The organism is Paenibacillus sp. FSL R7-0204 (assembly GCF_038002225.1).
In the GTDB taxonomy this organism is placed as follows: Bacteria; Bacillota; Bacilli; order Paenibacillales; family Paenibacillaceae; genus Paenibacillus_AQ.
In genome coordinates, this window is record NZ_JBBOCA010000001.1 from 3,341,375 (window position 1) to 3,572,060 (window position 230,686).

General features: G+C 52.5%; 179 protein-coding genes and 1 pseudogene (2 of these 180 cut by a window edge). 146 read left to right on the forward strand and 34 right to left on the reverse strand.

Going from position 1 to position 230,686, the window contains the following annotated elements; genetic code table 11:
* From flhA to MKX42_RS15190, 48 genes are all read left to right on the forward strand, one after another.
* Positions 1-1,193, forward strand: partial view of a flagellar biosynthesis protein FlhA gene (gene flhA, locus MKX42_RS14955; RefSeq protein WP_340753180.1) — the 3' portion only. It extends 841 nt beyond the left edge of the window; only the last 1,193 of its 2,034 coding nucleotides appear in the window; the start codon falls outside the window, past its left edge; its stop codon occupies positions 1,191-1,193.
* On the forward strand, positions 1,190-2,608 hold the full coding sequence (gene flhF / locus MKX42_RS14960) for a flagellar biosynthesis protein FlhF (RefSeq protein WP_340753181.1): 1,419 nt from the start codon (positions 1,190-1,192) through the stop codon (positions 2,606-2,608). The genes flhA and flhF overlap by 4 nt, the downstream gene beginning before the upstream one ends.
* A complete protein-coding gene (locus tag MKX42_RS14965) occupies positions 2,605-3,486 on the forward strand; it encodes a MinD/ParA family protein (RefSeq protein WP_340753182.1) in 882 nt (293 codons plus the stop codon). Before flhF ends, MKX42_RS14965 begins: the two co-directional genes overlap by 4 nt.
* Before the next feature lie 35 nt (positions 3,487-3,521).
* Entirely contained in the window at positions 3,522-4,916 is a 1,395-nt protein-coding gene (cheB, locus tag MKX42_RS14970; protein WP_340753183.1) for a protein-glutamate methylesterase/protein-glutamine glutaminase, read from the forward strand.
* A gap of 34 nt (positions 4,917-4,950) precedes the next feature.
* On the forward strand, positions 4,951-7,041 hold the full coding sequence (locus MKX42_RS14975) for a chemotaxis protein CheA (protein ID WP_340753184.1): 2,091 nt from the start codon (positions 4,951-4,953) through the stop codon (positions 7,039-7,041).
* A gap of 27 nt (positions 7,042-7,068) precedes the next feature.
* Positions 7,069-7,530 carry a chemotaxis protein CheW gene (locus tag MKX42_RS14980; RefSeq protein ID WP_036692546.1) on the forward strand — a complete coding sequence of 154 codons (462 nt, stop codon included), beginning with the start codon at positions 7,069-7,071 and terminating at the stop codon, positions 7,528-7,530.
* Positions 7,531-7,533: 3 nt separating this feature from the next.
* Positions 7,534-8,160, forward strand: coding sequence for a chemotaxis protein CheC (locus MKX42_RS14985; protein ID WP_036724698.1), 627 nt, complete (start codon positions 7,534-7,536; stop codon positions 8,158-8,160).
* A complete protein-coding gene (locus MKX42_RS14990) occupies positions 8,153-8,650 on the forward strand; it encodes a chemotaxis protein CheD (RefSeq protein WP_036692550.1) in 498 nt (165 codons plus the stop codon). The genes MKX42_RS14985 and MKX42_RS14990 overlap by 8 nt, the downstream gene beginning before the upstream one ends.
* A 2-nt stretch (positions 8,651-8,652) precedes the next feature.
* Positions 8,653-9,063 (forward strand): hypothetical protein, encoded by a 411-nt coding sequence (locus MKX42_RS14995; RefSeq protein WP_340753185.1) that lies wholly within the window; start codon positions 8,653-8,655, stop codon positions 9,061-9,063.
* Between the two features lie 78 nt (positions 9,064-9,141).
* Positions 9,142-9,930 carry a FliA/WhiG family RNA polymerase sigma factor gene (locus tag MKX42_RS15000; protein ID WP_340753186.1) on the forward strand — a complete coding sequence of 263 codons (789 nt, stop codon included), beginning with the start codon at positions 9,142-9,144 and terminating at the stop codon, positions 9,928-9,930.
* Between the two features lie 30 nt (positions 9,931-9,960).
* Entirely contained in the window at positions 9,961-11,364 is a 1,404-nt protein-coding gene (locus MKX42_RS15005) for a DUF342 domain-containing protein (RefSeq protein ID WP_340753187.1), read from the forward strand.
* A gap of 69 nt (positions 11,365-11,433) precedes the next feature.
* A complete protein-coding gene (locus MKX42_RS15010) occupies positions 11,434-11,742 on the forward strand; it encodes a hypothetical protein (RefSeq protein WP_340753188.1) in 309 nt (102 codons plus the stop codon).
* Positions 11,743-11,810: 68 nt separating this feature from the next.
* Positions 11,811-12,383, forward strand: a complete 573-nt coding sequence (locus MKX42_RS15015) for a hypothetical protein (RefSeq protein WP_340753189.1) — start codon at positions 11,811-11,813, stop codon at positions 12,381-12,383.
* On the forward strand, positions 12,380-12,991 hold the full coding sequence (locus MKX42_RS15020; RefSeq protein ID WP_340753190.1) for a hypothetical protein: 612 nt from the start codon (positions 12,380-12,382) through the stop codon (positions 12,989-12,991). Before MKX42_RS15015 ends, MKX42_RS15020 begins: the two co-directional genes overlap by 4 nt.
* A 161-nt stretch (positions 12,992-13,152) precedes the next feature.
* Positions 13,153-13,854 (forward strand): 30S ribosomal protein S2, encoded by a 702-nt coding sequence (rpsB, locus tag MKX42_RS15025; RefSeq protein ID WP_340753191.1) that lies wholly within the window; start codon positions 13,153-13,155, stop codon positions 13,852-13,854.
* A 146-nt stretch (positions 13,855-14,000) separates the two neighbouring features.
* Positions 14,001-14,651: a translation elongation factor Ts gene (tsf, locus tag MKX42_RS15030; protein WP_036692572.1), complete on the forward strand. Its 651-nt coding sequence runs from the start codon at positions 14,001-14,003 to the stop codon at positions 14,649-14,651.
* A gap of 102 nt (positions 14,652-14,753) precedes the next feature.
* Positions 14,754-15,482 (forward strand): UMP kinase, encoded by a 729-nt coding sequence (gene pyrH, locus MKX42_RS15035; RefSeq protein ID WP_036692582.1) that lies wholly within the window; start codon positions 14,754-14,756, stop codon positions 15,480-15,482.
* Positions 15,483-16,037 carry a ribosome recycling factor gene (gene frr, locus MKX42_RS15040; RefSeq protein WP_036692586.1) on the forward strand — a complete coding sequence of 185 codons (555 nt, stop codon included), beginning with the start codon at positions 15,483-15,485 and terminating at the stop codon, positions 16,035-16,037. It begins immediately after the preceding gene.
* Positions 16,038-16,115: 78 nt separating this feature from the next.
* Positions 16,116-16,883 carry an isoprenyl transferase gene (locus MKX42_RS15045; RefSeq protein WP_340753192.1) on the forward strand — a complete coding sequence of 256 codons (768 nt, stop codon included), beginning with the start codon at positions 16,116-16,118 and terminating at the stop codon, positions 16,881-16,883.
* A gap of 20 nt (positions 16,884-16,903) precedes the next feature.
* Entirely contained in the window at positions 16,904-17,707 is an 804-nt protein-coding gene (locus MKX42_RS15050; protein ID WP_340753193.1) for a phosphatidate cytidylyltransferase, read from the forward strand.
* A 23-nt stretch (positions 17,708-17,730) separates the two neighbouring features.
* Positions 17,731-18,870 (forward strand): 1-deoxy-D-xylulose-5-phosphate reductoisomerase, encoded by a 1,140-nt coding sequence (locus tag MKX42_RS15055; RefSeq protein WP_340753194.1) that lies wholly within the window; start codon positions 17,731-17,733, stop codon positions 18,868-18,870.
* 147 nt (positions 18,871-19,017) lie between these two features.
* Positions 19,018-20,292 carry an RIP metalloprotease RseP gene (gene rseP / locus MKX42_RS15060; RefSeq protein WP_340753195.1) on the forward strand — a complete coding sequence of 425 codons (1,275 nt, stop codon included), beginning with the start codon at positions 19,018-19,020 and terminating at the stop codon, positions 20,290-20,292.
* Positions 20,293-20,387: 95 nt separating this feature from the next.
* Complete coding sequence (proS, locus tag MKX42_RS15065; protein ID WP_340753196.1) at positions 20,388-21,836, forward strand: proline--tRNA ligase; 1,449 nt, start codon at positions 20,388-20,390, stop codon at positions 21,834-21,836.
* A 194-nt stretch (positions 21,837-22,030) separates the two neighbouring features.
* Positions 22,031-26,362, forward strand: coding sequence for a PolC-type DNA polymerase III (locus tag MKX42_RS15070; protein WP_340753197.1), 4,332 nt, complete (start codon positions 22,031-22,033; stop codon positions 26,360-26,362).
* A gap of 202 nt (positions 26,363-26,564) precedes the next feature.
* Entirely contained in the window at positions 26,565-27,032 is a 468-nt protein-coding gene (gene rimP / locus MKX42_RS15075) for a ribosome maturation factor RimP (RefSeq protein WP_340753198.1), read from the forward strand.
* 26 nt (positions 27,033-27,058) lie between these two features.
* A complete protein-coding gene (nusA, locus tag MKX42_RS15080) occupies positions 27,059-28,156 on the forward strand; it encodes a transcription termination factor NusA (RefSeq protein WP_036692613.1) in 1,098 nt (365 codons plus the stop codon).
* A 30-nt stretch (positions 28,157-28,186) separates the two neighbouring features.
* Positions 28,187-28,495, forward strand: a complete 309-nt coding sequence (gene rnpM / locus MKX42_RS15085; RefSeq protein ID WP_036692616.1) for an RNase P modulator RnpM — start codon at positions 28,187-28,189, stop codon at positions 28,493-28,495.
* Positions 28,488-28,811, forward strand: coding sequence for a YlxQ family RNA-binding protein (locus MKX42_RS15090; RefSeq protein WP_036724725.1), 324 nt, complete (start codon positions 28,488-28,490; stop codon positions 28,809-28,811). The genes rnpM and MKX42_RS15090 overlap by 8 nt, the downstream gene beginning before the upstream one ends.
* Complete coding sequence (infB, locus tag MKX42_RS15095; RefSeq protein ID WP_340757694.1) at positions 28,804-31,458, forward strand: translation initiation factor IF-2; 2,655 nt, start codon at positions 28,804-28,806, stop codon at positions 31,456-31,458. Before MKX42_RS15090 ends, infB begins: the two co-directional genes overlap by 8 nt.
* An 18-nt stretch (positions 31,459-31,476) precedes the next feature.
* Positions 31,477-31,824, forward strand: a complete 348-nt coding sequence (rbfA, locus tag MKX42_RS15100; RefSeq protein ID WP_036692621.1) for a 30S ribosome-binding factor RbfA — start codon at positions 31,477-31,479, stop codon at positions 31,822-31,824.
* Positions 31,825-31,850: 26 nt separating this feature from the next.
* Positions 31,851-32,828: a DHH family phosphoesterase gene (locus MKX42_RS15105; protein ID WP_340753199.1), complete on the forward strand. Its 978-nt coding sequence runs from the start codon at positions 31,851-31,853 to the stop codon at positions 32,826-32,828.
* Positions 32,825-33,739, forward strand: a complete 915-nt coding sequence (gene truB, locus MKX42_RS15110) for a tRNA pseudouridine(55) synthase TruB (protein WP_340753200.1) — start codon at positions 32,825-32,827, stop codon at positions 33,737-33,739. The genes MKX42_RS15105 and truB overlap by 4 nt, the downstream gene beginning before the upstream one ends.
* 36 nt (positions 33,740-33,775) lie before the next feature.
* Entirely contained in the window at positions 33,776-34,723 is a 948-nt protein-coding gene (locus tag MKX42_RS15115; protein WP_340753201.1) for a bifunctional riboflavin kinase/FAD synthetase, read from the forward strand.
* Between the two features lie 149 nt (positions 34,724-34,872).
* The gene (rpsO, locus tag MKX42_RS15120; RefSeq protein ID WP_019910460.1) at positions 34,873-35,142 is read left to right on the forward strand and encodes a 30S ribosomal protein S15; all 270 of its coding nucleotides are present in this window, start codon (positions 34,873-34,875) and stop codon (positions 35,140-35,142) included.
* 224 nt (positions 35,143-35,366) lie between these two features.
* Positions 35,367-37,469 (forward strand): polyribonucleotide nucleotidyltransferase, encoded by a 2,103-nt coding sequence (pnp, locus tag MKX42_RS15125; protein ID WP_340753202.1) that lies wholly within the window; start codon positions 35,367-35,369, stop codon positions 37,467-37,469.
* A 267-nt stretch (positions 37,470-37,736) separates the two neighbouring features.
* Positions 37,737-38,723: a polysaccharide deacetylase family protein gene (locus tag MKX42_RS15130; RefSeq protein WP_340753203.1), complete on the forward strand. Its 987-nt coding sequence runs from the start codon at positions 37,737-37,739 to the stop codon at positions 38,721-38,723.
* A 79-nt stretch (positions 38,724-38,802) separates the two neighbouring features.
* The gene (locus MKX42_RS15135; protein WP_340753204.1) at positions 38,803-40,068 is read left to right on the forward strand and encodes a M16 family metallopeptidase; all 1,266 of its coding nucleotides are present in this window, start codon (positions 38,803-38,805) and stop codon (positions 40,066-40,068) included.
* Entirely contained in the window at positions 40,040-40,492 is a 453-nt protein-coding gene (dut, locus tag MKX42_RS15140) for a dUTP diphosphatase (protein ID WP_445669321.1), read from the forward strand. The genes MKX42_RS15135 and dut overlap by 29 nt, the downstream gene beginning before the upstream one ends.
* Positions 40,493-40,689: 197 nt before the next feature.
* Positions 40,690-41,586, forward strand: coding sequence for a dipicolinate synthase subunit DpsA (gene dpsA, locus MKX42_RS15145; protein ID WP_340753206.1), 897 nt, complete (start codon positions 40,690-40,692; stop codon positions 41,584-41,586).
* Positions 41,587-42,183, forward strand: coding sequence for a dipicolinate synthase subunit B (locus MKX42_RS15150; RefSeq protein WP_036692637.1), 597 nt, complete (start codon positions 41,587-41,589; stop codon positions 42,181-42,183). It begins immediately after the preceding gene.
* A 215-nt stretch (positions 42,184-42,398) separates the two neighbouring features.
* A complete protein-coding gene (dapG, locus tag MKX42_RS15155; protein ID WP_340753207.1) occupies positions 42,399-43,619 on the forward strand; it encodes an aspartate kinase in 1,221 nt (406 codons plus the stop codon).
* 16 nt (positions 43,620-43,635) lie between these two features.
* Positions 43,636-44,535 (forward strand): 4-hydroxy-tetrahydrodipicolinate synthase, encoded by a 900-nt coding sequence (gene dapA, locus MKX42_RS15160; RefSeq protein WP_340753208.1) that lies wholly within the window; start codon positions 43,636-43,638, stop codon positions 44,533-44,535.
* 602 nt (positions 44,536-45,137) lie between these two features.
* Positions 45,138-46,823: a ribonuclease J gene (locus MKX42_RS15165; RefSeq protein ID WP_036692641.1), complete on the forward strand. Its 1,686-nt coding sequence runs from the start codon at positions 45,138-45,140 to the stop codon at positions 46,821-46,823.
* Between the two features lie 153 nt (positions 46,824-46,976).
* Entirely contained in the window at positions 46,977-47,477 is a 501-nt protein-coding gene (locus tag MKX42_RS15170; RefSeq protein ID WP_340753209.1) for an RNA polymerase sigma factor, read from the forward strand.
* Complete coding sequence (locus tag MKX42_RS15175; protein ID WP_340753210.1) at positions 47,474-48,493, forward strand: anti sigma factor C-terminal domain-containing protein; 1,020 nt, start codon at positions 47,474-47,476, stop codon at positions 48,491-48,493. Before MKX42_RS15170 ends, MKX42_RS15175 begins: the two co-directional genes overlap by 4 nt.
* A 156-nt stretch (positions 48,494-48,649) precedes the next feature.
* Positions 48,650-49,444, forward strand: coding sequence for a ClpP family protease (locus tag MKX42_RS15180; RefSeq protein WP_340753211.1), 795 nt, complete (start codon positions 48,650-48,652; stop codon positions 49,442-49,444).
* On the forward strand, positions 49,441-49,656 hold the full coding sequence (locus tag MKX42_RS15185) for a YlzJ-like family protein (protein WP_340753212.1): 216 nt from the start codon (positions 49,441-49,443) through the stop codon (positions 49,654-49,656). Before MKX42_RS15180 ends, MKX42_RS15185 begins: the two co-directional genes overlap by 4 nt.
* A gap of 97 nt (positions 49,657-49,753) precedes the next feature.
* Positions 49,754-52,426: an FtsK/SpoIIIE family DNA translocase gene (locus MKX42_RS15190; protein ID WP_340753213.1), complete on the forward strand. Its 2,673-nt coding sequence runs from the start codon at positions 49,754-49,756 to the stop codon at positions 52,424-52,426.
* Between the two features lie 73 nt (positions 52,427-52,499).
* Here MKX42_RS15190 and MKX42_RS15195 read toward each other — a convergent pair whose 3' ends face one another.
* The gene (locus MKX42_RS15195; protein ID WP_340753214.1) at positions 52,500-54,479 is read right to left on the reverse strand and encodes an AraC family transcriptional regulator; all 1,980 of its coding nucleotides are present in this window, start codon (positions 54,477-54,479) and stop codon (positions 52,500-52,502) included.
* Positions 54,480-54,651: 172 nt separating this feature from the next.
* Here MKX42_RS15195 and sleB point away from each other — a divergent pair, with 172 nt between their 5' ends.
* From sleB to MKX42_RS15290, 19 genes are all read left to right on the forward strand, one after another.
* The gene (gene sleB, locus MKX42_RS15200; RefSeq protein WP_340753215.1) at positions 54,652-55,503 is read left to right on the forward strand and encodes a spore cortex-lytic enzyme; all 852 of its coding nucleotides are present in this window, start codon (positions 54,652-54,654) and stop codon (positions 55,501-55,503) included.
* A 145-nt stretch (positions 55,504-55,648) separates the two neighbouring features.
* Positions 55,649-56,929 (forward strand): EF-P 5-aminopentanol modification-associated protein YfmF, encoded by a 1,281-nt coding sequence (gene yfmF / locus MKX42_RS15205; RefSeq protein WP_445669322.1) that lies wholly within the window; start codon positions 55,649-55,651, stop codon positions 56,927-56,929.
* A 2-nt stretch (positions 56,930-56,931) separates the two neighbouring features.
* Complete coding sequence (gene yfmH / locus MKX42_RS15210) at positions 56,932-58,212, forward strand: EF-P 5-aminopentanol modification-associated protein YfmH (RefSeq protein WP_340753216.1); 1,281 nt, start codon at positions 56,932-56,934, stop codon at positions 58,210-58,212.
* A complete protein-coding gene (ymfI, locus tag MKX42_RS15215; RefSeq protein WP_036724753.1) occupies positions 58,212-58,979 on the forward strand; it encodes an elongation factor P 5-aminopentanone reductase in 768 nt (255 codons plus the stop codon). Before yfmH ends, ymfI begins: the two co-directional genes overlap by 1 nt.
* Before the next feature lie 132 nt (positions 58,980-59,111).
* Complete coding sequence (locus tag MKX42_RS15220) at positions 59,112-59,372, forward strand: DUF3243 domain-containing protein (RefSeq protein ID WP_036692667.1); 261 nt, start codon at positions 59,112-59,114, stop codon at positions 59,370-59,372.
* A 147-nt stretch (positions 59,373-59,519) separates the two neighbouring features.
* Entirely contained in the window at positions 59,520-60,287 is a 768-nt protein-coding gene (locus tag MKX42_RS15225) for a DUF3388 domain-containing protein (RefSeq protein WP_340753217.1), read from the forward strand.
* Positions 60,288-60,335: 48 nt separating this feature from the next.
* Positions 60,336-61,283 (forward strand): RodZ domain-containing protein, encoded by a 948-nt coding sequence (locus tag MKX42_RS15230; protein ID WP_340753218.1) that lies wholly within the window; start codon positions 60,336-60,338, stop codon positions 61,281-61,283.
* Positions 61,284-61,366: 83 nt separating this feature from the next.
* Positions 61,367-61,528: a hypothetical protein gene (locus MKX42_RS15235; RefSeq protein WP_179090467.1), complete on the forward strand. Its 162-nt coding sequence runs from the start codon at positions 61,367-61,369 to the stop codon at positions 61,526-61,528.
* A 231-nt stretch (positions 61,529-61,759) separates the two neighbouring features.
* Positions 61,760-62,251, forward strand: coding sequence for a YajQ family cyclic di-GMP-binding protein (locus tag MKX42_RS15240; RefSeq protein ID WP_036692670.1), 492 nt, complete (start codon positions 61,760-61,762; stop codon positions 62,249-62,251).
* A 149-nt stretch (positions 62,252-62,400) separates the two neighbouring features.
* The gene (gene pgsA / locus MKX42_RS15245) at positions 62,401-62,988 is read left to right on the forward strand and encodes a CDP-diacylglycerol--glycerol-3-phosphate 3-phosphatidyltransferase (protein ID WP_340753219.1); all 588 of its coding nucleotides are present in this window, start codon (positions 62,401-62,403) and stop codon (positions 62,986-62,988) included.
* A 58-nt stretch (positions 62,989-63,046) separates the two neighbouring features.
* Positions 63,047-64,336: a competence/damage-inducible protein A gene (locus tag MKX42_RS15250; RefSeq protein WP_340753220.1), complete on the forward strand. Its 1,290-nt coding sequence runs from the start codon at positions 63,047-63,049 to the stop codon at positions 64,334-64,336.
* Between the two features lie 298 nt (positions 64,337-64,634).
* Positions 64,635-65,699 carry a recombinase RecA gene (gene recA, locus MKX42_RS15255; RefSeq protein WP_340753221.1) on the forward strand — a complete coding sequence of 355 codons (1,065 nt, stop codon included), beginning with the start codon at positions 64,635-64,637 and terminating at the stop codon, positions 65,697-65,699.
* A 116-nt stretch (positions 65,700-65,815) separates the two neighbouring features.
* Entirely contained in the window at positions 65,816-66,550 is a 735-nt protein-coding gene (locus MKX42_RS15260) for a regulatory protein RecX (RefSeq protein ID WP_340753222.1), read from the forward strand.
* A 309-nt stretch (positions 66,551-66,859) separates the two neighbouring features.
* Positions 66,860-68,401: a ribonuclease Y gene (gene rny, locus MKX42_RS15265; protein WP_036692679.1), complete on the forward strand. Its 1,542-nt coding sequence runs from the start codon at positions 66,860-66,862 to the stop codon at positions 68,399-68,401.
* Positions 68,402-68,547: 146 nt separating this feature from the next.
* Complete coding sequence (locus MKX42_RS15270; protein WP_340757696.1) at positions 68,548-69,342, forward strand: TIGR00282 family metallophosphoesterase; 795 nt, start codon at positions 68,548-68,550, stop codon at positions 69,340-69,342.
* Positions 69,343-69,556: 214 nt separating this feature from the next.
* A complete protein-coding gene (locus MKX42_RS15275) occupies positions 69,557-69,817 on the forward strand; it encodes a stage V sporulation protein S (protein ID WP_019910496.1) in 261 nt (86 codons plus the stop codon).
* A gap of 159 nt (positions 69,818-69,976) precedes the next feature.
* Positions 69,977-70,963, forward strand: coding sequence for a dipeptidase (locus tag MKX42_RS15280; protein WP_340753223.1), 987 nt, complete (start codon positions 69,977-69,979; stop codon positions 70,961-70,963).
* Positions 70,964-71,125: 162 nt separating this feature from the next.
* Positions 71,126-71,698 carry a phosphate propanoyltransferase gene (gene pduL / locus MKX42_RS15285; RefSeq protein WP_036692683.1) on the forward strand — a complete coding sequence of 191 codons (573 nt, stop codon included), beginning with the start codon at positions 71,126-71,128 and terminating at the stop codon, positions 71,696-71,698.
* Positions 71,699-71,918: 220 nt separating this feature from the next.
* Positions 71,919-73,490, forward strand: a complete 1,572-nt coding sequence (locus MKX42_RS15290; protein ID WP_340753224.1) for a DEAD/DEAH box helicase — start codon at positions 71,919-71,921, stop codon at positions 73,488-73,490.
* 85 nt (positions 73,491-73,575) lie between these two features.
* Here the strand turns inward: MKX42_RS15290 and dapA (MKX42_RS15295) are convergent, their stop codons facing one another.
* Positions 73,576-74,481, reverse strand: coding sequence for a 4-hydroxy-tetrahydrodipicolinate synthase (gene dapA, locus MKX42_RS15295; RefSeq protein ID WP_340753225.1), 906 nt, complete (start codon positions 74,479-74,481; stop codon positions 73,576-73,578).
* A gap of 119 nt (positions 74,482-74,600) precedes the next feature.
* On the opposite strand from dapA (MKX42_RS15295), the gene MKX42_RS15300 reads away from it, so the two are divergent.
* Entirely contained in the window at positions 74,601-75,497 is an 897-nt protein-coding gene (locus MKX42_RS15300) for a LysR family transcriptional regulator (RefSeq protein WP_340753226.1), read from the forward strand.
* Positions 75,498-75,595: 98 nt separating this feature from the next.
* Here the strand turns inward: MKX42_RS15300 and MKX42_RS15305 are convergent, their stop codons facing one another.
* Together MKX42_RS15305 and MKX42_RS15310 are read right to left on the reverse strand one after the other, a co-directional pair.
* Positions 75,596-76,465 carry a CYTH domain-containing protein gene (locus tag MKX42_RS15305; protein ID WP_340753227.1) on the reverse strand — a complete coding sequence of 290 codons (870 nt, stop codon included), beginning with the start codon at positions 76,463-76,465 and terminating at the stop codon, positions 75,596-75,598.
* 119 nt (positions 76,466-76,584) lie between these two features.
* On the reverse strand, positions 76,585-77,475 hold the full coding sequence (locus MKX42_RS15310; protein WP_340753228.1) for a LysR family transcriptional regulator: 891 nt from the start codon (positions 77,473-77,475) through the stop codon (positions 76,585-76,587).
* A 169-nt stretch (positions 77,476-77,644) separates the two neighbouring features.
* Here MKX42_RS15310 and MKX42_RS15315 point away from each other — a divergent pair, with 169 nt between their 5' ends.
* Genes MKX42_RS15315 through MKX42_RS15330 form a run of 4 tightly spaced genes read left to right on the forward strand, consistent with a single transcriptional unit; the run spans position 77,645 to position 82,821 of the window.
* Positions 77,645-78,649 carry an ABC transporter ATP-binding protein gene (locus tag MKX42_RS15315; protein WP_340753229.1) on the forward strand — a complete coding sequence of 335 codons (1,005 nt, stop codon included), beginning with the start codon at positions 77,645-77,647 and terminating at the stop codon, positions 78,647-78,649.
* 2 nt (positions 78,650-78,651) lie between these two features.
* On the forward strand, positions 78,652-79,737 hold the full coding sequence (locus MKX42_RS15320) for an ABC transporter substrate-binding protein (protein WP_340753230.1): 1,086 nt from the start codon (positions 78,652-78,654) through the stop codon (positions 79,735-79,737).
* Between the two features lie 25 nt (positions 79,738-79,762).
* A complete protein-coding gene (locus tag MKX42_RS15325) occupies positions 79,763-81,448 on the forward strand; it encodes an ABC transporter permease (protein ID WP_340753231.1) in 1,686 nt (561 codons plus the stop codon).
* A complete protein-coding gene (locus MKX42_RS15330; RefSeq protein ID WP_340753233.1) occupies positions 81,445-82,821 on the forward strand; it encodes an MBL fold metallo-hydrolase in 1,377 nt (458 codons plus the stop codon). The genes MKX42_RS15325 and MKX42_RS15330 overlap by 4 nt, the downstream gene beginning before the upstream one ends.
* A 940-nt stretch (positions 82,822-83,761) precedes the next feature.
* On the opposite strand, the gene MKX42_RS15335 is transcribed toward MKX42_RS15330, so the two are convergent.
* Positions 83,762-84,220 carry an AraC family transcriptional regulator gene (locus tag MKX42_RS15335; RefSeq protein ID WP_340753234.1) on the reverse strand — a complete coding sequence of 153 codons (459 nt, stop codon included), beginning with the start codon at positions 84,218-84,220 and terminating at the stop codon, positions 83,762-83,764.
* A 229-nt stretch (positions 84,221-84,449) separates the two neighbouring features.
* Here MKX42_RS15335 and htpG point away from each other — a divergent pair, with 229 nt between their 5' ends.
* A complete protein-coding gene (gene htpG / locus MKX42_RS15340) occupies positions 84,450-86,333 on the forward strand; it encodes a molecular chaperone HtpG (RefSeq protein WP_340753235.1) in 1,884 nt (627 codons plus the stop codon).
* Between the two features lie 177 nt (positions 86,334-86,510).
* Here htpG and MKX42_RS15345 read toward each other — a convergent pair whose 3' ends face one another.
* A complete protein-coding gene (locus MKX42_RS15345; protein ID WP_340753236.1) occupies positions 86,511-87,380 on the reverse strand; it encodes a LysR family transcriptional regulator in 870 nt (289 codons plus the stop codon).
* A gap of 154 nt (positions 87,381-87,534) precedes the next feature.
* On the opposite strand from MKX42_RS15345, the gene MKX42_RS15350 reads away from it, so the two are divergent.
* The 7 genes and pseudogenes from MKX42_RS15350 to MKX42_RS15375 all read left to right on the forward strand — a co-directional run bounded on the left by MKX42_RS15350 (position 87,535) and on the right by MKX42_RS15375 (position 128,214).
* Positions 87,535-89,280, forward strand: coding sequence for an ABC transporter ATP-binding protein (locus MKX42_RS15350; protein ID WP_445669323.1), 1,746 nt, complete (start codon positions 87,535-87,537; stop codon positions 89,278-89,280).
* Positions 89,277-91,016, forward strand: a complete 1,740-nt coding sequence (locus MKX42_RS15355; RefSeq protein WP_340753238.1) for an ABC transporter ATP-binding protein — start codon at positions 89,277-89,279, stop codon at positions 91,014-91,016. The genes MKX42_RS15350 and MKX42_RS15355 overlap by 4 nt, the downstream gene beginning before the upstream one ends.
* Before the next feature lie 32 nt (positions 91,017-91,048).
* Positions 91,049-91,166, forward strand: a pseudogene (locus tag MKX42_RS33430) (RNA polymerase subunit sigma-70); the annotation flags it as partial.
* 521 nt (positions 91,167-91,687) lie between these two features.
* On the forward strand, positions 91,688-98,419 hold the full coding sequence (locus tag MKX42_RS15360; RefSeq protein ID WP_340753239.1) for an amino acid adenylation domain-containing protein: 6,732 nt from the start codon (positions 91,688-91,690) through the stop codon (positions 98,417-98,419).
* Between the two features lie 23 nt (positions 98,420-98,442).
* Positions 98,443-117,318, forward strand: a complete 18,876-nt coding sequence (locus MKX42_RS15365) for a non-ribosomal peptide synthetase (RefSeq protein WP_340753240.1) — start codon at positions 98,443-98,445, stop codon at positions 117,316-117,318.
* 4 nt (positions 117,319-117,322) lie between these two features.
* Positions 117,323-127,105, forward strand: a complete 9,783-nt coding sequence (locus MKX42_RS15370; protein ID WP_340753241.1) for a non-ribosomal peptide synthetase — start codon at positions 117,323-117,325, stop codon at positions 127,103-127,105.
* A 5-nt stretch (positions 127,106-127,110) separates the two neighbouring features.
* On the forward strand, positions 127,111-128,214 hold the full coding sequence (locus MKX42_RS15375; protein WP_340753242.1) for a glycosyltransferase family 2 protein: 1,104 nt from the start codon (positions 127,111-127,113) through the stop codon (positions 128,212-128,214).
* 244 nt (positions 128,215-128,458) lie between these two features.
* On the opposite strand, the gene MKX42_RS15380 is transcribed toward MKX42_RS15375, so the two are convergent.
* Entirely contained in the window at positions 128,459-129,328 is an 870-nt protein-coding gene (locus tag MKX42_RS15380) for an AraC family transcriptional regulator (protein WP_340753243.1), read from the reverse strand.
* A 190-nt stretch (positions 129,329-129,518) separates the two neighbouring features.
* On the opposite strand from MKX42_RS15380, the gene MKX42_RS15385 reads away from it, so the two are divergent.
* The 3 genes from MKX42_RS15385 (at position 129,519) to MKX42_RS15395 (ending at position 132,454) form a co-directional block, all read left to right on the forward strand.
* Positions 129,519-131,597, forward strand: a complete 2,079-nt coding sequence (locus MKX42_RS15385) for a beta-galactosidase (RefSeq protein WP_340753244.1) — start codon at positions 129,519-129,521, stop codon at positions 131,595-131,597.
* 189 nt (positions 131,598-131,786) lie between these two features.
* Positions 131,787-132,035 (forward strand): hypothetical protein, encoded by a 249-nt coding sequence (locus MKX42_RS15390; protein WP_340753245.1) that lies wholly within the window; start codon positions 131,787-131,789, stop codon positions 132,033-132,035.
* A gap of 77 nt (positions 132,036-132,112) precedes the next feature.
* On the forward strand, positions 132,113-132,454 hold the full coding sequence (locus MKX42_RS15395; protein ID WP_340753246.1) for a hypothetical protein: 342 nt from the start codon (positions 132,113-132,115) through the stop codon (positions 132,452-132,454).
* A gap of 142 nt (positions 132,455-132,596) precedes the next feature.
* Here MKX42_RS15395 and MKX42_RS15400 read toward each other — a convergent pair whose 3' ends face one another.
* From MKX42_RS15400 to MKX42_RS15410, 3 genes are read right to left on the reverse strand one after another with little or no spacing between them, the layout of a single operon-like run.
* Complete coding sequence (locus MKX42_RS15400) at positions 132,597-133,220, reverse strand: NUDIX hydrolase (RefSeq protein ID WP_340753247.1); 624 nt, start codon at positions 133,218-133,220, stop codon at positions 132,597-132,599.
* 27 nt (positions 133,221-133,247) lie between these two features.
* Positions 133,248-133,700, reverse strand: a complete 453-nt coding sequence (locus MKX42_RS15405; RefSeq protein WP_340753248.1) for a hypothetical protein — start codon at positions 133,698-133,700, stop codon at positions 133,248-133,250.
* The gene (locus tag MKX42_RS15410; RefSeq protein WP_340753249.1) at positions 133,687-133,908 is read right to left on the reverse strand and encodes a helix-turn-helix transcriptional regulator; all 222 of its coding nucleotides are present in this window, start codon (positions 133,906-133,908) and stop codon (positions 133,687-133,689) included. Before MKX42_RS15410 ends, MKX42_RS15405 begins: the two co-directional genes overlap by 14 nt.
* Positions 133,909-134,076: 168 nt before the next feature.
* Between MKX42_RS15410 and MKX42_RS15415 the strand changes: the two genes are divergently transcribed.
* Both MKX42_RS15415 and MKX42_RS15420 read left to right on the forward strand, forming a co-directional pair.
* A complete protein-coding gene (locus MKX42_RS15415) occupies positions 134,077-134,826 on the forward strand; it encodes an ABC transporter ATP-binding protein (RefSeq protein ID WP_340753250.1) in 750 nt (249 codons plus the stop codon).
* Positions 134,823-136,247: a hypothetical protein gene (locus tag MKX42_RS15420; protein ID WP_340753251.1), complete on the forward strand. Its 1,425-nt coding sequence runs from the start codon at positions 134,823-134,825 to the stop codon at positions 136,245-136,247. The genes MKX42_RS15415 and MKX42_RS15420 overlap by 4 nt, the downstream gene beginning before the upstream one ends.
* Positions 136,248-136,311: 64 nt before the next feature.
* Here MKX42_RS15420 and kduD read toward each other — a convergent pair whose 3' ends face one another.
* From kduD to kduI, 3 genes are read right to left on the reverse strand one after another with little or no spacing between them, the layout of a single operon-like run.
* The gene (gene kduD, locus MKX42_RS15425) at positions 136,312-137,067 is read right to left on the reverse strand and encodes a 2-dehydro-3-deoxy-D-gluconate 5-dehydrogenase KduD (RefSeq protein WP_339310100.1); all 756 of its coding nucleotides are present in this window, start codon (positions 137,065-137,067) and stop codon (positions 136,312-136,314) included.
* A 38-nt stretch (positions 137,068-137,105) separates the two neighbouring features.
* Positions 137,106-137,861 (reverse strand): DeoR/GlpR family DNA-binding transcription regulator, encoded by a 756-nt coding sequence (locus MKX42_RS15430; RefSeq protein ID WP_340753252.1) that lies wholly within the window; start codon positions 137,859-137,861, stop codon positions 137,106-137,108.
* A gap of 34 nt (positions 137,862-137,895) precedes the next feature.
* On the reverse strand, positions 137,896-138,729 hold the full coding sequence (kduI, locus tag MKX42_RS15435; protein WP_340753253.1) for a 5-dehydro-4-deoxy-D-glucuronate isomerase: 834 nt from the start codon (positions 138,727-138,729) through the stop codon (positions 137,896-137,898).
* Positions 138,730-138,954: 225 nt separating this feature from the next.
* Here kduI and MKX42_RS15440 point away from each other — a divergent pair, with 225 nt between their 5' ends.
* From MKX42_RS15440 to ybaK, 4 genes are all read left to right on the forward strand, one after another.
* On the forward strand, positions 138,955-140,628 hold the full coding sequence (locus tag MKX42_RS15440) for a hypothetical protein (RefSeq protein ID WP_340753254.1): 1,674 nt from the start codon (positions 138,955-138,957) through the stop codon (positions 140,626-140,628).
* Positions 140,629-140,867: 239 nt separating this feature from the next.
* Positions 140,868-142,292: an aspartate ammonia-lyase gene (gene aspA / locus MKX42_RS15445; RefSeq protein WP_340753255.1), complete on the forward strand. Its 1,425-nt coding sequence runs from the start codon at positions 140,868-140,870 to the stop codon at positions 142,290-142,292.
* A gap of 85 nt (positions 142,293-142,377) precedes the next feature.
* Positions 142,378-142,650 carry a YolD-like family protein gene (locus MKX42_RS15450; RefSeq protein WP_268748447.1) on the forward strand — a complete coding sequence of 91 codons (273 nt, stop codon included), beginning with the start codon at positions 142,378-142,380 and terminating at the stop codon, positions 142,648-142,650.
* A gap of 12 nt (positions 142,651-142,662) precedes the next feature.
* Entirely contained in the window at positions 142,663-143,133 is a 471-nt protein-coding gene (gene ybaK / locus MKX42_RS15455; protein WP_340753256.1) for a Cys-tRNA(Pro) deacylase, read from the forward strand.
* 53 nt (positions 143,134-143,186) lie between these two features.
* Here the strand turns inward: ybaK and MKX42_RS15460 are convergent, their stop codons facing one another.
* From MKX42_RS15460 to MKX42_RS15475, 4 genes are all read right to left on the reverse strand, one after another.
* Positions 143,187-144,002, reverse strand: coding sequence for a phosphotransferase enzyme family protein (locus MKX42_RS15460; RefSeq protein WP_340753257.1), 816 nt, complete (start codon positions 144,000-144,002; stop codon positions 143,187-143,189).
* A gap of 61 nt (positions 144,003-144,063) precedes the next feature.
* The gene (locus MKX42_RS15465; protein WP_340753258.1) at positions 144,064-144,816 is read right to left on the reverse strand and encodes a YdcF family protein; all 753 of its coding nucleotides are present in this window, start codon (positions 144,814-144,816) and stop codon (positions 144,064-144,066) included.
* A gap of 403 nt (positions 144,817-145,219) precedes the next feature.
* Complete coding sequence (locus MKX42_RS15470) at positions 145,220-145,570, reverse strand: cupin (protein WP_340753259.1); 351 nt, start codon at positions 145,568-145,570, stop codon at positions 145,220-145,222.
* Positions 145,570-146,538 carry an AraC family transcriptional regulator gene (locus MKX42_RS15475; RefSeq protein ID WP_340753260.1) on the reverse strand — a complete coding sequence of 323 codons (969 nt, stop codon included), beginning with the start codon at positions 146,536-146,538 and terminating at the stop codon, positions 145,570-145,572. Before MKX42_RS15475 ends, MKX42_RS15470 begins: the two co-directional genes overlap by 1 nt.
* 173 nt (positions 146,539-146,711) lie before the next feature.
* On the opposite strand from MKX42_RS15475, the gene MKX42_RS15480 reads away from it, so the two are divergent.
* On the forward strand, positions 146,712-148,829 hold the full coding sequence (locus MKX42_RS15480; protein WP_340753261.1) for a glycoside hydrolase family 52 protein: 2,118 nt from the start codon (positions 146,712-146,714) through the stop codon (positions 148,827-148,829).
* Between the two features lie 259 nt (positions 148,830-149,088).
* Here MKX42_RS15480 and MKX42_RS15485 read toward each other — a convergent pair whose 3' ends face one another.
* The 3 genes from MKX42_RS15485 to MKX42_RS15495 form a co-directional block, all read right to left on the reverse strand.
* Positions 149,089-150,195: a glycoside hydrolase family 88 protein gene (locus MKX42_RS15485; protein ID WP_340753262.1), complete on the reverse strand. Its 1,107-nt coding sequence runs from the start codon at positions 150,193-150,195 to the stop codon at positions 149,089-149,091.
* 119 nt (positions 150,196-150,314) lie between these two features.
* Positions 150,315-151,172 carry an AraC family transcriptional regulator gene (locus MKX42_RS15490; RefSeq protein WP_340753263.1) on the reverse strand — a complete coding sequence of 286 codons (858 nt, stop codon included), beginning with the start codon at positions 151,170-151,172 and terminating at the stop codon, positions 150,315-150,317.
* Positions 151,173-151,284: 112 nt separating this feature from the next.
* Positions 151,285-152,385 (reverse strand): GerAB/ArcD/ProY family transporter, encoded by a 1,101-nt coding sequence (locus MKX42_RS15495; protein ID WP_340753264.1) that lies wholly within the window; start codon positions 152,383-152,385, stop codon positions 151,285-151,287.
* A 177-nt stretch (positions 152,386-152,562) separates the two neighbouring features.
* Here MKX42_RS15495 and MKX42_RS15500 point away from each other — a divergent pair, with 177 nt between their 5' ends.
* From MKX42_RS15500 to MKX42_RS15530, 7 genes are all read left to right on the forward strand, one after another.
* Positions 152,563-154,071: a spore germination protein gene (locus MKX42_RS15500; RefSeq protein WP_340753265.1), complete on the forward strand. Its 1,509-nt coding sequence runs from the start codon at positions 152,563-152,565 to the stop codon at positions 154,069-154,071.
* Position 154,072: 1 nt separating this feature from the next.
* Positions 154,073-155,296, forward strand: coding sequence for a Ger(x)C family spore germination protein (locus MKX42_RS15505; RefSeq protein ID WP_340753266.1), 1,224 nt, complete (start codon positions 154,073-154,075; stop codon positions 155,294-155,296).
* Positions 155,297-155,302: 6 nt separating this feature from the next.
* Positions 155,303-155,533, forward strand: coding sequence for a hypothetical protein (locus tag MKX42_RS15510; RefSeq protein ID WP_235191856.1), 231 nt, complete (start codon positions 155,303-155,305; stop codon positions 155,531-155,533).
* A gap of 186 nt (positions 155,534-155,719) precedes the next feature.
* Positions 155,720-157,258: a glucose-6-phosphate dehydrogenase gene (gene zwf, locus MKX42_RS15515; protein WP_340753267.1), complete on the forward strand. Its 1,539-nt coding sequence runs from the start codon at positions 155,720-155,722 to the stop codon at positions 157,256-157,258.
* Positions 157,259-157,312: 54 nt separating this feature from the next.
* A complete protein-coding gene (gene gnd / locus MKX42_RS15520) occupies positions 157,313-158,206 on the forward strand; it encodes a phosphogluconate dehydrogenase (NAD(+)-dependent, decarboxylating) (RefSeq protein WP_340753268.1) in 894 nt (297 codons plus the stop codon).
* A 199-nt stretch (positions 158,207-158,405) separates the two neighbouring features.
* On the forward strand, positions 158,406-158,600 hold the full coding sequence (locus tag MKX42_RS15525) for a hypothetical protein (RefSeq protein ID WP_340753269.1): 195 nt from the start codon (positions 158,406-158,408) through the stop codon (positions 158,598-158,600).
* A gap of 100 nt (positions 158,601-158,700) precedes the next feature.
* Positions 158,701-159,993 carry an L-cysteine desulfidase family protein gene (locus tag MKX42_RS15530; RefSeq protein WP_340753270.1) on the forward strand — a complete coding sequence of 431 codons (1,293 nt, stop codon included), beginning with the start codon at positions 158,701-158,703 and terminating at the stop codon, positions 159,991-159,993.
* Positions 159,994-160,023: 30 nt separating this feature from the next.
* Here MKX42_RS15530 and MKX42_RS15535 read toward each other — a convergent pair whose 3' ends face one another.
* Together MKX42_RS15535 and MKX42_RS15540 are read right to left on the reverse strand one after the other, a co-directional pair.
* Complete coding sequence (locus MKX42_RS15535; protein WP_340753271.1) at positions 160,024-161,079, reverse strand: ankyrin repeat domain-containing protein; 1,056 nt, start codon at positions 161,077-161,079, stop codon at positions 160,024-160,026.
* 37 nt (positions 161,080-161,116) lie between these two features.
* Positions 161,117-161,872 carry a DeoR/GlpR family DNA-binding transcription regulator gene (locus MKX42_RS15540; RefSeq protein WP_036724867.1) on the reverse strand — a complete coding sequence of 252 codons (756 nt, stop codon included), beginning with the start codon at positions 161,870-161,872 and terminating at the stop codon, positions 161,117-161,119.
* A gap of 264 nt (positions 161,873-162,136) precedes the next feature.
* On the opposite strand from MKX42_RS15540, the gene MKX42_RS15545 reads away from it, so the two are divergent.
* The 6 genes from MKX42_RS15545 (at position 162,137) to MKX42_RS15570 (ending at position 169,672) form a co-directional block, all read left to right on the forward strand.
* Entirely contained in the window at positions 162,137-163,288 is a 1,152-nt protein-coding gene (locus tag MKX42_RS15545) for an iron-containing alcohol dehydrogenase (RefSeq protein WP_340753272.1), read from the forward strand.
* Between the two features lie 29 nt (positions 163,289-163,317).
* Positions 163,318-164,793 carry a rhamnulokinase gene (gene rhaB, locus MKX42_RS15550; RefSeq protein WP_340753273.1) on the forward strand — a complete coding sequence of 492 codons (1,476 nt, stop codon included), beginning with the start codon at positions 163,318-163,320 and terminating at the stop codon, positions 164,791-164,793.
* Positions 164,794-164,804: 11 nt separating this feature from the next.
* Positions 164,805-166,061 (forward strand): L-rhamnose isomerase, encoded by a 1,257-nt coding sequence (gene rhaA, locus MKX42_RS15555; RefSeq protein ID WP_340753274.1) that lies wholly within the window; start codon positions 164,805-164,807, stop codon positions 166,059-166,061.
* Positions 166,062-166,136: 75 nt separating this feature from the next.
* Positions 166,137-166,982: a rhamnulose-1-phosphate aldolase gene (gene rhaD / locus MKX42_RS15560; RefSeq protein WP_340753275.1), complete on the forward strand. Its 846-nt coding sequence runs from the start codon at positions 166,137-166,139 to the stop codon at positions 166,980-166,982.
* 354 nt (positions 166,983-167,336) lie between these two features.
* Positions 167,337-168,431, forward strand: coding sequence for an NADH:flavin oxidoreductase (locus tag MKX42_RS15565; protein WP_340753276.1), 1,095 nt, complete (start codon positions 167,337-167,339; stop codon positions 168,429-168,431).
* A 224-nt stretch (positions 168,432-168,655) separates the two neighbouring features.
* On the forward strand, positions 168,656-169,672 hold the full coding sequence (locus MKX42_RS15570) for a BclA C-terminal domain-containing protein (RefSeq protein ID WP_340753277.1): 1,017 nt from the start codon (positions 168,656-168,658) through the stop codon (positions 169,670-169,672).
* Between the two features lie 295 nt (positions 169,673-169,967).
* Here the strand turns inward: MKX42_RS15570 and MKX42_RS15575 are convergent, their stop codons facing one another.
* The gene (locus MKX42_RS15575; RefSeq protein WP_340753278.1) at positions 169,968-170,444 is read right to left on the reverse strand and encodes a hypothetical protein; all 477 of its coding nucleotides are present in this window, start codon (positions 170,442-170,444) and stop codon (positions 169,968-169,970) included.
* Positions 170,437-171,222 carry a MerR family transcriptional regulator gene (locus MKX42_RS15580; RefSeq protein ID WP_340753279.1) on the reverse strand — a complete coding sequence of 262 codons (786 nt, stop codon included), beginning with the start codon at positions 171,220-171,222 and terminating at the stop codon, positions 170,437-170,439. Before MKX42_RS15580 ends, MKX42_RS15575 begins: the two co-directional genes overlap by 8 nt.
* Before the next feature lie 169 nt (positions 171,223-171,391).
* Between MKX42_RS15580 and miaB the strand changes: the two genes are divergently transcribed.
* The 11 genes from miaB to MKX42_RS15635 all read left to right on the forward strand — a co-directional run bounded on the left by miaB (position 171,392) and on the right by MKX42_RS15635 (position 184,448).
* On the forward strand, positions 171,392-172,942 hold the full coding sequence (gene miaB / locus MKX42_RS15585) for a tRNA (N6-isopentenyl adenosine(37)-C2)-methylthiotransferase MiaB (RefSeq protein ID WP_340753280.1): 1,551 nt from the start codon (positions 171,392-171,394) through the stop codon (positions 172,940-172,942).
* A 24-nt stretch (positions 172,943-172,966) separates the two neighbouring features.
* Entirely contained in the window at positions 172,967-173,419 is a 453-nt protein-coding gene (locus tag MKX42_RS15590; protein ID WP_036699099.1) for a RicAFT regulatory complex protein RicA family protein, read from the forward strand.
* 142 nt (positions 173,420-173,561) lie between these two features.
* A complete protein-coding gene (locus tag MKX42_RS15595) occupies positions 173,562-174,332 on the forward strand; it encodes an NUDIX domain-containing protein (RefSeq protein ID WP_036699096.1) in 771 nt (256 codons plus the stop codon).
* Positions 174,333-174,380: 48 nt separating this feature from the next.
* The gene (locus tag MKX42_RS15600) at positions 174,381-174,932 is read left to right on the forward strand and encodes a cysteine hydrolase family protein (RefSeq protein ID WP_340753281.1); all 552 of its coding nucleotides are present in this window, start codon (positions 174,381-174,383) and stop codon (positions 174,930-174,932) included.
* A gap of 56 nt (positions 174,933-174,988) precedes the next feature.
* Complete coding sequence (locus MKX42_RS15605; RefSeq protein WP_340753282.1) at positions 174,989-176,440, forward strand: nicotinate phosphoribosyltransferase; 1,452 nt, start codon at positions 174,989-174,991, stop codon at positions 176,438-176,440.
* A 383-nt stretch (positions 176,441-176,823) separates the two neighbouring features.
* Positions 176,824-178,056 carry a glycosyl hydrolase family 8 gene (locus tag MKX42_RS15610; RefSeq protein WP_340753283.1) on the forward strand — a complete coding sequence of 411 codons (1,233 nt, stop codon included), beginning with the start codon at positions 176,824-176,826 and terminating at the stop codon, positions 178,054-178,056.
* A gap of 131 nt (positions 178,057-178,187) precedes the next feature.
* Positions 178,188-178,406 carry a hypothetical protein gene (locus tag MKX42_RS15615; protein WP_340753284.1) on the forward strand — a complete coding sequence of 73 codons (219 nt, stop codon included), beginning with the start codon at positions 178,188-178,190 and terminating at the stop codon, positions 178,404-178,406.
* A 640-nt stretch (positions 178,407-179,046) separates the two neighbouring features.
* Positions 179,047-180,057 carry a 2-oxoacid:acceptor oxidoreductase family protein gene (locus MKX42_RS15620; protein ID WP_036724606.1) on the forward strand — a complete coding sequence of 337 codons (1,011 nt, stop codon included), beginning with the start codon at positions 179,047-179,049 and terminating at the stop codon, positions 180,055-180,057.
* A gap of 26 nt (positions 180,058-180,083) precedes the next feature.
* The gene (locus MKX42_RS15625; RefSeq protein ID WP_340753285.1) at positions 180,084-182,390 is read left to right on the forward strand and encodes a thiamine pyrophosphate-dependent enzyme; all 2,307 of its coding nucleotides are present in this window, start codon (positions 180,084-180,086) and stop codon (positions 182,388-182,390) included.
* A 250-nt stretch (positions 182,391-182,640) separates the two neighbouring features.
* Positions 182,641-183,849 (forward strand): MFS transporter, encoded by a 1,209-nt coding sequence (locus MKX42_RS15630; protein WP_340753286.1) that lies wholly within the window; start codon positions 182,641-182,643, stop codon positions 183,847-183,849.
* Complete coding sequence (locus MKX42_RS15635) at positions 183,849-184,448, forward strand: DUF1349 domain-containing protein (protein WP_340753287.1); 600 nt, start codon at positions 183,849-183,851, stop codon at positions 184,446-184,448. The genes MKX42_RS15630 and MKX42_RS15635 overlap by 1 nt, the downstream gene beginning before the upstream one ends.
* A 99-nt stretch (positions 184,449-184,547) precedes the next feature.
* Here the strand turns inward: MKX42_RS15635 and MKX42_RS15640 are convergent, their stop codons facing one another.
* Positions 184,548-184,763, reverse strand: coding sequence for a hypothetical protein (locus tag MKX42_RS15640; protein WP_340753288.1), 216 nt, complete (start codon positions 184,761-184,763; stop codon positions 184,548-184,550).
* Between the two features lie 109 nt (positions 184,764-184,872).
* Positions 184,873-185,388 (reverse strand): MogA/MoaB family molybdenum cofactor biosynthesis protein, encoded by a 516-nt coding sequence (locus MKX42_RS15645; protein WP_340757697.1) that lies wholly within the window; start codon positions 185,386-185,388, stop codon positions 184,873-184,875.
* A 183-nt stretch (positions 185,389-185,571) separates the two neighbouring features.
* Here MKX42_RS15645 and MKX42_RS15650 point away from each other — a divergent pair, with 183 nt between their 5' ends.
* The 5 genes from MKX42_RS15650 to MKX42_RS15670 all read left to right on the forward strand — a co-directional run bounded on the left by MKX42_RS15650 (position 185,572) and on the right by MKX42_RS15670 (position 189,470).
* A complete protein-coding gene (locus MKX42_RS15650; protein WP_340753289.1) occupies positions 185,572-186,573 on the forward strand; it encodes a CobW family GTP-binding protein in 1,002 nt (333 codons plus the stop codon).
* A gap of 95 nt (positions 186,574-186,668) precedes the next feature.
* Positions 186,669-187,016, forward strand: a complete 348-nt coding sequence (locus MKX42_RS15655; protein ID WP_340753290.1) for a four-helix bundle copper-binding protein — start codon at positions 186,669-186,671, stop codon at positions 187,014-187,016.
* Between the two features lie 205 nt (positions 187,017-187,221).
* Positions 187,222-188,166, forward strand: a complete 945-nt coding sequence (locus MKX42_RS15660; protein ID WP_340753291.1) for an ABC transporter ATP-binding protein — start codon at positions 187,222-187,224, stop codon at positions 188,164-188,166.
* Positions 188,163-188,873, forward strand: coding sequence for a hypothetical protein (locus MKX42_RS15665; RefSeq protein ID WP_340753292.1), 711 nt, complete (start codon positions 188,163-188,165; stop codon positions 188,871-188,873). Before MKX42_RS15660 ends, MKX42_RS15665 begins: the two co-directional genes overlap by 4 nt.
* A 132-nt stretch (positions 188,874-189,005) precedes the next feature.
* A complete protein-coding gene (locus MKX42_RS15670) occupies positions 189,006-189,470 on the forward strand; it encodes a hypothetical protein (protein WP_339310040.1) in 465 nt (154 codons plus the stop codon).
* A 477-nt stretch (positions 189,471-189,947) separates the two neighbouring features.
* On the opposite strand, the gene MKX42_RS15675 is transcribed toward MKX42_RS15670, so the two are convergent.
* The 3 genes from MKX42_RS15675 to MKX42_RS15685 form a co-directional block, all read right to left on the reverse strand.
* Entirely contained in the window at positions 189,948-191,282 is a 1,335-nt protein-coding gene (locus MKX42_RS15675) for a winged helix DNA-binding domain-containing protein (protein ID WP_340753293.1), read from the reverse strand.
* Between the two features lie 268 nt (positions 191,283-191,550).
* Complete coding sequence (locus MKX42_RS15680; RefSeq protein WP_340753294.1) at positions 191,551-193,644, reverse strand: ABC transporter ATP-binding protein; 2,094 nt, start codon at positions 193,642-193,644, stop codon at positions 191,551-191,553.
* A gap of 22 nt (positions 193,645-193,666) precedes the next feature.
* Complete coding sequence (locus MKX42_RS15685; protein ID WP_340753295.1) at positions 193,667-195,415, reverse strand: ABC transporter ATP-binding protein; 1,749 nt, start codon at positions 195,413-195,415, stop codon at positions 193,667-193,669.
* Between the two features lie 519 nt (positions 195,416-195,934).
* Between MKX42_RS15685 and MKX42_RS15690 the strand changes: the two genes are divergently transcribed.
* Positions 195,935-196,237, forward strand: a complete 303-nt coding sequence (locus tag MKX42_RS15690) for a HesB/YadR/YfhF family protein (protein ID WP_340753296.1) — start codon at positions 195,935-195,937, stop codon at positions 196,235-196,237.
* 226 nt (positions 196,238-196,463) lie between these two features.
* On the opposite strand, the gene MKX42_RS15695 is transcribed toward MKX42_RS15690, so the two are convergent.
* Complete coding sequence (locus tag MKX42_RS15695) at positions 196,464-196,979, reverse strand: ADP-heptose synthase (RefSeq protein WP_076085194.1); 516 nt, start codon at positions 196,977-196,979, stop codon at positions 196,464-196,466.
* 119 nt (positions 196,980-197,098) lie between these two features.
* Here MKX42_RS15695 and MKX42_RS15700 point away from each other — a divergent pair, with 119 nt between their 5' ends.
* The gene (locus tag MKX42_RS15700; RefSeq protein WP_340753297.1) at positions 197,099-198,847 is read left to right on the forward strand and encodes an ABC transporter ATP-binding protein; all 1,749 of its coding nucleotides are present in this window, start codon (positions 197,099-197,101) and stop codon (positions 198,845-198,847) included.
* A 106-nt stretch (positions 198,848-198,953) separates the two neighbouring features.
* Here MKX42_RS15700 and MKX42_RS15705 read toward each other — a convergent pair whose 3' ends face one another.
* Positions 198,954-199,397: a DUF441 domain-containing protein gene (locus MKX42_RS15705; RefSeq protein WP_340753298.1), complete on the reverse strand. Its 444-nt coding sequence runs from the start codon at positions 199,395-199,397 to the stop codon at positions 198,954-198,956.
* Positions 199,398-199,418: 21 nt separating this feature from the next.
* A complete protein-coding gene (locus MKX42_RS15710; protein ID WP_340753299.1) occupies positions 199,419-200,405 on the reverse strand; it encodes a YpdA family putative bacillithiol disulfide reductase in 987 nt (328 codons plus the stop codon).
* 199 nt (positions 200,406-200,604) lie between these two features.
* On the opposite strand from MKX42_RS15710, the gene MKX42_RS15715 reads away from it, so the two are divergent.
* From MKX42_RS15715 to rsgA, 4 genes are all read left to right on the forward strand, one after another.
* A complete protein-coding gene (locus MKX42_RS15715) occupies positions 200,605-201,201 on the forward strand; it encodes a DUF2087 domain-containing protein (RefSeq protein ID WP_340753300.1) in 597 nt (198 codons plus the stop codon).
* A gap of 120 nt (positions 201,202-201,321) precedes the next feature.
* The gene (locus MKX42_RS15720) at positions 201,322-201,780 is read left to right on the forward strand and encodes a DUF3939 domain-containing protein (RefSeq protein ID WP_340753301.1); all 459 of its coding nucleotides are present in this window, start codon (positions 201,322-201,324) and stop codon (positions 201,778-201,780) included.
* Between the two features lie 154 nt (positions 201,781-201,934).
* On the forward strand, positions 201,935-202,606 hold the full coding sequence (locus MKX42_RS15725; RefSeq protein ID WP_340753302.1) for an HAD family hydrolase: 672 nt from the start codon (positions 201,935-201,937) through the stop codon (positions 202,604-202,606).
* A gap of 529 nt (positions 202,607-203,135) precedes the next feature.
* Positions 203,136-204,227: a ribosome small subunit-dependent GTPase A gene (gene rsgA / locus MKX42_RS15730; RefSeq protein ID WP_445669377.1), complete on the forward strand. Its 1,092-nt coding sequence runs from the start codon at positions 203,136-203,138 to the stop codon at positions 204,225-204,227.
* Between the two features lie 477 nt (positions 204,228-204,704).
* Here rsgA and MKX42_RS15735 read toward each other — a convergent pair whose 3' ends face one another.
* Positions 204,705-205,331 carry an FMN-dependent NADH-azoreductase gene (locus MKX42_RS15735; RefSeq protein WP_036699056.1) on the reverse strand — a complete coding sequence of 209 codons (627 nt, stop codon included), beginning with the start codon at positions 205,329-205,331 and terminating at the stop codon, positions 204,705-204,707.
* Positions 205,332-205,659: 328 nt separating this feature from the next.
* On the opposite strand from MKX42_RS15735, the gene MKX42_RS15740 reads away from it, so the two are divergent.
* Positions 205,660-205,797 (forward strand): hypothetical protein, encoded by a 138-nt coding sequence (locus MKX42_RS15740; protein WP_179090468.1) that lies wholly within the window; start codon positions 205,660-205,662, stop codon positions 205,795-205,797.
* A gap of 184 nt (positions 205,798-205,981) precedes the next feature.
* Here the strand turns inward: MKX42_RS15740 and MKX42_RS15745 are convergent, their stop codons facing one another.
* Entirely contained in the window at positions 205,982-206,221 is a 240-nt protein-coding gene (locus tag MKX42_RS15745; RefSeq protein WP_036699054.1) for a hypothetical protein, read from the reverse strand.
* Positions 206,222-206,404: 183 nt separating this feature from the next.
* On the opposite strand from MKX42_RS15745, the gene MKX42_RS15750 reads away from it, so the two are divergent.
* From MKX42_RS15750 to MKX42_RS15845, 20 genes are all read left to right on the forward strand, one after another.
* Positions 206,405-207,049: a hypothetical protein gene (locus MKX42_RS15750; protein ID WP_340753304.1), complete on the forward strand. Its 645-nt coding sequence runs from the start codon at positions 206,405-206,407 to the stop codon at positions 207,047-207,049.
* A gap of 228 nt (positions 207,050-207,277) precedes the next feature.
* Entirely contained in the window at positions 207,278-208,288 is a 1,011-nt protein-coding gene (locus tag MKX42_RS15755) for an ABC transporter substrate-binding protein (RefSeq protein WP_340753305.1), read from the forward strand.
* 14 nt (positions 208,289-208,302) lie between these two features.
* The gene (locus tag MKX42_RS15760) at positions 208,303-209,082 is read left to right on the forward strand and encodes an ABC transporter ATP-binding protein (protein WP_340753306.1); all 780 of its coding nucleotides are present in this window, start codon (positions 208,303-208,305) and stop codon (positions 209,080-209,082) included.
* Between the two features lie 80 nt (positions 209,083-209,162).
* The gene (locus tag MKX42_RS15765; protein ID WP_445322071.1) at positions 209,163-209,915 is read left to right on the forward strand and encodes an ABC transporter permease; all 753 of its coding nucleotides are present in this window, start codon (positions 209,163-209,165) and stop codon (positions 209,913-209,915) included.
* Positions 209,916-210,010: 95 nt separating this feature from the next.
* Entirely contained in the window at positions 210,011-211,000 is a 990-nt protein-coding gene (locus MKX42_RS15770; RefSeq protein WP_340753308.1) for an aromatic acid exporter family protein, read from the forward strand.
* A gap of 136 nt (positions 211,001-211,136) precedes the next feature.
* Positions 211,137-212,156 (forward strand): HD-GYP domain-containing protein, encoded by a 1,020-nt coding sequence (locus MKX42_RS15775; protein WP_340753309.1) that lies wholly within the window; start codon positions 211,137-211,139, stop codon positions 212,154-212,156.
* A 358-nt stretch (positions 212,157-212,514) separates the two neighbouring features.
* A complete protein-coding gene (locus MKX42_RS15780) occupies positions 212,515-213,072 on the forward strand; it encodes an outer spore coat protein CotE (protein WP_340753310.1) in 558 nt (185 codons plus the stop codon).
* A gap of 413 nt (positions 213,073-213,485) precedes the next feature.
* The gene (locus MKX42_RS15785; protein ID WP_340753311.1) at positions 213,486-215,003 is read left to right on the forward strand and encodes a putative amidoligase domain-containing protein; all 1,518 of its coding nucleotides are present in this window, start codon (positions 213,486-213,488) and stop codon (positions 215,001-215,003) included.
* 52 nt (positions 215,004-215,055) lie between these two features.
* Entirely contained in the window at positions 215,056-215,475 is a 420-nt protein-coding gene (locus tag MKX42_RS15790; RefSeq protein WP_340753312.1) for a SpoIIAA family protein, read from the forward strand.
* Positions 215,476-215,825: 350 nt separating this feature from the next.
* Positions 215,826-218,684: a DNA mismatch repair protein MutS gene (mutS, locus tag MKX42_RS15795; protein ID WP_340753313.1), complete on the forward strand. Its 2,859-nt coding sequence runs from the start codon at positions 215,826-215,828 to the stop codon at positions 218,682-218,684.
* Between the two features lie 273 nt (positions 218,685-218,957).
* Positions 218,958-221,057: a DNA mismatch repair endonuclease MutL gene (gene mutL / locus MKX42_RS15800; protein ID WP_340753314.1), complete on the forward strand. Its 2,100-nt coding sequence runs from the start codon at positions 218,958-218,960 to the stop codon at positions 221,055-221,057.
* A 41-nt stretch (positions 221,058-221,098) separates the two neighbouring features.
* Entirely contained in the window at positions 221,099-221,878 is a 780-nt protein-coding gene (locus MKX42_RS15805) for a class I SAM-dependent methyltransferase (RefSeq protein WP_036724621.1), read from the forward strand.
* A complete protein-coding gene (miaA, locus tag MKX42_RS15810; RefSeq protein WP_340753315.1) occupies positions 221,868-222,848 on the forward strand; it encodes a tRNA (adenosine(37)-N6)-dimethylallyltransferase MiaA in 981 nt (326 codons plus the stop codon). Before MKX42_RS15805 ends, miaA begins: the two co-directional genes overlap by 11 nt.
* A 19-nt stretch (positions 222,849-222,867) precedes the next feature.
* Positions 222,868-223,107 carry an RNA chaperone Hfq gene (gene hfq / locus MKX42_RS15815; protein WP_036695479.1) on the forward strand — a complete coding sequence of 80 codons (240 nt, stop codon included), beginning with the start codon at positions 222,868-222,870 and terminating at the stop codon, positions 223,105-223,107.
* A 139-nt stretch (positions 223,108-223,246) separates the two neighbouring features.
* Positions 223,247-225,898, forward strand: coding sequence for a transglycosylase domain-containing protein (locus MKX42_RS15820; protein ID WP_340753316.1), 2,652 nt, complete (start codon positions 223,247-223,249; stop codon positions 225,896-225,898).
* 158 nt (positions 225,899-226,056) lie between these two features.
* On the forward strand, positions 226,057-226,611 hold the full coding sequence (locus MKX42_RS15825; protein WP_076079356.1) for a DUF402 domain-containing protein: 555 nt from the start codon (positions 226,057-226,059) through the stop codon (positions 226,609-226,611).
* A 3-nt stretch (positions 226,612-226,614) separates the two neighbouring features.
* Positions 226,615-227,271, forward strand: coding sequence for a YdcF family protein (locus MKX42_RS15830; RefSeq protein ID WP_340753317.1), 657 nt, complete (start codon positions 226,615-226,617; stop codon positions 227,269-227,271).
* A 90-nt stretch (positions 227,272-227,361) separates the two neighbouring features.
* Positions 227,362-228,336, forward strand: a complete 975-nt coding sequence (locus MKX42_RS15835) for an AAA family ATPase (protein WP_340753318.1) — start codon at positions 227,362-227,364, stop codon at positions 228,334-228,336.
* A gap of 32 nt (positions 228,337-228,368) precedes the next feature.
* Positions 228,369-229,658, forward strand: coding sequence for a GTPase HflX (gene hflX, locus MKX42_RS15840; protein WP_340753319.1), 1,290 nt, complete (start codon positions 228,369-228,371; stop codon positions 229,656-229,658).
* Between the two features lie 174 nt (positions 229,659-229,832).
* On the forward strand, positions 229,833-230,686 hold the 5' portion of the coding sequence (locus tag MKX42_RS15845) for a methionine gamma-lyase family protein (protein ID WP_340753320.1). It continues 400 nt past the right edge of the window; only the first 854 of its 1,254 coding nucleotides appear in the window; the start codon lies at positions 229,833-229,835; its stop codon lies beyond the right edge, outside the window.

The following is a 230,686-nucleotide window of genomic DNA, read 5'->3' on the forward strand; positions in this document are numbered from 1 at the left end:
TGGGGTTCTTTACCCCGATTACGATTATGTCCACGCTTCCTTTGGCGGGGCTGATGGCTTACGCGGCTTACAGTATGGGACAGAAGGCCAGCAGGCAGCAGATTGCCGATGAACAACTGGTCGAGGAGAAGCAGATCGAAGAGGTACGAAGTCCCGAAAGTGTTATCAATCTGCTTACGGTGGACCCGATCGAATTCGAATTTGGTTATGGCCTGATTCCTTTGGCGGATACGGGGCAGGGCGGCGATCTGCTCGACCGTATCATCATGATTCGACGGCAATGTGCGCTGGAGATGGGTCTTGTCGTGCCGGTTATTCGCATACGCGACAATATTCAACTAAAACCGAATGAATATGTCATCAAAATTAAAGGAAATAACGTTGGCGGCGGTGAATTATTACTTAATCACTATCTCGCCATGAGCCCCGGTTATGATGACGAGTCGATTAGCGGGATTGAGACTATTGAACCATCCTTCGGGCTGCCTGCCCTATGGATCGATGAGTCGGTGAAGGAGCGGGCTGAGTTATCCGGTTATACCGTGGTTGACCCGCCTTCCGTTGTAGCCACGCATCTGACCGAGCTGATCAAACGGTATGGACACGAATTGCTGGGCCGTCAGGAGACGAAGCAGCTGGTCGACAATCTCAGGGAGAATTACCCTGTGCTGGTGGATGAGCTGATTCCTTCCATTCTTGCTGTCGGGGATGTTCAGAAGGTGCTGGGCAAGCTGCTGCGGGAGAAAATATCGATCCGCGATCTCGTCACCATCTTCGAGACGCTTGCCGATTACGGCACGTATACCAAGGACCCAGATATTCTGACTGAATATGTGCGGCAATCCCTCTCCAGACAGATTACCCAGCAGTTCTCTCAGACGGGGGAGACCCTTCGTGTCATTACAGTAGGTCCCGGGCTTGAGAAAAAGATTTCCGAGAGCGTGCAGCAGACCGAGCAGGGCAGCTACTTGGCGCTCGATCCGGTATCTACCCAAACCGTCTATCAGCGGCTCACGGAGCAGATCAACCGTCTCCTGCAATCCGGCCAGCAGCCCATTGTACTGACCTCTCCAACGATTCGCATGTATCTGCGCCAGGTTATTGAGCGGACCATGCAGGATATCCCGGTGCTGTCCTACAGCGAGCTGGAGCCAAACATTGAAATTCAAAGCGTCGGGGTGGTGAACTTATGAGAGTGAAGCGTTATGTGGTCGATACGATGCCTGACGCCATGCATTCGATCCGCAGCGAGCTTGGAAGCGATGCCGTTATTTTAAGCACCAAAGAAATAAAGGTTGGCGGATTCATGGGCATGTTCACAAAAAAGAAGATCGAGGTTGTAGCTGCTGTGGAGAACGGTGCAAAGGCGGCTGCGCAGGAGCAGGTTCCTGCACCGCCGATGAACGTACCGCGAAATGCAGTGCCAGTGGCCTATCAGAAGGCTGCCTCAGCCGCTGCTGCTCCTCTCCCGCCGCCTGTGACGGTAAGGGAGGCGGCAGCAGCCAAGTCGTTTGCCGAGATTGCCGCAGCACTGGCTGATCCGCTGGAGCAGGGCGGAGGTGTCGCAGTGATGCCGCCTTTAGCCAAGACTGAGCTGCCGGATATCCGCACTGAGGATATTGCAGCAGGCCAGCCGTCTGTACCGCAGCCGGAGGAGAGCCGGAAGAAGCTTGCAGCCATCTATGAATCGCTTCAGGCAGAACAGCCTGAACCTGAGAGTGCCGCTGCCACTGAGAGTGATGTCCTGCGGGAGATCCGGGATATGAAGCAATGGATGGAACGTATCGCCCGTTATTCCTCAGGGGCTGCCGAGCTGCCTGATGCGCTGGAATCCCTACGTAGCCGCCTGATTGACCAGGAGACTGACGCTGTTCTTGTAGAGGAATGGATCGGTTATGTTCTGGAGCGTTACCGTGAGGAAGGAAGCAACTGGGAGCCGGAGCAATTCGAGGCTGTGCTCAGAGAGCAGATTGACGGTTTTCTGGCGGGACGCATTGCCGGCGGTATTGCCCCGGATACGCAGATTGTATATATTGCCGGGCCAACAGGGGTCGGCAAGACGACAACGATCGCCAAGCTGGCAGCGGAGCAGCTGTTCAAGCAAGGCCGCAAGGTTGGGCTGATTACCTCGGATACTTACCGGATATCGGCCGTTGAACAGCTTAGAACCTACGCCTCCATTCTTAACATGCCGCTGGAGGTTGTGCAATCACCGGGTGATCTGCAGCGGGCGATGTTCCGGCTGGAGAGCTGTGATCTGGTGTTAATGGATACTGCCGGCAGGAATTACCGCAATGAAATCCTGGTGGCTGAACTGCAGAGCCTGCTGGCCAAGGAGCTTAAGAGCGAGACCCTGCTGGTGCTGAGCCTGACCTCGAAGAGCCGTGATATGAAAAAGATTGCGGAGCACTTCGGCAGATACCAGCTGGATAAGGTTGTATTCACGAAGCTTGATGAAACCGGGAGCTACGGCCCGCTGTTCAATGTCCTGAATGATTATCCACTGAAGCTCTCTTATATTACCAACGGACAAAATGTCCCGGATGATCTTCTTATGGCCACAGGAGAGCAGATTGGCGGCATGCTGCTGGGAACAGGGGGCGGGTGATGGACCAGGCGCAGGCATTAAGACGGCTGGTCTCCAGCCAGGATACGAGGCAGGCTTCCGGAAGCGGTGCCTCTGCCCGGATCATCACGGTATGCAGCGGGAAGGGGGGAGTGGGGAAGTCGAATTTCACTCTTAACTTCGCGCTTGCACTTAAGGCCATGGGACGGAGGGTTCTTCTGTTCGATGCTGATATCGGCATGGCCAATATTGATGTCCTTATGGGTGTCTCATCCAGATACAACCTGTACCACCTGCTCAAGCGGGAAGCAGATATCGGACAGATCATTCAGCTTGGACCGCATGAGTTGCCCTTCATTGCAGGGGGCTCCGGGATGGACGAGCTGTTCACTCTCTCCGAGGCAGATCTGAACTACTTTACCACACAGATTGCAAGCATTGCTGATACCATGGATTTTATCCTGTTCGACACAGGGGCGGGGCTGTCCAAGGAAACGATGAAATTCATCACTTCTGCCGACGACTGCCTGGTGGTGACCACGCCTGAGCCTACCGCAATTACAGATGCGTATGCGCTGATGAAGGTTGTTCATAATACGCATCCGGAGGTCTCGTTCAGGCTGATTGTCAATCAGGCAGGGGATGAACGGGAGGCACGGGCCACCAGTGACAAAATCCGGATGGCGGCCAGCCGGTTCCTGCAGCTTGAGCTTCCCTTCCTCGGCTACATCAGCAGCGATCCGCATGTAGTACAGGCTGTTAAGAAACAAATTCCATTCTCAGTGGCTTTTCCGAACAGTATTGCAGCCAGGGATGTGCAGAGGCTTGCGCAGAGCTATCTGGCTGTGGATTCAGTAGAAACCGCTAAAGTACAAGGCATCAAGGGATTCATCAGCAAGTGGTTGAAACGAAACAGATAATTGTTCTGAATTTGAGGGACAGAGGTGGAAAAGCTATGAGGCCATATAAAGTTCTGGTTGTTGATGATTCTGCATTCATGCGCAAGATCATTTCCGATTTAATAGAGAATGATGCCGATTTTCAAGTCACAGCGACAGCTGCCAACGGACGCGAGGCGATTGAGAAGGTTAACGAGCTTCGTCCGGATCTCGTGACCATGGATGTGGAGATGCCTGAGATGAATGGCCTGGAGGCGCTCAAAAGTATCATGTCCCAGCATCCGCTCCCGGTAATTATGCTGTCCGGCATCAATGAAGAGGGTATGAAGGAGACGATTCTGGCCTTGGAGTGGGGGGCTTTCGATTTCATCCGAAAGCCGTCCATTTCAAACTCCCAGGATATCATCGCTGTCGGAGAATCCCTCCGGGAGCAGATGAAGGAGGCGATGATGGCGCGCGAGCGGCGTGAAGCCCGCGCTTCCGCTGTCAAATCGCCTGAGCCCTCTCCTCCCGCTGCTGAACCGCCTGCTCCGCGGGCTGTTGTGGAACCGGTAAGACGGAAGCTGGAGCCGTCCAAGAAGGAAGCGGATAAGGCGCCGCTTCAGGGCACGGAGAAGCCGAGGGTCAAGGCGCCGTTTGAACCGCCCGCTGACAAACGGAAGCCGGAAGTCCGCACTGAGCCGCCCACTGCGAAGCGGGGAATCAAGCCTGCACCTGAAGTACCCAAACCACCGGCTCCTGAAAGGTTCAAAGGCCGCTCCCAGGAGGCGCAGGGTGCTGGATGGGCCGGACAACGGGCGGCTTCTGAAATTGCCGCAGGCTCATTCGTGGAACCTCCTGCAGCAACCGGAGGCCAGGCAAGCGGAAGCCGGGGCGTGCGCAAGCTGGTTGCTGTAGGCTGCTCAACCGGAGGTCCGAGAGCGCTGAAGGCATTCCTGGAGAACATCCCCGGTGACTTCCCGGCGCCGATTGTCATTGTCCAGCATATGCCGCCTAACTTCACCAAATCGCTGGCCCAGCGCCTGAATACCTTCAGCGCGCTGGAGGTCGCGGAAGCGGAGCACGGCATGGTTCTCAGGCAGGGTGCGGCGTATATAGCCCCCGGGGGCTATCACCTGACAGTAGTTCCTGCGCCTGGCGGCCAATACATGATAGAGCTTACTAAGGAAGAGGTCCGCAATGGACATCGTCCTTCTGTAGATACACTGTTTGAATCGGTGTTGCAGCTTACCTCGCTGGAACGTCATGCCGTCATTATGACGGGGATGGGCAGCGACGGAGCCCGGATGATGAAAGCACTCTATGATTCGGGGGTGACATCAACCTTTGCAGAGAGTGAAGAAACCTGTGTGGTTTACGGAATGCCGAGGTCTGCAGTAGAGTTGAAGTGTGTAAGACATATCCTGCCTTTGCAAGAAATTGCTCCAAGGCTGGTACAAGCCGTTAAATAATGGAATAGCGAATTCGAAGGGGAGGTACCCGCTCATGGACATGAACCAATACTTATCCATGTTTATTGATGAGTCAAATGATCATCTGCAGTCTTTGAACGAGAGCATGATGGGGCTGGAAGCGAATCCGGAGGATCTGAGTATTGTTCAGGTGATTTTCCGCTCCGCCCATACCTTGAAAGGTATGGCGGCTACAATGGGTTTTGAAGATTTGGCTTCGCTTACGCACCAAATGGAGAATGTGCTCGATCTGGTGCGCAATAACAAACTGCGGATGCAAGACTTCATTTTTGATACCCTGTTCAAAAGTATTGACGCTCTGGAATCCATGGTGGAGGATATTACCGGCGGGGGAGCGGGCAAGGCCGATGTAACAGCCATTGTCTCGTCCCTGCAGGCCATCGTACGCGGAGAGGTTCCCTCTGCCGGCAATGCTTCTGCTGAAGTCACTGCTGCTGCGTCCGGCAATGCCAGTGCGGCCCAGGTGTTCCTGGATGAATTCCAGTACTCTGTGCTGGAGCAATCCCTTCAGGAAGGTCATCAGGTGCTGTATGTGGATGTGGCGATCCGCAAGGACTGTCAGCTCAAAGCCGTACGTGCCTACATGGTCTTCGACCTTCTGGAGCGTTCAGGAGAAGTCGTGAAATCCTTCCCTTCGGTTCAGGACATAGAGCAGGAGAAATTCGATTACGGATTCTCCCTCTACTACATAACCCAAAAGGATGCAAGTGAAATTCAGAAGATGATTCTGAATCTGTCGGAGATTGAAGCAGTTACCGCTGTGGCGCTTGATCAGGAGTCACTTCGCCAAATGGGACAAGATACTGCAGCAGCTACCGCCGAAGCGCCCGCTCCGGCTCCGGTGCAGGAGACTTCTCCCGCAGGTGCCGGTAATGCTTCCCCTGCGGCTTCTCTGCATTCCAAGGAAGAGAACGGCAAAGCTGCCCCGGCCCGGGCAGGAGTAGCGCCGTCGCCTTCCCGGACCATCCGTGTTGATATTGAGCGGCTGGATGTGCTGATGAATCTGTTCAGTGAGCTGCTGATTGACCGTGTCCGGCTGGAGCAGTTGGCCTCAGAGGTGCAGAACGGTGATCTTACCGAAACGGTCGAGCATATGGGCCGGGTGAGCGGAGATTTGCAAAATATAGTCATGAAGCTCCGTATGGTTCCGGTAGATACCGTATTTAACCGGTTCCCGCGGATGATCCGTGATCTGGCGAAATCGCTGGACAAGAAGGTGGATTTAATCATCACAGGAGCCGATACGGAGCTCGACCGTACGGTGATTGATGAGATTGGCGATCCGCTGGTGCATCTGCTGCGCAATGCGGTTGACCACGGGATAGAATCTATTGCAGACCGGATTGCGGCTGGGAAGCCGGAGACCGGGACCGTCCAGCTCCGGGCCTTCCATAGCGGCAATCATGTGTTCATCGAGATTGAAGAGGATGGCAAGGGCATCTATCCGAAGAATGTCTTAGCCTCTGCTGTCAAAAAGGGTGTGATTACCCAAGAGCAGGCGGGCACGATGACAAATGACGAAGCGTACCAGTTGCTCTTTGCGCCTGGATTCAGTACAGCTGAGGTCATCTCTGACGTATCGGGTCGGGGCGTGGGTCTCGATGTGGTCAAATCCAAAATCTCTTCCCTGGGCGGCAATGTCACCATCTATTCAACACCGGGCAAAGGTACGAATTTCTCCGTTCAGCTTCCGCTGACCCTGTCGATCATTGCAGCGATGCTGGTGCGGCTTGGCTCAGAGAAATATGCCATTCCGCTCTCTTCCATCGTAGAGACAGGAATTGTGAAGCAATCCCAGATCCGCACCATTCACGGCAACCGGATGCTGGAGTTCCGGGGAAGCCATATTCCGCTGGTCTCCTTGAGCAAGATCTTCTCCATTCCCGACTACGATGAAAGCACGGAAGAGGAGACGGAGATTGTTGTTGTCCGCAAAGGAGAACGGCTGGTTGCCTTGGCTGTGCAGGACTTCATTGGCCAGAACGAAATCGTAATCAAGAACCTCGGCAAGTATCTCCCAGAGGTGCAGGGAATTTCAGGAGCCACAATTCTTGGAGACGGACAGGTAGCGCTTATTATCGATCCGAATGCTTTTATCAAATAATCAGGTTAGAACAGGGAGGGTCATTCCATGGCTGAAGATATCAAAGTAATTGTATTCAAGCTCGGCACTGAAGAATACGGCATTGAAGTAGAGAAGGTCCAGACGATTGAACGTATGATGCCGATTACCCGCGTACCGAAGACCTATTCATTTATCAAAGGTGTGATCAATCTGCGCGGTGTCGTGATTCCGGTTATCGATCTGCGTGGACGCTTCGGCATCGAGGAAGCAGAACACACGGACCAGACCCGGATTATTATCGTCAATGTGAACGAGATGGAAGTGGGCTTCATTGTCGATTCAGCCAACGATGTCATCGACTTGAACCGTGACATTATCGATGTACCGCCGGATGTTGTGGGCGGCATCAAGGCGAAGTATCTGGACGGGGTGGCCAAAATTGGGGATGACCGTCTGCTGATTATGCTCAACCTGTCTGAAGTACTGAACAAGAGTGAAATCGTGCAGCTGGAAAGCCTGGAGGGCTAGCCTATGGAGCTATTCAAGAATTTCAAAGACTTCAAAATGGATGTGCTTAAGGAAGTAGGGAATATCGGGGCCGGCAATGCAGCCACCGCCTTGTCCCAACTGCTTAATAAGCCGATTGACATGGCCGTGCCTAAGGTACAACTGCTCAGCTTCGAGGAAATCACCGATAAGGTGGGCGGTGCGGAGGAACTGGTATACGCGGTGTTCCTGCGTGTGGAAGGTGAAGCTCCAGGTAACCTGTTCTTCATTCTTACCCCGGAAGCGGCAAGCAACCTGCTCAGCCGGATTGCCGGCATTGAAGTCTCCGGCGGCGATGAACTGAGTGAGATGGAGTTATCGGCACTAAGCGAGATCGGCAATATTCTGGCCGGCTCTTATCTCTCTTCCCTGGCGGACTTCACATCCCTGACCATGTATCCGACAGTGCCGGCGCTTGCGATGGATATGGCCGGAGCCATTCTTGGCTACGGGCTGCTGCAGTTCGGTCAGATGGGCGATGATGCGCTGCTGATCGATACGACATTTTTAGAAGGCCAAAATGAAATTGAAGGACAATTCTTCCTTATTCCCGATCCGGAATCGTTCCCCAAAATATTCAAGGCTTTAGGAGTACCGTTCGACAATGATTGAAGAGCAGAGCATCATTAAAGTAGGTATGGCAGATCTGAACGTAGGCAGCCAGGACAGCCTTATACGTACGACGGGTCTTGGCTCCTGCGTAGGTCTGACTCTGTTTGATCCCGGTAAAAAGCTGGCGGGGATGGCTCATGTTATGCTGCCCTCGTCAGAGATTGCCCGGGAGGGGCAGCTGAATATCGCCAAGTTCGCAGATACTGCTGTGCCTGAGCTTTTGGCCCGCCTGCTGGGGCTGGGGGCGGTTAGAAGCCGGATTGTGGCCAAGATGGCCGGAGGCTCGCAGATGTTTGCTTTTGCCGGAGGGAGTGACACCATGAGGATCGGGCCTCGGAATGTGGAATCCTGCAAGCTTGCTCTGGACAACCTTCGTATTCCGCTTATCGCGGAGGACACGGGTGGCAATTATGGGCGCACGATAGAAATCTCCTGTACCACCGGAGTGATTTTTATCCGCAGCGTTCAAAAAGGCCCGAAGGAAATTTAGCCATGAGCAGGAAACTATTACTGAATATTGTGGCCGGACTTATCGGATTTGTACTAACCTTCCTTGCGAACAACGGACAGAACCTGCTGGGTACCAGCCTTATCCGGGGTATGTACGGATTTATTATCTGGTTTGTGCTTGCTTTCTTCCTGAGATGGGTATTGGGTTTTATTATCGGAAAAGAATCCTCAAACCCGGAAGCCGGTTTGTTCGATAACGAAGAGTCTCTTGGCGTGAAGCTTGATATTAGTACACCTGAAGAGGATCAGGAGCTCAAGGACCTGCTAACCCCAAAACGGGAGGCAGTCAGTGAAGAGCCCGGCGGGTTCACGCCTTTGCAGCCTCCGAAGCTAGTCTCTATGAAAGATCCTGAAGAATTGGCCAAGGCCGTTCGTCACCTGAAAGAAGAATAAGCGAGTGCTGCGGCGAAAGTCCGTCATCTTGCGCCGCATGTTTGCCCGCTGACTAAACTTTGGGAAGGGTGAAAGCCGTTGAACGAGCGTAAAGCAGCTCAGTCGGAAACAGACCTGCTTTGGGAGCAGTGGAAAGAGTATGGCGATCCTGAAGCTAAAAAAAAGCTGATTGAGAGTTATCTCCATATTGTTGATTACGTGTCCAGCCGTCTGGCAGTAGGACTGCCCAAAAACGTCTCCAAGGACGATTTGGCCAGCAACGGTGTCATGGGACTCATTGATGCCATCGAAAAATTCGACTACAAGCGGGGGCTTCAATTCCAGACCTATGCATCGTGGCGGGTACGGGGAGCAATCCTTGATTCTCTGCGGCAAAGTGACTGGGTTCCCAGATCCGTACGCGAAAAAGCGAAAAAAATCGAGGATGCCTACCAGCAGCTGGAACAGAAGTATTTGAGATCGGTAAGTGACGATGAAATGAGCCAGTATCTGAATATTTCGGAAACGGAGTTTCAGACGATGCTGCAGGATGTCGCAGTAATGTCGCTCTGTTCATTGGAAGATCCTATACGTGAAGAAGAATCAGAGACAAGAATGTCCATTTTGGTAGATGACAAGGCCAAGAATCCGGACCGTAAAGTGAATGAGTTCTATCTGCGGGATACGCTAACCAAAGGCATCGAGAAACTAACAGTGAAAGAACGGACCGTCGTGTCCCTTTTATATTATGAGGATTTATCTTTAAGCGAGATTGCGGAAGTGATGTCACTGTCTCCTTCGCGAATCTCCCAGCTTCATTCCAAAGCTATTTTGCGGCTAAGAGGAACACTTGAGAAAAACCGGGACCTTCTAATGCAAAATGATTAACCGGGTGACGGTGACAAGGGGGAGCAGAAATTGATCGGTCAATATATATTGAGCCAATACCTGAGCATTACTTTTTCGGAGGATAAGGGAATTGCATACCTTCAGTTCACCAAGAAGGATGAGAATTTCACCTGTTCGGTCGAGGACCTTGAGAGCTTCCTGTTCAGTCACAATATTCGTTTCGGTATCCAGCACGATATTGTTCAGCGGATTAGCAGCAACCCGGAAGAATATTTCTGGAACCGGGTGCCTATCGCGATTGGACAGCCTGCTGTCAATGGTAAGGACGGCCGGATCGTGCTGACCGTTGATATGGAGGAAGACCGCAAGCCTCTGGAGAAAGAGGATGGCAAGGTGGATTACAAAGAACTGGTCCGGCTGCATAACGTAAGGAAGGGCCAGCTTATTGCCAAGGTTATTCCGGCAGAGAACGGCGTGAGCGGCAAAATGGTAACCGGGGAGGAGCTTCCGTTCCGGGCAGGGAAGGAGGCTCATTTCAAGGTAGGCAAGAATGTGCTGGTAGATCAGGAAGAGACCTCCATGTATTCGGCGATTGACGGATTGGTTACGCTGACAGACAAGGGCAAAATCAATGTATTTCCGGTGTATGAAATCAATGGGGATGTAGATTACAGCACAGGGAATATTGATTTCGTAGGCACAGTGGTCATCCGCGGCAATGTGCTAACCGGCTTCACCGTCAAATCCGCAGGAGATATCCGGGTGGTCGGCGGGGTAGAGGGGGCCGAACTGATATCGGGCGGTTCTATCGAGATTACGGGCGGCATCATCGGATATAATAAAGGCCTCGTAAGCGCCGGTAAAAATGTTAAGGTCTCGTTCATTCAAGATGGCAATGTTGTTGCCGGGGAGGATATTATTGTCTCCCAAAGCATTATGCATTCCAGCATCCGTGCAGGCCATGATGTGCTGTGTAACGGGGCCAAAGGCTTAATCGTCGGCGGCATCGTACAGGCAGGCGAGCGTGTGATCGCCCGTACCATTGGCAATACCATGTCTACAGCTACAGCGATTGAAGTGGGCGTTGTTCCCGAGCTGAGAAATGAGATCAACGAACTGCGCCAGGAGCTCCGGCAGCTTCTCGAGAATGAGGACAAGACCAATAAGGCGCTGTATCTGCTTAATCAGCTGGCGAACAATGGGCAGCTATCGCCGGATAAGGTGGCGCTTCGCGTCAAGCTTAATGCAACCAAGCAATCCCATATGCGTGATGAAAAGAGAATTAAAGAGCGTGTGCTGGAGATCGAGCGCATGCTGGAGGACACCGGCAGAGCTAAGGTTGATGTCGTCAAGACGATCTATGGAGGCTCTAAAATCGTAATCGGCAGATACACCAGGTTCGTCAAAGACCCGACGGAGCGGGTATCCTTCATTTACAGTGAAGGGGATATAACCATAATACCGTATGTATAATCAAGCGGGCAGCCGGGGCGGCCTGCTATTCCTTGATTCTGAAACCAATGAGTGGAGAAGAGGGATCTTATGAGTCTGAAACCGGTGGAACTGCAAATTGCATTGCCTCGCACTCATGATGCGGGCAAAGTTCAGAACAACCTCCAGCAGCGTCCTGCACTCGACCAGCAGCAATTAGCAGGCCAGAATGTCAAGCATAGCCAGGAAATCTCGCTGCGCAGCACTGAGGTTGACGAGTCTGCCGAATCGGCCCTGCGGGACGGCGGCAAGGGGAACGGCGCTGGCAGTCAGCCTCATCCGCGCAAGCCGGACAAGCAGGAGAACACCCATGATGCCGAACATCCCTATAAAGGGCACCGTATAGATTTCAGTCTCTGATTGGGACAGAATAACCGCAAATGCAGTTAAGGCATCCTATGAATTAAACGCAGAAGGAGATTACACACTTGGAACCATGGGTATACATCGTGCTGGTAGGCGCAGTTGCTATTGTTTATGCCCTGCGGCTGCCGGCCAGGACGGGCAAGGAAGACTCGGACAAGAAGAGCCTGAAGGAGACAGAGGCGGCTCTGGAGCTCTACATGGCCGATATCGAGCATGAGAACTCTGAGCTGCTGAAGCTTGTGGGAAGTATTAAGACACAGTCACAGAGCAATAAGGCGGCCCTTCAGGAAGAAATCGGTGTACTGCGGGAGCAGGTGGGCGAGCTGCAGAAGAGCCTGCTGCTGATGGATGCGCGGCTGACTGCGGAAGAGAAGGGACTGCTTCAGCTGGCAGCAACCTTCTCGCGGGAAGCTTCGTCCGGACATGCGGAGAAACCCCAGGGCACAGAGCAGGCAACTGAGGCAGTACCTCCTGTTAAGCCAAGACCCGTCAGCTCCATTAAGCTGCGGTATCCCCGGCTGTTCGAGCTGCATGAGCAGGGCAAATCGATCGACTCTATCGCTAAGACCGCCGGTCTTCAGCGGGGCGAGGTGCAGCTGATCCTGCAGCTTGCCCAGCAGGAGGAATCCGTATGATGAAGAACCGGTTCTTTATGCTGGGATTAGGGATCGGGCTGATAGCCGGCGCGCTGCTGCTGCAGCTGATGATAGCCGGGCGGGGTGCGCCGCTAACTAAAGAAGAGCTGATCCGGCAAGCGGCTAGCCTGAACCTGACGGTTGTAGATCCGGCAGAAACTGCTGCAACAGCAACGCCATCGCCGGAGGAAGGTGCCCAGGCCAAGGCTTCCGGGGCGCCGGCAACAACACCTGCAACACCGGCCTCTACGCCTGTTGTCCCGCCCAAGCCGGCCGTAGTGCCAAGCGCCGCAGCGACTCCGGGCAAGCCTTCTGCTCCTGCGCAGCCGCAGAGTACCGCATCGCCTGTCACCAAGGCTCCGGCTACACCTGAAGCGCCTGTGGCGGCGGTGGAGGGGGTAATCTCTTTGAAGATTCCGACTGGAATTACCCTAGCCCAGACGGCAGATCTGCTTGCGGAAGCCGGGGTTATAAAGGATAAGAACAAGTTCCTCCAGACGGCGGATAGCCGTAAGGTGAACACTATCATTCAATACGGCAGCTACAGCTTCACCAAGGGAGAGAGCATAAACTCCATTATTGACAAGCTGATTACCGTAAAAAAGTAATCGTTGCATAGGTTGTTTTAATATGATATATTAATTGACGGTGTTAAAACACACGCCGGTTGATTTCGACAAGGGGTGCTTTCTTCTGAAGAAAGTCTTGCTGAAAGATGACGCGCGGCGGAGGAGACACACAATAAACCAAAACTAGGAGGTGTGTGAAGATGGCAGTAATCTCCATGAAGCAGCTTCTCGAAGCTGGGGTACACTTCGGTCATCAGACTCGTCGTTGGAATCCAAAGATGGATCGTTATATCTTCACTGAAAGAAACGGAATTTACATTATTGACTTGCAAAAAACAGTCAAGAAGGTAGAGGAAGCTTACAACTTTGTAAAGAGCGTCGCTGGCGACAACGGCACAATCCTATTCGTAGGAACAAAGAAGCAGGCACAGGATTCCGTGAAAGAAGAAGCTGAACGTTCGGGTATGTTCTTCATTAACCAGCGTTGGCTCGGTGGTACCCTGACTAACTTCCAGACCATTCAGAAGCGTATTGACCGCCTGAAGAAATTGGAAGCTTGGGAAGAAGACGGTACCTTCGCAGTATTGCCTAAGAAAGAAGTTATCCTTCTCCGCAAAGAGAAAGATCGTCTTGAGAAATTCCTGGGCGGTATCAAGAACATGAATGGTCTTCCAAGCGCGCTGTTCATCATTGACCCGCGTAAAGAGCGCATTGCAGTAGCAGAAGCTCGCAAATTGGGTATTCCTATCGTAGCTATCGTTGATACTAACTGCGATCCGGACGAAATTGACTACGTAATCCCAGGCAATGACGACGCTATCCGCGCCGTGAAGCTCTTGACTGGTAAGATGGCTGATGCTGTTGTTGAAGCTCATCAGGGCGAAGACACAACTACAGCTTAAGTAGTAACCGGAACATAAAACATAAACTTAAATGAAAAAGGGTGGTTGGCAGGTGGATAACCTCTCACTGCCCTTTTTTTAAAATGCAAGCAAGTATCGCTTGATATCCGCGCATGACAACGACTATGACCCTGGAGGGAATAACAATGGCAGTAGATGCAAAAGCAGTGAAGGAACTTCGCGAAAGAACAGGGGCAGGAATGCTCGATTGTAAGAAAGCTCTGGAAGAAGCAAACAACGATATCACCAAAGCAGCTGAGTTGCTTCGTGAAAAAGGTTTGTCCGCAGCAGCCAACAAAGCAGGACGTATTGCTACTGAAGGTACTGTAGAGTCCTATATCCACGCTGGCGGCCGTATTGGCGTTCTGGTAGAAATCAACTGCGAAACTGACTTCGTAGGCAAAACGGATTCCTTCAAAGAATTCGCACGCGATATCGCTATGCAAATCGCAGCAGCGAACCCGCTGTATGTTCGCCGTGAAGAAGTACCTTCTGCAGACGTGGAGAAGGAAAAGGAAATTCTTAAGGCACAAGCGCTGAACGAAGGCAAGCCTGAGAAGATCGTTGAAAAAATGGTGGAAGGCCGCATCAGCAAGTTCTATGAAGAATACTGCCTGATGGAGCAATCCTTCGTTAAAGACCCGGACAAGACAATCTCTCAGCTGCTGAATGAAAAAATCAGCACAATTGGCGAGAACATCACAATCCGCCGCTTCGTTCGTTTCGAACTGGGTGAAGGTCTTGAGAAGAAAGTCGATAACTTCGTAGAAGAAGTTATGGCACAAGTGAAACAATAATAACTGCATGTCATTGAATAAGAACTGAATACAGGCAAGCATCAAAAGAGCGGAACACATACAAGTAGTGTTCCGTCTTTTGTAGAAAGTGAGGGTATATAATTGGAACAACCGGTATTTAAGAGAGTAGTCCTTAAGGTAAGCGGTGAATCGCTCGCTGGACAGAATGGCTATGGCATCGATGCCGATACGATCATCTCTATTGCAGAGCAGGTCAAGGAAGTCGTGGAGCTTGGAGTTCAGGTTGCGATTGTTTGCGGCGGAGGCAACATCTGGCGCGGAATCGCCGGAAGTGCAAGCGGTATTGACCGGGCAACAGCCGATTATATGGGAATGCTGGCAACAGTGATGAACTCGCTGGCATTGCAGGACGCTCTGGAGCAAATCGATGTCCCTACCCGGGTTCAGACCTCTATCGCCATGCAGCAGATTGCTGAGCCCTATATCCGCCGCCGGGCGATCCGGCATCTGGAGAAGGGCCGCGTAGTTATTTTTGCCGCAGGGACAGGGAATCCGTTCTTCTCGACCGATACTACGGCAGCGCTTAGAGCAGCCGAGATTGAAGCCGAGGTTATCCTCATGGCCAAGAATAAGGTAGACGGCGTCTACTCAGCAGATCCGTTCAAGGACAGCACAGCCGTTAAATACGAGCAGCTGACTTACATGGATATTCTGAACAAAAACCTGGGGGTTATGGATTCTACCGCTTCCTCACTCTGCATGGATAATAATATACCGCTCATTGTGTTTGCTATTACAGAGCAAGGCAATATTAAACGCGTCGTTCTCGGCGAAAAGATCGGGACGATCGTTAAAGGGAGTGTAAATTAAATGCCACAATCGGTTAAGAAAAATGCCGAAGAGCGTATGGAAAAAGCGATTCTCTCGCTGAAACGCGACTTGGCAACGCTGCGGGCAGGACGCGCTTCGACGTCGCTGCTGGATCGCATCCAGGTTGAATATTACGGTGCTCCAACTCCGATCAATCAGCTGGCTAACATCAGCACACCGGATTCCCGGACCCTGCTGATCCAGCCGTGGGACAAAACCTCAATGTCAGACATCGAGCGGGCAATTATGAAATCCGACATCGGGATTACACCTGCTAATGACGGTACGATTATCCGCCTGTCGATTCCTCCGCTTACCGAAGAACGCCGCAGCGAACTGGTGAAGTTCACCAAGAAGTTCGGTGAAGAAGCTAAGGTAGCGATCCGCAACATCCGCCGCGATGCCAACGATGACATCAAGAAGATGGAGAAGAACGGCATTTCAGAAGATGAATCCCATGGGCATCAGGAAGATATCCAGAAAACAACGGATAAGTTCATAGCTGAAGTCGACAAAGTGCTCTTGTCCAAAGAAAAAGAGATTATGGAAGTATAACGAAATTCATGAGACTTCAGGCCCCTCCGTTAATGGTGGGGTTTGTCTCTTTCTGATAAGAGCTTGGAGGAAACGGAAATGATCAAACGGATTCAAGAATGGCTGAGCCGTAAAGACAGGCAGGAGCCAGTCGAGATTTCCCCGGATAATATTCCCCGGCACATTGCGATAATTATGGATGGCAACGGGCGCTGGGCGAAACGGCGCGGTATGCCCCGGGTTGTGGGCCATCAGAACGGAATGAAGGCGGTCAAACGTGCTACGATTGCCGCGAATGACCTGGGCGTTGAATTCTTGACTCTGTATGCTTTTTCTACGGAGAACTGGAGCCGGCCGAAGGATGAAGTGGATTTCCTGATGCGTCTCCCCGTTGAATTCCTCGCGATTGAACTGGACGAATTAATTGAAAAGAATGTACAGGTTCGCGTAATGGGCGATACCGACTCGCTGCCTTCCCATACGCGCAAAGCGATGGAAGAAGCGGTAGCCCGCACACAGAGCAATACCGGACTTATTCTGAATTTTGCGCTTAATTACGGCGGGCGTAAGGAAATTGAGGATTGTATGCGCGGCATGGGCAAGGATATCCAGGCAGGAATCCTGTCACCTGAAGAAATCACTCCAGAGCTGATTGACAGCAGAATGTTGTCCAGCGGCTTGCCTGATCCTGACCTGCTGATTCGTACCAGCGGAGAGATGCGGCTCAGTAATTTTATGCTGTGGCAAATCGCATACAGTGAATTTTGGTTTACGGATGCATACTGGCCGGAATTCGATAAGACGCATCTGATCCAGGCTGTGACTGAGTATCAGCGCCGCACACGCCGTTATGGTGGATTGAAGTAGCCTGATGGGAGAGGGATTCTTTGAAGCAGCGATTGATTACCGGAATTGTTGCCGGGGCCTTGTTTTTAGGGTTATGCTATTGGGGTGGCTGGCCGTATCAGCTGATGCTGACTGCGATGGCCCTCATCGGCTATTATGAATTTGTGAAAATGACGGGTACAGCAACCTTCAGATTAACTGCTGTATTTGGTTATGCCTCTGTAGTAGGCTTTATGATTCCTTGGGACCTCCTGGAAATGAAAAAGCTATTCTCCTGGGAACAGGGGATATGGCTGGTATTGCTGCTGTTCCTGCTGGTCACTGTGTTCAGTAAGAATAAGTTGGATATCAAAATCACCGCAATGATGTTCACAGGCATTGTTTACATAGGAATGGGGTTCTCGTATATGGGAATCGCCCGCGGTGCGGGTGATGGTCATGGCCTCTTCTGGACAATCCTGCTGCTGTGTTGTATATGGGGCAGTGATGCCGGAGCCTATTTTGTCGGCAGAAGCTTCGGGAAGAACAAACTGTGGCCTGCGATCAGTCCTAACAAGACTATTGAGGGCGCTCTTGGCGGAGTATTGATTTCTGCTGTCATATCGATTGTGTTTGCTTTACTGGTTCCTGATCTGTTGACCATTGGACGTGCGCTGCTGATTGGAATTGCTTGCGCGGTGCTCGGTCAGCTCGGAGATCTTGTACAATCTGCCTATAAACGGGTGTACGGTATTAAGGATTCAGGCTCACTCTTGCCGGGTCACGGAGGCATCCTGGACCGCTGCGACAGCTGGATCATCGTATTTCCTTTCGTACATATCGTAATGCTGATGCCTTACTATTAACGACAGGGAGAAGGAACGCAACTGTGAAAAGAATTAGTATTCTCGGCTCCACGGGTTCTATCGGTACCCAGACGCTGGATGTGGTAGCTATGCATCCGGAAGCTTTTGAAGTCGATGGACTGGCGGCGGGAAGTAATACTTCACTGCTGCTGGAACAGGTCCGCCGCTTCAAGCCGCGCCGTGTATCGGTATCCACAAAGGACCTTGCAGAGGAGATTAGATCCAGTCTGCCTGCCGGTGTAGAGCTGTATAGCGGAAGTGAAGGTCTGGTGGAGATTGCTGCCGGAGGCGATGCACAGACGGTCGTAACTGCGCTTGTAGGCAGTGTAGGACTTCAGTCCACGCTTGCGGCGATTGAAGCCGGCAGACACATTGGACTGGCCAATAAGGAGACACTGGTGACCGCCGGACATCTGGTGACAGAGCTGGCTGGACGCAAAGGCGTGAAGCTGCTGCCAGTGGACAGTGAGCATTCGGCGATTTTCCAATGCTTAAATGGGGAAAACCGTAAAGATGTGGCTTCAATTACCATCACTGCCTCGGGCGGCTCGTTCCGTGATTATCAGCGTGAACAGCTTACGAATGTAACCGTAGCAGACGCACTGCGTCACCCCAACTGGAGCATGGGGGCCAAGATTACTATTGACTCGGCAACCATGGTTAACAAAGGCCTGGAGGTTATTGAAGCCCACCATTTGTTCGCCCTTCCGTATGAGCAGATTGATGTGGTGCTGCATCCGGAGAGCATCATTCACTCATATGTGGAGTTCTGCGACAGCAGCATTATTGCTCAGCTTGGGACTCCTGATATGCGGGTTCCTATTCAATATGCGCTCACCTATCCCGACCGCTGGCCGTCTCCTGCGAAGCGCTTGTCTCTGGCTCAGGTAGCCAGCCTGACCTTCCGGGAGATGGATTATGAGCGCTATCCGGCGCTGAAGATGGCCATTGACTGCGGCATAGCGGGCGGCACATTCACAACTGCCTTCAATGCAGCCAATGAGGTCGCCGTGGCCCGCTTCCTGCGCGGTGAGATTCCCTTCCTGCGGATTGATGAGATTATTGATGAAGTGCTTCAGCGTCATCACAATGAGGCGAACCCCGGTCTGGAACAGATTCACAGTAGCGATATAGCTTCCCGGGAGCTTGCAGCCGTTCTGTAACGGGATAAGAGGCCTTTATAAACGGTGAATATGGCTGTACCCTGAAAAATAGGTGTGGACTGTTGATTCTCTTGTGCCCTGCCTTGGAATAATGATAAATTAAGAGGACATACTTCGGTCTTACACCTTAAGGGGGAATGTTGCGCTATGGAGATGGTAAGAGTTGTTTTTTTAACGGTGTTTATGTTCTTTGTTCTGGTGACTGTCCATGAATGGGGACATTATTATTTTGCCAAACGCGCCGGAATTCTTGTACGGGAATTTGCGATCGGTTTCGGTCCGAAACTGTTCTCTTATAAACGCGGTGAAACCCAGTTCACGCTTCGCCTGCTGCCCTTCGGAGGGTACGCCCGTATGGCCGGTGAAGACCCTGAGATGGTTGAGATCGGCCCGGGGCAGACTATTGCTGTCCGGCTGGGCCAGGATAACAAGGTGAAGAATATATACATCGATTCACTGGATACGCGCAGAAATGTTATTCGCGGTGAAGCGCAGTTCACGGATCTGGAGAATGAACTGAAAATCCGCCTTGATGTAGACGGTGAAGTGACCACCTATGATGTGAATCCGCAGGCGATGATGATCAAGGGCACCCAGCAGACGCAAATTGCGCCCAGGGATCGCCAGTTCGGCGGCAAAACCGTCGGTCAGCGTGCGATAGCGATCCTGGCCGGTCCGGTGATGAACTTCATTCTGGCATTTGTACTGTTTGCACTTCATCTGCAGATGGCCGGAATTCCGGTGGAGAACCCGACCTATGTGAAGATCGGTGACGTCAGCTTAGGAATGCCTGCGCAGGAAGCAGGTCTTCAGAAAGGTGATATCGTCGTCACTGTGGACGGGCAGGCTATCGGCGGAGATTACCAGAAGATGATCAAGCTGACTTCGGCCTCCAAAGGCAAAGAAATGAACTGGACACTGAAACGCGGTGAAGAGACCTTCAGTGTGACCATGGTTCCCCGCGGAATGGAAGGGGAGCAAGGCGGCAAGGTTGGAATTACGCCAGAGCTGCCTACCCGCAAGGCCGGAGTGGGGGAGACGATTACCAAGTCCGGAACAGCGATGGTCGACACCACCAAGCTGATTTTTATCGGCTTCAAGCAGCTGATCAACAAATTTAATATGGATGATATCTCGGGGCCAGTAGGCACGTTCCAGTTGACTGGACAGATTGCCCAGCAGGGGATTCAGTATCTTACCTATTGGGCGGCTATTCTTAGCCTATACTTAGGGATCTTCAACCTGCTGCCGATTCCTGCATTGGATGGCAGCCGGCTTGTATTCCTTGGTGTTGAGGCACTGCGCGGCAAACCGGTCGATCCGAGCAGGGAAGGCATGGTCCACTTTGTAGGCTTTGCCCTGCTGTTCCTGGTGATGATCGCTGTTACGTATAATGATATTTTACGCCTCATAAGCGGCTGACGGATGTCATATCATTTTTATCCCGTGATGCATTTGATTCGGCTTCACAGCTAATGTGCAATCTGAGGGGCGAATATATAGGAGGATTTCTTCACATGGCCAAAGACAAGCAGTTCGTTACAGAGATCACGCCGCAGGGCGAGGATTTCTCACGCTGGTATATCGATGTTATTAAAAAAGCGGACCTGATGGATTATTCACCGGTCCGCGGCTGTATCGTATTCAAACCGGACGGCTATGAAATCTGGGAGCATATCCAGGAGGAAATGAACCGCCGCCTGAAGGCCACCGGTCACCGGAACGCCTACTTCCCGCTATTCATTCCTGAGAGCTTTTTCCAGAAGGAGAAGGAACATGTGGAGGGCTTCAACCCGGAGCTGCCTTGGGTCACTGAGGCCGGAGGCGATGTGCTGGAAGAACGTCTGGCGATCCGTCCTACATCCGAGACGATGTTTGGCCATATGTATTCCAAATGGATTCAGTCTTACCGTGACCTTCCGGTGCTAATCAACCAATGGGCCAACGTGGTCCGTTGGGAGAAACGTACCCTGCCGTTCATCCGCACTACGGAATTCCTCTGGCAGGAAGGCCATACCGCGCATGAGAATGAGACGGAAGCACGCGAAGAAACGATGAAGATGCTTGATAACTACCGCGACTTCGTGGAGACCTTTCTGGCTATTCCGGTAGTGACCGGACAGAAGACGCCATCCGAGCGGTTCGCTGGTGCTGTGGATACGTATTCCATTGAAGCGATGATGAAGGATGGACGGGCCGTTCAGGCCGCCACCTCACATTATTTGGGTACCAAGTTCGCGGTTGCTTTTGATATCCAATATCTGAACCGGGAGAATGTACTGGAACATGCGCATACCACCTCGTGGGGCTCTACCACGCGTCTGATCGGTTCCCTCATTATGGTGCATGGAGATGACCGTGGACTGGCTCTGCCGCCGAAGGTAGCACCTACGCAGGTCATTATGATTCCAATCGGACCGCCTAAGACCCGCGAAGCGGTCATCGGACGTACCGACGAACTGTTTGGTGAACTCAAAAGTGCTGGAATCCGTGTACGTGTTGATGACCGTGCGGATGTAACCCCGGGCTGGAAGTTCAATGAATATGAAATGCGCGGCGTCCCTGTCCGCCTGGAGCTTGGACCGCGTGATATGGAGAATGGAGTCTGCGTGCTCGTATCCCGGATCAGCGGCGAGAAGAAGGTCATTCAGCAGGAAAACCTGGTTGAAGAAGTAAACGCCATGCTGGAGCAGGTCCATCAGGAGATGTATGAGCGGGCACTGAAATTCCGTGAGGATCATTTTTATTCCGTAGACACTCTTGAGCAGATGAAGGATTCTATGGAGGAGAAACGCGGCTTTGCGCTTGCAGGCTGGTGCGGCTCTGAAGAATGTGAGGATAAGGTCAAGGAAGAGACCGGCGCAGGCAGCCGTAATATTCCGTTCCACCCGTCAGAAACGAAAGAAACCTGTATCTGCTGCGGCAAGCCTGCCCGGCATACGGTTGTATTTGCCAAAGCGTATTAATCGGCAACCTTATAATTGTTTACTTTTTATATCAGCTTCTGGCGAGAGGAGTCGGCGGGCCGCAATTACCCAATGCTTTTCAAACCGGAGGCTTTTTCTTGAAATATAAGAATTTATATGTTGCACATGATAAATTATCCTTAGAATGACGCCGAAATCTTACGCCAATTATTGCCGAGTTAGGTGGGGAATGCATGGAGCAGAACGTGGAGAGAAGAAAGAGATTTGAGCTGTTGATGAAGCAGGGGGAGATTCCGCCTGCCATGATTGATCCTTATTTTGTAGACGGACAGATTGAACGGGTGGAGATTAGCCGCGGCAACCATGACTGGCATATCGTCATTGCGAAGACAACCCTGATTCCCGCGCAGACCTACCGGGCCTTTATCCTAAGAATGCGTGAGAAGCTGCAGCATATTGCCAAGGTCAGCTTCTTGTTCCTATATGATGATACTGTAAGCAGAGCTGATATTGTGCAGGAGTATTGGGGCATGTTCCTCGAGTGGGTCCAGCGTGAGATTCCTTCCGTCAACGGTTGGCTGACGCGTTCCAGTCAGGAGCTGCGGGACGGTACGCTCATCCTTAGCCTGAATGATACCATGTCGCTCGAGCTGGCCCGCAAGAAGGGGATCGAGGCCGCCATTATTAAATATTATGATAAATATTTCGCACTTCCCCTCAAGGTCAAGCTGCAAATGGCCGAGGACGAGAGTAAGAGCAAGGCGGATGCCTATGAGGAATTCCAGCAGAAGCTACAGCAGGAGCAGCGTGAGCTGGTAGAGCTGATGATGATGAATAGCGAGCCGGACGAGCCTGAAGAAGCCGGGGACCCGAATGAGGTCATTAAGCTTCAGGTAGGGAATGACATCAAAGAGCAGGCCGTCTCCATTCTGGAGATTCAGGATGAAGAGAAGAAGATTACGATCCAGGGGACGATCTTTGGGCTGGACCGCAAGGAGCTGCGTAACGGAAATACGCTGTTCACCTTCTGCATCACGGACTTTACAGATTCCCTGCAGATGAAGATGTTCGCCAAGACCAAGGAAGAGCTGAAGATCATGGGCCAGCTGGCTAACGGCAAATGGGTCCGGGCGCGAGGCAAAGTGGAATATGACCGGTTCATGCAGATTCCCGAGCTGGTGATGATTCCTTCGGATCTGACAGAGGTATCGGCGCCGCCTGCCCGTAAGGACAATGCCAAGGAAAAGCGTGTGGAGTTCCACTTGCATACGACTATGAGCACGATGGATGCGGTAGCACCGATTGATGCCTATGTCAAAACCGCAGCGAAATGGGGCCACCCGGCACTTGCAGTTACCGACCACGGCAATGTTCAGAGCTTCCCGGATGCGAATCATGCCGCCCATAAGCATAAGCTCAAGATGCTCTACGGTGTGGAGGCCAATGTCGTCAATGATGCGGTCAATATCGTGGAGAATGCGCAGCCGCTGGAGCTCAAGACGGCAACCTATGTCGTCTTCGACATCGAGACCACGGGGCTGTCGATCACACGCAACAACATCACGGAGCTTGCAGCGATCAAGATGTGCGAAGGCAAGGAGCTGGACCGTTACACCACCTTCGTCAATCCGCATGAGAAAATCCCCTACCATATCCAGCAGTTAACGAACATTACGGATGAAATGGTCAAGGATGCCCCGGATCTGGAACCGGTGCTTAAGGAGTTCGTGGAGTTCGTAGGGGACAGCATTCTCGTGGCGCACAATGCGCGGTTCGATATGGGCTTCATTCAAGCTTCTCTGAAGAAGCTGGGGCAGCCGGAGCTGCCGAATCCTTCACTGGATACGCTGGAGCTGGCGCGTCTGCTCTTCCCCAAAATGAAGAACCACCGGCTCAATACGCTTGCTGACAAGTACAAGGTACTGCTGGAGAGCCATCACCGTGCGGTGGATGATACGATTGCACTGGGCGGGATTCTGAACGGTCTGCTGGCCGATGCGGAGAAAATGAAGGGGATGACCCGGCTGGACCGGCTGAATGATTATGTAGGCAATGACCTGTCGAATGTGCGGCCGTTTCACTGTGGCATCTATGCACTGAATCCCATCGGCAAAAAGAACCTCTACAAGCTGATCTCCATGTCGCATACCGAGTACTACAAGCGGGTACCCTGCATTCCCAAATCGAAGCTTGAAGAGCATCGTGACGGACTGCTCGTCATATCCGGCTGTGAGCGGGGCGAGTTCTTCGAGGCTGTGCTGAACAAGACCGTGGAAGAGGCGATTGAGGTTGCCCAGTTCTATGATGTGCTGGAAATCCAGCCGCTGACCATGTACATGCATCTGGTGGATAAAGGGTTCGTAGCGAGTCCAGAGGACCTGCGGGGTGTTGTACGCAAAATCTGTGAGATCGGCGAGCAGATGAACAAGCCGGTGATAGCCACCGGGAATGTGCACTATCTGGAGCCGCGCGATAAGCTGTTCCGCGATATTACGATCCACGGGATTACCGGGTTCAGTCCGCTAAAAGACCAGAACAAGCCGGATGCCCACTTCCGTACAACCGATGAAATGCTTGCCGAGTTCGAATACCTGGGTGCAGCCAAAGCGAAGGAAGTTGTGGTCACGAATACTGTTGAGCTGGCTGAGCGGTTCGAGGAATACGATCTGTTCCCAAGCGACCTCTTCACGCCTATAATTGAAGGGGCGGACGATGAGATCCGCAATACCTGCTATGAAACAGCCAAATCGATCTATGGCGAGGAGCTGCCGGAGGTTGTGGTTGCCCGTCTGGAGAAGGAGCTTGCCCCGATTATTAAATACGGGTTCTCTGCCAACTATCTGATCTCGGAACGGCTTGTCAAAAAATCGAACCAGGACGGTTATCTCGTCGGTTCCCGTGGCTCGGTAGGCTCGTCGGTAGTGGCAACATTCCTTGGAATCTCGGAGGTGAACCCGCTTCCGGCTCACTATATTTGCACCAATTCGGAATGCCGGCACAGCGAATGGTTCCTGGACGGAAGTGTGCCAAGCGGCTTCGACCTGCCAGATAAGGACTGTCCGGATTGTGGCGGGAAGCTTAAGGGAGAAGGTCAGGATATTCCGTTTGAGACTTTCCTGGGCTTCAAAGGGGACAAGGTTCCCGATATCGACCTTAACTTCTCCGGGGAGTACCAGCCGAATGCGCATAACTTTACCAAAACAATGTTCGGCCCGGACAATGTATTCCGCGCGGGAACCATCGGTACGGTGGCGGAGAAGACCGCCTTCGGCTTCACCAAGAAATATGAAGAGCATCACCAGAAGCGCTGGCGCGGCGCAGAGGTCGGACGGCTTGCCGCAGGCTGTACTGGTGTGAAGCGCAGTACGGGGCAGCACCCCGGCGGTATCGTAGTTTTGCCGGATTACATGGAGATTGAAGATATCACTCCCGTACAGTTCCCGGCGGATGATGTTACAGCCGAGTGGAAGACCACCCATTTCGACTATCACGCCTTCGATGCCAACCTGCTGAAGCTTGATATTCTCGGCCACGATGATCCGACGATGATGCGCATGCTGCAGGATTTGACCGGTGTGGATCCGACGACCATTCCAATGAATGATCCGAAGGTGATGAGCATGTTCAACTCTACGGATGCACTCGGGGTAAGACCCGATCAGATTCGTACCCCGGTGGCCACTTATGGAGTGCCGGAGATGGGGACGAAGTTCGTCCGTCAGATGCTTGTGGAAGCCAAGCCTTCCAGCTTTGCTGACTTGCTGCAGATTTCCGGGCTGTCCCATGGAACCGGCGTGTGGCTGGGAAATGCGCAGGAGCTGATTAAGAACAATACCTGCAACATCAAGACGGTAATCGGCTGCCGTGATGATATCATGCTCTATCTGATTTATAAGACGGGGATGGATGCCAGTCTGGCCTTCAAAATTACGGAGAGCGTGCGTAAAGGGAAGGGATTGCCGCCGGAGTGGATTGAGGAGATGAAGAATTGCAAGGTGCCGCAGTGGTACATTGATTCCTGTCTCAAGATCCAGTACATGTTCCCGAAGGCCCATGCCGCGGCTTATGTAATTTCAGCGGTGCGCACAGCCTTCTTCAAGCTGTATCATCCGATAGAATACTATGCGACTTACTTCTCGGTCCGCGCGGCGGATTTCGATATCGAGCTGTGCTGCAAAGGCTACGAAGCCATTGCGCGCCAGCTGGTAGAGATCGAAGCCAAGGGCTTCCAGGCGCTGCCTAAGGAAAAAGCCATGCTTCCGGTCCTGGAGATGGCCCTGGAGATGACCGCACGCGGCTTCACCTTTAAGAACATTGATCTGTACCGCTCGGATGCTACCAAATTCACGGTCGATGGCACCAGCCTGATCCCTCCGTTCTCCTCGCTTGCGGGAATCGGGGATAATGCTGCAATTAATATCGCCGCTGCCAAGGACTCAGGAGAATTCCTCTCCATTGAGGATTTCCAGCAGAAATCCAAGGCCAGTAAAACGGTGATTGAGCTGCTTACGGGAATGGGCTGCTTCCGGGGATTGCCGGAAAGCAACCAGCTTTCACTGTTCTGACAACCGGCTCAAGTGACAGCATATACAGTCATGTAATGTCCTCTTAGAAAGGGGAGTCAAGGGCTGGTACTTGTCAGTGCTGCCTCACTATGGTATAATTTTATTGGTAATAATGAGATAAGTCCGTTGTGTAAAGAGTGGGGAAACCCACTCTTTATCTTTGGTATATAGCAAAAGACAAGTTCGTGGAGGTAATCTTCTTTTGAGCACACCCAAATCCAAAATTAAACAAACGGTAGAGCAGCTGCTCGGGTCCTATCTCGAGGACAATGGTTTCGAACTGGTGGACGTTGAATACGTGAAGGAAGGCTCCAACTGGTTTCTGCGCGTATTCGTAGACAAAGAGGGCGGCATCGACATCGATGACTGCGGCACCATCAGCGAATATATCAGCCAGAAGCTGGATGAGAATGATCCGTTCTCCGAAGCGTATTTCCTTGAAGTCTCCTCGCCGGGAGCTGAGCGTCCGCTCAAGAAAGCTGCGGATGTCGTTAAGGCGGTGGGGAAGGACGTATATGTAACGGTCTATGAGCCGATTCAAGGACTCAAAGAATTCGAAGGTCGTTTGCTCTCGTTCGAGAACGAGGAACTGCTCATCTCCGCGGGCAAAAAAGAACATGTGGTACCTTACGCCAAGGTCGCCAGTGCGAGATTGGCCATTATTTTTTAACGTCTTGAAAGGGGGACCGGAATTTCATGAGTATGGAGTTTATTGAAGCTATGAATGAACTGGAAAGGGAGAAAGGCATCAGCAAGGATGTGCTGTTCGAAGCCATCGAAGCAGCGCTGATCTCCAGCTATAAACGCAATTTCAATGCGGCGCAGAATGTGCGTGTGGATATGAACCGCAACACAGGCGTAATCAAGGTATTTGCCCGCAAGCTGATTGTGGAGGAGGTTCTCGATGCACGGACGGAGATCTCGCTCCTGGCTGCCCGGGAGATCAACCCGCATTTCCAGCTGGAGGATATCGCCGAGCAGGAAGTCACGCCGCGTGATTTCGGCCGCATTGCCGCCCAGACTGCGAAGCAGGTGGTTACCCAGCGTATCCGCGAAGCGGAACGCGGCCTGATCTATAACGCTTTTATCGACAAGGAAGATGATATTGTAACCGGCCTTGTACAGCGTCAGGATATGCGTAACATCTATGTGGATCTTGGCAAGATTGAGGCGGTTCTTCCGCTGAGCGAGCTGATGCCTGGAGAGAAGTTCAAGCAGAGCGAGCGTATTAAGGCTTATATCACTAAGGTGGAGAACACGACCAAAGGGCCGCAGATTATGCTGTCCCGCAGTCATCCAGGTCTCCTGAAGCGTCTGTTCGAGCTGGAGGTGCCGGAGATTTTTGACGGGGTGGTGGAGATTCGTTCCGTTGCCCGCGAAGCCGGTTTCCGCTCCAAGATCGCCGTGTTCTCACGCAATCCCGAAGTGGATCCGGTGGGCTCCTGCGTAGGGCCGAGAGGCACACGTGTACAGACCATCGTGACTGAGCTTCGCGGGGAGAAGATTGATATCGTCAGATATTCCGAGCTGGTGCAGGAGTACGTAGCCAATGCGCTTAGCCCGTCCAAGGTGCTTGAGGTTCAAGTCTTTGAACCTGAGAAAATGGCCCGCGTCATTGTTCCTGACTATCAGCTGTCGCTGGCTATCGGCATCAAGGGGCAGAATGCCCGTCTTGCCGCTAAGCTGACCGGCTGGAAGATCGATATCAAGAGCGAGACGCAGGCGGAGCAGGAATACGGCAGACCCAGATCGTCCAATGATGAAATGCATCAGGATTCCGTCTCCATCGATTAATGAATGCTGACTGACGGGAGGTGCTTTGTTATGAAGCAAAGAAAGGTGCCGCTGCGTAAATGCGTTGCCAGCCAGGAGATGATGCCCAAGAAAGAGCTGATTCGGGTGGTGAGAACGCCTGAAGGCGAGGTGCTGATCGACCTGACAGGTAAGAAGTCGGGCCGTGGCGCTTATATCTGCGGTAAACTGGAATACTTTAAGCTAGCACAGAAGACCAAAGCACTTGACCGGGCATTGAAATGTCAGGTCAGTCCTGAAATCTATGCCCAGCTTGCCCGGGATTTTGCATCCGTGGAGGAGCAGTTTTTGGCAGCGAAGGATAGTGAGGACAATGAGTAAGACACTTTCTTATTTAGGGCTTGCGATGAGAGCAGGCAAGATTGTCACCGGCGATGAGGCTGTGCTTAAGGCAGTACGGTCTTCAGAGGCGAAGCTGGTCGTCCTGGCAGGTGACGCTTCAGATAATACCCAGAAGAAGTTCCGCGATAAATGCGGGACCTACGATATTCCACTAGTAATCGCATTTCACCGGGATGAACTCGGTGCAAGTATTGGTAAGGACCAGCGCGTAGTGCTGGCCGTTACGGATAAAGGATTCGCGGAAATGATCTCCAGAACGCTTGGAGATACTGTCGGAGGTGGAGTTATTGACTAAAGAAGATAATAAGGATAAGCTGCGCGTATACGAATATGCAAAGTCTTTGAACATGAGCAGTAAAGAAATTATTACCATTCTGAAGCGTTTGGATGTCCCGGTGAATAATCATATGAGTGTCATGGAGAATGGCTCCGTGAACAAAGTTGAACAGTTCTTCAAGGACATCAAGTCAAACGCTGCAGCCAAGCGGGACACCGGCACCAGCAGCCGTCCGGTAACTACCGGTTCGGTAACCGCCGAAGTACGCAGTGCTCAGAATACCAACAAAATTCAATCGGAAAAGCAGGTAGGTATGAACAGTAACCAAAACAACAACCAATCGACGACGTCCCCAAGGCCCCAAAGCGGACAAGATTCCCGCAGAACACAAACATCAGGCTCCGCTCAGAATTCTCGCCCGCAGGGCAGTTCAAGCAGCAGCCGTCCACAAAGCAGTTCGACTGGCAGCCGCCCGCAAGGCAGCTCCACCGGAAGCCGCCCGCAAGGCAGCTCCACCGGAAGCCGCCCACAAGGCAGCTCTACTGGCAGCCGCCCACAGGGCAGCTCCACTGGCAGCCGTCCGCAAGGCAGCTCTACTGGCGGCAGCCGTCCACAAGGCAGCTCTACTGGCGGCAGCCGTCCACAAGGCAGCTCTACTGGCAGCCGTCCGCAAGGACAAGGCGGCGCACCACGTACAGGTGACCGTCCGCAAGGTCAAGGCAATGCAGGCGGAGGCGGAGGTTTCTCGCGGAGCGACGGCCCTAAGAAGAATACCACTGGCGGCAGACCTGGCGGCAACAACAGCGGCCAGAAACGTTACGACGACAACAAGGGCGGCAACTATCGCGGCCGTGGCGGCAAGAACAACCGCGGCAGAAACCAGCCGACCGTATATCGTGAGAAGATTGACAACACACCTAAGAAGATCATTGTCCGTGGCAGCATGACCGTGGGTGAAACCGCGAAGCTGCTTCACAAGGATGCTTCTGAAGTGATCAAGAAGCTGATCTCGATGGGGGTTATGGCCACCATCAATCAGGAGCTTGATATCGATACGATTCTGCTGCTGGCCGGCGAATTCGGCGTAGAAGTAGAAGTGAAGATTCCGGTTGACGAAGACAGCTTCGAGACCGTGGAAGAGAATGATTCCGAGGACGATCTGATGACACGGCCACCGGTTGTAACGATCATGGGTCACGTTGACCATGGTAAAACAACCTTGCTCGATGCTATCCGTTCCACGAATGTATCCGGCGGCGAAGCAGGCGGAATTACGCAGCATATCGGTGCCTATCAGGTTGAGATTAATCATAAGAAAATCACATTCCTTGATACTCCGGGCCATGAAGCGTTCACCGCAATGCGTGCCCGTGGTGCGCAGGTTACAGATATGACGATTATCGTTGTAGCGGCGGATGACGGCGTAATGCCTCAGACTGTAGAAGCGATCAACCATGCCAAGGCAGCCGGACTTCCGATCATTGTGGCAGTTAATAAGATCGATAAGCCGGGCGCAGACCCTGACAAGGTGAAGCAGGAGCTTACAAGCTATGAGCTGGTGCCGGAAGAGTGGGGCGGCGATACAATCTTCGTCAACCTGTCGGCTAAGCAGCGCATTAACCTTGAAGAATTGCTGGAAATGATCCTGCTAGTTGCCGAAGTGAATGAGTACAAGGCGAACCCGGACAAACGGGCACGCGGTACTGTTATAGAAGCTGAGCTTGATAAGAACCGTGGACCGGTTGCCCGTATTCTCGTGCAGAACGGTACGCTGAAGGTCGGAGATGCATTTGTAGCGGGTAACTGCTTCGGCCGCGTACGCGCCATGGTGAATGACAAGGGACGCAAAATCAAGGAAGCGGGACCTTCCACTCCAGTGGAAATTACCGGTCTGACCGAGGTGCCGCAGGCGGGCGATCCGTTCATGGCCTTCGAAGATGAGCGTAAAGCACGCGCGATTTCTGACAGACGTTCTACAACGCAGCGCCAGTCCGAGCTGAATACGAACACCCGCGTTACGCTGGATGATCTGTTCAAGCACATCAAGGACGGCGAGATCAAGGATCTCAACGTTATCATTAAGGGTGACGTTCAGGGTTCGGTAGAGGCGCTGAAGGGCTCCTTGGCCAAGATCGAAGTCGAAGGCGTACGCGTGAAGATCCTTCACAGCGGTGCCGGCGCGATTACGGAGTCCGATATTACCCTGGCAGCAGCCTCCAATGCTATCGTGATCGGCTTCAACGTTCGTCCGGATGCCCAGACGAAAGCGGCAGCCGAGCAGGAGAAGGTGGATGTGCGTCTGCATAACATCATCTACAATGTCATTGAAGAGATCGAAAGTGCCATGAAGGGCATGCTTGATCCTATTTATAAAGAGAACGTTATCGGCCATGCCGAAGTGCGCAACGTATTCAAAATCAGCAAAGTGGGCAGTGTCGCAGGTTGTATGGTTACCGACGGCAAAATTACCCGCAATGCTGAAATGCGCCTGATCCGCAGCGGTATCGTTGTCTTCACAGGCAAGATCGACACCTTGAAGCGTTTCAAAGATGATGCAAAAGAAGTGGCACAGGGTTATGAATGTGGCATAACTTTGGAACGCTATAATGATGTCGTTGAAGGCGACATTATCGAAGCATTCATCATGGAAACGGTAGAGCGCTAAGCGAAGAGGTGAAATAAGATGTCTAAAATCAGAGCGGGACGGGTTGGCGAGCAGATTAAGAAAGAGCTGAGCCAGCTCATCCAGAGCGGACTGAAGGACCCGCGTGTCGGGTTCGTAACTGTAACTGGCGTAGATGTGACGAACGATCTGTCACAGGCCAAGGTATACCTGAGCGTATTCGGGGACGAGGAGCAGAAGTCAGACTCACTTAGAGCGATTGAGAAGGCCAATGGTTTTCTCCGCTCAGAGCTTGGCAAAGCGATCCGCCTGCGCCATACACCTGAGCTGATCTTCAAGATTGACGAATCCGTTGCTTACGGAAGTCACATTGAGAAGCTGCTCGGCGAAATCGGCAAAAACGAATAGGCTACGGAACATAAAGGAGACGGCGAATGCAGAGCTATGAACAAAGTCTCCAGCAGACGCGTAAGTTTCTGCTGGAACACGACGATTATCTTGTAGTGTCGCATGTTCAGCCGGACGGAGATGCAGTCAGCTCCACCCTCGCGGTGGGCTGGCTTCTCTCATGTCTGGGCAAAAAATATTTGATGCTGAATGAAGGCCAGATTCCGCAGCGAATGGAATACTTATGGCATGCCGATCAGATTGTCAATCTGTCTGAGGGTTCGTTGCCCCGCCAGTACAGCCATGTGATATGTGTTGACTGTGCGGACTTCCAGCGTGTAGGACTGACCCAGCAGCATTTCACCAGTGATGCACTGATCTTGAATATAGACCATCATCCAACGAACAACGGCTACGGCGCGGTGAATCTTATCAAGCCGGATGCGGCGGCGACAGCAGAAATTCTGTTCGATCTGCTGAAGATCTTTGAACTCAAGTGGGATATTGATATAGCTACAGCCATTTATACCGGGCTGTTAACGGATACGGGCGGTTTCCGTTACAGCAATACATCTCCTAAAGTAATGGCGGCGGTATCCGAACTGCTCGCACTGGGTGTGAATGGACCGGACCTGGCAGAGACTCTGCTGGAAGAGATGACGCTTCCCCAAGTGAAGGTGCTTAACCGTGCACTTAGCACATTACAGCTCAGCCCTGAAGGAGATATAGCCTGGGTGTATGTTACACCTAAGGATATGCTGGACTCTGGAGCGGCCAATGAGGATCTTGAAGGGATTGTCAACTATCCCCGGAATATCCGCGGGGTTGAGGTAGGCATTCTGTTCAAGGTCATTGATGATCATGCGGTGAAGGCGAGTCTGCGTTCAGCGGGTAAGGTGGACGTGGCGCTACTTGCGCAAGCCTTCGGCGGCGGCGGACATACACGCGCAGCAGGCGCGCGTATTAATGGAACTCTGGAAGAAGCTGTGGCACAGGTGCTGGAGGAGGTCAAACGTCATTTATGAGTGAGCTTACAGGAGTTCTGGCTGTATATAAGCCTGCAGGGTTCACTTCACATGATGTTGTGGCCAAGGCGCGGCGCATTCTGGGCATGAAGCGGATTGGACATACCGGGACCCTTGATCCTCAGGTAACCGGAGTATTGCCGCTCTGTCTGGGCCGGGCTACCAGAGTAGTGGAGTATATCCAGGAGCTGCCCAAGGAATATGTTGCCACACTGAGGCTGGGAATGGCCAGCGATACAGAGGACCTGACCGGGACGATTACGGAATCCGTGGAGGAGGTTCATGTCACAGAAGCCGAAGTGTTGGCTGTGCTGAACTCCTTCCAGGGTGTAATCTCACAGGTGCCGCCTATGTATTCCGCAGTGAAGGTGGACGGGAAGCGTCTGTACGAGCTGGCCCGGGAAGGCAAGACCGTAGAGCGCAAGAGCCGTGAAGTGGAGATTTATGAGATTGAGATGCAGCAAATGGTTTGGAACGGCAACTATCCGGAGATCACTTTCCGGGCGTTATGCTCCAAGGGGACTTATATCCGTACCCTCTGTGTAGATATCGGACGTAAGCTTGGTCTTCCCGGTGTGATGGTGAAGCTGGAGCGGACGATGTCGGCCGGGATCGCTGCCAGTCATTGCCTGACTCTGGAGCAAATTGCGCAGCACAAGGAAGGCGGCACACTGGATGAGCATCTGATTGCTGCTGACGAGGCGATTTCACATTTGCCCAGACATACCGTTGCCGCTGAGAAGAAAAAAGCCGCCCTGCAGGGGCAACGTCTGTCGACCCGGTTTGTAATGCCGGAAGTGAAGCAGGCCGGAGATTTCCGTCTCTATGATCAGCAAGGGGAGTTCCTCGGTATTTATGCTCTGGAGGCTAACGGAGCTATTGCACCTGTCAAGGTGTTTGCCCAGGTCTAAACTTTAATTTATTTGCGAATGTAGGTGAGAAACAGCGTGAGAACCGTAACGTTAAGCTATCCGATGCTGCCTGAGGCGGCAGCACAGTACGCACAGCCTCAAGTAGTTGCCCTGGGACAATTCGATGGACTGCACCTCGGGCATGCCAGTGTCATCACATCAGCTGTTGCTCTTGCCCGTGAGGCAGGTGTACCGGCAGCGGTGATGACCTTCTATCCCCATCCCAAGGATGTTATGGGCAAAGGGGATTATGAAGGATATTTGACCCCCTCTAAGGATAAGCAGGAGCTGCTTGCCGGGATGGGTGTTGAGCTTTTATATATAATTGAATTTAATGAAGAGCTCTCCCGGGTGAGTCCGGCGGACTTTGTCTCTGTGATGCTGCTGCCGCTGCAGATTGTAACTGCAGTTGTAGGGTTCGACTTCCGCTTCGGCTACAAAGGCGAGGGGGATGCGGACACGCTCTCAGAGCTGGGACAAGGTGCGATGAAGGTAGAGACGGTCGCTCCGTTCCTGCTTGAAGGAGAGAAGGTCAGCAGTTCAGGTATCCGCAAGAGCTTGCTGAGCGGGGAACTGGGTAAGGCTAATGCCTGGTTTGGACGTTGTTATCACCTGCGCGGTACCGTAGGGCACGGGGAGAAGCGGGGCCGGACCATCGGCTTTCCGACAGCCAACCTGCAGCTCGAAGACCGCTATGTTATTCCGGCCAAGGGCGTATACGCCGTCAAGGTCTTTTACCGGGAAGAGGTCTTGTACGGGGTGATGAATGTCGGCGTGAAGCCAACGTTCCACGAAGGCGTGACCACTCCGAGCTTTGAGGTTCACCTGTTTGATTTTGCCTCAGATATTTATGGACAGGAGCTTAAGGTGGAACTGGTCTCCTATATCCGCTCCGAGCGCAAGTTTGAGTCCATCGATGCTTTAATTGCACAGATCGGCGCAGATGCTGAGACGGCCAAAGGGATGCTGGGATATCATTCCTAATCTTTCCGGACAAGCCGTTTACTTTTGCCTGTGAAGGTGCTATACTGATTAACGTTGCTGGAATGACAGCATGTGAACCTTAGCTTGGTTACTTGTTCTCACCGACGGTGACGAGGCTACTGGCGATTATAATGAAGGAGGTGAACAGGATGGCATTGACTCAAGAACGTAAACACCAATTGATCGACGAGCACAAAACTCACGAATCCGATACTGGATCCCCTGAGGTGCAAGTTGCTATCCTTACGGAGAACATCGTTAATTTGACTGACCACTTGCGTACGCACAAGAAGGATCATCATTCCCGCCGCGGACTGCTGAAGATGGTTGGACAACGTCGTAAACTGCTGGCGTATTTGAAGAACAAAGACATCAGACGTTACAGCGCCCTGATTGAAAAACTGGGATTGCGTCGTTAATTTTCCATAAGTTAAGTCCAAAAGCAGCCTGGTTGTATACCGTATGTCCTTCTTACGAGCGACAGCGGGACAGCCGGGTTGCTTTTTGAAAATTTAGGGTAAACTTTTACAGTTGACAAGTTGATAGTATTCGCAAAAACGGCTATAGCACTTCTGCGGAGGACAAGCCGTTTTTGCTTGTAGAACATACAGGAACGTATTAATACCAATCAAGGAGGGGTTTTATGGAACAACGTGTGGAAATGCAGCTGGGCGGAAGACGCCTTGTGCTGGAAACAGGCCGTCTGGCCAAACAAGCGAACGCAGCCGTGATGGTGCGTTACGGGGATACTTCAGTATTGTGTACGGTTACAGCATCCAGTGAGCCAAAAGATCTGGATTTTTTCCCGCTTACAGTGAACTATGAGGAAAGATTATATGCAGTAGGCAAAATCCCGGGCGGATTCATCAAACGTGAAGGACGTCCAAGCGAGAAAGCTATTCTGTCCAGCCGTCTGACAGACCGTCCAATTCGTCCATTGTTCCCGGAAGGGTTCCGCAATGACGTTCAAGTTTTGAACCTGGTGATGAGTGTGGATCAGGACTGTGCGCCTGATATTGCGGCCATGATCGGTACTTCCGCTGCACTGAGTATTTCCGATGTACCATTCAACGGACCGATCGGCGGCGTGGCTGTAGGCCGGATTAACGGAGAATTCATCATCAACCCTGATCAAGCTCAGCAGGCAATCAGCGATATCTATGTGGTTGTGGCCGGTACGAAGGACGCCATCATGATGGTAGAAGCAGAAGCCAATGAAGTGACTGAAGAAGTGATGCTTGAAGCGATCATGTTCGGACATGACGAGGTCCGCAAGATTGTGGCTGTAATTGAACAGCTCGTAGCTGTTGCCGGTAAAGAGAAGATGGCTGTGAAGCTGCATGCGGTTAATGCGGATGTCAATACTGAGGTCCGTGCTTTTGCAGAGAGCCGTCTGGTGGAAGCCGTAAGAATTGCCGAGAAGCATGCCCGTCAGGATGCTATCGATCTGGTGAACAACGAAGCGGTGGCGTATTTCGCAGAGAAATACATAGAAACCCCAGAGCTTCTTAAGGATGTTAAGGAAGCCCTGCATGATATCGTGAAGGATGAAGTAAGACGTCTGATCACGCATGACAAGGTTCGTCCGGATGGACGTAAGCTGGACGAGATCCGTCCGATCGAATGTGATACAGCATTGCTGCCGCGTACGCACGGTTCCGGTCTGTTCACACGCGGCCAGACACAGATCCTCAGCGTATGTACACTGGGCGCACTGGGCGATGTGCAGATTCTGGATGGTATTGATCCGGCTGAAACCAAGCGCTTCATGCACCACTACAACTTCCCTCCGTTCAGCGTAGGGGAAGCCCGTCCGCTAAGAGCACCGGGACGCCGCGAGATCGGCCACGGGGCACTCGGTGAACGCGCATTATCCAAGGTGATCCCAAGTGAGACTGAATTCCCGTACACCATCCGTCTGGTATCCGAAGCGATTGAATCCAATGGCTCCACCTCCCAGGCAAGTATCTGTGCCAGTATTCTGGCGATGATGGATGCAGGGGTACCTATCAAGGCGCCTGTAGCTGGTGTAGCGATGGGTCTGATCAAGGACGGGGAGCATGTATCCATCCTGACAGATATTCAAGGCATGGAAGATCACCTCGGCGATATGGACTTCAAGGTAGCGGGTACAGCAGAAGGCGTTACGGCGATTCAGATGGATATCAAAATCGACGGCATCGACCGCAAGATTCTGCATGAGGCGCTTGAGCAGGCAAGAGAAGGCCGTATGTTCATTCTGGGTAAAATGAATGAAGCGATCGCTGCTCCAAGACCGAGCCTGTCTAAATATGCTCCGAAGATCATTATCATCAATATCAACCCGGACAAGATCCGTGATGTAATCGGTGCCGGCGGTAAAATCATCAACAAGATAATTGAAGAAACCGGAGTGAAGATCGACATCGAACAGGATGGCCGCGTATTTATCGGTTCTTCTGATGAAGCTATGATCCAGAAGGCCCGTGGCATCATTGAGGGGATTGTGAAGGAAGTAGTGGTTGGTGAGATTTATGTGGGTACGGTCAGACGCATTGAGAAATTCGGCGCATTCGTTGAATTGATCCCTGGCAAAGACGGCCTTGTGCATATTTCCCAGCTGTCCACAGATCGTGTGGCGAAGGTGGAAGATGTTGTGGCGATTGGCGACACGATTACCGTGAAGGTAACAGAGATCGACCAGCAGGGCCGCGTCAACCTGTCGCGCAAAGCGGTTCTGACTTCAGAGAGCGGAGCGAAGGCGTAAGAAGTATTACGCTGCCGCTTCACCGTTATCCTAACTATAGATAAGAAGAAGAGACAGAAGCAGCACAGTTCTGGCTCTTTTTTTTGGAAAAGTATACGCTGCGGTACCGTACTGACTGACGGTTATACCTTACCCGCTTGAAGGCGGCGTCGATGCAGTATGCATAATTTGCCCTCTGCATACATAGGCTGGGACAAAGCGTCTCCGCACGGCTTGACCCTGGTGCAGAGACGGAACAGACCGTTTGTGCCGGGGAGGTAAAACGTCATGAAGACGGACAAGGCGGCGCTCGTGCTGGCTTGCATCGCAGTAGTAATTGGAATTGGCAGCACGAACGGACCTGTGAAAGAGATGATTGCCGGGCTTAAGCCTCAGGCGGATGCTGCCGTGATGAGCCATGCACTGAATCAGACAGAGGATGATCTGCTAGCACAGATTACCCGCCGGGCCGAGGCGCTGAATGCGCAGCCGGTGAATGCTGTTGTTGACCGGGTATGGAAAGCCATACCGGGGTATAACGGGCTGGAGGTCGATGTGGAGGCAACCTACCGGAGCGCGCTTTTACGGGGACCTGATGCAGGCCTTAAGCTGTTGTACCGCCAGATTAAGCCTAAGGTATCACTGGATGATCTGGGAGCGCAGCCGATCTACCGGGGGAATCCGGCGAAGCCGATGGTCTCGCTGATGATTAATGTGGCTTGGGGGAATGAGTATATCCGTCCGATGCTGGACATTCTGGATGCGGAGAAGGTGAAGGTCACCTTTTTTCTGGACGGAAGCTGGTTAAGCCGCAACAAGGAGCTTGCAGCTGAGATGCTGAAGCGCGGGCATGAGATAGAGAACCATGCGTATACGCATCCTAAGATGAGTATTCTAAGCCGGACGCGTGCCACTGCCGAGATTGAGAAGACGCAGAAGCTGCTGAAGGAAAGCCTGGGTGTGACGAATAAGTGGTTTGCTCCGCCGTCAGGAGACTTTAATCAGCAGACGGTGGAGATCGCCGCCTCACTGGGACTGAAGACGGTGCTCTGGACGCTGGATACGGTCGATTGGCGCAATCCGTCTCCGGAATCAGTTGTTGCCAAGATCAGCAGCCGCGTAGAGCCTGGAACGCTGATCCTGATGCATCCGACGGCATCCTCCTCGCAAGCGCTGAGAGGGATGATCCGGGGGATCAGAGCCAAGGGCCTGCAGCTGGGAACCGTCAGTCAGACGCTCTCCCCTGAGCGTATCGTGACTGCGGAAGTTGAGTGAACGTCCTATTTCTGATAGGATAAGAGGCGCGAATAACAAATACAGACAGAACCAGGGGCTGTGCCAGGAGGATTACACATTGGACAAAATATTATTATCGAACGGACTCCGGGTGGTGACCGAGAAGATCCCTACCGGCCGGTCCGTATCTTTCGGAATCTGGGTCAAGACGGGCTCCCGCAATGAGAACCCGCTGAACAACGGGATTTCCCATTTTATCGAGCATATGCTTTTTAAGGGAACTGACCGCTATAGCGCCAAGGATATTGCCGAACAGTTCGATGCCATTGGCGGGAACGTCAATGCGTTTACCTCGAAGGAATATACATGCTTTTATGCAAAGGTGCTGGATGAGCATCTGCCGATTGCCGTGGATGTGCTGGCAGATATGTTCTTCCGCTCACGGATGGATGCTGAAGAGCTGGCTAAGGAGAAGAATGTAATCCTGGAGGAAATCGCTATGTGCGAAGATACCCCGGATGATCTTGTCCATGAGCTGATGTGTGCGGCCGCCTACGGCGAGCACCCGCTGGCCTATACGATCCTCGGGCTCAAGGAACGCCTGCTGGAGATGACGCCGGATGATCTGCGTGCTTACATGAAAGAGCAGTACACCATTGAGAATACAGTGATCAGCGTAGCCGGTAATATTAATGACGGGCTAATCCCGCTGCTGGAGCAGCATTTTGGTTCCTTCACGAATCATGGTGAAGCGCCGGAGCTGACTGAGCCTGCATATCAGGGGGAGCTGGTGTTCCACAAAAAGAAGACCGAGCAGAATCACATCTGCATCTCCCTGCCGGGTGTCCGCAGCGGCGGCCCGCTGCAATATCCGATGGCACTCCTTAACAATGCGTTCGGCGGCGGCATGAGCTCCCGGCTGTTCCAGGAGATCCGCGAGAAGCGCGGTCTGGCTTATTCCGTTTTCTCGTACCACAGTGCCCAGGCTGACAGCGGCTTGTTCACGGTGTATGCCGGGACAGCGCCGAAGCAGACCAAGGAAGTAACTGAGCTTATCAAAGAGATGCTGCGTGATTTGGCTGTGAACGGTCTGAGCGAGGACGAACTGCGTAAAGGCAAGGAGCAGCTCAAGGGCAGCCTGATTCTCAGCCTGGAGAGCACGGGCAGCCGGATGAACCGGATGGGCAAAAATGAGCTGATGCTCGGCCGTCAGGATACGCTGGATGAAATGATAGCCAAAATCGGAGCTGTAACCATGGAGGATATCGATGCTCTGCTGGACTTTATGTTCGCACAGCCGTTGTCCCTGGCAATGGTTGGTTCCACAGATAAAGCGATAGCCAATGTTAGGAGAGATGATCTTGCCTCATTACGTACAAATTAACAAACTACCCGGGAATGAGGATGTTCTGCTGCCCTGCAAAATGTCCGAGCAGGCCTCGGGGTATGACCTGTATGCTGCTGTAGGAGAGCCTGTGGTGCTGTCTCCGGGCGAACGGACGCTGATTCCCACCGGCATATCTCTGGCTATGCCAGGCGGGCTGGAGGCGCAGATCCGTCCGCGTAGCGGGCTGGCCTTGAAGCATGGCATCACTTGCCTGAATACACCGGGCACCATCGATGCGGATTACCGGGGTGAAATTAAGGTGCTGCTGATTAATCTGGGTCAGGAGCCGTTTGCAATTGCCCGCAACGAGCGGATCGCCCAAATGGTATTCCAGGCTGTGCCGGAAGTGACTCTGGTGGAAGTGGATGAGCTGTCTGACACGGTGCGCGGAGCCGGCGGCTTCGGGCATACCGGCAAATAAGCGTCCTTAACTTATAGCTGTACTAATAAGCTTGCGGAAATGCACCTTCGGGTGCAGCCGCAGGCTTTTTTTGTTAGCTTAGTTAAGCTATAGATGTTACAGGAGATTAGAATTCCTCTCCGCTCTTCACCCATCGGCGGCTTGCGGCATAAGATGCTCTATAGTCAAATGTGGTTGTGGAAAGGAGCGTCATCCCTATGCTTACTGGCATCAGGATCGTGTTCCTGGGCGGGGACGCGAGACAAATTGAAGTGATTCGGAAATGTGTGGAATTGGATGCGGCCGTAAGCGTTGCCGGATTCGATACATGGGATGCCCCAAGCCCGGGGGTAAGCCTGGAACTGTTGTCGCCCGAGCTGCTTGGTGAAGCGGATGTGCTGGTGCTGCCGGCGGTCGGCTGCGATGATGAGGGTTACATTAACGCGCTGTATTCTTCGGAACGTCTCCAACTGCGGGAGGAACATATCGCGGCTCTGCCGTCCCGGGCACTGGTGTACACCGGCATGGCTAAAAGCTATTTGCGCGGCCTGTGTGCCGGACATTCGCTGAAGCTGGTGGAGCTGCTGAACAGGGACGATGTGGCGATCTACAACTCTATTCCGACAGCGGAGGGAGCTTTGGTAATGGCCGTACAGAACACGGACTTTACCATACACGGCTCTACATCGATGGTGCTGGGGATGGGCCGGACCGGTTTCACCATGGCCAGAACGCTCCAGGGAATGGGAGCAACGGTCAAAGTTGGCGTCAGGAAGCAGGAGCATTTTGCAAGGGCGGCGGAAATGGGCTGGAAGCCTTTTATGACAGAGGATTTGCTGCTGCATGCACCAGAGGCGGATCTGATCTTCAACACCATACCCGCTATGATTATCAACGCTCAGGTTCTGTCCCGGCTTCAGCGGCACTGCGTGATCATTGATTTGGCGTCCGCACCGGGCGGATGCGACTTCCGTTATGCTGAAAAGCGCGGGATCAAGGCGATGCTGGCACCGGGCCTGCCCGGGATTGTTGCCCCCAAGAGCGCCGGAATCATTATGGCAGGTGCACTGGTACAGTCGATATCGGACGAGACTTTAATCAGGGGGGATGAATGAATGGATTGGCACGGAAAAACAGTAGGTTATGCCATTACCGGCTCACACTGCACCTTCGCTGAGGTGATGCCGCAGATTCAGCGGTTCATGGATTCAGGTGCGAATGTAGTGCCGATTGTGTCTGCTTCGGTACTGAATACAGACACCCGCTTTGGAACCTCGGAAAATTGGTTGAAACAGTTGAAAGATATAACAGGGAATGATATCATTTCTACAATTGTTGAAGCGGAGCCGCTGGGTCCTTCCAAGCTGCTGGATGTGCTGACGATTGCTCCCTGCACAGGGAATACGACAAGCAAGCTGGCGAATGCGATGACGGACAGTCCGGTGCTGATGGCAGCCAAATCACAGATGCGCAACGGGCGTCCGCTGGTGCTGGCGATCTCGACGAATGACGGACTTGGACTTAACGCGGCGAATATTGCGAAGCTCCTGGTAGCCAAACATATTTATTTCGTCCCGTTCGGACAGGATAATCCGGAGGGGAAGCCGAATTCGCTGGTGGCGCAGATGGATCTCATTCCTGAAGCCTGCTACGCCGCCCTGCAGGGCAACCAGTTGCAGCCTATGCTGGTGCAACGATTTCATTCTGCATAGCATATAATTAGCACAGGATTGGCCCGGAAGAGCGAATTTTAGCTGACGGACCCATAAGCTTCATTTCTGCCGTCCTCATCCCGGGGGCGGCACAAACAATTTTACGCTATAATAAGAGTCAGGTTATCGCGGCTACGAACACTTTTGCCTCGCGGGGTGATTTATTTCACGTAGGGTTCAGTAGTCTGCTGAGAGAAGCAATGGAGGAATTATACATGGGTATTTTGGTGCAAAAATTCGGCGGAACCTCACTCTCCACACCAGTGGCCAGAGAACATGTAATCCGTCATGTCAAACGGGAGCTGGCCAGCGGGTTCAGCCTGGTGGTTGTAGTCTCGGCTATGGGCCGCAAGGGGGAACCCTATGCTACCGATACACTGCTTGATCTGGCGGTTCAGAGCGGGAATTCACTGCCGGACCGGGAACGGGATCTGCTGATGTGCTGCGGGGAGATCATCTCGGCGGCCAATCTGTGCGGTCTGCTGGAGCAGGAGGGCATTCGTTCGACAGTGCTGACAGGGGCGCAAGCCGGATTCCTGACCGACAACAGCTATGGCAATGCCAGAATCCTGGATGTGCGGACAGAACGCATTCTACGGGAACTGCGTGAGCATAAAGTAGTAATAGTTACCGGTTTCCAGGGTCAGACCGAAACGGGTGATTTCACCACGCTGGGCCGCGGAGGAAGCGACACCTCAGCTACAGCCCTTGGGGCCGCGCTGCATGCGGATATGGTAGACATCTATACGGATGTGGACGGAATTCTTACCGCTGATCCGCGGATTGTCGAAGATGCACGGCAGCTTACTTATGTCAGCTACACCGAGATTTGTAACATGGCGTATCAGGGAGCCAAGGTCATTCATCCGCGGGCTGTGGAGATTGCCATGCAGGCTCAGATTCCGGTGCGAGTACGCTCGACCTTCTCCGAAGCGGAAGGGACGCTTGTGACCCATCCTGAGGGCTTTAGCGATGTATCCCATGGAGTCGTAGACCGGTTCGTCACAGGTGTTGCCTATGTCAGCAATATTACGCAGATCTCGGTGGAATGTCCGGAGGGCAACGGAACCGGCGTGCAGCTGCAGATTTTCAAGAGTATGGCCGATAACGGAATCAGCGTGGACTTCATCAATGTGACGCCGACCGAGGCCGTATATACAGTGTTCGATGACAAATCAGAGCAGGCGATTGCCGCGCTGCAAGAACTGGGTCTGCGTCCCAAGAGCTTGTCCGGCTGTGCCAAGGTCTCCGTCATCGGCGGAGGCATTAACGGTGTTCCGGGAATCATGGCGCATATCGTCGAGGCGCTCAGCTCGCAGAACATCCAGATTCTGCAGTCTGCCGATTCCAACACAACCATCTGGGTTCTCGTGAAAAAAGAAGATATGGTGCAGTCGGTTCGCGCCCTGCATGCCAAGTTTGAATTGCACCGCTGACAAGGAGGAATTCAAAGTGGATTTCGGAAGACTGATCACCGCAATGGTAACCCCGTTTGACGGGGAAGGAGAAATCAACTGGGAAGCAACTTCAAGGCTGGTCGATTACCTGATCGAGGAACAAAAGTCCGCTGCGCTAGTAGTTTGCGGAACAACCGGTGAATCGCCGACCTTAACCGATAAGGAGAAGCTGAAGCTGTTCTCCTTCGTGAAGCAGCAAGCAGGCGGACGCTGTAAAATTATTGCCGGTACCGGCAGCAACAGTACCAGACATTCCATAGAGCTCACTAAGGAAGCCGAAAAAATCGGCGTGGACGGTGTGCTTCTGGTCGTCCCTTATTACAATAAACCGAATCAGGAAGGGCTCTACCAGCATTTCTCTGCCATTGCTGCCGCGACTTCACTGCCCTGCATCTTGTACAATGTGCCGGGACGAACGACAGTAAGCATGAGTGTAGCTACCACCCTGCGTCTGGCGGAGATTCCTAATATTGTGGCCACGAAGGAATGTGCTTCGGTAGACCAGATTACTTGGATTGCCTCGGCTTGTCCTAAAGATTTCCATGTTTACACCGGAGATGATTCCGCCGGCCTCGCGACGCTTGCTGTGGGGGGCCACGGTATCATCAGTGTGGCCAGCCATGTTGTGGGAGCACAGATGTCGGAGATGATCGAGGCCTTTAACTCCGGCGATGTCCGCCGTGCAGGCGAGCTTCACCGGCAGCTGTTTCCGGTCTTCAAGGGAATGTTCGAGTGTCCGCAGCCGTTGCCCAATCCCTCAGCCGTGAAGTACGCGCTGGGGCTGCGCGGGATGGATGTCGGCTCGGTCCGATTGCCGCTGGTTTCACCGACGGAAGAAGAGGCGGCTTTCATTGCTGCCTTGCTAAGACAAGATAGTCCAGGCACCGCTAAGTGAATTAGGCGAAGATGGATACAACGGCTACCGGCCGCTCTTATGGAGCGGCCGGTTTTTTACGTTACGGACTTCTAGCCGCCGCAGAGCGCATATGGTATTTATTTCTCCAGAGTTAACTCTATGTTGAAGAAGTCAGGCATTGCAGCGTTTTTTTGCTTGTCATTTCCTCAAATATTGGCTGTTTGTTAAGGAAAGAATAGGACCAGGTACAGGGTGACTTGTCTTTTGCCAAAAAAATCATGTATAATGAACTTAAGTGACTTGGTGCGGTTAATTGAATATGCGGTAATCTTCCGGCAATGCGGATTTGTTGCATTGTAAGACAGGATAGGTCCTTGAATAAGTCTGTGCTAAATATGCCGGATTTACGCGCGAGGGGCGCGGTGGTGGAATTTTGAGGGCATTTGCCCGCTTCAAGAGGATATTACTGCCCGGATTCGGGAGTTTAGACCTGCGCAAGTATACAGACTTACCGGAAATTCCTTGTCGAAATAAGGAGTTAACAGCAATTTGATGTATATTACAGCGCCGCTGAAATATTGAAGCTCATTGTTAACAAATAAAAAGTATGACGTCCAACATCATAGGAGGGTTAGATTCATTTGTCCAAAAAAAACAATAACAACAACGACAAACTGACGATATTCGCACTTGGCGGAGTCGGTGAAATTGGTAAGAACATGTACGTAGTTCAGTACGGCAACGACATTGTAGTCGTAGACGCCGGTCTGAAGTTCCCTGAAGAAGATATGCTGGGTATTGATATCGTAATACCGGATATCTCCTACCTGACTGAGAACCGTGACAAGGTTAGAGGAATTGTTCTTACCCACGGCCATGAGGATCACATTGGCGGATTGTCTTACGTGCTTAAGAACCTGAATGTTCCTGTATACGGAACAAGACTGACCCTGGGCCTTGTAGAGAACAAGCTCAAGGAAGCGAACCTGCTGGGTGAAACTAAGCGGATTCTGATTAACGAGGATTCCGAGGTTGAACTGGGCACATCGCTTAAAGTAACCTTCTTCAGAACGAATCACAGTATTCCGGATTCTGTCGGGGTATGCATTGAGACACCAGAGGGCAACGTTGTCCACACCGGTGACTTCAAATTCGACCATACGCCAGTCAACGGTCAATTTGCCAATCTGCACCGCATGGCTGAGATCGGATCGAAGGGCGTTCTGGCCCTGCTGTCAGATAGCACCAATGCCGAGAAGCCGGGCTTTACACCTTCGGAGAAGAATGTCGGCATCGTGCTGGAGGATATTTTCCGTAAAGCTGAACAGCGTGTGGTGGTAGCAACTTTTGCTTCTAACGTGCATCGTATCCAGCAGGTCGTGAACGCTTCTGAAGCAACCGGACGCAAGATTACCGTTATTGGACGGAGCATGGTTAACGTAGTGTCTATCGCTTCTGAGCTTGGCTATCTGCATATCCCTGACGGCATGCTCATTGAGCCTGAAGAGATGAACAGAATGGCAGGCAACCGTGTGGTGGTATTGTGCACAGGCAGCCAAGGCGAGCCTATGTCAGCGCTGACTCGCATGGCGCGTTCCAGTCACCGCAAGGTAGATATCATGCCGGGCGACACCGTAATTATTGCGGCAACACCGGTACCGGGTAATGAGAAATATGTAGGCCGTACCATTGATGAGCTGTTCCGCCTTGGTGCCAATGTTATTTACAGCGGCTCCAACTCCGGCGTTCACGTATCCGGTCACGGCAGCCAGGAAGAGCTTAAGCTGATGCTCAACCTGATGAAGCCGAAATACTTCATGCCAATCCACGGTGAATACCGGATGCAGCGTAAGCATGCGCTTCTGGCTGAATCCGTTGGCGTAGAGCCAAGCAATATCTTCATTACTGAGCTGGGTGAAGTGATTGAGATCTCCGGAGGAGCTGCTCGCAGAGCGGGTAAAGTAACTGCTGGTAACGTACTGATCGACGGACTGGGTGTCGGCGATGTAGGTAACATTGTACTGCGTGACCGTAAGCTGTTGTCACAGGATGGTATTCTGGTGGTTGTGGTTACCCTCAGCAAGCAGAACGGAGCGATTGTCTCCGGTCCTGACATCATCTCACGCGGATTTGTATATGTGCGGGAATCGGAAGGTCTCTTAGACGAAGCGAACCGGATTGTCTCGGGCACGCTGCAGCGTCTGATGAGTGAGAAGGTCAATGAATGGGCTTCCCTGAAGACCAGTGTCAAAGACTCGCTCGGCCGTTTCCTCTATGAGCAGACCCGCCGCAGACCGATGATCCTGCCGATTATTATGGAAGTATAAGAGAAGAATTTCTTAACAATATAGCTTTGGCAATAGCCTCTTTTCCCGGAAATATTGGACGGTTTCCTGGGGGAAGGGGCTTTTTTATGTTTTTTTCTCTGCACAAAACAACATTTGGGCAACCTGACCGTTATACAGGCAAGGAGGTGCAGCATGGAGCCAAGAGACATGGAGAAGGTGCTCCAACCCAAACTGGCGGAGATCCGCCGATACTTGATCCGCCTCGGCGCCGGGGCCTCAGATGCAGAGGATATTGTGCAGGACACTGTGTACAAGGCGCTGCTGTATCTGGAGGCGATCGATGAGCGCAAATTCAGCGCCTGGTTGTACAAGGTTGCGATTAACCGGTATTTTGACCTGTGCCGCAGACAGAAGAGATATTCCTATAGCGGTGAGGAAGTGGAAGAACATCCGGCCCAGGAGCAGGAGCTACCGGAAGCGGTGCTGCTGCGCAGAGAACGGAAAGAGGAGATTGAAGGAGTGCTGGACCGCTTGAATCCGGTCAATAAGCAACTGATTCTGCTGAAATATGAAATGGAGCTGTCCTATAAGGAAATCTCCGCCCTGCTCGGCATTTCCGAAGGGACAGTGAAAGCTACGCTCTACCGGGCCAGACAGCAATTTCAACAATTATATGGAGGTGAGGGCGAATGACTGCCCCATGGGAAGAAGCAGAAGACCAGAATATTATGACCACCCTGAAAAAAACCAAACGGAAGAGCATGATCCGCAGCATCGTGATTTCACTCGGAGTCAGTATAATTACGCTGTTGATCGTATTCTATGGAGCAGCACAGCTTGTAGGTCATCTATCCATGAATGCCCACTATAGCGAGCAGCAGTATATGAGGATCAGCAGTCCCAATGAATACGATTCCGGCTACAAGGACAATCGCGGCTTTTTGTCAGGCGTCCTGGAAATGAATACCTACAAGATTGTCGATGACGTACCTATCCCCTGGAAAACCAGATGGCTCAATTACAATCCCTGGTGGTTCCCCTTCACAACGGGGGCGTACGGCGGCGTGTCAAACCTGACTGTAGAAGATCCACGTATGAAGCAGGAGGGGTACGAGTATTACCGGAATTACAATTCCGACAATGGACAAAGAGAAATGGCCTTCTATATCCCGGGAGTCGATTACAACGTAAAAATTATCAATGATCTCCCCGAACTTTACAAGATGAACGGAGACAAGCGGGTGGAGCTGGCTTTATCCTTTGATAAGGACTATTCATTTGAAGAGGCGAAGAGCCTGCTGCCTAAAGGCATAAAACAGGTCTGGTACTGGGTCGATACGTATGATGACCGCGAGGGGTTCAACTTCAAGCCGTATCCAAATGAGAATGATCCCGCTAAAATGAACTATCCGACCCCAATGAGTGCGAATTACGGAGTCTACGGATTCGGCATCCAGCCGGACTGGGATCAGGCGAAGCCTGACGATTTTATCGGGGCAGTGGCGGTCGGTGTAAGCAAGAAAGACAAATACCACAGCGAGTACCAGCGGATCTACAATTATATGAAAAAGGACAAGGCTGCACCCGAAGCCGATGATGTCCGGATATTGGGCGTAGTTGTGACCGGCACCGCTGACAGCTTGAAAAGTCTGAGAGGCCAGGCTTATGTACACGGAGCTGTACTGGGAGCCGTGGTAGACAAATATTAATGGGCAATGACGGCGGATGTTCTGAGGAGCGGCCGCCGTCTCTATGTGATAGTTCAAGTTTATGGTGCATAAGGGGGGCCCCCGGAATGTCATACTAACAGAAATCAGAGACCTGAAGCACACGGGTGTTGCAGGCAAAGGGGAGCGCTGTGTACGATGGAAATTACAGAAGCAAGCAAGGCGGGCGGAGAGCGTAACGAAGAAATCCTGCCAGGGGAGATAAAACCCGTTGTCAATGAACCGGTTCCTCCAGGAATACCGGGACCTGTGGGGGTACTTAAGGAATTAGGACAGACAGTGGTTCCGACAGGGGAGCCGGATATTTTTTGTATGACGATTATAGGACAAATTGAAGGGCATTTCGTCTTGCCGCCGCATAACAAGACCACGAAATACGAGCATATCATTCCCCAGCTCGTTGCAGCTGAACAGAGCAAGACCATTAAAGGGCTGCTGATCATTCTCAATACGGTCGGCGGGGACGTAGAGGCTGGACTGGCCATTGCCGAGATGATCGCTTCCTTGTCGAAACCTACGGTAACAGTTGTCATCGGCGGCGGTCACAGCATCGGTGTACCTATAGCGGTATCCTCCACGTATTCCATTATTGCTGAAAGTGCCACCATGACGATCCATCCGATCCGGATGAACGGTCTGGTGATCGGCGTGCCGCAGACCTTCGAGTACATGGAGCGTATGCAGGAGCGGATGGTGAAATTCGTGACCTCTCATTCCCGCATCACGGAAGTGCAGTTCAAGGATCTGATGTTCAAGACCGGAGAGCTGAACCGCGACATTGGTACTGCAGTGGGCGGTCAGGATGCCGTCAGATTCGGCCTGATGGATGAAGTGGGAGGGATCGGTGCCGCGTTGGCCCACCTGAACCGGATGATTGCCGCTGTGCCAGCTATGACGAACGATACGCTTCCGCAGGGAGGGCTTACCCAATGACCTTTTATACCATTCTGCCGATGGAGCAGGTGTTCGAGGGGGCACTGAGCTATGCCACACCCGTGCAAGAGATAACTATTCAGGGTATGCTGATGCAGGTTGAACTGCTGGATGGTGGTCAGGCGAAGGTGGTCCGGCTGCTGCAGTGTCCGCTGGATAAATATCTGGATGCAGCCTTCTCCCCGGGTGCTATTGTTCAGCTGGACCGCTAAGTGCGAACAAACAGCCTAAAGATGCATATTCTGACAAAAGAGAACATAGGTACGCCACGCCATTATATGGTATAATGTTGACTCGGGGGTGGCTGGCGTGGCTAAACGGAGAAGAAAGAAGAAGAAAGCGCTGCTGGGCAGTGTTTTAAAATATGAAATCTATGGAATTCTGCTGATTACGATTTCCGTCATTGCTTTGTCGGGGGAAGCGGCTGTCGGCCGCACACTCTCAAGCATGGCGGGTTATTTGCTTGGCAGATTCTATTTTGTGCTACCGCTGGCGGGCATCTTCTACGGCCTGATGGTAATGATTCACAGGAAATGGCCGTCCACCTGGAACAGCCGCTATACCGGCGGTCTGCTCCTGCTGTTGTCCATGTGCCTGATGAGTACCATATCGGCTATGCAGCAGAAGCTGGGTCCGATTGGGATGCTGCATCCAGGCAATGTGCTGTCTCAAATACATAATGATTTATCCGGCGCCCTCTCACCGGGTGCCGGCGACAGCAGCGTATACATGCTGGGCAAGGATATCAGCGGGGGGTACATCGGCGCGCTTGAATACGCTGCGCTCCTGTGGCTGTTCGGCAATCTGGGTGCTAAGCTTCTGATGATTGTATTGCTTGCCATCAGTTTCATGCTGATTACCAATCTGTCCTATGTAGAGCTTTTTACCCTTCTCCGGGTAAGGGCTGTCAAGCTGATTGAAGGAATTAAGCTCCGGGCGGCGAACCGCCCGGCTGCTGTTCCGGTGGTGAACAGCAGACCGGCTAGAGCCAGCAAAGTTACAACGCCGGAACCTGCGGATGATGACGATTACTTTGAAGAGGGTGACGGTTCGGGTCAGCAGCTGCCAAGACGCGGACAGTCGAAGCTGCTGGGCAGAATTACCGGATGGTTCAGCGGGGCTGACCGCCAGAATCAGCCGGAAGTCATGGATGATCTGGAGGAAGAACTGCCGGACATTATCATTACTGATCCGCGCACTGGTCCGGTCATCTCCGGAATTACTGCAGCGGGAGGTGTTCCTCTGGAGGAGTATGGCGAGGAGGATTTCCAGGATGAGGAGCTTGAGCCTGTTACGCCGATCATCCGGGACTTCTTCGAGCATATCCGCTCTGAAGGGCTGAATGCCGAGGACCGGGAGGAATGGAGCGAGTTCTCACCAGCAGCGCGTGGTGGTGCTGCCACCTTAACAGGCGCTTCTGAGCTGACGAGAGCGGGAGCAGATTCTACTCAGTCAGGGGAAAACGAGGAGGATAAACTGCCTGTGGAGCTGGACGGGCTGCTGGGAACGGCAGAGGAGGGTGCAGCGGCTCCGGTTATACCGCCTCCACCTCCGCCCAAGCCGTACAAGCTGCCGTCCTTCCGTTTGCTGGCTAAGCCGAGTAACGGGGCGAAGGCGGGCGATCAGAATGATTATATGCAGACGGCACGCAAGCTGGAGGCTACCCTGGAGAGCTTCGGTGTAAGGGCGAAGGTGCTTGAAGTGGTTCGTGGACCAGCGGTGACCCGGTATGAAATTCAGCCGGATATCGGCGTGAAGGTCAGCCGGATTGTCAATCTTACCGATGACATCGCGCTGGCACTGGCAGCCAAGGATATTCGTATGGAAGCGCCGATACCCGGCAAATCAGCCATCGGCATTGAAGTGCCGAATTCGGAGGTCTCGGTCGTCACCATGCGGGAAGTGATGGAGACACAGATTTTCCAGGAGGCGGATTCGCGGCTGACCATTGCCTTCGGGCGGGATATCTCCGGCCAGACGATTATCGGCAATCTCGCCAAGATGCCCCATCTTCTGGTAGCGGGAGCTACCGGCTCCGGTAAATCTGTTTGTATCAATGGTATTATTACCAGTATTCTATACAAGGCTAAGCCGAATGAAGTGAAATTCCTCATGGTTGACCCCAAGATGGTCGAGCTGAATGTATATAACGGCATTCCGCATCTGCTGGCTCCGGTAGTTACGGACCCCAAGCGGGCCAGTCTGGCCTTGAAGAAGATCGTGGTGGAGATGGAGAAGCGGTACGAGCTGTTCTCCAAATCAGGCACACGCAATATGGAAGGCTATAACAACTTGATGAAGGATAATCCGGCAGCGGTGCTGCCCTATATTGTGGTCATCGTGGACGAGCTTGCGGATCTGATGATGGTTGCGGCCAATGATGTGGAGGATGCCATCTGCCGGCTTGCCCAGATGGCGCGGGCGGCGGGAATTCATCTGATTATCGCTACACAGCGTCCTTCGGTGGATGTGATCACCGGCCTGATCAAGGCGAATATTCCTTCGCGTATTGCCTTTGGAGTCTCCTCGAATGTGGATTCCCGGACCATTCTGGATATGCCGGGTGCCGAGAAGCTGCTCGGACGCGGCGACATGCTGTTCCTGCCGATGGGGGCTTCCAAGCCGATCCGTGTCCAAGGTGCTTTCATGAGCGATCAGGAAGTGGAGACGATCGTGCAGTATGTCAGCAGCCAAGGGGAAGCGAATTACGATGAGTCGCTTGTGCCTGAGGTGGACGACACCTTGAGCGAGGATCAGGAGCCGCAGGATGAATTGTATGAACAGGCCGTCCAGATTGTTCTGGAAGCCAAGCAGGCCTCAGTATCGCTGCTTCAGCGGCGTATGCGCGTCGGTTACACGCGTGCCGCACGCTTGATCGACTCTATGGAGGCCAGAGGCGTTATCGGCCCTTACGAGGGCAGCAAGCCGCGTGAGGTGCTGATGTCGCTGGAGCAGTATCAGCATGGTAGACTTAGTTCATAGGCAAAGAGATGACCCAATATTTGGGCCATCTCTTTTTTGCTAAAGATAAGTTATGCAACGGTTGGTTGAACTGCTATTTCTTTACCCGGGGAGCTGCAAGCAGAGCATCAACCATGTAATCAAGCTGCGCATTTAGGGAGTAGATATCATTGTAATACGATAATCCGAAGTCGATATTCATCAACCGGCTTTCCTTGACTGCCGGAATACTGTTCCAGATCGGGTCTCCCGTCAGGTCAGTCATTCCGTCATAAGAGGAACGGAAGATGTACTCTCCGCTGTAATCGGCAATGACTTCAAAGGATACAGACTCCCCACCAACATCGGTCTTGCTATCTATTTTTTGCTGAATCTTCTCCGGTGCCTTCATGCCAAGATATTCATATAAGACCTGCGAACCCCGGCCGTATTGTTTGCTCATAATCACTAACATACTGCGCTCTCCGCCGCCTTCCATGATGGAGATGGTCGAATCTAGAATTCCAGCTTCCTTCAGCTTCAGCTTACTGTCCTCCACTTTGGCATTGAAATCATTTAATAGGCTGGTGGCCTGATCTTCCTTATTAAGAGTGTGTCCAATAAAGCTGACCCGCTCAGCGGTTGTCATTTTCTCATAAGGCACCAATACGGTGGGTGCGATATCATGCAATGCATTGTAGGTTTCCTCGGAAGGAACGATAATCAGATCGGGATCAAGCGATAAGACAGCTTCCGGGCTGGCCTCGAACCAACTTCCCAACTTCTGTACATCTTTCAAGTCGTTCTCGAAGGCAGCACCTTCATTTACACTAGAGACACCTACGGGCTTAATGCCCAGCGCCAGAACATCTCCCAGCAAGTACAGCACAACGACACGCTGAGGATCGGCAGGCACCACGACATCTCCTTTTACCGTAGAGATCGTCCGGGTCTGTGCCTCGGCTGCAGTGTTGTCAGGGGACGTTATAGAGGATGCCGTCGCAGCAGGCGAAGAGGTTGGCGTATTGCTGCCGTTGCCCACCGTCGTTGTAGTGGCAGTTCCTGAGGAACAGGCACTTAACACTATGGTGAAGCATAACAACAAGGTTAACATTAGGGATGGCTTAGCTGTTCTGAACATGGATGACGCTCCTTTTAGATCATATTGATAATGATTATCATCATCAATATATCGGAGAGTGCCTTCACGGGCAATGTCATTTGATGACAGCGCAGATATCATATCCCGCCACGGGGAAGCGGCCTGCACAGAATTTTTGTACCTCACTGGCGAGTTTCCGAAGTGCTTTTTGAACATTTTGCCAAAAGAATACGCATCCGGGTAGCCCACAGCAGCTGCAATATCATGCAGTGTGGACTCTGTGCCCAGCAACAGCTCACGTGCCTTGTCCATGCGAATCTGAACCAGATATTGGGCAGGACTGGTCTGAAGCCGCATGCGGAATAACCTCGATAGTGTCCTCGGGCTGGTGCCCAGAGTGCCGGCTAGTGTATCCAGGGTGAACGGCCTGTTGTAAGAATCGTGCATATAGCGTACAGCCTGATCGAGCACATCTGCTCTAAGCGGGTGCAGCTCCTGCCCCTGCATCTGATGAAGCAGCTCATGGACCCACTGATAGAACAGGGCTTTGACATGCAGATGCTCCAGGGCGCGGCGTGCCTGCCAATCCCCATACATCTGGTCTAGAATCTCATACAGCGGCAGGGGATGGACAGGAATGAAGTGATAGGTTCCGGTAAAAGGCTTGCTGCATTCCAGAAGCGCTGTCAGGTTGCGCCGGGCAGGCGGGGTTAACGTTGAACGGTACAAAATAAGGTAATAATCCAGAAGTTCCTGTGTCTTCAGCAATTGGATCGTGGTGCCTTTGCCCCCATGAAAGACGCTGGAGCCGCTGATCTCATAGGATCTGTCATCTATAAGCACACTTGCGCTGCCGCGAACGATATATAGGTATGTACTAGCCGGAAGGCGGTACTTCAGCGGAGGTTGTCCCGAAGTGAATGAGGCCTTGCGGATATCGATAACTTCTACAGTAGCATGGTTCCACAGCACAATATGGTCCTTAAAATCCATGTTTCTTCTCAACTCCTGTTGTTTCATAACCCAAGTATAATTGATAACTGTTCTCAGTTGCAATGGATTTACGCTTCCCTGCTTTGCGGTCATGCATAGGAAGTCCTGCCAGTCGTCATAATAACTTTAGCCATTCATGCAGAACTTCCAAGAGAAAGGTAGAGCGAATCCCATGAGAAAACATAAGCAGTGGATCATTGCCGCAGTTACCCTTGCCCTTGCAGCTGCGCCGTTTGCCGGTGCAGTCTTCAAAGATCATGATTTGATCTATGCCAAGCCCTACGCAGCAGAGCAGGTTGCCGCAGACATCCCTGATGAAGAGGAGGAAGCCATGCCCGTGTTCGGCACAACTCCGCTTAAGGTAGGCTCCTCCGGGCAGGATGTCTATGAGCTGCAGGGACGACTGAAGCACCTGGGTTATTTTAACGGGAAGATTGACAGCCAGTTCGGGACCAAAACCAAAAATGCCGTCACCTGGTTCCAGTGGAAATTCGGCCTGAAATCCGACGGGGTGGTCGGGGCCAAGACGAAGCTTAAGCTATACAATGCTACTACTTCCTGGAAGCCGACAGCGCCCGAGACAACTACCGCCCAGAAAAAAGCACCCTCCGGAACAGCTGCGGCCAAATCCAATACGGCTGAGCTGGCTTCCGGCAATACGATGGGCCTGTCCGAAAATGACCTCAAGATCATGGCAAATGCGGTTTACGGCGAGTCTCGCGGGGAGCCTTTTGAAGGGCAGGTAGCTGTGGCTGCAGTCATTCTCAACCGTGTAAAATCCCCAAGCTTCCCGAATACGCCTTCGGGCGTCATTTTCCAGCCGGGAGCCTTCACCGCCGTAGCTGACGGCCAGATCTATCTGGAGCCTAATGAACAGGCACGTAAGGCAGTACAGCAGGCACTGAGTGGCTGGGACCCGTCGGGTGGCTGTATCTATTACTTTAATCCCAAGACGGCGACTTCCAAGTGGATTTGGTCCCGTCCGCAGGTGAAGACAATCGGCCAGCATATCTTCTGCATGTAGTTTACAGTGTCTGTATACAACCCTCCGCAAGAGCAACCGGTACGCTGTCCTCCGGTTGCTTCCTTACTTTGGAATGGTTTAGAATGGATAATACTTCATAAACTTGTTATAGAGCATCAATCCACGCCGCAAAGGAGTTTTGGACTTGACTAATAATGGATTTCAACATGGCCATGCCGCAGGCATGCGTATACATGTTCTGCCGACCAAGGCGTTCAAGACGTTCGCCATCTCACTGTATGCAGGCGTTCCGCTTGAAGAAAGTACAGTGACCTCTACCGCACTGGTTCCGTTTGTACTCCGCCGGGGGACAGCGTCCTACCCGGAGACTACCCAATTCCGCGAGCGTCTGGAGGAGCTGTACGGTGCAGGCTTCGGCTTCGATATTTACAAACGCGGGGATTACCAGATTGTCCAGTTCCGGATGGATACGATTAATGATTCCTTTGTGCAGAGCAAGGAGAGCCTGCTTGGGGAATCCTTTGCTTTTCTGGGAGAGGTATTGACCCGTCCTCTGCTTGAGAATGGAAGCTTCCGGCCTTCTTATGTAGCTACAGAGCGCGAGACGATCCGCAAGAAGCTGGAATCCATTGTGAATGACAAAATCCGCTACGCGGCAGAACGCTGCATTGAGGAAATGTGCCGCAACGAGCCTTACCGGCTTCATCCCCTCGGCCAGCGGGCCGATCTGGATGCTATTACGCCTGAGACGCTGTACCAGAGCTATACCTCCTGGCTGAATGGAGCTACGCTTGATCTGTATGTAGTGGGCGATACCACACCTGAGGAGGTTGAGAAGATGGTGACAGCTCATTTCGGCCGGGCCCATCACTCCGAAGCTGGAGGCTACACCTCGGACTTCACTCCAGTAACTGTTACGGAAGTGCGGACGGTGGAAGAGAAGCTGGATGTGAATCAAGGCAAGCTGAATATGGGGCTGCGGACCTCGATTACCTACAAAGATGACCGGTATGCTTCCGCGCTGATGTACAACGGTATCCTTGGCGGTTACCCGCATTCCAAGCTGTTTGTCAATGTGCGTGAGAAGGAGAGCTTGGCTTATTACGCGTCCTCCCGTTATGACGGGCATAAGGGCATCGGGACGATTCAATCGGGGATCGAGACCCAGAACTACGGCAAAGCCGTTGATATTATCCGCAAGCAGTTGGATGAGCTGAAGGCCGGCAATATCACTGACCTGGAGCTTAGCCAGACCAAGGCGATGATCCGCAACCTGTTGTCCGAGATTCAGGACTCGGCGTTTGAGATGATCTCCTTTGATTTCAACCGCCAGTTATCCGGCAAAGACCGTTCTGCCCAGGAGCTGATGGATCAGGTTGACGGCATGGGGGCGGCTGAAGTGAGGGCGGCTGCGTGTACTTTTGAGCTGGATACGATTTATTTTCTGACAGGGAAGGAGGAATAGGGATGGAAAAGCTCCATTATGAACGGCTTCAAGAAACACTTTATCATGAGGTTATGGATAACGGTCTCCAGGTGTATGTGCTGCCGAAGCCGGCTTTTCTCAAAACCTACGCCACCTTTGCCACTAAATATGGATCAGTAGACAATCACTTCAAGGTCGCGGGCGGTGAGGAGACTACCGTGCCGGACGGAATTGCCCATTTCCTGGAGCATAAAATGTTTGAGGAGCCGGAAGGCGACATTTTTGCTACCTTTGCATCCAATGGTGCATCGGCGAACGCCTTCACCAGCTTCGACCAGACGGTCTATCTTTTCTCGGCCACAGAGAATATTGAGCAGAATCTCAGCACCCTGGTTGATTTTGTGCAGCGTCCTTATTTCACTGATGAGAACGTGGAGAAGGAAAAAGGGATTATTGGGCAGGAAATTAATATGTATGCCGACAATCCTGACTGGCGCGTCTATTTCGGGCTGATTGAAGCGATGTATGCTACCCACCCGGTTCACATTGATATTGCCGGAACTATTGAATCCATCTCAACCATTACTAAGGAAACGCTGTACACCTGCTACAATTCCTTCTATCATCCGAGCAACATGCTGCTGTTCGTTGTCGGCGGAGTGGACCCTGAGCAGGTATTTGAACTGATCCGCAGCAACCAGCAGGGCAAGAGCTATGAGAAGCAGGGTGAAATTACGCGTATTTTCGCGGAGGAGCCTGAGCAGGTAGCCTCGAAGCATGTGGAGAGCAGACTGGCTGTCTCCATTCCCAAGATGATGTTCGGTTTCAAGGAAAAGGTGGATGGTCTGAGCGGTGAAGCGGCGGTGCGCCGTGATCTGACCACGAAGCTGATGCTGGACCTGCTGTTTGGCAGCAGTACGGCATTGTATCAGAAGCTCTATGATGAGGAGTTGATCTCCGACAGCTTCGGCCATGAATTTAACAGCTCTGCGGAGTATGCCTTCTCGGCGATCGGCGGCGATACCAAAGATCCGGGGCTGCTGCTTGAACGGATTAAGGAAGAGGTAGGACGTATTCTGGAGACGGGCTTCGCGGAGAAGGATTTCGAACGGGCCCGCAAAAAGAAAATCGGCGGCTTCCTGCGGATGCTGAATTCGCCGGAGAGCATTGCCCATGAGTTCACCCGTTACCAGTTCCGTGGAGGAGATCTGTTTGAAGTGCTTCCCCTGTATGAATCGATCACTCTGGATGAAGTGAATGCCCGGCTCCATGCCCATGTGAACTGGGAGCAGCTGGCCGTGTCGCTGGTGGTGAGTCCTTAATGATGTTACCGGGAGAGGACAGCAAACCGATTGGTGAAATGACAGTGCTCATTACCGGGGGCAGCGGGGGAATCGGCGGCGCGATCGCTGAGCGTTTTGCTTCGGTGGGAATGAACATTGTGATTCATTATATGAATTCACATGAAGCGGCAAATGATGTGGCCCGGCGTTGTCTGGCGCTGGGAGCGAAGGTAATGACCGTAGCGGCGGACATGAAAGACCGCAGTCAGCTCGTACGCATGGCTGAAAGGCTGGAGAGCAGCGGCATGATGCCGGATATCCTGGTCAATAATGCCGGGAAAGCTCATTATGGCATGTTAGCCGATCTGACCGAGGAGGAGTGGGACGATATCATGGCGGTCAATCTGAAGGGCACCTTCATGTGCAGCCAGATTTTCATGCCTTATATGGTCACGCAGCGTTACGGCCGGATCATTAATGTGTCCTCCGTATGGGGAATCTCGGGCGCATCCTGTGAAGTGGCGTATTCGGCCAGCAAGGGCGGAGTGAATGCTTTTACCAAGGCGCTCGCCAAGGAGCTGGCCCCCTCGAAGGTCACTGTGAACGCTGTAGCGCCTGGAGCGGTCCACACGGCGATGCTCTCCAATCTGCAGGCGGATGAACTGAAGATGCTGGAGGAGGAGATTCCGGCGGGTAGACTGGCTACCCCTGAGGACATATCCTCGCTTGTTTATTTTCTGGCGCTGCCTGAATCCGGTTATATTACGGGGCAGGTTATCAGTCCGAACGGCGGCTGGATTACTTAATAACCGGTATAATGCCACGAACCATGAGCCTGCTCTGGAGAAATGCTCCAGCATAAGACCTTCCGGCTTGAGACATATTATAACTGTTGCTTCTAAATCTCAATATCATTACAAACCTGAGGAGGATTTAAGATGTCAACAGATTCCGTAGTGAAGAACTTTGATACCTGGAAAAGCTTTTTGGGAGACCGGGTCATTCAGGCCGAAAAAATGGGGATGAGCGACGAGACCATCACCAAGCTGGCGTTCGAAATCGGGGAATTCCTCGACAAGAAGGTCGATCCGGGCAACTATTCCAACCGGGCCATCAAAGAGCTGTGGGATGTCGGAACGGATGATGAGAAGCATACCATTGCCGGACTCATGGTCAAACTGGCGAAGAAAAACGCATAGGTACGCAGAAGAAGCTCCCCTTGCGGGAGCTTTTCTGCAATTATTACAATCGTGTCCTTGCCTTTCAATTTTTTTTTCTATATCATTAACATGACCCGTGTATCTGAAACAACATGCAGGGAAAAGGAATCTATGAGGTGCGCACAAGTGGAATATAAACAATGGTATATGGAGTATAAGATACATAAGAACAGACCTGGTCTGTTAGGCGACATCGCTTCTATGCTGGGGATGCTGGAAGTGAACATTCTGACGATTAACGGCGTTGAAGGCAAGACGCGCGGAATGCTGCTGGAAACCAGCGACGATGAGAAGATCATGCTAATGGGCGAGATGCTCAAGAAAGTTGATAATATAACGGTTACGGCACTCCGTACACCGCGGCTTGTGGACCGGCTGGCCGTCCGGCATGGACGGTATATCGACCGTGATTCGGATGACCGCAAGACCTTCCGCTTCACCCGCGATGAGCTCGGGCTGCTGGTGGATTTCCTGGGCGAGCTGTTTAAGAGGGAAGGCAATCAGGTTATAGGACTACGTGGCATGCCGCGGGTAGGCAAGACAGAATCGATCATTGCCGGCAGCGTCTGTGCGATGAAGCGCTGGACGTTTGTCTCTTCTACACTGCTGCGCCAGACCGTCCGCAGCCAGCTCGCCGAAGACGAGATGAATCCGCATAATGTATTTATCATTGACGGGATCGTCAGCACCATCCGCTCGAACGAGAAGCACTATAACCTGCTGCAGAATGTCATGAGTATGGCAAGCACCAAGGTGATTGAGCATCCTGATATTTTTGTGCGGGAGTCCGAATACACCTTCGATGACTTCGATATCATTATTGAGCTGCGCAACGCACCGAACGAAGAGATATTGTACGAGTCGTTTACGACAAGCTACAGTGAAGATCTTTAATATATTTCATTCAGAGCATTGCTCACACAACATTCAGGAGGTGATGGTATGTCGGAACTGGGCCGGCATTTGAAGGAGGCTCGTCTGCAAAAGGGGATGAGTCTTGATGATGTCCAGGAAGTAACAAAGATCCGTAAAAAATATTTGGAAGCCATCGAAGCAGGGGATTATAAAGTGCTTCCGGGCAGCTTTTATGTCCGGGCATTTATCAAAACCTATGCCGAGGCGGTCGGGGTTAACCCGGATGAACTGATGGAGGAGCATGGCAATGTGCCTGCCGCTCCCGTCGATACTACCATGGAGACCGTGATTCAGAAGCGGAGCCGTAAGCCTGAAACGGAGCGTAATGCCAAGTGGCTGCCGACCTTGCTGATGTGGACCTTCCCGGTGCTGATCCTGGTGGTCATCTACCTATATGCCTCTTCCACGTTGAATGATTCGGGGCCGAAGAAAGCGGATAACGCAAGCCTGACTGACGCAACGCAAGATCCGGCCAAAGTGAAGCCTTCAGCTACTGCCGCTGGCGGCGGTGCAGTGCCTTCAGCAACAGCGGCTGCGGCTGCTACACCTGAGGCAGGAGCCACGGCTACTACTGCGCCTTCTGCAACTCCAGAGCCGTCTCCATCGGCTTCTCCGGGAGCTGTCACCGTTACTCAGGACCGCAAATCGGGCAAGACGACGATCTATAAGGTCTCCGCGCCTGCCGGAAGCCAGGTTCAGGTAGTGATTGCCTCAACCGGAGTCAGCTGGCTTGAAGTGTACAAGGGTGAGAACTCCAAGGGGGAGAAGCTCAGCTTCGGGAACACCAAGGCCGGCGATAATCTCAGCTTCACGCTGGACAGCGAAGGCATGTATATCAAATCGGGATATTCACCGGCCACGGCGATTTCGGTCAACGGACAGGCTATTACCGACGGCAAAACCTCCTCGCGTCTGCTGCTTGAACTGGATAGCGGGACGGATGGCGCTACTGGCGGGAGTACTGCCGGAGAATAGTACATCCGATGTATAGTCTTTAGCGGATTGGAGAACCTAGAAGTGTTGAACAGTTCTCTCGCCAAAGTGAGGTGTATTCTCTCATGACCGTCAGCTGGATTGTAACAGGGCTTGGTATTATTGTCAGTCTCCTGGGGTATTATTTAACACCGGGCGCCTGGGGATATGGTATTCTGGGCTTTGGACTGGCACATGTTCTGCTGGGGATTCTGGATATGTTCCGGGCTCCTGCACGCAGCAGATAATATCTGGATTTGAGCGTCTCCCGGACGGGTTCCGGGAGGCGTGTTTTTAGGTGCAAATATAAGAATTTATATGTTTACGCTATAAATTATCCTTCTATTTCTCGCTGAAACGGTACCGTCCTTACAAAGGACGGAATGCCGTTTCCACTTGACTCTTTTCCAATATTAGACTTAGGAGCCCCTATCTCATATAATAGGAACAGACTAATTGTAACTAAAGGATGTGGAACCATGAGTTCAGAAAGTTCATTTGATATCGTATCCAAGATGGATATGCAGGAGCTGACCAATGCGGTTCATCAGACCGAGAAGGAAATTGAGAACCGGTTTGATTTCAAGAACAGCAAGAGCAGCCTGAAGCTGGAGAAGGATGCGCTTGTAGTCGCCTCAGAGGATGAATACAAGCTGAATGCCGTAATTGATATCCTCCAGACCAAGATGGTGAAGCGGGGAATCACGCTGAAGAATATGGATTTCGGCAAAGTGGAGCCGGCTTCGCTCGGCACGGTGCGCCAGCGGCTTGGACTGCGGCAAGGGATAGACCAGGAGAACGCGAAGAAGATTAATATTCTGATCCGCGATTCCAAGCTGAAGGTCAAGAGCACGATTCAGGGTGATCAGATCCGTGTGACCGGCAAAAGCCGCGACGATCTGCAGCAGATTATCCAGCTTTTACGCAAGGCTGATTTGCCGCTTGATTTGCAGTTTAACAATTTAAAGTAAGATCATGTGCCCCGCAGTGTATACTTACCTTACTTGCGGGGTGCTTCATGTTTTTTTGACACTTATTTATGGCTATAATATACTAGCTAAGCAGTTTTGAAGAACATGCTGGAATACCGGATTCGTATGGACTAGGGGAGGAACCTTCAGTGAATTTACCCAACCGCATCACATTAGCGCGTATTTGCCTTATCCCAATCATGATGTTTTTTCTGCTGGTGGACTTCAGCTTCTATCCGGAACCGATACATTGGGGCTCCTTTCAGCTTTCAATTAATCACTTGGTCGCGGCGGTTATTTTTCTGCTGGCAGCCAGTACCGATGGAATTGACGGTTACATAGCCAGAAAATATAACATGGTCACTAATCTGGGCAAGCTGCTCGATCCCTTAGCGGATAAGCTGCTGGTCTCGGCCGTGCTGATCTCATTGGTCGAGCTGGGAAGATGCGATTCATGGATTGCCATTGTCATCATCAGCCGTGAGTTTGCCGTGACCGGCTTGCGCCAGGTGGCACTACTGGAAGGGAAGGTAGTGGCTGCAAGCAAATGGGGCAAGGTAAAAACAGTGATTCAGATTGTTGCCATTTCACTGCTGCTGCTTAATAATTTCCCGTTCCAATTCGTCAGCATCCCTGTGGATGACATTGCCATCTGGGCGGCAGCCATCATTACCATTTACTCTGGTATTGATTATTTCGTGAAGAATAAGGAACTGCTGGATTTGAACAAAGCCTGAGACGCTGGACCAGGCTGAACCTTGCACGATACCTACAATCAGGAGGAGAACGTCAGCTATGAAAGCAGAGATTATTGCCGTTGGAACAGAACTTTTACTTGGACAAATCGTGAACAGCAATGCCCAGTTTCTTTCAGTAGAGCTGGCTGCATTAGGCATTGACGTTTATTTTCAGACCGTTGTGGGAGATAACAAAAGCCGCCTTCTGGAAGCAATCCGGATTGCTCAGAGCCGGGCGGATGTTATATTATTCACCGGCGGCATCGGTCCGACCGAGGATGATCTGACCAAGGATGCGCTGGCTGCGGCGCTTGGCCGGACCCTGCACATCGACCAGCTGGCCATGGATCATGTGCAGCGCTTCTTCGATGACCGCAAGATTGTTATGACTGAGAATAACCGCAAGCAGGCGCTTGTCATTGAAGGGACGACTCCTCTGTCCAATGATACCGGTCTTGCGGTAGGGATTGCTTTTGCAGAAGAGGACAAATATTATATCGTGCTGCCGGGCCCGCCCCGGGAGATGAAGCCGATGTTCACGGATAAGGCCAAGCCATGGCTTCAGCAGCATGCACTTACTGGTGAAATGCCGCTCTACTCAAAGATGCTGAAGTTCGCCGGAATTGGCGAGTCGCTGCTGGAGGACAAGCTGATAGATCTGATCCGCAGCCAGAGTGATCCTACGATTGCTCCGTATGCCAAGGAAGGCGAAGTGACCGTGCGCATCTCCACCAAGGCGCCGTCCGAGCGGGAGGCTATGGTCAAGCTTGATGCTCTGGAGAAGACGATTGCTGACATTCTGCCGGAGAATCTGTATGCCAACATCGATGTGCCGCTGGAGCAGCTGATTGTGGACTGGATGGCGGATTCGGGACTCACTCTGAGTGCTGCCGAGAGCTGTACCGGCGGTCTGCTGATGGAGAGCATTACGAATATTCCGGGCAGCGCCTCCATGTTCGCCGGGGGGATCGTGTGTTATTCCAATGATATTAAGAAGAAACTGCTGAATGTGCCTTCCGCCATGCTTGAAGGTCCGGATGCCCCGGGAGCGGTGAGCCGCGAGGTTGCGGAGGTGCTGGCTGAGCAGGTGCGTATGATCGGTGACACGGACTTCGGCTTATCGGTTACCGGTGTAGCCGGACCGGGATATTCCGAGCGCAAGCCGGTGGGTCTTGTGTTCGTAGGACTGGCTGAGCGGGGCTGCAAGACAGAGGTATATGAGCTGAATCTGAAGGGCACCCGTGAGAACATCCGGCTGCGCACCGTCAAGGCGCTGCTGTACCGGTTGTGGCGCCGCCTGGAAGAACGCAAGGTTGCCACTCCGCTGGAAGGCTCGGCCTTGCAATAACTGTACGGGCCGGTATATAATTCATGTATACGGAAGAACCGTGGCTTGAGCGATCATGCTGCGGTTTTTTGTTTTATATTAGATAATAACAAATTATCCTATGGCTGTTCCTATTAACGTAAGAAGCGGGAGAGAAGCTCCTGCAGAGTTTTGCATCCGGAAGGAGGCCTACAACTTACAATATAAGGGAGTATTATCCCTGGGAGCAAAAAAAACGAATGTATGTTCTAAAAAAGACTTGGCAAGCCCTTCAAAACACGTTATGATAATACTATAAACAGTGAAGGAAGTGGTCTGATTGTCAGATCGTCGTGCAGCGCTTGATATGGCGCTTCGTCAAATAGAAAAACAATTCGGTAAAGGTTCGGTAATGAAACTGGGAGAATCCACTCACATGAAAGTGGAAGTTGTACCTAGCGGATCTTTGGCACTTGATATTGCACTAGGTATTGGCGGACTTCCCAAAGGACGTATTATTGAAGTATATGGACCGGAATCTTCCGGTAAGACGACGGTTGCACTTCATGCAATCGCTGAAGTACAGAAGCAGGGTGGACAAGCTGCCTTCATCGATGCTGAGCATGCGCTTGATCCTAAGTATGCCAAGGCCCTTGGCGTTAACATTGATGAACTGCTGCTATCCCAGCCTGATACAGGTGAACAGGCCCTCGAAATCGCTGAAGCGCTTGTACGCAGTGGAGCAGTAGACATCATTGTAGTTGACTCTGTAGCAGCACTGGTACCTAAGGCAGAAATTGAAGGCGACATGGGTGATTCCCACGTAGGCCTGCAGGCCCGTCTGATGTCTCAGGCCTTGCGGAAGCTGTCAGGTGCCATCAACAAATCCAACACCATTGCGATCTTCATTAACCAGCTTCGTGAGAAGATCGGCGTAATGTTCGGTAACCCTGAGACCACTCCGGGTGGACGCGCTCTGAAATTCTACTCCTCGGTTCGTCTGGATGTGCGCCGGGTAGAGAGCATCAAGATGGGTAACGATGTCGTGGGTAACCGTACGAAGATCAAGGTTGTGAAGAACAAAGTAGCGCCTCCGTTCAAGCAAGCAGATGTAGATATCATGTACGGCGAAGGAATCTCCAGAGAAGGAAGCCTTGTGGATATCGGTACAGAGATGGATATCGTTAACAAGAGCGGTGCCTGGTATTCCTATGAAGGCGAACGTCTGGGTCAAGGACGTGAGAATTCCAAGCAGTTCCTGAAGGAACATCAGGATATTGCCCTGCTGATTGAGAACAAGATCCGTGAGGCAAGCAATCTCACGACTCTGGTAGAGGCACCATCCGAAGCAGATGTGGTTGCGGAGCAAGAGGAAGAAGAGAAATTGCTGCTTGAGATCGAGTAATTAAGTACTCCTCTACTTCTAATTGAATAATGAAGTCATGATGGATAGGCGCCCTGTGGAGGATATTACAGGGTGCCTTTTCGCAAATATTTCAGCTTGATGAGGTGATTGGCAGGATGGTTATACAATTGGATGAGGAATTCGAAGAACAGGATGAGCAGGTACTGGCCGATTTCCCGGCAGGTCAAGAGCTGGTAATTACACGGGTAGAGCGGCTCAAGAAGTCTAACTATCGTTATCAAATCCATTTCGGAGACTACAACATGACTGTTCATGAAGATGTCATGATTAAATACCGGATGATTACCGGGAGTACTTTTGTGAAAGCGGATCTGGAGGATATTGTTGCCGCAGACGAGCGCCAGCGGGCGTATGTGGAGGGGCTTAGGTATCTGGAGCGCAAGCCCAGAACGGGACAGGAGATGGCCCGCCGTTTAAGAGAGAAGGAAATAGGGGAGACTGTTATTGCCGAAGTTCTGCTCCGGCTGGAGGAGGAACGTCTGCTTGATGATCCCTTGTACGCCAAGCAGTGGGCGGAGCAGCGGATTGTGAACCAGCGTAAGGGCAAGATGTGGATCAGGCAGGAGCTGCGTGAGAAGGGGATTGATAAGTCGCTGATTGCGGAAGCGCTGGATGAGATCACACCTGAGCAAGAACTGGAGAGCGCGCTGCAGACCGGACGGAAGAAATGGAATACGATCCGGGGAGATGTGAACGACAAACGCCGGAAGACAGGGGCGTTCCTGATGCGCCGGGGATTCTCGGGTGAAATGGTGCGCCAGGTGATCGGGATTTTGCGGGATGAGCAGGATTCTGAGGGGCAAGAAGAGGAGTTTTACTTCCCGGATTGAATCTCTTGACTTTAATGCGGTTATCGACTCTCTTGACAAGGTCTTTTTATAAATAATAAAATATAACATGAATCGGCATAAACTAAGAATCCTTTTTCCTTCCCAAAAAGCAGACTCTTTTGTTCCGGTTCGCGTACAACTCATATGAAATGTAATCGCCGGATAAGGCGGGCAATGTGCATGTGCAGCATGTGCAGTATGGCAATCGGTGTATTACCGGTTTTTTGTATGGTGATGAACGGATAGTTTAACAACTGCACAAATACCCAAGGGAAGAACCTTGGAGGATATCAACGAGGAGGTGAACAGATGGAACCATTGATCTGGGTCATAATCGTTCTCGTTGTAGCTGCAGCATTCTTTGGATTCGGTTATTTTATTCGTAAATCCCTTGCAGAAGCTAAGATTTCAAGCGCAGAGAAGGAAGCCGTAGTCATCGTGGAGAACGCGAAGAAAGAGGCGGAGGCGCTGAAGAAGGAAACGGTACTCGAGGCTAAGGATGAAGTTCATAGAATCCGTACCGAAGCTGAAAAAGAAACTCGTGAGCGTCGGAATGAAATCCAACGGCAAGAGCGACGTTTGCTGCAAAAGGAAGAATCGCTGGATAAAAAAATGGAATCGCTTGAACGAAAAGAAGAACAAGTAGCTAACAAAGAGAAACGAATTGATGAAACCCAACAGCAAATTGATGTTATTTACAAGAATCAGGTTACTGAACTGGAACGTATCTCCAATCTGAGCATCGATGATGCCAGAAGTATTATTCTCAGCAATGTAGAACAGGAAGTTCGCCATGAAACTGCTCAGATGATCAAGGAAATCGAACAGCAGGCCAAGGAAGAGGCGGACAAGAAAGCCCGTGAGATCATTACCTTGGCGATTCAACGCTGTGCGGCTGATCATGTGGCGGAAACTACGGTATCTGTCGTTACCTTGCCGAACGAAGAGATGAAGGGACGGATTATCGGCCGTGAAGGCCGGAACATCCGTGCGCTGGAGACTCTGACCGGGATTGATCTTATTATTGATGATACGCCGGAAGCGGTTATTCTGTCAGGATTTGATCCGATCCGCCGCGAAGTGGCCCGTACGGCACTGGAGAAGCTGGTCGCAGACGGACGTATCCATCCTGCACGTATTGAAGAAATGGTGGAGAAATCCCGCAAAGAAGTGGATGAACGGATTCGTGAATACGGTGAACAAGCTACCTTCGAGGTTGGCGTTCACGGTCTGCACCCGGATCTGATCAAAATTCTGGGCCGCCTGAAATTCCGCACGAGCTACGGTCAAAACGTACTGAAGCACTCCATGGAGGTTGCTTATTTGACTGGACTTATGGCCGGTGAGCTTGGGGAAGACATCGTGCTTGCAAAACGTGCCGGACTGCTGCATGATATCGGCAAAGCGCTTGATCATGAAGTGGAAGGTTCGCATGTTGAAATCGGCGTTGAACTGGCGAAGAAGTACAAGGAACATCCGGTGGTTATCAACAGTATCGCGTCCCATCATGGAGATTGCGAGGCTACCTCGGTTATTGCTATGCTGGTTGGAGCTGCTGACGCTTTGTCTGCTGCCCGTCCGGGTGCACGCCGTGAGACCCTGGAAACGTACATCAAACGTCTGGAGAAGCTGGAGGAAATTTCGGAGTCCTTCGAGGGTGTCGAGAAATCCTATGCCATTCAGGCGGGCCGCGAGGTTCGCGTAATGGTACAGCCTGAGAAGATTGATGATGCCGAAAGCTTCCGTCTGGCCCGCGACATTACGAAGATGATTGAGAGTGAGCTGGATTATCCGGGTCATATCAAGGTTACGGTAATCCGCGAGACACGCGCTGTAGAATATGCGAAATAAATAAGGAAATCGGCCCCCTTGCGGGGCCTTTTTTCATGCAGCACGCCGTGGAGTTTGGAATGAAGCGGAATAGGTGAAATTATACTTAAGCAGCGAATTATGGTTGGCAGAGCATACACAAACCAAAAATTTAGGAGGAGAAGATTATTAAAGTTTTATTTATCGGAGACATTGTAGGCAATACAGGCAGAAAAGCGCTGCGTGAAATGCTGCCTTCCCTGAAAAGCAAATATCAGCCGCATATCATCATTGCCAATGGTGAGAATGCCGCTGCCGGCAGAGGGATCACCGCTGCTATCGCTAACGAATTCTTTAACTGGGGTATCCACGGTATTACGATGGGTAATCACACTTGGGACAATAAGGATATCTTCGAGTTCATCGACGATGAGCCGCGGATCATCCGTCCGGCTAACTTTCCGCCGGGGACACCGGGCCGGGGATATACCGTTGTTAAGGGGAACGGCAAGCAGCTGGCGATTGTGAATCTGCAGGGCCGTACCTTTCTTCCGGCGATTGATGATCCGTTCCGGGTAGGCGAGGAGATCGTGGAGGAACTGCGCAGAGAGCATAAGTGCATTCTGGTGGATTTCCATGCGGAAGCGACCTCCGAGAAAATAGCGATGGGCTACTTTATGGATGGACTGGCTTCGATTGTGGTTGGTACACACACTCATGTGCAGAGCAATGATGATGTGATCCTGCCTGGAGGTACAGCGTATCTTACAGATGCGGGTATGGTTGGTTCAAGAGAAGGGATTCTGGGTATGGAAAAGGATGCGATCATCTATAAATTTACAACTCAGCTTCCCTCCCGGTTTGTAGTCGACGAAGGCAAATGGCAGCTGCATGGTCTATTCGCAGAACTTGATGAAGCTACAGGCAGAGCGACACGACTGGAGAAGATCCGGCTGCGTGAGGATGAATGGGTGATGAGCTAGAAGGGTTTTCGTACAAATTCATACAAATAGGTAATTCGGTAAGACTCATTTTGTTTTGGGTAAAGTGTGATATTTATTATATCGAAAAAGAGTATCTTTTGAACTATTTTCTCCGGAGAGGTCCGCAAAAAGAAGGAATTAATTCTTCTGAAGCGAATAACATCTACTGTAGTGGAAGAAGAACACCATCATTTTCCCAGGGGAGGTACTTACTATGGATGTATTAAAAGTATCAGCTAAATCCAATCCAAATTCCGTTGCTGGCGCATTAGCAGGTGTTCTTCGCGAACGTGGATCGGCCGAGCTACAAGCTATTGGAGCAGGAGCACTGAACCAGGCCGTTAAAGCCGTTGCCATCGCCCGGGGATTTGTCGCACCTAGCGGAGTGGACTTGATCTGTATTCCGGCTTTTACGGATATAGTGATTGATGGGGAAGACCGGACGGCAATCAAACTTATTGTAGAACCTAGATAACTCAAGTGAATCTTTTAGATTAAGCCTGTTTACACTGTAAACAGGCTTTTTGCTATGCTGACTGCTGCTTCAGTTAGGTGCATATACATAAAATAGACGCTGGGCCGTCAATGGTTCATTCGGATATTCAGCAGGTGAAGAAAGAAGGAGAGCTGACCTATGGTGGTTAACAGGAAACTGAAGGTGGCGGATTTTCATTGTGATGCTCTGAGTAAGCTGCAGGCGAATCCAGGGATAGACTTCAAGAATGATTCCCGGCTGGATGTGACCGCAGAGCGGCTGGCAGAGGGGAATGTGGGACTGCAGGTTTTTGCCATCTATTTGTCTGCGGTGCGCGGAAGGGCCAAATTCGAGGATATTCTGGGGCAAATCGAGTGCTTTCATCAAAAGGTTGCTTCTCCTGGAGGGCTTCAGTGGCTGCGATGGAAGGAAGAAGTTCAGGAAGACCGCTTACCTGCATCAGCCTATGGAATGCTCTCTCTGGAGGGCGTGGACGGTCTGGAGGGCAATCTGTTCTATGCCCAGTTATGCTTCGAGCTGGGGGTGCGTTGTCTGGGGATTACCTGGAACTATGCCAACTGGGCGGCGGACGGTGTGCTGGAGCGGCGGAACGGCGGGTTCACTGAGCATGGGCGGAGGCTGATCGACTGGTGCAACGGGAGCGGAATGCTGCTGGATGTATCGCATTTGGCCCCGGCAGGCTTCTGGGAGCTGCTGGAGCACAGTACCCGTCCGTTCATTGCTTCGCATTCGAATTGCGCTGCGGTATGCAATCATCCCCGCAACCTGAGCGATGAGCAGCTGAAGGCACTGATTGTAAGGGACGGAAGAATCGGGCTTACCTTTGTCCCCTGGTTCGTACGGGATGAAGGAGCGGCCCGGCGGGAGGATATGCGGAGGCATATTGAGCATGTCTGTGGTCTTGGCGGGAGCGGACAGCTGATGTTTGGCTCGGATTTTGACGGGATTGAAGCATGGGTAGAAGGGCTGGAGCATCCGGGACAATACGCGGAGTTCGCCGAGATGCTGCTGAAATATTATCCTGAGGCGGATGTGCGGGGCTGGCTGTATGAGAATGCGTTGGGGTTCTTGAGGGAACAACTGCCTTCTTCCGCAGGTAGGGCCTCTGTTCTCGCCGGGAAGTGACTATGAATTGGAAAAACCAGGATGAAGCCATTCACAGAATCGTAATATGCCCGGAAAAAAGCCTCGCATTGTGATGCGGGTCTTTTTATTTATGGGTAAATAGATGTATAATGTTCAGTGGCTTGTACAGATACTAGAGAAAATACAAGGAGTGACTTAAAAATGAGCAAGACTGTACCCGTAGGTGTGTCGGCCCGGCATATTCACCTTACGCAGGAGCACGTAGAAGCATTGTTCGGCCCAGGTTATCAATTGACCGAGTTCAAACCCCTGTCCCAACCCGGACAATTCGCAGCGAATGAGCAAGTGGCTGTAATTGGTTCGAAAGGGAAGTTCGACAAAGTAAGAATCCTCGGACCTGCCCGTCCGGCTTCGCAGCTGGAAGTATCCCGCACAGACTCCTTCAGCCTCGGCGTGAAGGCACCTGTCCGTGAATCCGGCAATATTGAAGGAACACCAGGGATTACGATTAAAGGACCTGCCGGTGAAGTTGAGCTGGAGACTGGCGTTATTGTAGCAGCGCGCCACATCCACTTCCATACATCCGAAGCAGAAGCTTGGGGCATTGCCGATAAGCAGCTCCTGAAGGTACGTCTGGGCGGCGAACGTGGCCTGGTGCTGGAGAACGTGATTGCACGCGTATCCGACAGCTTCAAGCTGGACATGCACATCGATACTGATGAAGCTAATGCTGCCGGTGCCAACAATGGCGATACCGCTGAAATCCTAGACTAGTATTTTATAATAGGTAAGACAAGAGCAGGGGACCTTTCCTCTGCTTTTTTGTTATAAATTTTTTTGAAAAGAAAGAAATGAAAGTTTTCATATTCGCTTTTCTGTGTTATCATTATGTGTTATGACTTTGCTGAGCGCTATGTGGAGACGCCGCAAAAGGAATATTCAGTACTGGAATTAAGGATTCACCAATATATGTATGCACAATGAAGGAGATAAAATGACATTTAACGATTTGAACCTGATCCCCCCGATTCTTAAGGCGCTTAGCCTGGAAAACTATACATCCCCAACCCCTATTCAGGAAGAATCGATTCCTGCAGCATTGGCCGGTAGAGACATCCTGGGCTGTGCACAGACCGGTACCGGTAAAACGGCGGCCTTCTCATTGCCGATTATTCAGCTGCTGAGCCAGCAGCCGGGCAGAACCGGCGGAGGCAAGCGCATCCGTTCCCTGATTCTTACGCCTACCCGTGAGCTGGCATTGCAAATTCAGGAGAACATTCAGGCCTACAGCAAGTTCACAACGATCCGTTCGACAGCCATTGTCGGTGGAGTATCACAGAAGGCCCAGGAGCGGGCGCTGGCAATTGGTGCCGATATTCTGATTGCTACACCGGGCCGCCTAATCGACCTGATCAGCCAAAAGCGTGTGGATCTGCAGCATGTGCAGATTCTGGTGCTGGATGAAGCGGACCGCATGCTGGATATGGGCTTCATTCATGATGTGAAGCGGATTATCGCCAAGATGCCGCTCAAGAAGCAGACCTTGTTCTTCTCGGCGACTATGCCTACGGAGATTTCCCAGCTGGTGAAGACACTGCTTGTGAATCCGGTGAAAATCGAGATTACTCCGGTATCCTCCACGGTAGACAGAATTGAGCAGTCGATCTATCTGCTGGAGAACGGAAATAAGCAGAATCAGCTGAACCGTCTGCTGCAGGACCCGTCGATTGTATCGGCGCTGGTATTCACACGCACCAAACGCGGCGCGGACCGGGTAACCCGGGATTTAACCCGCATTAATATTACAGCACAGGCCATTCACGGCAACAAATCACAGAATGAGCGCCAGAATGCGCTGAGAAACTTCAAGAGCGGAGCGACCCGCGTGCTGGTAGCTACAGACATCGCTGCGCGCGGAATTGATATTGATGAGCTGTCCCATGTCATCAACTTCAACCTGCCGAATATTCCGGAAACCTATGTTCACCGTATTGGCCGGACCGGCCGTGCGGGAATGAGCGGCATCGCCATCTCGCTGTGTGAAGCGGAGGAAATTCCGTATCTGAAGGATATCCAAAAGCTGATCGGCAAGACAATTCCGGAGATCAAGGACCATGCATATCCGATGTCTAAGAGCAATCTGGCATTGCTGGCAGACCGTCCCGGCAAAGCACCGGTCAAACCGTCGCAGAAAGCCAAAACGAATCCGCCCCGCAAGCCGAAGTCGGAATGGTTCGCGCAAGGCAAGCAGCAGAGCGGCGGCAACACTGGTGGCGCTAAAGGCGCATCTGGCAGCGGTCATGCAGGCAGTGGAGCTAGAAGCGCTTCGGGCAGCAGTTATGCTGGCGGTGGGGCGAGAGGTGCTTCGGGGAGCGGCCATGCAGGCAGTGGAGCAAGAGGTGCTTCAGGCAATCAGGCTAATGGCAGCGGCCGTCCAGGCGGCAGCCAGAGCCCAAAATCATCCAGCGGCTCATACGGCCGTTCAAGCCAGCCGGGCAGCACACCTGGCGGCAGTCAGAGCGGTCGACCGAGCAGCCGTCCAGCGGCTAAAGCGGGCCGTTCGTAATTCGGTTTTGCAAACACAAACACCCGCCATTCTCAGGATCTCACTGAAATGGCGGGTGTTTGTCTGTTCCACGTCCTCTTATCTGTTACATCGCTTCTTGTCTGCCCATGACAGCTTCCCCTGCAAGGTAGGCGCCCAGCTCTTCGCGCAGCGCGGCGCTGATGGAAGTCATTGGCAAGCGGAGCGTATCCGAGGAGAGCTCTCCGAGTTCGCTGAGCAGCCATTTGATCGGAGCCGGGTTGGACTCCTTGAACAGCAGCTTCATCAGCGGCACCAGCTGATCATACGCAGCCTGTGCAGCCTCAACCTGACCGGCTCTGTACTGCTCGTAGATACTGAGGAAGCGGCCGGTATGTACATTGGCTGAGGCCAGCATGCCTCCGGCGGCTCCGTAGCCCAGCATCTCGAAGAAATGCAGATCATCGCCGCAGAGCACAGGCTTGCCGCCGCCCTTGGACAGCTCGGAGACGAGTAAGGGGGAGCCGGAGCAGTCTTTTAACCCTACGACATTATTCATCTCCAGGATCGTACGGGCGGTGTCCAGCGTCATGCCGACTCCAGTGCGGCCCGGGATATCATAGGCCATAATGGGCAGACCCACCTCTGCCGCCTTGCGGAAATGGGCGATGATGCCTTCCTGAGACGGACGGCTGTAATAAGGGACAACCACCAGTGCGGCATCGGCACCTGCGTTCGCCGCCAGCTCAGTACGGGCCACGGTAGAGTAGGTATCATTCGTACCTGTGCCCACCACGAGCGGGATGGAGCTGGACTTCAAAAGTTCCCGTGAGGTATCCACGAGTGTCTGTAATTCCTGTATAGTGACTGTCGGCGATTCTCCAGTGGTTCCATTGACGACCAGACCATGAATATTGTTCTTGATGATGTTGTTCACATACCGCTGATACGATTCCAGATCAAGCTCACCAGCAGCATGGAATGGGGTGACCACGGGAACATAAATTCCATAAATCTGTGCTTCTGTTAACATGAATATCGTCCTCCAAAAATGTAAAATCCGTTTGTTCTACTGTACCATGGATTATTGCATCGTTGTTAGCTATAATAAATGATGTGGGTTATCAATAATATTGATGTTAGGGTGAGACGATGGACTTAACATATATGCGGACCTTCCGCGAAGTGGCCAAGCGGCAGAGCTTCACGCGCGCGGCTGAAGAGCTGGGCTATGCACAGTCCAGTGTCACGATGCAGATACAGAAGATTGAGAAGGAATACGGCGTGCCGCTCATTGAACGTCATGGCCGCGCCTTGCGCCTGACGCCTCCTGGGGAAGAGCTGCTTAAGCTGTTCGTGGAGATTCTGGAACTCTATGACCGCTCTAAGGAAACGATCGCCCAGCAGATCGGCGGAACACTTACGATTGGAACGATTGATTCACTTGCGGCCTTCTATCTGCCGCCGTTCCTGCAGCAACTGCGGACGATGTTCCCAGGTCTGAATATTCATTTGCAGACTGAGCAGGAGGCCAATCTGATCTCTAAAATCAGGGACGGAGAGGTCGATATCGGTCTTCTGCTGGACCGAAGTACGGTGGATAGCGCGCTTACGCGGACGATCATCCGCGAGGAGCCGCTTGTCCTCGTGGCACCAGCCAGCCATCCGCTGGCCCGGCTGGAGCAGGTGACCCTACAGGATCTGAATAACTGCGAGCTGATTGTCTCCGAGGAGAGCTGCATTTACCGCAGCCTGTTCGAGAACCTGCTCCGGGACCACGGGATCGTGTTTCGGATCGGTTTTGAGCTGTCGAATCTGGAGGCGATTAAGCGGTGCGTCCGCAATGGCCTGGGCATAGCCCTGCTGCCGCGGATTGTGGCTGAGGAGGAGATCGAGCGGGGGAACCTGTCCGAGCTGTCTTTTGCCCACCCGGAGATTCATTTCGATCTCCAGCTGCTGCTGCATCCGAAGAAGTGGAAGTCCCTGCCGCTCCAGTCGCTGATTCAGATGCTGCTAGAGGACGCCAAGGCGAAGACGGCCGCGCTGTGAAAATGACTCATACCATATAGAAGAGCACTGCCGTATCGCCCTCATGAAGGGTGCGGCAGTGCTCTTGTTCGTATTATAAGCTAATATTGCTGATTACTTTAATACCGTTCCAGAATCAGCTGGGTCTTGAGGCCATCGGCAGGAATAAGCCAACCTTCGGCGTTCAGCAGGCTCATCAGCCCGGCACGTAATCCGGTTACGATGGTGCTATCTTCGGTTTTGAACGAAATTTCCACGATATTCTGGATGCCGCTTCCCTCCTCGTCACGTACAGGCCATACTTCGAGTGTAATCTCCTGATTGTTCCAGGTGCCTGTATACCGCTCGAAGGTCAACGGGCCACGCGCCCGGGAGGCTGCCAGATTCTCTTTCCCCCAGTTCGATGCAGACCAGTTCTTCAATTTGCCCGGCAGCTTGTCCAGCAGCAGCTTCAGGGCCTCTTCCTCAGCAGGGAGCACAGCTCCGGCAGCTTTGGTGCTGATCTTCTTGGTGTTGGAGAAGCTGAGGGTCTGCTTGCCATACCCCCAATCCACCTCTGCTTCATAGTTGTCATCGGAGGCATCGAAGCCCTCCTGATTCGCCAGGGTGAGCGCTGCCTGGATATTTCCGTTCACGACAGGATAACGTTTCTTGTAGGTCAATTCATAATCGGATTTGTTCTCTTTTTTACGTATCCGCACATCCCACCCCTTGCTGTTCAGCTCAAGCGTGTCGGTATCGAAATACTCGACACGGATAGCCTGTGGAGTTGAATTCAGGTCGAGTGTATCCATGACCTCGCTGCGTGGCGATCCGCTGCTGTCCAGTACAAGATCAGGGTCCGCCAGAAACTTCACTTCATAGGCTGGAACTGCATTAGCTGCGGCTGAGACACGCTCCGGCAGCAGGATGCCCTGTCCGGCCAATCCACCGCCTGCTGTCACAATACTCAGCATGAAGGACAGGGTAAGCTTTTTCCATTTTCTCAAGCATTATCACTCCTATGATCGTGTTTGGGTACATGACCCACTTTACGGGCTGAGTATATGGGATCGGTTAAAGCGAAAGGGGAATTGCGTTAATCCTCCATAGACTTCCTCAATGGCAGCTAACAGTTTTTGGTGGCCAGCAGGCTGCTCCGGAAGCTCTCCATCTGCACCGAAGGATGCCGGTCTTTGTTATGCACGGCATAGATATAACGCGGCGCCATTTCCCCTTGAATAGGCAGCACCTGAATTAGCCCTTGCTGCTCCTCCCGCTGTACCGCCATCCGGGACATCACAGAGATGTGGCCGCCCAGCTGCACGAGCTGCTTGATGGCCTCCAGTGAATCGACCTCAATCGTATTGCGTAGCTGCAGCCCTTGCTGTCCGAACCAGCGCTCAGTCAGGCGGCGTGTGCTGGATTCGCTTCCGTGCAGCGCAAAGGGAGTCTTACTCATCTCGTCCATAGGAAGCTGAGTCTTGCGGGCGAGCGGATGCTTAGGAGAACAGATCAGGACGAGGTCATCTGTAAGCAGCGATTCAGCCTGAAGTGCGGACTCTGTGAAAGGTTCGGAGGAGATCACACCTAAGTCGATTTCGTGGCGGACCAGCATCTCCCGGATGACCGGCGAGGGCTTCACAGACAGAGCCATTCGGATGCCGGGGAACTCCCGGGAGAACGCATGTAATAAGGGCGGCAGCAAATAGGTTGCAGGTACATAACTGGCCCCAATCAGCAGCGTTCCCCGGTAGAGGGTGTCGAATTCGCCGGCTACCCGCCGGGCTTCACGGGCAAGCGCATTAATTTTCACGGAATAATGAAGGATGGCTGCTCCTGCCTCGGTGAGAAAAGTTTTGCCGCTGCGGGCTTCGAACAGCCGGACCCCAAGCTCTTCTTCAAGCGACTTCATATGAAAGGTTACGGTCGGCTGCTTGATCCCGAGTACCTCGGCTACGCTGGTCATATGGTGCAGCTGGTCGATCAGTTCAATGATTTGCAGTTTCATCAGATTCATGGATTTACCTCTTCCAAGCGTTAGTGGGAGATCCCCCACCATAGATTTTATCTATGAACGTTAACAGAATTCATATATAAAGTTAATTACATGTTTACATGAAAAATAAACAACCTGCGAATACAGACGTTAGACTGAGGACAGCTCAAGAAGACAGGCAGGGATCGAAATGAATATTCAGATAAAGGGGATTCATAAAAGTTTTGGCGGACAACCGGCGCTGCTGCCTGCGGGGCTTGAATTGAAGCACGGTAAGTTCACCACCTTACTGGGGCCTTCCGGCTGCGGCAAAACCACGCTGCTGCGGATGTTAGCGGGCCTTGAGCGCCCGGATGGCGGGGAATTATACGCTGACGGGAAATGTTATTTCTCCGCTGCGCAGCGGATCGATGTTCCGGTACATAAGCGGAATTTCGGGATGGTGTTTCAGGATTTTGCACTCTGGCCGCATATGACGGTGTATGAGAATGTGGCCTTCGGGCTGAAGGCCTCAGGGCAGCGTGCACAGCTGCGGAGCAAGGTACTGGAGACACTGGAGATGGTCCGGCTGCAGGGGATGGAGAACCGTTATCCGCATCAGATGTCGGGCGGCCAGCAGCAGCGGGTTGCTTTTGCCAGAGCAGTAGTTGTCCGTCCGGGTGTGGTGCTCTTCGATGAGCCGTTAAGCGCGCTGGATGCCGTACTCCGGGAAGAGATGAGAGTGGAAATGATGTCGCTGGTCCGGGATATGGGTCTAACTGCACTCTACGTGACCCACGATCAGATTGAAGCGATGTCGATGTCCGACGAGATTGTAGTTATGAAAAGCGGGCGGATATTGCAGATTGGAACTCCTGAAGCGGTATACGAGGCCCCGTCAGAACCGTTCGTGGCCTCGTTCATCGGCAAGTCGAACTGGCTTACGCCAGAGCAGGAGATGGTGCGGCCTGAACATATCGGATGGAGCCGCACGGCGGCAGATGATCTGTGTTATTCCGCTGTTGTACAGAGTGTCAGTTATGTCGGAGAGCGTTATGAGATTCGTGCGGAGGTGGAGGGGGCCGGAATATGGACAGCCTACCTGAACAACCGGATTCCCGCAGGAGAAAGGGTTCAGCTCTATGTCTCACCGCGGCAGATATGCCGGATGAATTCGAAATCAAATGAAGAAGAACCTAAAAGGAGCGAATCATAACCATGAAATGGAACAAACCGCGTAAACAAGGGGCACTGCTGCTGGTATCTGCTGTGATGAGTATGAGTCTGGCGGGTTGTGGTACGGGCAACAGTACCAGTGCCGGTGGGGCCGGCACGAGTACACCTGAGGCAACGGATGCTGCTGCGCCATCTCCTGAAGCTACACCAGCTGCGTTAAGCGGCAAGCTTGTACTCTATTCAGCTGGCCCGCAGGGCTTGGCAGACGATATTGTGAATGGCTTCAAGGCCAAGACAGGCCTCACGGTGGAGATGTTCCAGGGAACAACCGGCAAGATTCTGGCCCGGATGGAAGCGGAGAAAGCAAATCCGGTAGCTGATGTGGTGATTCTGGCTTCTCTGCCCTCCGCACAGGCGCTTAAGGCGGACGGTCTGACGTTGCCCTACCCGGAAGCGGCCAACAAGGGGAAGCTGAATCAGGACTGGTCGGATGCCGAAGGCAATTATTTCAGTTCAAGCGCCTCTGCGCTGGGGATTGTCTATAATACGAAGCTGGTAACGAATCCGCCCAAGACCTGGGCAGAGCTGGCAGATGCGGAGTGGAAGGACGCTGTCAACATTCCTGATCCGACGCTGTCAGGCTCGGCGTTGGATTTCATTACAGGCTATCTCAGTGTGAACGGCGAGCAGGGCTGGGAGCTGTTCAAGAATTACAAGGCGAACGGTGTTGCTATGGCTGGAGCGAACCAGGAAGCGCTTGATCCGGTGATTACAGGAGCTAAGAGTATTGTGGCAGCAGGAGTAGATTATATGGCCTACAAGGCCAAAGCCAAGGGAGAGCCGCTGGATATTATCTATCCTGAGGAGGGCACGGTAGTAAGTCCGAGACCGGCAGCGATTCTTAAATCAAGCACGAACGTGGACAATGCCAAGGCTTTCATTGATTACCTGTTGTCCGACGAAGCCCAGCAGCTGGTGGCGGATGCTTATCTCATCCCGGGCCGCGAGGATATTGAAGCTTCGAACCGGACCAATCTGAAGGACATCCCGCAGCTTAAGGTGGACTGGGCCTGGATGAGTGAGCACGGGAATGAGACGGCTTCGAAATTTGCAGAAGTTTACAAATAAAGGCTTAAGGTTGAGGTGAAAAGCAATGAGTCCAGTCTCCATGGACAGTAACCGGATACTTCGGAGAGCGGGCTTGCTGCTCTCCTTCTTTTTGCTGGCGGTCAGCATCGGCATTCCGCTCCTGCTCATCTTCTGGCAAAGCGTTACCCCGGATCAGCGGCTGGACTGGATGGCCCCGCTCCGCACGATCACCGGACAGAGTCTGTCCGGGGTGCTGCTGAATTCGGTATGGCTTGGACTATGTGTAGTCGCCGGAACGACGCTGCTTGCCATGCCGCTGGCCTGGATGATGGCTAAGACCCGCATGGGGCTGCACCGCTGGATTGATGTGATTCTGCTGATTCCGTTCATGACCCCGCCTTATATCGGCTCCATGGGCTGGATTCTGTTCATGCAAAAAGGCGGATATCTTCAGCAGTGGCTTCCGGGTGCGGGCGCGTTAAGTGATTCTTTCTTCAGCTTCTGGGGGATGGTCTTCATTATGAGCATGCATCTGTTCCCTTTCCTGTATCTGCTGCTTCGGGATGCGCTTATTCGGATAGGCGGCAATCTGGAAGAGGCGGGAGCGGTGCACGGGGCACAGGCAGGCTATCGCTTCCGGCGGATCATCATGCCGCTGCTGCTGTCGGCCTATGGCATGGGTGTGATGCTCGTCTTCGTCAAGACAATCGCGGAGTTCGGAACACCGGCTACCTTTGGCCGCAAGATCGGCTATTATGTCATGACCTCTGAGATTCATAAATACATTTCCAGCTGGCCGATTGACTTCGGCAAGGCTACGTCGCTCGCATCCGTACTGCTGTCGGTCTGTCTAGTCATCTGGTATATGCAGTCGGCCGTCAGCCGCAGGTTCACTTACCGTCTGGTGGGGGGCAAGGGACAGCGCTCCAAGACGTATTCCCTGCGCGGGGGTGCAGGCTGGCTCGCTGGCTTGTATCTGGCTGCCCTGCTGCTATTATCCATAGGCATCCCCTATTTCTCGATTATTGCCGCCTCGCTGATGAAGCTGCGCGGTGGCGGGCTGTCGCTGGACAATCTGACGCTGGATCATTACAGGGAGCTGCTCTCCTGGGGCTCGGTGAGCCTGAAGGCAATTGGGAACAGTCTGGGGCTGTCGCTGGCCGCAGCGTCGGTGGCTGTCGTGCTTGGAGCAGGCCTTGCCTTGGCCATCGGCCGGTCTTCGTCGCGGCTGCAGCGGATCATTGATCTGCTGAGTCTTTTGCCTAATACAGTTCCGGGCATTGTAATGGTGGTGGGGCTGATTCTGCTCTGGAATGCGCCATGGATGCCCTTTACGCTCTACAACACCTACGGCATGGTGGTGCTTACGTATGTGGTGCTGTTTCTTCCTTATACGGTGCAGTATGTGAAGTCCAGCTTCTCGCAAATTAACGGGTTGCTGTTTCAAGCGGCCCAGGTCAGCGGAGCAGGCCCGTTCTATATCTTGCGGCGGATTCTGCTTCCGCTCATTATGCCCGGCATGCTGGCAGGCTGGATGATGACCTTCACCATATCTGTACGGGAGCTGGTCGGATCGCTGCTGATTCTGCCGCCTTCGATGCAGACCTCGGCTACGTATATTTTTGCCCAGTTTGAACAGGGGCAGGTATCGCTGGGCATGGCCATGGCGGTGGTATCGGTTGGCTTGACGGTGCTGCTGCTGCTCGGCATTGAACTGCTGAATTCCAGAAGAAAGTGGACGGGATCATGACGAAGCTGACCATATGGGGCGGGGCTGGTGAACACGGGCGTTCCGCTTATCTTCTGAGCGGAGGAGGCTACCGTCTGCTGCTGGATTGCGGCGTCAAAAAAGGCGGAGCCGGACAATATCCCCTCATCGAACCCGGACAGGCGGCCCTGCTGGATGCGGTACTGCTCTCCCATGCCCATGAGGATCATTCGGTAGCGCTGCCGCTGCTGTATGCGCAGGGTTACAAGGGGGAGGTATGGACAACGCGGGAAACAAGGGCGCAGCTGGATGCCTACTTCCGATCCTGGTGTTCGAGTATTAGCCGTGAGGGCCATGAGCTGCCATACACTGAAGCAGATGAACGAGCGATCCGTTACCGGTATCTGGAAGAGGAGGGCAACTGCCTGTCCTGGTTCAGACTGATTCCCGGGGTTCAGGTCATGTGGGGGCGAAGCGGGCATCTGGCGGGATCAGTATGGTTCCTGATCGCTGCGGAAGGGCGGTCGATCTTCTATTCCGGTGACTATACGGCGGAATCCCTGTTGCTTGCTGCTGATTCCCCGGCTGAAGCAATACAGGCAGCCGGGGGCCTCCCTGACCTTGAGCAGAGGCTGAGGACTTGGTCCTGCGGCCAGGTTCTTGATCTGGCGGTTGCCGATGCGGCCTACAGCATGGACGGGGAGACCCAGTCGGATAAGCTGAGGCAGCTGGAGCAGGCCATTCGCAGGACTGCGGTACGCGGAGGCAAGGTGCTGCTCCCGGTTCCGGCAGGCGGACGCGGCCAGGAGATGATGCTGTGGGCCGAGAAGCATTTGGCGGATCTGCCAATGGTGGTTGAAGCGAAGCTGATAGAGGGGATGAGGCGGCTGGCAGCCTCGCAGTTCTGGCTAAGGAGCGCTGAGCGGACTGGAGAGTGTTCGGCAGCGGATCACATAGCAGACTTTCTTGCTGCCCGCCGCTGGACGATGCCGCAGAGCGAGGCGGAGCGGGAGGAGCTGCTGTCAGGCTCCGGGCCTTCCCTGTGGTTCGTACCGGATGGCATGATGCAATCATCCTTGTCCCGCTGGTACTATGCGAGGTGGGCGTCCCACTCAACCTATTCCGTGCTGATCACCGGTCATGTAGCCGCCGGTACCTTCGGTTACAAGCTCCTGCAAGAACAGGGGCAGCATGGAGTATGCGAGGTGCTCAAGCTGCGCTACAAGGTGCATCAGGGCCGGGAAGATGTGCAGCGTATGCTGAAGTCTCTTCCGGTCCGGCACGCCGTGTTGGTTCATGCCGCGAAGCCGGAGACCGACAAGCTGCGTGAAGCCTTAATCCAGAGCAGGCAGCTGACTGGCTGCACGCTGCATTCTATGGGGCCGGGAGAAACACTGGATTTGGAAGGCCTATGAAATGATGAATGAAAAGGGGCTGCCTTATAAGCGGGAACTTTGCTTATAGAGGTGGCCCTTTTTTTTGTTTTTAGGAAGTTATGATTTTCTTCTGATGAGAAAACGGAATGTATATCAAATACTGAACACAATTTGTTGGGGGGCGGCGCGTGGGCCAAATGTAGGCGGAAAACCGAACACATTGGGCAGTGCGGAGGTAATCGACCCAATGTATGCGGAAATCCGAATACAATAGGTGCTGTTACAATGAGGGATGAGCCCCATGCTCCGCAGCCCGTAACATTGTAGAGAAATCCTGTAAGAAGTGCAGCAATACTGCCCGATAAAAGACACTGATGCTGAAATCCTGCATGAAAGGCAACAAAGCCAGCGCTAACTTGCTCTGAGCACCCCAGCGCTAACTTGCTCTGAGCACCGGACCTGCAAATGATGCAACAATGTACCACAGCCACTAACATTTTTAGTGAAATCCTGCAAGATGCGCAACAATGCTGCTTCATACAAGCGGTCGGTGAGAGAAAACGCTCAGAAATGGCGATAGATAGACGGAGCAACGCCAGGAAAGGAAGAAACATTTCAGAACGTATGCGAAAATCGATAACAAGGTGTGTGTAAAAGGCAAATGGGCTGGATGTATGTCACCAGAAGGTGAAGAGGCGCCAGTATCCTTCGACCGTTAGGGTAGTTTTGTCGGCATCCCCTTTAAACAGCAGAGCGGACGGAACGAATGTTAAAAAGCGTTAGCGGTCGCCTGGGTCTCCGGATTTTCACCGCTAAGGGGAATTAAAAAAATTCTTACGACCACAGCGATTGTAACAACGTTCCGTTTGCGGAGCGTCCACCTAAGCGCCTACGTTGATCCTGTTCCAAAATAACGGCAGCCCCAAGTAGCTATATCATGGATTTCGGGACAGCCGCTTTTCAAAGCACCTTCCTTCCCTTACTCTAGCACAGGAAAACAAAGCTCACAAAGATGGCTGCGGACCATCTCCTCAGTATATCTCTCCATAACCGGCCGCCCGGGATCAAGCTTATGGCCGCTGCTATTGAGGAACGGGAGAATCTCAGCCCATGCCTGCTGGACGGCTTCAGCCGTATGCGGAAGGGTTACCACCGCGTAGGCTCCGCCGGGAAGCTCACCGTAAGGTACTGAGCCCCTGGTGGGAGGATTCTCAGGCAGACTGATGCAGGCATCATATCTGCACTCCGCAGGCAGGGTAGTCTTAGGGTTGTCCTGCGGAATGCCGAACAGCACCGCCGAGTCTTGAAGCAAGCCTTGTTCACGCGCCCAACCCTTCAATTGTTCCATCGCCTGAACGTTGCCGGGGCCGTAGGGGCCTGTCTGCCGTACATAAGCTATACGTGTTACGGGAATGCTTTCGAGCTGAATGTTCATCATTAATCATTATCCTTTCTGTGGTTAAGTGGTCAAATGGAGTACAACCCGAATGCTAACATGGACTAAAATAGAATGCATTGCTTTTTTTGTGAGCTTCCTAGGCGGCAAGATGTTGACATCAAAAACTAGAATATGGTATATAAAAGGGAGTGTTAGCACTCAAGTGAGTGGAGTGCTAAACAATGCTCCGCAATCCGAAGGTTACTTTTGAAAGGAGATTTATTTATTCATGGCTAAAAAAGAGTTTAAAGCTGAATCTAAAAGACTGCTGGAAATGATGATTAACTCCATTTATACGCAGCGCGAGATTTTTCTGCGGGAACTGATCTCAAATGCAAGTGATGCCATCGATAAAATCTATTACAAGGCACTGGCCGATGATAGTCTGGTGTTCAATAAAGAGGACTACTACATTAAAGTAACCGCTGACAAAGAGAGCCGCACGTTAACCATTGCCGATACCGGCATCGGGATGACCCAGGAAGAGCTGGAGAACAACCTGGGGATTATCGCGAACAGCGGCTCGTTTGCTTTTAAGAAGGATAATGAAGCCAAGGACGGACATAACATCATCGGACAATTCGGGGTCGGCTTCTATTCCGCATTCATGGTGGCGGACGATGTGACCGTAATCAGTAAGGCGCTGGGCAGCGAGCAGGCGTTCAAATGGGAATCCCAGGGTGCGGACGGCTACACGATTGAGCCTTGTGAGAAGGATACGGTCGGTACCGAAATTACGCTGAAGATCAAAGAGAACACCGAAGACGATAACTACGATGAATTCCTCGAAGAGTACCGTCTGAAATCAATCATTAAGAAGTATTCGGACTTCATCCGCTTCCCGATCAAAATGGACATTACCGGCAGACAGCCCAAAGAAGGCGCCGAGAATGAATTCATCGATGTGACGGAAGAGCAGACGGTCAACAGCATGGTGCCGATCTGGCGCAAGAACAAGAAAGAGCTGACCGAAGAAGATTACAACAACTTCTATGCCGAGAAGCGCTACGGGTTCGACAAGCCGCTTAAGCACATCCACATCAGTGCCGACGGAGCGGTGGTCTATAATGCCATCCTGTTCATTCCGGAGAATACTCCGTTCGACTATTACACCAAGGAATATGAAAAGGGTCTTGAGCTCTACTCCAACGGTGTGCTGATTATGAACAAATGTGCGGATCTGCTGCCGGATTACTTCAGCTTCGTCAAAGGGATGGTCGATTCCGAGGATCTGTCGCTCAATATCTCCCGTGAGATGCTGCAGCATGACCGCCAGCTGACGATGATTGCGAAGAACATCAAGAGCAAGATCAAGAGCCAGCTCCTGAGCCTGCTGAAGGATGAGCGCGAGCAGTATGAGACATTCTATAAGTCTTTTGGCAGACAGCTGAAATTCGGGGTCTATAACGACTACGGTATGGAAAAAGAAACGCTGCAGGATCTCCTCATGTTCCACTCCTCCAAGGAGAAGAAGCTGGTGACGCTGGCTGAATATGTAGAGAGAATGCCGGAAGACCAGAAGTATATCTACTACGCTTCCGGTGAATCGGTAGAGCGCATTGAGAAGCTGCCGCAGACCGAAATGGTGCTGGACAAGGGCTATGAGATTCTCTACTTCACCGATGATATCGATGAATTCGCAATCAAGATGATCATGGCTTATAAGGAGAAGGAGTTCAGAAATGTCTCCAGCGGTGACTTAGGGATTGAAGAGAGTGCCGAGGATAAGCCATCCGAAGAGGAAGAGAATGAGAACAAGGGATTGTTCGAAGCCATGCAGGGCATTCTGTCCGGCAAAGTGAAGGCGGTCAAAGCCTCCAAGCGGCTGAAATCCCATCCGGTCTGCCTGTCCACCGAAGGCGAGCTGACAATCGAGATGGAGAAAATCCTCAAGGCCATGCCTAACGGCGGCCAGGATGTGCAAGCGGACAAGGTGCTGGAAATCAACATTCACCATGATGTCTTCAAATCACTGAAGGCTGCGGCCGAGGGCGACAAGGAAAAACTGGGACTGTACACCAACCTCTTGTACAACCAGGCGCTCCTGATCGAAGGCCTGCAGGTTAATGATCCGGTGCAGTTCACGAACGATATTTGTAAAATCATGGTCTAACACCGGCGTATCGCCGGGCGCAGACCTGAGAGAATAACAAACCCCGCTACTGGTGCTGACTGGTAGCGGGGTATTTGCGTTAATCAGGGAATACGGCGTCCGGGCAGCCTGCGGATGAATGCCGCCGGGATTGGACATCCTCCTGAATGCGGAGCCTGGAAGTGGTGCACGGCCGGTTCAAATGGACTTGAAGGTCTCGATGAACTTGGTAGCCATAGATGACAAATACTTATCCTTCATCCATATTGCCGCCACGCGGGTACGCAGAGTCTCGCACAGGATTTCTTTGTAGATCAGGTTGCTGTGATTAGCCAGCTCGAACGCCGACTTGGGTACGATGCCGATCCCGAGACCCGCATTGGCCCAGAGCAGCGTGGTCCGGGCATCATCGTTCATACAGAAGATCTGTGGCTCAAAGCCGTGCTCCAGACAGGTCTCGCGGATAAGCTGCTCGAAGCGGCGGTAGATGATGAGCGGCTTGGCTTGCAGCTCGCCCAGCTGGGCAGCACTTTGGCTGGGTGCCCAGTCATAATCGGCGGTCATTACTGCGATCATCGGCTCTGAATGGAAATACAGACACTCCAGGTTGCTGGTGCTGAACGGGGTGCGGACAATGCCCACTTCAACAATGCCCTTGTTCAGCAGGTCGATAATCATGAACGTGTTGCCTTCATGGATCTCAAAGGTTACGCCCGAGTAGCTCTTATGGAACGCTGTGAGCGGCTCGTGCAGCAAGGTAGCGCCTGAAGAGGAGACCGTTCCGATGGTAAGGCTGCCCTTCAGCCCTTTGGCATAATCGCTGATCTCCCGGGCGGTGGAGTCCGTTAACTCCAGAATCTGTTGGGCCCGGTTACGCAGAATGATTCCGGCATCAGTCAGCTGGATACTGCGCGGTCCGCGCTCCACCAGCTTGACCCCAAGCTCCTCCTCCAGCAGCTTCAGCTGCTGGCTGAGCGGCGGCTGGGCCATTTGCAGCTTCCTTGCTGCCGATGTAATTTGTCCTTCCTCGGCAATCGCCAGGAAATATTTCAATTGGCGGATATCCATGGTGCAGCCTCCCGTTGTAAGGTTATGACATATGTTATCCATATGGGATAGATACGAAACCAATATTATGAATATGTAAGCAGGTATGACATAATCATAACGGGTCTTTTGTTTTTTTCAAGAGGGATTACATACTACGCTAAGTTAGGTGAGGATGAATGTGCGCAAAATTGCAGTATTCTTAAAACCGTACAAGAAAGAAGTGACAATCGGGCCGATTTTCAAGCTGCTGGAGGCGGTTCTCGAGCTGCTGCTGCCGACGATTGTAGCCCTGATCATCAACAACGGAATTGGTAAGCAGGATAGCAGCTATGTCTACCGGATGGGGTCCCTGATGGTGCTGATGGCCATTCTGGGCTTCGGCTGCTCCCTGGTATGTCAATATTATGCGGCGCGGGCCTCTCAGGGGTTCGGCACCACGCTGCGCAATAAAATGTTCAAGCATATTTCTTCGCTGTCGTATGCCGAGCTGGATGTCATCGGCACGCCCTCGCTGATTAACCGGATCACCAACGACGTTAACCAGCTGCAGGTGGCGGTAGCCATGTTGATCCGGCTGGTGATCCGTGCGCCGTTCATCTGTATCGGGGCCATTATTATGGCAATGATTCTGGATTTCCGCCTGTCGCTAATCCTTATTGCCGCTACTCCTGTATTCGGAGTCATTCTGTACTTCATCATTACACGCAGCTCGCCGATGTACCGTAAATATCAGGCGAAGCTGGACCGGCTGGCGCTGGTGCTCAGCGAGAACCTCTCGGGTATCCGGGTGATCCGGGCCTTCGCCGAGAGCCGCCGTGAGAAGCAGCGCTTCAATGAAGCCTCTGAGGATCTGACGCAGACGGCCATCCGTGTCGGACGGATCTCTGCTTGGCTGGGACCGATGACGACACTGGTAGTAAACGCGGCGATTATTGCCATTCTATGGGTAGGCGGCATTCATATTGAAGCCGGGAGTCTGTCACAGGGTGAGATTATTGCATTCATTAACTATGTAACCCAGATCCTGCTGGCCCTGATCGTAGTCTCCAATCTGGTCATTCTGTTCACCAAAGCCTCGTCGTCTGCCAGCCGCATCAATGAGGTGCTGGCGATGACAGCTTCGGTTGCTGAAGTGCCTGCTCATGCACCTGCTGCGAAGCCGGACGGTACAGCGCCGGTGATTTCCTTCCGCAATGTCTCTTTCGGCTATAACACGACCGGAGAGCTGGCCCTGGAAAATATCTCTGTAGATATCCTTAAGGGGCAGACGGTAGGATTAATTGGCAGTACCGGTTCAGGCAAGAGCACCTTCGTGAATCTGATTCCGCGCTTTTATGACGCCGTGGAAGGAGAAGTTAGAGTCGAGGGTGTAAATGTACGGGACTACCGGCTGGAGCAGCTGCGCAGCAGAATCGGCATCGTGCCGCAGAAGGCGGTGCTGTTCACCGGCACGATTGCCGGGAATATCCGCTGGGGCAAGGCGTCTGCTACGCGGGATGAGATCATGGCCGCAGCGGCGGTTGCCCAGGCTGAGGAGTTCATCACCCGGCTGCCGGAAGGGCTGGATACGCTGGTCGTACGCGGCGGGCATAACCTGTCCGGCGGTCAAAAGCAGCGGCTGAGCATTGCCCGGGCTGTCGTGGGACGTCCGCCGATCCTCATTCTGGATGATTCCTCCAGTGCGCTGGATTTCGCTACGGATGCGGCACTGCGCCGTGCACTAAGCAAGAACAGTACAGATATGACCGTGCTGCTTGTATCCCAGCGGGTAAGCACAGTAAGGCAGGCCGATCAGATTATTGTCTTCGAGGAAGGCCGGATTGCCGGAATCGGTACGCATGAGGAACTGCTGGAGAGCTGCGCAGTCTATCAGGAAATCTGCATGTCACAGCTCTCAAGCGAGGAGGCAATACAATGACCAGTACAATGACCTGGAAACGTCTGTTTCAATATACCCGTGAGTACCGGAAAATAACGTATGGAGCTATCTTCTGCGCGATCCTGAGCGTAGTTGCCAGCCTGATCGGGCCGCTCCTGATTGGCCGCGCCATTGACCATATGATCGGGCCGGATCGGGTGGAATTCCCGGAGATTCTGCGCCTGCTGCTGTTCCTGGGCAGTGTGTATCTGGTCGGCAGCTTCTTCGGCTGGCTGCTCACTTATTACACGAATAAGCTGGCGTTCCGCACGGTCTATGACCTGCGCCGCGAGCTGTTTGACAAGCTGGACGTCCTGCCCCTGAAGTTCCATGATAACCATCCCCAGGGCGACAGCATCAGCCGGTTCGTAAATGACATGGATGCCGTCTCTGACGGGCTGCTCCAGGGCTTCTCTACGCTCCTGACGGGGATCGTAACCATTGCCGGAGCCATAGGGCTGATGCTCTATATCAGCCCTATAATGACGCTGGTGGTGCTGCTGTCTGCTCCGGCCACCTTCTTCGTCGCCCGCTTCATTACAATGCGCTCCCAGCAGTTGTTCCGTGAACAGGCCAAGATTCTTGGGGGGCTGAACGGCTATGTTGAGGAAATTGTCGGCGGGCAGAAGGTGGTGCAGGCTTATCATTACGAGGACCGCTCCTTTGCAGGTTTTGCCGAGCGGAATAATGAGCTGTACAAGACAGGGACGAAATCGCAATTCTATGGCTCGCTCTCGAACCCGACTACGCGGCTGGTCAATAATATCACCTTCTCGCTGATTGCGATGATCGGGAGTGTGCTTGTTATCGGAGATCTGTTCTCCGTAGGGGATCTGTCCAGCTTCCTGATCTACTCCAGTCTGTTCGCGAAGCCATTCAATGAGATTACTGGCGTTATTACACAACTGCAGTCCGCCACAGCTTCGGCGCAGCGGATCTTCACCATTCTGGATCTCCCGCAGGAGGCCCCGGACCAGCCGGATGCCTATGTAATGGAGAACAGCCGGGGAACAATTACCTTCGACAAGGTAAGCTTCGCCTATACACCGGAGCGCCCGCTGATCAAGAACTTCAGTCTGGAGGTGAAGCCGGGTACACGCGTGGCAATCGTCGGCCAGACCGGGGCGGGCAAGACCACGCTGGTTAACCTGCTGATGCGCTTTTATGAGGTAGATAGCGGAACGATTCGGATTGACGGCGTAGATATTACTTCCATCACCCGTGACAGTCTGCGGCGCAATTTTGGTATGGTGCTGCAGGAGACCTGGCTGTACGGGGCTTCCATCCGCGACAATATTGCTTACGGCAAGCCGGAGGCCTCCGAAGCGGAGGTGATTGCAGCCGCCAAGGCCGCGAATGCACATAGCTTCATCAAGCGCCTGCCTGAAGGCTATGACACCAAGATCAGTACCTCGGGAGATAATCTCTCCCAGGGCCAAAAGCAGCTGCTCACCATTGCCCGCGTCATGCTGGTTGATCCGCCGATGCTCATTCTCGATGAGGCGACCAGCAGCATTGATACGCTGACGGAGGCGCGGATACAGAAGGCCTTCCTGGCGATGATCACAGGCCGGACCAGCTTCGTCATTGCCCACCGGCTGTCCACGATCCGCGAGGCGGACCTCATCCTGTTCATGAAGGATGGAGATATCGTGGAGAGCGGAACGCATGACGGGCTGCTGGAGAGCGGAGGCTACTACGCCCGCTTGTACAACAGCCAGTTTACGGCGGTGTAGGGTACGATCCGTGCATCGTGTACATCAATTTCAAAAAAATCGATAACACTGGTGAAGATATGGAGGGTATGATTTCCATTGGCGCATTAGGTTTATCAAGGCTATCGCCTGAACAAGGGAACAAAGCTGGCTACTTTTGCAGCTCGTTGTAAATACAAATTGCGGGTATCGTCCTAATTTAAGGATAATACCCGCTTTTGTTAGTTAGAAGGACGGAGTGCTGCAGCAGATGTTCCTCCCTTTAGTATAATGATTTAATTCATTCAACTCGATAAAAATCAACGTTATGTGAATTATGAAAAATATAGTTTTTCTGTAAATAAGATTATATTTAGATGGTGACGCTTACTTTGCCTGGAATTGCAACGAAAACGAAGGTTCAAAACCGGAGTGGATTTCTGCCAAGACTGACTAAGGGTGGTCTGGTCGATTGGCGGGATTCACTCCTTTTATTTGCAATGGGCATTAAAATTTAAATCTCGAATAGGAAGTGACAGTTAGTGGCCTCCAGTATTAAAGTGAATCGAGAATCTTTTGATATCCCCCCGGAGCTTCAGGAAGGAATCTTGCATTTTTGCAATGGTAACAAAATCACGGTATGTAAGTTTTTCTTATCCGTATTGCATATATATGTATATAAAATCAGACCGTATGTAGATGAAGTGACCAGGATGTATGACGCAAATTGTACGTATGAGAATGACCTACTATCCTTTCATTTGCTCGTTCATGAATTGCGCCAAAACAACAATTATGAGAATCCATTATTCCGCGTTGCGATGGAGTTCCCCAGTAGTTCCAGTTTTGCAAACGACATATTTACCTATGAACTGGACCATGTGTTAGGGGGCCACGAAGGAAACGATTTGATAATCCGTGTACAGCAAACGAACCCGTCGAATCCTATGAGAATGGATTTTGATTATCGTACCAGCCTGTTTCATGAGTCTGAGATTTCGCAGATGTACGCTCACTTGGCGAATCTGATTCAACAGGTCATCCACCATCCCTTTCAATTAATAGACGAACTCGATTTGTGTACAGGGTACGAAATAGAGAGAGTGCTAGCCGAATTTAACGATATGAAAGCCGATTACCTGAAGGGCCAAACGATCCAGGGGTTGTTTGAAGAGCAGGTGGAGCGGACACCGGAAGCAGTGGCGGTCGCACTTGCGCCTGAGCGAATGACATATGGAGAACTGAATGCGAAGGCGAACCGGCTGGCACGCGTGCTGCGGGAACAAGGTGTCGGGGCAGACCGGATCGTAGGAATCATGGTGGAGCGTTCGCTGGAGATGGTCATGGGGATACTCGCAATCTTGAAGGCCGGCGGCGCGTATTTGCCGATCGACCCGGCGTACCCGACGGAGCGGATGGCCTACATGCTAGAAGACAGCGGTGCAGATTTGCTGCTCGTATATGGGGATGCACAAGTGCCGGAGGTTTATGCAGGAGAGGTGCTTGACCTTACGGATGCGGAGCTCTATACGGGAGATGCGTCGAACCTACTTGCGGCAAGCGGCCCGGGTGATTTGGCGTATGTCATCTACACATCGGGATCGACGGGCCAGCCCAAAGGCGTTATGGTCGAGCATGCAAGCATTTCCGCAACTTTGCAGTGGAGAAAAGAGGAGTATGCGTTCGACAGTTCAGACCGTGTGCTTCAATTGTTTTCAGTGGCTTTTGATGGCTTTATTACAAGTTTCTTTACCCCTCTTATCAGCGGAGCCGAAGTGTATTTGATGCAATCGGGTTCGCAAATCGATCTGGATGAAATTATTGGTTTGATAGAGCGGGAGAAAATCACGCATTTCATTTCAGTTCCCACTCTGTTTAACGAGATTCTAGATGGCTGCTTGCCCAATCAGATCCAGTCATTACGTGTCATTACTTTGGCTGGCGAGGCATTTGATTCCTCGCTTCTAGAAAAAGCGTCTGGCAAGCACCCGACTCTTGAAATTGTAAACGAGTATGGACCAACTGAAAATAGTGTTGTGACTACGTTTATGAGAGAAGCCAATAAACAGGGAAATATATTGGTAGGGAAACCCATTCCTTCCTCGAAAGTGTATGTTCTAAATTCTCGAAACCAACTGCAGCCGGTCGGGATGCCGGGAGAGCTGTGTATTGCGGGAACGGGTTTGGCGCGGGGCTACTTGAACCGTTCGGAGCTGACGGCGGAGAAGTTTGTGGACAACCCGTTCGAGCCAGGGAAGCGGATGTACCGAACGGGGGACCTGGCCAGATGGCTTCCGGACGGAAACCTGGAGTACATGGGGCGGATCGACGAGCAAGTGAAAATCCGGGGCTACAGGATCGAGACAGGTGAAATCGTGCATCGTTTGCTTCAGCATGCGGCCGTGAAAGAAGCGGCAGTTGTCGCTCGGAAAAATGAGGGTGGCGAAGCGTACTTGTGTGCATATGTGGTGAGCGGCGGGGCGCTTAGTGCATCCGAGCTGCGCGCGTTTTTGAAGCTCAGCTTGCCGGAATACATGGTGCCTTCTTATGTGGTGGAATTGGAGCGGATCCCGTTGACGGCTAATGGCAAGATTGACCGGAAGGCGCTGCCAGAGCCGCGAGGGCTGATGGAGGCGGGAAGAAAGTACGTGGCGCCGCGAAGCGAGACGGAAGCGAAGCTGGCGGAGATTTGGCAGGAAGTTCTTGGAATATCGCAGCCGGTGGGCATCCATGACAACTTCTTCGAATTGGGCGGGCATTCGCTGAAAACGGCGCAACTCGTGTTGCGCATACAAAAGCAATTTAACGCGAACGTACCGCTTACTGAAATGTTCGCGGGTCCGACGGTGGAGGAGCTTGCCGGCTACTTGGAGTCGGCTGCGGTTAAGGAACGCTACGAGTCGATCGGCAAGGCGGAGCCGCGCGATTGGTATCCAGCATCACCTGCACAGCAGCGGATGTACCTCGTAAGCCAATTGGACCCGGGCGGTATGAGCTACAATGTGCCGCATGCACTTGAGATTACAGGGGAGCTTGATGTGCAACGCCTGCGGGAAAGTTTGAATCTGCTGGCGGCGAGGCACGAATCTTTTCGTTCCTCATTTGAGATGCGTGAAGATGGGCTGATGCAGTGCATCGCCGGGCTAGTGGAAGTGCCGCTAGAAGTCATGGAGGCTGCAGAGGCGGAATTAGAGCTGCAGGTTCAAGCATTCATGCGCCCGTTCGAGTTAGGCATAGCACCGCTCTTACGAGCGGGCCTGGTTTGTATGGGAAAGGGGCGGCACGTACTGCTGCTGGACATGCACCACATCGTCTTGGATGGCGTGTCGATAGACGTATTCATTGACGAGTTCTCGCGTTTGTACACGGGTGAGAGCTTGCCGCCGCTTGAGATTCACTATAAGGATTATGCGGTATGGTTGCTGGAGAAGATGCAAGGAGACGCGTACGAAGCCCAGGAGCAATACTGGCTGAAGGCATTCGAGGATGAGCCGCCGGTGCTGCAATTGCCAACAGATTACGTGTATCCGGCGGTTCGACAGTTTGCGGGAGACCGCATTAGACAAGTATGGAGCAAGCGGGAGACGGAGCGGCTGAAGCAGCTATGCGCGAAGCAAAGCGTAACGCTGTACATGGCACTGCTGACAGCGTACGGGGTGCTGCTGTCGCGCTATGCGGGAGCGGAGGATGTGGTTGTCGGTTCCCCGGTAGCGGGCAGAAGGCACTCGGATGTGGACCGGATCATCGGGATGTTCGTGAACACGCTGGCGATGCGCAGCCGCCCAGCGAGTGGCAAACAGTTTCACATATATTTGGCGGAAGTGAAAGCCGTAGTGCTGGGGGCGATGGAGAACCAGGATTATCCGTTTGAGGAACTGGTGGAGAAACTAGACGTGCGGCGGGATACGGGCCGACACCCGCTGTTTAGCACGATGCTGGTGCTGCAGAACATGAAGATGAGTGAGTGGAAGCTGGAAGGGCTGGAGGTCCGGCCATATCCTCAGAAATTCCAGGTGGCGAAGTTTGATCTGACGGTGTCTGCGGTGGAAATGGAAGGGCAGCTGCATTTCGAATGGGAATACAGCACGGCGCTGTTCAAGAAGGAAACGGTTGAGCGGATGGCAGGGCATCTGGCGGTGATCGTAGAGCAGGTCGTAGATCGTCCGGACATACGGCTGGACGAGATCGAACTGGTTCCGGAAGAAGAGAAACTGCAACTGATCATCGGGTTTAACGATACAAAGGCCGAGTATCCAAAGGACAAGACGATCCACGCGCTGTTCGAGGAGCAGGCAGAGCGTTCGCCGGAAGCGGTGGCGGCCATTTTTGAGTCTGAGCAGTTGACCTATAGGGATCTTAACGCGAAGGCAAACCGGCTTGCCGCTAAGCTTCGTGCATACGGCGTCAGACCGGACGATATCGTGCCGATTGCCGCGGAGCGTTCACCGGCCATGTTCGTCGGCATTATGGCCATTTTGAAGGCAGGCGGCGCATACTTACCGATCACCCCCGATTTGCCGAATAAACGGATCCGGTACATGCTGGAGGACTGCGGCGCGCGATGGCTGCTCACGGACGGTCCACTTTTCGAAGAGGTTCCGTTTGCGGGAGCCCGCCTCCGTTTGGATGATGAAACGTTATACGAAGAAGAGGAAGAAGGAAATTTGCCGGCCGTTGCTTCCTCCGGAAACTTGGCCTATGTGATCTACACGTCCGGCTCGACTGGCAACCCGAAAGGGGTCATGATCGAGCACCGTTCGGTCGTCAATCGAATCGCATGGATGCAGCGGGCTTATCCGCTTGGCGCTGAGGACGTCATTCTGCAGAAAACGACGTTTACGTTCGATGTTTCGGTATGGGAGTTATTCTGGTGGGCGTATGCAGGTGCGTCAGCGCATTTTCTCGCTCCAGGAGCAGAGAAGGAACCGGAAGCGATCGTACGGGCGATCGAGCGTCATGAAGTGACGACGCTGCATTTCGTGCCATCGATGCTGCACCTGTTCCTCGCTTACCTGGAAAAGCAGCCCGATCAGATTGCCGCGCTTCGGAGCTTAAGGTTCGTTTTTGCCAGCGGTGAAGCGCTTCTCCCGGATCAGGCAGCGCGCTTTAACGCTTTACTCAATGAGAAGAATGCGACCAAATTGATCAATTTGTACGGGCCGACTGAAGCAACGGTGGACGTGTCGGTTTTCGACTGCTCGACCGGCGAAACCCTTCGAACGGTACCAATCGGCAAACCAATCGATAATACACGGCTGTATGTTCTCGACGCGAATGGCAGGCTGTTGCCGCCTGGTATTCCGGGCGAACTGACGATCGGAGGCGTCGCTGTGGCCCGCGGTTATTTGAACCGTCCGGAGCTGACGGCGGAGAAGTTCGTGGATAACCCGTTCACGCCCGGGGAGCGGATGTACCGTACGGGGGATCAGGCCAGATGGCTGATGGACGGGAACCTGGAGTACATGGGGCGATTCGACGAGCAGGTGAAAATCCGGGGGTACCGGATTGAGATGGGCGAAATCGTGCACCGTTTGCTCCAGTACGAAGATGTGAAGGAAGCGGTCGTGACCGCACGGCAAGATGAGGGCGGTGAAGCGTACCTGTGCGCCTACGTGGTGAGCAGCGGTGCAATCAGCGCATTCCAGCTGCGCTCGCATTTGAAGCGCAGCCTGCCGGAGTACATGGTGCCGGCATATCTGGTGGAAGTGGAGCGAATCCCGCTGACGGCCAATAGCAAGGTGGACCGAAAGGCGTTGCCGGAGCCGCAAGGGCTGGTGCAAACGGGAAGCGAGTATGTGGCGCCGCATAGCGAGGCTGAAACGAAGCTGGCGGAGATTTGGCAGAACTTACTTCGCATTTCACAGCCTGTCGGCATCAGTGACAACTTCTTCGAACTGGGCGGCGATTCTATCAAAGCGATCCAAGTAGCGTCCAGGCTAAGCTCGGAAGGCATGAAGCTGGCGGTACGGGATATCATCACGTATCCGACGATCGAGGAAGCCAGCCGATATATCCAAGCGCTGGTAGAAACCGCAGAACAAGCTTCAGTGGAGGGGGAAACCACGCTTAGCGCTATTCAACGGTGGTTTTTCGAACAAAACTTCTCGCAAAGCCATCACTGGAACCAGGCGATGATGCTGTACCGCGCGGACGGGTTCCGGGAAGCGGCGGTGAAGGAAACCGCGGCGATGCTGGCGGAACATCATGACGCGCTGCGGATGGTTTACCGCTATGAAGATGGGAACATCGTACAGATAAACCGGGGAACGGGAGGCGAAGTGTTTCGTCTGCACGTATTCGATGTCTCGGCGGAAGAGGACGTAAACGCGGCAGTCGAGCAGAAGGCGGCCCTTGTCCAGCAGGCTATGGATCTGCAGAACGGGCCGCTGATGCAGCTGGGGTTGTTCCGGACGGAAGCAGGAGACCATCTATTGATTGCGATCCATCACCTCGTCGTTGACGGTGTGTCCTGGCAAATCCTGCTGGAAGATTTCGCGGCGGGGTACGAGCAACGGCTGCACGACGAGGCTATCGCGCTGCCTGCGAAGACGCATTCGTACCGGGCATGGTCGGAGCGGATGGGGAACTATGCACAAAGCCGGGAACTGCTCTGGGAAGCGGATTATTGGATGCAGGAAGATAATGTCGAGTTCAAGCAGCTGCCCAAAGACGGGGTAGGCGCGGGAACACGCACAGTGGAAAACAGTGCAAGCTGGGCAATTAGCTTAAGTGAGGCGGAAACGAATAACCTGCTGACGGGGATCCACCACGCGTACAAGACTGAAATCAACGATGTATTGCTAGCGGCACTCGGCTTAGCCGTGCAGGAATGGACGGGACATGAAACGCTGGCCATCCACTTGGAAGGGCACGGGCGGGAAGAGGTGTTGGGTAGCTTAGACGTGACGAGGACGGTAGGTTGGTTCACGAGTATTTACCCCGTCACCTTCGAACTGAAGAAGACGGAAGGAATAGCCTACTGGATCAAATCGTTCAAGGAAAAGCTGAGACGGATTCCGAACAAGGGCATTGGATATGGAGTGCTGAAGTATTTGGCGCCAGCGGAGAAGAGCGGGCTTGAAAGCGGAGCCCATCCGGAAATAAGCTTCAACTACTTGGGGCAATTGAATAGGGAGATAATTCCAGGTGGTTTATCGATATCAGAGCTTTATGCAGGAACAGCAAGAAGTCCGCAATCAGAAAGGGTTTATGTACTGGACATCACGGGAATCGTTGTCGACAGGAAGTTGACTCTGCAGGTGGATTTCGATAAGCATGAGTACCGCGCGAGCACGATGAAGGCCTTCATGGAGAATTACAAGAAGCAACTGCTGTTAGTCGTCGAACACTGTATGCAGCAAGCTGAGACTGAGCTAACCCCAAGCGATCTGGGGTACTCCAAGATCTCATTAGAAGATTTCAACGAACTATTTGGCAACCTATAAGCATGAAGGAAGGTTAATATCCAATGAGTTTAAAAGAAAAAGTAGCCAAGCTATACCCGTTGACTCCAGTGCAAGAGGGAATATTGTTTCATTCTCTCTTTGAAGAGCGTTCTGAGGCTTATTTCTGTCAATTTTGCATATCGCTTCACGGCTTGTTAGACTTGGGAGTCTTGGAGAAAAGCTTGACAGTACTCATAGATAGGCACGAAATGCTTCGGACGTTAATTTCGCATAAAAAGTTAAGTCAGCCCCTGCAGGTTGTTTTAAAAGAACGGGCTCCTTCCTTTCTCTATGAGGATCTTACGGGGATCGAGGAATCCAGCAGGCAAGAGCGCGTGGAAGCGTTCAAGCAAGCGGATCGAGCTCAAGGCTTTGATGTAACGAATGACGTGCTTTTTCGAATCGCAGTTTTAAAGACCGACGAGGAACAATATGAAATGATTTGGAGTTCGCATCACATCGTTCTTGATGGGTGGAGCTCAAGTATCCTGCGAAACGAATTATTTATCATTTATGAGCAACTTCAAAATAATCGACCCCTTCATTTACCCGTGGCGTACCCTTATTCGAATTATTTGGCCTGGCTGGAACGGCAAGATAAGGAAGAAGCTTTGCGGTACTGGAACCATTACCTGGAAGGGTATGAACAAAGGGCAGAAATTCCGAAGAGCAATCTTATTCACGAACACAAAAAAGGATATACGTTAAAGGAAAACACATACGCCATCGGAGAGACGTATACGGAACAACTCAAAGTACTTTGCAAGCGCAACAAACTCACATTAAACAATTTCATGCAAATGATATGGGGAGCAGTGCTTCATCTGTATAGCGGTTGTGTAGATGTCGTACACGGTATGGTTGTTTCCGGGCGTCCATCTGAAGTCCAGGGCATAGAGCACATGGTGGGAATGTTCATTAGTACGTTACCCGTGCGCATTTCCTTTGCCGGTCAAGAAACGCTTCTCAGCATAGCCAAACAAGTACAGGCGGATTTGTTGAACTCGGAAAGATATAACTACTTATCTTTGGCGGATGTTCAAGCGAAGACCGAACTCAAAGCGAACTTATTTGATCATATCTGTGTATTTGAAAACTATCCTGCAGACTTGAACCCGATAAATGATGTGCAGCCTGAAGATAATAAAATTACAATTGCGGGTGTTAAAGGAATTGAGCAAACCAACTATGGATTAAATGTCACCATGTTTTTGCGGGGGAGCCAGCTTGTCGTTAAATTAAGTTACAATACCGAAATGTATCATGAAGAGAGCATGAAGCTATTATTAAGACACCTGGCAGCGATCGTGCAGCAAGTTGTAGAACGCCCTGACATAAGAATGGACGAAATCGAATTGGTAAGGGAAGAAGAGCAGCAGCTGCTCATCGCGTATACCGATACGAAGGCTGAGTATTCGAAAGACAAGACGATACACGCTCTGTTCGAAGAGCAGGTGAATCGGACGCCGGAAGCGGTAGCGGCCGTATTTAAGTCTGAGCGGTTGACGTACGGCGAACTAAATGCGAAAGCGAACCAACTGGCGCGCGTACTGAGGGCACGTGCCGTTGGACCGGATAAAACCGTGGGAATCATGGCGGAGCGATCGCTTGAGATGGTCGTGGGGATCCTTGCGATTCTGAAAGCCGGCGGTGCGTACTTGCCGATTGACCCGTCGTATCCGGCGGAGCGAATCTCGTATTTGTTAGCCGACAGTGGTACCGATGTTTTGCTGACTTTCGGCTGCGATACCGTACCGGCCAGGTTTGCCGGCGCGGTGCTCGATCTTGCAGATTCCCGTATATACGATGCGAATGCTTCCAGCCTTCCGCCGTCATCGGAATCTTGCCATGCGCTTTATGTCATTTACACTTCGGGAACAACAGGTACTCCGAAAGGGGTTGTCATGGAGCACCGAAGCATCGTTAATTTGCTGAATTCACAAAAGAGCCAGACGGCGCTTGAGTTTGCCCGCACGCTGCAGTTCGCCGCTTTCAGCTTCGACGTTTGCGCGCAGGAGCTGTTTTCCGTCTTGCTGTCCGGCGGCACTCTGTTCGTCGCGGATGAAGAAACGAAGCGCAATCCGTATAGTTTGATCGAGTACGTTCGCACCCATAAGATCAGCACCGTCTTTTTACCGACGGCTTATTTGAAGCACATCATTTCCGACAGGAGTCTGTGTCAGGACTTGCTGAGAACGATAGAACATCTCGTTGTTGCCGGAGAGCAGCTTGTTTTAGACGATGTTTTCGTTCAGACAGCCCGCCATATGAATGTGCTCGTACATAATCATTACGGCCCGACGGAAAGCCATGTCGTATCAACCTATACGATGGGTGCGGATAACGGTTATTCGCTTTTGCCGCCAATCGGAACGCCTATTACGAATACAGCTTTGTACATTGTGAACGGCTATAACCGGCTGCAGCCGGTCGGGGTACCGGGCGAGCTGTGCATCGCGGGTGAAAGTTTGGCGCGAGGTTACTTGAACCGTCCGGAGCTAACGGCGGAGAAGTTTGTGAACAATCCGTTTGAACCTGGTGAACGGATGTACCGTACCGGGGATTTGGCCAGATGGCTACCGGACGGCAACATTGAATATGTGGGCCGAATCGACCATCAGGTGAAAATTCGCGGTTACCGGATAGAGCTTGGCGAAATTGAGAAGCAAATTCAAAAACATGAGGCGGTCAGGGAAACGGTCGTTTTAGCCCAAGTAGACGAGCAGGGACAGAACGCTCTATGCGCATATGTGGTAGCGGATGTTGAGCTTACGGTAGCGGAGCTTCGGGCGCATGTGGGCAAGGCGTTGCCGGATTACATGATCCCGACCTACTTCGTGCAGATCGAGCGGATGCCGCAGACCTCTAACGGAAAAGTGGACCGTAAGGCTTTGCCGAAGCCGGATGGAAGCATGTTCACAGGCGCTGTCTATGAAGCGCCGACAAACGAAGTGGAAGAGAAGCTGGCGACGATTTTCCAGAACGTGCTTGGCATTGGCCAGGTGGGCATACAGGACAACTTCTTCGAAATGGGCGGGCATTCGCTGCGCGCGACCCGGGTGGTCAACCAGATTGAAGTACAGACCGGCATACGTTTGCCGCTGAAGGCCATTTTTGCCGCTCCTACGGTCCGGCTTCTCGCCCAAGAAGTCGAACAAGCCCAGGCGAAAGTATACCTTCCGATTCCGCAGGCGGAAGAACAAGAAGTATATCCGATGTCGTCGGCACAAAAGAGGGTATACCTGATTCACCAGTTGGACGATGTAGGTATCGCGTACAATATGCCGGCAGTAATGGGTATTCACGGGACGTTAGATCTCGGCCGATTGAAGTACGCACTGGAGCATTTGACCCTACGCCATGAAGCGCTGCGCACCAGTTTCCATATGCAGGATGGGGAACCCGTACAGAAGATAGCCAAAGAAGCTGCACTCGAATTGGAGTATGAAGAACGGATTATTGTAAAAGAAGAAACCCTGCTGAATGATTTTGTCCAGCCGTTTGACCTGGGCAAGACGCCGCTGATGCGGGTGAAAGCAGTGAAAACAGGCAAGGACACAACGGTCCTCTTGCTGGATATGCATCATATCGTCTCCGATGGGATGTCGATGGATATTTTAATAAACGAATTATCCAGTTTGTACAATGGAGAGCAATTCGAACCGCTGAGTGTGCAATACAAGGATTACAGCGAATGGATGCGAACAAGAGACCTGTCGGAACAGAAAAGCTATTGGCAGGGGGTATTTAGAGAACCGGCGCCGGTGCTGGATCTGCAGCTGGATTATTTACGGCCGCAGACGCAAAGCTTTAAAGGCCACAGCATCAACGGCATGTTGACGGGGAAACAGAAGAAAGCGGTAGACGAGCTGTGCAGGAAGACGGGGACGACCGCGTATATGATCTTGCTGTCCGCAATGATGGTGTTGCTTGGCAAATACAGCCGGCAGGAGGATATTGTGATCGGCAGTCCCATCTCGGGCAGAACGCATAAAGATACCGAGCAGATGATGGGCATGTTTGTCAATACACTGGCCATGCGGGGGTACCCGGAAGGGGAGAAAACGGTTCTGGATTTCCTGAAGGAAGTCAGGGAAAGTGCCCTGAAAGCCTACGAGAATCAGGAATATCCGTTTGAGGAACTGGTAGAGGCGGTAGAGGTAAAGCGGGATGTATCCAGAAATCCGCTTTTTGATGTGATGTTTGTGCTGCAAAACAACGAACAGGCAACTCTGGAAATGAACGGCTTAACCCTGACAAGTATAGCCAGCGAACATACCGTCGCCAAATTCGATCTCACCGTAAACGTAGGTGAAATGGAAGACGGCTATGCCATGAACTGGGAATACTGTACCGATCTGTTCGAGCCGGAAAGTGTACAACGGATGATGAAACACTTCAGTCATCTGGTGGACGAACTGACGGCAAATCCCGGACGGAAGATCAGCGAACTGAGCGTGGTGGACGAAGAAGAAAAGAGACTGATCCTTGAGACCTTCAATGACACGGCGGCGGAATACCCAAGGGAAAAAACGGTAGTCGAGTTGTTTGAAGAACAGGTTGAGCAGACACCGGACCATATTGCGGTCGTATTTGAAGATGCGAAATTGACGTATGCGCAGCTGAATGAAAAGGCAAACCAGTTAGCCTACAAACTGCGGGAGCTTGGGGTCGGGCCGGATGACAGGGTTGCGATCCTGACCACAAAAAGCCTGGAGATGATTATCGGCATATATGGGATTCTGAAGGCAGGGGGTGCCTACGTACCGGTAGATCCTAGATATCCGGAGAATCGTATCCGGTATATGCTGGAAGACTGCCAGCCGAAGGCCATCTTGCTGGGAAGGGCGGAGCTGCCGCTCAAAGGGGATATTCCGGTCATAGACCTGTTGGACAAGGAGGTCTATACAGGCGAGGCTGCAAACCCCGAGCATGTAAATACACCAAAAGATTTGATGTATATCATCTATACCTCAGGAACAACCGGACAGCCCAAAGGCGTCATGATTGAGCACGAGGGTGTAGTTAACTTTAGAGAATATTCTACTAAGAACCATTCGATTACATCAGCGGATGTCGTACTACAGTTTGCTGGTATTTCTTTCGATGTGACTGTATATGAAATGACAATGAGCCTGCTAACCGGGGCACAGCTATGTTTATGTCCCGAAGATGTTCAAAAAGATGTGAGATTATTTGAGCAATATATTTACAAGCACAATGTCACCATTGCTATTTTGCCGCCGCAGTATCTGGCGCAGGCGGATATCCGGCATTTTAGAGCAATAATTACTGCAGGCTCGGAGACCAACCGGGACTTGGTATGCGCAAACAACAAGCATATGAAATACTCCAATGATTACGGACCTACCGAAGCAACGATAATTGCAACGCACTGGGAATGTGATCCCGGGGAGCCCGTACCGGAGCGGATACCGATTGGGAAGCCGATAGAAAACACACAAATTTACATCGTGAACGGCAACGGCTTGTGCGGGATCGGGATGCCTGGAGAATTATGCATAGCAGGTGTGGGCTTGTCCAGAGGATACCTGAACCGGCCGGAACTGACGGCAGAAAAGTTTGTCGACAGTCCGTTTGGTGAGGGGAGGATGTACCGTTCCGGCGACTTGGCAAGATGGCTGCCCGATGGGAATGTTGAGTACCTGGGAAGGATCGACGAACAGATCAAAATTCGCGGCTTCCGAGTGGAATTGGGTGAAATCGAAAGTGTCCTGCGCAAACAGCCTGGGGTTAAAGAGGTGGCCGTGGCGGTCAAGGGAACAAACGGGGACCACAGTATCTGTGCCTATATCGTATCCGATCAGGAGATACGGACAGGCGACATCAAAGACAGCCTAAGGAAAGAACTGCCGGACTATATGGTGCCTGCATACATTCTTCAAATCGAAAGCATCCCGGTCAATCGAAACGGGAAGCTTGATAAACAGGCCCTGCCGGAGCCGGAAGCAACAAGAGGGCAGGCATATATTGCGCCGCGGAACAAGATAGAAGAAACGGTTGCCTGTATCTTTGCAGAAGTCTTAGGGGTGACCGCGGTGGGGATTGAAGACAACTTCTTCGAAATGGGTGGTGACTCGATCAAGGCAATCCGTGTGGTATCCAAGATACGGGAAGCCGGCTATGAGCTGGCTGTCAAAGACCTGATGCAGCTGCGTATTGTGAAACGGATCGCCGAACAAGCAGTTGCAGCAGAAATGGAGACGGTAGACCAGGGGGAAGTCAGCGGATTGGCACTGCTCACGCCGATTCAGCATACCTTCGTGGATTGGAACTATGTGAAACCGCATCATTTCAATCAGGCCACCATGCTTTACTGCGAGGAAGGCTTCAATGTAAAGGCACTCAAGCAAAGCATCAAAGCGCTTGTGGTCCACCATGACATGCTGCGCAGCGTGTACCGGGACAAAATACAGTGGATTCTCCCGGCTCATGAAAGCAAATGGTTTGACTGGAACGAGTATGAACTTAAAAACTCAGACAATATTTCACAGATTGTAGAGCAGAAGAGCACAGCGCTGCAAAGAAGTATTGATTTGGAACAGGGTCCCCTCATGAAAGTAGGGTTGTTTCACACTGCAGAAGGAGACCATCTGCTGTTATGCCTGCATCATCTTGTAGTCGACGGTGTATCGTGGAGGATACTTCTGGAAGACCTGAAGACCGGGTACGAACAGGCATTACAGGGAAAGGAAGTCGTTCTTCCGGCGAAGACAGCCTCTTACAAAGACTGGGCGGAAGCATTGGTTGAATATTCCGGAAGTAAAGAATTGAAACAGGAAAGAACCTATTGGAAAGAAATAAGTGAACAAGTAAGAACCGGGGCAATTCTGGGAGACTGTGAAGATCAGCCGATGGAATATGGGCAGATGCAGCTTGAACTGGAGCAGGAAAGTACCCGGCAGTTATTATATGAAGCAGGGAAAGCCTACGGAACGGAGATCAATGACTTGCTACTGTCCGCACTCGGCATGGCGGTGAAACAGTGGACAGGCCAACATTACGTTGCCGTAGACATGGAGGGCCACGGACGCGAGGAAATTCATAAAGCGGTGAAAATAGACAGAACCGTCGGGTGGTTTACCAGTCTTTATCCAGTTGTATTGAAAGGTTCGGAGGATCCCGAAGAAGCCATCATCAACACTAAAGAAATGCTCCGCAGAATTCCGAATCACGGCATCGGATATGGCGTTGCCAAATATCTTGGTCAGGATCAATGGCCGGATGCTGAAGCGGACCTGTGTTTTAATTACCTCGGGCACATGGATCATGAACTTGGGGCAGAGGGAAGGATTACCGCCTCCAATCTGTCATGCGGAAGCAGTATTGCGGATGAAAATATGCCGAAACAAGGCATTACTATGGACGGGATCGTATCTGGTGGTAAATTACAGTTTGCTATTGCCTACAACAAGGGAAGGTACAGTACATCAAGCATAGAGCAGTTCTGCCAAGCTTACATTCAATCTATTCAAAGGATTGTTCAGCACTGTGTATTACAAAAAGAGGTCATTAAAACAGCTTCAGATTTCGGCGCGCCGAATATGAAGGATTCGGATTTCAAGCAGCTTACACAAAGATATCCGGTTCATAATTTGTCCGGTATTCATTCTTTAACGCCAATGCAGGATGGAATGTTGTATCACAAATTGGCGGATGAACAGTCTTCAGGCTATGTCTTGCAAATCAAGCTTCGCATAAAGGGTAAATTGCAGGTTGAGAAGGCAAGGGAGAGCCTATCTTTGCTGGCTAGAAAATATGATGTATTGCGTACGGCATTTATCTATAACAAATTAACTAAGCCTTGGCAAGTCGTGTTACGTGAACGTGAAATCGAATGCAATGTTCTTGATTTGTCCTTCAGTGAGGAAAAGGATAATGAGATCTTAAAGATCCAACAGGCGGATATCCGGCGCGGATTCAAACTGGAAGAAGATAGTCTGCTTCGTACGACCCTTCTCAGATTGTCTGAGGAAGAGCATATTCTTTTATGGAGTTCCCACCATATCATTATGGATGGATGGTCCTTCCCCCTGCTGATCCAAGATTTCATGAAATATTATAAAAAGCTAACAGAAGGAAGCACATTGTCTTCCCTGCAGGAAAGAGTGAGGGCAGAGGCAAAAGGTATTGCATCCTATGGTGAATACATCCACTGGCTGGAGAAACAGGACAGGGAAGAAGGACTTGCTTACTGGGAGAATTTACTTGCAGATTACCCTGAAGCTGCAGAGATCCTGCCGCTAAGTCAAAGCGGGAACATAGAGGAACAGGTTAATGAAGAAGTGTATATTACGGATATAGCGTTGACCGGACAATTACAACGACTTTCCAGCGTGCTCAATGTAACAATAAACACTCTCGTAGAAACAGCTTGGGGTATTTTGTTGCAGAAATACAACCGGAATACAGATGTTGTATTTGGGAAAGTTGTATCCGGGAGGAATGCGGGGATACAGGGAATAGAACAGGCTGTTGGGCTGTTTATCAATACCATACCGATTCGGGTCAAATCTGAAGAAAGCACAACTGTGGAAGAACTACTCGGGCAGATCCAGCAACAGGCGGTTGCAAGCATGGAATATGACCGTTGCTCTCTAGCGGAAGTACAAAGCAGAAGCGCACTGGGCAATCAGTTGCTCCGGACGTTGTTTGTGTTCGAAAACTACTATGTAGACGAATCGTTTACCCTTGGGAGCCATGGGTTGGAGATCGAAATAGAGAGCGCCAGAGAACAGACAAACTATGATATTTCGCTCAGTGCATTTATGAAGGAAGCCGCCCTGACACTTAAAATTATGTATGATCCAGGAAAATATGGGGCAGAGGAAATCCGGGCACTGCTGGGAAGAATGGAACAGCTGCTGGAACAAATTACAGCGAATCCGAAGCAAAAGGTCAGCGAACTGAGCGTGGTGGACGAGGAAGAACGGAAATTGGTCCTTGAGACCTTCAATAATACGGCAACGGAATATCCAAGGGACAAAACCGTAGTCGAGTTGTTTGAAGAACAGGTTGAACAGACACCGGACAATATCGCGGTCGTATTTGAAGCTGCGCAATTGACGTATGCGCAGCTGAATGAAAAAGCGAATCAACTGGCCTATAAACTGAGGGAGCTTGGGGTCCGGCCGGATGACAAGGTTGCGATCCTGGCCACAAAAAGTATAGAGATGATCATCGCTATCTACGGGGTGATCAAGGCAGGAGGCGCCTACGTGCCGGTCGATTCCGGCTATCCGGAGAACCGTATCCGGTATATGCTGGAGGACTGCCAGCCGAAAGCTATCCTGCTGGGAAGGGCGGAACTGCCGGTCCTAGGGGATATTCCGGTCATAGACCTGTTGGACAAGGAGGCCTATACAGGCGAGGCTGCAAACCCCGAGCATGTAAATTCGCCAAAGGATCTGATGTATATCATCTATACATCAGGGACAACGGGACAGCCCAAGGGCGTCATGATTGAGCATGAGGGTGTAGTTAACCTAAAGCAATATTTTATTAAGAATCATGCTATTACGGCTGCGGATGTCGTCCTACAGTTTGCAAGTGTTTCTTTCGATGCGGCCATATCAGAAATGACAATGAGCCTGCTAACCGGGGCACAGCTATGTTTATGCCCGGAGGATGTTCAAAAAGATGTGAGATTATTTGAACAATATATTGAAAAGCATCATGTCACCGTTGCCATTTTGCCGCCGCAGGTTCTGGCGCAGGTGGATATCCGACATTTTAGAGCCATTATTACGGCAGGCTCGGAAACCAACCGGCTGTTGGTATCCGAATACAGCAAGCGTATGAATTATTCCAATGATTACGGACCTACCGAAGTAACGGTATGTGTAACGCACTGGGGATGTGATCCCAGGAAGCCCGTGCCGGAGCGGATACCGATTGGGAAGCCGATAGAAAATAAACAAATTTACATTATGAACGGCAACGACTTGTGCGGGATCGGAATGCCAGGCGAATTATGCGTCGCAGGTGTAGGCTTGTCCAGAGGATACCTGAACCGTCCGGAACTGACGGCCGAAAAGTTTGTCGACAATCCGTTCGGAGAGGGTAGAATGTACCGCACTGGCGACTTGGCAAGATGGCTGCCGGACGGCAACATCCAATACTTGGGCCGCATCGATGAGCAGGTGAAAATTCGTGGATTCCGAATTGAATTGGGTGAAATCGAAAGCGCCCTGCGCAAACAGCCTGGGGTTAAAGATGCGGCTGTGGCGGTCAAGGAGAAACACGGGGACAACAGCATTTGCGCCTATGTCGTATCGGATCAGGAAATACAAACAGCCGACATCAAAGACAGCCTTAGAAAAGAACTGCCGGAATATATGGTGCCTACATATGTTCAGCAAATCGAAGGCATTCCGGTCACGAGAAACGGGAAGCTGGACAAACAGGCCCTGCCGGAGCCGGAAGCAACAAGAGGGCAGGAATATATTGCACCGCGGAACGGGATAGAAGAAACGGTTGCCTGTGCCTTTGCAGAAGTTCTAGGGGTTACCCCGGTGGGGATTGAAGACAATTTCTTCGAGCTGGGCGGACATTCCCTGCGCGCAACCCGGGTGGTCAACCAGATTGAAGTACAGATTGGCGTGCGTTTGCCGCTGAAGGCCATTTTTGCTGCTCCTACTGCCCGGCTTCTCGCTAGAGAAGTAGAACAAGCACAAGCGAAAGAATATATTCCAATCCCGCAGGCGGAAGAACAAGAAGTGTATCCGATGTCGTCGGCACAAAAGAGGCTATACCTGATTAACCAGATAGACGACGTTGGCATAGCATACAATATGCCGGCAGTAATGGAAATTCACGGAACGTTAGATCTCGGCCGGATGAAGTACGCACTGGAGCAATTGACCCTTCGCCATGAAGCGCTGCGCACCAGTTTCCATGTACAGGATGGAGAACCCGTACAGAAGATAGCACGCGAAGTTACAATCCAATTGGAGCATGAAGAACGGATCGCAGACAAAGAGGAAAACCTGCTGCATGGTTTTGTGCATCCATTTGACCTTGGCAAAGCGCCGCTGATGCGGATGAAAGCAGTGAAAACAGGCGAGGACAAAACGATCCTCTTGTTAGATATGCACCACATCATCTCCGATGGGATGTCGATGGGTATTTTAACAAACGAAATGTCCAAGCTGTACAATGGAGAGCAACTCGAACCGCTGAGTGCGCAATACAAGGATTACAGCGAATGGATACGGACAAGAGACCTAGCGGAACAGAAAAAATATTGGCAGGGGGTATTTAGAGAACCGGCGCCGGTGCTGGATCTGCAGCTGGATTATTTACGGCCACAGACGCAAAGCTTTAAAGGCCACAGCATCAACGGAATGTTGTCGGCGCAACAGAAGAAAGCGGTAGACGAGCTGTGCCGCAAGACGGGGGCAACCGCTTATATGGTGTTGCTGTCCGCAATGATGGTGTTGCTTAGCAAATACAGCCGGCAAGAGGACATTATCATCGGCAGTCCGATCTCGGGCAGAACGCATAAAGATACCGAGCAGATGATGGGTATGTTTGTCAATACACTGGCCATGCGGGGATACCCGGAAGGGGAGAAAACGGTTCTGGATTTCCTGAAGGAAGTCAAGGAAAGTGCCCTGAAAGCTTACGAAAATCAGGAATATCCGTTTGAGGAATTAGTGGAATCGGTAGCGTTACAACGGGATTTATCGAGAAACCCGCTTTTTGATGTGATGTTTGTCCTCCAAAACAACGAACAGGCAAACCTGCAAATGAAGGGCTTACAAATAACAAGCATGGACAGTGAACATACCATCGCCAAATTCGATCTCACTGTAAACGTAGGTGAAATGGAAGACGGCTATGCCATGAACTGGGAATACTGTACCGATCTGTTCGGGGAGGAAAGTGTACAACGGATGATGAAACACTTCAGCCATCTGGTGGACGAACTGACGGCCAACCCTGAGGCGAAGATCAGCGAATTGAGTGTGGTGGACGAAGAAGAGAAGAGACTGATCCTTGAGACCTTCAATGACACAGGGGCGGAATACCCAAGGGACAAAACCGTAGTCGAGTTGTTTGAAGAACAGGTTGAGCAGACACCGGACCATATCGCGGTCGTATTTGAAGATGCGCAATTGACGTATGCGCAGCTGAATGAAAAAGCAAATCAGCTGGCGTATAAGCTGAGAGAACTTGGGGTCAAACCGGATGACTGTGTCGCCATACTGGCAGAACGCAGTATGGAGATGATTATCGGTATCTACGGGGTTATCAAGGCTGGTGGAGCCTACGTGCCGGTCGATCCCGGCTATCCGGAGAACCGTATCCGGTATATGCTGGAGGACTGCCAGCCCAAAGCCATCCTGTTGGGAGGAGCGGAACTGCCGGTCCAAGGGGATGTTCCGGTCATAGACCTGTTGGACAAGGAGGTCTATACAGGCGAGGCTGCCAACCCGGTACATGTAAATACGCCGAAGGATCTGATGTATATCATCTATACCTCAGGAACAACCGGCCAGCCCAAAGGAGTCATGACGACTCAGCAAAACGTTGTTCGTACGGTGAGCAACAGCAACTATGTGACGTTTACGGAGGAGGATCGGATCCTTCAATTGTCCAACTACGCCTTTGATGGTTCGACATTCGACATTTTCGGCGCGTTGTTGAATGGAGCCGCTCTTGTCCTCATTCGAAAAGAGGATGCACTGAATATCGCCGCCCTTTCGCGAATCCTTCGAGAGGAACATATTACGATCTTCTTCTTGACGACGGCATTATTCAATACACTTGTCGATTTGGACGTAAGCAGCCTTTCCAACGTCCGACATATTTTGTTCGGCGGGGAAAAAGTGTCGGTCGATCACGTGGCTAAAGCGTACCACGCGTTGGGAACTGACCGAGTTATTCATGTATACGGTCCGACGGAGAGCACCGTTTATGCTACATATTATGCTATAGATCATTTGGACCAGCAGGAAGTGACCGTGCCGATTGGCGCTCCGCTTGCCAACACCCGCTTATATGTCGTTGGTCGGGAGGATCATTTGCAGCCGATCGGGGTGCCAGGCGAGCTGTGTATCGCAGGAGACGGCCTCGCACGCGGTTACTTGAACCGTCCGGAACTGACGGCCGAAAAGTTTGTCGACAATCCGTTCGGAGAGGGTAGAATGTACCGCACTGGCGACTTGGCAAGATGGCTGCCGGACGGCAACATCCAATACTTGGGCCGCATCGACGAGCAGGTGAAAATTCGTGGATTCCGAATTGAATTGGGTGAAATCGAAAGCGCCCTGCGCAAACAGCCTGGGGTTAAAGATGCGGCTGTGGCGGTCAAGGAGAAACACGGGGACAACAGCATTTGCGCCTATGTCGTATCGGATCAGGAAATACAAACAGCCGACATCAAAGACAGCCTTAGAAAAGAACTGCCGGAATATATGGTGCCTACATATGTTCAGCAAATCGAAGGCATTCCGGTCACGAGAAACGGGAAGCTGGACAAACAGGCCCTGCCGGAGCCGGAAGCAACAAGAGGGCAGGAATATATTGCACCGCGGAACGGGATAGAAGAAACGGTTGCCTGTGCCTTTGCAGAAGTTCTAGGGGTTATCCCGGTGGGGATTGAAGACAATTTCTTCGAGCTGGGCGGACATTCCCTGCGCGCAACCCGGGTGGTCAACCAGATTGAAGTACAGATTGGCGTGCGTTTGCCGCTGAAGGCCATTTTTGCTGCTCCTACTGCCCGGCTTCTCGCTAGAGAAGTAGAACAAGCACAAGCGAAAGAATATATTCCAATCCCGCAGGCGGAAGAACAAGAAGTGTATCCGATGTCGTCGGCACAAAAGAGGCTATACCTGATTAACCAGATAGACGACGTTGGCATAGCATACAATATGCCGGCAGTAATGGAAATTCACGGAACGTTAGATCTCGGCCGGATGAAGTACGCACTGGAGCAATTGACCCTTCGCCATGAAGCGCTGCGCACCAGTTTCCATGTACAGGATGGAGAACCCGTACAGAAGATAGCACGCGAAGTTACAATCCAATTGGAGCATGAAGAACGGATCGCAGACAAAGAGGAAAACCTGCTGCATGGTTTTGTGCATTCATTTGACCTTGGCAAAGCGCCGCTGATGCGGATGAAAGCAGTGAAAACAGGCGAGGACAAAACGATCCTCTTGTTAGATATGCACCACATCATCTCCGATGGGATGTCGATGGGTATTTTAACAAACGAAATGTCCAAGCTGTACAATGGAGAGCAACTCGAACCGCTGAGTGCGCAATACAAGGATTACAGCGAATGGATACGGACAAGAGACCTAGCGGAACAGAAAAAATATTGGCAGGGGGTATTTAGAGAACCGGCGCCGGTGCTGGATCTGCAGCTGGATTATTTACGGCCACAGACGCAAAGCTTTAAAGGCCACAGCATCAACGGAATGTTGTCGGCGCAACAGAAGAAAGCGGTAGACGAGCTGTGCCGCAAGACGGGGGCAACCGCTTATATGGTGTTGCTGTCCGCAATGATGGTGTTGCTTAGCAAATACAGCCGGCAAGAGGACATTATCATCGGCAGTCCGATCTCGGGCAGAACGCATAAAGATACCGAGCAGATGATGGGTATGTTTGTCAATACACTGGCCATGCGGGGATACCCGGAAGGGGAGAAAACGGTTCTGGATTTCCTGAAGGAAGTCAAGGAAAGTGCCCTGAAAGCTTACGAAAATCAGGAATATCCGTTTGAGGAATTAGTGGAATCGGTAGCGTTACAACGGGATTTATCGAGAAACCCGCTTTTTGATGTGATGTTTGTCCTCCAAAACAACGAACAGGCAAACCTGCAAATGAAGGGCTTACAAATAACAAGCATGGACAGTGAACATACCGTCGCCAAATTCGATCTCACTGTAAACGTAGGTGAAATGGAAGACGGCTATGCCATGAACTGGGAATACTGTACCGATCTGTTCGGGGAGGAAAGTGTACAACGGATGATGAAACACTTCAGCCATCTGGTGGACGAACTGACGGCCAACCCTGAGGCGAAGATCAGCGAATTGAGTGTGGTGGACGAAGAAGAGAAGAGACTGATCCTTGAGACCTTCAATGACACAGGGGCGGAATACCCAAGGGACAAAACCGTAGTCGAGTTGTTTGAAGAACAGGTTGAGCAGACACCGGACCATATCGCGGTCGTATTTGAAGATGCGCAATTGACGTATGCGCAGCTGAATGAAAAAGCAAATCAGCTGGCGTATAAGCTGAGAGAACTTGGGGTCAAACCGGATGACTGTGTCGCCATACTGGCAGAACGCAGTATGGAGATGATTATCGGTATCTACGGGGTTATCAAGGCTGGTGGAGCCTACGTGCCGATAGACCCAGGGTATCCCCAAGACCGGATCGTGTATATGCTATCTGACTGTAAACCAAAAGCAGTGGTAACTTACAATACCAAAATTCAAACTGAAATTCCTTTAATAGATCTTGGAGAGAGCAATACCTGGGAAGGTGTGTCTACAAATCCTGTACACACCAACAAACCAAGTGATTTATTGTATCTCATCTACACCTCTGGAACCACAGGCAAACCCAAAGGGGTGATGATTGAAAACACTGGAGTAAATAATTTAAGATGTTATTTTATGGATTATTTAAAAGTAACTTCAAAGGATAGAATCCTGCAATTCTCCAATATAGCATTCGATGGCTCTGTGTGGGATATGACCATGGCATTACTGACCGGTGCGACCCTGTATGTAATCCATCCGGATAAATTGTCGGACAGTGAGTACATAGGTGAATATGCAGGGAGAACAACAATCATGGCAGTACCGCCTCAGTTCTATGCACAAATCAATACGGTGGGACAGCGGTTGATTATTACAGCAGGTTCGGAGAGCAGTAAAGATGTTGTAAGTAGAGCTGTTGAAAACTCCAGCTATTTAAACTCTTATGGACCTACAGAAGTAACCGTATGTGCGACACATTGGCAGTATGAAGATAAAAGCAGCATTCCCGATAGAATCCCCATCGGAAAACCGATTCAAAACAAGAAGGTATTTATATTAAATGGCAGGACGTTATGCGGGATCGGCATACCGGGCGAACTGTGTGTGGCCGGGGAGGGACTGGCCAGAGGATACCTGAACCAGCCGGAACTGACGGCAGAAAAGTTTGTCGACAGTCCGTTTGGCGAGGGGAGGATGTACCGTTCCGGCGACTTGGCAAGATGGCTGCCCGATGGGAATGTTGAGTACCTGGGAAGGATCGACGAACAGATCAAAATTCGCGGCTTCCGAGTGGAATTGGGTGAAATCGAAAGTGTCCTGCGCAAACAGCCTGGGGTTAAAGAGGTGGCCGTGGCGGTCAAGGGAACAAACGGGGACCACAGTATCTGTGCCTATATCGTATCCGATCAGGAGATACGGACAGGCGACATCAAAGACAGCCTAAGGAAAGAACTGCCGGACTATATGGTGCCTGCATACATTCTTCAAATCGAAAGCATCCCGGTCAATCGAAACGGGAAGCTTGATAAACAGGCCCTGCCGGAGCCGGAAGCAACAAGAGGGCAGGCATATATTGCGCCGCGGAACAAGATAGAAGAAACGGTTGCCTGTATCTTTGCAGAAGTCTTAGGGGTGACCGCGGTGGGGATTGAAGACAACTTCTTCGAAATGGGTGGTGACTCGATCAAGGCAATCCGTGTGGTATCCAAGATACGGGAAGCCGGCTATGAGCTGGCTGTCAAAGACCTGATGCAGCTGCGTATTGTGAAACGGATTGCCGAACAAGCAGTTGCAGCAGAAATGGAGACGGTAGACCAGGGGGAAGTCAGCGGATTGGCACTGCTCACGCCGATTCAGCATACCTTCGTGGATTGGAACTATGTGAAACCGCATCATTTCAATCAGGCCACCATGCTTTACTGCAAGGAAGGCTTCAATGTAAAGGCACTCAAGCAAAGCATCAAAGCGCTTGTGGTCCACCATGACATGCTGCGCAGCGTGTACCGGGACAAAATACAGTGGATTCTCCCGGCTCATGAAAGCAAATGGTTTGACTGGAACGAGTATGAACTTAAAAACTCAGACAATATTTCACAGATTGTAGAGCAGAAGAGCACAGCGCTGCAAAGAAGTATCGATTTGGAACAGGGTCCCCTCATGAAAGTAGGGTTGTTTCACACTGCAGAAGGAGACCATCTGCTGTTATGCCTGCATCATCTTGTAGTCGACGGTGTATCGTGGAGGATACTTCTGGAAGACCTGAAGACCGGGTACGAACAGGCATTACAGGGAAAGGAAGTCGTTCTTCCGGCGAAGACAGCCTCTTACAAAGACTGGGCGGAAGCATTGGTTGAATATTCCGGAAGTAAAGAATTGAAACAGGAAAGAACCTATTGGAAAGAAATAAGTGAACAAGTAAGAACCGGGGCAATTCTGGGAGACTGTGAAGATCAGCCGATGGAATATGGGCAGATGCAGCTTGAACTGGAGCAGGAAAGTACCCGGCAGTTATTATATGAAGCAGGGAAAGCCTACGGAACGGAGATCAATGACTTGCTACTGTCCGCACTCGGCATGGCGGTGAAACAGTGGACAGGCCAACATTACGTTGCCGTAGACATGGAAGGCCACGGACGCGAGGAAATTCATAAAGCGGTGAAAATAGACAGAACCGTCGGGTGGTTTACCAGTCTTTATCCGGTTGTATTGAAAGGTTCGGAGGATCCCGAAGAAGCCATCATCAACACTAAAGAAATGCTCCGCAGAATTCCGAATCACGGCATCGGATATGGCGTTGCCAAATATCTTGGTCAGGATCAATGGCCGGATGCTGAAGCGGACCTGTGTTTTAATTACCTCGGGCACATGGATCATGAACTTGGGGCAGAGGGAAGGATTACCGCCTCCAATCTGTCATGTGGAAGCAGTATTGCGGATGAAAATATGCCGAAACAAGGCATTACCATGAATGGGAGCGTATCTGGCGGTATGTTACACTTTGCTATTGCTTACAACAAGGGAAGGTACAGTACATCAAGCATAGAGCAGTTCTGCCAAGCTTACATTCAATCTATTCAAAGGATTGTTCAGCACTGTGTATTACAAAAAGAAGTCATTCCAACAGCTTCGGATTTCGGCGCACCGAATATGAAGGCTTCGGATTTCAAGCAGCTTACACAAAGATATCCGGTTCATAAATTATCCGATATTTATCCTTTAACGCCGATGCAGGAGGGAATGCTGTATCACAAATTGGCGGATGAACAGTCTGCAGGGTATGTCTTGCAATTCAAGCTTCGCATGAAAGGTGAATTTCAGGCTGAGAAGGCACGAGAGAGTCTATCTTTGCTGGCTAGAAAATATGATGTACTGCGTACGGCATTTATCTATCACAAAGTAAGCAGGCCGTGGCAGATCGTATTTTCTGAAAGGAAAATTGAATACAATGTTCTGGATTTATCCTGCAGCAAAGAACAGGAAAATGAGATTATGAAGATCCAACAGGCGGATATCCGGCGCGGATTCAATCTGGAAGAAGATAGTCTGCTTCGTGCGACCCTTCTCAGATTGTCTGAGGAAGAGCATATTCTTTTATGGAGTTCCCACCATATCATTATGGATGGATGGTCCTTCCCCCTGCTGATCCGGGATTTCATGCAATATTACGAAGCACTGACAGAAGGAAGTACATTGTCTTCCCTGGAGGAAAGAGTACGGGCAGAGGCAAAAGGTATTGCATCCTATGGTGAATACATCCGCTGGCTGGAGAAACAGGACAGGGAAGAAGGACTTGCTTACTGGGAGAATTTCCTTGCAGATTACACGGGTGCTGCAGAGATCCTGCCGCTGGGTCTAAGCGGGAATGGGGAGGAATAGGAGCATGAAGGAACAGGTTAAAGAAGTCGTGCATACTTTTGACAAACGATTGACCGGACAATTACAACGACTGTCCAGCTTGGCCGATGTTACCATAAACACGATCGTAGAAACCGCTTGGGGTGTTTTGTTGCAAAGATACAACCGGAATACCGATGTTGTATTTGGCAAAGTGGTATCCGGAAGGAATGCAGATATACAGGGGGGAGCGCAGGCTGTCGGACTGTTTATCAATACCATACCGATTCGGGTAAAATCTGAAGAAAACACAACTGTGGAAGAGCTGCTCGGGCAGATCCAGCAGCAGGCGGTTGCAGGCATGGAATATGACTTTTGCCCCCTGGCGGAAGTACAGAGCAGAAGCACACTGGGCAACCAGTTGATCCGGACGTTGTTTGTGTTCGAAAATTACTATGTAGACGAATCGTTTACCCTTGGGAATTCTAAGTTGAAGGTAGAAATAGAGAGTGCTCGAGAGCAGACCAACTACGAGATTTCGCTCAGTGCATTCATTAACGAAGTTCTGACACTTAAGATGATGTATGACCCGGGAAAATATGGGGCGGAGGAAATCCGTACACTGCTGGGCAGAATGGAACAACTGCTGCAACAAATTACCGCAAATCCGAAGCAAAAGGTCAGCGAACTGAGCGTGGTGGACGAGGAAGAACGGAAATTGCTCCTTGAGACCTTCAATAATACGGCAACGGAATATCCAAGGGACAAAACCGTAGTCGAGTTGTTTGAAGAACAGGTTGAACAGACACCGGACAATATCGCGGTCGTATTTGAAGCTGCGCAATTGACGTATGCGCAGCTGAATGAAAAAGCGAATCAACTGGCCTATAAACTGAGGGAGCTTGGGGTCCGGCCGGATGACAAGGTTGCGATCCTGGCCACAAAAAGTATAGAGATGATCATCGCTATCTACGGGGTGATCAAGGCAGGAGGCGCCTACGTGCCGGTCGATTCCGGCTATCCGGAGAACCGTATCCGGTATATGCTGGAGGACTGCCAGCCGAAAGCTATCCTGCTGGGAAGGGCGGAGCTGCCGGTCCAAGGGGATATTCCGGTCATAGACCTGTTGGACAAGAGGGTATATACAGGCAAGGTTACCAACCCGGCGCATGTAAATACGCCCAAGGATCTGATGTATATCATTTATACCTCAGGGACAACCGGACAGCCCAAAGGTGTCATGATTGAGCACGAGGGTGTAGTTAACTTTAGGGAATATTTTATGAAAAACCATGCAGTTACGGCAGCGGATGTCGTCCTACAGTTTGCAGGTATTTCTTTCGATGCGACCGTATATGAAATGACAATGAGCCTATTGGTTGGGGCACAGCTATGTTTATGTCCGGAAGATGTTCAAAAAGATGTGAGGCTATTTGAGCACTATATTAACAATCACAATGTCACCATTGCCATTTTGCCGCCGCAGGTTCTGGCGCAGGTGGATATCCGGCACTTTAGAGCCATTATTACGGGAGGCTCGGAAACCAACCGGGAGCTGGTATGCGCAAACAACAAGCATATGAAATACTCCAATGATTACGGGCCTACCGAAGTAACGGTATGTGCAACACACTGGGAAAGTGCTCCCGGGGAGCACGTACCGGAGCGGATACCGATTGGAAAACCGATCGAAAACAAACAAATTTATATCATGAACGGCAATAACTTATGCGGCATTGGGATGCCTGGAGAATTATGCATAGCAGGTGTGGGCTTGTCCAGAGGATACCTGAACCGGCCAGAACTGACGGCGGAGAAATTCGTGGACAATCCGTTTGAACTTAGCCAGCGGATGTACCGCACGGGTGACTTGGCAAGATGGCTGCCGGACGGAAATATCGAGTACATGGGGAGAATCGACGAACAAGTAAAGATCCGTGGTTTCCGGGTTGAACTGGGTGAAATCGCAAGTGTGCTGCGCAGACAGCCTGGGGTCAAAGAGGTGGCCGTAGCGGTCAAGGAGAAGAACGGGGACAACAGCATTTGTGCCTATGTTGTAACCGATCAGGAATTACGAATGGGTGATATTAAGGACAGTCTTAGAAAAGACCTGCCGGAATATATGGTGCCTGCATACCTTCTGCAAATCGGAAGTATCCCGTTAAATCGAAACGGGAAGCTGGATAAACAGGCCTTGCCGGAGCCGGACGCACCAAGAGGACAGGAATATATTGCGCCGCGGAACAGGACCGAAGAAACGGTTGCCTGTGCTTTTGCAGAAGTCTTAGGGGTTACTCCGGTGGGGATAGAAGACAACTTCTTCGAAATGGGCGGGCATTCGCTGCGCGCCACCCGGGTGGTCAACCAGATTGAAGTACAGACCGGCATACGTTTGCCGCTGAAGGCCATTTTTGCCGCTCCTACGGTCCGGCTTCTCGCCCAAGAGGTCGAACAAGCCCAGGCAAAAGTATACCTTCCGATTCCGCAGGCGGAAGAACAAGAAGTGTATCCGATGTCGTCGGCACAAAAGAGGGTATACCTGATTCACCAGCTGGATGATGTAGGTATCGCGTACAATGTCCCGGCAGTAATCGGATTTCAAGGCACTTTAGATCTCGGCCGGATGAAGTACGCACTGGAGCAATTGACCCTCCGCCATGAAACTCTGCGCACCAGTTTCCATATGCAGGATGGGGAACCCGTACAGAAGATAGCACGCGAAGTTCAACTCGAATGGGAGTATGAAGAACGGATTATTGTAAAAGAAGAAAACCTGCTGCATGACTTTGTCCAGCCGTTTGATCTGGGGAAGGCGCCGCTGATGCGGATGAAAGCAGTGAAAACAGGCAAGGACACAACGGTCCTCTTGCTGGATATTCACCACATCATCGCCGATGGGATGTCGATGGATATTTTAATAAACGAATTGTCCAGTCTGTACAATGGAGAGCAATTCGAAGCGCTGAGTGTGCAATACAAGGATTACAGCGAATGGATGCGAACAAGAGACCTGTCGGAACAGAAAAGCTATTGGCAGGGGGTATTTAGAGAACCGGCGCCGGTGCTGGATCTGCAGCTGGATTATTTACGGCCGCAGACGCAAAGCTTTAAAGGCCACAGCATCAACGGCATGTTGACGGGGAAACAGAAGAAAGCGGTAGACGAGCTGTGCAGGAAGACGGGGACGACCGCGTATATGATCTTGCTGTCCGCAATGATGGTGTTGCTTGGCAAATACAGCCGGCAGGAGGATATTGTGATCGGCAGTCCCATCTCGGGCAGAACGCATAAAGATACCGAGCAGATGATGGGCATGTTTGTCAATACACTGGCCATGCGGGGGTACCCGGAAGGGGAGAAAACGGTTCTGGATTTCCTGAAGGAAGTCAGGGAAAGTGCCCTGAAAGCCTACGAGAATCAGGAATATCCGTTTGAGGAACTGGTAGAGGCGGTAGAGGTAAAGCGGGATGTATCCAGAAATCCGCTTTTTGATGTGATGTTTGTGCTGCAAAACAACGAACAGGCAAACCTGGAAATGAACGGTTTAACCCGGACAGTCGTAGACAGTGAACATATCATTGCAGAACATACCGTCGCCAAATTCGATCTCACTGTAAACGTAGGTGAAATGGAAGACGGCTATGCCATGAACTGGGAATACTGTACCGATCTGTTCGAGCCGGAAAGTGTACAACGGATGATGAAACACTTCAGCCATCTGGTGGACGAACTGACGGCAAATCCCGGACGGAAGATCAGCGAACTGAGCGTGGTGGACGAAGAAGAAAAGAGACTGATTCTTGAGACCTTCAATGACACGGGGGCGGAATATCCAAGGGGGAAAACGGTAGTCGAGTTGTTTGAAGAACAGGTTGAGCAGACACCGGACCATATCGCGGTCGTCTTTGAAGACGAACAAATGAGCTATGCGCAGCTGAATGAAAAAGCAAACCAGTTGGCCTACAAACTGCGGGAGCTTGGCATCCGGCCGGATGACAGGGTTGCGATCCTGGCCCAAAGAAGCCTGGAGATGATTATCGGCATATATGGGATTCTGAAGGCAGGGGGTGCCTACGTGCCGGTCGATCCCGGCTATCCGGAGAACCGTATCCGGTATATGCTGGAGGACTGCCAGCCCAAATCCATCCTGCTGGGAGGGGCGGAGCTGCCGGTCAAAGGAGATATTCCGGTCATAGACCTGTTGGACAAGGAGGTCTATACAGGCGAGGCTGCCAACCCGGTGCATGTAAATACGCCGAAGGATCTGATGTATATCATCTATACCTCAGGAACAACCGGCAAACCCAAAGGCGTCATGATCGAACATCGAAACGTGGTTAATTTTATTGCAGGGATGTCGGAACGTATTTCTTTCGTTCCGGGTCAAACGGTGTTGTCTATGACCACCATATCTTTCGATATTTTTGTGTTGGAAACATTATTACCGCTTGCAAAGGGTATGGAAGTGATTCTCGTGACTGAGGATCAAAATTCAAACCCGGACAAATTAGCTGCACTGCTGGATGACACGTCCATTGATTTGATTCAGTTGACCCCTTCCAGGTTGCAAATGCTGCTAAGCTCGCCTAGTATGAGCAAACATTTCGCAAAGGTGAAAGACTTACTGGTAGGGGGAGAGGCGCTATCGCAATCATTGCTTGATCGGCTTAAGGCGGTTACGTCAGCACGGATATATAACATGTACGGGCCGACCGAAACAACAGTATGGTCGCTGGTTGACCATCTGGACGCCTGCGATTCACTCACGATCGGGAAGCCTATTGCGAATACGAGCGTTTACGTGACAGATGCGGACAACCGGATGCTTGGTATCGGGATGCCTGGCGAATTATGTATAGCAGGTATAGGGTTGTCCAGAGGATACCTGAACCGGCCAGAACTGACGGCGGAGAAGTTCGTAGACAATCCGTTTGAACCTGGCCAGCGGATGTACCGCACCGGTGACTTGGCAAGATGGCTGCCGGACGGGAATATCGAGTACATGGGGAGAATCGACGAACAAGTAAAGATCCGCGGTTTCCGGGTTGAACTGGGTGAAATCGCAAGTGTGCTGCGCAGACAGCCTGGGGTCAAGGAGGTGGCCGTGGCGGTCAAGGAGAAGAACGGGGACACCAGTATTTGTGCCTATATCGTATCCGATCGAGACATACGGACAGGCGATCTCAAAGACTGCCTCAGAAAAGACCTGCCGGACTATATGGTGCCTGCATACCTTCTGCAAATCGGAAGCATCCCGGTCAACCGGAACGGGAAGCTGGACAAACAGGCCCTGCCGGAGCCGGACGCACCAAGAGCACAGGAATATATTGCGCCGCGGAACAGGACCGAAGAAACGGTTGCCTGTGCTTTTGCAGAAGTCTTAGGGGTTACTCCGGTGGGGATAGAAGACAACTTCTTCGAAATGGGCGGGCATTCGCTGCGCGCCACCCGGGTGGTCAACCAGATTGAAGTACAGACCGGCATACGTTTGCCGCTGAAGGCCATTTTTGCCGCTCCTACGGTCCGGCTTCTCGCCCAAGAAGTCGAACAAGCCCAGGCGAAAGTATACCTTCCGATTCCGCAGGCGGAAGAACAAGAAGTATATCTGATGTCGTCGGCACAAAAGAGGGTATATCTGATTCACCAGATGGATGATGTAGGCATCGCATACAATATGCCGGCAGTAATCGGATTTCACGGCACTTTAGATCTCGGCCGGATGAAGTACGCACTGGAGCAATTGGCCCTACGCCATGAAATTCTGCGCACCAGTTTCCATATGCAGGATGGGGAACCCGTACAGAAGATAGCACGCGAAGTTCAACTCGAATGGGAGTATGAAGAACGGATTATAGCAAAAGAAGAAAACCTGCTGCATGACTTTGTCCAGCCGTTTGACCTGGGCAAGGCGCCGCTGATGCGGATGAAAGCAGTGAAAACAGGCAAGGACACAACGGTCCTCTTGCTGGATATTCACCACATCATCGCCGATGGGATGTCGATGGATATTTTAATAAACGAATTGTCCAGTCTGTACAATGGAGAGCAATTCGAAGCGCTGAGTGTGCAATACAAGGATTACAGCGAATGGATGCGAACAAGAGACCTGTCGGAACAGAAAAGCTATTGGCAGGGGGTATTTAGAGAACCGGCGCCGGTGCTGGATCTGCAGCTGGATTATTTACGGCCGCAGACGCAAAGCTTTAAAGGCCACAGCATCAACGGCATGTTGACAGCAACCCAGAAGAAAGCCGTGGACGAGCTGTGCGGGAAGACAGGGGCAACTGCCTATATGGTATTGCTGTCCGCAATGATGGTGTTGCTTGGCAAATACAGCCGTCAGGAGGATATTGTGATCGGCAGTCCCATCTCGGGCAGAACGCATAAAGATACCGAGCAGATGATGGGCATGTTTGTCAATACACTGGCCATGCGGGGGTACCCGGAAGGGGAGAAAACGGTTCTGGATTTCCTGAAGGAAGTCAGGGAAAGTGCCCTGAAAGCCTACGAGAATCAGGAATATCCGTTTGAGGAACTGGTAGAGGCGGTAGAGGTAAAGCGGGATGTATCCAGAAATCCGCTTTTTGATGTAATGTTTGTGCTGCAAAACAACGAACAGGCAAACCTGGAAATGAACGGTTTAACCCGGACAGTCGTAGACAGTGAACATATCATTGCAGAACATACCGTCGCCAAATTCGATCTCACTGTAAACGTAGGTGAAATGGAAGACGGCTATGCCATGAACTGGGAATACTGTACCGATCTGTTCGAGCCGGAAAGTGTACAACGGATGATGAAACACTTCAGCCACCTGGTGGACGAACTGACGGCAAATCCCGGACGGAAGCTCTGCGAACTGAGCGTGGTGGACGAGGAAGAAAAGAGACTGATCCTTGAGACCTTCAATGACACGGCGGCGGAATATCCGAGGGGGAAAACGGTAGTCGAGTTGTTTGAAGAACAGGTTGAGCAGACACCGGACCATATCGCGGTCGTCTTTGAAGACGAACAAATGAGCTATGCGCAGCTGAATGAAAAAGCAAACCAGTTGGCCTACAAACTGCGGGAGCTTGGCATCCGGCCAGATGACAGGGTTGCGATCCTGGCCCAAAGAAGCCTGGAGATGATTATCGGCATATATGGGATTCTGAAGGCAGGGGGTGCCTACGTGCCGGTCGATCCCGGCTATCCGGAGAACCGTATCCGGTATATGCTGGAGGACTGCCAGCCCAAATCCATCCTGCTGGGAGGGGCGGAGCTGCCGGTCAAAGGAGATATTCCGGTCATAGACCTGTTGGACAAGGAGGTCTATACAGGCGAGGCTGCCAACCCGGTGCATGTAAATACGCCGAAGGATCTGATGTATATCATCTATACCTCAGGAACAACCGGACAGCCTAAAGGGGTCATGATTGAACAGCGTAATGTGGTACGACTGTTGTTCAACGACCGTTCATTGTTCGACTTCGGGCAAGACGATGTATGGACCCTTTTCCATTCGTTTTGTTTCGACTTTTCGGTATGGGAAATGTACGGTGCCCTATTATTCGGTGGCAGGCTGGTGATTATTCCAAGCCTGACGGCGAGGAATCCGGTTGAATTTTTGCAGCTGATCGAGCGGGAGCGAGTTACGATATTAAACCAAACGCCAACGGCATTTTACCATTTGGCTCAGGAAGCCCTGCAGCAAGAAAAGCGCAACCTGCGAATACGGAAGGTGATATTTGGAGGAGAAGCGCTTATACCATTGAAACTGCAGGCATTCCGTACTGCGCATCCGGAAGTGCAGTTGATCAACATGTACGGGATTACGGAAACGACTGTGCATGTAACGTATAAAGAATTGACAGTCATGGATTTGGAAGGTAGCCGGAGTAACATCGGAAAACCGATACCGACTTTGCAGGCCTATGTGCTGAATGCCCAAGGTAAGATTGCCCCGATTGGTGTTCCGGGCGAGTTGTATGTTGGAGGGGAAGGCGTAGCTCGAGGCTACTTGAACCGCCCTGAGCTGACGGTGGAGAAATTTGTTCCTAATCCGTATAAGTCCGGCGAGCGTATGTACCGCACGGGGGATTTTGCGAGATGGATGAAGGACGGCAACATTGAATACTTGGGCCGGATCGACCAACAGGTGAAAATCCGGGGCTTCCGAGTTGAACTTGGAGAGATTGAAAACACATTAAGGGAGATAGCTTACATTAAGGATGCAGCAGTCATTGCAAGGACAGATTCAAGTGGAGACAAGGCCATATATGCTTATATTACATCCGATGAAACACTTGATATAAGGCATATAAGAAGCAGATTAATGAAACGTCTTACACACTATATGGTTCCTGCATACATGCTGCAGGTGGATTCAATACCTGTTACTGCTAATGGTAAGGTTGATACACGAAGATTAAGCATGATTGAGATTGTTAAGAACCCGGACAATACAACGTATATGGAGCCTGTGAATGATAAAGAAGCTGCAATATGTGGAGCATACAGAGACATCCTTAATCTTGATAAAGTCAGTACCAACGATACGTTCTTTGAACTGGGCGGGGATTCAATTAAAGCCATCAGGGTTGTATCCAGGCTTAAGGAGTACGGATATAACGCAAGGGTAAGAGAGATATTGAACAATACCAGCATTTCCGAACTGGCAGGATACATTGAGGAGATTGACGGATCCGTATGCGAACAGAAGGAATTTAAGGGAGAATTAGTGACTTCATTAAAGTTTGAAGACAAAATAGATCTTCCGGTCGTTTTGCAGGAGGAAGTAAAGGTTTATTTGCACAGAAGCCTGCCATTATGCATCATTCTGGCGTATGACAATTATAAGGGATGGTATTATTCCAATTATACTCAGATCTTTTCCCAAGATGATGAACATGGCCACACCGAATTAAACTACATAGAGCCAAGAGACTCATACGCGGATGTATCTGAGGTAATCTGCCTGGGCTACCACATGTTTAGGGAGAATGAGGATTTTGTGGATTTTGTAAAGAATAAGCTGCGTCATGGATATTATCTAATAGCAAACGTAGATGAAATGGAATTGAAAAATAAAAATGCATATCAGCGGGATCATTTTATTCATGCGTCCATCATCTATGGTTATGATGATCAAAAGAAGTCCCTTCAGGGGATTGGCTTCGATGATTCAGGAATATTCTCGTATCTGGAATTTGCTTATGATGAAATGCAGCGTGCCTTTACCAGCGGGAAGAAACACTACAAGACAAGTGCCCCATGGTGTGAATGGTCCGCTGTGCAGTTGGTAAAACCCAAAACACCAGATAAAAAGTTCGTGTTCAATCACAGGAAATTCCTTATGGACTTACATGATTATGTACATTCGGTAGAGGACCCTTACAGACTTTATACATTTGGCTACAGTGAGGATAAAACTGAATTTGGAATTAGTACTTATGATGTTGTAATCAAAAGGTTAAAAGAGAAAGAACAAACAGGACGATCCACCATTGATTACCGTGCAATTCACTTAATCTATGAGCATAAACAAGGATTATATAACCGTATCCGTTATCTGGATGATATTTTTGGATTCAGCACGGAGGTTAAAAAGGAGAATCAGAAATTACATGAGCTAGTTGAGGATATCAATATGGTGCGTATCAAATGGTTATCGGTGGAGTATAATTCAGAATCCGATATGGCTAAAGTTAATACAGTTATAAAAGAGCTTATAGGTGACATAACAAGCCTGAAAATCAAAGAGATTCCGATAATGATGAAACTTTATGAATTACTTAAAACGCAGCTCGACAAATGTGATGAATCCAGAGCATTCATGAAAATGGGGTGAACGAATTGAATAAATACAGCTTCGTAATTCCGTCATATAATTGCAAAAAATTATTGAGAAATACGCTGAAGTCATTAGACTATCTTATTACCAATAAAAATATAGGATATGAAGTAATAGTAGTGGATGATGGTTCAGACGACGGTACAGGTAGATATATTCAGGAGATCAATGTTAAATACGAGATAAAGTATATCTATTTAAAAAGAGGACATGACTCCTCAAGGGCGAGGGCCAGAAATGAAGGCATGAGAGCAGCAACAGGAAATATCATTGTGTTTATTGATGCGGATATCATTGTAAGGCCTAAATATCTATTGAATTTGGACAAATTCTATATGGTCAGTGATGAAATAGCTGTAACTGGTATAAGAGTACTTATGAACCAGGACATAGATGATTGTATGGTCGATGACAAGTCTATTTATGATGAAAGGCGTTTAAAGAGAAGGATAGGAATGGATTTCAGATATGATATATTTGAAGATTTATCCTACAATGCCGGAGGAATGACTGCACCGTTTTTGTATGCTCTAACCTGCAATCTGGCAGTTCCTAAAAAATGGATTGATACAACAACAGGATTCGATGAAGAGCTTATTAAATGGGGCATTGAAGATATTGAGTTTGTATACCGAATGTATTGTCAGGGAATGAGGATTGCCATTAATCCCAAAGATTATGTTATTCATCAATTTCATGGAGTAGAGCAGACGGATGTGATAGATGATAAATATGAGGAGGATATCAAATATAATACGAACATTTTCATAAAAAAACATCCTGCTTTTTTGGGGCTTTCCAATGAAAAAGTATACGAATTATTTAGAAGTATTGGCACGCGCTATAAGGATATTGAGAGGAATGATGTCAAGGAAAGCATTATTATTAATGTAACCCAGGAAGATCGGATTGAGGAGTTTAAAAAGAAAATAACAACACTTTGTAAAGATAAAAAGATAAATATAGTAATAAATGATTATGTTAAAGATAGTGATTTATATCTATGGATTCAACTATTGGACAATGTAAATGCTAAAATTAAATATTATTCTTATCCGAGAGTCTATCCAGTGTTTGGTGAGAACCATCGTGTAGCATTAGCTTAGCGAAGGCGCTTGAATTGACAGGAGATTAAGCTCTCAAACCCATATTTTCGGCTAAATATTGAACGTGTTTAAATGAACTGCCTGATTGGATTATTTTTTTGACATCACATCATGGCCATAACATTAATAAATACAAAAAGACAGCCGCAGCCGGCACTTCCTGGGAAGTCCGGTTTTACGGCTATTTTGTTGACCGGCAGAGGGCGTGTGGGCTTGAAGGGTCAGAGTTGCTGGTGGGGGAATACTAGACGTCCTTGCCCGGATGCAGCCGGCTGCGCATCACCCCGGGAGTTACCCCATGGGCCTTCCGGAAGACCCGGATGAAGTAATTGGTCTCCATGCCGAGGTTGAGGGCGATATCCTGCACGGGACGCTCCGGGTCCTCGGTCAGCAGCTGCATGGCGCGCTGCAGCCGCAGGTTCTGCAGATATTTATGCGGAGTCACGCCGTATTCCTGCAGGAACAGACGCTGGAAATGCTGGACGGAATAACCGACAGCCGCCGCCAGGTTGGTGATCAGCAGCGGCTCGGTGAAATGCTCGTTGATCAGGCTGACCGCTTTATTAAGCGCATCGTTGCGGACGTTTTCGTTCTCCAGCCGGGTCGCTGCACCTGTGGAGACTTCACTTTTGCGAAGCATCAGCAGCAGCCGGTACAGCGTCACCGACAACTCCTGCATCGGCTGTTCTTCTTGACGCGCCGAGCTGTTTCCGTTCACCGTGTGCCAGATCCCGCCGAGCATCTCCCAGCATTCCTCGAACCGTTCGGGGCGGAACGGGGCCGAAGGCAGCAGGCCGAGACCCTCCAGCACAGAGGCAGATTGGCTGCCGTGGAACCCGATGAAGCCGACATGCCACGGTTCGTGGGATAACGGATAATATTCATGCCCGCGGTCGGGCGGAAATGCATAGGCCATCCCCGGCTGCAACACCGTTTCCGTGCCGTCCTCCAGGTCACGGAACCGCCCGCTGCCGCTGCGGATCAGAAAAATCTGATGCACCGGGAATCCGGCAGGACGCACATGGTGATACTGGATATGACGGCCTACAGAATACGGATAGAGGGGGAAAGCACTCAGGTCACGCGGCATTTCAATCAGAGAGAAGGGGAGCATACGAACACCTCATATTCATTTTGTGCTATGCAAACGCTATTATTATCCTACCATTGATCACAAATTATCCTTTATTATAAATAGTATAAATCGATACAAGCAAGAGGGACAGAGCCACAGAAGAAATTGTATCAGCGAAAAGTCCCATCCTGACATCTACTACCAAACATAAACGAGAGGATGAAATCATATGAGCAGCAAAGTTCCTGCAATCAGCAGCAAGGCTCCTGTAATGCTTCACGGTGCCGACTATAATCCCGAGCAATGGTTGAAATATCCGGGGGTGCTGGAAGAAGATATCCGTATGATGAAGCTGGCAGGCTGTAATGTGATGTCTGTCGGGATTTTCTCCTGGGTATCCCTGGAGCGCGAAGAAGGGGTATTTAACTTTGAGTGGATGGACCAGCTGTTGGACCGATTTGCAGAGAATGGAATTTACGCCTTCCTGGCTACTCCGAGTGGTGCGCGTCCGGCATGGATGTCCGAGAAGTATCCTGAAGTGCTGCGGGTGGAACGGAACCGGGTTCGCAACCTGCACGGCGTCCGTCATAATCACTGCTTCACTTCACCGGTCTACCGTGAAAAAACAGCGCTGATCAACTCCAAACTGGCTGAGCGTTATGCGCATCACCCGGCAGTGATCGGCTGGCATATCTCTAATGAATTCGGCGGCGAATGTCACTGTAATTATTGTCAGGATGCCTTCAGAGACTGGCTCAAGGCGAAATACAATAATGATCTGGATGAGGTGAACCACGCTTGGTGGGCTACCTTCTGGAGCCATACGTATACTTCCTGGGAACAGATCGAATCCCCTGCTCCGCATGGTGAGACACAGGTTCACGGGCTTAACCTGGACTGGCGCCGTTTCGTAAGCGATCAGACAATTAACTTCTGCCAGCATGAGATTGATGCGGTGCGCGGCTTCAACCCTGATCTGCCGGTGACAACCAACATGCATATGATTGACGGCGTGGACTACCGCAATATGGCTAAGATTCTTGATGTGGTATCATGGGACGCTTACCCGGACTGGGGATATACCGAGGACGATGATGACGCCCGCTTGGCCGCCTGGACAGCGATGCATCATGACATGTACCGCAGCTTCAAAAAGAAGCCGTTCCTGCTCATGGAAAGCACGCCTTCCCTCACGAACTGGCAGATTGTCAGTAAGCTGAAGCGTCCGGGCATGCACAAGCTGTCCTCACTCCAGGCAGTTGCGCATGGTTCTGATTCCGTACAGTATTTCCAGTGGCGTAAAAGCCGCGGCTCCAGCGAGAAATTCCACGGTGCTGTGATTGACCATAGCGGACATACAGAGACACGTGTCTTCAAGGATGTTGCTGAGGTGGGCCGCACCCTGGCGGGGCTGGAGGAAGTTGTAGGTACTACAACTCCTGCTGAGACAGCCATTCTGTTCGACTGGGATAACCGCTGGGCGGTGAAGGATGCCCAAGGTATCCGCAATTCCGGCCTGAAATATGAAGAGACTGTGCTTCAGCATTACCGGGGACTGTGGGAGCTGGGAATTCCTGTAGATGTGGTAGGCTCAGGCGATGACCTGTCCGGCTATAAGCTGGTGATTGCTCCGATGCTGTACCTGATCAGCGAAGAGAACGGGAAGCGGATTGAGAAATACGTTGAACAGGGCGGAACCTTCCTGGCCACCTATTGGTCGGGAGTAGTCGGCGAGACCGATCTGTGTCACCTGGGCGGCTTCCCTGGACCGCTGCGCAGAACGCTGGGCATTTGGGCCGAAGAGACAGAAGGACTGCATAGCCGCGATCTGAACGGTTTGGTAATGGACCCAGGCAACAGCCTGAAGCTGAGCGGTGAATACGATGCACATGAGATCGCCGAGCTGATTCATCTGGAAGGCGCCGAGGCGCTGGGCCATTACCGCAGCGACTTCTACGCCGGACGTCCTGCACTTACTGTGAACAAGCTGGGAGCAGGTAAGGCTTATCATCTGGCAACACGTGTGAAGGACGCGCAGTTCTATGTAGATCTGTACGCCGCAATTACCGGAAAAGAGCGGATCAGCCGCACCCTGAACACTGAGCTTCCGGCCGGAGTAACCGCCCAACTGCGTTCCGATGGCGAGCATGAGTATGTATTCGTGCAGAATTTCAGCGGCTCCGAGCAAGTAGTGACGCTGGACGGACAAGCCTACACCGATGTAGAATCCGGCGCAGCCGCTCCGGCTGAGCTGAAGCTGTCAGTGAACGGACTGGCAATTCTGAAGCGCGCAGCGGCTAAAGCATAAGAAGAAGCAGTTAATCGAGTAATATAGTACATGTATCTGCAAAGATACATTGAGATGAAGAAGGCAGAACCCTATCGACGGGTTCTGCCTTTTAGTTTTGGTCCTGGTTGTACCTCTGCCTCATGCGCTTTCGCCCTTCCTGTTACGTTTCTCTCATATCTTCTATAGCAGCTAAATGGAACGAACTAGATGCTGTCTGGACACAGTGAAGACAATCAGAACTCCAATATCGCCCAGTTCGTCACGCAGAGAAAGTTCGGGCTAAATACGGATGACAACAATAGCTTTACTTTAACAGACGGCAAATTTCAGGTTGACGGCATTTCCACCGGAATTGCCGACCCCGTGGTCCAATTCAAGGTATACTTGACCTGCAAAGGCGGGTTGAAGTTGCTGAGTTCGCAAACCACAACGCTGCCCAAGGCTTCAAAACTATGACGGCGGGTGCTTACAGCAGGGTTAGTCCAGCAAAAGGAAGGCATCGCTAAATAAAATGTACAAGGGAGAGATGATCAGTGGCATTCATTAATGAAAAAATAACTGCAGCCGATCGCGAATGGTTTAATTCCTTCCAGCTCAAAGATCCGTTTACCCGTAAGTCATTGGAGTCCCGGTCTTGGACAATCGACCGCGAGCGGGATGCTTTTTTGGTGGGATTAGGTGGACAAGGCGACTATGAATCCGACGTTCCGATGTATTATGCGCTTGTCTGGAAGGGTAATGTCATCGGTATGGATACGTATAGCACCGGTACGGGCAATGTGAGCTCAGGAATCGAAATGTTCTGGAAGATCACTAAAATTGAAGCGCCCGGAAGTCTGCTCCAAGGATCACAAACAATTAATTGGTTTGATTAAAGAGGCGTTGGACGCTAAAGGATTTGCCGGCAGAAGAGACTGTGTTACTGGTGTCCATTTCGATTACATCGCAACCCCGGATTTGCGGTGGGGTCTGCAATGGGACCAAGGAGAAGGATGATCAGGGAGCAAAATATCAGCTTTAACTGTACAACCGCTCAATCCCCTCAATCACCCGCCTAAAATATTCACGCTCATGCGGGACAAAGCGCGTGAAGTCCACCAGCTCATCGACGCCCGTTCGTTCACCGTTCCCGTTAATCTGGAAGCCCTGTACATGAAGCTTGCTGTCTGCTCCCGAGATGAAGCTGCGGAAGTCAGCGAAGCGGGCCTCTACGATGCCTGCCACTTCTTCCAGCTGCGGGGTGAATGCACTAAGCGCATAGCGGTTCTCATAGACATATACATGCGCCCGTTCACGGTCCATGAATCCGGCGGAATCCATCTGGTAAGGGATGACCCCCAGCGGCTGCAGCTCGTCAAAAGCTATCGCAAGTCCCAGCTCCTCCTGGACCTCGCGGATACCGTCCAAGGCCGTCTCCTCCGCCAGCAGATGTCCGGCAGCGGTGATGTCGAGCAGTCCGGCATAATCTTTCTTTTGCTGACTGCGCAGCTGGAGGCAGATCCTCAGCCCGCTGTCAGCCTTGCGGATGAACCAGCAGTGGAAGGTCTCATGCCAGAGGCCTTGGCGGTGAACCTCGTCCCGGGGAGCCGTCCCCGTCCGGTTCCCTTGTTCATCAAATGTAGCTAATAATTCTTCGTTCATACAGTTCGCCTCCATTGCCCCGGTAAGTTAAATTTTCCGGGAGTAGTATGCTGATAACAGAAGGTACAACAACAGAAGTGTAACCAAAGTAACAGCAATCGTTAAGAACACGGTTTGATTAATCAAAGAGGCGACGATAGCAGAAAAAGCCAATAAAAGAAGGAAAAGACGTATAGCAGCCCTGCCCGTTTTTAAGGCGATCATCCGGTTTCGTTCGTCTTGCGCGGCAATATGTAACGCTTCTAAGATTTCAGGGTTTTTGAGCGCCTTGCGGAGCCTGGCAATACGGAGAGCGGCAGTAATCCACGAACCGAAGAATAAACCGGCGAGAATCCCTATATCCCAGCTGCCCAGTGTGTCGAGCCTGCCCCATACGAATGCTTTGAGTATAAACGCGACAATAACGGTCATCCCCATACCTGCCGCGTAGAAGGAATTGATAACGATCCGCCGCCGCAGCTCCTGTTCAAAAGACTTCATAGTCCATATCCTCCACATCTGAAAAATCAAAAATATCCTCGATCGGCAAACCGAAAAATTTTGAAATTTTATAGGCAAGCGGGAGGGAGGCAATGTACTTTTCATTCTCGATTGAAGTGATGGTGTGGCGTGTGACACGCAGTGCCTTAGCCAATTCTTCTTGAGAAATCCGCCGCTCTTTTCGCAGCTCGCGTATTCTTGTCTTCACTAACCTGCCACCTCCCCCTGAAGTAATGTTATCTGCACCTCAACTCTGTTATTATGTTGCACAGTTACGGGCTTAGTCAAGTTTACTATACCATTTATGTATAGTTGACTATACTAATTATGTGCAGTAAGCTATACATAAGATAACCTAGAGGATGGTGCGGGGAGCATGGAGAATATACGGTTTGCAGGTGTCAGAAAGTCCTTTGGCGATGTCGCTGCCGTAAACGGCCTGGATCTGAGTATTGCGGAGGGCGAGGTCTACGCACTGCTTGGGCATAATGGAGCGGGAAAGACCACAACGCTTCGCCTGCTGCTTGGTCTGCTGGAGCCGGACGAAGGGGAGGTCAATGTTTTTGGGCGGAATCCGATACAGGAGGGGGATAGCGTACGCGGGCTGTGCGGCGTTTTATCTGAAGATACAGGGCTGTACGAGTCTTTGAGCGTCTGGGATAACCTGATGTATTACGCGGACATTTATGGTATGAGCCGTGTAGAATCTAATAGCCGTATTGATGAGCTGCTGCGGACATTTGGAATGCAAGACAAGAAACGAACGATGATTAAGGGCTTGTCTACCGGCATGAAAAAAAAGGTTGCCCTGATCCGGGCGATGCTGCATAAACCGCGCCTTCTGATCCTGGATGAGCCTACGAATGGGCTGGATCCTGTCAGCGCAGCTGATCTAAGGAAGATGTTATCGCGGCTGGCGAAGGAAGAGGGAACCACCATCATTATGACCACACATCATCTGGAAGAGGTCCAGAAGCTGTGCGATAGAATCACGATTCTGCGGCACGGCCGGAATATTTTTACCGATTCCATCTCTGCGCTCCAAGACAGCGAGCATTACATGGAGAACGGGCAATTCAGTCTTGAGAAGCTGTACATGGATATGGAGCAGGGGGGAGGCCGATGAACAGATCCTATCCCGTTTTTCGTATTCAGTGCGCAGAGTTTACAAGTGACAAAGGGATGCTCTTCTTTTACGGCCTGTCCATAGGCATTACCGGTATAATCCTTCCGCTGTTCATGCACGGGGTAGAAGTCTCCTTAACCACCGCAGCATTACTTACGGCAGTCTTACTGAGACCCATGTTATCCGGCAGCATTGCGGGAGAACGGGAGCACCGCACTTTGGAGACACTCCTGTCCAGTCCCATCCAAGGGAAAAGCATGCTCTGGAGGAAGTTTGAATTCTGCTTCTTATTTGCGCTGGGCTACTTCACTATAACCGTCCTCTGCGCTGCGTTAACGAGCTATCTTGCCGGCGGCGAAGCCGCGTTGATTCCTTGGCAATGGATGTGCATCATGATTGTAGCTGCCTTGAATTATAGTGGAATATGCATGGGCGGGGTGTATGCTTCCTCCAGATCAGGGGATTTACGGGCTGCCAACCAGCGGGTGTCGCTAATGGCTTATCCTCTGAGCTTTCTGTTTGTTGTCTGTCTGTCGGTTATAGGAACTGCGGACTTGTTATTGGCGCTGATCATAAGTTGTATCGGTTCATTGATTTACCTTGGCGTTATAGCCATGTTCGCAGCGAAGATCAGGAGGATGAAGCAGCCGGATTTCTTCCAGCCCATCACCATCAAGAAGCCGGAGAACGTACATCAGCAGCGTATATCCTTAGCTCTCCCGAGATCTCAGTTTGGCATAGTGTTGAGATTGGAATGGAAGCTGCTAATGACCTTGAAAAGGATGCTCCTGAGCTTTGGATTTCTGTGCTTCTCGCCCGTTGCTATGATGTGTCTGCTGCTGTATTATACGGGAACGCTTAACCTCAACTATGCCGTTCTGCTAACCGTGCTAGTAATAACGAGAGTACCGACCAACTTAATAGCGTACTCCATAGGCGGGGAAAAAGTATATAAGACAGGGGAAGCCTTATTGTCTACACCTTTGCAGATCCGGCCGGTCTTTCTGGCCAAATGTATGATTCCAGTGCTTGTAACGGCGGTCATGCTGACTCTCTCATCCCTGCTGACGTTAGCGGGTGTAACTATTGCAGCGCTGATCAGGCCTGAGCTTGTCTCCATCCAAGGCTATACGGCTGCCCAGCTTATCCTGCTGTTTCCCGTTGGTCTGCTCTCATCCATCGCCATGATGTTCATAGCAGCTATTCTTTCTCTGCGGCTCAGAACTCCGCGTCAGGGCTTGTATGCGACAAGCCTTCTTTCCCTTCTGTTTGTGTTCCCGGTATTAGCGATTATCTACTTGGTTCCGAATATGTTAATGGGGTCCATGATCTATCTCGTGATTCTTGTAATTGGCAATCTGATCTGTCTAAAAAGAATTTCGGACAATACAACCCGTCCTCAACTCATGAGCAGACTATAAGGAACATACAAAACCCCCGGCCATGCTTCATAAGAAGCAACCGGGGGTTCGTTGTATGGGTTCCTTATCTAGCCAACCAGCCGCCATCCACATTCAGAATGTGGCCGTTCAGGTAGTCGGAAGCTGCGGAGGCCAGGAATACGGCAGGGCCCTTCACATCTTCCGCTGTTCCCCAGCGTCCGGCTGGAATACGCTCAAGGATGGAGTCGGAGCGGCCCTGGTCCGCACGGATTGGAGCGGTGTTCTCAGTAGCCATGTAGCCTGGAGCAATCGCGTTGATGTTAAGGCCCGAGCCTGCCCATTCATTGGCGAAGGCTTTGGTCAGACCGGCTACGGCATGTTTACTTGCTGTGTAGCCCGGCACGTTGATGCCGCCCTGGTAGGAGAGCATGGAGGCGATGTTAATGATTTTGCCGCTTCCCCGTTCCAGGAAGTGACGTCCGGCAATCTGCGACAGCAGGAAGACGGTGTTCTGGTTGAGGTTAATGACATCGAACCAGTCCTTCTCGCTATGGTCCTTGGCCGGAGTGCGGCGGATCATGCCTGCACAGTTGACGAGGATATCCACTTTGCCGGTGAAGGCAACGGCTTCGTCGAACATGCCTTGAAGCTTGGAATGGTCGCTGAGGTCAGTGGCGATGCTCAGTGCTTTGACGCCAAAAGCTTCACAGGCTGCTACGGTCTCGTCACTGGAATTAAGAGATACGGAGACTACGTCTGCACCTGCTTCTGCGAAGGCGATGGCAATGCCTTGTCCAAGACCTTGCGCTGCGCCTGTTACGATTGCTGTTTTACCTGCCAAGCTGAATAAAGATGACATATGATTAATCTCTCCTTTGAGCTAATGGAATTCTACAATTACCCGCATTCAATATTAATGCCAGCCTTGCGGAACAGTTCGGCGGTCTCCGGAGCAAGCCCGCTGTCTGTCAGCAGCACATCGACCTCCTGCAGGGAAGCGAAGGTGCGCAGCGCGGTCTGGCCGAACTTGTGATGATCGCATGCGGCGAACACCTGGCGGGCCGTGGAGACTAACGCCTGTTTGTAATCGATGAAGTCGCCGGTGTATATGGACAGGCCGTGTTCAATATGAACGGCTGTGGCCGAGAGAAAGGCTTTTTGAATATTAAGCTTCTGCACATAGGACACCGCTTCGGGACCGGCCAGCATATTGCGGACACGATAGCCGCCGGGTACAACCAGACGGATGTTATCTCTGGGAACCAGCTCACTGATGATGTAGACATCATTGGTAATGACCGTAAGGGGAATATTGTCCAGCCGCCGGGCAATCTCAAGCGTTGTGCTTCCGCCGTCCAGGGCAATGATGTCGTCCGGAGCGATATGCGCCAGTGCACGCCGGGCAATCTCCGTCTTTTCCTCAGCATATTTATCCAGCGGATTGCGCAGGGGCAGAATGCCGAACTGATCGCTCTGTGCCAGCACGGCACCGCCGTGGACGCGCATAATCAGTCCCTGCTCCTCCAGCTTGCTTAAGTCCTCGCGGATCGTTTTGCCGGTGACCTGGAGCTTGTCGCTCAATTCGTTCACGGTTACATCCTTCTGGTTCAGCATAACTTCCATAATCATCTCGTGCCGCCGTATCGGGTTCATCCGCCTGCCTCATCTTTCCGTAGTTGATTTGCTTCTATTGTAATTCTTTCATCCCTACGGGGTCCATATCATCGTACCGTTTGTTGTCTCCTGCCATGCTCCAGATGAAGGTATAGTTATGCGTACCCACACCGCTGTGAATGGACCAGCTTGGTGAGATAACAGCTTGTTCATTGTGCATTACGATGTGGCGGGTCTCGGTCGGCTCGCCCATCAGGTGGAAGACGATGGAATCGTCCGGCAGATCGAAATAGAAGTAGGCTTCCATCCGGCGCGGATGGGTGTGGGATGGCATGGTGTTCCACATGCTGCCCGGCTTCAGTTGAGTCATCCCCATTACAAGCTGTGCGCTCTGCACGCCGTTCGTGTGGATGAAGCGGTGAATTGTCCGTTCATTGGAATTCTCCAGGCCGCCCATGGCTCCAGATTCGGATTCAGCCAGCGTAGTCTTCGTAGTCGGGTAAGACTGGTGTGCCGGAGCGGAATTCAGATAGAATTTGGCCGGCTTAGCGCTGTCTGCGCTCTTGAAAACAACATCCTTCGAGCCTTGGCCCACATACAGGCATTCCTTGAAATCAACCTCATATTCAGTACCGTCCACAACAACCGAACCCAGGCCGCCGACATTGATGATTCCCAGCTCGCGGCGTTCCAGGAAGTAAGTGACGCCAAGCTCCTTGAGGTCCGTGGTCAGCGCCACTTCGCCGTTCACAGGATTCGCTCCGCCAACAATCATGCGGTCTTCATGGGTCAGGACAAGCTTCAGCTCGTCTGGTGCAAAGATAACCGGGATATGGAACTCCTTGCGCAGGCGCTCAGTGTCAAACTGCTTCACTTCATTCGGATGTGATGCAAAACGTCTTTCCATCGAATATTCAGTCTCCTTAGAAAACATATTTTCGTTCGTATAGGTACAATTTAATCCATTTACGTTCATTTATCAAGCATAATCTTTTTTAGTGCGTTTATTTTAGTTTATTTGTTCAGTGATAAGATTGCCATCTGAACTGAAAGCGTGCACAATAGAGCTGGAGTACATGGGATTTATTCAGGATTAAAAATATGGAATTCATACTCACGGAGGGTGAACGAGATGGCAGATATGCCTCAGCAACAGACGACTTCTAAAATACGCCAGCGGCAGATTATATCCGCTATCGCGGTGGAGGCGGAGCGCCGTCCACTGCTGTACAGCGGACTCTGGTTCCATGATGATGTACGGAACAACTTCTATTATGCGTCTTATCTGTTTGCCGCTGCGGTGGATGATACGCTGGAGCTTCCGTTCAGCCGGGAGGATGCCAAGCGCAAGGCCGAGTCTGTCCTATTAGAAACAGTGAAGCTCCAGAACCGGATGCCGGGGACCCCCCTGTATGGACATTGGCCGCTGGGGCTGCATCCCACTCCGGGAGAGGCGGCACCGCATGAGCTGCCGGTGGAGATTATGGGCAGTCTGATGGTCTGGTTCAACCGGCAATATTCCGGCCGGTTCAGTGCGGGACTGCGGGTGGCGTTCCATACGGCTATCGGCCATATCTACCGCAGCGCCTTTTTCCGTAAGCAGGTCGCGACCTTCGGCCATCACGAGGCGAAATATACGGCCGCGAAGCTGATCTTCGGCCAGCTGTTCGAGGACGATCTGTTGAGGGAGGACGGGCGGCACAGCCTGGAGCTGACGCTGGCGCATATCCGCGCAAAGGGAATGCCGGAGTATGGCAGCCTGCCGTGGTTCTGGCACTGGGTGCAGGCGTTCACCTGCGCCTGGGAGCTGGAAGAGGACAGCGGTGTAAAAGACCGGCTTGGCGAGATGCTGGATTTCCTGTGGACCGAGCGGAGCCAGTGGTACCTGCAAGGGGCCTGGGCGGGCGCGCATTCCCGGGGCTGGCCGCATGATGTTCCGGCAGACGGCAATCTGCTGCATGATTATGTCCAGTTCGGCGATTTCGAGCTGAAGGAGGAGATGCCCCGTACCGAATATGCAGGGTTCCTCTATTATGATGCGCCGGAAGAGGTGCGCTCCGCTGCCCTGAACCGCCGGTTACCGGTGGAGGTCTGCAAGAAGACTGAGAAGGTGGTTGCCGGTTCCCGGGAGCGCCAGCCAGCGCTGCATTCTTACGCCTATATCTGCAAGGATTACGCGGCAGGCGGGATGTGGGAGCGGGTGGAGGAATTCGACAATGAGCAGCTGCGCTGGGCCTTCTCGCTGCCGGTTCCGGCGGCGGCAGGTGTGAACCGGCTTTACTTTTTCCATCCGGGTCAAGGCTATCAGCCGGGCGATCCCCGGCACCAGAGTCCTTATATGGAGGTGCTGTATCATCAGAACACGATCCTGTCGCTGTTCCCGGTGCCCGAAGGAGAGGACACGGCCATCGTCGGTGTGCTTCCGCCAGGCGAATGGATCAGGCAGCCCAAGGCGCTGCTTGGACATGCGGGCAATGTGTATTTTGCCGTCTATGTATCACATGAATATGAACTGCTGGAGCGGCAATCCTATCTGGAGGTAACGTCCAGGAACATGCCGGGAGGCGTCGTGGTCGAAGCGCTTAGCACAGATCAGGCGGCGGAGCTGGGAATACACAATCTTAAGGAATTTGCCGCAGCCGCTATGCAGCGGGCACCCGAATTTACGGACGGAGAGATCCTGTCGGCCGCGTATACGGCCTGGAGCGGCAATGAGCGTCTACAGCTCAGCATAGACAATAAGCATACGGGAATACAGTCGCTGATTAACGGCAAACCGGTATCATTCGAACATTATAAGGTCTAACCGGGACACTTCGCTCCCAGGGGATATTAAGATTTTTTCGGATTGGAACTATCTCAAATTTTAAGCTACAATGACATAGAGCCCGGGGGTCAGCAATGGCTGCCGGGTTCTTTGCGCTACCCGCATAGGCCTTAAGCATGGCGCAGCAATGAAGGTAATATCTTTAGGGCTGCAAGGAAAGAATAAGTTGATTAATTTGCAGCTGAGGATCTACTACTGAAGACATGGGGGAGAGCAGGATGACAGAGACAGAATATCGGCTGGAGAAGGATTTTTTGGGCAGCAAGCAGGTGGAGCATCAGGCCTATTACGGGATACAGACCCTCCGGGCGGTGGAGAATTTCCCTATTACAGGCTACCGTGTGCACCATGAATTAATCAAGGCGATGGGGATTGTCAAAAAATCCGCTGCGCTCGCCAACATGGAAATCGGCCGCCTCTATAAGGGCCTGGGTAAGGTCATCGTCCAAGCGGCAGACGAGGTGATTGCGGGGAACTGGGATGAGCAGTTCATCGTGGATCCGATTCAAGGCGGCGCGGGCACCTCGCTGAATATGAATGCCAATGAAGTGATTGCGAACCGTGCGCTGGAGCTGCTGGGCAAGGCCAAGGGGGATTACCTGCAGCTTAGTCCGAACACTCATGTGAATATGGCGCAATCAACGAACGATGCTTTTCCGACGGCCATTCATATTGCCACGCTATCGCTGCTGGAGCAGCTGCTGATTACGATGCGGACGATGCACGGGGTGTTTTTGCAGAAGGCGGCTGAATTCGATTCCGTGATCAAAATGGGGCGGACCCATTTGCAGGATGCGGTGCCAATCCGTCTCGGACAGGAATTCGAGGCGTACAGCCGGGTGCTGGAGCGTGATATTCAGCGGATCGAGCATACGCGCGGCCATCTGTATGAGGTGAACATGGGCGCGACCGCCGTGGGCACCGGACTGAACGCCGATCCCCGGTATATTACGCGTGTCGTCGAGCTGCTGGCTGAGATCAGCGGTCTGCCGCTGGTCAGCGCGGAGCATCTGGTGGATGCTACGCAGAACACGGATGCTTATACCGAAGTCTCGGCCTCGCTTAAGGTCTGCATGATGAATATGTCCAAAATCGCCAATGATCTGCGCCTGATGGCCTCCGGCCCGCGCTCCGGCTTCAATGAAATAACGCTGCCGGCCCGCCAGCCGGGATCATCCATCATGCCCGGCAAGGTGAATCCGGTGATGGCCGAGGTGATTAACCAGGTGGCTTTTCAGGTGATCGGCAATGATCATACGATCTGTCTTGCCGCTCAGGCCGGTCAACTGGAGCTGAACGTTATGGAGCCGGTGATGGTGTTCAATCTGATTCAGTCGATTAGCATTATGAACAATTCCTTCCGGGTGTTCACCGACTATTGTCTGGCAGGGATTGAAGCCAACAAGGAGAAGCTTGCGCGTGAGGTGGAGAGAAGCGTTGGTATCATTACTGCCGTGAACCCGCATCTGGGGTATGAGGTCGTCTCGCGGATTGCCAGGGAAGCTATTCTGACCGGAGAATCGGTACGGGCCTTGTGTCTGAAGTACAATGTGCTGAGCGAAGAGGAGCTGAACCTGATTCTGGACCCGTATGAAATGACCCATCCCGGCATCGCGGGGGCCGCGCTTTTGAATCATGAATAATAATCGTGATTTGTGTAAAATCAGGCTTCCGCTCATGGTATAATAGACACGAGCATTTACACCGGGCATGATCCTATATTCTGTAATGGCTTACTGGAGGCAAAGTGTGGCGAAGGCAAAAGTGGCAAAACGTCCCACCCGCGACGAATTCGTGCTTGAGGAGCTGGGCAACCAGCTGGTAGAGGCGAAGCAGGAGGATTCCGAGATTCTGCTGACGGTCTGGGGGAAGGAAGAAGAGGTGCGCGGAGTGATTGTAGAGATGGATTCGCGAACCGGCAGGGTGCATGTCAGAAATAATGAAGAGATTATCAAGGTGCCGTTCATGGACATTATGCAAATCAATTACCCCCGGGACTAGGGGGAGCGGCAGATGAACAAAACGAATGCCATGCGCATACTGGATGCAAGGAAGATAAGCTACACCATTCATAGCTACGACAATGAGGACGGACTCATTCACGGAACAGCGGTTGCAGAGAAGATTGGTCTGCCTCCTGAAGTAGTATTCAAGACACTGGTCGCACACAGCGGGCCGCAGCCGTACGTCTATGTGATCCCTGTTGCTGAGGAGCTGGATCTGAAGCGAGCCGCCAGAGCTGCCGGAGTGAAGAAGATCGAGCTGCTGCCGCTGAAGGACCTGCTGAAGTACACGGGATATGTGCGCGGAGGCTGTTCCCCTGTCGGGATGAAGAAGCTTTACCCTACGTTCATTCACAGCAGTGCGGCGGAGCTTGAGACAATCGCGGTCAGCGCAGGCCGGATCGGCGTTCAGATGGAGCTTGAGCCGAAGCTGCTGGCTGAAGAGGTGTCTGCGGTTTTTGCAGAGTTGATTAAAGAGTAAATGTAACGAATAAAGCCGGAACTCCTATGTGTGTAGGGGTTCCGGCTTTTGCTTCAAGCAGTAGTCCATTCGCTGTAATGGTCCGCTATGAATTGCAGCTCGCGCTCATAGTGGGCCAGGTGGCCTTCTTCTACCATTTGGACAAAAGCTGGGTTGCCTGCCTCGGCCTCCTTCTTCAGCGTATCGCACATAGCCCTGAGCCGCCGGGTCAGCCAGTCATGCAGATCTTCAGGGACAGGGAGTCTATAGGCTTCGAAAAACAGCTTAATCCGCCGCTGCCGGTCTGCCGCATGCAGGTCTGCCTGGTAAGGTACCGTGGAGCCTGTCAGATAGTCGGGTGCAAAACCGGCGAGCGGTACTGAGGTGTAGAGGGTATAGGCAATATCCCATAGGCGCGGGCCCGGACCGGCCATGTCGAAATCAATCAGCGCCACGGGCGCACCATGCTGAAACACCACGTTGTACAGCGCCGCGTCATTATGGCAGATCACTTCATGTGCCGCGGGATCGGCATAGGGGAGCTGCCACTCCGTATGTATACTAGTCGGTACGAAACCCTCTGTTGCATCATGATAGCTGCGTAACAGGCGGGCCAGGCCCGTAAGGGTCTCTTCAGACCACATGTACGGTTCCAGCTCAGGATAAGCGTTGCCCGGAACCTCGCCGGGAAGAAAGGATAGGATTTCGCGCCCAGCTTCATCTACACCCAGGAATCTGGGTGCTCCTGCGAAATTCTGCTGCTCCAAATGCTGTAGCAGTGCATGAATACTTGTGCTCCAGCTCCCAGTGGGACGGCGGACGGTGTCTGCCTTGCGGATGATCTCATTTACATTTCCGCCGGTTAACTTCTCTTCATCGTAGTGGTTCATTGGTTTAAGGTACCTCGCTTTCTGTGCTGAGCGTGCGGCCGCGTGCAGCCGGCTGCAGGGGTCAAGGCAGCAGCTTCGCGGCTATTAATCCCAGATACTCCTTCAGCGCCAGTCCGGTTGTGGAGACGGCTCCGGCAGACGGAGTGAATTTGCTTACATAGAGGGACATAGGGCGGCTGGCCTGGAAATCGACCGGAAAAGCCTGCGGCGTAAGTCCGGCATGCCCGAACTGGACCATGCTTCGCGGCATATGGAAGCCTGACGTCACTAGAACGGGACGGCTGAAGCCATGCTCCTGCATGAGCTTCGCGGTGTTGACCGCATTCTGCTCCGTATTGAGCGAGCGGTTCTCCGGCAGGATATCCTCTGCGGAGATGCCGAGGCCGATGAGCTGCCGCCGGGCGATATCCGCTTCATTGCCGCTGTCGGCGAATACCTGTCCCCCGGAGAAAATAATTGGCAGGCCGGTCTCGCGGTACAGCCGCGCAGCCGCCAGCAGCCGGTTCGCCGCCGGACCGGACATATTGCCCTGCCCGTCCAGATCCGGGGTGCCGGAGGTGGCCCCGCCGCCGAGGATTACGATCACATCCCCCTCAGCGGAAGCAGGCTGAGGGTACTTCCGCTCCAGGCTCCCAATCAGCGTGTCGGCGACAGCAGAGGTCATCGACAGATAGAGCAGGAGCGTGACCGCCAGCAGCACGATTGCGGGACGGCGGCTATTTTTCCACAGCCAGACCACCATGCCCAGCAGCAGCAGGACGAATATCCCGGGCGGCAGGACAAAGCTGTATACGAATTTAATGAGATAGATCATACGGTCACCAACTTTTAAACATAGGATATAAGACATTTAACATAAAATCACCCGCATAGCAGGTCCATTCCAGTTGCATGGTACCACGGGTCCGGCTGGAGTTCCCGGCTTCACCCGGATGATTTGGTGATTTGATGATCCGGCGATTCAGTGCTGCGCTGTTTCGTGCTTCATACGCATTTCATGCGCGCTCTCGGTGAGCCTACAACTGAGGTGGACTGAGATTCCGCTATTTTGCAAAAATCAAGCTTGATAGGGTCGAAACGGACTGAGATTCCGCTATCTTGTACTTTTGAGCCTTAAAGGACACATGTTAGGACGTATAACGGAATCTCAGTCCGCTCAGCCCGGAATTTCACCTGATTTACGCAAATAACGGAATCTCAGTCCTCTTGATGGTCAGTTAGAGAGTCATATAGGCGGCAGGGTTCAGCGAATCACATTCAATCATAACCGCTGTCAATCCTGAATCTGTGCGGGTCTCATGCCACTCCCCTTGCTTCCAAAAGACAGCTTGGCCCGCACTAACAGCTGTGAATTCCGCTTCCTCTCCCCGCACATATCCTTCACCGTTCAGAATCAGCAGCAGTTGTGAAGAAGCAGCCTGATGATACCCGATGATTCCTTGCTCACCTAGATATACGCAGCCTATATGAGCTTGCTCTTCTGTCTGAATGATCCGGGAGAGGATGAAGTCGGACTGGAAGGCGGAGATGGATTTACCGGTATCTATGCCGAAATGATAGATCTCCATTAGACACCTCCTTGTGTGTGCTTCCCGGTGAACAACGCGTGCCCTTCCGTCTTGCCCGGCTCTTCCGTAAGCTGGCGGTAGCCCATGGGGGGCAGGCCGGTCCAGCGCTTGAACTGCTTGCTGAAATGAGAGACATCGCGGTAGCCCAGCCGATAGGCGATGCTCTCCACAGACAGGTTGTTATCCAGCAACAGCAGCTTGGCATGGCGGATAATGAGATCGGAGAGATACTGTCTGGGAGGCAGCCCGTAGATCTGCCGGAAGGCGCGGTTGCAGTGGTTGGGGCTGTAGCCAAGCCTGGCCGCAATCTCCTCGATGCTTCCGGCTCTGCTGCCTGTTGCTGCAGCTGTGAAGACGGATTCCTGCAGCAGCCCTTCAATGGCATTCGCCAGGGCGACGGTCTTCTCCGTCACTCCCGGTAGGGTGCTCCGGGCAGGAGAAGGCAGGGCAGCCAGCACCCAGCCGCTAAGGGCGGCGAAGAACTGGAGCGAAGCGTTCAGCATCACCAGCCGGCCCCGCTGCGCATCACTGGCCTCCGGGAGAATGGTCGAGCGGATGATCTCATCCAGGGAGGAGCGGATCGCCTTCAGCTCCGGAGTGTCTCCACTCAGACTGACAGTATCCATCGTCATTAAGGAGCGGCGCAGAACCAGATCGTCAATGTCGAAGTGCAGGCAGTAATAAGACATCTCATCCCCTGAGGCTGCGCCCAGACTGGAGTGCAGCACACCGGGGCGGATGAACAGAATGTGGCCGCTCTCCTGGATGTAGGATTGTCCGCCTACGGCCATGTGCTGCCAGCCCTGCAGAACGATGTTGATCTCGAACATCGGGTGAGTGTGTGCCGGATATTGCCACTCTCTGTTCACCTTGCGCCAGTGGGCGGCGAAGAGATGGAAGGCAGCTTGAACATCCGGGGACATGCGTCCGTCCATGGAATGCTGTGTGCCGGGATCTAATACGTTCATGTTTAACCTCTTCTTTGTTAAAAGATGGATCTATTATAGCATAGGCCGCTGCGTCCGATTGATTTGTCCAAATAATTGGCGGCTTTGCGCCTGTTGCCTGAGAGGAGGTAACGCTAACATAGAGCTAGAGCCCGGCATTGCCGGGACACAGCTGGAGGGAGTGTATATACTGTATGCCGACTAACAAATTCTTCAATGCCCATCATTCACCGATAGGATCATTCTCAAGCTTCACCCTCGGATTTCAAGGAGCGTCCGGCGGCTTTGACCTGGAACTAGGCAGACCGCCGAGACAGAACATATATATCGGCCTTGCGCGTAAGGATGGCCGCGGTTACGATACGTTACCATTCCATGAGCAGGGCAGCGACGATGAGAGCAAACGCTACGATATCGAGAACCCGGACCCGAGTCCGGACAAGCCGCAGACGCTGTTTCACTTCGGAGAAGATGAAATTACGCGCGATTTCCGTCTTACAACAGACAGCTGGCAGGCCGGCGATCTGACCTTCCGCATTCTGTCACCAGTCCGGTCCGTTCCGGACCCGGGGACAGCTTCGGACGCAGAGCTGAAGGAAGTACTGCTGCCAGCAGTGCTGGTAGAGCTTGAAGTCGATAACACAGCGGGCAGCTCTGCGCGCCGTGCTTTCTTTGGCTTCCAGGGGAATGACCCGTATAGCGCCCTAAGAAGATTCGATGGCGGCCAGGAGGATCTGACGGGTGTCGGCCAGGGCCGGTTCCTGGCAATTGCCGCGAAGCAGGGTAGTGTAAAGGCGGCAATGCATTTTACAATGGAGGATATTCTTGCAGCGGAGCTGGAGGAGAACTGGACGTTTGGGCTGGGGCAGGTTGGCGCGCTTATTATGGATGTGCCTGCCGGTGAACGCAAGGTGTACCAGTTCGCGGTCTGCTTCCACCGCTCCGGTTATGTGACTTCGGGAATGGATGCGAGCTATTACTATAACCGCTATTACAGCAATGTGGAAGCTGTTGCGGAATACGCGTTATCCCGGTTCGATACGCTGAAGCAGCAGGCTGAACAGGCGAACGGAATGCTGGAGGGAACGGCCTTAAGTGACGACCAGACCTTCATGCTTGCTCACGCTATCCGCAGCTACTACGGCTCCACTGAGCTCTTGGAGTACAAAGGCCAGCCTTTCTGGGTCGTCAACGAAGGCGAATACCGGATGATGAACACGTTCGATCTTACGGTAGACCAGCTGTTCTACGAGCTGAAGATGAACCCGTGGACCGTACGCAATGAGCTGGATATGTTCGTGGACCGGTTCAGTTATGTCGACACCGTCCGCTTCCCGGGAGACCGGACCGAGTATCCGGGCGGGCTCAGCTTCACGCATGATATGGGAGTAGCCAACGCCGTGTCGCGTCCGGGGTATTCCTCCTATGAGCTGTACGGCATTGACGGCTGCTTCTCGCATATGACCCACGAACAATTGGTCAACTGGATTCTCACTGCGGCAACCTATGTGGAGCACACGGGCGACCGCAGCTGGATGGAGCGCAATCTGACGGTACTGGAGAGCTGCCTGCAGAGCATGCTGAACCGGGATCATCCGGACCCGGCGAAGCGCAACGGTGTGATGGCGCTCGACAGCTCACGGACCATGGGCGGTGCAGAGATTACGACCTATGACAGTCTGGATGTCTCTCTGGGCCAGGCGCGCAACAATATTTATCTGGCGGGAAAATGCTGGGCTGCTTATCTGGCTATGGAGCGGATTTTCCGCGACAACGGCAATACGGAGCTGTCCCGGACTGCCGGCCGGCAAGCTGAACTCTGTGCGTCTACCATCGTGGCGAGTGTGACTGACGGCGGCTACATTCCTGCGGTTATCGGCGAAGGCAATGATTCGAAGATTATCCCGGCCATCGAAGGCCTGGTATTCCCTTACTTCACCGGCTGCAAGGAAGCTTTGGAGCGCGGAGGACGGTTCGGTGAATATCTTGAGGCACTGGACACGCATCTGAAGGCTGTGCTTGTGGAGGGAGTCTGCCTGTTCGAGGACGGCGGCTGGAAAATCTCCTCCACCAGCAATAACAGCTGGCTGAGTAAAATCTATCTCTCCCAGTTCATCGCCAGAGAAATTCTCGGCCTGGAATGGGAGGAGAAGGGGCGCGCAGCAGATCAGGCTCATACGGCTTGGCTTACGCATCCGCAGCTCTCGATCTGGAGCTGGAGCGACCAGATTATCTCCGGCGAAATCACCGGCAGCAAATATTATCCGCGCGGGGTAACGGCCATTCTGTGGCTGGAGGAGCAGCGGGGGTAAGCATTCGTACGCCGTATAAGCGAAGGGAAGTATCGAACGTTGCACAAGTGAAGGAACGTGTTAAACATTATAAGTTGCATTCTTTGCAGGATTTTGAAGCGCAGATGTGGATACGCAGGATTATAGGGTGAGCTTTCAAGAAGCATAAGTTTAAAATTACAAACAGCGAGCCTCCCGGGTGCGGGGGTTCGCTGTTTGTATTATGTGCGAATCCCCAATGATAGGGAGGCCCGCTGTTTGTTGTTATGCCATTACCAGACTAGAAAATACGGTGCTTCCAGCCGTTCAGCTTCGCTACAGCTTCAACGTAGAAGTAGTCGCCGTAGATCAGCGACACATCCATGTGGGAGTCGCCGCTGACTGCGCCGTGCAGCAGGATGGCTTCATGCGCGGGTTGCTCCCAGGTAGCGTAGCTCTCGGTCAACGAACGCAGAATGTGCTCTGCGGCATCCGCATACACACGTTTCTCGCCCGGCGGTACAAGCTCTGCCAGCTCCAGGAGGCCAGAAGCGGCAATTGCTGCGGCCGAGCTGTCTCTGGCCATGCGCTTGTCATCTGCCAGCCGGAAGTCCCAGTGCGGCACGTGATCTTCCGGGAGAGCCGCGATGAAATAATGGGCGATGCGCTTGGCGGTATTCAAGAAGCGCACGTCCCCGGTGTGGCGGTAGGTGTTCGTGAAGCCGTACAGCCCCCAGGCTGAACCCCGGCTCCAGCAGGATTCAGGGGAATATCCCTGTCCGCCGAAGTTCTCAATATAAGCGCCGGACTCTGCATCGAAGGAGAGAATATGCCTGGTGGACCCGTCCTCGCGCACACCATAGGTCATTGCTGTCTCCGCATGGCGGGTAGCAATATGGCTGTAGCGCGGATCGCCGGTGATCCGGCTGGCCCAGAAGAGCAGCGAGATGTTCATCATGCAGTCGATGATCACCCAGCCGTGCTTGTCCCCGTTCCAGGCGCGGATGAACCGGCCCGCCGGATTATAACGTGCAGCCAGGTAGTTAGCCGCTTCAAGTCCCCGGCGCAAGCCCTCTGCATCACCTGTAAGCGTATGCTTGATCACCGCAGTAGCCAGGAATTGAAAGCCGACATCGTGATGCAGCTCTTCGGTCGGCTTCGCGAACCACTGTCCAATCGTTTCGTCCCCGGGCCAGGCAGTATCCTTATAAGCTTCCTTGCCGGTCATATCATACATGACCCAGAGTATTCCCGGCCAGAAGCCGGAGGTCCACCAGTCAGTCCCGGGATTATCGAATCTGCCGTCTGCTCCCGCAGCATGAGGACTCCGCGTCCCGAGCGCCTTGATCATGCCGTTTACTTTCGGTTCCAGACGGTTCATTACTTCCTGCCAATAAGCTGTAGTCATCGCTGATGCCTCCACTTGAATTAGATTATGGCCTCAGTATAACGCCTCTGGCGAACTGGAAGTTGTCATTTGATATCACGAAATGTTGTTATATTGTCCTATTCCTCGTAAGTAGGCTCTCAGGTTCCCTTGCGGTATTGCAGCGGAGAAAGGCCGAGTACCCGCTTGAACAGCTGGTTGAAGTAGGAAGGATTCGGGAATCCGACAGCGCTGCCGATTCGCTCCACCGTCAGGTCCGTCGTCTCGAGCAGCCGGCAGGCCTGCTTGAGACGACGGGCGGTAAGATAGTCGACCAGGCGGCCGCCTGTTTCCTGATGAAAAATCCGCGAGACATAGGATTTCGAGAGGTGAGTCTCCTCCGCAAGCTGCTCCAGATTCACCTCTTCCTGATAATGCGCTTCAATCCAGTTCATGATCTGCTCCGAATAGCGGAGCTTCCGCCGTTCTCCGGTATGAATCAGTGACTGCTCCCCTGTTCCCAGGCAGCTTAACAACTGCAGAAGCAGCATCGTGATATCCTCGGTATCTTCCCCGGATGATTTGCTCCGGCACTGATTGTAATTCCCATAGATCCATTCCATAGTCTCCAGGCGGTCACCAAGATCGAAGCCGCAATAGGGATTGCTGCCTTGCCATAACGCATTGAACACCGCTTTACGTTTGGCGAAGCCCTGCAGCAGATGCTCTGCTGTCAGGGGGTCAAGATAGAAGATCGTCCGTATGAATGGGCTTTCGGTTGAGACGTCCGAAGAAATCCGGTGCAGCTGATACGGCTGGAAAAAGAAAAGCATGCCCGGCCGGATATCATACATCTGCTGATTCACAACAATGCTGCCCTGCCCGCCGTGTACGAACATGATCTCACAGCACTGATGCCAGTGGTAATATCCCTTGTAATGATCGTCGGTATAGATGCGGTAGTCCCAGATCAGCGACTGCCGGTTCGCAAACAGAACAGGCTCGAATAGCTGTTTCATCCTTGGTTTACGCTCCTGTCATGACAAAATAAAGACATTTTATGGTTTCTATTATAACGTTGACCCCACCAGGGCGCTACAATAAAACAGGAGCTTCACTCTATGGATTAGCTTAGGAGGCAGCGGCGCGCTGCCTCACTTTGTGTACTACGAGAATAAGCAGTGGAAGTGCAAGCGAATAGGTTAAATTCCAGTCCACCCAGTAAGGGGGGATTTCTTTGACATAGAAGATGATGTCCTTGGAGATGAGCTGTGAAAGTCCGTAGATCAGGAACGCGACAGGGAAGATTAGAGGGCGGTGGCTTTTCAGCTTGAATATTTGCGCCATTCCGAGCACAAAGGCATAGAAGTAGAGTGCTGTTTTGAAATAGGTCGTGATAATCCAGGCGGTAGCCATCAGCGCTTCAAGCCGCTGTAAGAAGTTGGCAATATTGATTTTTTGGGCCAGGATATAGGCGGCATAGAAACTATGCTCGGAGAAATAGACGCCGAGAACGGTCAGTGAGAGAAACAGAATCAGGTTCAGACCTACGGAGCCTATGCAGAGCGCGATGAAGATATCACGGTTAATCTTACTGTTCTTGCGGGTGTAAGGGTAGATCATGAAGAAAACGCAGATCTCTCCGAAGGGATAGAATACACCGATCATGATCGAATGCAGCATATCCGGTAAAGGTGTAGTCAGCATAGGATAGACACGCTCCAGCCGGACCTGTGGAAATAGGAGCACCATCAGGGCCACCAGGAATAAGGCAAACAGCGGAAAGAACACCTGCGCTGCCCGGCCGACCGTCTCAAGCCCCAGACGCAGACCGTACACCAACAGAACAATGCTCATGAACCGGATTACTCCGCCGGGAGTTCCCTCGTAGATCTGGGTACACATGAAATCCTCAATTTCCCGGACATACGTAGAGGCCGCGATGATGAAGAAGAACAGATAGTACCCGCCTACCGCGCTGCCTAGCCATTTCCCCAGCACCTGTCGGCTGATCTCAATAATATTTTGGTCCGGACTGATATTTGCTACTACAACAAACAGGAAGACTAGTGCAATCCCCGGCGGAATACTGAACAAGGCGGCGATCCAGGCATCCTGATGGGCTTCGGAAGTCATGGCTGCAGGATAGACCAGGGCCATATCCCCGATAAAGGTGAAAAGACCGAGGATTACCAACTGCGCTGTGCTGATCCGCTCTTTTTCAATACTCATCTCTATCCCCCCTTTACATGTGACCTCCAGGGCCTATGAACCCGGAACCCTCTTAGTATGGCATCCCCTTCCAGAATTATGTGAATCAAGTACAGGTCTGAATTTGAGGAATAATTATCAAGAAATGCTACCAAACTAACCTGAATAGAAGGTTCACGGGAAGGAGAAGTGGCCCGGATGAAGAGTACGGTGGAGGGGAAGTTATCCAGCCGGCTGGAGGTCAATAATGAACAGCTGTACAAGCTGATGGGCGAGAGCACTGACCTGGTGAGAAAACAGCTGAAGCTGGGAGAGCATACGGAGCTGGCTATTTTTTATATTGATGGCCTGATAGATAATCAGCTGCTGCATAATTCGATCCTGTATTCGCTTCAGGAGGGACGGACCTCGGCTCTTCTGGAAGAACAGGACCCGGATAAGAAAATAGAAATCTTGACCAGCCGTGTGCTAATGGCCGGTGATCTTACCGTGGTTCAGGATTACGCCAAGTTCGTACACGACCTGTTATCCGGCAACGTGATGCTGATGGTGGAGGGGACGGCATCAGCGCTGCGGATCGGGCTGCCCGGCTGGGAAGACCGGGGTGTAAGTGAGCCGAGCTCGCAGTCTGTGGTCCGCGGACCGATGGAGGGGTTCAGTGAGAATCTGCGGACCAACACCGCGCTAATCCGCCGCAAAATCAAAGACAGTCAGCTGTGGCTGGAAACGATGCAGATCGGCCGCGTCACCCAGACCAGTGTCTCAATTATGTATCTCAGCCACATTGCGAATAAAGAGCTGGTGCAAGAAGTGAAGCGGCGCCTGAACAGTATTGATACGGATAGTATTCTGGAGAGCGGATATATCGAGGAATTTATTCAGGATAAGGTGGCAACACCCTTCCCTACGATTTATAACAGTGACCGGCCGGATACCATTGCGGCGGGCATCCTGGAAGGGAAGGTGGCTATCCTGGTCGATGGAACCCCTTTTGTGCTGCTGGCCCCGACCGTATTTGTCTCCTTCTTTCAATCGGCGGAGGATTATTACCAACGGGCGGATATTTCTACCCTGCTGCGGTTCATCCGGTTTCTGGCTTTTTTCCTCACCTTGTTTGCCCCTGCGTTCTATGTGGCTATCACAACCTATCATACGGAGATGATCCCGACCAATCTGGTGATCAGCCTGGCGGCCCAGCGGGAGACGGTGCCGTTTCCGACTTTTGTCGAGGCGCTGATGATGGAATTGACCTATGAGATTCTGCGGGAAGCAGGGGTACGGATTCCAAAAAACGTGGGCCAGGCTGTCTCTATCGTCGGTACGCTGGTCATCGGGCAGGCGGCGGTTGCGGCGGGGTTCATCTCCTCGGCGATGGTTATCATTGTATCCATTACAGCGATCTCAAGCTTTGTGATTCCCGAAGCCGGGATGTCCATCGCCGCACGAATCATCCGGTTTTTCCTGATTGCACTGGCCGGGTTCATGGGGCTATACGGAATATTGTGTGGAGTATTCATAGTGGTGCTGCATCTCGTCAGCCTGCGTTCCTTCGGCGTTCCTTATATGAGTCCGCTGGGGCCCTTCAGGCCGGCAGATCTTAAGGATTCGATCTTCAGGTTCCCCTGGCCGTTCCTGAGAACAAGACCGCAAGAGAATAGAACACAGAATCTGCACCGCCAGAGCAGATCCAAACGCGGAGGTTCCTGATATGACAAGCCGTATAAAGAGAGCCGTCGCTGCTTTCCTTCCCCTGCTGCTGCTTTCGCTATTGCTTAGCGGTTGCTGGGAGAGGAAGGAGCTGAATGAACTGGCTTTTGTGCTGGCGCTGGGCCTTGATAAAGCGGAGAACGGCTACAACGTAACGATGCAGGTGGTCATCCCCTCTTCTATCTCTTCACAGAATTCAGGAGGAACAGGGGGGAGCGGGGTTCCCGTAGTTGTCTATAATTTCACAGTGCCAACAGTCTATGAATCCCTCCGCAAGTTCAATCTGATTAGCTCCCGTTCTCCCTATCTGGGCCATATTCGTGTGCTGGTGATCGGAGAAGAGCTGGCACGGGAAGGGGTAGGCGAGACGCTGGATGTGATCAAAAGAAGCCGGGAGCCGCGTATGGACTTCTATGTGATGGTTGCACGGAAGACGACCGCCGAGAATGTTCTGAAGGTGCTGACCCCGCTGGACCGGCTGCCGGCCACTAAATTATTCAGCTCCCTGGACAAGTCCTATAGGATTTCATCCAAGACTGTCGCGGTCACATTGGATCATTTCATCGAGGACCTGCTCCTCCAAGGGGAGAGTCCGGTGTTAACTGGAGTGGAGGTGGAGGGTAATCCCGAGGCAGGCAGTGAGAAAAGCAATGTGGAACAGACAGACCCCAGAACGAAACTTCACTATGAGGGTGTTGCCGTATTCAAAGGGGACAAGTTGCTTGGCTGGATAGATGATGACTATACGGTTGGCTTTAATTATGTGACTGATAATGTCACCAAAAATACGGGGCACTTCAAAGACGAAACCGGAAGCCTAATCATTATAGAGGCGCTTACTTCTACTACCAAACGGAAGGTGAAAATCATAGACGGCGAGCCGCATATATATTTGAGCGCGGAAACACTATGCAATGTGCAGGAGGTTGAAGGCGCGGATAAGCTGGATACGGAGGCCAAAATCATATCGCTGGAAGAGGAGACGGAGGACCGGGTTGTAAAGCGGATGAAGGATGCTGTAGAGGGAATCACCAAGCAGTTCAATGTGGATATATTCGGCTTCGGGCAATCCATTTACCGCAAGAGCCCCAAGGCATGGGAGAGGCTGAAGGAACGGAAGGGAGAAGGCTATCTTAAGACCCTGCCTGTCCATTACGAGGCCAGTGTGACGATCAACCGGATCGGTACAATTGATAATTCATTTTATGAAGATATTAAGGAGTGAGCCTGTATGCTGCTGGTGTTGATGTTTGCTCTGATTGCCGCAGGCTGTGCAGCCATGGATCTGTCCTCCCTGAAGGGCAGGCAGAAGCAGCGCGATCGTGTGGTGTGGGGTCTGCTCTGGATCGGCGGAATGGCGGCCACGATATGCACGCTGCTCAAAATCCAGGTTCCCAGCCCGCTGCTGCTGATTATATTCATCTACAAGCCGATCAATGATCTGGTATCTTCATGGTTCTGATCATGAGTTCGGAAATCCCGGCAGGCCTTCTCGTTGAAGGCCTGTTATTTGTCATGCACCGGTAGTTTTTCGTAAATGTCGAATTGAGATTGACGAATTGATTTTATAGTCGTATGATGTGTTATAAAGTTCCTGAGTATTAATAAGTAACTATATATTAAAATGATAACAACGGGAGGAATGAAAGTGGAATCATCTACATTTGTACTTTTTGGCGCAACCGGGGACTTGGCGAAGCGGAAAATCTTCCCCGCTCTATACAACCTGTTCACCGATGGCAAGCTTTCCGGTCCTCTCTCAGTCATTGGGCTGGGCAGACGGGAGCTCACTAACGAGAAGTTCCAACGTCAGGTGCTGGATTCTCTGCGCACCTTCTCGCGCCGTCCGGTTGAGGATACAGCGGTGCTGCAGAATTTCCTGCGGGCTTTTGAATATAGTGTGCTGGATGTCGGACGTCCTGAGGATTATGTGAAGCTGCTTGGGCATGTACAGCGCCGGGAGGAAGAGCTGGGGCTTCCGCAGAACCGGATGTTTTATCTGTCGGTCGGTCCCGAATTCTTCGGGGAGATTGCCGGTAATATCAATGCCAGCGGCCTCGGGGATACCAAGGGCTGGAAACGTCTGATCATCGAGAAGCCATTCGGACGGGATCTGCAGTCGGCGCGTGTGCTGAATGAGAGCTTGAGCACAGCTTTTGCAGAAGAGGAAATCTTCCGGATTGACCACTTCCTCGGCAAGCCGATGGTGCAGAACCTGGAGGTGCTGAAATATTCTAACCCTGTGCTGCGGGCCTTGTGGCAGAACCGGTATATCGCTAATGTCCAGATTACCGCCAGTGAGACGGTAGGGGTGGAAGAGCGGGCGGGATACTATGATAAGGCTGGCGCGCTGCGTGACATGTTCCAGAACCATATGCTCCAATTGCTCATGATGATGGCGATGCAGCTTCCGAAGGGCAGTACACCGGAGGATGTCCGCAGCAAAAAACGGCATGTCATCCGTTCCGTCCGCCCTCTGCTCGCTGAAGAGGTAGCACAGCATATTGTGCGAGGCCAATACGCAGCAGGGGAAATGCGCGGACAGCAAGTGCCTGCTTATACTTCTGAACCGGGGATCGCAGCCGCTTCACAGAATGAGACGTATATTGCTGCACGCCTGTGGATCGAAGATCCGCTGTGGAACGATGTGCCGTTCTACATTCGTACAGGGAAGCGCATGAAGGAGAAATCCACGCGGATTGTTATTGAATTCAAAGAGCCGTTTAATGATGTGCATAACAAGAACCGTAACAAGCTGCCGCTTGACCCTAATCTGTTGGTGATTGATATTGGTCCGCATGAGGGCATCTCCCTGACTCTGAATACCAAGAATCCGCTTCAGCATGGGGAGCTTGAGCCGGTTAGCATTAAGCATGAGCCGGGTAATCCCGATGTGCCGGAGGCTTATGAGAATCTGATCTATGATGCTATGCTCGGCGATGCTACGTTCTTCGCCCACTGGGAGGAAGTAGAGTTGTCCTGGCAGTGGGTTCAGCCTATAATCGAAGCAACAGCAGAAGGCAGCCTGCCGCTGCACCAGTATCCTGCCGGATCTAACGGCCCGGCGGCGGCAGATCAGCTCCTTGGCGAGTTCCACTGGTGGCTGGATAAGCCGGAGAATGCAGAGCCTGCCCGCGTCCACCGGACAGCCGGGATAGAGCCGGAAGTCATCCGGCCGGGAGCGTAAGCGGCGGCGGAGAGAGTTAGCTTATAGAGACTACACAATTCGGAGGGATTCGTAATGAAAGTTGGTTTAATCGGACTTGGAAAAATGGGCTTCAATCTGGGCCAGAACCTGCTGGAGCATGCCCATGAAGTGGTAGCGTATGATGTGAATCCTGCTGCGGTGCAGGAGCTGGCCGAACGCGGTGCGTCCGGGGCAGCAAGCCTGGAGGAGCTTACAGGCCGGCTTGATTCCCCGCGCGTTCTCTGGATCATGGTTCCCCATACTTTTGTAGATTCAGTAATTGCTGAACTGACGCCGCTATTATCCAAGGGAGATATCATTATTGAAGCCGGGAACTCTCATTATAAAGAGTCGATCCGCCGTCATGAGGAGCTGGGTGCCCACGGAATTCACTTCCTGGATGCAGGAACCTCCGGCGGAATGGAAGGCGCACGGAATGGCGCATGTTATATGGTTGGCGGTGATGAGGAAGCGTGGGCAGTGGTTGAGCCTCTGTTCCGTGATACTGCGGTAGAGAACGGATATCTGTTCGCCGGCAAATCCGGAAGCGGACATTTCCTCAAGATGGTGCACAATGGCATTGAATACGGAATGATGGCTGCGATCGGCGAGGGCTTCGAGGTGCTGGAGAAAAGCGGATATGACTTCGACTTCGAGCAGGTGGCCCGCGTCTGGAACAACGGCTCAGTGGTCCGCTCCTGGCTGATGGAGCTGATAGAACGCGCCTTTTCCAAGGATGCCAAGCTGGAAGACATCAAGGGCGTCATGCATTCCTCCGGGGAGGGACGGTGGACGCTGGAGACCGCCTTCGACCTCCAGGCAGCGACTCCGGTTATCGCCATGGCTCTGCTCATGCGCTACCGGTCGCTGGAGACCGACACCTTCACCGGCAAAGTCGTCGCCGCCTTGCGTAACGAATTCGGCGGCCATGCGGTGGAGTCGAAGTAAGCGGCGGTCGATAAGGCTGATTGAAGGATCAAGGCACCTGAATCTGCCAAATACCCGCCACCTGAGCAATCAAGCAAAAGAGCAGTACTTTTCCACCAATGGAGAAGTGCTGCTCTTTGTTGTGCCTGGCACAGAGAATCAGACAACCCGCAGGCAGCATATAAGTACAGAAACATGGAATAGACAGGAGAGGTGACCGGTGACACACAATCAGGAGTTTACCGTCTATCTGATCACGAAGCGGGATATCCTGCGGTTTATTGTGGTCGAGGTGATTGTTGGCAGTATGACGTATTCCCTGGCCTGGAGCTTGTTTCATAATACGATTCTGGCGGGAGCGGGCGGCTGGGCCTGTACGGAAGGGCTGAAGCGGCTGGTGAAGCTGGGCGGGTGATGGGTAATAACGGGGATTCCCCGGACTGTCTATCTGATGTACTATATATAGAAACAGATATAGACATAGTCAGGCAGACAGAGGGAATGGTGATGCACAGATGATTAACCTACTGGAAGTATTACACAAAGAAATTATGCCGGCAGAAGGCTGCACCGAACCGATTGCGGTAGCTTATGCCGTCTCGTTGGCGGCTGAACTGGTGGATGAGGAGATTACGGCGATTCAGCTGCTGCTTAGCGGCAATATCATCAAGAATGCGATGGGCGTAGGGATTCCTGGTACAGGCCAGACGGGCTTGCCTATAGCGGCGGCTTTGGGTGCGGTGATTCGCCGCTCGGAGCGGAAGCTGGAGATTCTGTCCGGGCTAACCCCGGAGGAGCTGGCAAGTGCAGAGGGACTGCTGGAGCGTAAGCTGCTGGAGGTTGAGCTGAAGGATACGCCGGAGAAGCTATATATAGAAGCGAGAGTACAAAGCAAGAACCATACCGCCACAGCGATCCTGGTAAAAGAGCACACGAATGTGCAGTATCTGGCGAAGGATGGCCAGCGGCTTGAGCCAAAAATGGACAAGGCCGACTGCGGAGACCCGCTTAGTCTGGACCCTGAGGTATACTCGGTCTCACTCGAAGATATCTATGCCTTCGTTCAGAATACACCGTTCGAGGACCTTCGCTTCCTGCTAGAGGGAGCGGTTATGAATAAGGCGATCTCGGAGGAAGGGCTGCGCGGGGAGTATGGCCTCCAGGTGGGCCGGAAAATGAGCCAGCAATCCGCCCTCAATCTGTTCGGCGCGGATGTGGCGAACCGGATTATCGCCGCAACGGCAGCGGCATCCGATGCACGGATGGACGGCAGTGCCATGCCGGTAATGACTACAGCGGGCAGCGGCAATCAGGGGATTGCCTGCACCATGCCGGTCATTGCCCTGGCCGAGCTCCTCGGCAAGGATGAGGAGACTCTGGCAAGAGCGATGGCGCTCAGCAATCTGATTACCATTCATGTGAAGCATTACATTGGCCGGCTGTCCCCGCTCTGCGGATCAGGTATTGCCGGCGGAGTAGGGGCGGGCAGCGGTATTGTCTATCTGATGGGCGGGACGCTGGCGCAGATCAAACACTCCATCCAGAATACAATTGCCTCTACTTCAGGTATGATCTGCGATGGTGCCAAGCCAACCTGTGCACTCAAAATCTCCACGGCCACCAACGCAGCCATTCAGTCTGCCACCCTCGCCATGAACAATATATCCGCGAGTCTCAATGACGGTGTCATCTTCGAGAAAGTGGAGGATACGATCAAGAATATGGAGACCCTTGTCCAGGAGGGGCTTGCCGCCACAGACCAGGCCATTCTGAATATTATGCTCTCCAAGGGAGCCGCTTCTTCATAAGGATAAGGACAAGTACCGGATGTTCAGCGATTAGCGTTTGTAATCTGGTTGCGGCAAGGAAACAGGCTGTGGATTGGCTAGTACCCAATTCACGGCCAATTCGCATAATCTGGCCGGCTCATCATTGCCGTTGCCATGGCGGAGGTAACCGGCTAATTCCGCCGCTTCCTGCATTTGCGCAGGGTCCAGAGGTGTGCCCGAGGCGAAGTGCAGAAGCAGTGCACTGAGCATTTTACGGAAATCCGCATCCCAGTTGCCACCCCCGTTATTCATGATTTCATAAGAGATCCGGCCGGTGATGCGAATGACCTCTCCCTGCACGGTGAGCGCATGTCCTGAAGCCGGGATGAGTAATTCCCATAGCTCCTGATGCTGATCCTGCCATCTTGTGCTGTTTACCTCGATCTTGGATACACCGTCATGCATCACCCGCGCTGCTACAGGCTCTACATTGAACAGCTTGTACAGCTTGTTCAGGGCCGCTACGGTATCCTCCAGGTAGTCTTTATTGAAATTAGCTCTGCTGAATTCAAAATTCTTGCCGATCTTCGTCACAGATTCCCTCATCTCCGGTGTGACTTCTGCTCCTGCCGCAAGCATCACCTGCGCGATCTCAGCCATGCCGGTGATATCGGCATTCCGGCAATTGATCAAGGCCTTCCCCAGTGGAGTATTCCCGCGATTGTTCACAGCATGGATGTCGGCGCCGTGAGCGATAAGATCACGGATTGCCCCAGTCCGGTAGTAGTTGGCAGCGGCGTGTAGCGGAGTCTCGTTCTGATAATCTATGGCTTCCAGCTCAGCGCCAAGCTCAAGGAACAGCGGAATATTACCCGACCAGTTTCCGGCCTGCGAATGCAGCGGGGTACGCTGGTACTTATCCCTGGCGTTAATGTCGGCACCTTGCTCCACGAGCCAGCGGACCAGCTCATCCGGAATCTGCCGGATGCTGAGCGCGGGTTCTTTGTAATATCCCAAGGTTGCATCCCATTCACGGTCCTTAAAAACCGCCTTCAATGCATCAATATCCTCCGTTTTAACCTGCTCGCGGAAATCGGCGGGTAAGGTTTTTTTCTTTTTAGCCATAGGTAGTTCTCCTCTCTGATATTATACTTCCAACGCATTAGTACAGCACCTCCACATTCTTCTCGGACAACAGCTTCAGCCAGGCTTCCGAAGGCTTACGGTCGGTAATCAGCACATCAATCCGGCTTAGCTCTGCGAGCCTGGCAAAGGCTGTCTGGTCGAACTTGGTATGGTCCGCGAGCAGCACGACCTTATGTGCCTGGCGCAGCATATATTTCTTCAGCTCACATTCCGGTTCATTGGAGTCGGTGACCCCGCGGTCCATATCGAGGGCCTTGCAGCTGATTACGGCGGTGTCCACATTGTAGCGCTGAATGGTCTCATGGGCTACGGGGCCGACAAGCGACAGGGAACGGTGGCGGAGTGAGCCGCCTGTCGAAATAATGCTGTGGCTTGAGCTCGCGAACTCATGGAGAATGTTGATCGAATTGGTGATGATCGTCAGATTACTTTTATTACCCAGCAGCTTCAGGAATTCAAACGAGGTCGAGCTGGGGTCCACCATCAGCGTATCCCCGTCATTAATCAGATCCAGCGCCTGGATCGCTATTGCGCGTTTGATATCCGTATTGAGCGCTCCCCGGGTCAGAAAAGGCAGGTCCTCATTGGTATGCCTGTTCAGCATGGCTCCGCCGTAGGTCCGGCTTACAATGCCATCCTTCTCCAGCTTCTCCAGGTCTCTGCGGATCGTCTCCTCTGTCACCTCGAACATCCGGCTCAGATCGGACACCAGCACCCGTTTGTCCTGATGGACAAGGTCGATTATTTTTTTGCGTCTTTCGGCAGCGAGCATACGTATCACCTTTCCAGAGTTGATAGTCTTAATATAGACTGTTATTTCTGTGTTGTACAACATGGTGAACCCGAATTTCTCTGAAACCCACAATAATGATTGCTTATTTCCCGTGAAACAAACAATAAACAAATAAAAACAACATAATTAGTATTTATAATGTTGACAACACAGATAAACGGCGATACGATGAGAAGGTCAACAGGGAGATGTGCGCTTACTGTGTTCATTAACTATTTACATGCCCGGGAGGCTGGTTAAGCAATGAGTACTCATATCTATTATGTGCCGTCGATTAACATTATGGGAAAGGGCTGTCTGAAGGACATCGCCCCGTACATTCAAGAGCTGAATCTGCACAAGGCGCTTGTGGTCACAGACAAGTTCCTGATGAAGAGCGGAATCGCCGGAAGGCTGCTGGCTGTGCTGGATGAAGCGGGAATTCAGTATGTGGTATATGATGAAGTGAAGCCGAACCCTACCTGCAAAAATGTTCATGACGGCGTGGAATTTCTGAAACAGCACGAATGTGACTATTTGATCTCCATCGGCGGCGGCTCGCCGCAGGATACGGCCAAGGCCATCGGAATTGTAGCCACTAACGGCGGACATATTGCCGATTATGAAGGCGTTCACAAATCCAAGAATAAATCTCTGCCGATTGTCGCGGTGAACACGACGGCCGGGACTTCAAGTGAAGTGACGATCAACTACGTGATTACGGATGAAGAGCGTAAGATCAAGATGGTCATGGTAGACAAGAACAGTATCGCCACTATCTCGGTGAATGATCCGGAGCTGATGGTTGATAAGCCGGCTGCGCTAACGGCGGCTACGGGCATGGATGCACTGACGCATGCCATTGAAGCGGTGGTCACTCCAGGCGCATATCCGGTAACCGATGCTACCGCACTGGCTGCGGTGGAGCTGATCTTCGGCAATCTGGCGCGGACGGTAACGAACGGACAGGATATTGAAGCACGTGAGCAGATGGTCTATGCGATCTTCCTCGGCGGCCTTGCCTTCAATAATGCAGGCTTAGGCTATGTGCATGCCATGGCCCATCAGCTTGGCGGGGTGTATGATCTGCCGCACGGCGTGTGCAATGCGATGCTGCTGCCTTACGTGGAAGAAGAGAATGCCAAGCATGTGCCGGAGAAGTTCAGAGCGATTGCCAGAGCGGCCGGTATGCAGACTGAAGGACGCAGCGACAAGGAATGTGGGGATTACGTCATTGAGGCGATCAAGGACTTGTCCAAGGAGGTTGGCATTCCTGCGAAGCTGTCCGAGCTGGGTGTAGCGGAAGTAGATCTCGATCTGCTGGCTGAGAACGCCATGAAGGATGCCTGCGCGCCCGGTAATCCTTTTATTCCTACCAAAGATGAAGTAATCGCGTTATTCCGCAAAATTCTGTAAATCACCTCCCATAGAATAGGAGATTCCCTATGACCTATCATATCGCCGTCGATATCGGCGCCTCCAGCGGACGGCTGGTGCTCGGACAGCTCGTGGACGGGAGCCTCCAACTGGAGGAGATTCACCGTTTCAGCAATGGCTTCACAGAGCAGGAAGGCTCCTGCTTCTGGGATATGGATTATTTATTGAATGAAATTATTAACGGTCTGCAGCAGGCGAAGCTAAGAGGCATTCACGAATGCACCCTCGGCATTGATACCTGGGCGGTAGATTATGTGCTGCTGGATGCCGAAGGCAAGCGGCTGAACGAGGTCTATGCCTACCGTGACCGCCGCACGGACGGGGTGATGGAGGAGGTCGCGAAGCAGCTTCCGCCTCATAAGGTGTACGCTAAGACCGGGATACAGCAGCTTTCCTTCAATACGCTGTATCAGCTATATGCGCATGACCGGGAAGAGCTGGAGGTAGCGGATCAAATCCTGCTGGTGCCGGATTATCTCTACTACCGGCTCGGCGGACGGAAGATGAACGAGGTTACCAATGCATCCACGACACAGCTATTAAATCTTGCGACCCGTGATTTCGACCGTGAGCTGCTGGAATTCCTGGGTCTGCGGCGGGAACAGTTCGCTCCGTTGACTGAGCCGGGGGAAGAGCTTGGCTTCCTCTCAACGGAGCTGGTGGAACGGTATGATCTGCCGGAGTGCCGCCTGATCTGTGTTGCCACACATGACACGGCTTCTGCGGTACTCGGTGTGCCTGCTCAGAAGGACCGTGCATCAGCCTATCTTAGCAGCGGAACCTGGTCTCTGCTCGGAGTAGAGCTGGATCACCCGGTCCATGACAGCAGAGCGATGGCTGCTAATTATACCAACGAGTGGGGCGCTTACGGGACCTACCGGTTTCTGAAGAATATTATGGGCCTCTGGCTGATCCAGGAAGTGCGCAGACTGGACGGCGAAAGGTTTAGCTTCGCGGAACTGGCAGATCAGGCCGGTGAATGCGCAGGCTTCCGCAGCCTGATTCCCTGCAATCATCCGCGGTTCCTTAAGCCCGGCGATATGATTCAGGAGATCCGCCAGGCCTGCCTGGAGAGCGGCCAGCCTGTGCCGCAGACTACGGGCGAACTGGCCCGCTGTATCTTTGACAGTCTGGCGTTATCCTACCGCAGTCATCTGGCTGAGCTGGAAGAACTCACCGGGGAGCGTACCGAAGTGCTGCAAATTGTCGGCGGCGGCGCTAACAATGGGCTGCTGTGCCAGCTGACGGCAGATGTTACCGGCAGGGAAGTGCTGGCCGGACCGACCGAATCCACAGCCCTGGGTAATCTGGCTGTGCAGATGATTGAGGCGGGCCGCATAACAGACATTCATGAAGCCCGGCATATCATCTCTCAGTCCTTCGCGATTCAGTCTTATCTGCCGCAGCCGGTACCTCAGCTGGCGGAGCTGCTGGTCCGCTGGGAGCAGCTTCATCCGGGAGCGGATGTTCACAATACGTATTAGGAGGCAACAGCATGGATCAGAGCATCATTAACAGCTACAACGAAGCCAAAAAATTATATGCAGCCCATGGAATTCAAACGGATGAGGTACTGGAGAAGCTGGCGCAGATCAAAGTATCGCTGCACTGCTGGCAGGGCGATGATGTACGGGGCTTTCTGTTCAAGGATAAAGAGCTGAGCGGCGGCATTGCCGTGACCGGCAGCTACCCCGGACGGGCCGGTACACCGGATGAGCTGCGTCAGGATCTGGAGAAGGCCCTCTCGCTGATTCCCGGCAAGCATAAGGTCAATCTGCATGCGATCTATGCCGATACGAAGGAGCAGGTGGATCTGGATGAGCTGGCGCCGCGCCATTTCAAGAATTGGGTGGAATGGGCCAAGGAGCAGGGCTTAGGCCTTGATTTCAATCCGACCTGCTTCTCGCATCCGAAGGCGGCAGACGGGTTCACCCTGAGCCATGCGGACGAAGAGATCCGCAGCTTCTGGATTAAGCATTGCAAGGCCTCCCGCAGCATTGCTGAGCACTTCGGCCGCGAGCTGGGCCAGCCGTGTGTCACGAATTTCTGGGTGCCTGACGGCTACAAGGATACTCCGGTGGACCGGCTGGCTCCGCGCATGCGCCTGAAGGAATCGCTGGATGAAATCTTCAGCGAAGAGATTGATCCGCAGTACAATGTCGATGCTGTGGAGAGCAAGCTGTTCGGTATCGGCTCGGAGAGCTACGTGGTCGGATCGCATGAGTTCTACATGGGCTACGGCCTGACACGCGGCAAGGCAATCTGCCTGGATGCGGGGCATTTCCATCCGACGGAAGTGATCTCGAACAAGCTCAGCTCCATCCTGATGTTCAGCGAGCAGCTGCTGCTGCATGTCAGCAGACCGGTCCGCTGGGACAGTGATCATGTGGTCACGATGGACGATGAGCTGCTGGAGATTGCCCGTGAGCTGGTTCGCGGGGATCTGCTGCCGCGTACGCATATCGGCCTCGACTTCTTTGACGGCAGTATCAATCATCTGGCAGCATGGGTGATCGGCACGCGCAATACGATCAAGGCCCTGCTGCGCGCCATGCTGGAGCCGGTAGAGGAGCTTCGGGCCATTGAACAGGCCGGAGATTACACCTCACGGCTGGCCCTGGTGGAAGAATTCAAGTCCTATCCTTTCGGTGCAGTATGGGATTACTATTGCGCTTCGCAGGGAACCCCGGTCCGTGAGGGGTGGCTGGCTGAAGTGAAGAGCTATGAGCAGGATGTATTGGCTTTAAGATAAGATCAGTGTTTACTGCTGAAATCACAAATTAACGAATACCCGCACGCTGAAGGTGCATATAGAAGGAGAGAGCATATGAGTACTTCCGTAATTGAATCCAAAGGGTATATATCCGGCGTCACCGCGCCTTTTATCGAGGAAATGTCCGAAATTACCCATCACATGTGGTCGCTGGGCTGGGATGAGCTGAACGGGGGCAATGTCAGTTACCTCCTGGATGAAGAAGAGGTAGCCAAGTATATCAATATCCGTGAGCCGCTGCGTACGATCAGCCTTACCTTCCCTGTAGCCGAACTGGCGGGCAAATACTTCATCGTGACCGGATCAGGCAAGTATTTCCGTAATGTGATCAAGGACCCTGAAGCCAATCTGGGTGTGCTGCGTGTCAGCAGCAGCGGCGAGAGTGTAGAGGTGCTATGGGGACTGCGTAATGGCGCTGTTCCGACCAGTGAGCTGGCTTCCCACTTCATGAGCCATATCGAACGGCTAAAGGTTGATCCGGCTCACCGGATTGTGCTGCATACCCATGCAACGAATGTGATTGCCATGACCTTCACCCATGATCTGGATGAGCTGAAATTCACGAAGACGCTGTGGGAGATGTGTACAGAATGTCTGGTGGTCTTCCCGGATGGCGTCAGCGTCATTCCCTGGATGGTGCCGGGGAGCAGCGAGATCGGCCGGGCTACCGCTGACCGGATGAAGGAATACCGCGTGGTCATCTGGCCGCAGCATGGGATCTTTGTTACCGGTGCGACGATGGATGCCACCTTCGGGCTGGTTGAAACGATTGAGAAGGCCGCGATTGTCTATAACCTGATCGGCGGAAGAGAGATTCGGCAGAAGATTACCGATCAGCAGCTGGCAGATCTGGCCGCTGCCTTCCGCGTGACTCCGAGACCCGGCATTCTGAATGTATGACGTCTATTCTATCTCCCTTGTTAACCAAAGCGAATCGGTACTAACGGACCGGAGGGAACTTATTCTCAGGAAAACACCGCTTTGTGCGGCGAAACGGACCGAGTGGACCTTATCGTCTCTCTAAACCATGTTTAGGAGCATATTATCGGTGAATAAGGCCTATGGGGTCCGTTACTTCCCCCAATTGTGACTTGCAACCGGAATAAGTGCTGCTTAGTCCGTTACGCCAAGCCAAACGCCCACGAAGAATACCCCTGTCACAGTCATTTGCATTTGCCGCCGGGAACCGTCATACTATTGCTTACTTAAAGTAATTATCAAGTAATCATCGTATGAAATGGAGGTTAATGAATTATGAATGCTGCTGCGTTGTTTGAACCTTTTGAATGCGGAGGCTTGTCCCTCAGTAACCGTGTGGTGATGGCCCCGATGACCCGGGTACATTCTCCTGAGGGCGTACCTGGCCCTGAGGTGGCGGCGTATTACCGCCGCCGCGCGGAAGGCGGGGTGGGCCTGATCATTACCGAAGGCACAGCCATCGATCATCCGGCGGCAGTCAGCCATCAGGATATCCCGAACTTCCATGGCGAAGCCGCCCTGGAGGGATGGGCGCAGGTCGTTCGCAAGGTGCATGCCGCCGGGGGCAAGATTATGCCTCAACTCTGGCATGTTGGCATGGCCCGCAGTATTGGTGAGCTGCCTAACGCTTCCGCGCTGCCGATCGGCCCGTCCGGGCTGAATCTGGCCGGAGAGCAGGTCACGGAGCCGATGACTAAGAGCGAGATTCAGGCCATCGTCAGTGCCTTTGCCAAGGCAGCGAAGGCGGCCAAGGCCATCGGCTTCGACGGCATTGAGCTGCACGGAGCACACGGCTATCTGATCGACCAGTTCTTCTGGGAGAAGACCAACCGCCGGACTGATGAATACGGCGGCGATCTGGAAGCACGCACCACCTTCGCGGTGGAAGTGATAGATGCCTGCCGCCGCGCGGTAGGACCGGATTTCCCGATCGTCCTCCGCTTCTCACAGTGGAAGGCCGGGGCCTATGACGCTAAGCTGGCAGATACTCCCGAAGACCTGGCCCGCTTCTTGACCCCGCTCAGCAATGCCGGTGTGGATATCTTCCACTGCTCGACCCGGCGGTTCTGGGAGCCGGAATTCGCAGGCTCGGAGCTTAACCTGGCAGGCTGGACCAAGAAGATTACAGGCAAACCGACGATCACCGTGGGTTCTGTCGGCCTGGACAGCGCTTTTCCAAGCCCGGTCACGGAGAAGAATCAAGGGGACAACATCGACCGCGTGCTGGGGCGGCTGGAGAAGGAAGAGTTCGATCTGGTGGCGGTCGGCAGAGCCCTGATCAGCGATCCGGCTTGGCCAGCCAAGGTACAGGCGGGTGCGATTCATGAGATTAATCATTTTACCTCCGATGCTACGAAGACTTTGTATTAATCAATAGAGCTTGATCTGTAACACCCTGTGCCAAGCCATTAGGTTAGACTTCAAGTCTATCAGCTCATGGCTGCCCGCATGGGGTGTTTTTTTGCGGGTGAATCTTTGAAGATGTACTGATTTTGACTGTTTCTTACAATAATGCCAATATGCCAACACGCTTCTGTTTTCTCTCGAATATTGCTATTAATATAGCTGGATTTAGGTTGAGAGGGGAGCTGGAAATGGCAATTTTATCTACAGGACCAATTGAGAATAATATTGCAAGCAATACGGGGACCCGCCCGACTCAAAGGGTAACACTCAAAATAGACGGCCGCAATATAACCGGATTCTTCGATATTCTTATTTTGGGTTATACCCTGAACGGCATACGCACCTTATATGTGCAGGAGGAGATCAGTGTGGCGCCCTCCCAAGTGGTTACCAAAATTTACTATGCGGACCTGGATGCTTTTGAATTCGTGTTCAACACGACAGGAACGGCAGTCTCCGAAGCGCAGGTATCCCTATGGGGCCAAAATGCCAGCGGGCAGTTGGTGACAGCACACCGGCTGGTCTCGCAGGAGTTGCTGGGAGAAGGGGCAACAGGAGTCACCGGAGCTACCGGGGTAACGGGTGTGACGGGAGTAACGGGTGCAACGGGTGTGACGGGGGTAACGGGTGTGACGGGAGTAACGGGGGTAACGGGTGTGACGGGAGTAACGGGTGTGACGGGCGTGACGGGTGCAACGGGTGTGACGGGTGTGACGGGTGCAACGGGTGTGACGGGAGTAACGGGTGTGACGGGAGTAACGGGTGCTACGGGTGCAACGGGGGTAACGGGTGCACTGGCGTCATCTTATGCTTATATTTTCAATACGGCGGCTCAGACCGTGGCTACCGAAGCAGATGTTACTTTTGACAGCAATGAGAGTCTTGTCGGCTTCTCGCATACCCCTAATACAGCTCAGATTAATGTTGAGAATGCAGGAGATTATGCGGTAATCTTCATTGTCACCGCAGTGGAACCGAATCAGTTCACTTTGTATCTGAACGGGGCACCTGTAGGTGGCAGCGTCTATGGTTCAGGAGCGGGAACACAGCCTAACCCCGGGATGGTAATTATTTCTGTAGTCCCCGGCGATGTAATCACTTTAAGGAACCATTCCAGTGCCTCTGCAATCAATTTACAGACCTTAGCCGGTGGAACGCAGATCAACTCTAACGCATCGATTTTGATCTATAGGCTTGGGAGTTAAGACGTCCGGCGGCAAGCTGGTTGTAATAAATAAGTCCGGGACCTTACATTTAAGGCCGGGCTTTTTTGTCGTATAGGAAATTATATTATCCGTCTGTTGTGGATAAGGGGGCATAGCGTGGGGAGAAGTACTCTTTGAATGATCCGGAGGCCGCATGAGTATATGAGGAGCTCAGAATGTATGCGGAAAACAGCATACATTTGCTGGCGCGCAGGTAATCTCATTCACCCGCAGGACTGACATGCCCTCTCTTCCTGCCGCCGCGCGGTAGGACCGGATTTCCCGATCGTACCCATTATCCAGGACCCAGGCGGAACTTCTTCTCGCATACAGACTTCGCGCTATCCCCTCTGGATTTATGAGTCGCTACTACCTCTCCGTCATACAGGATTGAGCAGCTTATCCAAGTGGCATTGGCATCCTTTTCTGCTTGTACCTTAGTAGAGGTTAACGGTATGAACGTGTCTTTGGGGACAGCAAATTCCTCTCTGTAAGGGAGTTGGATAGAATCGAAATACACACTCTGCGGATGGTCACGGGCATTGACTTCCACCTCCAGATTATGTGCTGCATCACTATCACTTTCAATTAGCACCTCTACGAGTATAGCGTCTGCTTCCGGTTCAACCATTGCTGTTGACTCCTCAGTCTTCTTTCCGGGTATTGCATCTTCAGTTGTTCCACAGGCTGATAACAGGATCATTACTCCTGCCAGTACAGCTAACATCCAAGGATTCTTAAGAATGCCCAGTGATTGTAGTCCTCTATTCATGCCGGTTCTCCTCTCTATGCCCAAGATAATATCCGATCATCTCATCTACAAAAGACATCATTGCGCTATCCATGCCCATCACGACAGGAGTTGCACCATCAGCGGGCGGGATCATTTCCCAATATACATCCAGCAGCGTCTCATTATCTTCAAAAAGGTCCAGCGCCATGTTATATAAACGGCCAGCCAGCTCTTGAGCTTCTGAAGAATAGGGGGACGAGGCCACCAACGAACCGGCTTGCTCTAAAAGGCGTACAAGCTCCTCCGCTTTGCTGCTGCTGCCGCCCAGGACAGGTAGACGCTTAAGCAGCTCAACCTCCTCAACAGTTAGTGACGGCTCCTCCCTGAATTCGGCTGGAATGATTCCATCGCTTAGAGGACGGTAATTCATAGCCGCAAGGACCTGCATTAAATCTTGCAGATGCTCTGTACCTTTGAGCCGGACGGTATGAAGTGTAGACCTGAGATAATACTGCTTGCGGCTTAACTCTTCTTTTTTTCGTTCGATCAGCTCGATCTGCTCATGCAATGATGCTATCCAATGGTCATGTTCATCGGCCGGATTCTGATTCTGTAACAGCTCTTTAATTTGCTCTAAGGTGTAGCCGATCGATTTCAATAACAGAATTTTTTGAAGCCGGATTACAGCTTGGTTATCGTAGAAGCGGTAACCGTTTTCAGAGACCCTTGTGGGCTGCAGCAGTCCAATATGCTCATAGTGGTATAAGGTTCTTTTACTGATATTCGCTGTCTTCGCTAAAGCGCCAATACGGATCATAATCACGGCCTCCTCCTGATTAACACTATAAACTATAACGTATACATCACGGTAAAGCCCTTAGATCCTGAAATGTTCAGAATGGATTATCTTGGGAGCGGTATGATATAATTTTACACTAGAAAAGCTCTGAAAATACGGGGACATCAGCAGAGGATGTGTTAGTAGCATGGCGAAGGGGAGTAAGGATTACGGGCAGTATTTCGATTTCACGGATGCCAAGATCATCAGCGAGACTGAAGGCAAGACCACCTACCGGATCAAAGGCAGAAACGTACAAATCAACAGCCAGCCCGATTACAAGGAAGGCAAGCGGCGGGGCAAGGAAGAGATTGAGGTGCTCTATCATTTCGACATTCCGCCGGAGATGGCAGATTTCGGTGCAGGCAAAAGCTATCATATTACTACCTATGGCTGCCAGATGAATGAGCATGACACGGAGACGATGAAGGGGATGCTGGAGCAGCTCGGTTACCGGGCGGCTGAAGACCGCAGCGAAGCTGATATTATTTTACTTAATACATGTGCGATCCGCGAGAATGCGGAGGATAAGGTATTCGGAGAGCTGGGCCATCTCAAAACACTGAAGCTGGAGAAGCCCGGCCTGCTCCTGGGGATCTGCGGCTGTATGTCCCAGGAGGAGGGCGTGGTCAACCGGATCATGAGCCGGTACGGCTTCGTGGATCTGATTTTTGGCACACATAATATCCACCGCCTGCCGGAGCTGATCAAGGAAGCGGTATTCAGCCGCGAGCTGGTCATTGAGGTCTGGTCCAAGGAAGGCGATATCATTGAGAATCTGCCGAAGAAACGGGAGGGTCTGCGCGCCTGGGTGAATATTATGTACGGCTGCGACAAGTTCTGTACCTACTGCATTGTGCCGTTCACCCGGGGGAAGGAGCGGAGCAGACGTCCGGAGGACGTCATTGCCGAGGTGCGGGAGCTGGCCCGCCAGGGGTTCAAGGAAGTAACGCTGCTGGGGCAGAATGTGAACGCCTACGGCAAGGATTTTACCGATATCGATTATACCTTCGGAGACCTGATGGACGACATGCGGGGGATCGATATTCCGCGTATCCGGTTCATGACCTCGCATCCGCGTGATTTTGACGATAAATTGATTCATGTGCTGGGCAAAGGCGGCAATCTGGTGGAGCATATCCATCTGCCGGTGCAGTCGGGAAGTACAGCCGTGCTGAAGCGCATGAGCCGCAAATATACCCGTGAAGCCTATCTGGAGCTGGTCCGTAAAATTAAGGCAGGCGTGCCGGATGCGGTGCTGACTACCGATATTATTGTCGGCTTCCCCGGTGAGACGGAGGAGCAGTTCGAGGAGACACTGTCCCTGGTGCGCGAAGTAGGGTATGATATGGCGTATACCTTCATTTATTCTCCGCGTGAAGGGACTCCGGCAGCCGGGATGGACGATAATGTTCCGGCAGAGGTCAAGAGCGCGCGTCTCCAGCGTCTGAATGATCTGATCAAGGAGCAGAGCCGGCTGGGGAATGAGCGGATGCTGGGCCAGCGGGTGGAGGTATTAGTGGAAGGTACGAGCAAGAATAATGCCCGGATGCTGGCCGGACGTACCCGTGACAGTAAGCTTGTGCATTTTGAAGGCCCGTCCTCCCTGATCGGCACGCTGGTGCAGGTGAGCATTACCGGCGCGAAGACTTGGTACATCCAGGGGGACTATCAGGCGGAAGCCGCAGCGGTCCTCTAATTATAGAGAAATGGGGCGAGAAGAATGAGCCAGGAAGAAGCACGACTGAATGAATATGGCATGCAGACTCACAATACCCGTGATTTAATTGTCCGGGAGGATATTATGGGCAAGGCGAAGGACTTGGCTGCACTCATCTCAACCAGTGAGGAGGTCCGTCATTTCCAGCAGGCCGAGCAGAAGATTCTGAATCACGAGCGTGTGCAGGGACTCATTGCTACGATTAAGAAGAAGCAGAAGGAGATTGTGGCGTTCGAGAGCTTCAAGAACCAGGCCATGGTCGAGAAGATTGAACGTGAGATCGAAGAGCTGCAGGATGAAATCGACAGTATCCCGGTTGTGAACGAGTTCCAGCAGAGCCAGAGCGATATCAATTATCTGCTGCAGATGGTGATTTCAGTGATCAGGGATACCGTTTCGGATAAAATCAATGTGGAAGCAGGCACCGAGGCGCCGCCCTCCACATGCGGAGATTAATGCAGAACACCCCGGGGGCGGATGTGAATCCGTCCCTTTTTACATAAGCTAGCAGGCCGGCTCCGGTTGATTTTGGGCGGACAGGTTTGGTACATTAAAAGGTACGAACAACAAACAATAGCACGGCAAAGGATGATCTATAGTGACTGAGAACGCGGAACAAACCTATAACGCCAAGAAGTACCGCACTCCGGATGGCGTTCCGGCGGATATTGTCATGTTTACACTGACTAAGCGCGAGCGGAAGACCGTCACGAAGACGCTGCCGCTGCGGGAGCTGAAGGTGATGCTGGTCCGGCGCAAAAAATGGCCGTGTGCGGGCATGTGGGCCCTGCCTGGCGGCTTTTGCCAGGAGGATGAATCGATCTATGATGCCGCTACGCGCGAGCTGAAGGAAGAGACCGGCGTGGACGGCGGGCATTTGGAATATCTCGGCGTCTACAGCCAGCCGGGCCGGGATCCGCGCGGCTGGATTATCAGCCATGCCTTCTTTGCACTGGTGGAGGAGTGGATGCTGGAGCAGCGGCAGGCCTCGGATGATGCAGGCGAGGTTGGCCTGTTCACCCTGCAGGAAGCGCTGGAGGAGCTGGAACTGGCTTTTGACCACCATGATATTATTACCGATGCCTACCTGCGGATACAGCAGCAGATGCTGCAGACGACGATTGCCCGGCAGTTCCTGCCGCGCCATTTCACGCTGAGCGAGCTGTACCAGGTGATCCAGACGGTGGTGCCGGAATTCAAAGAACCGAATTTTATCCGCAAAATTACGTCAACACGCAGCCGTCAGGGTATATTAAAAGAAGTGAGCGATGAAGCGGGGAATCCGCTCAGCTCCAATCAATACTCCCAGCGCCCGGCACAGCTCTATATGTTCACGGACCATGAGCCGTTACTATCCATTTATACTTAAGCTGCCGGGAAGTGCAGGCCTATTAACCTTTTAGGGGGCTATCCTACCATGAGAGCACTGATTGTAATTGATTTCACGAATGATTTCGTTGACGGGAACCTGCCTGTCGGCCAGCCCGGCATCGATATTGCGAAGAGAGTCAGTGAATTGACGGAGCAATTCGTACGTAGCGGGGACTATGTGGTAATGGCTGTAGATCTGCATGAAGCGGATGACCCGTACCACCCGGAGACCAAGCTGTTTCCGCCGCATAATCTGCGGGGAAGTCAGGGGCGTGAGCTGTACGGCAGCCTGAAGGCTGTCTACGAGGAGAACCGGGAAGCCATCTACTGGATGGACAAAACGCGATATAGCGCCTTCTGCGGCACGGATCTTGTGCTGAAGCTGCGTGAGCGGGGCATTACCGAGGTGCATCTGATCGGGGTATGCACGGATATCTGTGTGCTGCATACGGCAGTGGATGCCTACAACCACGGCTTCGGGATTACCGTACATGAGGATGCCGTCGCCAGCTTCAATCCTGACGGGCATGTATGGGCGCTCGGACATTTCCGCGGCAGTCTTGGCGCGAAGGTGGTCACGGCGTTAGCAGAGCAATGATACATCAGCAGAAGCAGCATCCAAATACACCAGTGCAATGATTAGGAGATGAGGACTTGAGGAGAGAACTTGCTCTACATACAGACAAATACCAGATTAATATGATGTATGCCCACTGGGTGAACGGTACGCACAAGCGCCGGGCAGTATTCGAAGCCTACTTCCGCAAGCTGCCGTTCGGCAACGGGTTCGCCGTGTTCGCCGGACTGGAGCGGATTGCCCAGTACATCGCGGAGCTGCGGTTCACGGAAGAGGATATCCGCTACCTGTCGGAGCAGGAGGAGAATTATGCGCCGGCCTTCCTGGAGGAACTGCTGCAGTTCCATTTCCAGGGCAGCCTCCATTCCATGAAGGAAGGGGCCCTGGTGTTCCCGGATGAGCCGCTGATCCGGGTCGAAGGCACGATTATGGAGGCGCAACTTGTCGAGACTGCGATCCTGAACTTCATGAACTATCAGACGCTGATCGCTACCAAGGCGTCGCGGATCAAGCAGGTAGCCCCTAACGACACGCTGCTGGAGTTCGGAACGCGCCGCGCGCAGGAAGCGGATGCCGCAATCTGGGGCGCTCGCGCCGCTTATGTCGGCGGCTTCCATGCAACCTCTAACATGCTGGCCGGCAAAAAGTTCGGCATCCCTACGAAGGGCACCCATGCCCATTCCTGGGTGCAGAGCTTCCCGAGCGAGCAGGAGGCGTTCGATGCTTATGCAAGGGTGATGCCGGACGGCGTGACGCTGCTTGTGGATACGTTCGATACTCTGCGCAGCGGTGTGCCGAATGCGATCAATACAGCGAAGAAGCTGGAAGCGCAAGGCAAGCGGATGAACGGCATCCGGCTGGACAGCGGTGACTTGGCTTATCTGTCCCGCAAGGCGCGTGAGATGCTGGATGAAGCCGGGCTGCAGTATGTGAAGATCGTGGCCTCCAATGATCTGGATGAGAACACCATCATGAACTTGAAGTCACAGGGGGCGGCTATTGACACATGGGGGGTCGGAACCCAACTGATTACCGCTTCGGATCAGCCTTCACTGGGCGGGGTCTACAAGCTGGTTGAGATTGAAGCGCCCAGCGGCGAGATGATCCCTACGATCAAGATCTCTTCCAATCCCGAGAAGGTATCTACGCCCGGCAAAAAGGAAGTCTACCGCATTATCGGCCAGAACGGCAAGGCGCTGGCTGATTATATCAGCTTCGCCGATGAGCCGGCGCCCCGCAGTGGAGTGCGGTTGAAGCTGTTCAACCCGCTGCATCCATATATGAAGAAGCATGTGGAGCGCTACGACGCGGTGCGGATGCTGGAGCCGATTGTGGTGAACGGCTTCCAAGTCTATACCCTGCCGGATTTGGCGGAGATAAGGCGTTATCATCAGGAGCAGCTCGACCTCTTCTGGCCGGAGTACCTGCGTAAGCTGAACCCGGAAGTCTTCCGCGTGAATCTCAGCGAGCAGCTATGGAACCGCAAGCAGCAGCTGATTGCAGAGCATATGATTACGGATGTGGAGTAACCGGACCGTAGTGCAGGAATAGAGATATTGACTTAGCCCCTCTCGGCCGGCTGGATTGTCCGCCGGCTGAGAGGGGCTGTTGCTGCATCAATAGAGGAAGGCCGCTGGTCAGGCTCCTGTTTGCTATCATAACGGGCACTTCTTACGCAGGACCATATGCTTATTGACATAGAGTCTCTGGAATAATATATTAAATATGTTCCAATTTACAATTTTGGTAGAGGAAGATTATTTTTTTGAGACAATAGTTTAAGCGCTTTAACTTTTGTCCGGCAGGGAGCATCCGCAATATCCGGTAAGGAGGTGAGCTTTTCCTACAGCTGTCCGTTTGTGAATACAATAGGTTCTCTTAAGTATCCACCCCAACCACAAGGAGTGAATGGATGATGAACAAGCAAGGGAAACGCAAGCTGCACTGGAAAAGTCTGATGCTTCTATGTCTGGCCATATTTATCCTGCCTGCCGGGTCCGCCTTCGCCGCTGTGAACAAACCGTTCCCGCAGCACACCACCTATACAAGCGGAACCATTAAACCGAACAATGTCACTCAGAGCGTCATGGATAACGCCGTCAAGACCAAATGGGATGCCTGGAAAGGCGCATATCTTAAGCCTGCCGGAACAGGCAAATATTATGTGAAATATAATTCAGCCGGGGAGACGGTCTCTGAAGCACATGGCTATGGCATGCTGTTCACCGTGCTGATGGCCGGCTACGACAGTAACGCACAGACCTACTACAACGGACTCTACAATTATTACACAGCACATCCAAGCGCCATCAACCCCTATCTGATGTCCTGGAAGCAGAACAGCAGCTTTCAGAATATCGAAGGGGAAGACTCCGCAACCGACGGCGATATGGATATTGCCTTCTCGCTGCTGCTGGCCCACAAGCAATGGGGAAGCAGCGGAACTGTCAACTATTTGCAGACTGCGACGAATATGATTAACGCCATCATGGATAATGAGATTAATCAGACCCAGTGGACAATCCGTCTCGGGGACTGGGCGAACAGCGGCTCATACAATACGGCTACCCGCCCTTCAGACTTCATGCTCAATCACCTGAAGGCCTTCCAGACCGCTACCGGGGATGCCCGCTGGCAGAATGTAACGAACAAGACCTACACCTTAATCAACAGCCTCTACACCGGCTACAGCTCAACCACCGGCCTGCTGCCGGACTTCGTGGTCTACTCCAGCAATACCTATAAGCCGGCTGCGGCCAATTTCCTGGAGGATGCCAACGACGGCAACTATAACTATAATTCCTGCCGCACCCCGTGGCGGATCACCACCGATTATCTGCTGACAGGCGATAACCGGGCCTTATCCCAGCTGAATCAGCTGAACAGCTGGATCAAGACCAAAGCAAGCAATACGCCGGGTAACATCAAGGACGGCTATAAGCTGAACGGAACCACCTTCGGCAGCTATAACAGCGGCGCATTCTATGCCCCCTTCGGCGTAAGCGCAATGACCTCCTCCGCCAACCAGAGCTGGCTGAACTCCCTCTGGAGCCATACGGCGAACAGCGCAGCAGAGGACTATTATGAAGACAGCCTCAAGCTGTTCTCGATGATTGTCATGTCAGGCAACTGGTGGGCTTACTAAGCGTTCCCTGGCAGTTTCCCGGTGTAAACTGGTGAGGCTGCTTTTTTAATTGATTAGGAAATTATGATTTACGTCCGATATGGATAAGTTGTGCATAAAGTTGGTGGTAAGTGTCTTGGAGAATCGGCAGGATGACTATATTCTGGATCAGTAATAGGAATGACTTCGCTGATTTCACCGAACAGCCGAATATGGTCGAAAAACCGACCACATTCGGTGCGGCAGAAGTGTGTGGCCCAGATATGGTCGAAAAACCGACTACAATGGGGATGCCGCAAGCATTTTGTTCTGGGATTATGGAGAAGATTATCACTCTAGCAGTACTGGTTATAAATGGCTTGTTTTCTTGAGACGTTTATAGTATGTCTACATCTGTCAGACTTTGTCCCATACGAAGTACTCTAATATGAGCTGAATATTTAATAGGGCTGTCCCAATGGGATAGCCCTCTGTTTTTAAGTGGGATCGAAGCGAGGACTTGGGTGGACGCTCTAAGGACGGACCGTTGTTCAAATGTACATAAATCAACTCTATCGAATAAAGTTATGTCTGCATAACTTGCGGACTAAAATCTGCCCACTGTTTTAATGGATCTACTTTATTTACTTTGCCCTACAGTAAACACAGCCCTAATAGGGATGAAGATCATTGACGATGCTGCCGGTACTGTGCATCGCCCAAAATTTCTGTGATATTTTTAACATCTTAATTTTTAATTTTATTGCTAAATTAAGGATGACATCTCATCCACAGTTTGCTTGGGAAAGTGCAGAATTACACAGAATCTTCACAATTTGTCGTTTTCATGGAAGTTTTTCTTCTATCGAAATAACACCATGCTGTCGCGTATAAAGGAACCTGCCCAAATCAATAAAGAATTGTGATTTCCTGAGCGTGGAAAATGCAAGATATGTCACTTCGCGGCTTGCAAAATCAAGTTACAATCGCTTAAAAAAGTCAAAAGGATGGACTAAGAAAGGGGTTATGTCGGTGGTACAATTGCCAATAGTAAATGAACTCGGCTTCTTTGAGATTCGTCTGGAATCCATTGGAGGCCTGGGCGCGAACCTGGCAGGTAAAATGCTGGCGGAAGCAGGAGTGGTCGGCGCAGGGCTGAACGGCGTCAGCTTCTCATCGTACGGTTCGGAGAAGAAGGGGTCTGCGGTTAAGGCTCACATCCGTTTCTGTGATATGGATACCCATATCCGCGATACTTCGCCGGTCGAGCGTCCGCATGTTGTAGGCGTATTTCACGAAGCACTTGCCAAGACCGTTAATGTAACCAGCGGAATTCATGAACACAGCACCGTTCTTGTGAACTCGGCCAAGACGCCGGAAGAACTCAGAGAGCTGCTTAAGATGAAGGCCGGCACGATTGCAGTGATCGATGCTACCAGCATCGCACTCAAGGAGAAGAACCGCGTCAACATGGCCATGCTGGGGGCGCTGTTCCGGCTCTGCCCGTTCCTCGATACGGATATTATGAAGGGCGTCATTGAGAAGTCCCTTGGCAAAAAATATCCGCAGGCTGTCCAGTCCGCCATTACAACCTTCGAGCGCGGCTATAATGAAGTGAAGTTCATGCAGTTCGAGCTGGCTGCCGGCGATAGCATGCCGGAATATGTACGTTCTGATATTTCGGCTCTCGGTTATGAGACTCAGCCGATGGGCGGAACGATCACGAACCCGGGCAGCAGCTTCCTGAAGAATCTCAGCATCTCCCGTTCCGGTATGCTTCCGGCATTTGAGATCGAGTCCTGTATCAACTGCGCACAGTGTGACACGGTATGTCCTGACCAATGCTTCGTGTGGGAAGAGCGCCTGGACCGCAAGGGCCGTTCGCAGATGTTCCTGCTCGGTATTGACTACCAGTACTGTAAAGGCTGCCTGAAATGCATCGGTGCCTGTCCGACCTCGGCATTATCCAGCATGAGGGAGAAGGAAGGCTATGCAGACAGCCATGCCGTGAAGCATCAGTTCGATCTGGTAACTCCAGTCTAAAATCCGGAAGAAAGGTGGAATACATTGTGGCTATTGATTATGAGAAAGAAGTAGGCTCCGCCAAGGTAGAACAGAAATTCCTATACGAGTCCGGCAATGAAATGGCGGCCTATGCCGCGCATCAGATTAACTATCATGTCATGGGTTATTTCCCGATCTCCCCATCGACTGAGGTGGCCCAGTTCCTTGATACGATGAAGGCCAGCGGCCAGCACGATATTATGCTGGTACCGTCCGACGGCGAGCACAGCTCCGCCGGGATCTGCTACGGTGCCTCGACGGCAGGCGGTCGTGTATTTAATGCAACGAGCGCTCAAGGGTACATGTTCATGCTGGAGCAATTGCCTGTACAAGCAGGTACGCGGATGCCGATGGTCATGAACCTGGTCTGCCGTTCGATCTCGGGACCGCTGAATATTCACGGAGACCACTCGGATCTGTACTTCGCTCTGAACACTGGCTGGCCGATCCTGATGTGCCGTGATCCGCAGTCGGTCTATGATATGAACCTGATGGCTCTGAAGCTGGCGGAACACGCCAAGGTACGGCTGCCGGTGATGGTGGCCTCTGACGGTTACTTCACTTCGCACCAGAAGCGCCGGGTGCAGGCTTTTGCCCACCGTGAGGATGTTCACAAGTTCGTTGGCGAGCAACCGCCTGCAGGCTTCACCGATACCCTTGACCGCAATAACCCGGTCACTGTGGGACCTTACATGAATGAACCGGATTACATCAACAACCGCTATCAGCAATCCGTTGCAATGTACAATGCGGGTGAAGTCTTTGAAGAAATTGCCCAGGAATTCGCAGAGTTGACCGGACGCCATTATGAGATGATCGAGCAGTACCGGATGGAGGATGCCGATGTCGCTGTCTTCCTGATGAACTCCGCTTCGGAGATCATTAAGGACGTAGTCGATCAGCTCCGTGAGCAGGGAATCAAGGCAGGAGCGATCTCCCCGAACATGATCCGCCCGTTCCCCCAGAAGCAGATTGCTGAAGCACTGAAGAATGTCAAAGCCATTACTGTAGGTGACCGTGCGGATTCGGTCGGCGGACACGGCGGGAACATGGTGAACGAGATTAAGGCAGCCCTGTTCACTTATGGCAATACCACGACAAAGGTTATCAGCCGGATCTACGGACTGGGCGGTAAAGATTTCTATGCCGAAGACGGACACCACTTCTTCCAGCTGGCTATGGATGCCGTTGTTGCGGACCGTGTAGAGATTCCGTTTGATTACTATGGCCACAATCCGGGAGCGCCGGAGAATGCGCCGAAGCGCCTCTTGAAGCCGATGGATTTCGATAAGCTGAAGACCGGCCTGATCACGGTTACCCAGAACGAAGAGACAGGCAAGCTGAGTGTCAGAGTTCCGCCGGTACGTTCGCTGATGAAGAAGCCAAGACGTCTGTCTCCAGGGCACGGCGCATGTCCGGGCTGCGGGATTTTCTCCGGACTGGAGCTGTTCTTCAAAGGGATTGAAGGCGATATCGTTGCGCTCTACCACACCGGCTGTGCGATGGTAACGACTACAGGTTATCCGTATTCCTCTCATAAATCGACGTTCATCCACAATCTGTTCCAAAATGGTGCGGCTACACTGTCCGGTGTGGTTGAGATGTTCTGGGAACGCAAACGCCGCGGTGAGCTTGACGGGCTGGGGCTGAAGGAAGACTTCACGTTCGTTATGGTTACCGGCGACGGCGGGATGGACATCGGGATGGGACCTGCAATCGGCGCAGCGCTGCGCGGCCACAAGATGATCATCGTGGAATATGATAACGAAGGGTACATGAATACAGGGGCGCAGCAGTCCTATTCGACACCGCTCGGACACCGGACTTCCACCTCAAGCATCGGCAAAACCCAGCAGGGCAAGGTGACCCAGCACAAGGATACAGCGCAGATTATGGCGGCTACCAACATTCCTTATGTCTTCACCGGCTGTGAAGCTTATCCGCAGGATATGCTGAAGAAGGCGGCAAAAGCCCAGTGGTACGCGCAAAATGAAGGTCTGGTCTACGGCAAGATTCTCATTGCCTGTCCGCTGAACTGGATGAGCGACGACAAGGACGGCACAGATATTGTGTCCCTCGCTGTCGAATCCTGCTTCTTCCCGCTCTATGAAGTAGAGCAGGGAATTACCAATATCACCTATAACCCGGAAGACAAGGACAAGCGGATAGAAGTATCCGCCTGGCTGAAGACGATGGGCAAGACCCGCCATCTGCTGAAGCCGGAGAATGAGCCGGCCCTGCGCAGCTTCGAGGGTGAAGTACAGCGCCGCTGGAGCCGTCTCAAGGCGAAGCATGAGCATCCAGATTTGTAAGGTGTAAGATCTACTGGAGTCTTAGCATTCATTAGCATAAGCAGTAGCTAAAGTTAGCACCCGCCCGGCAGAGCCACTCTGCCGGGTTATTTGCAGCCGCAAATAGCCAGAAAAAACTATTTATTATAATACTTTTATAAAGTAATATAGTAACGAGGCAAAAAGACGGTTGAGAGAGTGGTTTCGAGGTCAAGCCGCCACCGCTACAGTTGGGGGTTCAGCCGATAATAGAAGGTTAAGCGGGGGGAACATGGCAACAGTATTCTTAATTATTATTTATCTGGCATTCATCAGCCTGGGACTGCCGGATTCGATGCTTGGCGCAGCCTGGCCGATAATCCGGCTGGACTTCGGGGCGCCGGTCGAACTGGCCGGACTGCTGTCGATGATAGTCGTCGCCGGGACGATTATCTCAAGCTTGGCCAGCAGTGTGGTGCTGAAGCGGCTCGGCACGGGAATGGTTACTTTTATCAGCGTAGCGGTAACCGCTCTGGCCCTGCTCGGCTTCTCTTATTCCTCCTCGGTCCTGTGGGTGGCTCTGCTGGCCTTGCCGCTGGGTCTTGGGGCCGGTTCGATTGATACAGGGTTGAATAATTATGTGGCGACTCATTACAAGGCGCATCATATGAGCTGGCTGCACTGTTTCTGGGGAGTTGGGGCTATGCTAGGGCCGATCCTGATGTCGCGGTATATTGCGAATGGCGAGTCCTGGAGAACGGGGTTTTTCGCGGTCAGCATGATTCAGTTCGCACTGGTCGTGGTACTGTTCTTCAGTCTGCCGATGTGGACAAAGGTAAGCAAACGGGGCGGCCAGCAGCCCGTAGAGATATCTGAGAAGTTAGATTCCCGGCCTGTGGCCGTTCCCGCTGAGAGTAAGGTGCTGCGGATCAAAGGCGTGAAGCTGGCGATGCTTACCTTCCTGTTCTATTGCGGAGTGGAAGCTACGGTGGGACTATGGGGCAGCAGTTATCTGGTGAACGTCAAGGAGGTATCCCCGGCTACAGCCGCCGGATGGGTCTCGCTCTATTATGGCGGAATCACGGCCGGGCGGCTGATTACCGGCTTCATTACCTTCCGGTTCAGCAACCGTACGCTGATTCGCGGCGGACTGGCGATTTCACTCGCGGGTGCGCTGCTGCTGGCCTTGCCGCTTCCGGCGGTATATTCACTGGTCGCTTTTATTCTGATTGGCCTCGGATCGGCTCCGATCTTCCCCTGCATGCTGCATGAGACACCCGCCCGGTTCGGTGCGGAGCATTCGCAGAAGATTATGGGCTATCAGATGGCTTTGGCTTACACCGGCGGTGCGTTTCTGCCTCCACTGTTGGGATGGGCGGCGGCGCGGAGCACCTTCATGATTCTCCCGCCGGCCATGATTGGGTATATCATAGTGATGATAGTAAGCTCTGAAATCATTAACAGGATGATGAGCAAACGACAAGGAGAGGTGAGTCCGTAATGAGATTCATAGAGTGGCAAGATGGAGCATGGAGCAATGAACCGGTGTCAAGCAGAACCGAGGACGGTCAACTGGTGGCCCATGCAGCGGAGGGCAGCGATTACTGGGAAAAAACGATGTATGGGTTCCAGCATGACAACGGTCATGCGCTGCTTGCCCCCTGGGATAAGGCAGAGGCGGTAGAGATCAGCTTTGCGCTGGACGGGTTCACCGAGCTGTATGACCAGGCAGGCATTATGCTATGGCATAGCGGTGAGCAATGGATCAAGGCCGGTATTGAGCTGAATGACGGTGTTCCTCATATAGGTGCAGTTGTGACGGACGGTTACTCTGACTGGTCATTGTCCCCTGTTCCCGAGTGGAAGGGCGAGGTGATTACCCTCCGCGCTTCGCGGATGAAGGATGCGGTAATCCTCAGAGCGCGCACTGAGAATCATCCATGGCGGACCATCCGCGTTGCCCGGTTCCCGTATGAGACTGGCAGCCAAGCAGGACCGTTCCTGTGTGCTCCAACGCGGGCCGGCTTTCACGTTACCTTCACACGCTGGGCAGCTACAGTACCCGATGCAGATGTTCATACAGACCCGCCAATCGTATAGATTCCCGACAAAAGCAAAACCGCCGCTGCGCGTTTCTTTCAAGCGCAGACGGCGGTTTTGCCTTTTACAAAATACTATCCTATAGACGGGAGAGGCAGACTATCTTCTGCTGCTGCGCACCATTGCGGTAGGCCCGCACATTTCATCCCGGACGGAATAAGTGTAGATATGGTGAGGGACCGGAACACAGTGGTGGCGTCTGACGACCTCGACATGGTGGACCACCTGGACCACCTGGGGATGATAGTAATCTTCATATACAACCTGTGTGGGATCTGTAACCGTTTCAGTAGGACATTTCGGACAATTTCTCATTACACTCAGCTCCTTCGCAGTGGACTTATGCCAGTATACGCGTTATGCAGGAGCCTGCTTGTTCATTCGTCTAGTTTCCAGCAAAATAGGTGTCCGTCCATGCTGCGTCTCACGAACGCTTGTAGATCTCGCGCATGACATGGCGCAGCTCGGGCAGGATCAGCCGTTGCATAGCCAGCTTGATTGCACCGGTGGAGCCGGGCATGGAGAAGACAGCGGTACTGCCGATCGTCCCGGCAATGGCCCGGCTGAGCATGGCGGCTGAGCCGATATCTTCGGTGAAGCTCAGCAGCCGGAAAATCTCCCCGAAGCCCGGCAGCGACTTGTCAAGCAGAGAGGCTACGGCCTCACAGGTGGTGTCACGGGGGGAAATGCCGGTCCCTCCGGTCAGAAGCACAGCTTCGATGCCGGAATGGACGGAGCTTTTGTAGACCAGCTCCCGGATATCCTCATAATCGTCCTTGACGATGGCGCGGCCGGTCACGGTATAACCGGCGGCTTCCAGCAGACTCTGGATCATAGGCCCTCCGGTGTCCGTATCGATGGTCCGGGTATCCGAGACCGTTATGATGTAGCAAGCGACTGAATCCGGGGCTTCGCTCCGGTGTTCTTCGACAGATGATATACGAACCAGCTCCCTTTATTATCTGCTGTACAGCTTATATTTCTCATGATAGGGGATGGAAGCAGTAATAACAAGTTTCGGAGGAAGCTGTTGTATGCCTCCATAGACAAGTACCGCCTTGCACAGAGGCGGTCATTGTAGTACACTCGCTACCATAACCGATTGAGGCAGGGAGGAGCAAACTTGGAACAGTCATTACCAGTATACATTTTGTCGGGATTTCTCGGCAGCGGCAAGACCACATTACTACAGCGTCTTTTGGATCATTGGAACCTTCAGGACCTGCGGCCGGCTGTAATCATGAACGAGCTGGGTGAAGTGAATCTGGATGGCTTGCTGGTGGAGCAGTCTGTGCCTATGGCAGAGATGCTGGGCGGCTGCATCTGCTGCACAAGCAGGGGTGACTTAAGTACGGAGCTGACCACACTAATCAAAAAAGAATCGCCGGATGTAGTTATCATTGAGGCTACGGGTGCAGCCAACCCGCTGGAGATTGTGGATGCGGTAACGGAGACCTCTCTATATCAGCAAGTAGAGCTGAAGGGGCTGATTACCGTCGTCGATGCTGCCCATCTGCTGGAGCTATACCGCTCCCAGCAAGGGGCTACTTACCGTCTGATGCAGGAGCAGATCCGCTGTGCATCCGTCCTGATCCTAAACAAGACAGACCGCATTCAAGCCGCAGAGATTACAGAGATCTCGGAAGTATTGCGCAAGTGGAACGCCTACGCGGAGATTCTGCCGGCGGTGCGTTGTGAACTGGAGCCAGAAGTGCTGCTGGGCAGTGTGGGAGCCGTTCATATGGATGATCGGTCTGCGGACGGGGAGCAGGTGGAGAGCGGAGTTGAGGGGGCGATGCATGCATCCCATGATCATGTGATGGCTTATACCCATTATTTCCAGAATCCCGTGAACAGCGAGGAATTCGAACAGTTTGTGAAGGAGCTGCCGCGCGATGTTTACCGGGCCAAGGGGATCGTAACTTTTACAGATACCTCCAGCCGGTTTCTATTTCAGTACGCTTACAGGGAAGCGGATTTCATGAGAATTACGCCCCAGGGCGAGGTGCCGGATGTTGCGGTATTCATCGGTGAGCATTTCTCCTCCGGCGAGTTGCGCAGGGAGCTTCTGCGCCTGGAGAGACGTCTGCTGACCAGACCCGCAACGGTCAAACGAAGCCTATAGTTAACCATCTGCAGTTCCTTATGAATGGTTCGTTCTTTTTCTTGCAGGTTAATACATAGGCATACCCTATACTAATTGCAGGAGGTTGTAAGGCTATGACACGAATTCAATATCAGGAATGCATTAATACTTTGATTAAATGTATGGATGCCTGTAACTATAGCTATGTCTCAAGCCTCAAGGAATATGATCTGGCCGATCTGCGGGAGAGCATCCAGCTGGACCGTGAATGCGCAGACATCTGCTCCTTCGCTATTCAAGCGATGACCCGCCGAAGCCTGTTTGTGGCTGAAATCCTCAAATTATGTGCTGACATCTGTGACCGCTGCGCCGACACAAGCAGCCGTCATAAGCATAACCATTGCCAGGATTGTATCGATACCTGCCGCAATGCAGCCATGGCCTGCAGAAGGGTCAGTGAAGCTGTTGAAGTCTACGCCTGACATCACCCTTAAGGACTAACATAAATTGCATTGATTACTTAACAGGAACCAGGGCGGCCGCAGACTTTATTCTGCACAGTTCTGGTTTTTTCGATGTGAAATGGATGGAACCGGGAAATTAAAAAGGAGAATAAAGGCATTCCGGCGAATGTTACATAAGAGAATAATCAGGCTGCCGTTCGGTGCGGCCCATAGGCATGCATGAATGGAAGGAGGCCTGGAGGCCACGAATGCATTACCTCTAATTACAATTACTGAAGGAAGCAAGCGGTATGGAAGCCGCCTGGTACTGAACGGGATCTCGATGACAGTTCTTCCTGGCACGGCCACGGCTCTGATTGGCCGCAACGGGACCGGCAAGAGTACGCTGTTGTCCATCCTCGCGGGACTGCTGAAGCTGTCCTCCGGCGCTCTTACCTGCGACCGTCAGGCGATAACCACAGGTTATGCACCTGAAGCATTTCCCGGCTTGAAGCTCACCGCCGAAGACTATCTGCGCTGCATGGGCCGGATTGCCGGGCTCTCCGAAGCGGCTTCAGCGTCCCGGATCAACGAACTGCTGCAGCTGTTCAGTCTCGAATCCTCCCGCAGCCGCAAGCTGGCAGGCTTCTCCAAGGGGATGCTGCAGAAGGTCAACCTGATCCAGAGTCTGCTGCTCCGGCCGCAGCTGCTTCTGCTTGATGAGCCCATGTCGGGACTGGATCTGCCGGCACAAGATACGCTTATTGATATCCTGCTGGAGCTGAAGGCGGAGGGCACGGCGCTCGTCTTGTCTGTTCATGAACCGCAGATCATCGAAGCTGTCGCGGATACAGTATATGTATTACATGAAGGGCAGACTATCCGGACGATTCAGGGAGCGGAGAAGCTGAAGAGTGCTCCAGTAGTGAATATCGTCTATACGGCACTGCCTGGACAAGCCCAGCAAGCTCTGGAAGCCTTGCCTGGCGTCATCCACGTGCTGCCAGAGCCGGACTTCGCCGGTACAACTTGTATAGGGTTGACTGTAGATCAGAAAATGTCAGATACCTGCCTGAAGCAGATTCTTGCAGCGGGAGGTTCTATAGTTTCGGTGAAGCCTCTCGGGGGAGTAAGTGACCTGGCCGAGTGGATGGACCCCAAGGATCAGAGCGGGAGTGGACGCAGGTGAAAGGGCTAATCGGTTATTTTTTGCACAGTTATACGGTCTCCCAGCGGTTCTTCGGACCGGTTGCCGGCATTATGATTGCGGTATTAATTCTGTATTCCTATAAGCCTAACCCGGTCATGAGCAGCTACTCGGCAACGGCAGTCTTTCTATTCGTAGCCTGTGCGTGGCTAGGTCTAAGCTTCCTTAACCATGAGCAGGCGGTGCAGAAGCAAGTGGTTATTGTTCAGCTCCGCAGTGCCCGCCGCTATAGTATCGGAAGTCTGCTGACCCTTGTTCTGCTTACGCTTCTGCTGGATATAATCATCGTAATCTATCCCGTGTTGGCCGGAAGCTTCCAAGAACCTGCCGGACTTCAACGGATCTTGCTTAGTTTGGCCGGACATGCTCTAATGGGGTTATTAGGGATCACTCTCTCCTTGTACCTGCAATCCTCGTGGGTACCGCGGGCTGGCTATGCGGCCGGAATGATGCTGATTCTCCTCATTCTATCTATTAGCGCCGGTAAAGTGGCTGAAGCGGTGCCTGGCCCCGTTGTATCCATTCTCCTGCCGCCGGTATATCCGGTTATGGACAGGATGATGAACGCAGAGACTTTGCCGGTTTCCTCCGTGCTCGGAGCCTATGCCCACGCGTTAGCGTACATAATATTGCTTGCCGGATTATACATTTACTGTTCCGGCCGAATGGACTATAACAAAACAAACTGAGCTGTGTCCTTTGAACTTGAAGATTTACAATTTGAGGTCCAAATGTTCATTGCAGTAACGGCCATTTCAAAATAGAACGAAAAGTTCAATTTACACACAGATCAAATAACCAGATTAAGGACGGGAGGAACGATGAAGGATACACAAATACCGGAGAGTGAACAATCCAAAGAGCTATTTGCTTATTTCGGGCTGGCTGTGTACTATTGCCAGGCACTGGAGCAGCAATTAACGAATCTGCTGCTGCTGACGAAGCTGTCGCGGGGTAAGACGCCAACCGATGCCGAAATCGCAGAGTTGTATCAACGCAAGCTTAGCAATTCACTCGGCCAACTCATCAAAGAAATCCAGCATCACTTCCCATTCTCTGAGGAAGAGACCAGTCAATTGCAGGCCGTATGGAAAGAACGCAATCATATTGTCCATGACTACTTCAAGGAACGGATTCAAGAGACCTTCACCCCGGCCGGCCGGGCCCATATGATCCGTGAACTGAAGCGCTTCAAGAACAAGGCAAGCAGGCTGGAGATTAAGCTGCAGGGCTATTGTACAGAGATGTACAGCAAGCTGGGCCTCGAAGAAGAGCATATCCAATAAAGCATCCAATGAAATATAGTTACACTTACGAGGAGACTCCCCCTATCGCAGCAAGGCTGCGCCAGAGGGAGTTTTCTTTGGATATATAAGCTGAGCGTAGGGAGTGGCCGGATGGATGCGAAAAACTGAATACAATTGGTTGGCGGGGTGTACGTGGAGCAAATGTATGCGGAAAACCGAACACAATAAGCAGGTGGGGGTATGCGTAGCCGAATGTATGCGAGAAACCGAATATAATGTGTTAGCGCGGAGGTACTTGGGCTAAGATGTTGCTGACTAAGAGCCGTGAGGGGGAGAAGTGCCCCTGAATTCAGCGGATACAAGCCAAACGCCCGAATGAGGAGCATTAGTGCCGCTGAATCCGCGGACTGCCCCAGAAGCGGGCGGATGAGTAATGTGTGAGAGGTAGTCCACACAAGTTGTGTGGACCGCATAAGTTCCGACATCCTCCACCCGCTGGGGTAATTGATGATTGAATTAATTAGTCTTTACAGGAGTAGCTGCCAGCGCCTCCTCCAGCTCCTGCAGTCCGCAGGAGTGAACGACATCCGGCGCGAAGCGGATCGCGGTGGCCCCGGTTGAACGTTGCAGCGAGGAGAAGGCCCGGATTAGCGCAGGGAGCATGGAGTGTTCAAGCGTCTCCCCGTCCTCCCACCACCAGCGGAAGATGGTCAGGACACCGGTCTTCTTGTTCATTACCGGCTCCAGCCGACCGATGAAGCGGTCGCCGTAGAGGAGGGGGAGGACATAGTATCCGTATTCCCGTTCAAGCACAGGCTTGTAGACCTCCCAGCGGTATTGAAAGCCGAACAGCTGTAGGATCAGCTCTCTGTCCCAGAGCAGATTGTCTAGCGGAGCCAGTGCTGCTGCAAAGGAGGCCGCTCCTCCAGCATGACCGGCCCCGCCCTCATTACCAGCCTGAGGCCCTGCTGCGGACTCATCTGCACTCGTAGTATCATCTTCAAGCAATACGGCTTCAAGCTCAGGGACGTCTGCTGTGCGGATGTATAGCGGGAGCTTCAGGCCGTCCACTTGTACCTCGCGGAGCAGGTCCTTCTGCAGCAGCCGCTGCACGGATGCTGTCCGCTCCTTGCTCTTCAGGCCTGCGATGCCAAGCCAGCCGTCCCCGGACCGATTCCATTGCAGGCCGATGCTGCCGATCCGGCGCAGCACATACCAATCGTGATGCTGCTCCAGCGTCTCGTTAGGATCGCTAACGCTTAACAGTTCATGAGGCAGCAACTTGGCTGTGAAGTCGTAATAACGGCGGGTATGCACCCGGTGATGGATGGATAGCTCGCCCCAGAAGTACATGCTCTCCATTGCAGCCCGGGAGAGTCTTGCCGGAGCCCAGGACCAGTCGATCTTCTCTTTGCTCGCAAGGTCCAGTGACGAGAGCGGTCCGCGTGCATCCAGCTCTGCACGGACATGGGTAATCATGGCCGCCATGGCCTCGTTATGCTGATGCTTGGCGGCAGCTTCCCGGCGCCGCTGGAAATACGGCCAATCCTCTGTACAGTAAATCGACATGTTCTTATCCCAACCGTCAATCAGCAGTCTGTCCTTATATAACAGCTCATTGGCCATCTCGGGCACGAAGCCGGGGATTCTCGCCTGAAGCACCAGCTCGTGGTTATGTCCGGCTATGCTAAGCGGATCATACTGGATACAGCCTACATGCCGGACGAAATCATAGATGCTCTGCTTGGCGCCGGGCAATCCGTCCGAGACAAGCCGCTGATGACGCAGCAGGAACAGCCGGGCTTGCCGCTTGCTAAGACTGTAGGTTATCATCATCTTCACCTCATCCATAATATGTATTGCTCCATTATACAGAACAAATGTTCTGATATCAAGTGAAAGACACCCCTGATGCATTCCTGCGTCAGGGGTGTGCTTGTTCAAAGATAAGAATTTATATGCTCGCACTATAAATATTCTTATCTTTCTCGCTGAAACGGTACCGTTCTTTAAAAGGACGGCAAAGCCATTTCCACTTGTAATGTATGACCGGTATATGGCGGTTGCCGCCAGTGGACTTAAATTGCTGTACTAGAGCCGCTGGACTTAAGCAGGCAAACTAGATCTGTTCCAGCGATGGACGGAGTCCGGCGGCAGAAGCATGGTCCCCGGACTCCGGAGCCGGCTCGCCCGGGCCGTTCCCGGCACCTGCACCCAGCTGAAGCTGATACATGCGGAAGTATCTGCCGCCCTGTGCCATCAGCTCGTCATGGTTGCCGCGTTCGACAATCTGACCCCGGTGCAGCACCAGAATCTGGTCCGCACTGCGGATGGTGGACAGACGGTGAGCGATGATGAAGGTGGTCCGGCCTTTTTTCAGTACCTCCAGTGCCTGCTGGATAATGCTCTCGGTCTCGGTATCGATATTGGACGTTGCTTCATCCAGAATCAGGATCGCCGGATCGAAGGATAACGCTCTGGCAAAGGAGATCAGCTGCCGCTGTCCGGCAGACAGGGTGCTGCCCTTCTCAATGACCGGTTCATCGAAGCCTTGCGGCAGATGGGACAGCAGTTTATCGGCTCCTACCTCACGCAAGGCGCGTTCGACACGCTCTCTGGAGATCCGTTCATCACCCAGACTGACGTTGGAGGCAATGGTACCGGTGAAGAGGTACGGGTCCTGAAGCACGATGCCCATATGACTGCGCAGCCATTGCTTCGGCAGATCCTTGACCTTTTGCCCGTCAATCGTTATGCTTCCTTGCTGCGGATCATAGAAGCGGAACAGCAGGTTGATGATGGAGCTTTTGCCGGAGCCGGTATGGCCCACAAGGGCGACAGTCTCGCCCGGGCGTGCCTCGAAAGAGATATCGCGCAGGACGAAGTCCTTTTTATAAGCAAAGGAGACATCCTTGAATACGACATTTCCCTTGTAACGCGGCATCGATCCGTCAGTGACCGGCTCCCCAGGCTCATTCATCAGCGTGAACACGCGGCCCGCGGAGACCATTGAGCTGTCCAGATTCGCCAGCTGGTTGACCATGCCCGTAATCGGCTGGAACATCCGGCCCAGTACATCGACGAAGGCATAGAGAACGCCAAGCGATACGAAGGTTGAACCGTCCAGGCTGCCGAAGCCGAAGTACCACAGCACCAGCACGAAGGAGAGGCTGCGCAGCGAGTTCACCAGGTTGTGGGAGGTGAAGGCGTTCAGGTTGAGCATTTTGTTCTGATATTTCAGATAGTCGTCATTGAGCTGCTCGAATTCAGCACTACTCTGCTTCTGGCGGCGGAAAATCCGGATGATCGACATCCCTTGAATCGATTCATTGATAATGGCATTAATCTCACTAAGCCGCGAGCGGATGATTGTGTTGTATTTGGTAGCGATTTTGCGGTATAGCACGATCCAGAGAATAATAATCGGTACGACGAACAAACTGACCAGTCCCAGCTTCACATCGAGCAGGAAGAGGGCTACATAGACACCGGTGATATTGATGATCCCTGTAGCGAAGTTGGATAATACGGCAATGAAGAGATCCTTAACTGCTTCCGTATCGTTAGTTACCCGGGAGACTACCTTACCGGCAGGCAGATTATCGAAGAAATAGACCGGCAGGCGCTGGATATGGGCATAGACATCGGTCCGCAGCTTGCGGATGACCTGATTGGCAGACGATTGCAGCCAGTAGGTTTTACCGAACTCAGCAATAATGGAGATCACAAGGAACATGGCGTATAGAGCGACCAGCTGATAGATTCCCGGAAGCTCCGGCTTGTAAAAGGAAAACAGATCACCAGCCGACAGCTTGACGGCCGGATAGACCGTCGTCTGCTCGCCGTATTTGATCTGGAGCTTCCCGTCCGTGAAGCTGCGCTCGCCTTCAGCCTTCGGTACAGCTTCATTGATGAAGTAGAAGCTTCTGCCTGCCTGAAGCAGACGGACTTCCTGGCCCTTGGCTTCACCTGCGGCAAAACGGTCACCGCGTTTGTAATAAGTGTTGTTATATTCCGCAGCATCCTCCGGCGAGGCTGTCTGGAAGTAGGGCTTCTCAATCGCAAGCAGATGATTGTCAATCATGCTCTTGGCGATAAACGGCCCTGCCAGCTCAGCCGCTACTCCGATGGTCAGGAGCAGAAGGGCGGCGATGAAGGTCTTTTTGGCGGTCAGTGCATATTGCAGCAGACGTTTGCCTGTACTCTGTGTCAACGGTGACACCTCCTGTATGGGGTTATTCATTCGTCAGATTATTCTCAACCTGCTGGCGGTCGAACTGCTCACGGTACCAGCCGCCCAGTTCCAGCAGTTCCTGGTGTGTACCTTGTTCAGTAATATGCCCGTCTTCGAGGACAACGATCAGATCAGCATGCTCAATCGCCGAGAGGCGGTGGGTGGAGATGAGCGTGGTTTTGCCGCTGCGCTCCTCGCGGATGTTCTCGATGATCTTTGCTTCTGTCCGTGCGTCAACGGCTGACAAGGCATCATCCAGAATCAAAATATCGGGATTCGAGATGAAGGCGCGGGAGATCGAGACCCGCTGCTTCTGTCCCCCGGAGAGGGAGACGCCGCGTTCGCCAACCATCGTATCCAGCCCGTCGGACAACGTGCCGAGGTCATTCTGGAAGGCTGCGGCGGTAATCGCCTGCATGATCCGCTCATCGCTGGCCCCGGAATGTCCGAACTGGATATTCTCGCGTACCGATTTGGAGAAGAGAATCTGCTCCTGCGGCACATAGCCCATCCAGCTATGAAGCTGGTCGAGGGCGATCTGGGTGATCGGCACACCGGAGATCAGAATCTCGCCTGTGCCGGCCGGGTATTCATGCAGCAGCTGCTTCAGCAGCGTCGATTTGCCGCTGCCGGTCCGTCCGACTACGCCAAGCGTCTGGCCCTGGGAGAGGGACAAGCTGACTCCACTGAGATTATCGATGGTAGAGGTCGGATACCGGAAGGTTACATCCTTCAGCTCGATGGTGGTCGGCTGGGCTACCGGAACCGGATGAGGCACATCCTTGACATCAGGCTTCGCATTCAGCGTCTCGTCGATCCGCTCCAGCGAAGCGCCGCCGCGCTGCATGATATTAATCAGCTCGCCGATGGCGAACATAGGCCACACGATCATTCCGAGATACATATTGAACGATACCAGATCGCCCAGCGTAATCTGATTGCGGAATACGAGATAGATTCCGTAGGTCAGGGCGATGATATAACTGAGGCCCACGAACAAACGGATCGTTGGTTCGAAGAAGGCATCGACCCGGGCGACCGCCATATTTTTGCGGTACACATCATCTGTAATGTCAGAGAAGCGCTTTTCATCATGCCGCTCCTGTACATAAGCACGGATGACGCGGATGCCCGATACGGATTCCAGTACCTGGTCGTTCATATCACCGAAGGCATCCTGCGCCAGACTGTAACGGTCGTGGATCGCTTTGCCGTAGAACACCATGGCTACCGCAATCATCGGAAGCGGGATGACGGCGGCCAGTGTCAGCTTCCAGCTGACCAGGAACCCCATGGCGAACAGGACAACCGTGAGATACACGGTGGAGTCGACAAGGGTGAGCATCCCGAAGCCCACGGTGGCGGATACCGCGCGGATATCATTGGTAGCGCGGGCCATCAGATCCCCGGTGCGGTTACGCTCGAAGAAGGCGGGGGTCATCGTCATGAGATGATTCATGAAGCGCGAGCGGAGCAGACGCTCCACCAGATTCGATCCCCCGAACAGCTTGTGCATCCATATGTAGGTGATCCAATAAATGATCAGCAGCATAAGTACGATCAGGCCAATGTATTTCATGAGTGAACCTGCGGTGATAGAACCGGTGACGATTTCGTCAATGGCGTTGCCGAGCAGGCGTGGAGGCAGGAGTTCTAACACACCTACCACAATAAGAAGGATGAGGCCTATGGTATAGCGCCTTTTTTCCCGGCGGAAGAACCAGCCGAGATTTCGGAGTACGGAGAACAAGGTAAATCCCTTCCTTTCGTGCTTGGAGTAATTACTAAGTTAGCTTGTTTAACGGAACATTTACAGACACTTTGCAGCGGATCATAACCTCACAGCACGCGAAAAAGCGTACCATCCGAACACGGATGATACGCCTGTAATTGCGGTTATCATGTCCACGGTGCTATAAGCAGCACAGAGACATGTGAGAGATAAGTTAAGCCTGTTCTCATACGTTACGCGTAATACGCATGAACCTCAGGAATTCTCCACTGCTCGGGCTGCTTCGGTATTCAGTTGGGTATAGTTTTCTACAATAGTGGCGAGGTATACCATATCCATGTTAAACACCGAGATCACCCTTTCTTCATTTTGGTAATTACTTGAAGACGTTTCGTTATGTTCAGAGTTTATCATCACACTTTAAGAATTGTCAAATTTAATTTTGCGGCGCGGCAGGATATCTGGCAGGAGTGCTGCAGTGATTTGGTGAATTGAAGTTTTTTGGGTATGATTGGGGTAGAGGGGAGGAGTGGAGAGATGAACATATTAATTAGTCCGGAAGCAGCCGCCTGGTTCAAAAGAGAACTGAGCCTCCAGGAGGGTGCATATATCCGGTTGTTTCCCCGGTACAGCTCAGGCGGAGGCCTGCATCCAGGCTTCTCGCTGGGCATTGCCACCGAGCTGCCTGGACGTCCTGCTGTGCAGTTCAGGGAAGGCGGCTTGACCTTCTATATGGAAGAGCAGGACCTGTGGTATATGGAGGGGTACAATCTGTCTATTGTCTATTCGCAGGCGGACGATGACATCGAATACAAGTATGAGCCTGTGCCGGTGGCATAAGGGGAGAGCTGGAGCGAATGGCAGATCCCGGCACTGCCGGGAATGCTGAACAAGCCCTTGCCGTCAGGCAAGGGCTTGTTCCACAATATAAGAATTTATAGGTTTCACACGATAACTTATCCTTCTATTTCTCGCTGAAACGGTACCGTCCTTTAAAAGGACGGCCAAGCCGTTTCCACTTGTACGCACCAGGAAAGCGAAGCTGCCCGCCGCTCAGGTGACGCGATCAGTGCGAGCTGCGGAAGGTTTCTTCCTCCATGGCGAACTCGAAATCATCAATGTCATAGACCTGGACGGGAACTCCGCCTTCGATGATGCGCTGGATCAGCTCGAACTGGTCGGTCAGAATTGGCACCTTCTCACGCTGGGACGCCAGCAGCAGTTCTGTCTCAATCGGATCGAATGCTTCTCCGTAGGAGGCATTGTCAACGCTGTTGATAATGGTGATCTGCGCGTGTCCGCCGAGGAGGATACCGGAGCTTTTGGCCCAGGGGACGTTCAGGCAGCGGTTGATCTTCTTGGCATTGAGCGGCTCCTCGAAATAGTTGATCAGCTCGCGGATTCTGAGTCTGACATGCTTGTCATCATCCGCCTGGCTCATCACCGGCTCATCGCTGTCCCGCAGCTCGTAAAGCTCCATAATTGTGGTATAAGGGACTATATATTCTACAGGGCTCCGCGGGATGAGAAGCTGGCCGTAAATCGCCATCATGACGGCTTCCGTCACAAATTGTCTGGGCATCATTATCCTCCTGAATTTCGGTACTGCAACCGTAACTGTTTAAAAATAATAAAACACTGCAGCGCGCAAATGTCAACTGCACCCTGATGAAGAATGAATTGGAAAGGACCTGACACGCTGTGAAACCTTGGAAATCTTATTATACCTTTGTTCGGCCGTATATGAAATGGATTGTGCTCACTCTGATCATCGGGATGGTCAAATTCAGCATTCCGCTGACGCTGCCGATGATTCTGAAATATGTAGTCGATGAGCTATTGGGCAATCCGGCACTGACGATAGCGGAGCGGGTCTCGAAGCTGATGACGGTGATATGCGGGGGCTTGATTCTGTTCGTGATTGTCCGCGGGCCGGTGGAGTATTACCGTCAGTATTTCGCTCAGCTGATTACGAGCAAGGTCCTCTTCGATATGCGAAATAAGCTCTACGGGCATCTGCAGCGGCTGTCGCTGCGTTATTACCAGAATACGAAGGTGGGAGAGGCCATCTCCCGGTTCATCAACGATGTGGAGCAGTCGAAGAATCTCGTTGAGGTCGGAATGATGAATGTCTGGCTGGATATGTTCACCCTGCTCTTCGCCCTGGGCTTCATGCTCTATCTGAATCCGGTGCTGACGCTGGTGGCGATTGCGATTTTGCCGCTGTATGGCATTGCCGTCAATACGCTGTACAAGCGTCTCAAGGTACTGACCAAAGACCGGTCGCAGGCACTTGCCGTCATTCAGGGCTATCTGCATGAACGGATTCAGGGGATTGCCGTCATCCGCAGCTTCACGATGGAGCGGGTAGACCTGCAGCAGTTCGAGGAGATCAACGGCAAGTTCCTGCAAAAAGCGCTGGCGCAAACGCGGTGGAATGCCTTCACCTTCGCGATTATTAACACCCTGACTGATATTGCTCCGCTGCTTGTCATTGGATATGGGGGATACCAGGTGATCCAAGGCAATCTGACGCTCGGAACCTTCGTGGCCTTCTTCGGTTACCTGGACCGGATGTATGCGCCGCTGCGCCGGCTGATCAATTCCTCGACGGTACTGACCCAGGCATCGGCTTCGCTGGAACGTGTGCTGGAGCTGCTGAATGAGCCGTATGATATTGTTGATGCTCCGGGCGCGAAGCCGCTGCTGAAGGCAGCAGGGAAGATTGAATTCAACAATGTGTGGTTTAAGTATAGCGACGAGCACGAGTGGGTGCTGCGGGACATTAATCTGAGCATCGCTCCGGGCCAGACGGTGGCTTTTGTCGGGATGAGCGGGGGCGGAAAATCCTCGCTGATCAGCCTGATTCCCCGCTTCTACGACATCAGCGAAGGCAGTCTGCGCATGGACGGACACGATATCCGCACGCTGACCCAGGAGAGTCTGAGGCGGACGGTGGGCATGGTGCTGCAGGATAATTTCCTGTTCAGCGGCTCGGTACGCGACAATATCAGGTTCGGGAACCCGGAAGCGGGGGAAGAGGAGGTCATGAAGGCGGCGGTGTCCGCGAATGCCCACGACTTCATCATGCAGCTGCCGGAAGGTTATGATACCGAGGTGGGGGAGCGGGGTGTGAAGCTGTCCGGCGGACAAAAGCAGCGCGTGGCGATTGCACGGGTGTTCCTGAAAGACCCCAAGGTGCTGATTCTGGACGAAGCGACCTCCGCGCTGGATCTGGAGTCCGAGCATCTGATCCAGCAGGCATTGCAGTCCCTCGCATCCGAGCGGACAACGTTGATTGTGGCCCACAGGCTGTCCACGATTACCCATGCCGACCAGATTATCGTACTGGAGAACGGCGGGATCACCGAACGCGGCACCCACGAGGAGCTGATGGGCCTTGCGGGGAGCTACGCCCGGCTGTTCAACGTTCAACGGCTGGATGCTTAGTGCGGCTAATACTATTCGTATTTGAATAAAACAGGCTGCAGTTCCACCCGCGTAGGTGGACTTGCAGCCTGTTTCGTCTTACCTTGGTCTTAAGGTGGATCTGAGCTTACATCCGGCCAATCAGCAGCGACAGGATGCCGGCGGCAATCAGCGGTCCCACGGGAACGCCTTTGAACAGAGCCACCCCAAGGACAGTTCCGATGAGAAGCCCGGCGACGATGGTCGGCTGGCTGCCCATGAGCACGGCTCCGCGTCCGCCCAGGTAAGCGACCAGGACTCCAACTCCGATGGCGGCCAGGGATTTCCAGTGCAGGAATGACTGTCCGACGGTCTGGAGGGAGATCTTCCCGCTGGCCAGCGGCGTCATAACCCCGATGGTCAGGATGATAATGCCGACGGTCAGCCCGTATTTCTCCAGCCAGGGAAAAGCCTGCTGAAGTCCCAGCACACGGATCAACAGCAGCACGACCATAGCGATGGTTATCGGTGAGTTACTGCTGATGACACCTAGCGCTGCCAGACCCAGCAGCAATAACGAGGTTATATCCATAGCTTGGATACACTCCTTCTCTTAAGTAAGCCTTGTTCTCACAATATGATCGGCAATCAGCTTGCCGTGCCCACGCCCGCTCTCGATGAATACCTCGTTGGCATTCCGTCCGGAAGCGATAACCCCGGCGACATAGATGCCCGGAATATTGCTCTCCATTGTAGCGGGGTTAAAGGCTGGTTTATCCATAGAGTCATCCATCTGCACCCCGGCAGAGGTGAGCAGGGCTCTGCTGGGACGGAAGCCGGTCATCGCCAGCACGAAGTCATTATCCAGCTCGGTAGGTTCCCCGTTCACAGAGGAGGTTACCAGGACCGAGGCCGGGGTGATCTCCGTGACGCGCGATTCCAGATGCAGCGTTATGCTCCCCTTTTGCACCATACTCTCGAAGATCGGACGCACCCAAGGCTTGATATTGTCCGAGATACTGCTTCCCCGGTAGACCATATCCACCTTGGCGCCTACCCGCAGCAGCTCCAGCGCAGCGTCCACCGCTGAATTACTGCCCCCGATTACAGCCACCTTCATGCCGGAATAAGGATGTGCCTCACCAAAATAATGCGTGACCTTCGGCAGCTCCTCCCCGGGAATCCCGATCAGGTTAGGCTGATCGAAGTAACCGGTAGAGATGACTACGTTCGCTGCTCTGCGCTCCTGCTCCTCGCCGCGCTTATTGACCGTATGTACAACGAAGCTGCCATCCTCCTGCGGCAGAACGGATAGCGCTTCTTCATAAGCGGCAATCTCAAGCTGATGCTGCGCAGCGGCGCGACGGTAGTAGACAAGCGCCTCATGGCGGTAGGGCTTGTCGTTCGGAGAGGTGAAGGGCACATCTCCAATCTCAAGCAGCGGGGTGGTGCTGAAGAACTGCATGTTGGTCGGGTACAGGTAGATGGAATGGACAATGAAGTTCTTTTCCACAATCAGGCTGGAAAGCCCTTGGCGCTGGCATTCGATGGCTGCAGACAGTCCGCAGGGACCGGCGCCGATAATAATAACGTCTAGCATAATATCTATGTCCTCCTAAGGTAGTATTCTATTCAGTAAATGGTACCTTATATTTTTGTTTTTTGCCATGGCCGGTGAATTCCGCAAATTGGGGATTGATCAGATGACAAGATGGGTATATAATTAGATATATATCTAAAGTATAAGTTGGCAGGTCCCTCAGACTGCCTTACGAATATCCGTAGGAGCGTGATCCCGCTTGCAGTTAGACAAAATTGTCGCCTATCACAAAGCCTTATCCGATCCCACCCGGCTGCGTATTCTTCTGCTCTTGTCCCGGGGCGAGGTTCACGGTCATGCCTTAGCCGAGAAGCTGAATCTGTCACAGCCTACAGTGACCCATCATGCAGCCAAGCTGCGTGAAGCCGCGCTGATTCTGGAGCGCAGAGACAAGAATACCGTATATTTTAAGCTGAATCCCGAGTTTATCCAGGCAGGCTCCGAGGCCTCGCTCAAATTTATTTTTGCAAAGGGGGTGGAGGAGATGGAAGAAGAGTCGCCTGAACACAGTCTGAAGGAGTCAGTGCTCCGTAATTTTTTTGCCAAAGACGGACGACTGCGCCAGATTCCCGCGCAATACAAGAAGAAATTAATCGCTTTGCAATATATGGTGGAGAAGCTCGAACCGGGTGTGGTCTATTCGGAGAAAGAGATTAACGAGTTCATTAAGCCTTTCTATGATGATTATGCCACAATCCGCCGCGAGTTCATTATGCACCAATTCATGTACCGGGAGAATGAGCGATACGAGCTCAACCCGCCCGAACTCTGGACTCACTGGGAAAATGTCAAATAATGATCTAATAAATGGGGATTTTTTATGACAAGTGCGAAACTGCTGATTAATTGTTCAAATAACGAATAAAATGGTATTGTAAGCGTTATCTGACATATGCTTCGAAAGGAGACCTTCAGTATGATATTCAAACGTGCCAAAAAAAACTTGCCACCCAATCATCCAACCGTTACCTTGCCGCAGATCAAGCAGGCTGTAAGGCAATTTGAAGAAGATATGCCCGCTCCCATTAACCGTACTGCTCTGATCCAGGAAGATAAGAGTATTGACCTGAACCGGCTCAAACGATATTTAGGCGGAGTTCCGCAGCAGAAATTCTATATGTCCAGCGAGACCTTTGAGATTTTTGAAGAATCTGACAAGCTGGTGCCGTACTACCTCGACATGGTTCAATCGGCGGTAGACAATTATATCAGTGACACCGGCAAGCTGCCGCTGCTCGAAGACGCCTGGCTCCCTGAGGTTCATTACCGGCTGCTGTCCACCGAGCGTTATCTGAAGGAGACCCCGCCGTTCCCGCTCTATATTACCGACGAGGAAATGATGCTGACGCACCGGGCAGAGCATTTTGAATCCTGAAAGCTAAGGCACCTGATCCCCCTATACAGGCCATTCTGACGAAGGAGACGTTGTCCTTCCGGACGGAATGGTCTTTATTTTGCGCCACGGGGCGTAGTACAATAAGCATCTGGTGTTTTATCGCAGAATTGGACGACAGAAGGGGAGCGTATACATGAGAGAGGTACAAGCTTTGCTGTTTGATCTGGACAACACCCTGATGGACCGGGATCAGACCTTCCGCAGCTTCAGCACGAAGTTTGTGCAGGATCACCTGGGACATCTTAGCGAAGAGCAGGCCGTGCAGGTGGTGGAGGATATGATTATCAGGGATGCTGACGGATACCGGGATAAGGATGGGTTCTTCGCGGAACTGAGCGAGGTTCTTCCTTGGGAGAAGGTGTTGACCGCTGCGGACATCCGGGCCTATTATGACGAGACCTATATCCGCCACGGGGCGATGATGAAGCATGCGGTGGAGACGCTGGAGTATTGCCGGGAACGCGGATATCCGCTGGGCCTGGTCACGAACGGCGGCACAGATATTCAATATGGCAAAATCGATCTGCTCGGACTCCGCGGCTACTTCCGCACGATTGTCATTTCGGGCGAAGCCGGGATCAGCAAGCCTGATCCTGCGATCTACCGCTTAGCCCTGGAACGCCTGGGTTCCACGGCGGAGCAGACTGTATTCATCGGGGATCACCCCGTGAATGATATCTGGGGGGCGGCGCAGAGCGGGATGGATACAATCTGGCTGAAACGCAATCACCCTTGGGATGAATCGCTGAACGTGAAGCCGTTCGCGGTCATTCAGGAGCTGGAGGAGCTCCGGGGTATTATTTAAGCAAGTTAGGCCCACTGTTGACAAACGGTATCCGGGCCGTATATTATTACAGCATATTATTTCGGAAGGAGACGATGTCAAATGGCAGTTTATACTAGCGGTTCAGGATTGGTTGCTACTGTTGTGGATACGTGTCTTCCGGGAAATGCGGCTGTGGAGTAATTATTAATCCCAGCTTCACAAGCAAGCTCTATGATGCCTTCTGGAGCCGCCGGGAACCGTATCGGTTCCGGCGGCTTTTTTGCGTGTGCAGGTCTGCTGCATCACGCCCGAAATAGCGGTGTTTGCTCCTTCTCACGAAGAGAGTAGCTTCCGCTATTCTGGAATGACTCTGCCCAGCGGCGGTCCTTTGCTGTACTACAGCATAGGCCGGACCGCTGCAGGTCTGCCATTGCCGCCGGAACCTTTGGGTTCCGGCGGTTTTTTTGTATGCGGCGTGAGGAGCCAATGCTGCCCGGAGATACATGGACGATGTGTTAAGCGGAGGTATGATAATAACCCATTCAGGAGGAAATACATGAATATCGATATCAAGCTTGAACAGTACGGATGGAATGAAGAATGGAACAGAAAATGGACAGATAAGCTGCGGCTGCTGGACGACAGGGAGTATGCGCCGGGCCGGATTGCCGGAGATTTCGGCAGTAAATACAGAGTAATTACCACAGCAGGTGAAATATGGGGTGAGCTGTCAGGCAAGTTCCGGCATTCGCTGAGCGGGTCCGGCGAGTATCCGGCGGTAGGCGACTGGGTGGTCCTGGCGATGCAGGATGGAGGAGCGCATGCAGTAATTCATGGCGTGCTTCCCCGTCACAGCGTCATCTCGCGTAAGGTGGCGGGCCCGACTCAGGAGGAGCAGATTGTGGCTTCCAATGTGGATACCCTATTCCTGGTCAGTGCACTGAATGATGATTTCAATGTGCGGCGGATGGAGCGTTATCTGATTATGGCCTGGAACAGCGGAGCGAGTCCCGTCATTCTATTGACCAAGGCAGATCTGTGCACCGAGCCGGAGCGGAAAATGGCCGAAATGCAGCAGGCGGCTCCCGGTGTCCCGGTCCATGTAGTCAGCGCCTTGCTGGGTGACGGACGGGAGGAGCTTCAGCCCTACATCGGCTGCGGCCAGACGGTCGCTCTGACCGGTTCGTCCGGCTGCGGCAAATCGACGATGGTCAACTGGCTCAGCGGCCGCAATCTGCAGCTCACCCAGGATGTGCGGGAAGGGGACAGCCGCGGACGTCATACGACTACACACCGCGAGCTGTTCATCCTCCCGGATGGCGGAATCATCGTCGATACGCCTGGAATGCGCGAGCTGCAATTATGGGAGGATGACGGCGGGCTGGACCTGGCGTTCGGTGAGATCAGTACACTTGCGGCGGAATGCCGCTTCAGTGATTGCACTCATACACGGGAGGAAGGCTGCGCCGTGCTTGAGGCGGCTGCGAGTGGTGTGCTGGACGGGAAGCGGCTGCAGAATTACCACAAGACGCAGAAGGAGCTGCAATTCCAGAACAGCAAGGAAGCGCGGCAGAAGCGCAAGACAGCCGCCGCCTCTACCAAAAGCACTCCGCCCCGTGCCAAGGCGGGCAGCTGGCAGCGGGTGCTGGACGAATATTGAGCGGCGCTGAAATCCCAAGGCGTTGTAGAAGCATAGAAGCGAGCATGGGAATAGGGATGAAAGTTTGCATGACGGATTAAACTTGCTGGATGTTGAGCATTGTGTAAGCAGGAGCTACGTCATCCCGGAGAGTAGTTGAAAAACGTATCTTAATTTGGTGACTTAAGAGCATTTTGGGAAATTAGGTGGATAAACGTCACTTGTTACCCCGCTAATACATCAATTGGGAAGGGTTGGAGGAGATTAAGTGCCTTTTTTCCAACTGCTCTCTAGATTGAGGCCTCCTGTTCGATAGCAAGTGGAGAAAATCCACCTGCTTCAGCAACTGTTATAGCAGTGGCATCTGGCCCTTTCCCAAAAGTAGATGTTCTAATGAGGAGCCAAGTTCTCGATTTTCTAAAAGCTTCAAACATTAAATAAAGAGCTGTCCCAAGTTTGGGACAGCCCCCTTCGTATGCTGGATCATATAATAGCAGATTAGAACGATGCTGCTGCTGTCTTGGCCAGTTGCAGACCGGAAGCGATAATGTCAGCGGATTTGTCCGGGTTCTGGTTGTGTCCTTCGATGATTACCTGTGTAGTTTCTTTGAAGCCCCAGAAGTTCAGGTTGCCCATGATGAAGTTAACAGCCATTTCAGCGCTTGCGGCCGGGCCTTCGGAGTACACGCCGCCTCTGGCGTTCAGAACAGCTGCTTTTTTACCAGTCAGTAATCCTACTGGACCTTCAGCAGTATACTTGAAGGTAGTTCCAGCCTGGTTCAAGTAATCGATATAAGTGTGCAGTACAGCCGGAACGGTCATGTTCCAGAGCGGGAAGGCGAATACTACTTTGTCAGCGGCCAGGAACTGGTCCAGATATTTCTTCACAAGTGCTGCGCCTGCTGCTTCTTCAGGAGTAGCTTCGAAGCCTTGAGCGGCTTTGTATACACCAGTGATCAGAGTGTTATCGTAGTAAGGAAGCTGTTCAGCGAACAGGTCGAGTTCAGTGATCTGGTCCTGAGGATGAGTCTCCTTGTAGCTGGACAGGAATTCGTTGTAGAGCTGAACACTTACGGATTGCTCGGCAGGGCGGTTATTAGCTTTGATAAACAGTACATTCGACATTATGATTTCTCCTTAGATATCTATTTAATATTAACTATCGATAATATAGCATTTAATTTTTAGTTTGTAAATATCCGTCGGATAAAATTTTTATTCTGCCTACAGAAGCTGCTATCCTTCGCAAATGTACCATATCTTCTATAACAGCGTTCTGATTCGTTTTGAACGGTCTATATGTAGTATTCCTAATTTCGCAAGCGGTGCAGGCGCAGTCAGGGACAAGTTTAAGGAATCAGCGGCCCGGTTATATAGGTGATATAAGGAGAAGAGGAAATGATTCCCTCTCCAGATCACGGGACTAAGCCCCCCATTTAAAGGAGCGATTGACATGTCCATCGACCGTTTCATCCTGAAGAAACTGGACAGCTGTCACGAAGAGCATACCCGGCGTAACCTGGTGAAGTTGTTCAAATTGCGAATTAAAAAGGCGGAGAAAGAGGAGAACCGGAACCTCCGGATTGGATGACTGCCGGTATAATGTTGAGTGTTAAGCCCCTGTAACCCATAGACTAAGCGCATCCCTCATTTGCGGGCATGTGCTTTTTTATTTTATTAGGAAAATACTGTCTTAGCTGTGGGCCTAATGTAGGCGATTTTCACTTGTTGTTGTTTATCCATATATGTATACCGGCAAAAAAATATCCCTCTGTTTAATAGAGGGATAAGGCCAATGAATCATTTTCACTGTAACTGTGCAATATAGCTTCTGAGCCTTTAATTTCGATACTGATCAGGGAATTCAAACAGGTCTGCAAGGCATTTTTGCCTTTTTGAATTTTGAGTTCAAGGGTGCTGTTTAGCAGTCGAAGTACTTTTTGGGTCGGCTGTTTGTTTTCTGTTGTGAAATATACAGGGACAAGCTTGTTTTGAAATGTGATGAGCATTCTCATTTTGAAAACCACCTCGCTAAAAGTATTTCATGGTATTGATCTTACCCTGTGTTTCTTAATTTTACCTTAAAATTAGCTTATGATAACATAAAGATTGCAAGTTTTATAGTTTTGCTGTTTTTTTGAAAGCCACTCATTTACAGTAATACTTACATGTATGCTACAGAGGAAGGGATAAAGAATGTGAATAAGCAAGATTGTATCTGTCTGGCACAGTATCTGTTCCCGGGTGAGACCCAGCGTAGAGTGGTGGCAGAGCTCCTGCACACAGCCGCTGGCTCCAAGCGGATATGCAGAATGAAATTCAATGAGCGTGAATATGCGCAGGATGTATGCCTGCAAGTACATAAGGATAAGATCCTCCTGACAGGATTAACGGAAGAGGACGATTTCAGATGCGAGCTAAAGGAGCCGGCAGAGAGAAAGCGCGCCTGCTATTACCTGTTCAATTGCTTCGAGCGTGCGCAGCCCCGGAACTATTCTGCTCCAGCGGTATTCCTGTCCAGACGGAGTTATGAGGAGATTCATAAGAAGGCCGGAACGTGGAACCTCTGTGTGCTGGCGGCTTCACTGGAAGCGGAGACAGGTGATCCTGATAGCTCTGTGGAATTGGCTAAAGTACTTAAGAACCGGACAGCGTCCGGTGAACTGCGGTTATGTGCGAGGAATGATGAGGGCTGGACCCTCCAGCAGATCTCTTACATTGAAGCTTCTTCGGGCGGATGGCTTCTACGCAGCAGCGGTGAACAGGATGACGGTTATATCATTGCGTTCCCGCTGACCCGGGCGGAGCTATGCCATGCTTTTGGAGAATGGCTGCTCTATTAAGATTGTTCTTGCAAAATAGCCGCGCCGGAAGCACCGCCCCACTCTGACGAGTCCGGCTCGCTGGTCTGGTACAGCGTGAATACGGCACTGCGATCGTTCATAATGTGGGCGGGGTTAATGCACCGAATAAAATGTAAGCGTTTTATATATTGTGCTTTAACCTTTCCATAGACTCCCGCATATGCATAGAGCAAGGGCGAAAGACCCGGGAGGAAAGGAGTGGAGAGGATGAAAGGGTTCAAAAGATTGTCATTGCCGTTCTTGTTGATACTTGTGCTCGGCTCTGTTCTTGCAGGCTGTGGCAGTAAATCCGGTGATGTCAAGGTGAAGATCGGCGAAGTTACCCGTTCCGTGTTCTATGCGCCTGAATATGTGGCTTTATCGCAGGGCTTTTTCAAGAATGAAGGGTTGGATGTGGAGCTGCAGACGATACCTGGCGGAGATAAAACGATGACTGCCCTGCTATCAGGAGCCATCGATGTGGCGCTGGTCGGTTCGGAGACCTCAATTTACGTGTACCAGCAGGGGGCGGAAGATCCTGTAATCAATTTTGCCCAGCTTACGCAGCGGGATGGAACCTTTTTGTTCGCGCGTACACCGGACAGCCATTTTACATGGGACAAAGTGAAGGGCTCGACCTTCCTGGGGCAAAGGCAAGGGGGCATGCCGCAGATGGCGGGCGCATTCACGCTGCGCAGCAAGGGGATTGATGCTGGGAAGGATCTGACGCTGATCCAGAACATTGATTTTGCCAATATTGCCGGCGCGTTTGCTTCAGGGACCGGAGATTATGTGCAGCTGTTCGAGCCTCAGGCATCGATCTTCGAGCGTGAAGGCCGGGGCCAGGTGGTCGCTTCCTTCGGGGTAGAGAGCGGTTATCTGCCGTATACGGTATTCATGTCCAAGCAGAGCTACATGACTAAGAATCAGGATACGGTGCAGAAATTCACCAATGCGGTCCAGCGTGCCCAGTTATGGGTGAAGGCTCATAATCCTGAGGAGATTGCTGACGCGGTTATGCCTTATTTTGAAAAGATTGACCGGGGCATTGTGGTCTCTGCCATCGGCCGTTATAAAGAACAGGATACCTATGCGGTGAATCCGGTAATTGATGACACGGAATGGAATAATCTGCTGGATGTCATTGACCATGCCGGTGAGCTGAAGGAACGAATCCCTGCCGCTAAAATTGTTAATAACAGCTTTGCAGAGCAGGCAGAGAGCACCATTAAGGAGTGAGGAGGCCGACCACTATGCTTCCAGTAGTCGAGTTGAAGGAAGTCACGCACGCCTATCTGGGAGACCGCGAGGCTTCGCTTGCTATAGAGGATCTGAATCTCAGCGTCGGCCAAGGTGAATTCGTCAGTCTGGTCGGACCGAGCGGCTGCGGCAAAACAACGATTCTGTCGATCATCGCCGGGCTGCTGCAGGCTTCACGCGGTGAGGTGCTGCTCAGCGGACGTAAGGCCGCGGGACCTTCACCGGAAGTCGGCTATATGCTCCAGCAGGACTATCTGTTCCCCTGGAGGACGATTGAGGATAACGCGCTGCTCGGGCTGGAGCTGACCGGAAGGCTCACAGGAAGCTCGCGTGCCAAATCGCTGCAGCTGCTGGCCGATATGGGGCTGGAAGGCAAGGAGCAAGCCTATCCGGCACAGCTCTCGGGAGGGATGCGCCAGCGTGTTGCCCTCGTGCGGACACTGGCTACCGACCCCAGCTTGCTGCTGCTTGATGAGCCATTCTCGGCGCTGGACTACCAGATTAAGCTGCAGTTGGAGGATCTGGTCTCGGAGACGCTGATGCGCCGGGGAACCACGGCGATTCTGGTTACGCATGACCTGTCTGAAGCGATTGCGGTCAGCAGCCGGGTCATTCTGCTCCAGCCGAATCCGGGCAGAATCCGCAGGATTTTTGAGATTCCGGAAGCGATTCGCCGAACCCCGCCGCTGTATGCGCGGGACCTGCCGGGCTTTGCGGAGCTTTTTCACGAGGTATGGAAGGAAATGGAGCTGGCAGGGAGGGAAGAAATGTGAATACAGAAGCGCAGCCCCGTGAGACGGCTTCCCGTGCGCAGTGGCTGGAACAGAAGCATGCGGATTACAGGAAGAAGAAGCTGCGCCGCAAGAGTCAGGTGCTTATGGTCCGGAGCAGCCTGCTGCTGGTGTTCTTCGTGCTCTGGGAAGCCGGGGCCAGAATGGGCTGGATCGATGAGCTGTTGTTCAGCTATCCGACGAAGGTGTTCGGGCAGATCTGGGAGGACATGGTCAGCGGCAGTCTGTGGCCGCATCTGGGAATGACCGTGGGCGAGACCGCGGTGGGCTTCATTCTGGGCACCTTAATCGGGACGCTGCTGGCTGTCGTGATCTGGTGGTCGCCTTTTCTGTCCGCCGTTCTGGACCCTTATATGGTTGTATTCAACAGTATGCCGAAGGTGGCGCTAGGCCCGATCTTCATTGTAATGTTCGGGGCAGGCTTCACTGCTATCGTCATTACCACCTTATCTATTACTGTGATTATCACGACTCTGGTAGTGTACAACAGCTTTTGCAGCGTGGACCCGAATCTGGTCAAGGTGGTCCGCTCCTTCGGTGCCTCCAAAAGCCAGGAGTTCTGCAAAGTCATTCTCCCGGCGTCGTTCCCGGCGGTGGTCTCCACCCTCAAGGTGAATGTCGGGATGTCCTGGGTCGGCGTCATTGTCGGTGAATTTCTGGTTGCGAAATCGGGGCTGGGGTATCTGATTATCTACGGCTTTCAGGTGTTCAACTTCACCCTGGTCATGTCGAGCCTGCTCATTATTGCGGCTGTGGCTACTGCCATGTACCAGCTGGTGGTGTATGTGGAGAAGCTGCTGCTGTCGAGACGGTAAGAACCATGTCATATTGTGTCTCTTGGCAAAATCTTGTACCATGACTATATCTTTATCTGAATGATGAAGCTTAACGGTGTAGGAGAGATATTCACATGGGATTTCGTATTATTAAAACGGCGGCTGCAACTCTGCTGTCTATTCTGCTGGCAGCCGCCGCTGGTATCCCTAATGCCCAAAGCGCGGGATTGCTGGCCATTCTCGGGGTGGAAACGACCCGTAAAAGGAGTCTACGCACGATTTCGGCGCGCTTTTTCGCCTCATTGGTGGGACTCTTTTTGGGCTGTATTCTGTTTTGGGCCCTGGGCTTTCATTATTGGGTACTAGGACTGTATGTATTGTTCGGCTTCCCGCTGATCGTCAAAGCCGGCTTCAAGGAAGGGATCGTCACCAGCTCGGTAATTGTATTCCGCGTGTTTGGACAAGCTGATATCACGGTTCATATCCTGCTGCAGCAGGTGGAGCTGCTGATTATAGGCCTCGGCTCAGCCGGACTTGTGAACTTCATCTATATGCCGCAGACCGGCGGGATCATTGCGGGCATCCGCAAAGAGGTGGACGGCTACTTCTCGGTCATCTTCCGGCAAATGGCCAGAACGCTCCGTGATCCCGGCTATATCTGGGACGGGAAAGAGCTGATCGGGGCAGGGGAGGCTGTACAGAAGGGGTTGAGCGCGGCATCCAGGGAAATGGAGAATCATGTGATCCACCCGGATGAAGCCTGGAATGTGTACTTCTATATGCGTAAGGAGCAGCTGGAATCGATCCAGAATATGATGCAGCTGCTCGCGCAGGTCTATCGGCAGCTGCCGCACGGAGATATGGTGGCAGAGCTGTTCGACCAGCTTAGCGGCGATGTGCTGGCTGAGGAATATACCGGCCGGACCGAACGGCTGCTGGAGGAGCTGCAGCAGGAGTTCCAGGAGATGGAGCTGCCGGATTCGCGTGAGGAATTCGAGATCCGCTCCGCGATTCTGCAATTATGCCGCGAGCTTGCGCTGTATCTTAAGATTGCCAAACGCTATAAAAGCCCGGTGGAGCTGCGTCCGGCGAAGGACAAGCAGCCTGCGAAGGGCAAAGCGTAAGCAAATCCATGTAATTTAGGTGTCAGGTATTCACAATCCGGTGTAAAATAACGATAAGAAACATAAGCACCCTAAGTGAGCTTGTCTCTTAAGTTATGTCCAAAACCCAAGAATCTTGGTCTGGCAGGTGAGGAATATGAATAACAGCAATGATCAATATATCGGCAAACAGCTGGTAGCGAACCTTTTTAATCATAGCGGTGTATTTGTCTTGCCGGCATTGACCCTGCTCACCGGAGAGCATATCCGCCTGATTACGCAGCACAAGATCGTTCTGGAGCCGCAGGATGTGGTCCAGGTCGACAGTGCTGCATTCTATCAGCTGGCTGTGGATGACTGTACGGCGGCGATGGAGAGTATTTTTGAGCAGCTGCGCTATACGAAGACGAAGCGTCTGCCGATGATTGAGCTCAGGAATGAAGTGATCCCGTTCATCCAGCAGGTGAGCGAGAAGAATGATTTCTTTGGAATATTGTCTGCGCTGCAGACTAAGGATGATTATACATACAGGCATAATGTGGCTGTAGGCATCATCTCTACGCTGCTCGGCAAATGGCTGAAGCTGAAGCCGGACGAGCTGAGCATGCTGACGATTGCTGCGACGCTTCATGATATCGGCAAAATTATGATTCCGGCCGAGATCCTTACCAAGCCGGGTCCGCTGAGTGAGGATGAATATGCCCTGATGAAGAAGCACACTACCCATGGCTATGAGATGATCCGCGATACGGTGGGCACCAATCATATGCAGGCACTTGTGGCGCTGCAGCATCACGAACGGATGGACGGCAGCGGCTACCCCTTTGGCGTGCTGGGCCACCGGATTACGGATTTCAGCAAAATCGTAGCGGTGGCTGATATTTTCCACGCAATGACTTCGGACCGGTTCTACCGTACAGCCGCGCCGCTGTATGAGGTGCTCAAGCAGATGGACGAGAATGTCTACGGCAAGCTGGACCCGTATATCTGCAGTGTGTTCATTAATAAGCTGATGCAGTCGATGATCGGCAATGAGGTGCTCCTGACGGACGGGCAGATCGGCAAAATCATTATGATTCTGGCCCATGACCCGCTGCGTCCGCTGGTGAACATTGGTGAGGACTTCATCGATCTCAGCCGCCACCGGCAGCTTGGCATCGTACGTGTACTTTCCTAGCAGGGAGCCTGGCCCCTTCCCGGCTTAAGATGTTGGCACAACAAAAAGTAGCGGTTTTCCCGGTTCGGGGGAGCCGCTACTTTTTGTTAAATATAAAAATTTATAGGCTTTGCATCATACATTATCTTTCTATTTCTCGTTGAAACGGTGCCGTCCTTTTAAGGACGGCAATGCCGTTTCCACTTGTTTTTCGGGTCAGAAGACTCATAATGGACTAAAACCGGCAATAAAATGAAGCAAAGGGCTTCAGTTACGGCATCTGAGGGCTTACCCAAATTTATTTCTACTCTAACAATCAACAAATGCCCAGAACGTGCATACACTTGATAGTGAATGATTGTATGGAGGAGGTTCAAAGATGTCATTAAGCCATAAACGTCAAACAAGGGAGATCATTACGAAGGCAATTTGCGGCAAAGGTCGTAAGTTCTCTACAGCAACCCATACCGTGACTCCGCCACATCATCCGACTAGTATTCTGGGGGCTTGGATCATTAACCACCAGTACGAAGCGGTTGCCGCCGGGAACGGAATCGAAGTAATTGGTACCTATGATGTGAACATCTGGTATTCGTACGACAAAAACAAGCAGACCGAGGTTGCAAAGGAAACGGTCTCCTATGTGGAGCTTATTCCATTGTCGTACCTCGACCCGAGGCACCGTGCTTCCACGGCACAGGTCTCTGCGGAGGCAACGCAGGAACCCAATTGTGTGGAAGCCGGGGTATCGCCGGGCGGAGGCAGTGTGACACTCCGGGTAGAACGCGAGTTCGAGGCGGAACTGGTGGCTGAGACCAAGGTCCGCGTGTATGTCAGTGATCAGAGTGACGATCTGGAAGACAAGGATTATGATTTTGAAGGCGAGAGCTTTGATTACGATGATCTGGACCCTGACGCTCTGGATGATGAGCTCTAGGAAGGAATGCGCCGCTGCCTGAAGTACTGTGTGGGTTATGATCCATTATATGATGAGAGGGCAGCGGCGTAGAGGGCGAATGCCCTCTTTTTTTTAAAATACAAAAATATTTTTTTGAATGGTAAGGATGTAGGCTTATTGAGTATCCTTCAAGGCACAGAGATGCGGAGGGGGATGCTTGCGCTGGAGGCGCGGCAGCGACTGCCCGAAGCTTAAGCTGTAAGGGGATAGCGTTCTATTTCTCTCTGAAACGGTACCGTCCTTTAAAGGACGGCAAAGCCGTTTCCACTTGCATGATGAATTGGGGGTCAGGTTTCCTCAGCGGCTTATGCTCAAAGGGTATTGTCTGGTACAGGATGGTGCGCGAGGGGATACGGCCCTGAGGAATTTTCGTATGGGCGGAGGCATTAGACATGAATGAAGGGCTGAACGTATTCCGGCAGCTTGCGCCGGAGCAGATCGAACGCAGGCTCCGGCGCTGCGGGATTGAGGCCGACTCCGATTCTATCGCTAGAGGGTCGCGGCGACAAGATACAAGAGATCCCCATGCCCACTCGCATGGACAAGACCCCGCAAGCTACAGACAGCACTACCTTGTGCTCATTTTCAATCTGGCTGTGTTGGACTGCCAGCCGCTTGGAGCGGGAGCGGCTATGGGCGGGGTACTGGGGGCTGGATGGTTGGGGGGGAATGGGAGTGAGGGAGTTGGAGGTGGGGGGCAGGAGGTGTATGGGAGTGGTTCGGGAGTAGTTGGAGGGCAAGGGGAGCATGGGATTGTTGGGGTAGGAACTGGTGGCCTGGATGAGTATGAGAGTGGCGGGGGAGGAACTGGAAGGCAGGGTGAGTATGGGAGTAGTTCGGGAGTAGTTGGAGGGCAAGAGGAGTATGGGAGTGGTGGGGGAAGGGATTTGCGGGGGACTGCGGGGGTTCTGCGGACTACAGCGGTGCGGGCGCTGTATAGTCTGGGACTGGACAGCGGCGAGGTGGAGCTGCGGGCCATGGGCGGGCGGCGGTACATGGTGACAGGCATCACTCCGGTGATGCCTGATCCCGCAGGAGCGCTGCCTGAGCCGTACCGGTCAGCATCCGCAGCGCTTGCGCGGATGCTTGGCAGTGAGCAGCCGGGCCGGCCCGGGCTGCTCATGGGCATGGACCCGGAGTTCCTGCTGCTCCGGGAATCCACGGGCCGCGTCGTGCCGGCGTCGCGGTACCTGCCCATGGACGGCGTCGCGGGCTGCGACGCCGGACCTCCGGGAACGCGCGGCGTGTTCCCGGTAGCGGAGCTGCGCCCTGCGCCGCGCGGGGAACCGCGCGCGCTGCTGGCGCAGCTGATGTCCGCCGCACGCGAGGCGGACCGGCTCATTGCCGACCGCTCGCTGCGCTGGCGGGCGGGAGGTATGCCGCTGCGGGGCTGGGCCCTCGGCGGCCACCTGCACTTCAGCGGCGTCACGCTGTGTGCGCCGCTCCTGCGCGCGCTGGATAACTATCTAGCGCTGCCCTTGTTCCTGCTGGAGGACATCCGGGCTGCGGCCCGGCGTCCCCGCTATGGCGTGCTCGGCGATTTCCGCCCTCAGCCGCATGGCGGCTTCGAGTACCGGACCCTGCCGAGCTTCCTGGTCTCCCCGGTCATCGCCAAAGGCGCGGTCGCCCTGGCTCACCTGATCGTGAGCCATTATGAAGACCTGCCGCTGCGCCCGCTCGACCGGGAAGACCTGCATGCCGCCTTCTACAGCGGCGGCAAATCTCCTCTGCGCACAGCCTGGCCTCCCCTGGAGGCGCAGCTGCGCGCACTGGGCGGCTACGCAGCCGCCGCCCGGTGGATTGATCCGCTGCTGCGCGCCATAGCGGAGCAGCAGAGCTGGGATGAGTCGCGGGATATCCGCGGCTCCTGGGTACGGAGCGCGCAACTGCAGCCGCAGCCTCCTGCTTAAACCGCTACTCCCTCTCTCGTCTGTGATGATAGAAATTTATTGATTTTATGGGATGTTTACTCTCATAATTGTCACTGAAGGAGAGGGTTTTCAGTTGAGTAATCAGAATATCAGTACAACCGTTTCAGGAGATGTGATTGTAACCTGTTTGACAGGCAGAGTCAGTACAGAGGATGTACATGAATGGTTTGAAGGGTTTGAGCAGGTGTGCAGGCAGGTTATTGCTGACGGCCGGAAGTTTAAATTGCTGGTGGACCGCAAAGGATACACGCCGGATCATTTTTCAGTTCAAAGAGCGTGGAAAGATAAATTCTTTGATGAGTCCATATTAAACCACAGCATAGCCATAGCATTTCTCCTGGAGGAAGGGGAGATACTGAACCATTTACAGCAGTCTAACACCAAGGATTCCGTGCAATTTTTTGATGATGAAGAGCAAGCCATGATTTGGCTGGAGGCATATCCAACATAAAATCTTGGTTCAGCCAGTTTGCGCTTGCGCGACTGGTTTTTTAATATTAATGGCGTTAAGTCTATCTATTCTGGCACATAGGAACGTGAACCGCATGTATGCGAAACCGAGCACAACCGCGACACTCGCGCCTCCACCACCATCCATTTCTTTATCCTCAGGTACTAGGCTTTTCAACATATAATTCATTTGCTGTACCACACAGGTAAATGCTTTTTTACCGGCAAATTTCCCTCCCTGGCCCCACCCCGCGCCCGCTCTGCTGCACGCACCAGCTTTTAGCAGGTAACGATATGGTCGGAGTTTCTGCTATAATAGAGAACAGTATGAAGTAGGTATGGAGGTAGACGATGGCAAACTATACGCCGATGATTCAGCAGTATCTCAAAGTCAAGGAGGGGGCTAAAGACGCTTTCCTTTTCTTTCGTCTGGGCGATTTCTATGAAATGTTCTTTGAAGATGCGCTGCTTGCATCCAAAGAGCTTGAGATTACTTTAACAGGCCGCGATGGCGGGACCTCTGAAAAAATTCCGATGTGCGGTGTGCCGTATCATGCCGCCGAGGGATACATACAGCGACTGATCGAGAAGGGCTACAAGGTCGCGATCTGCGAGCAGCTGGATGATCCTGCCGTGACCAAAGGGATGGTCCGCCGCGATATCGTCCGGGTCGTAACACCGGGTACGGTGATGGACGGCAAGATCATTTCGGACAAAAGCAACAACTACCTCGTCTGTGTAACAGAGGAAGACGGGATGATGGCGCTGGCCGCCTGCGATTTGACGACAGGTGAGCTGTATGTCACCTCGGTACTCGCAAGCACTGAGTGGCTGCGCGATGAGATTGGTATCTATGAGCCTGCGGAGATTATCGGGGATTCGGCCCTGCTGGAGGAGCTGCGCAGTGAAGCTTCTCTGCTGGCCAAGCCTGTGGTCTATACGCCGTGGGACAAGCAGGAGGAGGCGCTGGCCCGCCGCCAGTTCGGCGAAGCGGCCTGGGTCCGGCTGGAGAAGGAGCGCGGCCGTGCTTTGGCGCTGCTGATCTCCTATTTCAGCGAGACCCAGCGCCGTTCCCTGGGGCAGCTTACCCAGATTTCACCTTATGAGCCGGGGAATTATATGATTCTCGATCCATTCACCCGGCGTAATCTGGAGCTGACCGAGACTGTCAGAGAACGCTCCAAAAAAGGCTCGCTGCTCTGGCTCCTGGACCGCACCGAGACCTCTATGGGCGGCCGCCTGCTGCGCCGCCGGATCGATAAGCCGCTCTTGCAGCGCGTGCCGATTGAGCGCCGTCTGGAAGCTGTCGATTATCTGTATAATCAGTTCATCGTCCGCGAGGACCTGCGCGGGGCCCTGAAGGAGATCTACGATCTGGAGCGGCTGGTCGGGCGGATTGCCTTCGGCAGTGCGAACGGGCGGGATATGAACGCACTCAGACTGTCCCTGGCCCAGATTCCTGCGCTGAAGGAGATGTGCCTGACCTCCGGCTCCTCCACGTTAAGAGAGATCGGCGCATCCATGGATGAATGCGCGGAGCTTCGTGAGGATATTGAACGGGCGATTGTGGAGGATGCCCCGGTGTCCGTGCGTGACGGCGGAATTATCCGCGCGGGCTACCATGAGCGGCTGGACGAGCTGCGGGAAGCCAGCAGCAGCGGTAAGCGCTGGATTGCCGAGCTTGAAGCGAAGGAACGCCAGGTGACCGGGATCAAATCCCTCAAGATCGGCTACAACAAAGTCTTCGGATATTATATAGAAATTACCCGCTCCAATCTGTCCTCGCTGCCGGAAGGCCGTTACGAGCGCAAGCAGACACTGGCCAATGCCGAGCGGTATGTCACCCCGGAGCTGAAGGAGAAGGAAGCGCTGATCCTGGAAGCCCAGGACAAGATGACCGATCTGGAGTACAGTCTGTTCACCGAACTGCGCGAGCGGATCAGCAGCCAGGTTCCGCGCCTGCAGGCTCTGGCCGAGAAAGTGGCGGAGATTGATGTGTATCAGTGCCTCGCGGCGGTCAGTGCGGAGCACCGGTTCGTGAAGCCGAAGCTGTCCGACAGCTATGATCTGCGGGTCGAAGGCGGACGCCATCCGGTCGTGGAAGCGGTGCTGAAGGATTCGGCGTTCATTGCCAACGGCAGCACACTGAGCAAGGACGAGGGCAATATCCTGCTGATTACAGGACCGAACATGGCCGGCAAAAGCACGTATATGCGCCAGGTGGCGCTCATCTGCATTATGGCCCAAATCGGTTGCTTCGTGCCTGCAGCCAGCGCCGAGGTGGCACTGATCGACCGCATCTTCACGCGGATCGGTGCAGCGGACGACCTGATCGGCGGCCAGAGCACGTTCATGGTCGAGATGGCCGACATTCAGGTCATGACCGAGAAAGCAACTGCCCGCAGCTTGATCATCATCGATGAGCTGGGCCGGGGGACCTCGACCAGCGAGGGGATGGCGATTGCCCAGGCGGTGATCGAATATGTGCATGATACCATCGCCTGTAAGGCACTGGTCTCGACGCATTTCCATGAGCTGGCCCATCTGGAGCAGAGCCTTGAGGGGCTGCGGAATTATTCGATGGCAGTTCAGGAGAGCGGCGACAAGGTGAACTTCCTCCGCAAGCTGGTGCCTGGGGCTGCAGACAGCAGCTACGGGATCTATTGTGCAAGGCTGGCTGGATTGCCGGAAGGAATTATCGACCGGGCCTACGGGCTGCTCCAGAGCATTGAGCAGGCTTCTCCGCCGGGCACCGCAGCGCTGAATTACGGCATGGGTTACAGTGACCGGAGCGGGACCGGAACAGTCATAGAGGAGAATCAGACTACCGCTGCGCAGACGCCGGATACCAGGGAAGGAGCTTCCACAGGCAGCGGGTCCTATTCGGTTGAACGCAACACGCAAGCTCCGGCACATCCGGACCTGTATCCCGAAGCAGCAGCTTCTGTGGCTGCCGGACAGCGGGAAACTGCCGTATCCCTTGCTTCTCCTGTAGAGGAAGAGGACAATGAAGTAGTGCAGCTGTCTATTTTTGGCGAGGAAGAGCCGCGTAAGCACCGCAAGGGCGGAGCAGCGGCACCGGCCGTCAAAGACAATCCCCTGCTTAAAGAGCTAATCAACGCCGTGCAAGGCGCGGATCTGATGAACATGACCCCGCTGCAGGCGATGGGCCTCCTGAATGAGCTGAAGCTGAAGGCAAGGGAGCTGTAGTTCAGCGGAACTGTTGGCGGCATTCTGTTTAACGTAAAGCACGCTGCGGACTGAGACGCTCTTATTTCTTATACAGTTATGCTTTTTGCAAGCTTACGGACACAGAGCCGCTTATGTCAGGCTATTTCACACCATCCTATTCGCTGGAGAGGAAATAAGCGCACTCCAGTCCGTTCAGACCCTAAGAGGGGTTGCATTAGTCCGAATAAGGCTTTTACAGTCCGTTAATGTTCAATTTGATCTATACCATAAATCAATGCGGGGTGAACGAATATGGCTAAAATTCATGTGCTGGATGAGCATATTGCCAACCAGATTGCTGCCGGGGAGGTTGTCGAGCGTCCTGCTTCTGTGGTGAAGGAGCTGGTCGAGAACGCGATCGATGCGGGCAGCACCCGTATTGAAGTCTCTGTGGAAGAGGGGGGACTGCAGAGCATCCGGGTGAAGGATAACGGCTCGGGGATCGAGCCGGAGGACTGCGAGACCGCCTTCTACCGCCATGCGACCAGCAAAATTGCCAGCGGCCGTGATCTCTTCCTGATCACCAGTCTCGGCTTCCGTGGAGAAGCTCTGGCGAGTATTGCAGCGGTATCGAAGCTGACCCTGCTGACCGCAAGCGGAGACGACGGGAAGGGACGGGTGCTGGACATCGAGGGCGGCAGGCTGATCCGTAATGAAGATGCAGCTTCCGGCAAAGGCAGTGATCTCACCGTGCGGGAGCTGTTCTATAATACGCCTGCCCGCCTGAAGTATATGAAGAGCATCCAGACCGAGCTGGGCCATATCTCGGATGCCATGTACCGGATGGCGCTGGCCCACCCGGATATCTCCTTCACCCTCCAGCATAACAGCAATCAATTGCTGCATACGCTGGGCAACGGAGACCTGCTGCAGGTGATTGCTGCTGTATACGGCACCTCAGCGGCTAAGGCCATGCTCCCTGTGTCGGCGGAAGATCCGGACTTCCGGATCTCCGGCTATATCAGCCGTCCCGAGTGGACACGCTCGAACCGCAATGCGGTGACGACGCTGGTCGGGGGACGTTACATCCGCAGCAACGGGCTGAACGCGGCCATCATGCGCGCTTACCATACGCTGCTGCCGATTAACCGTTATCCGCTGCTGGTCCTGAAGCTGGAGATGCACCCGTCACTCGTGGATGTCAACGTGCATCCCGCCAAGCTTGAAGTGCGCTTCAGCAAGGAACCCGAGCTGTACGGGTTCATAGAACAGCAGCTCCGCTCGCTGCTGATGGGCCAGAGCCTGATTCCGCGCCCCACCAAGGAGATCATCGGCGGCAAGAACAGCAGCTCCTTCATTCAGGAGCAATTCGCCTTCTCCAAAGGCGCAGCTCCGGGCAATATCCAGCAAGGCACGGAAGCGGGCGGTGCGGATATGTCAGCAGATCCGCGCAGCTACGGCCAGGGAATGCCTGGGGATGCTGGCATCGCAGCGGGCAACCAGCTGCCTTCCAGCGGACGGAGCGGCGCTCCATTCTCTGGCAGCGCTGGTCCATCAACGGACGCTGCAACTCCAGCCGCAGGCCCTTATGCGGCTTCCCAAGCATCCGGGAATGCCCAGCCTTATAGCGGCAGCAATGCACAGGAGCAGCAGGCCAGAGAGACGGCCGCTGCATACAGCGGCGGGAACGCCATCCAGGGTTCATACCGCCAGCCGTCCTCCGGCCCTCGCGACAGCTACCGCCCCCAGGCAGCTATGGCTGGCCGGGGGCAGCAGCAGGCAGCCGGGGAGCTGTACGCACCTGTTGAGCAGACCGGCACTGGTCTTCCACAGTTTCCCGAGCTGAATTATATCGGCCAGCATCACGGAACCTATATTATCGCCCAGAATGACAGCGGGCTGTATTTGATTGACCAGCACGCTGCACATGAGCGGGTGAATTATGAATTTTATTATGAGAAATTCGGCAAGCCTGAAGATGCCTCACAGGAGCTTTTGCTGCCGATTACGCTGGAGTTCACGCCTTCGGAGAGCAGGCAGCTTAGCGAACGGCTGCACTGGTTCGAGCAGGCGGGGGTTGTGCTTGAGCATTTTGGCGGGCAGACCTTCCTGGTCCGTTCTCTGCCGTACTGGTTCCCGGAAGGGGACGAAAAGGCGGTAATTGAAGAGATGGCAGAGTGGGTGCTGAGCGAAAGGTCGATTGACCTCGCCAAGCTGCGCGAGAAATCCTCCATTCTCTGCTCCTGCAAGGCTTCGATCAAAGCCAACCAGAAGCTTACAGAGCTGGAAGTGGAATCGCTCCTCACCAGGCTCGCGGCCTGCCGTCAGCCATATACCTGCCCGCATGGACGCCCGATCGTTGTGTCGTTCTCGGCCTATGATCTGGAGAAGCTGTTTAAGCGCGTTATGTAGTGGCTATATTGTACATTTATAGAGTGCAGAACGGAGGCAACATGATTATAACGACGGGCTTTGACCCGATACCGCAAGTGGTGGCCCGGGCCCGGGAGCTTGCGGACCGCACAGGCTGCGCCTATGCTCCGAGAGCGAAATTCTCGATGGGCAAGCTGGTGGAGCATTACGGGGACGAACAGATTCTGGTGGTTCTGCAGGAGGCCGTCCGGCTGATTACGCCGGGAATGCCGCCGATGGAATTCCATCCCAGCATGGGGTTTGTCCGCGCCAAAAGAATCTTAAGAGGCGAGCCGGACCCTATGATCGATGCCGCAGGCATGCTCCCCGGCGACAGCGTGCTGGACTGCACGGCCGGACTCGGAGCGGATTCGCTGCTGTTCGCAGTCACCGGAGGGGAGACCTCCAAGGTGACGGCACTGGAGAGCTCGCTGCCGTTGTATGCTCTCCTGCTGGAAGGGATGAGCGGGTATGTGTCCGGCCAGCTGAAGGTGAACGAGGCGCTGCGCCGTATTGATGTGCAGCACGGGGACCATCTGGAATATTTGCGGGCCCAGCCCGACAAGAGCATCGACATCGTATACTTCGACCCGATGTTCCGGGTGCCGCTGACGGATTCGGCGGCGATCTCGCCGCTGCGGCAATTCGCGAATCCTGCTGCATTGTCAGCTGATAGCGTGGCTGAGGCAACCAGGGTTGCGCGCAAGACGGTGCTGCTGAAGGAGAAGGCGCTGAGCGGAGAGTTCACCCGGCTGGGCTTCAAGGAGCTGCTGCGGGCCAATGCCAAAACATCGTACGGGGTGATTACCATTGACAACTAAGAAGAAACGCAAAGTGCTTGTACTGCTGGGTCCGACAGCGGTCGGCAAGACCAGACTGAGTCTGGAGCTGGCCGAGGCTCACGGAGCCGAGATCATCTCCGGGGATTCGATGCAGGTCTACCGCGGGATGGATATCGGTACGGCCAAGATCACGCCTGCCGAGATGAAGGGCATTCCCCATCATCTGATTGATATTCATGATCCGCAGGATGCCTATTCCACGGCTGAATTCCAGGAGCAGGGAGCACGGCTCATTGAGGAGATCAGCGCGAGGGGCAAGCTGCCTTTTATTGTGGGCGGTACTGGACTGTATATTGAGTCGTTATGCTACGGCTTCCGCTTCTCCGAAGCGGTGGCTGACGAGGCTTTCCGCGAGCAGCAGGAGGCCTACGCCGAGGAGCATGGAGCTGATGCCCTGCATGCCCGTCTGGCAGCGGTAGACCCGGCCAGTGCGGAGCGGCTGCATCCCAATGACCGCAGGCGGATCATCCGCGCGCTGGAGATTTTTCACCAGACGAACGTCCCGTTATCCGACTCGCTGGCCGGCCAGAACAAGGAGTCTCCCTATGAATTATGCCTGATCGGTTTGACAATGGACCGGAAAATACTATATAAACGTATTGAAGAGCGAATCGATCAGATGCTGGCGGATGGCCTCGTGCCTGAGGTGCAGCGGCTGCTGGATCAAGGCTACGGCAGGAGTCTTGTGTCTATGCAGGGTCTGGGCTACAAGGAAATTGCCGCCTACCTGGAGGGGGAGATGACGCTTGAGGAAGCCGTGGTGCTGCTGAAGCGTGATACCCGCCGGTTTGCCAAGCGGCAGTTGTCATGGTTTCGCCACATGAAGGAGATTCAGTGGATTGACGTCCTGGAGAGCCAAAACTTTTCTGAGAATTTTGCAAAATTAAATGGTATAATAGCAGGAAAGTTTCTTACAGGTCTTGAATATACTTCTGAACAATCTAATTGAACCATTGGGGGTACGTCATATGAACAAGTCCATTAACATTCAAGATACGTTCTTGAACCAGCTGCGCAAAGAGAATATCCCTGCTACAGTATATTTGACCAACGGCTTTCAAATCCGGGGAATTATCAAAGCGTTCGACAACTTCACCATTGTCATCGACAGTGACGGGCGCCAGCAGATGGTGTACAAGCATGCGATCTCCACGTTTACGCCGCAGCGAAGCGTATCACTGATGCAGGACAACAATAACGAGAATTAAGATTTTACTGTTTTGAAGCGAAACCTTTTTGTTTATAAATCGTTTGAATAGAGAGTGCGAGAGAGCAACCTGAGAAGGTTGTTCTTTTCATTCGTGAACATCATTTATGTTTTTTCCGTTAAGGGAGTCAGGAGGCAGCATGTCCAGAGACCAACTAACCCGGAGTGGCGGCAATAGAAACAGAGGAAGTCAGCCGTCTAGCTCCCAAGGGAAGCCGAAGAAAAAAAAGAAAAGATTCTTAACCAAAAAACGTGTGCTGTGGAGTTTATTTTTTTCAGTTGCGCTGGCTATTTTTTGTGCGCTGGGCGGTTACTTGTTCATCATGCTGAACGGCCAGAAGCTGCTGGAGGAGAACAGGGATAAGCTGACGGTGAACCCGCCGACGCAGATTTTTGACCGGAATGCCAATCTGATCGGCGAGCTGTCGCTGGAGAAGAGTGACCCGGTGGAATATGAGGATCTTCCGAAGATGCTGATTGACGCATTCGTGGCCACCGAAGATAGACGCTTCTTCGACCATAACGGGGTAGACCTCTGGTCCATCGGACGTGCGGCGATCAAGGATATTGCGGCCCGGAGTATGGTGGAAGGCGGGAGTACGATCACGCAGCAGCTGGCGAAGAATATCTTCCTCACCCGTGACAAGACCTTCTTCCGCAAGGCGACTGAGGTATCCATTGCCGTGGCACTGGAGAAGAAAGAATCCAAAGAAGAGATTATCACGATGTACCTGAACCGGATTCCGTTCGGCGGAACCACTTACGGGATCAAGGCAGCATCGATCCGTTATTTTGGCCAAAGCAATCTGAATAAACTTGAGCTGTGGCAAATAGCGACCCTGGCTGCAATGCCCAAAGGGCCATCCCGCTATAATCCGCTTCGTAACCCCGAGCTGTCCAAGGAACGCCGCGGCGTAGTGCTTCAACTCATGTATGAGCAGAAGCTGATTACCAAAGAGCAGATGGACGAGGCGAAGGCGGAGGATTATAACTACAAGCCGCCTGAGAAGAAGCAGCGTTACCAGGCATTCATCGATTATGCGATTGGTGAGGCTGAGGACAAATTCGGGCTGACCGAGGATGATCTCAACATCGGCGGGTATAAGATTTATACAACTATGGATAAGCATGCCCAGGAGACGATCGAGGATGCTTTTGCCGACAGTGATAACTTTGAGAAAAGTGTGGACGATGAGCTGGTACAAGGCTCGATGACCATTATGAATCAGGAGAACGGCAGTATCGTAGCCTTGATGGGCGGACGCAATTATGAGAAAAAAGGCTACAGCCGGATTGACGGCAGCCGCCGCTCACCGGGTTCTGCCTTCAAGCCCCTGGTATCCTATGCACCGGCACTGGAATCCGGCAAATTCACGAATGATTCCATGCTGAGCAATGAAAAGCAGTGCTTCGGCAATTATTGCCCGAACAACCTGCACGGGTACTCGAAGTCGATCAGTATGAGCGATGCACTGACGAAGTCGGAGAATATTCCGGCGGTCTGGCTGCTCAATGAGATCGGTGTGAATACCGGCTTCCAGTTCGCCAAGAAGCTGGGGATCAACCTGAAGGATGAAGATAAGAACCTGTCGCTCGCCCTCGGCGGAATGAGTGAAGGAACGAACACAATGGAGATGGCCCAGGCTTACAGCGCCTTCGCTAACGGCGGTGAGCTGCGGGAGGCATATGCCATCAAGTCGATTAACGACAAAGACGACAAGACTGTCTACAAGGCGAACACCAAGCCGGAACGCGTGATGAGTGAGCAGACTGCTTATCAGATGACTGAGATGATGCAGCGTGTTGTACAGGACGGTACAGGTAAAAAAGCGAAAATCAACCGTCCGGTAGCTGGTAAGACCGGTACGACGCAGAGTGGATATAAGGGCCTCAGCTCGAACCGTGATGTCTGGTTCGTCGGCTATACGCCGGAATGGACGGCTGCGGTATGGATGGGCTACGACAAGCCGAGCAAGACCCACCTGCTGAAGAACAGCAGTCCGCTGGCCGCTGCCTTCTGGGGCAAGGTCATGGAGAAGGCGCTCGAAGGTGTACCTGCCAAGCAGTTCCCGGTACCGAAGGGCGCTGCTGTAGAGGTAGAGGCTACACCAACACCCGAAGCGGTATCGGCGGTAACGGGCTTCCAGGCTGCATATGATCCATCTACGATGACGGTGAATATGAGCTGGAATCCTGCTGCGGCCAGCGGGGTGGAATACCGTATTTACCGCCGTGAGACCTCTGAGACGGATTTCACATCGATTATGAACACCATGGCCTCGAATATCGGGGACATCAGTGCGATGCCGGGATTGTCTTATGAATATTATGTGACTGCATATTATCAGGAGCTTGATCAGGAGAGCGAACCGTCCGAGACTGTAACTGTGTCCGTTCAGGATGAGCTTCAGACCCCTGAGCCAGAGGTAACGCCTGACCCGAATATGCCTACGGATAACCCCGATAACGGCGGCAATTCCGGAAATGGAGAGAATGGCGGCAATCCGCCAGATAATGGACCGGGTAATAACGGTTCCGGTAATAATGGACCCGGCAATCATGGTCCTGGCAATCACGGCAACGGTCAAGGGGGGGACGGCGGTAACGGAGCAGCCACATCCCCGCCTGAGATGACACCGCCGCCTGCCACACCAGAGCCATTACCGACACCTGCACCGGAGGCGACAACCGGTACGGTCGATCCCGGAATCATCCCTGACCCGAATGCCGGAACCGATCCGGCAAGTGATCCGGGCAGCGGTTTTGTTGAAGGCCCCGGCAATGTGCATTAGAATAACATGAAGTCAAATTCATAGCATTAACGATCACCCTGACAGCTCCGGGAGCTCTGCACGATGCAGAATTGCCGGATGTCGGGGTTTTCTTGTTTTGAGTGTCTCTGCAAAATGTGTTAAGCTGAATGCACCATTATCAGAAGAGGGTTATTCATATGAAACGTAAATTCGGAGACCGGGCCAACTGGCGCAGGATTACCCGCCGCCATTTTGCCTGCCGCTATGTGGAGACCCGGGAGTTCAGCGGTTATATCACACTCTACACTATATACGGGCTGAAGGAGCCGCTATGGAAGAGTTACGGCAGGCATACATACCGCATTGCGGACAAGGGATATTCATGGCTGCAGTATTTTCCCAAGGACAGCCACTATATTGTGACGGCCATGTTTGATGAACGGCAAAATATTGTGCAGTGGTACATTGACACCTGCAAGGTCCAGGGCGTGACCGATCAAGGGGTTCCCTGGTTCGACGATCTGTATCTGGATGTTGTAGTGCTGTGGAATGGTGAAGTATTTCTGCTGGATGAGGATGAGCTGGAGGAAGCGCTGGAGCGGGAAGATATCACGGACAGTGATTATCAGTTAGCCTGGTCAACAGCCAATGCAATTCTGCGTGCGATAGACGCTCATGCCTTTCCGTATTTCTCCCTTTCACTGAAGCATCGTGCCGAATTGTTTCATCACGGAGAATTTAGGAGGAAGTAGATCATGGATTGGTATGTCTACCAACGGGGTTCATCCCCGATCCGCAAAGTGTCGCGCAAGCGCCGCCACCGCACGAAGAGGGTGCTGATGGTCTCGCTGCTGGTACTGATTGTGGCCGGATTCATCTGGTGCGGAGTAGTCTTTAACAGAATTAACAGTGCAGCAACCACCTCGCCCATGGTGAAGGCGGACGCCGGAGTTATTCTGGGGATGTCGATGTGGGGCGATGAACCGAGCCCCGGGCTGAAGGAACGGCTGGATTATGCGCTTGAGCTGTATAAGTCTGGTGCATTCAGCCATTTTGTTGTCTCTGGAGGGCTGGATCAGCCGGAGTATAAGTACACGGAAGCCGAAGGCATGCAGAGGTATCTGGTTGCCCATGGAGTACCTGACAAGGTGATCTATCTGGAGGACCAGTCTACCAGCACTTACGAGAACCTGCTGTTCAGCAAGACAGTCATGCAGCAGGAGGGATTGTCTTCAGCTGTCGTGATTACCCATGATTTTCATGGCCGCCGCGCCTTGGAGACTGCGCGTAAGCTGGGGTATAAGAACCCGGAGCTTGGCGTCACGGAGTCTAAAGTGATGTCGATGCTTAAGTATAAGTCCCGCGAGATTCTGGCCTACACCAAATGGAAATTGCAGGAGCTGTCGCTGTAAATCTGCTAATTTCCAAAACTGCTAATAACGCCTTTTATACTGGAATAGACTGGTTAGAGCAAGTCAGACCTGTATAATGAGGTGAACTAGGTGAACGGACATGTAGCGGCGGCAAGCAGCGGACGGGAAGAACGCAGACCGTCCAGGCAGATTAACATTGTGCTGAATAATCAGGCTCCGGCCCCGGTGTCCGGCTTGCCGGCTGATAGCGCAGGCGGCCCGGCAGCTCCCAAGCCCGGCAGCCATAGCGGACTGTTCCAGGAGCTGAGCCGGGAGCTGGATGCACTTGTAGGTCTGGATAACATCAAAGAGCTGGTCTTCGAGATCTATGCCCTGCTGCAGGTGGCCCAGATGCGCAGTGAAGCCGGACTTGCCACCGGAGGCCAGGCCTACCATATGGTATTCAAGGGCAATCCGGGGACTGGCAAAACTACGGTTGCACGGATTGTGGCGAAGCTGTTCCAGCGGATGGGTGTGCTCAGCAAAGGGCATCTGATTGAAGTAGAGCGCGCAGATCTGGTAGGCGAATATATCGGACATACTGCCCAGAAGACGCGGGATCTGGTGAAAAAAGCGCTCGGCGGTATCCTCTTCATCGATGAAGCATACAGTCTGGCCCGCGGCGGAGACAAGGATTTCGGCAAGGAGGCCATCGACACGCTGGTCAAATCGATGGAGGACCACCGCAGCCAGTTTGTCCTGATTCTGGCCGGGTATTCCGGCGAGATTGACTATTTTCTGATGAGCAATCCGGGTCTGCCCTCGCGGTTTCCGATCCAGGTTGAATTTCCCGATTATACCATCGACCAGCTGCTGCAGATTGCCGAGCTGATGGCCAAGGACCGTGATTATATTTTGATGCCGCAGGCCATACTCAGACTCAAGCAGCATTTGCTTATGGAGAAGACAGAGAGTCTGCATGCTTTCAGCAATGCAAGGTATGTACGCAACAGTATTGAGAAGGCGGTACGCGCACAGGCTGTGCGGCTCTTGAACCAGTATGAGAGTACAAGTCCGGGCAAGCAGGAGCTGATGACGCTGCGGACCGAGGATTTCAAAGGATAGTCCAGGAAGAATAGATGAGGAGCATGGAATGAATGGCAACTACAACACATGACACAGAGACAGAAGTGCAGGACCGGGCGATTCTTGTCAGTCTGGTGACTGACAAGATCAAACGCACCGGGATCGACCCTGAGCTCTCGCTCCAGGAGCTTGTACAATTAGCAGAGACCGCCGGGGTAGAGGTGCTGGATGTATTGCGGCAGAATAAGGAGACCCCGGATTCCAGGTGGTTTATCGGTAAAGGTAAGGTGGAAGAGCTTCGGATGGCCGCTGACGGGCTTGGCGCGAATACCGCGATCTTCGATCAGGAGCTGTCCGGGGCGCAGGTGCGTAATCTGGAAGAGGCGCTGGATCTCAAAATTATTGACCGCACACAGCTGATTCTCGATATCTTCGCCGGACGCGCGAAGACCCGTGAAGGGATCATCCAGGTAGAGCTGGCCCAGCTGTCTTATCTGCTGCCGCGCCTGTCCGGACAAGGCAAGAATCTGTCGCGTCAGGGTGGCGGAATCGGTACGAGAGGTCCCGGAGAGAGCAAGCTGGAGACGGACCGCCGGCATATCCGTGAGCGGATTACAGAGCTGAAGCGCCAGCTGGATGAGGTGGTCAAGACCCGTGAGCTGCACCGTGAACACCGCCGCAAGAGCGGTGCGGTTCAGGTGGCACTGGTAGGCTATACCAACGCGGGCAAATCCACGCTGCTGAAGCAGCTGACCGATGCCGATGTGTACATCGAGAACCAATTGTTCGCTACCCTTGACCCGACTTCGCGTGTGCTTCAGCTTCCGGGCAGCAAGGAGGTCGTGCTTACGGACACCGTCGGCTTCATTCAGAATCTGCCGCATGATCTAGTAGCCTCCTTCCGCGCTACGCTGGAGGAAGTCAATGAAGCCAATCTGGTGCTGCATGTGGTGGATTCCTCTTCTCCGATGCGTGAAGAGCAGATGGAGGTCGTGCAGACGATTCTGCAGGATCTGGGCGCGGCAGGCAAGCCGCAGATCGTATTGTTCAACAAAATCGATCTGTGTCAGCCGGAGCAGCTGGAGATGCTCCCGACCGGTGAGGGCTTCCTGAAGATCAGTGCTTTTAATGAGGACGACCTCTCACGGATCACGGAGATCATCAGCGACCAGCTTGCCGGGGATACTCTTATCTTCCGCATTCCCGGAGACCGGGGGGATCTGTCCTCACTGCTCTACCGGGTGGGCGAGGTGCTTGAACAGGATTATGACGGCAGCGATGTACTCTATAACGTGCGGTTGAACAAAGAGGATTACGATAAATGGAGCTATAAGCTGGCTGAATTCGTGGAGCCGCAATAATTGCTCATCTGAACTGTTTGAAGCTGACTTGGCTGGTTAGAGAGGAAGCATCTATATCAACGCATTGCAACAGTCTGCTTTGGAGATTGATCCAGGCAGGCTTTGCTGTGCGGGTTGTGCCTGATGCATAAGCAGGAGATCATTATACAGAATGTTAGGAGAGATGAAGGGGACATGGCAGGATTTGCAGAGGATTTATTACAAGCGGCGGAAGCTGCAGAGCTAGAAATCGAGGGTGCGGTCAAGGCGCTGGACCGGATTGTGGATCATAATCAGTGGAAGGTGATCGAAGCCTTTCAGCGCCAGCATGTGAGTGATTTTCACTTCGCGGGTTCTACCGGATATGCTTACAACGACCGGGGGCGCGAGGTGCTGGATCTGGTCTATGCCGAAGTATTCGGTGCGGAAGCGGCGCTAGTCCGGCCGCATTTCGCTTCAGGAACTCATACCATATCTACCGCTCTGTTTGGTGTGCTGCGGCCCGGAGATGAGCTTCTGTACATTACAGGACGTCCCTATGATACGCTGCATAAGGTAGTTGGGAAGCCAGGAGACGGGACAGGCTCTCTGGCCGATTTCGGCATCGGCTACCGGGAGACAGCGCTGACAGAAGAGGGGAAGGTTGACTGGGAGGAGGTCGCCTTAGCGATAAATGACAAGACCAAGGTGATCGGAATCCAGCGTTCGCGCGGCTATGACTGGCGTTCGTCCTTCACGGTCGCAGAGATTGGAGAGATGGCAGCGCGGGTAAAAGCCATTAAGCCGGATGTTATCGTATTCGTGGATAATTGCTACGGTGAGTTCACCGAGACGCTGGAGCCGCCGCAGGTAGGCGCTGATCTGGTCGCCGGTTCGCTGATCAAGAATCCCGGCGGCGGAATCGCTGAGACCGGCGGTTATATCTGCGGCCGCGCAGATCTGGTGGAGCTGGCGGCTTACCGCCTGACAGCACCAGGAATCGGTGGTGAGGTAGGGGCGATGCTGGGCACGACGCGCGGCCTGTATCAAGGTCTATTCATGGCCCCGCA

What these genes read in the sequence shown, in the direction of transcription:
- MKX42_RS15360 (WP_340753239.1), top strand. Translation starts at nt 91,688, where the DNA reads ATGTATGACGCAAATTGTACGTATGAGAATGACCTACTATCCTTTCAT.
- MKX42_RS15415 (WP_340753250.1), top strand. Translation starts at nt 134,077, where the DNA reads ATGGAGAATATACGGTTTGCAGGTGTCAGAAAGTCCTTTGGCGATGTC.
- MKX42_RS15430 (WP_340753252.1), bottom strand. Translation starts at nt 137,861, where the DNA reads ATGAACCCGATACGGCGGCACGAGATGATTATGGAAGTTATGCTGAAC.
- hfq (WP_036695479.1), top strand. Translation starts at nt 222,868, where the DNA reads ATGAACAAGTCCATTAACATTCAAGATACGTTCTTGAACCAGCTGCGC.
- MKX42_RS14990 (WP_036692550.1), top strand. Translation starts at nt 8,153, where the DNA reads ATGATTGAAGAGCAGAGCATCATTAAAGTAGGTATGGCAGATCTGAAC.
- hflX (WP_340753319.1), top strand. Translation starts at nt 228,369, where the DNA reads ATGGCAACTACAACACATGACACAGAGACAGAAGTGCAGGACCGGGCG.
- MKX42_RS15010 (WP_340753188.1), top strand. Translation starts at nt 11,434, where the DNA reads ATGAGTCTGAAACCGGTGGAACTGCAAATTGCATTGCCTCGCACTCAT.
- sleB (WP_340753215.1), top strand. Translation starts at nt 54,652, where the DNA reads ATGAGAAAACATAAGCAGTGGATCATTGCCGCAGTTACCCTTGCCCTT.
- proS (WP_340753196.1), top strand. Translation starts at nt 20,388, where the DNA reads ATGGCCAAAGACAAGCAGTTCGTTACAGAGATCACGCCGCAGGGCGAG.
- MKX42_RS15420 (WP_340753251.1), top strand. Translation starts at nt 134,823, where the DNA reads ATGAACAGATCCTATCCCGTTTTTCGTATTCAGTGCGCAGAGTTTACA.
- rpsB (WP_340753191.1), top strand. Translation starts at nt 13,153, where the DNA reads ATGGCAGTAATCTCCATGAAGCAGCTTCTCGAAGCTGGGGTACACTTC.
- MKX42_RS15330 (WP_340753233.1), top strand. Translation starts at nt 81,445, where the DNA reads ATGACGAAGCTGACCATATGGGGCGGGGCTGGTGAACACGGGCGTTCC.
- MKX42_RS15020 (WP_340753190.1), top strand. Translation starts at nt 12,380, where the DNA reads ATGATGAAGAACCGGTTCTTTATGCTGGGATTAGGGATCGGGCTGATA.
- mutS (WP_340753313.1), top strand. Translation starts at nt 215,826, where the DNA reads ATGGCAAACTATACGCCGATGATTCAGCAGTATCTCAAAGTCAAGGAG.
- MKX42_RS15275 (WP_019910496.1), top strand. Translation starts at nt 69,557, where the DNA reads ATGGATGTATTAAAAGTATCAGCTAAATCCAATCCAAATTCCGTTGCT.
- frr (WP_036692586.1), top strand. Translation starts at nt 15,483, where the DNA reads ATGCCACAATCGGTTAAGAAAAATGCCGAAGAGCGTATGGAAAAAGCG.
- MKX42_RS15545 (WP_340753272.1), top strand. Translation starts at nt 162,137, where the DNA reads ATGAGTACTCATATCTATTATGTGCCGTCGATTAACATTATGGGAAAG.
- MKX42_RS15790 (WP_340753312.1), top strand. Translation starts at nt 215,056, where the DNA reads ATGTTTACTCTCATAATTGTCACTGAAGGAGAGGGTTTTCAGTTGAGT.
- MKX42_RS15280 (WP_340753223.1), top strand. Translation starts at nt 69,977, where the DNA reads ATGGTGGTTAACAGGAAACTGAAGGTGGCGGATTTTCATTGTGATGCT.
- dpsA (WP_340753206.1), top strand. Translation starts at nt 40,690, where the DNA reads ATGCTTACTGGCATCAGGATCGTGTTCCTGGGCGGGGACGCGAGACAA.
- rhaB (WP_340753273.1), top strand. Translation starts at nt 163,318, where the DNA reads ATGACCTATCATATCGCCGTCGATATCGGCGCCTCCAGCGGACGGCTG.
- MKX42_RS15710 (WP_340753299.1), bottom strand. Translation starts at nt 200,405, where the DNA reads ATGCTAGACGTTATTATTATCGGCGCCGGTCCCTGCGGACTGTCTGCA.
- MKX42_RS15675 (WP_340753293.1), bottom strand. Translation starts at nt 191,282, where the DNA reads ATGGATGAGGTGAAGATGATGATAACCTACAGTCTTAGCAAGCGGCAA.
- gnd (WP_340753268.1), top strand. Translation starts at nt 157,313, where the DNA reads ATGAAAGTTGGTTTAATCGGACTTGGAAAAATGGGCTTCAATCTGGGC.
- tsf (WP_036692572.1), top strand. Translation starts at nt 14,001, where the DNA reads ATGGCAGTAGATGCAAAAGCAGTGAAGGAACTTCGCGAAAGAACAGGG.
- mutL (WP_340753314.1), top strand. Translation starts at nt 218,958, where the DNA reads ATGGCTAAAATTCATGTGCTGGATGAGCATATTGCCAACCAGATTGCT.
- MKX42_RS15725 (WP_340753302.1), top strand. Translation starts at nt 201,935, where the DNA reads ATGAGAGAGGTACAAGCTTTGCTGTTTGATCTGGACAACACCCTGATG.
- MKX42_RS15335 (WP_340753234.1), bottom strand. Translation starts at nt 84,220, where the DNA reads ATGATGAACATTCAGCTCGAAAGCATTCCCGTAACACGTATAGCTTAT.
- rhaD (WP_340753275.1), top strand. Translation starts at nt 166,137, where the DNA reads ATGAGTACTTCCGTAATTGAATCCAAAGGGTATATATCCGGCGTCACC.
- dapA (WP_340753225.1), bottom strand. Translation starts at nt 74,481, where the DNA reads ATGTTAACAGAAGCACAGATTTATGGAATTTATGTTCCCGTGGTCACC.
- MKX42_RS15310 (WP_340753228.1), bottom strand. Translation starts at nt 77,475, where the DNA reads ATGAATCTGATGAAACTGCAAATCATTGAACTGATCGACCAGCTGCAC.
- MKX42_RS15300 (WP_340753226.1), top strand. Translation starts at nt 74,601, where the DNA reads ATGGACTTAACATATATGCGGACCTTCCGCGAAGTGGCCAAGCGGCAG.
- MKX42_RS15745 (WP_036699054.1), bottom strand. Translation starts at nt 206,221, where the DNA reads ATGAGAATGCTCATCACATTTCAAAACAAGCTTGTCCCTGTATATTTC.
- MKX42_RS15740 (WP_179090468.1), top strand. Translation starts at nt 205,660, where the DNA reads ATGTCCATCGACCGTTTCATCCTGAAGAAACTGGACAGCTGTCACGAA.
- MKX42_RS15250 (WP_340753220.1), top strand. Translation starts at nt 63,047, where the DNA reads ATGAAAGCAGAGATTATTGCCGTTGGAACAGAACTTTTACTTGGACAA.
- MKX42_RS15580 (WP_340753279.1), bottom strand. Translation starts at nt 171,222, where the DNA reads ATGATCCGTATTGGCGCTTTAGCGAAGACAGCGAATATCAGTAAAAGA.
- MKX42_RS15220 (WP_036692667.1), top strand. Translation starts at nt 59,112, where the DNA reads ATGTCAACAGATTCCGTAGTGAAGAACTTTGATACCTGGAAAAGCTTT.
- MKX42_RS15325 (WP_340753231.1), top strand. Translation starts at nt 79,763, where the DNA reads ATGAGTCCAGTCTCCATGGACAGTAACCGGATACTTCGGAGAGCGGGC.
- MKX42_RS15350 (WP_445669323.1), top strand. Translation starts at nt 87,535, where the DNA reads ATGAATGTGCGCAAAATTGCAGTATTCTTAAAACCGTACAAGAAAGAA.
- truB (WP_340753200.1), top strand. Translation starts at nt 32,825, where the DNA reads ATGAGTGAGCTTACAGGAGTTCTGGCTGTATATAAGCCTGCAGGGTTC.
- pduL (WP_036692683.1), top strand. Translation starts at nt 71,126, where the DNA reads ATGAGCAAGACTGTACCCGTAGGTGTGTCGGCCCGGCATATTCACCTT.
- MKX42_RS15260 (WP_340753222.1), top strand. Translation starts at nt 65,816, where the DNA reads ATGGTTATACAATTGGATGAGGAATTCGAAGAACAGGATGAGCAGGTA.
- MKX42_RS15610 (WP_340753283.1), top strand. Translation starts at nt 176,824, where the DNA reads ATGATGAACAAGCAAGGGAAACGCAAGCTGCACTGGAAAAGTCTGATG.
- MKX42_RS15755 (WP_340753305.1), top strand. Translation starts at nt 207,278, where the DNA reads ATGAAAGGGTTCAAAAGATTGTCATTGCCGTTCTTGTTGATACTTGTG.
- MKX42_RS15380 (WP_340753243.1), bottom strand. Translation starts at nt 129,328, where the DNA reads ATGCTCCCCTTCTCTCTGATTGAAATGCCGCGTGACCTGAGTGCTTTC.
- MKX42_RS15600 (WP_340753281.1), top strand. Translation starts at nt 174,381, where the DNA reads ATGAGAGCACTGATTGTAATTGATTTCACGAATGATTTCGTTGACGGG.
- MKX42_RS15630 (WP_340753286.1), top strand. Translation starts at nt 182,641, where the DNA reads ATGGCAACAGTATTCTTAATTATTATTTATCTGGCATTCATCAGCCTG.
- MKX42_RS15365 (WP_340753240.1), top strand. Translation starts at nt 98,443, where the DNA reads ATGAGTTTAAAAGAAAAAGTAGCCAAGCTATACCCGTTGACTCCAGTG.
- MKX42_RS15045 (WP_340753192.1), top strand. Translation starts at nt 16,116, where the DNA reads ATGATCAAACGGATTCAAGAATGGCTGAGCCGTAAAGACAGGCAGGAG.
- MKX42_RS15575 (WP_340753278.1), bottom strand. Translation starts at nt 170,444, where the DNA reads ATGAATAGAGGACTACAATCACTGGGCATTCTTAAGAATCCTTGGATG.
- kduD (WP_339310100.1), bottom strand. Translation starts at nt 137,067, where the DNA reads ATGTCATCTTTATTCAGCTTGGCAGGTAAAACAGCAATCGTAACAGGC.
- MKX42_RS15400 (WP_340753247.1), bottom strand. Translation starts at nt 133,220, where the DNA reads ATGAACGAAGAATTATTAGCTACATTTGATGAACAAGGGAACCGGACG.
- MKX42_RS14995 (WP_340753185.1), top strand. Translation starts at nt 8,653, where the DNA reads ATGAGCAGGAAACTATTACTGAATATTGTGGCCGGACTTATCGGATTT.
- MKX42_RS15775 (WP_340753309.1), top strand. Translation starts at nt 211,137, where the DNA reads ATGAATAACAGCAATGATCAATATATCGGCAAACAGCTGGTAGCGAAC.
- MKX42_RS15640 (WP_340753288.1), bottom strand. Translation starts at nt 184,763, where the DNA reads ATGAGAAATTGTCCGAAATGTCCTACTGAAACGGTTACAGATCCCACA.
- MKX42_RS15170 (WP_340753209.1), top strand. Translation starts at nt 46,977, where the DNA reads ATGGAGCCAAGAGACATGGAGAAGGTGCTCCAACCCAAACTGGCGGAG.
- MKX42_RS15175 (WP_340753210.1), top strand. Translation starts at nt 47,474, where the DNA reads ATGACTGCCCCATGGGAAGAAGCAGAAGACCAGAATATTATGACCACC.
- MKX42_RS15290 (WP_340753224.1), top strand. Translation starts at nt 71,919, where the DNA reads ATGACATTTAACGATTTGAACCTGATCCCCCCGATTCTTAAGGCGCTT.
- MKX42_RS15480 (WP_340753261.1), top strand. Translation starts at nt 146,712, where the DNA reads ATGCCGACTAACAAATTCTTCAATGCCCATCATTCACCGATAGGATCA.
- MKX42_RS15230 (WP_340753218.1), top strand. Translation starts at nt 60,336, where the DNA reads ATGTCGGAACTGGGCCGGCATTTGAAGGAGGCTCGTCTGCAAAAGGGG.
- MKX42_RS15235 (WP_179090467.1), top strand. Translation starts at nt 61,367, where the DNA reads ATGACCGTCAGCTGGATTGTAACAGGGCTTGGTATTATTGTCAGTCTC.
- MKX42_RS15090 (WP_036724725.1), top strand. Translation starts at nt 28,488, where the DNA reads ATGAGTAAGACACTTTCTTATTTAGGGCTTGCGATGAGAGCAGGCAAG.
- MKX42_RS15785 (WP_340753311.1), top strand. Translation starts at nt 213,486, where the DNA reads ATGAATGAAGGGCTGAACGTATTCCGGCAGCTTGCGCCGGAGCAGATC.
- MKX42_RS15635 (WP_340753287.1), top strand. Translation starts at nt 183,849, where the DNA reads ATGAGATTCATAGAGTGGCAAGATGGAGCATGGAGCAATGAACCGGTG.
- MKX42_RS15760 (WP_340753306.1), top strand. Translation starts at nt 208,303, where the DNA reads ATGCTTCCAGTAGTCGAGTTGAAGGAAGTCACGCACGCCTATCTGGGA.
- rpsO (WP_019910460.1), top strand. Translation starts at nt 34,873, where the DNA reads ATGGCATTGACTCAAGAACGTAAACACCAATTGATCGACGAGCACAAA.
- MKX42_RS14975 (WP_340753184.1), top strand. Translation starts at nt 4,951, where the DNA reads ATGGACATGAACCAATACTTATCCATGTTTATTGATGAGTCAAATGAT.
- flhF (WP_340753181.1), top strand. Translation starts at nt 1,190, where the DNA reads ATGAGAGTGAAGCGTTATGTGGTCGATACGATGCCTGACGCCATGCAT.
- kduI (WP_340753253.1), bottom strand. Translation starts at nt 138,729, where the DNA reads ATGGAAAGACGTTTTGCATCACATCCGAATGAAGTGAAGCAGTTTGAC.
- MKX42_RS15540 (WP_036724867.1), bottom strand. Translation starts at nt 161,872, where the DNA reads ATGCTCGCTGCCGAAAGACGCAAAAAAATAATCGACCTTGTCCATCAG.
- MKX42_RS15355 (WP_340753238.1), top strand. Translation starts at nt 89,277, where the DNA reads ATGACCAGTACAATGACCTGGAAACGTCTGTTTCAATATACCCGTGAG.
- MKX42_RS15195 (WP_340753214.1), bottom strand. Translation starts at nt 54,479, where the DNA reads ATGGATTTTAAGGACCATATTGTGCTGTGGAACCATGCTACTGTAGAA.
- rny (WP_036692679.1), top strand. Translation starts at nt 66,860, where the DNA reads ATGGAACCATTGATCTGGGTCATAATCGTTCTCGTTGTAGCTGCAGCA.
- MKX42_RS15695 (WP_076085194.1), bottom strand. Translation starts at nt 196,979, where the DNA reads ATGCCCAGACAATTTGTGACGGAAGCCGTCATGATGGCGATTTACGGC.
- MKX42_RS15510 (WP_235191856.1), top strand. Translation starts at nt 155,303, where the DNA reads ATGCTGCTGGTGTTGATGTTTGCTCTGATTGCCGCAGGCTGTGCAGCC.
- MKX42_RS15185 (WP_340753212.1), top strand. Translation starts at nt 49,441, where the DNA reads ATGACCTTTTATACCATTCTGCCGATGGAGCAGGTGTTCGAGGGGGCA.
- MKX42_RS15780 (WP_340753310.1), top strand. Translation starts at nt 212,515, where the DNA reads ATGTCATTAAGCCATAAACGTCAAACAAGGGAGATCATTACGAAGGCA.
- rhaA (WP_340753274.1), top strand. Translation starts at nt 164,805, where the DNA reads ATGGATCAGAGCATCATTAACAGCTACAACGAAGCCAAAAAATTATAT.
- MKX42_RS15385 (WP_340753244.1), top strand. Translation starts at nt 129,519, where the DNA reads ATGAGCAGCAAAGTTCCTGCAATCAGCAGCAAGGCTCCTGTAATGCTT.
- dapG (WP_340753207.1), top strand. Translation starts at nt 42,399, where the DNA reads ATGGGTATTTTGGTGCAAAAATTCGGCGGAACCTCACTCTCCACACCA.
- MKX42_RS15470 (WP_340753259.1), bottom strand. Translation starts at nt 145,570, where the DNA reads ATGGAGATCTATCATTTCGGCATAGATACCGGTAAATCCATCTCCGCC.
- MKX42_RS15805 (WP_036724621.1), top strand. Translation starts at nt 221,099, where the DNA reads ATGATTATAACGACGGGCTTTGACCCGATACCGCAAGTGGTGGCCCGG.
- MKX42_RS15495 (WP_340753264.1), bottom strand. Translation starts at nt 152,385, where the DNA reads ATGAGTATTGAAAAAGAGCGGATCAGCACAGCGCAGTTGGTAATCCTC.
- yfmH (WP_340753216.1), top strand. Translation starts at nt 56,932, where the DNA reads ATGGAAAAGCTCCATTATGAACGGCTTCAAGAAACACTTTATCATGAG.
- miaB (WP_340753280.1), top strand. Translation starts at nt 171,392, where the DNA reads ATGGCGAAGGGGAGTAAGGATTACGGGCAGTATTTCGATTTCACGGAT.
- MKX42_RS15690 (WP_340753296.1), top strand. Translation starts at nt 195,935, where the DNA reads ATGAACATATTAATTAGTCCGGAAGCAGCCGCCTGGTTCAAAAGAGAA.
- ymfI (WP_036724753.1), top strand. Translation starts at nt 58,212, where the DNA reads ATGATGTTACCGGGAGAGGACAGCAAACCGATTGGTGAAATGACAGTG.
- MKX42_RS15770 (WP_340753308.1), top strand. Translation starts at nt 210,011, where the DNA reads ATGGGATTTCGTATTATTAAAACGGCGGCTGCAACTCTGCTGTCTATT.
- MKX42_RS15450 (WP_268748447.1), top strand. Translation starts at nt 142,378, where the DNA reads ATGGCTTACTGGAGGCAAAGTGTGGCGAAGGCAAAAGTGGCAAAACGT.
- MKX42_RS15500 (WP_340753265.1), top strand. Translation starts at nt 152,563, where the DNA reads ATGAAGAGTACGGTGGAGGGGAAGTTATCCAGCCGGCTGGAGGTCAAT.
- MKX42_RS15505 (WP_340753266.1), top strand. Translation starts at nt 154,073, where the DNA reads ATGACAAGCCGTATAAAGAGAGCCGTCGCTGCTTTCCTTCCCCTGCTG.
- MKX42_RS15490 (WP_340753263.1), bottom strand. Translation starts at nt 151,172, where the DNA reads ATGAAACAGCTATTCGAGCCTGTTCTGTTTGCGAACCGGCAGTCGCTG.
- MKX42_RS15535 (WP_340753271.1), bottom strand. Translation starts at nt 161,079, where the DNA reads ATGGCTAAAAAGAAAAAAACCTTACCCGCCGATTTCCGCGAGCAGGTT.
- MKX42_RS14985 (WP_036724698.1), top strand. Translation starts at nt 7,534, where the DNA reads ATGGAGCTATTCAAGAATTTCAAAGACTTCAAAATGGATGTGCTTAAG.
- MKX42_RS15405 (WP_340753248.1), bottom strand. Translation starts at nt 133,700, where the DNA reads ATGAAGTCTTTTGAACAGGAGCTGCGGCGGCGGATCGTTATCAATTCC.
- MKX42_RS15070 (WP_340753197.1), top strand. Translation starts at nt 22,031, where the DNA reads ATGGAGCAGAACGTGGAGAGAAGAAAGAGATTTGAGCTGTTGATGAAG.
- htpG (WP_340753235.1), top strand. Translation starts at nt 84,450, where the DNA reads ATGGCTAAAAAAGAGTTTAAAGCTGAATCTAAAAGACTGCTGGAAATG.
- MKX42_RS15440 (WP_340753254.1), top strand. Translation starts at nt 138,955, where the DNA reads ATGGCAGATATGCCTCAGCAACAGACGACTTCTAAAATACGCCAGCGG.
- MKX42_RS15565 (WP_340753276.1), top strand. Translation starts at nt 167,337, where the DNA reads ATGAATGCTGCTGCGTTGTTTGAACCTTTTGAATGCGGAGGCTTGTCC.
- MKX42_RS15475 (WP_340753260.1), bottom strand. Translation starts at nt 146,538, where the DNA reads ATGAACGTATTAGATCCCGGCACACAGCATTCCATGGACGGACGCATG.
- MKX42_RS15530 (WP_340753270.1), top strand. Translation starts at nt 158,701, where the DNA reads ATGATTAACCTACTGGAAGTATTACACAAAGAAATTATGCCGGCAGAA.
- rnpM (WP_036692616.1), top strand. Translation starts at nt 28,187, where the DNA reads ATGAAGCAAAGAAAGGTGCCGCTGCGTAAATGCGTTGCCAGCCAGGAG.
- MKX42_RS15615 (WP_340753284.1), top strand. Translation starts at nt 178,188, where the DNA reads ATGACTATATTCTGGATCAGTAATAGGAATGACTTCGCTGATTTCACC.
- MKX42_RS15830 (WP_340753317.1), top strand. Translation starts at nt 226,615, where the DNA reads ATGGATTGGTATGTCTACCAACGGGGTTCATCCCCGATCCGCAAAGTG.
- pnp (WP_340753202.1), top strand. Translation starts at nt 35,367, where the DNA reads ATGGAACAACGTGTGGAAATGCAGCTGGGCGGAAGACGCCTTGTGCTG.
- MKX42_RS15460 (WP_340753257.1), bottom strand. Translation starts at nt 144,002, where the DNA reads ATGAACCACTACGATGAAGAGAAGTTAACCGGCGGAAATGTAAATGAG.
- MKX42_RS15180 (WP_340753211.1), top strand. Translation starts at nt 48,650, where the DNA reads ATGGAAATTACAGAAGCAAGCAAGGCGGGCGGAGAGCGTAACGAAGAA.
- MKX42_RS15735 (WP_036699056.1), bottom strand. Translation starts at nt 205,331, where the DNA reads ATGTCGAATGTACTGTTTATCAAAGCTAATAACCGCCCTGCCGAGCAA.
- MKX42_RS15660 (WP_340753291.1), top strand. Translation starts at nt 187,222, where the DNA reads ATGGAAGGAGGCCTGGAGGCCACGAATGCATTACCTCTAATTACAATT.
- MKX42_RS15590 (WP_036699099.1), top strand. Translation starts at nt 172,967, where the DNA reads ATGAGCCAGGAAGAAGCACGACTGAATGAATATGGCATGCAGACTCAC.
- MKX42_RS15485 (WP_340753262.1), bottom strand. Translation starts at nt 150,195, where the DNA reads ATGACTACAGCTTATTGGCAGGAAGTAATGAACCGTCTGGAACCGAAA.
- MKX42_RS15670 (WP_339310040.1), top strand. Translation starts at nt 189,006, where the DNA reads ATGAAGGATACACAAATACCGGAGAGTGAACAATCCAAAGAGCTATTT.
- nusA (WP_036692613.1), top strand. Translation starts at nt 27,059, where the DNA reads ATGAGTATGGAGTTTATTGAAGCTATGAATGAACTGGAAAGGGAGAAA.
- MKX42_RS15820 (WP_340753316.1), top strand. Translation starts at nt 223,247, where the DNA reads ATGTCCAGAGACCAACTAACCCGGAGTGGCGGCAATAGAAACAGAGGA.
- MKX42_RS15370 (WP_340753241.1), top strand. Translation starts at nt 117,323, where the DNA reads ATGAAGGAACAGGTTAAAGAAGTCGTGCATACTTTTGACAAACGATTG.
- MKX42_RS15465 (WP_340753258.1), bottom strand. Translation starts at nt 144,816, where the DNA reads ATGATCTATCTCATTAAATTCGTATACAGCTTTGTCCTGCCGCCCGGG.
- MKX42_RS15720 (WP_340753301.1), top strand. Translation starts at nt 201,322, where the DNA reads ATGATATTCAAACGTGCCAAAAAAAACTTGCCACCCAATCATCCAACC.
- MKX42_RS15105 (WP_340753199.1), top strand. Translation starts at nt 31,851, where the DNA reads ATGCAGAGCTATGAACAAAGTCTCCAGCAGACGCGTAAGTTTCTGCTG.
- MKX42_RS15315 (WP_340753229.1), top strand. Translation starts at nt 77,645, where the DNA reads ATGAATATTCAGATAAAGGGGATTCATAAAAGTTTTGGCGGACAACCG.
- MKX42_RS15320 (WP_340753230.1), top strand. Translation starts at nt 78,652, where the DNA reads ATGAAATGGAACAAACCGCGTAAACAAGGGGCACTGCTGCTGGTATCT.
- MKX42_RS15345 (WP_340753236.1), bottom strand. Translation starts at nt 87,380, where the DNA reads ATGGATATCCGCCAATTGAAATATTTCCTGGCGATTGCCGAGGAAGGA.
- MKX42_RS15655 (WP_340753290.1), top strand. Translation starts at nt 186,669, where the DNA reads ATGACACGAATTCAATATCAGGAATGCATTAATACTTTGATTAAATGT.
- MKX42_RS15390 (WP_340753245.1), top strand. Translation starts at nt 131,787, where the DNA reads ATGCTGTCTGGACACAGTGAAGACAATCAGAACTCCAATATCGCCCAG.
- MKX42_RS15570 (WP_340753277.1), top strand. Translation starts at nt 168,656, where the DNA reads ATGGCAATTTTATCTACAGGACCAATTGAGAATAATATTGCAAGCAAT.
- dut (WP_445669321.1), top strand. Translation starts at nt 40,040, where the DNA reads ATGATCTTGCCTCATTACGTACAAATTAACAAACTACCCGGGAATGAG.
- aspA (WP_340753255.1), top strand. Translation starts at nt 140,868, where the DNA reads ATGACAGAGACAGAATATCGGCTGGAGAAGGATTTTTTGGGCAGCAAG.
- MKX42_RS15240 (WP_036692670.1), top strand. Translation starts at nt 61,760, where the DNA reads ATGAGTTCAGAAAGTTCATTTGATATCGTATCCAAGATGGATATGCAG.
- ybaK (WP_340753256.1), top strand. Translation starts at nt 142,663, where the DNA reads ATGAACAAAACGAATGCCATGCGCATACTGGATGCAAGGAAGATAAGC.
- MKX42_RS14980 (WP_036692546.1), top strand. Translation starts at nt 7,069, where the DNA reads ATGGCTGAAGATATCAAAGTAATTGTATTCAAGCTCGGCACTGAAGAA.
- rbfA (WP_036692621.1), top strand. Translation starts at nt 31,477, where the DNA reads ATGTCTAAAATCAGAGCGGGACGGGTTGGCGAGCAGATTAAGAAAGAG.
- MKX42_RS15150 (WP_036692637.1), top strand. Translation starts at nt 41,587, where the DNA reads ATGGATTGGCACGGAAAAACAGTAGGTTATGCCATTACCGGCTCACAC.
- MKX42_RS15130 (WP_340753203.1), top strand. Translation starts at nt 37,737, where the DNA reads ATGAAGACGGACAAGGCGGCGCTCGTGCTGGCTTGCATCGCAGTAGTA.
- cheB (WP_340753183.1), top strand. Translation starts at nt 3,522, where the DNA reads ATGAGGCCATATAAAGTTCTGGTTGTTGATGATTCTGCATTCATGCGC.
- MKX42_RS15825 (WP_076079356.1), top strand. Translation starts at nt 226,057, where the DNA reads ATGAAACGTAAATTCGGAGACCGGGCCAACTGGCGCAGGATTACCCGC.
- rseP (WP_340753195.1), top strand. Translation starts at nt 19,018, where the DNA reads ATGGAGATGGTAAGAGTTGTTTTTTTAACGGTGTTTATGTTCTTTGTT.
- MKX42_RS15705 (WP_340753298.1), bottom strand. Translation starts at nt 199,397, where the DNA reads ATGGATATAACCTCGTTATTGCTGCTGGGTCTGGCAGCGCTAGGTGTC.